The organism is Clostridioides sp. LIBA-6622 (assembly GCF_056716095.1).
This window is the reverse complement of record NZ_CP196998.1, coordinates 1,343,942-1,574,627: the sequence shown is the minus strand read 5'-3', so window position 1 is coordinate 1,574,627 and position 230,686 is coordinate 1,343,942. Positions and strand designations below refer to the sequence as shown.

The window sequence follows — 230,686 nt, the reverse complement described above, 5'->3', positions numbered from 1 at the left end:
AATAAAATAAAAGGATTCTGAAATGAATAAATAATTTTTTCTAAAAACATAAGTATCTTGTGAATATTCTTAGTTGCAAAGTTAACTATATAAACTATCATCAGTATAGGTAATCCTATCAATATAGCAGCACTGCTGGCTTTTCTAACTCTATATGTAAAAGCACCTAATAATGCACCTATAAAACCTATACATATTTCATTTATACATATCTGTACAAAATAATTTAAATAAGTTAGTGGTATACTCGATGTTCTTGGCTCTATTAATGCAGATATAGATGTCCAAATCATATCTTTCCTTAGTATAACTGATAGGTCTACACTATAACCTGTTATAATCTCTATAAATAATTTTGATAAAAAAATCAAAACTATACCTACAACAGAAATTATAAAGCTTAAAATAATTACATTCATCACAATAGCTTTTATACAACTTTTTCTATTTGCCCTTATACTTAAAGCTCCAGAAAAATCTTTATTTACCATATTTACGCTATACACAAATATTAGTATAGTTAGATATGTTGAAATAGGATTCACAGTTGTATATAGATTATCTTTAGATACTTCACCAAAAACCTTGAGAGCAGCTACTGGCAAAATACTCATAATAATTCCCATAATTACAAATGTAATTATATATATCTTAGTATTTTTATTAAAAAATTTTATATATGGTTTTAATTCATTCACTTATAATCCCTCCTTTTTAGTCATGTTAACAAACATGTCTTGTAATCCTATGTATCCTACATCAATATTTGAATTTCTAATCACCTTTTCATCATTTTCATTAAAATCACCATAGTAAAAATAAGCAACTTTATTCCCAAATATCTTTTTAGGTTTTATATTTCTTATAGATTCTAATTTTTCTAACTCCTCTTTATCGCCAGTAATATAGTGAGCTTTTTGTTTTATAACATCAAGCTCTTCATCTACAATAATCTTTCCCTCATTTAATATTATTACATGTTCCAATAAGTTATCTATTTCATCAATCAAATGAGTTGATATTATTATAGTTCTTGGATTTTTTATATAATTATCCAAAATTATGTTATAAAATTCTTGTCTGTTTACTGCATCTAGACCTATAGTTGGCTCGTCAAATATAGTTATAGGTGAGTTAGAGCAAACACCTATTATATTTGAAAGTATAGTTTTCATTCCTCGTGACAATTGTTTATACTTTTTTTTAGTATTTAAATCAAAATATTTACATAATTCTTCTTCTAATCCTTTGTCATAATTTTTATAGAAACTAGAAGAATACTCAAAGATCTGACTCACTTTAAAATCTGGACTATAAAATTCTTTTTCTCTCACAATACAAACTTCTTCCAATACTTTTACATCTTCTTTTAAGTTATTTCCTAATATCTCTATCTCGCCTTCATTTTGAATTAACTGATTTACTATTATGTTTAATAGTGTAGTTTTTCCAGCTCCATTTTTACCTAATAAACCATATATCTTATTTGCTTCAAAATTTAGAGACATATTACTAAAAATTTTTTGTTTCTTAAAACTATGAGATAAATTTTTTATATTAATAGAACTACTCATATCTTATATCCTCCTTAAAATTGATTATAATATCAACTAATTCTTCTCTATTTATTTCTAATTTGTTGGCTTCTTGAAGTAGATTTTTTATGAAATTATGTTTGAAATTTTCTTTTCTAGCTTCTTTTATAATAGTTTTTGCCCCCTCTGATACAAACATCCCTATACCTCTCTTTTTATATAAAATATTCTTATCAACCAGTATATTTATTCCTTTTAGTACTGTGGCTGGATTAATTTTATAAAGCTTTGAAAGCTCTGTTGTTGATGGAACCTGTTCTTCTTCTTTTATTCCATTTGATAATATCTCATCTTCAATTGCTTGTGCTATCTGAATAAATATAGGTTCTTCATTGTTTAATACTAATTTCATAGGTTCCTCCTTCCTTTATTAGTTAGTTACTCAAGTAATTAACTATATAACTTATAATATCTTGAAAAAGATTACCTGTCAATACCAAATAAAAAACAGAGGAAAAATTTCCTCTGTTTTTTATTCTATAAATTCATAATTAAATTTTAATAATTATTGGTTATCAATAAATTCAAAACTTTAATAGTCTGTCGTATTCTCATTCTTTAATATCTTACATATCGAGCTAGTTCCTAATCTTTCAGCTCCTGCTTCTATAAATTTTTCTGCATCAGAAATTGATTTAACCCCTCCAGCAGCTTTTATCTTTACATTTTTTCCAACATGTTCTTTCATAAGTTTTATATCTTCTAAAGTAGCTCCACCTGTTCCCATTCCAGTAGATGTTTTTATGAAATCTGCACCTGATATTGTCACTATCTCGCACATCTTTATCTTTTCATCTTCATCTAAATAACATGTCTCTATAATAACTTTTAATATTTTTTCTCCAATAGCTTTTTTTATTTCTTTTATCTCATTTTCTATATTGTCATAATCTTTATTTTTTATATCTGAAATATTTATAACCATATCAACTTCATCTGCTCCATTTTCAACAGCATCTTTTGCTTCAAATACTTTTGTAGCAGTAGTTTGATATCCTAAAGGAAATCCTATTACTGTACATACTTTTATTTTCCCATTTAGATATTCTGTTGCCCTTTTTACATATGAAGGTGGTATGCAAACTGATGCTACATTCATATTTATAGCTTCATCACATAAAAGTTTAATATCTTCCCATGTAGTGGTAGCTTTTAAAATAGTATGGTCTACTGTTTTTAATATATGTTTCATAAAATCCTCCTAAATGTGTGATTAATATAATTAAACTACCTTTTTAAATGCAGTTTTCTTTTTGCGATATTTAGTATCATGTCAACTTCTTCAACTTTAAAAATAGTCATTAATAATGTGTAAATTCCACCTCCAACTATAACTGAAATAGTTAATGATATAAATTCATTAAATGTACCTAATCCCAAAATTCCAAATACAAATTTATAAGTAAAGTATGATAAAATAGCCATAATAAAAGATGCAACTAAAGATTTCAAAGTTGCTTTTATTATTTTATCTTGACCAAAATATCCAACTTTTCTTTTTAAATTCCAAAAAAGTAATAGTATACATGCAATCGATGACGAACTAGTTGCAAGTGCAAGACCACCATGAGCCATTGGTTTTATTAAAATCAAATCTAACACTATATTTACACATACAGATATAATCCCATTTACCATAGGTGTTTTTGTATCCTGTAATGAATAAAAAACTTTTCCTAAAATATCTCTTAAACCAAACGCAGTCATACCAACTGCATAAAAAATTAAAGCAGTGGCTGTCATTTGAGTTGCTCTAGCATCAAAAGCTCCTCTTTCAAAAATGATTCTAACAACAGGAGTCGCAAAAAAAATGGATGCAACTGAAATAGGAATCATCGAGATTATTATCATATTTATACTAGATTTAACTGAGCTTGTAAATTTCTTTTGATTATTTTCTGCACTTAACTTTGATAGCATTGGATACATAACAGATACTATTGAAGCTGTAAATGTCCCTGTAACAAAACCATTTAATCTATCTGCATAAGTAAGTGCAGGAATGCTACCTTTAACTAGTGTAGAGGCTAAAGTTGTATCTACCAATGAATTTACTTGATTAACAGCAACACCTATAAATACTGGTGAGAGTAATGTCAGTAATTTAATAAGGCTATCATCTTTAAAATTTAGGTAGTATAAGTATTTATAGTTCGTTTTTTTAACAAAAAACATGTAAAAAAGTAGCTGAACTACCATAGCAATCACGGCACCAATCGGAAGTATGTATGGTCCAAGTACTGTACTTAGCATTATTGAAACAATTATTACTATATTATAAGGTATACTCCCAAATCCAACTACAATAAAGTTCTCTTTAATTTGCAAAAATGCTGACATAACACTAGTAATACCTATAAATATTATTCCTGTTATCAATATTTTAGTAAATTTTACAGTAAGTAAAAATCTTTCGCCCTCAAATCCTATTGCAAATATGCTTACAAGTTGCTTTGAAAAAATAATACCTAATATAGCAACAATTATGCATATACCAACTATTATATTTAAAACATTATTTAAAAACTTTAATGCTTGTTTTTCACCTTGTTTACTACTTATGTCTTGATACATTGGAATAAAAGTAGTAACTATAGCAGTCCCAATTGCTGCAAATATAATATTTGGTATATTCATAGCTGTTAAATAACTTTCTGTGTATAAGCCTGTACCATAAATTGATGATAGCACTAATTCTCTACCCATTCCAAGAATCTTAGAGATTATAGTAACTATCATCAAATAAAAAGTTGCTTTAGCCACCTTGCTCATTTTATCACTCCACTTCTAACCCACTTCTTTTAATTCATTAAAAGCTAGCTTATTACATATGATTTAATCTATTATTCCCATATTTTACAAAGATAATAGCAGTATTTATTTTTTAACATATCATAAATAACACTGTCTTTATGTTTTTATTTCTACAATATTTTCCATAGTTGCAATTTAAGGATAGTAGTATAAATTTAATTGAATCCACAGAAATGGAGTTATCATTTTCTAATCTTGGTAAAACAAAAAAAACATCTATGTTGGTTATATCTCTAAATTTCATCTTATTAATTTCTTATAACTTAATAATCTCCACATAATGAAAAGATATAATCATTTTTATCATCTTTTTTAAGTTATATTTTAACATATTTTATCTATTTTGAAAAACTTTAATCACTTTCACTAAATAACTATTCATTTATGGAAAATTTAAAAGGTATTCTCCTCAATGAAGAATACCTAATAAAACTATATAAATACATTTTTAATAAAATTATATATTTTTATACCACGATTTACTTTATATACTTTTTCTGATTTCTTTTTGCTTAAGGTGTATTCTTATTCTTTACTTAAACTATTTGTAGCTACTATCTTCTATAGAAAAAATAAAAGTAGGAGAGCCTTTCCCCTACTTTCTTTTATATTATATTTAAAAATATTAATAAAAATGCTTTAATTGTTTTAACTTACTTGGATGTCTTAACTTTCTTATTGCTTTAGCCTCTATTTGTCTTATTCGTTCTCTAGTAACTCCAAATACCTTGCCAATCTGTTCTAATGTCTTAGGGTCATCATCATCAATCCCAAATCTCATTCTTAAAACTTGCTGTTCTTGTTCTCCAAGACCTGTAAGTAATTCTTCTATTTTTTCTTTTAAATTATGTTGTTCAACTTCTCGTATTACAACATCCTTAAAATCAGCATCTGATGGTATAAATTCAACTAAACTACTATCTTCATCCTCTTTTAATGGAGTATCTAAAGATACAACATTTTTATCTCTTCTTAATAATTCCAATACTTTATCAACTTCAAGACCACACGCATCTGCAATCTCTTCTACAGTTGGTTCTCTTAATAATACATTTAAAAGTTCTTGTTTCTTTTTCTTTACAAAATTTATTCTTTGATGAAGATGTATAGGTATCCTAATAGTATTTTCGCAATCGTCAATATATCTTGTTATACTTTGTTTTATCCACCAAGTTGCATAAGTGCTAAATTTATATCCTTTTTTATAATCGTACTTCTCTACTGCTTTTATAAGTCCTATATTTCCTGCTTGAATTAAGTCTAACATATCAATACTGTCTCTTTTATATCTTTTTGCTATACTCACTACCAACCTATAATTTGAATTTATAAACTTTTCCTTTGCTACTGAAGATGAGTTGATTATTTCTTTAGCCAGCTCTACCTCTTCTCCCGCTGACAACATTTTGTATTCCTCAATTTCCTTTAAATACATTTTCATCGCATTTGATACATTTGATGAACCCACACAAATATAATTTTCATAATTATTTTCTTTTTTAGTATCCATAATCAAACCCCTTCTATTCATAGAATTTGCTAAAACAAAAATAAATAATTTAAATCTACATAATCTACAATTACATAATATCCCCTTCCTCAATCAAGTTGTTTTGTATATTATGTATACAAAGTTATAAAAACTATACCTATTATACTATTCTACTTTTAACACCAATATCCTCCCTATATATATAATTTATTTTGTTATATCCTTAGTCTTTAGAATGATATATGTCTAAAAAAAAGACTGCTTAATAAACAGTCTTTTTTAATATATATGTTTGATATTTAATTTTCATGATGATTGCATCCACATCCACAATTTTCATCATGATGGTGATGTTCTTCTAAATCTTTTACCTGTTGTTCCATTTCATTAAACTCTTTTACCATTATGTCATAAGTTGGAAGAGCTGCCTCAGTATTGTATTCTTCGCCTCTCCAATCAGCATACATCATAGCATCTCCATTAGTTAAAACCAATCTACCTGACATGGTTATATTATCCACTTCTTCTAAAAATTCTATTTGTTTTTGTAAAACTTCACCTTCTAGTTCTATATCTTCATCCAAACATTGTACTATCATTACAGGTGCATAATAGTCTTCTTCATCTTTAACATTTACAATAATATCTAAAACTCCTTCTGCACCTTCTTCAAACTCCGCTAATTCAACATTTGTATCAATCATATCCTGAGGTACTAATAAGTCTTCTATTAAATATTTTATTACTCTATCTTTTACTAATTCTTTTGACATTTATTTTTCTCCTTCCGATTCTGTAACCTTATCATAATCATTTCTATATTATAGTATACTACATTAATTGTTTTTTCAATCTCTTACAAAAATTATTTTTTTATTATATTCCTTATATTCCCTTTTTTATTACAATCTTGTAATCGCATTGATTTAAAAAATAGTTTATATTTAGTATAATAGAAATGTAGCACATATTTTCATTCAATATATTAATAAAAAATATATTTGAAAATGTAATGTATGTTAAATCTAGGAGGAATATTATGAAGTTTAAAAAACAAATTAGCTCTATTATTATATCTACGATGCTTGTACTTGGAAGTATGAACCTTTCTTATGCAGATGGCACAAATGTAGTTACACTTGGAGCTAACTTATCAGAATCTCAAAAGCAACAAATGCTTAATTACTTTGGAGTGAAAAAAGACCAAGTCTTAGTTTTAGATGTAACAAACGCAGAAGAAAGACAATATTTACAAGGTGTTGCAACAGAAGGTCAACTTGGAAAAGTTACTATATCTTGTTCATATGTTGAACCTAGTAAAAAGGGAAATGGAATTAATGTTAAAACAGCAAATTTAACTTGGGTAACTAGTTCAATGATTGCTTCAACACTTACAACAGCAGGTCTTGAAGATGCAAATGTTATCGCCGCTGCTCCATATCCTGTAAGTGGTACTGGTGCATTAACAGGAATAATGAAAGCATTTGAAGATGCTTCAGGCAAAAAACTTGATGAAACAAAGAAAGAGATTGCTTCTGAAGAATTGGTAGTTACAGGTGATTTGGGAGATGATATAGGTCAGGAAAAAGCAACTGGTGTAATGAATGATATAAAAACAGAAATTGTAAAAAATGGAACAAAAGATACTAATCAAATAGCAAATACAATAAACAATGTTGTAAATAATTACAATATTACTATTACACCAGAACAAAAAGAACAAATTAAAGGTGTAATGAAAAAAATAGCTGACCAAGATTATGATTACAATAACATGAAAAATACATTAGATAATGTATCAGATAATGTAAATGATCAATTAAAAAAATTAGGTGAAAGTGTTAAAGGTTCTGGTATATTAGATACTATTGGTGGATGGTTTAGTGGAATAGGAGACTGGTTCTCTGGTTTATTCTCAGGTGGAGATAAAAAAGATTTAGGAATCTTAAATAACACTAATGATGACTCTCTTGGTTCTAATGCTGTAATAAACTCTACAGAAGGTGTTCAAATAAAACCACAAGATAATACTGATTCTAATAATGATAGTAATTCTAATAATTCAGATAATAATAATACAACTAATAACGAAAATAAAGATAACTCTCAAGCAAATAATGAGGACGCAAATAATTCAGAAAATCAATCAAATAACAATGATTCAGTTGGTTTCTTTGAAAAAATAAAAAATTGGCTTTCAGGCTTATTTTAAAAATTAAATAAATAAAAAAAGAATTGCCTAAAATAGAAATTTTCTATGAAAGGCAATTCTTTTTCTTTGCAATAAATTCTTATTACTCACTCATCTTTTTAGATTTATCTATACATGCACATATAGCTTTTATGACAGATGCTCTAAAACCTTCTTCTTCAAGTACCTTGACTGCCTCTATAGTAGTCCCACCAGGTGAACATACCATATCTTTTAACTCACCAGGATGTTTTCCTGTTTCAAGTACCATTTTTGCAGAACCCATAACTGCCTGTGATGCAAATTTATATGCTTGTTGTCTTGGCATACCTGCAATTACTGCTGCGTCTGCCATAGCCTCTATAAATAAAAATACATATGCTGGTGCCGAACCACTCGCTCCAATTACAGCTTCTATAAGATATTCTGGTACTACTTCAGTATTTCCAAAAGAATTAAATACTTCTGTAACTGATTCTAGGTCTTCATCGTTTATATTTTTATTTATAGAAAGAGAAGACATAGCTTCATTTACAAGAGCTGGAGTATTTGGCATAGTTCTAACTATTTTTTTATCTTCTCCTATGATTGACTCTATATCTTTTATAGATTTTCCTGCTGCTATTGTAACTACAATTTTACTGTCATCTATAAAATCTTTTATCTCCTCTAGAATATCATCATATATGTCTGGTTTAACAGCCACAATCACTATATCAGAGTTTCTAGTTACTTCCTTTGAGTCTTTTGTAGTCTCTATTCCAAAACTTTTATATATTCTATCAAGAGTTCCTTGACTATATGCTGATGCTATAACCATATCAGGTTCAACTAATTTTGAATTTACTATACCCCCTATCATAGCACTTGCCATGTTTCCTGCACCTATGAATCCAATTTTTTTCACTATAGTACCTCCTTGCTAGCTAATATCAATAATTAAAATTTAAGCTTCTTTAACTGTATCAGATTTCTCAAATGGATTTGGGACACTTACCACCAAAATTTTTACTAATTTATTAGTGTAATTAACCCAATTATGATTGTTTTTTTCACTATTATAGTGTATTGTGTCTCCTGGATACATTTCTATTTGCTCATCACCCAAAAACACTGTAAGAGTACCCTCTAGCACATACACAAACTCCTCACCTTTATGTACGTAACAACAAATGTCTTCACTACTCTTACTCGGAAGAATTTCAATTAGTCTTGGCAACATTGTTTTTTCCTTTAAGTTAGATGATAAATGATAGTGTATAAATGTTGAATTTTCTACATCAAACACTTCTTGCTCGTAACTTCTCAATACAGCTCTTTTATGCTCTTTTGGCTTCATAAAAAAGTATGTTAATTCCACATCTAATACACTTGCTATTTTTCCTAAGGAATCTGTTGCTACGCTTGTCAATCCTCTTTCAAGCTGTGACAAAAAACCAATTGATAAGTTTGTTTTTTCACTCATATCTTTCAGTGTCATTTGTTTTTGAGTTCTAAGTTGTTTTATTTTTGCTCCTATGTCCTTATTCAAAACCATCACCCCTAAATAATTTTAATTTTTTCATAATATAAATACAAAAATATAAATATAGGCTATTAAACCTATTTTATTTCATTTTTTAAAATTTTTATTAGTATTACTATAATTTATTAATCTTGTTTTGTCTATATCTTTAAGACTTATTTTTCACATATTTTTATCTAACTTTGCTAACTAAATCTCTACTTTTTACAAGTATTTATTTTTTGTATATTTGTATAATAAAACTTAAGTTATTCATATGATTCAATATATTATCAAAATAATTCATAATAATATATTAAAACTATTAATATATTTTATTTAATCAATATATCTAAATTATATTTTATATGTTGCATGTCTTATTTAAATTTAATTATTAAAAATTCAAATTATTCTATTATTATTTCTACACATTCTTACATCCTTTTTTATAATTATAACATAATATTACAATTTAATGACATCTATTCAATGTCTTTTTTTACTATGCAATATCTTCTATTTTACAATTTAATATTATACATATTTTTTAGATACAAGCTTGTCAATTTTTAGATTGTCAAGTGTTATTGAAGTGTTTTATGTCCTTTTAAAGTATATCCTCTAGCTTTTTATTTAATAAGAATTGCTTAATATAAGAAAGATAATATAGTCTCTATAAGATTCTTTTAAATATATCTCTATTCTAAATAGAATTTCTTTTTTTGTCAAAATTTCTTCATTCTTTAATAATTAATTAATTACTTATAAAATATGTTAATTACCTATACAAATTTTATCATTTTTAATAAAATACAAAAAAAAAATTAATTTTTATAGCTAATTTCGCCAAAATATATCTTTATTTATATTAGTAAAATAATTATAAATTTATTAAAATATGTTTGTAACTTATAAATTTATTTTTATTAAATTAAAAATTCTGTAAAAAAATGAGATATATATCTATAGAAAAATTTTCCTATAAATATATATCTCACTTACATCAAAACTTATTCTATATAAAAACGCCATAAAAAATCTTTTGCCTCTTCTGCATAATCTATATTTATACGTTTACTAGCCTTTATATCCATCTCGTCCTTACTAAATACCTTTATACCTTCATCATCATAATAAAAATCACTTATATATAATTCTTCACCCATTATACTCTTACTATTTAGACTCCTGTCTATTTTTAAAGCCTTACAAAGTTTTCCTGGCCCATTAGTAATGTTTTTTATTTGATATTTACTCAAATCATTGTAAGATTTATTATATCTATTTATAGATATCTCATCTAAAGAAGTTATAGGTTCTACTCCTCTTATTAATACACACTCTGGTATATTTTCTACATTTGCTGATAAATTTAAACAGTTATACATACCATAGATTAAATAAACATATATGTGTCCTCCATCTAAATATAATGGCTTTGTTCTGTCAGTTTTTTTATCACCATATACATGTGCTCCTTTGTCATTTATACCCATATAAGCTTCTGTCTCTATGATTTTAGTAACAATTGTTTTATCTTCATACTTTCTTATAAGATATTTACCTAGTACTGATTTGGCTAAATCAATTCCATTTTTTCTAAAAAAATCCTTTTCCAAAACTTCACCTCATAAAATTTATTTGCAATAAATTAAGTCCAGCTAAAAACATAAATAAAATCAACTTATTTTATGATTGTATACATTTCATAATTGTATACAAATAATAGATTGATGTATTTATTATTTATATATATCAAAAAATTCTATTTCAAATTTTTCAATATTGTCATTATAATTTGACTTATCATAGACTTCTTCAACCACTTCTTTAATTGGGAATATAATTTTCACTTCAGTCCCTTCTCCTACTTTACTGTCTATGTAAATTTCTCCATTTTGAATTTCAATCAATGATTTTGTAAGACACAATCCTATTCCACTTCCAAACTCATTTGATATCCCACTATTTTCAATTTGTTTAAAGCGATTAAATATATCAATCAATTTATCTTTTTCTATACCTATTCCAGTATCTTTTATAAGTATCTCTACTGTTTCTCCTTTTTTATATATACCTACAAGAATTTCTCCACCTTCTAAAGTAAACTTTATAGAATTTGATAATATATTCAGTATTATTCTTTCTATAGATTCTGGGTCAAGCCCTACTCTCATAGTTTCCTCATTTGTATCAAAAACTAAGTCTATTCCCTTAGACCTAGCATAACTGCTAATGGATGTAACTATTCTTTCTGTTATATCAATAATATCAAAATTAACTGCTTTAATCTTATATATATCTGACTTAACTTGAGAAATATTTATTATATTATCTATTAGTCTCAATAATCTAAACATATTTTGTTTAGTTATTTGTATATGTTCTTTTAGTATATCCTGAAAATCTATTATTTTTCCTTTTTTATAAAGATTTTCGACAAGTTGAACTGAACTATATATATTATTTAAAGGAGTCTTAAGTTCATGGGATATATTAGCATAAAACTCCATCTTCATTTGGTCATACTGTCTTTGTTTTATTAATGCTTTCTTAAGTCTTTCGGACTCTCTTTGCACACTCAAATCTTTAATAATTCTCACTCTACTTCTCTTTTGACCAAAATACAGTGTTCTTGATATCATTTTTACTTCTCTAATATGATTATTTTCATTTACTATGTGAATACTCTTTTCTCTCTCTCCTATATTTAAATTATTTATGTATTTTTTTACTAATATATTTCTATATTTTTGTGTTGTAGCTCCTAATACATCACTAGAAATTCCAAATAATTCTCTAAAAGCTCTATTTGTATACAAAACTCTTGATGTACTTAAATCTTCGAGAAAAATAGCCTCTGGTATAGCATCTAGTAATTTTTCGTATATTATTTTTTGTTCATTTACTATTCTAAGTATATTTATCTCTTTAGTTATATCTCTAAATGTAAGCAATTTAAATAGTTTATTATCTGACCAATAGTCTCCAACTCTAACTTCTTCAACACGGTCTTCTCCATCTATGTCAGACATTACAAAATTAACTATGCAGTTTGCCGTATCATTGTAGCTTACTATTTCAGCTTTCTTTTCTTGTGTAAGATTTAATCTTTTAAATGCTCTATTATCAAAGAAATCTATATTGAAAGTTTCAAAATATTGTTCCAATGTCATGCCAACTAAATCACTTGAATTACATTTAAAACTCTTTTCATATTTCTTATTTATACTTATTATCTTATTCTTCTTTATACCACCTTCAGCACTTCTTACAAGTATAGGAGATGGAATATTTAATATAATATTTTCGTAATCTTTATTTATATGTCTTATTTCTTCATCCATTTTGATTTCATTTGTAATATCATTTAAGCTTATTAAATAATTGCTTTCATCTTTATTATTACTTAAACTCAACAGATATATTTTATCATTTAATTTGACTGGTTTGTCGATTATACTTATATCATTGTCAAACTTCTTTAATTTTTCAGCTACATTTTTATCTTCTTTAACAAATGTTAATATTTTATAAAAGTTACTCATATCTTTTGAAAACTCATTTTTAAATTTATTATTTGTATAGCTTATATTAAAGTCATAATCTGTTACTATCCATACATTTGGTATTGTATCAAGAGCTTGTCTCAATAACTCTTTTCTTTGGTCTATATAATTTTTCAATGTTCTTTGTATAGTCATGTCTTTTTCTATAGCTAAATTTATCTTACTTAATTGCTCTGACTTTCTACTTAATTTTTTATTTATATAATCAAGCTCGTAATATGGATATACTATTCTGTTATTGAGACTGTATACATATACATAATAAGTGTGGTTACATAATAATAAATATACTACTCCTATAAATCTATCTGTATCTACTATACTAAAGCAAATTGCTATAAATCCTATAATAGTTGTAAAAAAAGCAAAATATGATAAATCTTTTATTAATTTATAGTGTTCAACTGTACTATCAAGTTTATTCAACAAATATATCAAATTAAACAACGACACGACAATATTAACTAATATAATAATCATATTCCAGTTAAAATCACTAAAAATATTTCTTATAAAGTAGTCTACTATGACAAAAGTGCTATAAAAAATTAATACAGGACTTATTCTCAAATTTTTCACTTTAGAAATGGTTAAATATATAAAAGTAGACATATTAATTATACTTAAATTTAGTAATACAATTTGGAATTTTTGAAGTTTTAAATCTGCTACTCCTAAAATACTTACAAAAACTAATACGAGACACCCTGCCTTTAATATATTTATAAATTCGTCTTTTTTAAAACTAGTTATATAAACTATAGAATATCCAAATATCCAGAGTAAAATTATCCTATACATATTTATAGAAACTGTATACAAATTTATATTTAAAAGTGCAATAATCAAAAATACCCCATTAGCTAGTATATAGACCTTATTCTTGCTTAAAGTTCCCTTAGATTCCATATTCCCCACCACTTCTTCATTTTTATATAGTTTTACCTATAAATATGTTACCACAATTCTTCCAAAAAATTTGTCACTTTCTAGTTATAAAAAAAAATGAGTAAATATTTTTAATTTTACTCATTTTATAGATTTTGTATATTCAATTTAAAAAGCTGGAACTATACTTCCTTTATATTCGTCTTGTATAAATTTTTTAACTTCTTTACTGTTCATAGCTTCTGATAAAGCTTTCATCTTATCACTGTCTTTATTATCTTCTCTACAAGCTATTATATTCACATATGGAGAATCATTTGACTCTATTACTATAGCATCCTTAGTAGGATTTAAGTTAGCTGTTAAAGCGTAATTGGAATTTATAACTGCTCCATCAACATCTTTTAATACTGTTGGTAATTGCTCTGCATTCATTTCTTTTATTTGTATATTTTTAGGATTTTTAGTTATATCTTTTTTAGTTATAAGTTCTCCATCTTTTACTTCGATTAATTTATGTTTTGCTAATAATTTAAGTGCTCTAGCTCCATTAGTTGCATCATTTGGTACTGCTATAACTGCTCCATCTTTTATTTCATCTAATGACTTAACTTTTTCTGAATAGAATCCCATTGGCTCTATATGGACTTTAGATGTATACGTAAGTTTATATCCTTTCTCTTTCACAGTTTCCTCTAAAAACGGAATATGTTGAAAGAAGTTAGCATCCAAAGAACCTTCATCTAAAGCTGTGTTTGGAAGTACATAGTCATCAAATATTTTTACTTCTAAATCATATCCTTTTTCTTTTAATAAAGGTTTTGCTACTTCCAATATCTTTGCATGTGGATTTGATGAAGCCCCTACTAGTATTTTCTTATCCTCTTTGTTTGAACAACCAACTGCTGATATTGCTATTGCTGACACCAATGCTACTGATAATAATTTTTTTAATTTCATTTTTTGCTCCCCCTCTTTAAAATATTTATGATTAAATTATTTTAGTTTCTTGTAAGCTAGATTTCCTATACCTTGTATTATCTGAACTAATATTACAAGTGCTATTACTGTATACACCATTACTGCTGTATCGAATCTTTGATATCCATAGATAAGCGCTACATTACCTAATCCTCCAGCTCCGACTGCACCTGCCATAGCTGTATAACCAAGTATAGATATTATTGATAATGTAATCCCAGATACTATTGAAGGCATAGCTTCCTTTATCATAACTTTAAATACTATTTGTCTCTTTGTAGCCCCAAAAGACCTTGCAGCTTCTATCAATCCCTTGTCAACTTCATTTAGTGAACTTTCTATGATTCTAGCGATAAATGGCGCTGCACCAATAGTTATTGGTACTATTGCAGCAGTTTCCCCTATACTTGTTCCAACTATTAATCTAGTTATTGGAATCATTGCAACTATAAGTATCATAAATGGGAAACTTCTAAATATATTTACTATAAACCCTAAAACACTATTTATTGTGCTATTTGGTTTTAATCCATCTGGTTTTGTGACTACTAATATGATTGCTAATATAAATCCTAATATTGTTGCTACTATAGTTGGTACTATAACCATATACAAAGTTTGTAACAATGCACTTGGAAATAGTGTTGTTAAAAAGTCGATTAAACTATTCATTTATCATTTCCTCCCATCTTATGCCTTTACTAGTTAGATATTGTTTTACTTGTTCTCCACTTTTATCTGAAACATTTATGATAAGTGAACCTAAAATATCTTCTTTAAATTGTTCTAATTTACCAAATATTATAGATACATCTATATTCAGTTCTCTTGCCATAGTCGTTATAATAGCGTCATTAGAAATATCTTTAGGGAATAGTATCTTTATATTTGTTCCTTTTGGTAAAATTATACTTTCTTCACCTATTAATTTTCTAAGTCCCTTAGTATTTCTTAAGAAAATCTCTTCTGTATCTCCTACCTCTAGTACTTCTCCATTTTCCATTATTGCTACTCTTCCACAAATCTGTTTTATAACTTCCATTTGATGAGTTACAACAATTATTGTTATTCCTAATTTTTTATTTATATCTTCAAGTAATGAAAGAATTGATTTTGTAGTATTTGGGTCTAATGCTGAAGTTGCCTCATCACAAAGAAGTACTTGTGGATTTAGTGCTAAGGCTCTGGCAATTGCAACTCTTTGTTTTTGGCCACCACTTAAATTTCTAGGTTTATCATTTTTCTTCTCAGATATTCCAACCACTTCTAATAACTCTAAAACTCTTTTCTTTATCTCTGATTTTGTATATCCAAAACATTCCAATGGTAATGCTACATTATCAAATACAGTTCTTCTCTCAAGTAATGAAAAGTGTTGAAAAATCATACCTAACTCTTTTCTTAAATCTCTCATTTGCTTTTCATTTAATGACTTTACTTCTTTATCAGAAACAAGTACATTACCTTCTTGATATTCTTCTAAGCCATTTATACATCTAAGTAGTGTTGATTTTCCTGCACCACTATGACCTATTATTCCAAAAATTTCTCCAGATTCTATCTCAATACTTACATCTTTAAGCACTTGAATCTTTCCATAATACTTATTAACATTTTTTATGCTAATCATAAAATTTCCTCCCTATATTATGCTCAGTTTTTATGTTTATCCTCGCTTATGTATTTTATATATAACTAAATAAAAGCCTGAGTATAAACTCAGGCTTAGAAAGCTATTTATACTCATCTATCAACTATATTAGTTGCAGGATTTAGCACCAATGTATATAAAATATACTGGTTGCCGGGTTTCAAAGGGCCAGTCCCTCCACCACTCTTGATAAGACGTTATTTAATTTAAAATTTAATTTGATTATCATTTGTTGCTATGTTATATATGATATATTCATTAATAATATTTGTCAATAAATTTATTTAAATTTCTTATTTTTTATTAGTTTTAGCAAAAATAAATAATTATTTTTTATTGATTTTATATCATCTAAACCTTTGTATTTTTAATGGTTGTATAATATTATATAACCATTAAATTATCATTAATATAAAAAATATATTACATGATAGTAAACTATCCATATCTCCTATAAATAAAGTAAAAACATAAAAAACTAACCACTAAATAAATTATAATCTTAATTTCTTTAATTTTTTAGAGTTGACAATTCAAATAGAAGAAGCTATTATTTTTATAAATGAACAATTCATTCATAAGGAGGTGAAACACTTGGACCAACGTATTAAAGACATATCTGATGCTGCCACAACTTTATTCATTAAGCAAGGGTATACAAAAACTCAGATTAACCACATAGCAAAAGCAGTAGGCGTTTCTGTAGGTACAATTTATCTTAACTTTGCAGGTAAAAAGGAAATTATGCACTTTATCCTTAAATGTACAATAGAACCTGATTTCATTAATAATAGTTTTTCAAAACCAATTACAAATGATTTGTTTATTGGATTAGAAAATCAGATTATTGATATTTTTAAAAAATCTGGAGACACTTTTGCTTCACATCTTAAGAATAATCTTATAGGTTATAGCTTTGAAGAATTTATATCTGATTCATTTGATATTCTTTCTCAATATGCTGTTGGGTGTTTGTTTATAGAAAAAAATCAATTTGATTTTAAAAGACTATCAGAGTATTATATAACCTATCGCAAACAGTTTCTTGATACTATGACACATTATATGACTGAGTTTATTACAAGAGGAATTGTTCGTCAGTTAGAACATATTGAACTATCTACTACACTTATAATCGAAATTTTATCTTGGTGGGCTATGGACATTCACTATACTTCTTTTCAAACACAAGATATTTCATCGGATTTGGCAAAACAGATTTGTATGGATAACATTATAACTGCATACAAAAAATAAAATTGGTAGGTCTCTATGACCTCTAATTTTTACATTTATTATGAATGAACTATTCATTTACTACAAAGGAGATGTAAAATAATATGAAACTTAAAAAACAAATTACGATTTGTATTGCTATGGCAACATGTATGTTAACTTTTACTGGATGCTCTCATTCACAAACTTCTTCACTGGCAAACGAACTTCATTTTTCTTTGGATGATATATTAAACTTGACCATTTCATATGATGAAGAAAAAATAGCATTTTTTGAAAGTGAAAGTGATGAACTAATTATCAAGGAGTATATGACAACCAATAAAAATAGTTACCATGCAAAAATAAATCAAGACAGTAACAGCATCAAAATCAGTGAGGGGGGTAAGCCTCTTTTCAAAGGTAGTTTTTCACGTTATATTGAAGTTTACTTGCCTACATCTTACCATGAAAATTTAACTGTCACGACAACTGATGGAAATATTGATTTTTCAAATATTGATATTCTCTTATCATCACTGCATTCTGACAGTACAACTGGAACTATTCATTTTAATGTAGCAAAAGCCAAAGATATCTATCTATCTTCTACAAGTGGCACATTAAAGCTAGGAGATTTAAAAGCAAATCAAATTAAAATAGAAACAACCAGTGGTAATGTAACTTGTGACAAAATAGATGGAAATGTTACATATACTTCCACTAGTGGAAATGCTAATATAAAATCTGCTGTTGGTTCAGGAAATTATAGAACCAATAATTCTGGAAATCTAAATATCAAATATGCTAAAGTGACTGATAATCTTTCATTCTTTAATAAAAATGATGACATTAATATTATACTTCCTAAAGATTTAGAGTTTGAGTTTATAGCAACAACAAAAAATGGCTTGATTTCAACTAATTTTAAAAAATATATTACACTTGAGAAAAGAATAGCAAAAGGTATAATTGGTAGTCATCCTGATATAACAATCAATGTCGAAACTAATAATGGAAATATTAATGTGACAAGATAATAATATTTATATCTTTTTTATGAAAAACACCATACTTCTTATTAGGTATAATATTAATCTATTACTATTATTTAAAAATTTGAATATTCAACTTAATTATTAAAGCATGATTAATATGAAAAAATATGAAGCCCAATAAAGATAATCTCTTTAGGGCTTCTATATATTTTAAAACTTTTTTATTTTCTAACTAGGTATTTACTCTATTATTTTTTATTATTTCCTGTTATTCCCAGTCTATCATTCATATCTTTTATCATTTTTCTAAAACCACTACCTATATCATTTCCAACATCTTCTGTTCCATGAACTAACTTCATAAAGTCATTTTGACCTTTTTTCATATCTTCATCAGATACATTATCTAATTTTTTTATTCTCTCATCTATATCTTTTATTAATCTTTCACCTTCAGTTATTAGTTCATCATTCATTTTCTTTAACTCTGTATCTTCTGTTTTACCATCTTTTTTAAGAGATGTTACAAATGATTGTATTTTATCTCTACTATCTTTATATGCAGCTTTTACATCACTCAAGTATTTTTCATTTCCTGGATATTCTTTATCCTTAAACTGGTTATTTATACTTTCTGGTGTATCATAAATAGAATATCTATTTAAACCTGCTATATAATCGTTATAACTTGTTGAATAATAATTCATATAACCTTCATTATTATTTACTGATTCATTGGGATTTTTTCCTGCATTTTCACTTGGCTCTTCTGTTTTTTTAGTACATGCAGTCATTCCTATAGCTAATACTAACGCTAGTCCTACAAATAAAGTTCTTTTTAATTTCATTTTTATTATCCTCCTAGATGTTTTGTATTACAAAAAATTTTAATATATTTCTTTCTTAATTTAGTATTTCTATATTTTTATTTTTTATTTACTAAAATTAAACAAGATATAATTTATTTTTTGGGAAATTATAATAAATAAGTAACTAAATAAAAAAAATATAAATTTATTATTGATATTGATTATCATTCATAGTATAATCTAATTAATTGATATTAGTTTTCATTTGAAGGAGGTTATCTTTTATGTCTTGTTGTAATTCACAATTTTGTTGTAAAAATAAAATTGACTCATCATATATAAAATGGCTTTTAGAGGTTTTAGGTCCGGTTTTTTTAGGCTCTAAGCCTGCTGAAATAATAAATATTTCATTTACTGATGTAAATAGAGAGGAAAAAATCAGTAATATTTATAAATATCTATATAAATGTAAAAAAATAGATTTTATAGTTATTGATAAAAAGAAAAAAGGATTAAAAATCTTATTTGTAAACAAAAAGGCATTATCAGAAAGATTAAAATGTAAAAAAACAATAAATTTTTTAAAATTTCTAGGATATAAACAAAATACAAATGTCAATGCTTATTTAGAACATTTAGTAGATAAACTTAAGGGTGATACTTTCCCTGATGAAATAGGAATTTTTTTAGGATATCCTCTTAAAGATGTAATTGGATTTATGGGATATAGTAATTATGAAGTTTCTATGATTAAATATTGGAAGGTTTATGGAGATACAAAACAATCAGAAGACACATATTCTAAGTTTTTACTTCATCGTAAGAAAATGAGAAAATTACTAGACTACATAAGTGTAGATAAAATAGTAAGCTGTTTTTAATTGTATTTTATATAATAATAAATACACCCTTTTACTATACTGTTTCCATAATAAAAAGGGTGTATTTCCTAATTTAATATTCTAGTTTTGATTGTACAACATATCTTTAATATCTATTTTCTTCTCTTGCATTCCATTAGACATTAAGAATTCTTGTGTGTCTTCTAGCTCTTTTATATCTTTATCTGTTATTTTAGAACTAAAATCATACCAAGAATACATTTCTTTAGTTTCATCTAAAGATAAACCAACTTCTTTAGATACAACATCCATTACTTTATCCTTATTTTCATCCATATATTTTAAAGTTTCTTCATGAACTTTCATAAATCTTTTTACTAACTCAGGATATTTTTCAGCAAAATCATCACTTACTGCAGTAACTATTATTCCACTAACTAAGCCTTCTCCATTTACAATCATCTTAGCACCTGAGTTTATTGTTTTTAATGCTGTTGGACCTGCAAGCATTGCTACATCAGCACTTTTACTTTCTAATGCAGAAGCAGCACTAGGAATATCCATATTTACATATTCAACATCATCTATAGTATAGCCTTCCTTAGCAAGTGCAGCAATTAACAATTGATGAAGTATAGTCCCTTTTGGTCCTACTATTTTTTTACCTTTTAAATCCTTTATAGATTTAATATTTTCATTATTAGTTATAAGCATATATCCTTTTGGTGATCTACTATAAATATTTGTGACTTTAAGACCAACACCATTTGAAGCAGCTATTATTGCAGATGTACCTCCTAATGCATGTAAAAAATCTATCTCTCCTGCAGCTAGTGCTTGAGTTTGTTCTGGCCCTGTTGTCAATTCATGAAAATTAACTTTTATATTGTCTTTTCCAAATTCCTTTCCAAATAAATCATCCTTTTTTTCCAGTATACTAGGAACATTAAGTGGTGATTTCACATAAGTTAGATTTATTTCCTTAGGTAAACTAGCCTCTTTTTTCGCAGGTGCATCTTTCTCATCATTTTTTGTTGAGCAACCTACAGTACCAACTAACACCATTACTAAAGATGTCATCACTGCTAAAATCTTTTTGTTTCTCTTAATCAATTAAAACTCCCCCAATTCCCTTAATATTTCTTTTTTTAAGCTTATATAATAGCTTTTAGTTAAATCTCTATTGTATTCATCTTCGACACTAAACTGTTTAATCCCTTTATTTTTACTAAAAACAATTATTTTCTTTGCTATTTCCATAGCTTCTTCTATATTATGAGTTACAAATACTACACCTTTTTTAGTATTTTTATGAATACTTACAACTTCTCTTTGCATTTTTCTTCTTGTAAAGTAATCTAGTGCCGCAAATGGCTCGTCCATCAGTAAAATATCTGGATTGAATGAAAGTGCTCTTGCTATACTTACTCTGTGAGCCATCCCCCCTGATAATTCATTTGGATATGAGTTTTTAAACTTTTCAAGCTTCATCATTTTTAAATACTTATCTAAATCAACTTTATTTCTATTCTTTTTTTCAGTATGTAAAAGTATATTTTCACTCACATTCAACCATGGCATGAGTCTGCTTTCTTGAAATACTACTCCTACTTTTGGAATACATTCTTTATTATCATTATAAAAATATACCTTCCCACTAGTAGCGTTTTCAAGACCTGCTAAAATTCTAAGTAAAGTAGTCTTCCCACATCCACTTTCACCTAATATAACAGTGATTTCTTCGCTAGATATATTTAGAGATACATCATCAAGAACCAAGTGTTCTTTATTATCAACTAAATATTTTTTATGTATATTCTCTAATAAAAATCCATTTCTAACCATTTAAATCAACCTGCTTCCCTTTACTAAACTTTGTTATTGCCTTTGAAAATAGATAGTCTGAAAGTATACCTAAAAAACCAATAACAAAAATCCCTACCAATACAACATCAGTCCTTGACATATCTTTTCCATCAGAAATCAAATATCCTAGACCTGAAGAAGCTGCAATAAGTTCTGCTCCAATTATAGCTCTAAAACTATATCCTAGACCTAAACTAAGTCCAACAACAATATCTAACATAGAATTAGGAATTATTATTTTATAAAAAATTCTCTTTTTAGATAAATTAAAAGATTTACCTACTTCTATTAATTTATTATCGCAATTCTTTATGCCTTTTAATGTGTTTAAAAATATTGGAAAAAAGGATGCTAAAATGATAATTATAATTTTGGATTCTTCACCTATGCCAAACCATAAAATCAGCATTGGAATCAAAGCTAGTGGAGGTGTACTTCGCATAAACTCAAATACTGGTTTGAAATATTCATACATTTTTTTATTTACTCCAAATACAACTCCAAGTGGTATCGCTATCAGTGAACTTATTAAAAAACCTATCAATATTCTTTTTATACTTGCATACGCATTTAAGAAAATAGAACCATCATATATCATCTTTATGAAAGTATCTAAAACTCTTTCAGGAGGAGGCAAGATATAACTACTCCATACTCCCAGTACACATACAATCTTCCATAAAATTAAAATTATTAAAAAAATATAATATCCTTTGAACTTTTTATGAATTTTCTCAATCATATAAAACTCCTTTTAATATATCTATCCCTGATACCCTTTTTATTTTTTAAAATCCTAAATAATGATTAAACCAAACTATAAAATTTAATCTATACCAATCCTTAACCCACCTGAATTCATTCTATCAGAAGGCGTAGAATCTGTTTTTAAGCCAGACAATCTTTCAGATGGTTGTATAATAACTATTTGTCCAGGTTCAACAAATTCCATATGATAAGATTCCCCTGAAGTCTGACCAATAAAAGTCTTCCATGATAATTTTGCTACTTTTGGATATGGTTCTCTTCCTGTCCAAGCTACTAAAGCATCTGGGTCCACACAACAAGGCCCTTCAAGTATTAGAGGATTTCCATCTGTTATTATAGCAACATCTTGATTTTGGCCTGTTTTGTTTACTAAATGTGTAGTGAAAAGACCTTTTTGAGATAGTACTCCTGAACCAATTAATTTTACACTATAATGTAATTGTTCAGAAAATGCCAATAAATTTTCACTCTCAACATAAATTGAATCACCTGGGTCAATCGATATTACATCTACATGATAAGCATTTTGAGCCAAGTAAATTTCACCTTCACCTTCAACAACCATTATTGGCATTTGTTCTCCTGTTAATGACCTTTGAACATGACCTAACAGTGCTCTTCCTAAACCACCACCATTATTGGGACCCAATAATAATTTTTCAAAATTAAAATTTCCTTTAAAGGCTACCATAGCACCTTTTTTTGCGAAAAATTTGCCACTTCCCCTTGCTATACACATAAGTTCATTCGTTACATCAAATTTAAACATAAGATACATTTATATTGCTTTGTTTAGCAATAATCCCTCCTAATCATATATTTGTCTATAATTATACATTAAAATTACAGCATAGTCTAACCTACTTCAAACGTGAAATTTATTATTTATATAAAAAATAAGAACCTGATAATAAAGTAATTTCACTTTTTATCAGGTTCTCATTTTATCTATCTTTTAGTGCTATTACAGCTCTTACTACTTGAGCATCCAGAACAACCACATCCGCAACTGCTACCATTCTTTTTTGAATTTTTGACCATATGCATTACAGCTAACGCCATTAATACTACTACAATAGCTGCTATGATAAATGTAGCCATATTTATCACTCCTTATTTATATGAATTAATTTTTCATATAACTTAATTTACCGATTTTTTCTTTTTTCATATTCCTATTTGAATAAGTTAAAACTATCAACACTACTGCTACTGCTATAACTATAGATATTATTGCCCCAGCAATACTTCCTCCAGTTCCTAAAACTAAACTTCCAACTTGATTGATAAGAAGAGCAACTATATATGCTGTTAAAGTCTGGAATCCTAATGTAATCCATGTCCATTTCCATGAACCCATTTCTCTTTTTATAGCTCCGATAGCTGCAAAACAAGGCGCACAAAGCATATTAAATGCCATAAATGCAAACGCACTAGCTACTGTAAACATACTTGCAACTGAACCAAGAAGTGCTGGGTCTTGCTCTGTTGCATCTGATATACCAAATAAAACTCCAAATGTTCCAACTACATTTTCTTTAGCTACTAGACCTGTAACTGTTGCTACTGATGATTGCCAGTTTCCAAATCCAAGAGGTGCAAATATTGGTGCAACTATATTTCCTAAACTAGCTAATATACTGTCTCCAGCATCTACCATCTGTAATGACCAGTTAAATGATTGTAAGAACCAAATTACTCCACAAGCTACAAATATAATTGTACCTGCTTTGATTATAAAGGCTTTTCCTCTATCCCACATGTGTATTAAAACACCTTTTGCACTTGGAACATGATATTGAGGTAATTCCATAACAAATGGAGATGGCTCTCCTGCAAATAAACTAGTTCTCTTTAATATAATTCCACAGATGATTATCATTACAATACCTAAGAAATACATTGATGGTGCTACCCATGAAGCACCTCCAAATAATGCTCCTGCAAATAATGCTATTATTGGAATCTTAGCTCCACATGGAATGAATGTAGTTAACATAATAGTCATTTTTCTGTCTCTATCATTCTCTATAGTACGAGTTGACATAACTCCTGGAACTCCACAACCAGAACTTATAAGCATTGGTATAAATGATTTTCCTGAAAGACCAAACTTACGGAAAATTCTATCCATTATAAAAGCTACACGTGACATATATCCACAATCTTCTAGTATTGATAGTAGTAAGAATAGAAGCATGATTTGTGGAACAAATCCTAATACAGCTCCTACTCCACCAATTAGACCATCAACTACAAGTCCTTGTAGCCAATCAGCTACATTTAAAGAAGCTAGAAAATTACTTACATTTCCTTGAATAATTTCTCCAAACAGTACATCATTAGTCCAATCAGTTGCTACAGCACCCAATGAACTTACTGCTATATAATAAACTCCCCACATTATAAGTGCAAAAATAGGTAATGCTAGTATTCTATTTGTTACAATTTTATCTATTTTATCTGATACAGTTTCCTTACCTTTTCTATTCTTCTTTATTATACTTGAAATTATTGAACTAATAAATTCATAACGATTTGCTGTTACTATACTTTCACTGTCATCATCTAATTCATCTTCACAATTTCCAGTTATTTCTTCTATGTTATTCAATATTGTTTTAGGAATATCAAGTTTTTGTATAACATTTTCATCTCTTTCAAATAACTTTATAGCTAACCAGCGTGTTTCCATATCTATGTATGGAGTTTTTTCTTCTATTATCTTTTCAATTTTTTCTATTGCTACCTTACTTTCATCAACAAAAGGTAATTTAAAATTTAATTTATTATTGCTACTTGCAAGTTCAATTGCCTTTTCAGCAGCTTCCATGATTCCTTGACCTTTAACTGCTGTCACTTCTACAACTGGGCAACCTATAACCTCAGATAACTTTTTAATATTTATCTTATCACCATTCTTATTAACAATATCCATCATGTTAAGAGCTATAACAGTAGGTATACCTAATTCTAAAACTTGAGTTGTAAGATATAAATTTCTCTCTATATTTGATGCATCTACTATATTTATTACTGCATCTGGTTTATCATCTAGCATAAAATTACGTGTAACCACTTCTTCTAATGTATATGGTGATAAAGAATAAATACCTGGTAAATCTACTATCTCCACATCTTTATTTCCTTTTAACTTTCCACCTTTTTTTTCAACTGTTACTCCTGGCCAGTTCCCAACATATTGCGATGAACCTGTAAGCCCATTGAACATTGTTGTCTTACCACAGTTAGGATTTCCTATGAGACCTATTTTTATTGACATTTCCATTCCCTCCATTATTATTTAAGTACATAACTATTCATGATACAGAAAATCATTCTCATTATATAATTGCACTAAACCTATTCTAATTAATTTTATTATTCCACAATAATTTTTTCTGCATCTGACTTACGAATTGATAGTTCATAATCTCTGACTGTTATTTCAATTGGGTCTCCAAGAGGAGCTACTTTTCTTACAAATACATCAACACCTCTCGTAATTCCCATATCCATTATACGTCTTCGTGTGGCTCCTTCCCCTTCTAATTTCTTGACTTTTACAGTCTCCCCACACTTAATATCCTTTAGTCTGTTCATATCATTACCTCCCTATATTATTATTCTGCTTGCCATCTTTTTGTCTAATGCAACTCTAGTATCTTTTACATCTATTATTAAATTACCATCTATCTTAGAAATTATTTTAACATTTGTACCTACTACAAAACCTATACTATTTAAAAAAGTTCTTGTCTTGTCACTTCCTGAAATCTTCTTTATAACTACTTCTTCTCCTGTATTTGATAGTATCAATGGCATCATACAATATTCCTCCCCTTAAACTAATTTAAATTTATAAGCAATCGTTATCTCATATATAAATTACAATATTTTATCTTAAATTTTAAGCAGTTAAAATAATCACCTATTTTTTTCCTTCTTTTTACAATTCCTAATTTTGATTTAAGTCTATCACAATAGTATAAACTTTGCAAGTGATTATTGTATTCTTTTGATTTTTTTTCTCATTTGATTCAACCTATTAATAAATTCCATAAAATTTCATACAAAAATAAAGATGCTCTAATACAGTATATTTAACTATATTAAAGCATCTTCATTGTGTAAATGTTTTCACATTACTTATACATTCTTTTCTTCTTTTTTAAAAACTATTTTCTCAAATTCTTTTACTGGCATTGGTTTAGAAAATAAGTATCCCTGTACCATATCACATCCAATTTGCTTTAAAAAATCTAATTGCGAAATGGTTTCTACTCCTTCTGAGATTACTTTCATTTTTAACTCTTTTGCCATTCTAATGACATTAGATATAACAATTTTTTCATTATTACTCTCATCTTTTTCTGTAAAAAATGCTCTATCTAATTTTAATATGTCAACAGGCAATTCCTTTAGAAGATTAAGTGAAGAATATCCTGTTCCAAAATCATCCATAGAGATTACAAACCCATTTTCTTTTAGATGATTCATTGTATCAACTAAACCGTTTATATTATCTAATACTGCTGTTTCTGTTAGCTCTAATTCTATAAAATTTGTTGGTATTCTGTATTTATCTACTATTAGTCTAAATTTCTCAACAAAATTGCTATTTACAAAATGCATTCGAGATAAGTTAACAGATATAGGTACCACTTTCTGACCTTCATCTATCCATTCTCTAATCTTTTTACATACTTCCTCAAATACATAAAAATCAATATTTACAATAAAACCATTTCTCTCAAATACAGGGATAAATTCTATTGGTGGTATTAAACCTTTCTTTGGATTGTCCCAACGAACAAGTGCTTCAGCTCCTATGATTTGGTAATCTGAAAGACTGTATTTAGGCTGAAGATACACAATAAATTCTCCATTGTTAAGAGCATCTACCATTGTATTTTCAATTTCTTTTTCTTTTAGTATTTTCTTATGCATTTCATCATTATAAAAAGCAAATGAATTTTTATGACCACCTTTTATGGTCTTTCTTGCAGTATTTGCTCTGTCCATAATAGTGTTTATATCCCTATCATCTTTATTTATTTTGTATATACCACAATCTAAAATCAACTTATAGTAATGTATCTTCGGATTACTAAATATCTGAACTTTGTTATAAATACTATTCAGCCTTGTTTTGATATTTTCATCTGTCTTATATCTAATAAGAAGAACAAAGTGGTCAGCAGAAACTCTTGCAAAAATTTCATCCTCATGTAATTCACCTGTAACAGTATTTGATATATGTATTAAAGTACTATTACCCACATCATATCCAAACATATCATTTATATACTTGAATTTATCAACATCCATATAAAATAACACATATGATTCTGGACTATTTTTAGCAAATAGTTTCTCTGCATTTATTTTAAACTTTTCTATACTATCTGCTCCTGTTAATGTATCTGTATATGCAATTTTCTTTAGAGAATCCTCTTTCTTTTTCTTATTATAAATTATGTATTTGATGGCAATTAAAAATATAATACAAATACACATAACAATTTGTACTGAGTACTCTTTAAAAATGATACCAAATGGTACCTTATAAGGCTTATTAATAGTATTAGAATATATACTATCATTTAACTGTTCATCCGTAATTTTACCCATTGATTTATTTAAAATTGATATCAATATTGGATTAATTTTATTTGATACTCCTATACACATTCTATAATTAGTATCTAAAACAGATATAATAGATAAATTATTGCATTTTCCTTCCTTTAAAAGTTCATCAAACTGATAAGAACTAAGTACCATTAGACTTGCTTTTCCTTCATCTATAGCATCTAAACTATCTTCTATAGATTTATAAGAAGTTGTTTTTGCATTTTCAAAGCTTTTTTCTATATAAGAGTCAATAGACTTATAGCTATTTGTTAAAGCAATATTTAAATCACTATTGAGATTGGTTCCTAGCTTTCCAACCATAACTATTGGGATATTTATGTATGGATTTGTCAGTTTCATATTAAATCGTTTTTCTTTATCATCTTCATTAATTGAGCCACAAACCATATCTGCCTTTCCATTTTTGATGTAATTAAGACTCTCATTATAATTTTTAGTTTTAATATATTCAAATTCTATACCACATTTTTTTGATATAATTGACATTAAGTCAGAACTTATACCTTTAAATGAATTACTTTCTATATCATAATATTCAACAGGAGACCACTCAGAATCATATACCATAGTAAGCTTTGGATTGGTTTTAATAAAATTAATTTCTTGACGAGTAAATGCTATAGAATTAGTAACATCTCTTTTAAAATACTTTTTATATAATTCCATATCATAGTACATATCATTCATTTTTAATTCTTTTAAAGCATATTCTAATTCTTTTACTAAATCAGTTTTCTCTTTTGTAGTAGCTAAATAAAAAGGCTCCATTGAAAACTTACTAACTATTTTCATTCCTTTTGCATTTACAATACTTCCACAAACAAAAGCATCTGCTTTATTTTTATTAACAGACTCAATTAACTCATCGATAGAATTACAATATATATATTTCACTGAAAATTTATTTTCTTTTCTATACTTCTCAAATTCAACATTATGAAAACTTCCTTTTAGCACAGCTACCCTCATGCCATTAAAAGAATTTATATCTTCATAAAACATATTGTAGTTATTATCATTTGTATATAATGCACTATATTCATAACCTGAACTTATTTTAGGAAAATTAAATATTTTATTTCTTTCATCATTACTCTGCAAAGGTCCAAGTATATCTATCTCACCTTTTTTTAATCTATCTAAACATTCTTCCCAGGACCCTTTTACAAATTCATACTTCCATCCTGTATATTTTGAAATTTCTTTTAAATAATCATAACCATATCCTGTATAAGAATGTTCTTTGGATGAAGATATAATTCCATAATTATCACAATATCCAACTCGTATTTTTTTTGAATTTTCAGACTCATCAGCAAAGCATTGAACATTATTACACGATACAATAAGTAAAAATATCAAAGAAAGTACTAAGAAGTTCTTTTTAAATGCTTTCATATTTAAAAACCTCCAATTTGCCAACTTACTTTACCTTATTTAGTGTTTCAGTTGTAACTACTTTTATTGTAATGGTAAATATATCAAATTGCAATATTCTCATATAATATTCTTATTTAACCATAATAATTTTTTATTGTCTGTTTGAATATACCATCTTATAATAACACCTTAAAAATCATAAAAATATAATTAATACCATAATTATTATATCTCAAAAACTTAATAGTACTAAAATATAATAGCACTACTAATATTTTTAAATATCAATAGTGCCATAAGAAACTTTTCAAATTAATTAAATTTTTATATATTTTATAATAAGCTATATTATCATAAATATTTAGCTAGAAAACTTTTTTCTTTAAAGCTAAACACTTGTGTCTGAATATCAGAATAATTTTTTGAATATGTATCAATAAAACCATGATTTGCATCTAAAATCTCGATTTGAATATTTTGTTTTTTAGAAAGTTGACAATAAACAGAATCAACATCAAACGAGTCATGTTTTGCAAATACTAACAATATAGGGCATTTAGGAATTATATCCATATAATCTCTAATTCGAGAACCATAACAGCAAATTATACCATCACAAAGAGAATTTTCACTACATCTCCAGGCAATAGTTGCACCCACACTATATCCTACAACAAGTACATATTTGTATTCTGACTTTAAATCATTTATAAGCCCCTCTACCTTTTTATAAACATCAAATCCAATATTATCTATGAAAAAATCATATGCGTTAGAGGCTTCGGAATATGAAAATACTCTTTTTTTACCCAAAAGTTCGGGGCAAAATACATCAAAGCCATATTGATAATACTTTTGACAAATATCTTCTATAAATTTATTAGCTCCATAGATTTCATGTAACACAATAATAGCTACTTCACTTTTATGTATACGCTTTATCAGATTACCCACCTCCTATATAAAATAGTCAATATTTTTATACTTAGTTTAATGTAATCTTATTAGTATGTCAATTTACTCTTTATAAGTCTAACTTTCAACTTAAACTAATTTCTTATTTTATAAACTTAATTACTACTACGCTTAAAATTCTGCTCAATTTTTAAAATATACTAACTATAAACAACAAGTAAAGTAAAAAGAAAAAAAGTATCTCACTCATAATTTTTTAAAATTATAAATGAAATACTTTTAAATTCTATTTTATATTAAATTTATTTTCCAAAATATCTATTTAATAATCCTAAGAATGCTTTACCATGTCTAGCTTCATCTTTACACATTTCATGTACTGTATCATGTATAGCATCTAATCCTAATTCTTTAGCTTTTTTAGCTAATTTTAATTTCCCATCAGTTGCACCATACTCAGCATCAACTCTAACTCTTAAGTTCTCTTTTGTATCTGCAACTACAACTTCTCCAAGAAGTTCTGCAAATTTAGCAGCATGCTCAGCTTCTTCAAAAGCTATTCTCTTGTAAGCTTCTCCTACTTCTGGATAACCTTCTCTGTCAGCTTGTCTACTCATTGCTAAATACATTCCTACTTCTGTACATTCACCAACAAAGTTAGCTCTTAATCCTTCAATTACTTCTTCGTCTACACCTTGAGCTACACCTATTCTATGCTCATCAGCCCAATTTTTTTCGCCTTTCATTTCTTCAAATTTATCAGCTCCAACTTTACATACTGGACATTGTGCTGGTGCAGCATCCCCTTCATGTATATATCCACATACTGTACAAACAAATTTTTTCATAATTACTTTCCTCCTAATTTTATATATCAAATTAAATTTTTTATTTATCAAGTTAATTTATATATACCCGAGGCATATTCCTTTAAACAATTTTTTTAAAAGTTTTTTCTAAATACCTACTTTCCTTGTGTTAACAGTATGTTTCTATAATAACGACCTTTTAATTCTATTAATTCTTTATGATTTCCAGATTCTATAATTCTACCATTTTCTAAAACTATTATATTATCACAATTTGATATAGTGCTTAATCTATGAGCTATAATTATACTTGTCTTTCCAAAAGTCAAATTATTTATTGCATCTTGAATCTTAGCCTCTGTTGCTATATCTATATTGCTTGTAGCTTCATCTAAAATAAGTATAGGTGCATTTTTTAATATTGCTCTAGCAATACTTATTAATTGTTTTTGACCTTCACTTAAATCCTCACCCCTATCAGATAATACAGTATTATATCCTTCATACATTTTCGTTATAAATTTATGTGAATTTGCTATTTTACTAGCATATATGACCTCTTCATCAGTAGCCATTAAATTTCCATACCTTATATTTTCCATAACTGTATCATTAAATATATAACTTTCTTGTGGGACTACTCCAAAACAAGTTCTTAAATAATTTCTGTCAATAGAATATATATCTTCACTATCTAAAAATATACTTCCTTTATCTACTTGATAAAAATTTGTAATTAAATTTATAATTGTTGTTTTCCCACTACCAGTTTCCCCTATAATAGCATTTGATGTACCTGCCTTTATTCTTAAATTTATATTATCTAGAATTTTCTTTTTTGAATCATAGGAAAAACTTACATCCTTAAATTCCATTTCTCCGTTTACAAAAGAAGCATTTAAATTATCATTCTTATTATCATTAAACTTACTTTTAAATACACCATTTACTTCTTGTTCCTCTTTTTCATCTATAATTTCAAAAACTCTTTCACATCCTGCTATTGCTGAAAGTAATGTATTAAATAAGTTTGCCAATTCATTTAAGGGTCTTGTAAATTGTCTTACATAACTTAAAAAACTTGCTATAACTCCTATAGTTATAATATCCTTAGATGCCAAAACTCCACCTATAATACATATAGTCGCAAACCCTATGTTACTAATTACGTTCATAATAGGCATTAAAAGAGATGTATATATTTGCGATTTGAGTGAAATATTCAGTAGTCTATCATTAATTTCTCTAAAATCATTTACAGACTTTCTCTCATAATTAAAAGATTTTACTACATTTATATTGGATACCATTTCTTCAATATGAGAATTTAACTTCCCTAACTCAACTTGTTGTTGTTTAAAAAGGACTCTAGTCCTCTTTGCTATAAAATTACTTAGAAACATTACTATTGGTATTAATATAATACTACAAAATGTTAAAACTGGACTTAATATAAACATCATAATGAAAGTCATCAATATATTTAAAATTCCTGTAATTAATTGCACTAATGAATTTGAGATTCCTGTACTAATATTATCAACATCATTTGTTACCCTGCTCATAATATCTCCAGTAGAACTTTTATCAAAGAAGGTTATTGGCAGATTTTTAAATTTTAAAAACAAATTACTTCTCATCTCTTTAACTATACTTTGAGATAATCTAGCTGTACATATCCCCTTAGATAGTTTAACTGAGAATTCAATTATGTAAAATGATAATAATATAATTATACCTTTGAATAAAATGGAATTTGAATAAGTATCAATATTTATTATGTCAACTACTTTTCCAAGAGTATATGGTATTATAGTTGATATAACTGAGTCGATTATTACCAACAAAAAAATAAATCTAGTAATATTTTTGTCTTTTTTAAAGTACATAAAAACTCTTTTAAATGTTTTTTTAAAATCTTTAGGCTTCTCTTTTTTCTTTAATCTACTGACCTTTTGATTTTCAGTACCTAAATTCAATATACTTCCTCCTTAATTTACATCTTCATTTATTAAGTTCTGCAACTCAAAAATTTTTTTATAAATTGGAGAACTAACCAGTAAATCTTCATGTGTAGCAAATCCAACCACCTCTCCCTCATCTAAGACTAAAATTTTATCACAGTCAATTATAGAGCTAATCTTTTGTGAAATAGTTATAATGGTACATTTTTTATTTTCTTTGTTTCTTAAATTATTTATATAATCTTTTATATTCTTTCTTATAGTTGTCTCTGTATTAATATCCATTGCACTAAAACAATCATCAAGAATTAATATTTGTGGTTTTTTTGCTATAGCTCTAGCTATTGTAATTCTTTGTCTTTGTCCTCCTGATAAGTTTTTACCCCTTTGAAATAAAACTTCATCATAAGAATTTTCAAGTTTTGTTATAAATTGATTTGCATTTGCTAACTCACACGAATTTATAACATCTTTTTTACTTATATCCTCATTTCCCATAGTTATATTTTCTAGTATACTTTTACCAAACACACTACTATTTTGAAATACTACACCTATTTTTTCCCTTAAACTTTCTTCAGAAATACTGTATATACTATTTCCTCCAATCTTAATATCTCCTCTATCAACTATATATAATTTTTGAATTAAATTTATCAAAGAAGTCTTTCCTGAACCAGTTTGACCAATTACACCAATGTTTTGACCTTCTTCTATTTTAAAAGATATGTTTTTTAATATTTTCTCATCTGTATTTTTATTATATGAAAAATAAACATTTTCAAAAACCATATCCCCACTTGTAAATTTAATTTTCTTTTCTTCAATATTTAAGTTAACATTTTTCTCAATTATTTCTTCATTATCATCAAGTAAAACTTCACTTACTCTTTCATATGAAGCTTTTGCTCTAACAAAAACATTAAAAACATGAGAAATCATTATAAGTGATGTTAATATCCTAGTCATATAATTTACATAAGCAACTATAATTCCAATTTTAATTTCTCCTGAATAAACTAAATGTCTTCCAATTAATAATATTATTATTATGGAAACATTAATAATTATTGTAATTGTAGGTCTAAAAAATGACATCATTGTCGTAGCTTTTCTACTATTTTTGAAAAGCTCCTCGTTTAGCTTTTCAAAACTTTCACTTTCATAATCGTATCTGCAAAATAATTTAACTACTTTTATACCACCTAGAAACTGTCTTAATTTTGAATTTATTTTATCTGTGCTTTCTTGTACATTCTTAAACAGTCTATATCCAATCTTCATATTTAGTAATATTATAATAAATATAATTAAAACTGCAACTAAGATAATTATTGACATCTTCAAGTTTAGTTTTATGGCTATAATTAAACTTCCTATACACATAATTGGTGATTTTATAAAAACTCTCATCATTCCATGGACGAATTGTTGTATTTGATTAATATCATTAGTGATTCTTGTTATTAATGAAGCTCTACCAAATTTATCTATTTGTTTTAATGAATATGTATTTATCTTTTCAAACACATCCTGTCTCAAATCGTAAGAAAAACATTGAGAAACTCTTGCTGAGACTATACTTCTTATTATTGAAAATATTGCACCTAAAAAGGTTATACCTATCATTAAAGCCCCTGTTGATAATATGTAATCTAAATTCTTATTTGAAACTCCTATATCGATTATTTTTGCCATTATGGTTGGTTGAGCTAAATCACAAAAAGCTTCCAGTGTCAAAAAAAATACTGCTGTCAGAAATAATGCTATATATTTTTTTATGTATTTTTTAAAATACCTCATTTAATCATCCCTTCATAGAATTTTCTCATTATAAAAAGTATATCATAATGACTAATTTAATTGATTATATCAATTATAAATATTTGTTTTATTATTAATTTTTATACTATAATATTTTATAAATTATTTGTTTTTATTTCCTATATTTATATATATTTATAGCATACTATTATATATAATATATATGTATTAAAATTAAGACAAAACTTTAACTTTACTATTTGTGTAAAAAGTAATATAATTTAAAATTGATTATAAATCTAACTTTTTCTCTATCAAAATATTTTAGGAGGTGAGACATTTGAAAAAAACTAATAGTTTAAAAGAAATTTTAAACTGGAATAATATCAAGAATTTAAAACCTTCAAATGGTTTAAAAAATATATTAGAAATTTTTAAAAATGACCTAAAAGATATACGTGGAAATTATGCAGTGCTTGTAATAGTTGTAGGACTTGCTTTTTTACCTTCTTTGTACGCTTGGTTCAACATAAAGGCATCTTGGGACCCTTATGGCAGTACTGCTAATATGCTTGTAGCAGTAACAAACGAAGATAAAGGAAATGAAATCGCAGGTCAGAAGATTAATGTAGGAGACCAATTAATCGAACAACTTAAGGATAATAAAAGTTTAGGTTGGCAGTTTGTAGATGAAAAAACCGCTCTTGAAGGTGTTAAAAAAGGTACTTATTATGCATCACTTAAAATTCCAAAGAATTTTACAAAAGATTTAACATCACTAATTACAGATGATGTCAAAAAAGGTGAAATTATTTATACAGTAAATGAAAAAATAAATGCAGTTGCACCAAAGATTACTGACAAAGGTGCTTCTACAATACAGTTGCAAGTTAATCAAACAATCATAAAAACAGTAAGTGAAATTGTTCTTGGTATATCAAATGGGGTTGGTGCAGGAATTGAGCATAGTCTTCCAAAATTAACGAAGGTTGAAAGTTCTCTTATCGATCTTCAAAATAGGTTTGACCATATAAATAAGACTGTTGATTTAGCCTCTGATGCTACTTCAAAGTTGTCTGATACAGTTAAAGATATTAAATCGGATTTACCTACTATTAAAAAGACTTTAAATGATACAAAATTATTATCAAATGATTTAAAGAAATTCTTAGAGGATACAAATAACAATTTAGATGAACTTTCTCCTCTTATAAAATCTGATTTAAATTTAATGGTTGACCTTTCATCTTCTGCTTCTTCTCTTACATTAAATTTAATTGATGCAGTAAATAGTGGAAGTGAAGATGTACCTAAGCTGATAGATAATTTATCAGAAAAGCTTTCTAATTTACAATCTTTAAATGATACATTAGAAGACTTTTTAACTAAATTAAATCAGCTTACATCAAATCATAGATTGGATGATGTAATAGATAACCTAGAAGACTCTAACAATAAAATAGATTCTTCTATATCAACATTGAATGATATTAAAAACAAGGTTATATCTGGGCAACAACCATCTATAAGTGCATTAAATAATGTTTTAAGTTTATCAAATGGTATTGGAAGAATTAATTTAAATATTTTAAATAATTTTGATTCAAAAATATCAAAACCTATAAATAGCGTATTTTCAAACAGTATAAAAGTAGCAAATGATATAATCACTGTTTTAGACAAGGCAGAAGCAAAACTTCCAAAAGTTGAAGAAATACTGACTACTTCTCTAAGTCTTTCAGGAAATGCACAGGAAAGTATATCATTAATAAGAGAAAAACTGCCTCTAGCAAAAGGAATGTTAGATGACTTGATTGATACTTTAAGTAAGATTAGTAATGGCGAAGATATGAAAAAATTAGTTAGCTTACTTGAAAGTGATATATTGACGAAATCTAATTTCTTAAAGGAACCTGTTGAAGTGAAAACAGAAAAATTATATCCAATTGAAAATTATGGTTCTGCAATGACACCATTTTATAGTGTTCTTTCTACATGGGTAGGCATATTACTTCTTTCAGCATTATTATCTACATCTGTACATGGAAACTATAAGCCATATGAAATTTATTTTGGAAGAGGTCTTACTTTTTTAAGTATCGCTCTCATTCAAGGCTTCATAATTGGAACTGGAGATATATTATTATTAGGAGTAACAGCAAAACATCCAATTTTATTGATACTTCTGCTTATGTTTACTAGCATGGTATTTAACTTTATTGTTTATTCTTTAGTTTCTGTATTTGGAAATGTAGGAAAAGCAATTGCAATAGTACTATTAGTAGTTCAGATTGGTTCTTCTGGTGGTACATTCCCTATACAGGTTACACCTACATTTTTCCAAAGAATAAACCCTATAATGCCATTTACCTATGCAATAGGTGCTACAAGGGAAGCAGTAGGTGGTATATATGCTCCAAACTTAACTAAAGATATATTAGTTCTATTGCTATTTATGATTCTGTCTATTTGTTTAAATGTACTTCTAAAAGGACCTATAAACAGAATTATAAAACCATTCAATGATAAATTTGGTGATAGTAATTTAACTGGTCATTAAAAAATCAATTCTGTATTTAAATATATTTTTTAAAATAGTACTTAATATTTACATTAAAAGGTAGTAACTCCTCAGTTACTACCTTTTTAACTTCAAAACTAAAATTTATTACATAATATAAATGACTGATATTCATTCATTGACTTTCAAAATTCCTTATGTTATTATGTACTTGAAATTATAAGGAGGATACTATATGGCACGTATTACTAAAGAACCAAGTGAACGTAAACAAGAAATTTTAGATACTGCAATAAAATTATTTTATGAAAATGGATATGAGAAAACTTCTATAACTGATATTGCAAAACATATGAATGTTGCACAAGGGTTATGTTATCGTTACTTTACATCAAAAGAATGCCTATTTGATAGTGCTATAGACTACTATGCACAGACTCTAGTAGACAAAATGTCTACTATTATAGGCAATACAGATAAAACATTAAAACAAATTATTGAAGAAGTACCTACGTTTATTGATATTGAAACTGATGATAACCTTTACTATAAAGTATGCCATGGAGAAAAGAGCAAAAAAATTCATGACCAATTATCTTTAAAAATTTGTGAAAAACTTGTTCCTATTGTAAAAAAACAACTTCAACTAGCTAACATACGAGGAGAAATTAATGTTCCTGATACTGACACAGCAGCTTACTTTTGTGTATACGGTCAACAAGGCATATTACTACGTAAAGATATTTCCAATAATGAAAAGACGGAAAAAATTCGTTCTTTTCTAAATTATATTATGAACATATAGGTATATCCCTGCTTAATAAACAGGGATATACTCAGTATTCAATGTAACTTACATGATTTAATTAAGATAATCAATTATTCCTGAGCTTAAATTATACAGATGCTCAAAACCTTCCTCAGCCAATAAATTGCATGCAGTAAGACTTCTATGACCACTTCTGCAATAAACCACTACTTTTTTACCTTTATATTCATAAATTTCATCTATATTATTAATTAACTCTTGTAAAGATATATTTATAGCATTTTCTATTTTACATTCTCTAAATTCATCTTTAGTTCTTACATCTAATAATAAAATATCTTTTTCATCTTTCATCATTTCTTTAAGTTGTTTCTTATTTATATTCTTGTACATATGTCTGAGATTCCTCCATTTTATTTTTATATGTTACTTATACCCTTTATTCTTAATACAGCAACAAATATTCTTTTTTATTTTTGTCAGCTATGCAAAAAGGTATACTTATTAAAAACTTTTTTATTAATAATAATCTGTTGATTAAAATAATTAAGAATGTTATGCTAATTATAAATTATTAAAAGGGAAAAGAGGTAGTTTAATATGTTTAAGCAAAGGCTCTCTAAATTATTATCTAGTACATTAGTATTGAGTATGTTATTTACTGCTGCTCCAAATATTACTTTTGCTGATAGTAATGTAAAAGATAACTCGGAGAAATATCAAAGTTCTGACATAAAGCTAAATGATTATAGCAAAAACTCAGAATCTTATCCAAAAACTAAAGCTCTTGCTAAAGAGAAAATTAAAACTTTATTATCTAAGTATGGAATTGAAAATGCTCAATATGCTTTGATTGATAATGGTAAAATTGAGATTTCTGGTAATGGTGGAGTCTACAGTAGACAAGATAATAAAAATTTAACTAAGGATAATATGTATAATATTGCATCTATCAGTAAAATATTTACTACTACTGCTGTTATGAAGTTGGTAGAAGAGGGAAAAGTAAAATTAGATACTCCTGTTGTAAATTATATACCTGAGTTTAAAATGGCTGATGAGAGATACAAGGAAATCACTCCAAGAATGTTATTAAACCACTCATCAGGATTAATGGGAAGTTCTTTAAAAAATGCTCTTTTATTGGGAGACAATGATTCTTATGGTCACGATAGTTTCCTAGAAGAATTAAAGAAACAAAGATTAAAAGCTAAACCAGGAGCTTTTTCTGTCTATTGTAATGATGGATTTACTTTAGCTGAAATTTTAGTGGAAAAAGTATCTGGTATGCCATTTACTAATTTTATCGATAAGTACATAAGCAGTCCACTTAATTTACAAAATACAAAAACTCCAGAAGATAGTTTTGATAGCTCAAGACTTGCAAAAGCCTATGTACCTTATTTTGAAGATGCTGTACCACAAGATAATTTTAATACTATAGGTGCTGGTGGTTTATATTCAAGTGCAGAAAATCTATGTACATTTGCACAAACATTTATGAAAAACTCAAATGGTATTCTTTCACCTTCTTCAGTAAAAGCTATGGAAAACAAAGAATATCTAAATGGTCTATGGCCTGAGGGAGAAGATTCTATACTTGGATATGGCTTAGGATGGGATTGTGTCAATACTTATCCATTTAATCAATATAACTTAAAGGCTCTTACAAAAGGTGGAGACTCTTTACTATTCCACAGTAATCTTACAGTGCTTCCAGATGAAAATATGGCAGTTGCAGTTGTTTCTTCTGGCGGAAGTAGTCAACTTAATGAAATAATTGGGCAAGAACTTTTACTATCTGCTCTAAAAGAAAAAGGTAAAATTAAAGAAATAAAACCTGATAAAACATTCAGTAAACCACAACAAGTTAAAATGCCAAGTTATTTAAAAGAAAACAGTGGTCTTTACGCTTCTTCAAATATGATAAAAATTGATGTTAATGATAATGGTACTTTAACAGTGTCTTCTCCTTATCTAGAAAATGGACCTGAAGATAAGTATGTATACATAGGTCAAGATAGATTTGTATCTGAAAAAGGTAATAGCTGCTTAAAATTTGTAAAAGAAAAAAATAACATTACATATTTAAATATGAGCTCTTACGATGATGTTCCTGGATTGGGTCAAACAGCAAGTTTGTATTATGTAGCTCAAAAAGTAGATAATAATGATATATCAGATAGTGTCAAAGAAGCATGGAAAAAAAGAAATGATAAAGGTTACTATATAGTAGATGAAAAATATACTTCTCAACACTATATGTTTGGTTCTGTAAAGGCAGTTCTTGGCCTTTCTGATGGAACTCCTGGTTATATAGCTAATACTAAAATAGCAGATGAAAATAACTCAAATGCTTTTATAGAAATACCTGGTGTGATGGGACGTGACTTAGCTGATATTAAACTTCATAAAGAAAATGGCACAGAGTATTTAACTTTTGCCACACAGACATATGTTAGTGAAGATTCTATAACTAATTTACCATCAGAAAAATCTTTTACATGTGAGTTAGCATCTAATGGCTATGCAAAATGGTATAAAATTGGTGACGATATAGCAAACAAAAAAATAGAAGTTAATCTTCCTCAAAATTCATCTTTTGCTGTTTATGATGCTAAAGGAGTTCCTGTAAACTATTCTTTAATTACAAAGAATAATAGAGTTAGATTGCCAAAAGGTGGCGTAATTGTTTTCTCAGGAAGTCCAAATGCTAAATTTGAAGTTGCGTATCAAGATGAAGTAAATGCAAGTGCACTTACAGGAACTGATAGATATGAAACTTCTATTAAAATAAGTCAAGCAGGTTGGGAAGATGCTGAAAATGCAGTTTTAATAAATGACTCAGCAATTGCAGATGCTTTAGCTGCAACACCATTTGCATATAAGAAAAATGCTCCTATATTATTAACTGGAAGCTCTCAAATAAATGAAAAAACTTTAGCTGAATTGAAGAGATTAAAAGTTAAAAATGTATATGTAGTTGGTGGAGAAGCTTCTGTAAATGAAAAGTCCCTAGATACTATAAAATCAAATAATATTTCTGTATCTAGAATTTCAGGAAATGATAGATATCAAACTTCTATGAACATTGCTAAGGAATTAAATAATATTAGCAACATATCAAAGATTTCAGTAGTTAATGGTGAAAAAGGATTAGCTGATGCAGTAAGCATTGGAGCCGTATCAGCTCAAAATGATATGCCTATAATACTTACTAATGAAAATAGTAATATAGATGAAATAAACAATTTATTTAAAAACAAAAAAATTGATAAGTCTTATGTAATTGGTGGAGAATACACAGTTTCTAAAAATATAGAAAATAAACTTCAAAATCCACAAAGAATATCTGGTAGCACTAGAAATGAAACTAATGCAAAAGTAATAAAAGAATTTTATAAAGATACTAAGATAGACAACTTATACGTTGCTAAAAACGGAATCAATAAACAAGATGATTTAATAGATGGATTATCTGTTGGAGTTTTAGCTGGAAAAACTAAGTCTCCTGTAATATTAGTAGGAAATTTATTAGATTATAATCAAAAAGAACTATTTAAAACTATGAGATTTAAATCTGTAACACAAATTGGTGGAAATGGAAATGAGAATTCATTTAAACAAATAAAAGAAATAGCTTAACATATTAAAATGGGATATATTTAAGTAATATTACTTAAATATATCCCTATTTTATCTATTTGTCATTCATACTTAATAATTTATCTAAATACACTGACTTTAATTGCTTACTAGCCAAAACTTTTTTAGCTGGCTCAAGTTTTAATATAGCTGATAGTATAGCTCCCATCGCTCTATGACTTGCTAGGGCATTATTATCAAAAATTAGATTTTGTAACTGTCCTTTTTCAATTGCCATTAGAACTGCTCTATGTACTGAGTTTGCTGGAGTTATTATCTTTTCATCTCTCTTTAATAACATAATACTATTTTTATGACAATTTCTAACACAAACTCCACAACCTAGGCATCTATCCTCATCAATTTTTATATATTCTTTGTCATTTTCCTTGACCTTGCTTATTGCATCTATAGGACATGAAGTTATGCACTTTCCACATTTTACACAACTTTCATGGTTTATATTGGGTATAAAACTAGTTGTCTGTACTGGATGAAGATTTCCAAACCTCTTAGCTGCTACTAATGCCTCACAACAACAGCCACAGCAATTGCATATAAATGTAACTCCTTTTCTAACATTTTCTCCACATTGAACTAAGTTATGCTCATATGCTTGATGAAGTAATTCTTTACACTCTATCTTATCTACTCGTCTTGCAAACTTATTATTTATTAAAGAATTTGCTACATTATCAAATGTCATACATATATCCATAGGAGCATCACAAGCTTTGCCAACATGCTGCATTCTATGTCTACAGTAACACATACTTACACCTATATGAGTCGATTCATCGATTATATGAGTAGCTCTTTCGTAATCTAAAATACTAACTTCATTATCATTAGTCAAAACTTCCTCTTGAACATACACTCTTCCAAGCTTTGTTTCTGTTGAATAAAATAAATCTTTAATAAAATCTTCCTCTACATTCATATATTGATAGTAAAGTTCTGCTAAAAGTTTTTGGTCTATATCATGTCTTGTTCTCATCATAGCAAACTCAAAAAAGCCAGCCATTGGAGGAGGCATTATATATTTTTTCCCTTTATTATCTTCTATATCTAGTATCAGAGCCTTACTTGCAAGTTTGTCTAATACTCTATATGCTTCACTTTCACTTATACTCCATATTTTAGCTGCTGTTTTTACTCTAAAAGGCTTTATTGGAAGCTGAGCTACTAATTTAGCTTCTTGTTCTGTATATAATACATTTAGTATTTTGTATAATGTATCTGATGGCGGAGCACCTTGTGGAAACTTGTTTATTCTTTCCTCTAAATTTTTATACATATTCTTCGCAGTTATATGAGAAATAGTAATCACCTTCTTTTTCTTTTGTTTTCCAATAAAATCAAATATTTATACTTATTTATAAATACTTTATCTAAATCCTTACTTTATATAATACCAATTCTTTCTAAATAATTAAATACCTCTAGTAATTTATTTATTAGATTTCTTATATAAATAAAAATCGTTTAATTAGTATAATAATATTTTATACCAATTAAACGATTTTAATAATATTTTATATATTTAAAGATTACTTTTACATTTAGATACTTTCTCTTCTTATATTATCTATTATATTTTCTTTGTTCAATTTACTCATTGGTATATAAGCTGCTATAAAGGTTATTATAAAAACACTTACTATACATATAGCTATTGCTACCCATGGTATGATAGGAGAAAACTCAATTACACCTGAAATAAGTTTATTCATAACTAGAGTCATTCCAACACCAATTGGTATCCCAAACATTAAGGACAATATACCATAAATAAAACTTTCTAAATATATCATTTTTCTAAATCCATTAGGAGTAACTCCTATAGATTGTATTATAGCAAGTTCTCTTTTTCTTAGGTTTATACTTGTACTTACTGTATTTAGTATATTTGTAACACTTACTAAAGATATCACTACTATAAAACCATATACAAATATTTTTACAACTTTTAAATTTTGTTTTTCTTCTTCACCTCCTGCACTTTCATCGTAGAAGTTAAAATTATTTTTATCAGCTAAAGATTCTACTTTCTTCTTAGTCTTAACATCTCCTCCTGAATCAATAAATATAAGGCTTCTATTTAATTTTAAACCTAAATTTTTAGCAACTTCATCATAAGTTATAAATTGCAATCCCATATTTTGATAACCCATTCCTAGACGTTCTTCATCAGTTAGTGCAAGAATTTTAATCTTCATTTTTTTACTTGAACCATTATCATCAAGATATTCACAATTTACTGTATCCCCAACTTTGTAATTAGTTAACTCTACTATACCTTTCTTACCACTGGATTCAAAGTAACTTTTTCTAACTAATATCACACCATTTTCTTTAATTGCTTTTTCCTTATCAAAAGAACCTTTTATTAAATTATTTGTTTTATTTTTTATTGCAAACTCTCCTGGAAATCTTAATTCATTATTGATAAATTCGTATTCATAACTATCTCCACTCTTATGCTGTTCACAATACTCCTTAATTAAATTTTCATTAGACTTATTTATTTTATTTTCACTTACTCTTATAGACATATACTGACCTGTTGCTAATTCAAAGTTTTTTATTTCATGAATATCCTGTAGTTTACTTATAACCTCATCAATAGGTTTAGCTGTACCCTTTGCAGTTAAATGTAAATCATAGTTTTTTTGAGAATTTCTAATTTCTTCACTTTTTAGTAAAAGTAACGTAAATCCACTAAAAGATACAAATATTATTATGCTTATCATTAAAGAAAAAAGAGTCACTATGAATTTTTTTCTATTTCTTCTCATATTTTTATATGCCAGTACTCCTTCTGTCTTAAAAATCATTTTAATAAGCTTTGAGTCTTTAATTTTTCTCACCTTATATTCTCCACTGTTTTTAATTATATCAAGTGGAGAAACGTTGGATGCTGCTATTGCAGGTAATAGAATTGATATAAATATTGTAAATAAAACTATTATTATACTAGCAATAATTATTATTGGATTATACACTATTTGTAAACTCATCTGTGTAACAATCGATTCTGTAAAATACTTATTTATAGTTTTAAATAATAAGTCTATAGCTATTGTTCCAGATATTAGTCCTATTGGTATTCCAATCAAACTAATTATAATGCCTTCTATAAAAACTAACTTTTTAATTTGACTAGATGTAGCACCTATAGAATTTAATATTCCAAACTGTTTTTTTCGCTCAGTTATAGAAATACTAAAAGAATTATATACTGTAGCAATCGTACATATAATTACTAAGATAGTTACTAGTGCAATTATAGATTTTACAGAACTATTTATATTTTCATACTTGCTGGCACCTTGTAATCTTAATAAATGTTCATTGTATTTTACCATATCAGAAATTGATTCTTCATCTTTATTTGGATATATGGTTTTGCTTATTTTTTTACTTATTTTATACACATCTTTAGGATTTTTTACTGTCACTGAGATATTCATTGTTTCATTGTAATCAACTATAGGATTAAAGTAAGTTATAGCAGTTGTAATTTCATCATAAATCTCAAAAGGCTTTTTAATTATACCAACCAGTTTGAAAGTTCTATCCTTTTCATTTGCTATATAATCACCCTCATGAAATACCAAGTTATCAATCTTTTTATTATTTGAGTCAAACATATCTCCTACTTTTAAGGTTATTTTGTCTCCTATTTTTAATTTATCATCCATAAGATTAATAACATTCTCACTTAGAACAATTTCTCCAACCTTAGATGGCAATCTACCTTCTTTTATAGAAATTTGATACCCCTCCATGGCATTTTTATCATACTGTTTTATACTTAATATACCCTTCTCACTATTTTCCAATTTAGAATATCCAATTTGCTTAGTAAATGCATGTTTTTCTATTTCAGCTGATTTTGTCACATATTCCATATTCTTTTTGTTTACATCACGGAATGTAATATGAAAACTTCCATCAGTCTTTATAGTTTCTCTTACTTGATAATCCATAAAACTTTCAAATATATTTCCTATACCACAGATTAAAGCTGTTGAAAGTATTATCCCAATTATAGTTACAATAGTTCTTCTTTTATTTTGTTTTAAATATCTAATAGTTAGCGATGTATATAAATTCATCTACATCACCTCATCACTTTTTATAATTCCATCTTCTATACCTATAATTCTGTCGGCCTGAAGTGCTATATCTTTGTCATGAGTTATCATTATTAGAGTCTGATTGTATTTCTTTACTGATAGTTTTAATAATTCTAGTATTTCTTTTGAATTTTTACTATCTAAATTACCTGTTGGTTCATCTGCTAATACTATAGAAGGTCTATTAATCAAAGCACGTCCTATAGAAGTTCTTTGTTGCTGACCCCCTGATAACTGGTTTGGAAGATGATTTTCTCTATCATTTAGACCTAATGTTTTCATCAAATCATTTAAATATTCTTTGTCAATATCTCTATTATCAAGTTCTGCTGGAAGCAATATGTTTTCCTTTACTGTTAAGACTGGAATTAAGTTATAAAATTGATATATAAGACCTATATTTCTTCTTCTAAATATTGCTAAATCCTTGATTTTTAAATTATATATATCCACATCATTTATATAAACTTTACCACTAGTAGGTCTATCAACACCTCCTAGCAAATGTAATAATGTACTTTTACCACTTCCACTTGGACCTGTTATTGCTATAAACTCACCTTTTTCAATTGATAAGTTTACATTTTTTATAGCATCAACTTTTGTTTCATTTTTACCATAACTTTTAGTTAGATTTTCCACTCTTAAAATTTCCATGGCTACCTCCAATATTTATATTCTATACTTCATATATTAGACTTTAGCTATTACTATAAAGTGAATTAAATATTACAGATTAGTCACTATTATCATCATACATTTTATGAAATACTATATGAAATTCTGTCCCTTTGTCTTTTTCACTATTTACATAGATATCTCCATTTTGGCTTTCTATTATGGATTTTGACATTGCAAGACCTATACCTACACTATCCTCTTTTGAACTACTTCTTCCTCTATAAAATCGCTTAAATATATGTGGTATATCTTTTTTATCTATTCCCTCACCATCATCTTTTATTATTAGTTCAGAAAATAATGGATTTTCTTTATATGCCATAATTATATTTCCAAATTCAGGAGTATGTTCTATACAATTTTTAATTATATTCACTAATGCTTCCACAGACCAATCAATATCTCCAATATATGATACATTATCATTTCCTTCTATAGTTAATTTTTGATTTTTAATTTCCATAGGTATTTTCATTGGTTGCATTGCTCTATGTATAAGTTCACTAAATTTTATCTTATCTTTTCTAAACTTTATCACTTTCGCTTCTACTTTTGATAATTTAAGCATACTTTTAATCAGCCAATCCATCCTATTTAATTGATTCTTTATCTTATCCAAAAAATCAATTTTTACTTCATATGCTACATCATTATATAACAAGTCATTCAACATTATTAAAGAAGTCATAGGTGTTTTTAGTTGATGTGATATATCAGAAATTGTGTTATTTAAAAATATTTTTTCTGATTTCAAAAGTTCTACCTTTTCATTAAGAATTGTTGTCATCTTTAATAGTTCAGTTTTTAAAAGACCTACCTGACCCTCTTGATTTTTATTTTTCATATTAAATGATTTTCCTTCTGAACTATAGTAAACATACTTAGTCATATCTGATAAATCATTGTACATTACTTTAAAATAACTAACAATCAATATAAATATTAAAATAAATATTATACATACTAAAATTATATTTGTTTTTATAGTGTCTAAAACTAACTTAGAAATTATAGGCTCAGAGTTTATTTTAATAGATTTATCATAATTATACTTACTTAATATTTTTTCACCATAGTCTATATTTCTCATAGACTTTCCTTGAGTTATTATATCTACTATCTCTCTTTCTAAACTTGGATATTTGCTAGACAGTGTTCCTATTATGGCTTGATTATTTTTTACAATCATACCTTTAGTTATATTCATATTGATTATGCTAAATCCAATAGATATGATAATAGCAACAAACATCAAAACAATATACTTACTTAAAAACCTCTTCACTTCTGGATTATATAGAAACATTATTTTCACTTCCTATCCATTTATAACCAAGACCTCTTACAGTTTCTATATAAATTGGCTCACATAGGTCATCACCTATTTTTTCTCTAAGCCTTTTTATATAAACAGTCAGAGTATTATCATTTACAAAATCATAAGTTACATCCCAAAGTTTTTCCAATATTTGAGTTCTACTTAAAACGGTATTTTTGTTCTGTATAAGAATTAGAAGAAGCTTATATTCAGCTGATGTTAGAAATATTTCTTTTTCATTTTTATATACTCTAGCTTCTAATGTATATATATTTAAATCCCCAAATCTTAGTATTTTTTTAGCTTCTTCTAAAGTATTTCCTTTTCTTCTTAAAACAGCTTTTATTCTAGATATTAGTTCTCTAATTCTAAAAGGCTTTGTTATATAATCATCTCCACCCATATCAAGCCCCATTACAATGTTTACTTCTTCATCACAAGCAGTCAAGAATATTATAGGAATTTGAGAGAATTTTCTTGTATATTGACACAATTCATAACCAGTTCCATCTGGTAATGTTACATCCAAAAGTATCATTCCATATTCATTAGAAGAAATCATTTCTTTTCCGTTTAATAAATCCTTTGCTATATCTACACTAAATCCTTCTTGCTCTAAAGCATACTTTATTCCAAAAGATATAGTACTATCATCTTCAACTATTAACAACTTTAACATAACCATTTCCTTTCTTTCTATTTTGACTTTAAATTATTTACCTATACAGTTTTTATTATACACAAATACCTTATATACTGAAATATATCTAAAATTACAAAATAGTCACAAAGAATTATTAAAGTTTACAAAAACAAAAATGCAAGTTGTAACTTAACTATCAGAAAAATAATACTAATTTCTTCAAGTTAAGTTACAACTCACAATTTAGAAACTTTATGCTAAATAATCTAATATAACTATTTATTTAACTATTTAGAATGTAATCTATTCTTCATCATACTTTTTGTATTCTTCTTCTTTGTAAATATTGTCTTTTTTATCATCTTCGTGTACATCAATATCATTCTTTACATCTTTAACACTATTTACATATTGCATCATTTCTTCTTGAGAAACATGTGGACAATTTTCACAGTTTATTCTTCTTGAATTAAATTCTTTTACCTTTTTTTTTAATTCTTCATATTCATAATCCTGTTTTTTATCTCTACAGTCACAGTCATAATCAAATTCGTCATACATATAGTCATCATAGTTACTATTCCCATGATAATTTGCATCAATCATTCGAGAACTAGATTTACGATTTTTTACCATCTTATATACAGCATATGCACCCACACCTGTAAGAACTGCTCCTGTAAACATCATTGGTTTACTCATTCCATCATCTTTTTTATGCATTTGTCTTTTAATTAAATATGTTAACATATTTTTTCTCCTTTCTAATTTTTATTTCTATCTACAGATAGTATCTGTATTATTTTGATAAAAATTATGTTATTTTTAAATTACAATTTTTACAAAATATAAATTTATATTTTTTGTTTGATATTATTTTTTGTGTTATACTATATGTATAACAATCATTCTCATTTATAAAGCATAATGGAGGTTTTTTATGGTTCTAAATTTAGATTTTAATAGTGATAAATCTATTTATGTACAAATTAAAGAAGAAATAACTAAAGCTATAGCCTCAGGAGAATTGAAAATAAACGAATCACTTCCATCTGTGAGAAGTATGGCTGAAAACATTGGTGTAAATTTACATACAGTGAATAAATCTTATAATGAACTAAAAGAAGAGGGCTTCTTAAATATTGATAGAAGAAAAGGTGCTATTGTTGCTAAACTACCAATGAAAGTAGACAATTCAACTCTTCAAAAAAATAAGCTGGACTTAGAACTTCTAGTGGCAAAATCTTATTTATCAGGTATCAGCAAAGAAGAATTTTTATCACTAAGTTCAAATTTATTTGACAAATATGAGGTGAAATACTATGAGTAAGATTGAGTGTCTATTTACAATATTTCCAATTTTAATTTTGATGTATGCTACATTTTATTTTATGCCATATTTAATAGGCAAGAAACATATTTATGGAGTTTCTATAGACCAAGAACACAAAAATTATACTAACTTTATAATGCTGGATAAGAAGTTTAAAAAACTTTTATCTTTAGGTTTTATTATAGACTTTATATTAGTTTTTATCCTAGTTATTACATCTGACAAATTAGAACTTTCCTATTTTATTGGTGTAACTGGATTTTTATTATATGAAAGTCTATTGTATATTCATACTCATAAAAAAGCTAAAAAGTTTAAATCAGAAATTTATTCTACAGAAGGTCATATAGATATAGATTCAAAGTTACTAGTAGATATGGATTTCTTAAATAAAAAAAATAAAATAATAAAGAGGTTTAAAATATTATATTTAATACCAATACTACTTGCTTTTGGAATGAGTATTTTTATAGTATTTAATTATAATCAACTGCCAGACTTAATTGCTATCAATTGGACTTTAAATGGAACTCCTAATTCTTTTATGGAAAAATCATATTTTAATGTTTTTAAATTAATAGGTACTGCATTCTGTTTAATCATTTTATTATATATAACTTCCATTGGTTCTATAAAGTCAAGAATTAAAATAGATTCAAATAGAATTGAAGAAAGTAGAACTGAAAACATTAAATATCTAAACAAAATTGGTTATTTATTTTTGATATTGATGATTTTAATGACAATACAACTTTTCACTGCTTTTTTATCAATAAAAACAAATTTATCAACTGCTATGACTATAGCAACATTTTTAGTTATAATTTATTTAATAGTGACATATATTAAGTCTCCAAATTTAAAGTCTAACTCATCTTACTCTCCAGAAGATGACGAAAAACATTGGATGGCAGGCATTATATATAATAATCCAAACGACCCATCACTAATGGTTGATAAGAGATTTGGTATTGGGTATACTATAAATTTTGGAAATCCTATTGGAAAGATAATATATATTGCTATAGCTTTACTTTTAATTTTTTCATTGTTTAGCCTAATAAAATCTCTTTTACTTTAAATACCATAAAAGGTATCTTACTTGTATTATTGGGTATTATATTTTGTAGGATAAGAAATATTTCATATCATCATTGAAATATAGTATTTATATTTTACTAGAAATGGAGATTTGCACAATGTTGTCAAAAGCTGAAATCAAATACTTTAATGAATGTACTTCTGAAATACTTTCTTCAGAACAAGTACAACTTATGAGAACATTTCCTCATCATGGCAATGTTTCATGTCTTGAACATAGTTTATCAGTAGCATATTATAGTTATCTATTATGTAAAAAGTTGCATTTAAATGTTGATATTCAAAGTGTTATTAGAGGAGCTTTATTACACGACTTTTTCCTTTATGACTGGCATTACAAAGGGGATAGAAAGGGATTACATGGATTTACTCATCCTAAAGAAGCACTAAAAAATGCAAATTTATTTTTTCAAATAAATGAAATGGAAACAGACATCATTTTAAAACATATGTGGCCACTTACTATTAAGCCTCCTAGATACAAAGAAGCATTAATTGTATGTTTGTTGGATAAATTTTGCTGTTTGGTTGAGACTTTAAAGATACATTCTTTATTATCTCCTTACCATGTATAAAATAGTTCTTTAACATAGTTAGAATTTAACTTTAAAGAGGTATTAAGTATTATAACTTAATACCTCTTTACTATTTTATTCTTTAAAATATAATTTTTTTATAATATCATTGTAAATCATAATATTTAACCTTGATAACTTACCCTTCTTATAGACATGTTTACTACCTTAAATAATAGTAAACCAGCTATTAAATTTATTAGTATTGCTGGTACTACTGCAACCATAAACAATGCTATAAATGAACCTCCAGGAAGACCTACTATTACTTGAGCAAACAGTAAAAACGCAGTTCCACTCACAATAGTTCCTATTGGAAAGATTATTGTAGCTACTATTAAGTCTTGCTTTTTATTACTTAAGTTTTTCATAAATGGCAATTTATAAATTACATACATTATCATGAACATTATATTTATTGTAATAGTTTTATCAAGTATATTTGGAACTTGACCTCCTGGAAATTTAGTTGTTAATGCTGCAAATATTCCTGTCACAATTCCTGCAACTAGACAAACTTTATAATCTTCTTTATTCAATATCATTATTATAAACATCATTGCTAGAGATATATCTGGTTGCATTGGAAGTCCTATCGCAGGTGTAAGTTGATGTATTAATAATCCCATAGCTAAAAGTATAGCATTTAAAGTTAATTTTTTTGTATTCGATTTCATTGTAATAATTCCCCCTAATTTTATTAATATTTATTTTATTTTGTTGCCAATTTTCTAAATCATTATCTTTAGCTTTGAGAGTTCATAACATCTTTTTCACCACCTTTTATTTCAAATTTATATTTTTTTAAAAAAATTTTTTGCAAAATAAAAAACTCCGTCCTAAATCAATAGGACGGAGATTATCCGCGTTGCCACCTAAATTATATAAAAAATAAACATAAGTTTAATTTTTATACATCTCATTATCAGGTACTTACATACCTTATTCGCTATAACGTGCGACTGACGATAAAGTCTACTCTCATAATAATATGATTTCAATTCACTCCTCTAAGGTCCATTCATTATATTCCTTCTTGCTAAGATTCCACCATCCTCAGCTCTCTATCTTGAAGCTAGACATAATTACTCTTCCTTGTCATAGGATTTTTAATTTGCTATTGCTATTATAATATTCTAAATTTTTATAATTGTCAACTCTAATTTTTATTTTATTTTAAATTTGTAAAAAGCATAGCATAATCTTCATAAATGTTTTAAAATTTAATTTAATAATTAAAATTAGAAAGGATGATATTATGTTTAGAGAAATGAGATTAAAAAAGAGAGAAATGACAAAAGAAGATACTGTAGAAGTATTAAAAAATGGTGAATTTGGTACTTTTTCTACTATATCTGAAAATGGCTATCCTTATGGAGTTGCCGTAAACTATGTGTATCTTAATGATTCTATTTACTTCCATTGTGCAAGAAATGGTCATAAATTAGATAATATATCAAAAAACAACAAAGTTTCTTTTTTAGTAGTTGCTAATGAAAATGTTATTCCAGACAAATTTAGTACTACATATTCTAGTGCTGTAGTATTTGGAAAAGCTTTAACTGTAGAAGATGAAGAAAAGAAAAATGCTCTTGTAGAAATCATAAAAAAATATTCTAAAGGATTTTTTGAAGAGGGTATGAAGTACATAGAAAAAGATATAAATTTAACAACTGTAGTTAAAATAGAAATTGACCATATTTCTGGTAAAGCTTCACGCTTATAATCACATACTAAAGTACCTAAAAGTAGCTATATGCTACTTTTAGGTACTTTTATTTTACAGGTTTATATACTAAGTCTTTTTAGATAATCTCTTATACCCAGTTTAATATCATCACTTGGTTTTATATCAGAGTTATCCCCTGCTATATGTAGTATTCCATATGCTGGATGACCACCTCTTACTGTACATGGAACTGATAAAAGAGTCATTCCCATATGTTGGGCAAATATATTCATTGCTTGCAAAGATAACTCTCCTCCTCCATGTTGTGAACCTGCAGTAGCAAAACACCCAAATATTTTCCCACTTAAAGGAGCACCTACCCAAATATCAGAAAAACTATCCATAAACATCTTCATTGGTCCAGATACATTTCCATAATATGTTGGTGAACCCATAAATATAGCATCATAGTCTAGCAATTCTTTTCCAGATTTGATTATATTTATACTTTCAAACTCATCTTTATATTCTTTGGAATTTATTAAATAATACTGAATAAGTGTTTTTGAAACTTCGTCATTTACTTTAAACATATCTACTTCTATATTCATTTCTTCAAGAGCTTCTTTATATGTTCTTGCTAATAAATATGTACTCCCACAAACACTATGAAAAATTATTGCTGCTTTCATCTTTATCCCCCTAATTAAATTCAAATTTATTTTTATATAGTATTTTTTATAATAAAATACTACTAAATGATACTAAATGGATTCAAATATACATCACTTTTTATTACCTCAATTTCATTAAAACCATCTAGAAATCTATTCATAACATTTTTGAATATATCTTCTGTATCAAAATGTCCACAATCTACTATACACATTCCAATATCAAGTGCATCTTGTGCTTCATGATACTTTACATCTCCAGTTATTAATACTTCTGCTCCTTGTCTCTTAGCTTTTTTTACAAACTCCGAACCAGCTCCTGTTACGACTGCTACTTTCGTTATATTTGTATTAAGATTTCCAACCACTCTGATATGTTTCATATTTAATTTCTCTTTTATTTTATTTGAAAGTTTTTCTAATGTCATACTTTCATCAAGTCTACTTACTCTACCTAGACCAAATGTCTTACCTTTATTTTCTAACTTGTACAAATCATATGCAACTTCTTCATAAGGATGTGCCTCTAGCATAGAACTTATCACACCTCCTAAAAGCTTCTGTGGTACTACAGTTTCAATTTTAACCTCATTTACAGTTTCTATATCATTTATACTTCCAAGAAACGGATTAGAGCCTTCTAATGGCTTAAATTGACCTTCACCTTCTATTGAAAACGTACAATCACTATAACTTCCTATATGACCTGCTCCTGAATTACTTAAAACTCTTTTCATTTCATCAGAATAGTTACATGGTACATATACTGCAAGTTTATATAAAGACTCGCTTTCAGTCACATCTAAAACCTTTGAATTACCAAATTCCATAATCTCCATAAAATAATCATTTAAACCATCAAATGCTATGTCAAAGTTGGTATGCATAGAATAAAGTGCTATATCATTTTTAATAAGTTTTTGTATAAGCCTACCTTTTAAATCTGCACTATTAATCTTATTAATTTTTCCAAATATAAAAGGATGATGTGTCACAATTAAATCTATGTTTTTTGAGATAGCTTCATCAATAACATTTTCATTAGCTTCCAAAGACACTAATACTTTTTTTACATCCATATCAAAATCTCCAACTATAAGACCTACATTGTCCCAATCCTCAGCTAAGTTTAGAGGATACTTTTTTTCAATTTTTTTAGTTAGACTCTTTAATAACATATATGCCTCCAATTTATTTTATTAAATTTTCAAGTTTTTTTATTGCAGTCTTGCTCTTTTCTCTCTTCTTGTCTATTTCTTCCCCATTCTTTCCTTCTAGGTTATTAACTATAGCACGATATGTCTTTATCTTTTTTTCAATAAATTCATTGAAAAGAGAGTTCTTATTTTCTAAAAGTTTTATTCCAGTTTCAAAATATATCTCATCTTCTATTATAGTATTTTTACCTGTATATTTGGCAACTATTATTTCATATATCCTAAAATCTTCTCTCACCAAAACTTCTTCTAAAATTTCATAACCATTATTTAAAAGATAGCGTCTTAGTTCTTCCTGTGCTTGCATAGGCTGTAGTATCAATTTTTCTACATTATGTGCCACTTCTTTTTTAGCCTCAAGAAGTTCACTTATCAAAATTCCTCCCATACCAGCAATTATTACTTCTTCTATTTCCCCTACGTCAAGAACCTCTATACCAGAACCCAATCGTAAATCAACCTTATCTAAAAGATTGTTCTGTATGACTTCTTTACGTGCATTGTCAAGAGGTCCTTTATTAACATCTGCCAATACTGCAAATGGTATTCTTCCCTCTTTTAACAAATATACTGGTATATATCCGTGGTCAGTTCCTATGTCAGCTATTTTTTTACCATCTGACACCAATGATGCTATTTTTAATAATCTATCTGTTAATTTCAAATATATATCTCCTTTCAAATTCCTTCGTTTATAGGCTTTATATTAAGTTATAAATATTAAATTAAGGTTACTATAAAAAATAAAATTAAATCTTTACTACAAAATAGCCATGAGATATCACTTATCCCATGGCGTTTATAACAAAAACATTAATGATGTATCTTTTTAATCTAAATAATCTCTAAGTTTTTTTGATCTACTTGGATGTCTTAATTTTCTTAGTGCTTTTGCTTCTATTTGTCTTATTCTTTCTCTAGTTACATCAAACTCTTTTCCAACTTCTTCAAGAGTTCTAGCTCTACCATCTTCAAGCCCAAATCTAAGTTTTAATACTTTTTGCTCTCTATCATTTAATGAACCAAGTACATCTTCTATTTGTTCTTTTAGTAAAGAATATGCTGCTGCTTCTGCTGGGGCTGGAGCGTCATCATCTGGAATAAAGTCACCTAAATGGCTATCCTCTTCTTCTCCTATTGGCGTTTCTAAAGACACAGGGTCTTGAGCTATTTTCATTATTTCTCTTACTTTATCTTCTGTCATTTCCATTTCTTTTGCAATTTCTTCTGGTTTTGGGTCTCTTCCAAGTTCTTGAAGTAGTTGTCTTGATACTCTTATTAGTTTATTTATAGTCTCTACCATATGAACTGGTATTCTTATAGTTCTAGCTTGGTCTGCAATGGCACGTGTTATGGCTTGTCTTATCCACCATGTTGCATAAGTACTAAACTTATATCCTTTTGTATAGTCAAATTTTTCGACTGCTTTTATAAGACCTAAATTTCCCTCTTGTATTAAATCTAAGAAAAGCATACCTCTTCCTACATATCTTTTTGCTATACTTACAACTAATCTTAAGTTTGCCTCAACTAATCTTTGTTTTGCTATCTCGTCACCTTCGTGCATTCTCCTAGCAAATTCTACTTCTTCATGTGGTTTAAGTAGAGGAATTTTTCCTATTTCCTTTAAGTACATTCTAACAGGGTCATCTATACTTATTCCCTTTGGTAAAGATAAATCCACAGTTTCTATTTCTATTGCAGAAGAGTCTTCATGTGAAATCGCTTCTGTATCTTCATCCAGGTTGCTAATACTTAAATCATCATCAGTAGCCGAAAAATCTATATCAGCTTTATAATTTTTTGTTTCTGTTATTTCTATTCCCAGGTTGCCTAAAGTCTCATAAAGATTTTCTACTTGGTCTTTATCAAGTTCAGTTTCAGAAAAAGCTTCCATTATCTCTGCAAGTGTTAATGAACCTTGCTTTTTTCCTTTTTCTATTAATGTCTTAGCAGTAACTTTTTTTAACTCTTTTTTATTCGATTTATTTTCCACACTCAAACCTCCTTTCTCTACAAGCTCTTTAAAATTTTATTTATATCAACTATTTTTAAAGCAATTTCCATAACTCTACCATCTACCTCTTTCATATCATTATTATTTTCTAATTCTTGTTGCTCTCTCAACAAGCTGTTAATTTGTTCTTCTAATGAATTTTTTCTGATATTTGTTATTATTCCTTCTATTTCTTTTGTGTTCTCTAAGTTTATACTATTCAAAGAAATTGAATTTAATTCTTTTAAGTATTCTTCGGATATGTTTAAACTTTTCAATTTGTCAATAGTTATTTTGTCCAATTCTTGATTTTTAATCATGTAATTTAAAATTTCTTTACTTTCTTTCAATAAAAAATCACTTTCTTCTACTTTTAGTAATGCTATTTCTCTAATTTTTTTATCTTCTAACATTATTTTTATTAGAGTCTCTTCAACTAATTGTTTTCCATCTTGTCTGACTTCGACTTTTTCAATTACTTTTTCTTCTGTTTTCTTTTGATTTTTGTTGTTATATGGCTTATTATAATTTTTACCATATACTTCTCTCTTTATAGACTCGACATTAATATCTATTTGATTACTTAAATACTTTGTATAAAAATCAATTTCAACAGGACTTGTCAATTGTTTTATAATCTTAGAAGCTTCTTTTGCGAACTTCACTCGTTCTTCATCTTTTTGAATATTAAATTCTTTTTTAAGATGATCTATTTTATATTTTATGTAGTGAGTAGAAACATCCATAGCTTTTTTATAATCATTAAGTCCATATTTTCTTACAAATTCATCTGGGTCTTTAGCATCTTTTAAATCCAATACTTTTACATTAATACCTAATTTAGTAAGTATATCCATAGCTCTTAAAGTTGCTTTTATTCCTGGTTCATCAGAATCATAAGATATAATAGCAGTGTCCACATATCTTTTTATTAAAATACCTTGTTGTTCAGTCAAGGCTGTTCCAAGGGTTGCTACTACATTTCTTATACCATACTGATAAAGCGAAATTAAATCCATATATCCTTCAACTAAAACTATAGTTTTACTCTCTAAATTTTTTCTAGCAAAATTTAATCCATATAAGTTCTGTTTTTTATTAAAAATTATTGTATCTGGAGAATTTAAGTATTTTGGCAAAGAATCATCTAATACTCTTCCCCCAAACCCTATTATATTTCCTCTATAGTCAAATATAGGAAACATAACTCTATTTCTAAATTTATCATAGCAATTAGTTCCATCTCTATTTTTTGCAATTAGACCGCACTCTAATAAATCTTGCTTTTTATATCCTTTACTAATTAGAGTATTCATAAGTGAATTCCATGAATCCAAAGAAAATCCTAAACCAAATTTCTTAATAATTTTATCATCTAGTCCTCTTATTCTTAAATATTCATACCCAAGATTTTTACTTCCCAATAAATTTGAAAGATAAAATCTAGCTGCCTCTGTGTGAATATCTTGAAATTTTTTGGATTTTTCTATTTTAATCCTAGTCTCTTCATTCATGTTAGTGTTAATTTCTATACCGCATTTATTTGCTAAAATTTTTACAGCATCCATAAAATCTAAATTTTCCATTTTCATGACGAAATTTATTACATCTCCACCTTCTCCACATCCAAAACATTTATAAATTTGCTTTGATGTGTTTATATAAAAAGATGGTGTCTTTTCACCATGAAATGGACATAATCCTTTATAATTGGCTCCAGATTGTTTTATATTCATATATTCAGATATTATACTTGCTATATCGCATCTAGCCTTTATTTCTTCAATAATGTCTTTTATATCATTCATATTATCACCTTCTGGTGTAATTTTTGTGTTAACATTTCTATTCTACACTATATTCTAAATTTGTCAATCACTCAATATACAGAATTCGACTTTTTTTATTGATATCCTTCTTATTAATCAAAAAATTTTTATTTTTTATATTAATTATATCAATATTAAGTCTTTATTTACATCAAATAGTCTAACTATTAAATTATATATAACCTATAAATCCATATCAATAACCATTACGAATAAAAAAGAGGCTTTTGCCTCTTTTTAATAATTCTTAATTGATTCCATTAAATCTTCAAACTCATTAAAGCAAAGAGATTGAGCACCATCTGATAGAGCATTTTCTGGGTTAGGGTGCACTTCTACCATTATTCCATCAGCTCCACATGCAAGTGATGCCATTGACATAGGTTTTATCAAGTATCTAATTCCAGTAGCATGACTTGGGTCTACAACAACAGGAAGACCTGTCTCTTTTTGAATAATCGGTACAGCAGCTAAATCTAATGTATTTCTAGTATAATCATTATATGTTCTTATACCTCTCTCACACATTATAATATTACTATTTCCTTCTATTGCTATATATTCCGCAGCACCTATCCATTCAGTAATTGTCGATGCTATTCCTCTTTTTAACATAACAGGTTTGCTTTGTTTTCCTACTTCACTTAAAAGTGTGAAGTTTTGCATATTTCTTGAGCCAATTTGAATTATATCACTTATACTATATAGTTCATCTATGTCTCTTACATCCATAAGCTCTGTAATAACAGCTATACCAACCTCTTCTTTAACTGCTTTCAATATCTCAAGACCTTCTTTTTTTAATCCTTGAAATGAGTTTGGTGATGTTCTTGGCTTATATGCTCCACCCCTTAAAATATTCGCACCATGACTTTTTACAAATTTAGCAGTCATTAAAAGTTGTTCATAACTCTCTATTGCACATGGTCCAGCTATTATAAGTTTGTCTTTTTTTACAACTATATCTCTATTATTTGTATTTATCTTTATCTTTGAATTACCATTAAATAGGTTTTCTTTCATAACCTACAAGCTCCTTTACTTCTTCTCTTTCTTCAGCAGATAGGAGGTTTAAATGTTCCTTTATTGATTTTTCATTTATTAGAAGTTCTTCATTTAAATCCATAAGTGGTATCAAAACGAAAGCTCTGTCTTGAATCCTTGGATGAGGTATTAGTAGTTTTTCATCTGTAGAAACTACATCATTAAAAAATAGTATATCTACATCTATAGTTCTTGGTCCCCAATGTACTATTCTCTCTCTGTGTAGTTCTTTCTCTATCTTTTGACAATATTCTAACAACTCATATGGTTCAAACTCTGTTTCTATTTCTACACACATATTTAGAAAATCTGCTTGTTTTGTATATCCCCATGGTTTTGTTTCATACAAGCTTGATTCTTTTACACTATATATAAAATCACTATTTCTTAAAAGCTCACAAGCCTCTGATAAATTATTAAATCTATCACCCACATTAGTACCTATTCCCAAATAAGCCTTATTCATCTCTTGTTCTCCTTATCTCAACACCAAAATAGTCATAAATACCATTCACAGGAGCTTCAGGTTTTCTAACCCTAACCATAACTCCACTTACAAGCATAAATTTATTTAATACCTCTTCAGCAATATTTTCTGCTAAAGCTTCCAAAAGATTAAATTGTTTATTTTCAGTGATATCCTTAACAACGCTATAAACTTCAGCATAGTTTACAGACTTATTTATATCATCACTAAGTCCAGCCTCTCTTGAATCAACATAAAGTTCCATGTCGACAAAAAATTTCTGACCTAGAAAATTTTCTTCTTTAAGCACACCATGATATCCATAGAATCCCAGATTACTAAGTAATATTTTATCCATTATATTATACCTACTTTCTATATATTGCATCAGTCATTCTAGCTGCCATTAAGTTTTCATAAACATCATGTACTCTAACTATATCTACACCATCTCTTATGCCAAGTACAGTAGTAGCTATTGTACCTTCTAATCTTTTTTTTGGTTCAACTGGAAGTACTTTTCCTATTACCGATTTTCTAGATGTACCAAGTAAAATAGGATATCTTAAGTCTTTTAATTCACCTAATCTTCTTAATACTTCAATATTCTGCTCAAAATCCTTACCAAATCCTATTCCTGGGTCAAGTACTATTTTTTCTTTTTTTACTCCGCAACTAATTGCCATCTCTATACTTTCTTCAAAAAAATCTTTTATTGACTCCATTATATCTTTATCATAGTTTGTCCCATCTTGATTGTGCATTATACATACTTCTGCATCATATTTACCTATTACAGAAGCCATATTTTTATCTTTCCTAAGACCCCAAACATCATTTACCATAGTAACACCTAATTTTAGTGCTTCTTCTGCAACATCTGCCTTATAAGTATCTATTGATATTGGTATGTCTAATTCTTGTTTAAGTTTTTTTATTACAGGGATTACTCTTCTTAGTTCTTCATCTGAGTCTACATAACTATGACCTGGACGTGTAGATTCTCCTCCTAAGTCTATTATATCAGCACCTTGGTCAACCATATCTTTTGCGTGTTTTATTGCTATATCTAAGTTATTAAAATCTCCTCCATCCGAGAAACTATCTGGAGTTACATTTAATATTCCCATTATATAAGTTCTTTTACCATAATCAAACACAATTACTGACACTCCCTTAAATTAAATTTTATATCTCGATAAATGATTATCTCTACAGTAATTACTACTTCATAGTAATCAGACTCATAGCCTCAGCTCTAGATGCAATGTCCTTTTCAAATATACCTCTTACTGCTGATGTAACAGTTTTTGAACCTGGCTTTTTCACACCTCTCATTGTCATACACATATGCTCTGCTTCCACTACAACTAAAACACCATAAGGTTGTAACTCTTCCATTATTATATCTGCAGCATTTTTAGTAATTCTTTCTTGTAATTGTGGTCTTTTTGCTAATGTATCTATTACTCTAGCAAGTTTAGAAAGACCTGTAAGTCTTCCTCCTTTTGGTAAATAAGCAATATGAGCTTTTCCAAAAAAAGGAACTAAGTGATGTTCACAACAAGAATAAAATGGAATATCTTTTACCAATACTAATTCTTCATGTTTCTCATCTGCAAAAAGAACTTTTAAATGGTCTCTTGGTTCTTCAGTAAGACCAGAAAATATCTCTTCATACATTCTAGCAACTCTATTTGGAGTCTCGATTAGCCCTTCTCTATCTGGGTCTTCCCCAATTGCCTCTAATATTTCTCTTACTGCATGTTGTATCTTTTCTTTATCAACTTTATTCATTTAAACTCCCCCCATTGATTTGTGACTAGAAGATTAGTTTTATAATCTCTTTTGTCTCAATTTCTTTAAAAATATAATTATAAACATCTAAAAGTTTTTGATAATCATAATTTTCACTTACCTTTGATACTAGTTCAAAAAGCTCATTATTTTCTTTTTCCAAAACTTTTAGCAATTTTTTATCTTTTGGCACCCAATTATCATTTATATTAAAGTACCCAATTATTATATCTTTTAAATATAAATTCGTCAAAAAATGATATTCAAAAACATCAAATTTTTCTTTACTTTTTAAATTTGATATTTTTCCTCCAATATCTTGTTTTAAAAAAGACTTTTCTTCCAGCGACATTTTATTAGGCCCTTTTAGGTAAATATCTCTACTTATATCTTTTATACTCTTTGATGTATGCTCCTTATCAAATAGCACTTTAGCATCCTTCATCTCTTTAATAAAGAAATACTCTCTATCTAATAATAATTTTTTTACACCCTCTCTTGAAAAGTAGTTTATGTCAAATTCTATTCCCTGTTTTTCAAACAGCACTCGCTCTTGCTTTTCCCCTTTTTTTACAAAAACGAATATATCAATATCATTTATTTCTACATTATGAAGAGTAAAATCTAAATCTTTAGTAGAACCAACCAAAAATACTGCTAAAGTATTTGGATTTTCTATTATCTTTGTTATCTCTTCACTATATACCTTATAAACACAACTTATCATTTCTTATCTCCAACAAATTGTTAATATTTTAATTTATTTTAAAAATCCTACTATTTTATCAAAAATACTATTTTCTTCATCAAATTTTATTTTGTCAATTTCTGTAACTTTCATAGCTCCCATAAGACTATTTGTGACAAAAACAAAATCAAAACTACTAATTTCTGATGTATTAATTTCATTTTCTACCAACTCTATATGTAATTCGTCACAAATATTTATAATCCTCTTTTTTATTATTCCATTTAATATTGGTAATTTACCACTAGGAGTGTATACTCTTTCTCCTTTTATAAAAAATATATTACTCATAGAACATTCTAAGATTACACCAGCTGAATTTACAAATATACCATCATTATAACCATCCTTATTTGCACAATTTTTGGTATATATATTTTCAAAATAATTTGTGGTTTTATGTCTATGAATAAAACTATCACCTCTAACTATTGGTGAGATAGTCAATCTAAAGCCCTTTTCATATGTATCTTGATTATATGGAATATCTCTAATAGATATATTATAACCTTCATCAAAAACAGTAATTCTAAGTGCTTTATCAACAATAGTTTCTTTTTTTATATATGTATTAATTTGATTTATCAAGAAGTCTTTTTCATAGTTTATATCTAATTCCAAACATCTTATCGAATTAAGCATTCTTTCTATATGAATATTTAAATCTATTGCTACGCCATTCTCAACTTTAATAGTTTCAAATAATCCAATTCCGAACTTACTTAAACTACTATCAAAACCTATATTATTCTTCATAATATCCCCTCAAAGCCTTCATTATAGATTTTGCTTTATCCATTGTTTCTTGATACTCTTCATCTGGATTAGAATCCCAAGTCATTCCTCCTCCAACTTGGAAATAAACTTTTTTATCATCTTTGATTATTGTTCTAATTGCTATGTTAAAATCCATATCACCATTAAAACCTATATAACCTATTGAACCAGTATATACACTTCTTTGTGTTGGCTCCAATTCATCTATAATTTCCATTGCTCTAATCTTAGGTGCTCCTGTTATAGAACCACCTGGAAAAGTAGCTTTTATTATATCAGTAGCATCCTTATTGTCTTTTAACTCACCTACAACTGTTGAAACTAAGTGATTCACATTTGCATATGGTTCAATTACAAATAGTTCTGGAACCTTTACACTTCCAGTCTTAGATATTCTACCAATATCATTTCTTTCTAAGTCCACTATCATAAGTAACTCGGCTCTATCTTTTTCACTATTTTTAAGCTCTTGTTGAAGCTTTAAATCTTCTTCCTCATCTTTGCCTCTTGGACGAGTACCTTTTATTGGTCTAGTTTCTATTTTTTTATCAATACATCTTATAAATCTTTCTGGAGAGTTTGATAATATATGTACATCTTCAAAGTTTAAAAATGCTCCAAATGGTGCTGGGCTAAATCTTCTTAAATCCCTATATAGTTCAAAGCTTGTAAGTTCTGTTTCTCCACTAAATCTTTGTGTTAAATTCGCTTGGTATATATCTCCTTGCCTTATGTACTCTCTAACATTTTGAACTGCATTTTTAAATTCTTCCTTTGTAAAATTAGATTTAAGCCTTATAGATTTTACTTCTTTTTCTTGATAGCATATATTATCTATGCCTTTTTCTTCTTCTTTTAATATTTTTTGTTCTATGTCATCAATTATATTTTCTTCTAACTTCATATCTATATTTGGAGTAGCTATGTAAGTTTTTTCCATAAGATGGTCTACAACTATTACATGATTATAAAAGCCAAAATACATATCAGGCATCCCAATATCATCTATAGCACTTCTAGGCAATTCTTCCATATAATTACCTAAGTCATAAGACAAATATCCTACTGCTCCTCCTATAAATGGAAGGTCAGTATCATTTACAACTCTATATCTATTTAGTTCTTCTTTTAAAAATTCTAATGGATTTTCATCAGTATCTTTATACTTTAATATCTTAAATGGCTGGCTACTTATAAAAGAATATCTTCCCAATTTTTTTTTATCCATAGCACTATCCAATATAAAACTGTTATGTTCATTTCTAAAAATAGTAAATATCTCAAAAGAATTAAGTTTAGTGTTTATTTCTCTTATCATATTACATATGTATCCTTTCTCTAGCTTCTGTTATAAAGTTTTTCAGCATCTCATGACCATACTCTGATAAAATAGCTTCTGGATGAAATTGCACTCCTTCTATTAGGTATTTCTTATGTCTAATTCCCATTATTTCCCCTTTATCAGTTGTTGCTGTAACCTCTAGTTCTTCAGGAACTTTATTAGAATCAATTATTAGTGAATGATATCTAGTTACATTTAAAGGATTCTTAAGTCCACTAAAAACCCCTTTATTAATATGGTTTATACTATGCACCTTTCCATGAACAGGTTGTTGTGCCTTTATAATATCTCCTCCAAAAACATGGCCAATAGTTTGGTGCCCCAAACAAATTCCTAGTATAGGCTTTTTCCCTTTAAAATAGTCAACAATATCTATGCAAACACCAGCTTCTTTTGGAGAACATGGCCCTGGAGATAACACAATTACCTCTGGATTAAGTTCTTCAATATCACTTATTTTAATTTCATTATTTCTCTTTACTACGACTATTTCCCCTAATTCTTCTATGTACTGCACTAGGTTATACACAAAAGAATCATAATTGTCTATCATTAAAATCATACTATAAATCTCCCCCCTAAAAATTATTTTATTAATTCAGAAACTGTTACGAATTTAAAACCTTTTTCCATCATTTTGGGGATAAACATATCTAAAGCTTCAACTGTATCATTAGTTGCATAATCATGTAAAAGTATTATATCTCCATTTTGTACTTTATTAATTATTTTATCTGCAATACTATTAGCTCCAGGATTTTTCCAGTCCTTCACATCTACACCTGTCCATAGAACAACTTTATAATCATGCTTTTTTGCAATTTCTAGTAAGTCTTTTTCTCTATAACTTCCAAATGGTGGTCTAAATAGTGTAGGTTTCTTTCCAGTCACTTCCTTTAAAATATCTTCACACTTAACAATCTCCTCTTCTATCTGATTAGAACTTAAATTACTTATATCCGGATGATTAAAAGTGTGATTTCCTATTTCATGACCTTCCTTACTTGCTCTCACCAATGGTTCTTTATACCATTGTGCATGCTTCCCAGCTATAAAAAAAGTAGCTTTTACATTGTATTTCTTTAATACATCTAAAACTTGGCTAGTTTCTTTTGGATGTGGTCCATCATCAAATGTAATTGCTATTAACTTTTTTTCCCTTGAACCATGCTTAATTAAAACATTTCCACTAGTATCTGTCATCAAAGCAGAAACTTTACTAAAATTAGATATTAGTATTATTCCGCAAAACAAGACTATTACTACTAAACACTTATATACTGTCCTTTTTCTCCATGGTGTCATCTCTAAACTTCCTTTCAAATATTTTAGTTATTTATAAAAATTTTGAGTGTAATATGTTTTATAGCTTCCTCCAAATATTACTCCAACTCCAATATTATTATAATTCCCCAAAATATTTTTTCTATGACCTTCAGAATTCATCCAAGCTTCATGTGCATATATTGCATTAATTTGTCCTGCTGCTATGTTTTCCCCAGCCGAAGTATATACTATTCCTTCTCTTTTCATTCTATCAAATGGAGTTTCATTATTCTTATTTATATGGTCAAAAAAATTATTAGCTCTCATATCTTCACTATGCTTTCTTGAGCTCAAAGTAGCTTGTTCGCTGTACATTAATGAATTTAAACTTCTTTGATTTCTAACACTATTTACAAGGTCTATAACTTCAAGTTCAAAACATTTTTTGAGCGATTCTCTATCATCTGGATATAATTCTTTAAACTCATCTTCAGTACTTCTATCAATTATTAAATATGAACAAACTCTATTTTTTTCATGAATATCGTAGAAAATTGTAATATACTTGCCTTCTTTACTTATTATATCATATTGATTTTCTGAGTTTATTATATATCTAGTATTTCCTTTTCTCTTATATTTTAATGGTGTAATCTTAGTTCTTACTGTTTGCCTATCTTGATTTATTTTTATATCTTGGTTTTCACATGAATTCATAGAATTACTATAAAGTGCTACTACTTCGTTATTTTCAACACCAACCATTGCAAATTCTTTTCCATATTGATTATATACATACCAATCAAAGCCATATTCACTAGTATCAATTCTACCAGGTTTACCAATACTTGATAAAACTTGATTTAAATTGTCTCCTAAACTTATTTTTTCAAATTTTTTTATATCTGATTCTCCTAAATTTTCATTTTCAGTATTATTGGATTGTAAATTTTGATTTTTTTCTTTTTTATCTTTCTTGAAATCTCCACTTACATTTATCTTGTCTAAAAATTCATTCCATATTTCACTTTGAGAAATTTTTTCTCTTAAGTCATATACTTCCTCTAATAATTCAGGACTATAAAATAAAACAATAAGTATTACTAACACTAAAGCAATTAATTTTTTCAATATATCCCTCCTTCATAAAATCGAATTAAAATTTTTTAAGGTTATGTTTATTTCATTAATATTGATGATATATACTAATCAATAGTATTCATGCATATTCAAATTTAGTAAGTATTATAAAAAAGCTTTACCTACTAATAGATAAAGCTACAGTCTTAAAGAAAATATTTCATCTAATGTTCTATCAAAAATGGATGGTTTATCAAATTTCCAAGTACCTTCATAAACCAATTCATTGTTTAGATAAAAAGTACCTTGCCCATGTTTTTTTCCATGCATAAATTCACCTACATATTTCTTACCTTTTTCCCATATATAAGTCCCTTTACCATGAATCAAATTGTTCTTCCATTCTCCTTCATAGAGTATTTCACCTTTACTATCATAACAAATACCATACCCTTCCATCTTTCCACCTATAAATTCACCTGCATATATACATCCATCATTCCACTTGTAAATACCTTTTCCATCCTTCTTACCATTTTTCCAAGTTCCAATATACTCATCTTTACTATTATAGAGCATATTTCCAATACCATTCATTGTATCTTCTTCAAAATTACCTATATATTCATTTCCATTTGAAAATATAAAGCTTCCTTTTCCATTTTTTTTATCTTGTTTGAACTCTCCTATGTACTCCATTTCAGTTCCTTCATCTACAAAAAAAGTATAGGAGCCTTGACCTTCCATCTTTCCTTCCAGAAATTTACCCACATATATATCTCCATTTGAGAACTTATATATTTTATTTTTTGGTTTTTTTGTATCTACTTCATCTATATCACGAATTGTTTTTCCTTCTAATTCCAATACTTCATCTTCTGGCGCAAAATCCCCCTTTTTTAAAACACGTTTCTTCATGTTCTTTATACTTTTAATCTCTTTATTTACTTCATTTATATATTTCAAATAATTATCATACAAATTAACATATTCTTTAGATAAATTCATAATGCCATTCCTCCAACGTTATTACTAGATATTTTACTAAATCCATTAAATTTATTATATCCTAATAGTGGTCATGTTTTCTACATATTAAGTAATTTTTTCAATTTTAATTTTAAAATAGCATCTTTTAAAGTGATACACAAATCATTAATAAAACCTTTATCTTCCACCTATTAAATTTAAATAGGCTCAGAGCTATAATATATAAATTCATATTATAAACTCTCAGCCTATAAAATTTCCTATAAATCTTTTGCTTTAAATCCTCTTCCTTTTACTTCTGTAACATCATTTACAGATATAAAAGCTTTTTTATCATATTTCAAAGCTATATCTTTTATCTTTGGTATCTCATTTGATGAAACTATTGTATATATAATTTTCTTTTTTTGATGAGTATATGCACCTTCTGCATCTAAAAAAGTTACACCTCTAACTAAACTCTTCATTATGTCTTCTGCTATTAAATCGACTTCATTTGACATTACCATAACAGATTTTTGATAATTCATTGCATCTTTAATGAAGCTCATTGAATACGCATTTAGAAATAACCCTATAAGAGTATATAATGCTAAATCTAATCCAAATAAAAAACTTCCTGTAAGTACTATTAAGCCATTTATCGCTAAAGCAGTATCTTTCATTTCTATATTCTTCTTAATTTTTAGTATTGCAGCTATTATGTCTGTACCACCTTGGGAAGACCTAGTTCTAAATACAACCCCAACACCTAAACCAGATAGTATCCCACCATATACACTTTGAAGTAATATATCATGTATAGGTATAATCTGGCTTATTTCCTGAGTTGCTCCTAATAATAATGAAAATACAATCATATTTACTAAACTTGAAATACAAAACTCTTTTTCAAGGTATATGAACCCTAAAATAAATATTGGAACATTGATTAAAAATGTTAATAGACCCACATTTATATTTGTCAAATAGTTTATAGATGTTGCTATACCTGTAGCACCTCCACTAAGCAGATGTGCTGGTCTTAAGAACCCATTTATACCTATAGATGTCATCAACATCCCAAATAACATTGTTAAATATCTTAAAGCTGGATGTTTTTGTAGGGTATTCTTAACTTCACTCATTTCTTTCTCCCTTCAATCTTTCTAAATCTTTAGAATTTTAAAAACTTATTTTTACATATATTATATTATTCCTGATGTAATAGATAATATTTCAAATAAATTTTTATATAATTTCTTGAACTGTCATCTATTACATCATCTATTATAGTATCTTTTTCATATATGTCTAGTGCAATTTTTTATATTTCAGTCTTTAAAAACGTTCAAACCATCTCATTTATGCTTTAAATGAAAATTCTTCTAGCACAATATGATACTATTTATTATTTAACTTGCAATATAGTAAATTTATAGTATTTTTTTCTAAATATCTATTTTTACAGTAATTTATCTTGTCTTAGCAAATTCAAATTTAATAATTAACTGTTCATAATTAATTGCTAAATGAAATTTTTGTTTTTACAGTTTCAGTATATGATTTTTTTATTTCATTATTTGCATTTTTTTCATTCACTTTTTATTTTAAAATTTTTTTATTTTATTTTGTTTTAAGTATCCAAAATACCAATTTTAATTTTATTCTTATATAAAATTCATTATAATTGGAATTAATATTACTGTAATTGTACCAGATACCCCAATAGAAACACCACTCATAGCTCCTTCCACTTCTCCAAGTTCAAAAGCTTTTGTAGTTCCTAGAGCATGTGCAGACGTTCCAAGTGCAATTCCTTTAGCAACTGGATGATTTATATTTCCAAGTTTAAATACTGTAGAAGCAACCATTCCACCAAAGATACCTGTAAAAATTATAGCCACAACTGTTATTGATTCTATACCATTTAAAGAATTTGCTAAAGATATTCCCATTGGTGTTGTTATAGATTTTGGAATTAAAGAGTTTATAATACTTACATCTGAATTAGCTATCTTACCAATTATCAATACAGATACAAAAGAAATTACTATCCCACACCCTATACCTACAATAATTTCAACCATATGCTTTTTAAATAATTCAAATTGCTTATAAAGTGGAACTGCAAGTACTACTGTAACAGGACCTAGAAAGAAATTTATACTATCTGCTCCTATCTTGTAGTTCTCATAAGGAATTTTAGTTATGCTTAAAAACACTATTATTCCTACGATTGCAATTAACATGGGATTACATATAGGATTGCTTGTTTTTCGTTGGATATATCTCCCTAAATTAAAAAATACTATTGTTACTATTATACCAAATACTGGCGTTTGTAATACATTATACATCTTTTTGTCCTTCTTCCTTCTTTTTTATCATTTTTTCCACTATAACTCCAGTAACATACATTACTATTAGTGTGCTTAAACATATAACTAACAAAAGCACTAATACATTTTCCTTTATCAGGTCTAATGATTTTATAAGTGACACCCCTGCTGGGATAAAGAATACAGCCATATTGTCAAGGAAAAACCCACTTATATTTTCTATACTACTCAAATCTAATACTTTAAATTGTAGTAGCAAGAATAATAATAGCATCCCAACTATACTCCCAGGAATAAGTATAATTCCTTGTATAAAGGAACTTATATACTCTCCTATGACCCATATACATAAAATTATTACCAACTGATTGAAAACTTTCATTTTCCACCTCCAAAAACTAAAGAGATTGCTTCAAATCATATTTGTAGTTTTTTCAACAAGCAAATATCTTTCTTCAAATAGAAAGTTATAATTTGATACAATCTCTTTTAAATTTATTTTTATTTTAATTTAATAAAATACATACTTGGTTGTTTCAAAAAACTTAACTATATAAGCCTATTTTTCACTTAAAATCTCTTTTATTTTTGAATTGTTATACATACTGTCTGGAACTTCACTTCTTAAACTATAAAAAGTTTGTTGTGCATTTTTTAAATCACCATTGTCATAATAAAGCATACCTAACTCATAATATGAATCATCATAATACTGGTCATGTTTAGTATAAGTATTTATATATTTTTTATAATATTTTATAGCTTCATCTTTATTTCCTAATAGTTTATTTGTTATTGCTAATTGATATATTGATTCAGAAATATATTTTTTAGTTTTCCCAGAAGAAACTACACTTTTAAAATTATCTATAGCTTTTTCATAGTCCTTATTTTTCTTTAACTCTAGAGCTTGATAGTATAAATCTTCCTCATCAGCTACAGTTATATCTCTTTCTGGTTCTTTATTTTTAGCTTCACTTAATTCTTTATTTGTTTTTTCTAATTTTTCACTTGTTTCTCCTAGCTTTTTATCAGTTTCATTTAGCTTTTCATCTTTACTACTTATTTGATTATTTAAGTTTTCTATTCTCTTTTTGCTTTGAATTAAATATACACCCATACCTATTAAAACACAAACAACTATAATATATGGTAAAATATTTTTCTTCTTTTTAACTTTTTTTACTTCTTCCTTTTTATTAGTATCTTCTTTTTCTTCCTTATCTTTTTCAAATACTGGATTATCTTTATCTAACTCTTTAAGTTTATCTAAATATCCTTCTCTCTTCTTTACATTGCCTAGTTTATCATACAATAAAGATAAAATTACATATGGTTCTATCAGTTCAGACTCTTCCTCAATTATATTCTCCAAAATATGTATTGACTCATAATTTAATTCTTCATTTATAAATCTTATAGAATGATTGTATCTTCCTAAAAATGTTTTAAAATCTTCAGATGAAATTAGATTTACATATTTTCTCGATATATGATTATTTTCATAACATAAAGCAGTATAAAAGCTCTCAAATGACTTAGCAAAGTCACATTTTAACAACTTTAAAAGCCCTCTAAGATTTAGTATATCAATATCTTTAGGATTTATTTCTAAAGCTTTATTCACCATATTAATAGCACTAGTTATATAGTTCTTATATGCCAAATCTAGTGCATTATTATACCTTTTGTATGATTCTAATTTTAATTCCTTTGATGTTGTGTCTGACTTTGAATTTAAAGCTCCTTGTAAGTTCAATAGTGTCTCTTCTTTATAATTTGTAGTCACATAACTTTGTTTTAATGCTTTTAGTGTCTCATCACCATCTTCTTCTTCTATGTTAAAAAAAGTCAAATCACTTTTATTATCTTCTATCAAAGATATATCTAAAATTTTTCTAGGCATGTTTTCTATGTCCTGTTTTATATCTTTAACTAAAATAATACTCACCTCCACTCTAAAATATATATTTAAGATAACATATTTAATATGTCAAGTCAAAACTATACATATTTTGCCATTATCCTCATAATAAAAAAGGTAATCCTCTTCTTCTTGTGAAAAGGTTACCTTTTTTCCAATATTGCTAACTTTTAATGTTAAATTTTTTTACTTTTCTATACAGTGTAGCTATACCTATATTTAAAGCTTCAGCTACCTTTTTCATACCTTCTGTGTTACTTCCATATTTTTTTATAGCCTTTTCTATAGCTTCCCTCTCAAGGTCATCCATGGTCTTAACCTCTTGTTTATATAATTCATCTAATTTAAAAGATATTAAGTCAGACATACTTCTTATAAAAGCAGTTAGCTCCTTGTCTTTTGAAAGTATTTTCTCCTTTTGCTCTTCATTAAATGCAGCTATACCCAAAATTCCAAGTATATGTTCTCCCATTTTAACAGGAGTACATATATCGGCTAACTCTTTACAATTTTCTCTATTTGCACATTTATTACAGTTCTCTTCTATTTCCTTATTTATAACATAGGATTTTCCATCTTTTAAAACAAGAGAGTATACTGATTTCTCTGAGATTGTCTCTCCTATTTTACCTCTGAATATTCCTGTACCTGCTATCCTAGTTAAATCTTTTGTAACTAAAGTAACATCTACATCCAACACATTAGAAATATTCTCGCAAATACTTTGAACGTAATTCGTTATATTATTTAAATTCAAAGTAATCCCTCCTATTTAGATTTATATTTTTTAATACTCTACATAAATCCTATTCTTGAGAACTTTAAGCTTGCGGTTGTGGTTGTGTCTCATTAGGCTTATTATCAGTTGGTGGTGTTTCTGGTTTTTGTTGATTATTTTGATTATTTGAGTTTTGATTATTTTTATTTTCATCTGTCTTCGGCTTTTCTTCTGGTTTTGGTTCCATAGTTCCAACTAATATAATACCTTCCTTCTTAGGATAATATGAATTAGCTATTTTTTCAGTTTTAATTTTCTTACCATTAGCATCATTAAATGTTCTATATGTTGATACAGAGTATGAATTTCTTCCACTCTTTTCCACTTTTTCTTTGCCTTTAGGCATTGTAGAGTCATTAACTCTTTTCATTGTAGTTTGTGAAACGCCATCTAATTTTGTTGATATTGTTATATTTTGTTTGTCTTCTGCACTTCCATATATATTGCAAACAATTTGATTCCCTGAAACGTAATTTTTTATGTAAACTGGATGCTTTAGATTATTTTTAAATAAGAAATCTATTCCACTATCTGCAACAGTTGCATCTCTTCCTTTTGGAACATAACTTGATGGTATTGTGTGATTTTTTACATTAACAATTTCTAATCCTGCATATAACACAGAATTATATAATGTTGACGAAACTTGACAAACTCCTCCACCATAGTCTTCTTCCATCTCACCTTCCATTATTACAGGTGCACTCTTATATCCATTTTCTTTACTTCTCTTACCTGTATGTTTGTTAAATGAAAAAGTTTCTCCTGGCATAAGTAATACATTACTTATGTTATCTGTTGCTAATTTTATGTTTATACTTCTATTTACTTGAGAAGTCTTAAATGTCGTTGAATACTTGCCTAAATTTGTGTCTATATTAGCAAGTTGCTCTTTTTTTATCTTTGCTGGAGTAGCTTTTACTACTAACTTATTCTTATAATTGCCTTTTTTAGTTTGATTATCAAAGCTCTCCATACTCTTAGAAATATCCATTTTAAGTCCATCAGAGTCTGGTACAACTTTTACTTTTTCACCGCTTATATCTAGTGTCGCATCTTTTACTGCTACATCTATTTCTTTAGCTATCTTTTCCATTTCCGATTTTAGCTTATTTTTATCATAATTTGTCACTACTACTAAGTCGTTTTTCTTCCCAAAATTTGCTGAAATAGTTTTTGATAGATTCCCAAAGAAACCATTCTTTCTATTTAAATTATATGCATTTTCTACTGTTTTATCCAAATCTGCAGATAAATTTAAATCTTTGCTTTTAACTTTCCAATTTTTATCATTGTAGATAAACTCAACATTTTCTAATTTGTATTTTTTACTTAACTCCTGTTTTGCTTGTGCTTTAGTCAATTTGCCAATGTTTACTCCATTAACATATGTGTTTTTTGCTATTTTCTCCCCGTTAAATTGCATACACATTACGCCTATAAAAATTATGACTACTAATGCTACAGCTCCAATGGCTATAACTAGCTTTTTGTTCACATTACTCATCCCATACTTCTCCTTACAATAAAATTATTTATATACACCTACTATTATATTACTACATAATCTGCCTTAAAAACCTAAAAACTTTTTAATTATATAATAATTTAACATTATCAATATAATTAATTAATATTCATTTAGTCCCTTTTCTAATATGGCATATATTTTTTCATTGTAAATATTAATAGCATAAACCTCTTTACCTTTAAATAATCCTTTGTTTACTACGGCATAATAATAAATATTTTTATACTTCCCGAATAATTCTTCTAATGTTTTTTTACTCTTTACATATCTGTCAGCTTTCTCTATATCTAATATTTCAGCTTTTTTATATTTATTTTCTTTTTCATCAAGAGTATTAGTTAACACAAATTTAGCTTTATCTTTAGTAATACCAAATTGATAGCTTCCATCCTCTAATATCCTAAAATATCCATCTCCATATTCTACTTTGTAATCTTTTTTACCATCTTTATATGAATATAAATCTTTAGTTTTTGCATTTACCAAAACCTCATTTATTAATTTGTCATACTCGTATACTTCAGCATAATAATATTTATTATTTTTTATCATTTGTGGAAGTGAATTTATAGATAGATTTGATTTATCCTTGCCACTTTTTTTAGCTATTACATTTATGATGTCATCAGATGTTAAAGTATACAATGATAAATTCTTTTTATATTCTTTTTCTAAACTTTGCACTTTTTCATCATCTGAATAGTCTTCTTTTAAATACTCTATATACTGTAATGCTCTTTCATAATCTCCAGAAGTATTTGCCTCTTCAGCTCTACTTATATAATAATCATACATTTCCTCAACACATTGTTTTTTAGCATTTTGAGCCATATTATAATACTTATCATCTTCTTTTAATACTTTATTATACTTTTCAATAGCTTCATAATATTTATATACTTTTTGGTCTTTAACTGCTGAATCATAAACATCCCTAGATTCCTTAATTGTTTCTATATTCTGTTTGTATACATCTAAATTACTACCCACTCCATTTAATATTGAAACAGTATTTATGTAGTTAATGGCAACATCATAAGTAGTATTCTCTTCCTTATACATTTCCTTAACTCTATCTGCCTGAGTTAACAAATCATCCACATCTATATTTATTTTATTTAGCTCTTTTACTGTATTTATTAATCCAATAAAACTTTCTTGACTTATATCTCCATCTAAATATTTATCACCACTATTTAATAACAATTTATTTATTTTTTTAGAAACAGACTTATTGAATCTTTCCATCTTTGAATCAGAAAACTTTTTTTCTATACTCGCATAGTAATCAACAGCTATAGAATATTGTCTTTTATCTATAATTTTCAACAACTCATTAGCTTCATTTCCTACACTAAATTCATTACTACTTAAGAAAAATACTATCATTAAAACAATTACGCCTAATGCTGATAATGAAACTGCAACTATAGACTTTCTTTTTTCATCAATAAAATCTACAGTTTTCTCAAATAAATCTCTAAAATTCATTATGGTTCCCTCTCCATTTAGCAATATTTATATTCTATGGTAAACTAAATTTCTTATTGGTTATTATATCATAATTCCTGAAAAAAAATAAAAACACAAGTTAAATCGTGTTTTTATTTTACCTATCAATCATTATTTTATACATAAATATTTCCTTTACATAAATTAAGATATCTTTCTCTTTATATCCCTAGAATGACTTTTTTGTTTTTTATTAGCGCTGACATTTTTCATTCTTGTTTTATGTACAGTTTTATCATCAAATATTTTTCTAGCATTGCATAAAACAATTCCAGTTGTTAAACAAACTGTAACTATACTACCCATCAAAAAGTAATAATCCAATCCTATATGTACTCCCATAACTGAATTTATTAATACTAATGCAAAAGTCATTGCAAAACATATCATCATGGAGATAACTAAAATTCTCAGAATTTTTTTCAATCCAATCACCTCATATAATCACTAATATTGACACTACCCCTTATCCATTACTATACCAAATTAGTAAAAAAATAGCAATTACTATTGCCATTTATATTAGGAAAATATTAAATATTTTTAATAAATATCTTTTTTTGACATTAGGATTCGTTAATTTTTAATAAAGTAGTAACACTAATCTGTATTAATTAATAGAATAAAATAAATGATAATTTATTGAGGGGTGATTTACATGCCAAATTTGCCAAGTTTAGGATCAAAGGCTCCTGATTTTAAGGCCAATACAACAAACGGCCCTATTAGACTTTCTAATTATAAAGGTAATTGGATTGTTTTATTTTCACATCCTGGTGATTTTACACCAGTTTGTACTACAGAATTTTTGTGCTTTGCTAAATATTATGACGAGTTCAAAAAGAGAAATACAGAATTAATTGGTCTAAGCGTTGATAGTAACAGTTCTCATCTAGCGTGGATGTATAATATCTCTTTACTTACAGGTGTAGAAATTCCATTTCCTATTATAGAAGATAGAGATATGAGAATTGCAAAATTATATGGTATGATATCAAAACCAATGAGTGATACATCAACTGTTCGTTCTGTATTTATTATAGATAATAATCAAATTTTAAGAACGATTCTTTATTATCCACTTACTACAGGAAGAAATATTCCAGAAATACTTAGAATAGTAGATGCTCTTCAAACTAGTGATAGAGACAACATAGTTACACCTGCAAACTGGTTCCCTGGTATGCCAGTGATTTTGCCATATCCTAAAAACTATAAAGAATTAAAAAACAGGGTTAATAGCTGTAATAAGAAATATTCCTGCATGGACTGGTACTTATGTTTTGTACCAGATAATTATAATGATGAAGACTTAAACAAGAAAATTGATAATACTTGTAGCTGGAATACAGAACATACTAAAAACATTGAAAACAAAGGTGATTGTGAACACAAAAATACTGACTATATGAACAAAACCCATGACTGTAAAGAAGAACACAGTAATGATATTAAAGAAGATTGTAACTGTGAACAAAAGCACACTAAAAATACTAATAAAACTTGTAACTCTAAGCAAAATAAACTTAAAGATAAATCTTGTGATGCAACGAATTATAACTATGATAAGGAAGATAGTAGTTATGAAGATTTCTATAAACAAAATTATAAAAACTATGATTATACTAGTGAAAAAAATACTAAAAAAATAGCTATGAAGACTTTGAAGGATTCAAAAAAATTAGTTAGACCACAAATAACAGACCCATATAATCCAATAGTTGAAAATGCAAATTGTCCAGATATAAATCCAATTGTGGCAGAATATGTCCTTGGTAACCCAACTAATGTAGATGCGCAACTATTAGATGCAGTTATCTTTGCTTTTGCAGAAATAGACCAATCTGGTAATTTATTTATTCCTTATCCTAGATTTTTAAATCAATTACTTGCACTTAAAGCTGAAAAACCTAGCTTAAAAGTAATTGTGGCTATAGGAGGTTGGGGAGCTGAAGGATTCTCTGATGCGGCATTAACTCCTACATCCAGATATAATTTTGCAAGACAGGTTAATCAAATGATAAATGAATATGCTTTAGACGGAGTTGATATAGATTGGGAATATCCTGGAAGTAGTGCATCTGGAATAGTATCAAGACCTGAGGATAGAGAAAACTTTACTCTTTTATTAACAGCCATAAGAGATGTTATAGGAGATGAAAAATGGCTTAGTGTCGCCGGAACAGGAGATAGAGGGTATATAAATTCAAGTGCTGAAATAGATAAAATAGCTCCAATAATAGATTATTTTAATCTTATGAGTTATGATTTTACAGCAGGTGAAACAGGTCCAAATGGTAGAAAACATCAAGCAAATCTTTTTGATTCTGATTTATCTTTACCAGGGTATAGTGTTGATGCAATGGTAAGAAATCTTGAAAATGCTGGAATGCCTTCTGAAAAAATACTTCTTGGCATACCATTTTACGGAAGATTAGGTGCTACTATAACAAGAACTTATGATGAACTTAGAAGAGATTATATAAATAAAAATGGGTATGAATACAGATTTGATAATGTTGCTCAAGTTCCATATTTAGTTAAGGATGGAGAGTTCGCAATGTCTTATGATGATTCTTTATCTATATTCTTAAAAACTCAATATGTCCTTAGAAATTGTCTAGGTGGTGTATTTTCATGGACATCAACTTATGACCAAGCAAATATATTGGCTAGAACTATGTCCATTGGTATAAACGACCCTGAGGTGTTAAAAGATGAACTCGAAGGTATTTATGGTCAATTCTAATATAATGTAAGAAAATTTTATAGTTTTGTTATATGAAAAAGCAGATTGTATTATATTAAATAAATTTTATCTAATTAATAATACTAATTAGTTCTTTATAAATTAGGTACTTATTTTCTAATAATACAATCCTGCTTTTTTAATTGTAAGTTAAGTGTTTAAATATAACTCTTATAACATCTTACTATATATCAATAATCTTTTATTATATACCAATAGCCTTTTTAGCCAATTTATCAGCTTCCTCATTATATTGGTTTCCAGAATGTGCTTTGACTTTTATAAATTTTACATTAAGTTTAGTTTTAACACTATCATAGAAATTTTTATATGCTATAGTTCCTTCTTTATTTGTTTTCCAAACTCCAGTACACCACTTTTCAATACCTTCATAATCAAAATATAAAATCAAATTTTGAATATTATTCTCAATACAGTATTGCATTGCAATTTTAGAAGCTTCTATTTCTCCAGCTACATTTCTCATTCCTACAAGAGTTTCCTCTTTTCCTTCTTCACTATATGTTTTTATAACTTCATTATTTTTTAAAATTACAACACCTGAACCATACATTTTTATTGAATGTTCATAGCTTCCATCTACATATGCTTCTATAAATTCTTCATTTTCTTTAAAGCTTGATTTTTCTGAACCATAAATATATTCTTTTGCTTCTTGTAAAGTAGGAAAACTCTTATACTCAGCTCCTGAAAATCCATTTACCTGTTTTTTGCATTCATCCCATGTATTATATACACCTATATTTTTACCTTTTTTTACAGCATAAAACTTTTGTTTTGCCAAATATATCACTCCCACCCTTAGTTTTTATGTTCTTCTCTCATAAATATATCTAAATTTATCAGATAGTTCCTATCAAAATACTTTACTTTCATATCTTTATTTATAATATCTATATAATACACTTCCCCTTTTACAGCTCTTTGTCTTATATTTTCATTTATATCATTTCTTATGATATCTTTGTCAGCATCATTCTTATCTATTCTAGCATCAACATTTAACGCTTTTACAGTATCAAATATAACAGATTTTAGGATTAAACTTCTAGATTTATTTAAATGGTGCTTTATATAGGTATAAAATTCATTACTGTTCATCTTAGAAATTTTACAACCATGCAAATCTTTTTCTAACCTCTTTAGCACACTTATATTGGTTCCTGCATCAAAAATAGCAAAACATCCATAATCATATTTGCTTCTTAGAATTCTCCCCATAGCTTGCTTTACCTTGATTGTCATTTGTGGATAATTTATAGTGTAATAGTCTATATTATACTTCTTCATTATAGTAAAATACAATGGGTCTTTTGGATTTAGATTGGGAAGTTTGTCTAAAGTTACACAAACCAGACCATCTCCTGGAATATCTACCCCTTCAAAACATCCTTTTGAACCAAGTACAACACACTTTCGATTCAAATCATTAAGATACCTAATCCCTTTTTTATCAGCATAAATTTCTAAATTAAAACCATGTAAATAACTTTTCAATATTTCATAAGTTTTTTCTTGTCTATCTTTACTATTAAAAAGAGCCAATGTATGACCTTCTGTAATTTGTGATATATTAGATATAATCTTACTCATTTCATTTGGGAATTCAGTATTTCTGTACTCACATATATCAGAAAATGTAACTACAGACACCATATTTTTATAATCAAAAATTGGTTCTATAATTTTTTCTACATTCTTAACTCTATCTATTCCTAATGTATTTTTAAAATAAGACATATTTTCAGATAAGCTCAAGGTTGCAGATAAAAATATACCTTTTTCTAATTGAGATAAGATATTTTCTTCAAATAAATCTGCTATTTTTAATGGAACTACTCTAAATTCAAAATCATTATAATTCTTATCAATTTCAACTATCCTTGCATAATCATCCTTTTCATCATATTCTAAAAATATTTCAAATATAATCTTTATATCCTCTAAGTCCCTCGCTTTTGCTTTTCCAAATTTATATATATCAGTTTCTTTATCTATACTATCATCATCAATATTCCTATAAATTGTTATTATTATTGCAACTAAATTTTTTATTATTTTTTCACAACTTGATTTTATCTTTTCACTATACAATCTATAACTTATTTCATTATCTATACCGTCTTTTTTTAGTTTTCCCACAATTTCATCTATTTGCAGATTTAATTCCCATCTTAAATTATAATTACTTACACTATTATATTCACTGCAATTACCAAAGTTCAATATTGAATCTATCTCGTCAAGAATAAGATTTATACTCCTAGCAATTTTTTGTTTATCTTTTCTTTCAATTTTTAATACATGATAAAACTTATCAAAAGCCTTTATTTTTCTCATATTTTTACTATATTTTTTATATATGAAGCTACTATTTTGAATAAATTCATATGGATAGATTTCTTGCAATAAATATCTAAAAGACTTTGAATTTATAATACTTGAAAAGAAATCATACCCTTTTTCAGTCAAATTATGTGCTTCATCTACTATTATATTTTCTAGAGGTTTTTCATCTTTATATGGCCATTTAGCTAATAAAGAATGGTTTACTACTGTTATATGTTCTTCTTTCAATTCTTCTGTTCTATTCTTGTATAGGCAATCCTTTTTACACTTTTTGGGTCTACACATATTTGGGTCACAACTTATATTCCTTAAGTGAACATTTATTTCCTTGAAATTATCCAACACCCAATAATTTATTTCTTCTATATCTCCATGTTTACCACCTTCAACTAATCTCTCTAAAAATATCAAAGATAATATTTCTTCCTTAGTAGGTTCTTGAGAATCATAATCTGCTATATATGCTTCCAGTCTATCTATACAAATATAGTTATTTTTCCCTTTTATATACCCATAACTTACTTTTCCATTTAGCCCTAAAGAGTCTAACACATTTGGAATGTCTTTATTTATTAATTGTATCTGTAATTCCTTTGTATCAGTAGAAATTAACAATCTTTTCTTATTAATTTTAGCTTCTAATATCGCAGGCAATAAATATCCTACACTTTTACCTATACCAGTTGGGGCTTCTATACATGCAATTTTTTCTTCATATTCATTATTTCTAAACAACTCTCTTATCGTTTTAGTAAGCTCATGCTGACCTGGTCTATACTCATATGTAAATCCTTCTTTATTCTCCCATATAGTTTTGTATTTTAATAATTCTTCATAATTATTCGTCTCTTCGTTTAAAATCTTTAAGGTTTCCTTTTCTTTTTTCTTCTCTTCTTTTGAGTTAAATTTCTTATATTCTTTTTTAATCTTTATATTGTTTGATAAATCATAGTTTGCCTCTTCTAAAAATTCACTCCATTCCCATGTTGAAAGATTAAACTTCTTAAGATAAGAATTTATTTTAAAGCTCAATGGTTCTAGAGTAATTTTTTCATAATCATTAAACCTTACTAGAAGACAATTTAAAATGTTTATAATATCAATTGCATCTGATAAAGCTCTATTTTTTACTTTAGAGTCACAAGCAGTCAAATTATTTTTTAAATACTCCAAACTATACTCTTTATGATATGGTTCTAAAATAACTGCTAGTTCAATTAAATCAATAAATTTATTTTTTAACTTTGGCATATGATGTTCAAAAAACTTTCTTTTCAAACTTAAATCATGACATATAATCAAACTATCTTCTACAAAATTTATAAGTTTATCTTCTACTTTTTCTATATCACAAGCTATTTCTAAATCACTTTTATTTAAATTACTGCATAGTGAAAATACTTCTATAGGTATATCATAATTATTTTTTATTAATGATTGATATGTATCTATCTTCCAATCTTTAACCTTAACAACTCCAACTTCTAAAATTTCCGAATTTAAATAATCTAATCCACTAATTTCTATATCTAAAAAAACAACATTATTCAACATACTTATTATATTATCCATTTTTATATCCCTTCAAGTTAAACATGTATAACTTATCTACAATAATTGCTCTTTATATTTTATCATTTATATGTACTTTATTTAATATAATTAATATTAATTTTATATATCTTACAACAAATTTCTTTAATTTATTATCTGTATATATGAATATTTTTATCTATAAATATTCAAACTATATTGTAAGAAATACACTTGAAATTTTAAATAAGAGGTGAAATTGTGAAAAAAGATAGCCTAAAAAAATACATTATGATAGGAACATTTGCTCTAATACTTTTGGGAATAGCTAGTATAAACTTTAAATCATTAGATAAGACAAAAACTCAAATTTCTAGTCCAACACTTGATACACATGAATATGATTGGTATTTTAATCCTAGAGAAGATGGTAAACAGCCATCTCCTATAAAAGAAGCAGATTTTTTTAAAAAATATGATTCTTACTATGTAGGAAATCCTAATGAAAAAGTTATATATCTATCATTTGATGCTGGATATGAAAGTGGTAATACTCCAAAGCTATTAGATACACTAAAAAAACACAACGCTAAAGCACAGTTTTTCGTAGTTGAAAGTTATATAAAAAGCAATCCAGATTTAATAAAACGTATGGAAAAAGAAGGTCATTTAGTTTGTAATCATTCAAAAAGTCATCCATCAATGGCAGGTATTACAGACTTTGAAAATTTCAAAGAAGAAATTACAAGTGTAGAAAAAGCATACAAGGATGTTACTGGGAAAGAAATGCCTAAATACTTTAGACCACCAATGGGTAAATTTAGTGAACAGTCTTTAAAATACACAAAAGATTTAGGATATAAATCTATATTTTGGAGTTTTGCTTATGTAGATTGGTATGAAAAGAAACAGCCTACTCATGAGTTTGCTAAAAATAAAATTTATTCAAGAACACATCCTGGTGCAATAGTTCTATTACATCCAAATTCTTCAACAAATACTGAAATATTGGATGAAGTACTAACACATTGGGAAAAAGAAGGTTATAAACTTAAAACACTTGATTATTTAAGTAATAAAAAATAATGTTTTAATTTAAACAAAACTCCACCATGAATTAGAGTAAAATAAAACTGTTTATAAATACTTTAATCCTTGATGGAGTTTTTTATTTTTTTATATTTATTTAAAAAGAATTGTCCATTCATTTATCTCTTTATATCCTATATTTTGATATATTTTACCTGCTATATCATTATTATAAAAAAGGCATGGGACTTTTCCTTCTAACAATAATTCTTTACTTAAGTTATAAACTATATAACTTGCAAATCCCTTTCCTCTATATGCTTTATCTGTACCAACAGATACTACCATTGCCAAAAAACTAGTTTCCATTCCAGTAGATGCAGTACTAATCATAGTATCATCATTTTTAATAAAATATGCTCTTACATTTCCTTCTTTTAGATGTTCTTTTCTTTCTTCTATGTAATTTTTACTTACTTTATAATCTGAGTTGTTTAAAAGTTTCCCTATATCATCAATATCTTTTTCCTGAGCCTTTTCTATTTTATGCTCCTTCATGCTAGGGAAATCAATTTCTTTTATTTCCTTTAATATACAAAATTTATTATCTAGTTTTTTATAAAAATCTTTATATTCACTTATTAGTCTATCTATTACACACTTTTTTCCACTTATACTTTCTACATCCAAATCTTTTATATGATGCTTCATCTCTTCTATCTCAAAATCATTTTTTAGACTATAAATTATAAGTGTTGACTTATTCTTTAATATTATAGAAGTTATATTTCCTCCTTTCATTTGAGACCATATATCTTGAGAGTAGGAGTTAAATCCATAGTTTTCAACATATCCAATTATGAATAAGTTTAAACTTTCTTCATGTGATACATATTGCCAAAATTCTTTTTCTAAAGTATTATCTATTTTTACAATCAAGTATATATCCTCCTTTTGCATTAATAATGATATACCTTATAATTTATAGTATCATTTAAATTCATTATATTCCACCAAATATTCTTAATTTTTCAAAAATAATTTAGAATTGTAAGCCAATTAATTTCTTGTAAAAATATACAATTAAAATATTCTATGTCATTTTATATTTTAATTGAGCTACATTTTTTCAATGCCTATGCAATGTGTTCATATTTATTTTTATATTCTGTTATCGCTTCATTCCAGGCTTCTTCCACTGATATTCCTTTCTTAGTTGCAATTCTTTGTGCCAATTCTATTATTTTCATAGCTTTTCTTGATATATTCATATATTTTCCTCCTCTAAATTATCATAAATTATTTTAAGGTTAAATTTCTATAGCCATTTTATATGTTTATTTACTTATATCTTACTAATTATTTGTGTATTAAATGTGAACTACACTAGAAGAATTTTAGAACTTAATAAACCATAAACTTTACATACAATTCATATATATTTGTCATATCATAGGACAAGTGATATAATTTATTATCATTTTATGGGGGTGATATATTATGAAAATAAGGGATGAATACACATGTCCTCTTGAAATTGTACATGACATAATCAAAGGAAAATGGAAAACTATCCTTGTATTTGAATTGAGACAATCTAATAAGACATTTTCTGAATTAGAACATAGTATTTATGGAATAAATCAAAAAATGTTAATTCAACAATTAAAAGAACTGCATGAATTTGGTATTATTGATAAAATAAGTTCATCTGGTTATCCACTACATGTTGAATATTTTCTTACTGACCGTGGTAAAAAAATGTTAAAAGCGGTGGAAATAATGCAAGAAATAGGTATAGAGTATATGCTTGAGAATGGTCAACAAGAGATTCTAGATAGTAAAGGAATTTGTTATAATAAATAGTTTTGTACATACCAAAAAGTAAGTAATTTACATTTTTTATATGAATATTATAATAGGAATATATAGGGGGTATTGACATGTCTATCGCTTTAATACTAATTGATATTCAGAATGATTATTTTAAAAATGGAAAATGTGAATTATTTGAATCAAAAAAAGCTGCTGAAAATGCAAAGAAAATACTGTCGTTCTTTAGAAAAAATAACTTACCAGTTATTCATGTACAGCATATAGCAACAGATAAAACAGCTTCTTTCTTTCTGCCTCACACTTATGGTTCAAAAATAAATGAAACTGTTTTTCCACTGGACAATGAAGAAATTATAATTAAACATTCACCAGACAGTTTTTTTCAGACCAATCTACAAGCTGTACTTGAGAAAAAAAATATAACTAAGTTGGTGATTTGTGGTATGATGAGTCATATGTGCATTGATACAAGTATAAGAACAGCAAAGAAACTTGGGTACAACATAACCCTTATAGGTGATGCTTGTACAACAAAAAATTTATTTTGGGGCGATGTAGAAATTCATGCAAACACTGTCCATCAGGTATTCATGGCATCATTACAGAAGAGTTTTGCAGACATAAAAAATACAGATACTTTTTTATCTAATTGTTATAAATAAAAATATTCACAATATTAAAAAGAGCAAACTTAACTTATTTAAGTATGCTCTTTAATCATTTAAAATTAGATACTTTCTACCATTTTTATATATATAAGATACTCTTATCTATTTTATATTCATATATAACTATTATATAAATTTTAAACTTTACTATATCCACATAAAAAATGTAGTATTATAGTATATATAATATTATATAGAAAGGGGTGCTAGACAAATGAATAATCATATACTAATTCAATTTGAGTATATAGCAAGAATCATTATTGCTGGTTTCTGTGGAGCTTTAATTGGATATGAAAGGAAAAATAGACTAAAAGAAGCTGGAATACGAACTCATTTTATAGTGGCATTAGGTTCAGCACTTATAATCATTGTTTCTAAGTATGGGTTTAATGATATAGTAGGTACTCCAGGTATTGGTCTAGACCCAGCCCGTGTTGCGGCACAAGTTGTTAGTGGAATAGGTTTCTTAGGAGCTGGACTAATATTTATTAGAAATCAATCAGTAAGTGGACTTACTACTGCTGCTGGTATATGGGCAACAGCAGGTACAGGGCTTGCTATTGGCTCTGGACTATATTTATTAGGTATTGTTTCAAGTATTATAATTGTTATTGTACAGATATTACTTCATAGAGATAGGAAATGGATGAAACTCCCTACTGCAGAACAAGTTTCTCTCAAAATTTCTAATAGCACTGATTCAATACAATACATTGAGGAGAAATTTAAGAAATCTAATATTGAAATTTTAAACATGAACATTAAACGTCTTGATGGAGATTGGTTAGAAGTAATTATATATACTAAGTTACCTAAAGGATACAAAAAAACAAATTTATTAAAATTATTTAGTGATAATCCTCTTATAGAAACTTTAGAAATATAAAAAACAAATATAATGATACAATTTGCCACCGAATTGAAAACGTGGTGGCAAATGGGTGGCAAAAATTGCCACTCCATTTTTCTTTGTTAAACAATATTATATGTCTTTTATTAATCATTTTCTTCTAAACTCTTAAAATTTTTTTACTCATTTAATTTCCTTTTTATTTATAAAAGACCTTTTTTCATAAATACTCTGTCAATATTAATTCATATCACAATTTATTATTCTCTATTTTTAACTATATCTATAGGCTGTTGTTGAGTCACACAATGAATCATTCCACCGTCTTTATACAACTCTCTTATATCTATCCCTATTACTTCTCTATCAGGATATAAATCTTGTATAATCTTATTTGCAACTTTATCATTTTGGTCATTGTAATTTGGAACTAATACAACTTTATTACCTATATAAAAATTCATATATGAACCTTGATATGTTAAGTTTTTCCCATTTTTTAATCTAACATTATTTTGTGTAAGTGGTAGATATACATAATTATACTTTTCTCCATTTGAATTTGTTGAGTTTAATAATATATTAATATCTTTTTGCCTTAATCCCCAATCTATCAATTCTTTTTCATTTAGTGTAATTATTGTTGATTTATCATAAAATTTTGCAAATCCATCAATATGAAAATCTGTTATATCTATTCCAGCCACACCATCTAACCATATAAATTTTTCTGCTCCATAATATTTTCTTATATATTTCTCTATATCACCTTGACTTAAATTTTTATTTCTATTTTTATTTATTATAGAACTTTTAGTTGCTAAAAATGTTCCATTACCATCAAGTTCTATTGCTCCACCTTCTAAAACTACTTCATTTAAATTTATATTTTCAATTGCGAAGTCTTCACTTATATTTTTAGGTATTTGATTTGATTTACTATATGGCTCTTTTCTTCCCCAACCATTAAATCCCCAATCTAATATTACAAGTTTATTGCTTTCATCATATACAAATATAGGACCATTATCTCTTATCCAAACATCATCAGTTTTATAAATATAAAAATCTATGTAACCCATATCAATATTTTCTTTTTTCAATAAATTTTCTATTCTATCTTTTTCATTATCATTATAAGCTACTATATGAACATTTTCACCATTCACTAAAGACTTTGTCATCTTTAACCATACATCTTCTATTCCATTTTGGTATTCTTTGCCATAAGTATAACTATGAGGCCATTGTAACCAAGTCCCTTCATGTTCTTCATCTTCTAGTGGCATATAATACTTTTGCTGATTATTTTGATTTATATTTTCGCTTTCATACCCTTTTGTAAATCCTCTAATTATCAATAATAATGGTAATGATAATCCCAACATTAAAATTCTTTTATTCATAATAACCTCCTCTATTTTTATATTTCAAGTATAAAGGTTATCATAATGTCAAGGTCAACTAATCTTTTGAAACTTTTATAGATACTTCTGTTATAAATTCATAGCTAAATGGAGTTAATAATGAATCTACAAAGTATCTTTCAATAAAATTTCCTTTAACTTTAAAATTATTGTTTTTAACCCACTTATACAAAGTATTATAAGCATCAATTAAATTTTCATAATCTCCATAACATATTGTACTTACATATGTTCCACTTTCAATGACCTTATTGTTGAATCCATTTATCTTTTTATTATCTACAATAGGTTGATAATATTCTATTTCGTATGTATTTTCATCTAAATTTTCATTATTGTAGAACATTACATAATAATATCCAACTTTATTAGATTTACTTTTTGAAATCGTATTATAACAAGATTCTATAAATTCTCCTATTTCTTCATAATTAATAATGGCTTTTTTGCACAAGGTACTAACTGATTGTCTTTCACAAATATTAATATCATAATTATTTATGATTGTATCCTTAAATTTTACCTTTTCTTCTATTTCTGAAATTAAATATCCATATTTATTTACCTTTTTTGTTAATTCTTCAATTTTATTGATATATATCTCTATATTTTCATATTTATTATTATCTAATATATCTTTTATTTCTTCATAAGTAAATTCATATCTTCTTAAGTTTTTTATTTTTGATATTACATTAAGGTCTCCTTCTGTATAGTACCTATATCCATTGTTTTCTATGTGACTAGGTTTCAATATATTTTCTTTATCATAATATCTAAGCATTCTAGATGATATTTTAGTTATTTTTGAAGCTTCACCTATTTTATACATATAAACACCTTCTTTATTTTATTGATTGTGAAGTTTATTACTTTACTATTATATATATACTGTAGATGAAACTTAAACAATTTAAATTAATATTAGTAGCTTCTGATTCTAATTCATACAGGTAATTTTTTACCATATATTTTATATATTTATTTTGTTTTTTTAAAGTGAAATAAATTTCATATTGTTAAGACATTGTTAAATTTCTCAATTTTCAAACAGGCATGTTGAATAATAACTTATTCTAATGTATTATTGTAGTTGTAGAATAAAACTAAATCGGCAAAACTAGAGAAATTTAGTGACGCAAAACTATAGGGACTAAGACTTATAAAATTCTTATAGGTTATGTCAGCCAGTTGCCAAAAAGATATTTTCTTTTTGTTTTTGTGAAAGTTTTTTAGGGGGATGTAAAATGTTTATGGAAAAAATGGATAGGTGTACACATATATTAACTGCTTATATTGGCAGTTCCTATGATTACTGTGATTTTATAGATACACAATTAGATGATTTTATACTAGAGTACGGAGAAAATGTGGTAGAATCTTGCCTTCATCAAGTTATGATATTGGTAAGTAAGTGTAATTAGATAGATATTGTTTTCTAGAGAACCCTTTTTAGTTTTTTCTACATTTAATAAACTACTAAGTAAAAATATATTTATTAAAAAGAGTAGTACATGATAAGCAACTGGAAATAACTCGAAGCTTTGGCTTAGATAATATTATTGATACTGCAACAGATATTTTGAAAGATAATAAGATTAATTTGATAATTATTGATGAGGTATACAAGTAATATGGAAGAGTTAGGTATGCCTTATAATAGTTCCTATACACTAATATCTACTGGAGGAGATATTTTATATGAGTGCTTTGTTGTATGTTAATGTATATATCTAATACAATCATAACTTGTCTTATGTTTTAGTAGGATAGCTTTCGTTCGTTTTATTGTTATAGCTGTTACTATAGTTTTATGCTATTTATTAATATTTGTAATTTTTTATACATTCTTTATGTTCATACTACTGATATATTTTGATTAAGTGATTGTTCAGTTTTAGAATTACTTTCTTATAATCTATAAATATTCTACTCAATCATATTTATTGCAAAAAACTACATAAACTATTAATTGTAAAAATAGACTAGATAATCACTAGTCTATCTATATATTATTTAATAACAAATTTTACAAGCCACATATCCTTTTGATTCTGCTTCTTCTCTACTCATTGGAATTGCTACTTCCATGTTATGTGCAGTAGGAGAATAATGATATTTGTTTGATTTAGATTTTCCTCCATTCGCATATACAGTTACAGATGTTGTATCATTGTTTGAAGGTTTATTTTTAGTCTTCTTATTTATCATCTAATTCGTTGAAATCTAGCGATTTAGTTACAAGTACTTGAATTTCAGTTACAAACTCATCTACAATTCCAGTCTCATGTATATCTATCTTGTATATTTCTATAGGCGCATCAATTACTTTATAATTATTTTCTTTTATAAATTTAAACACCTTTTCCATATACATTTTATTATTAGAATTACTTCCAGTGTAATTTAAAGTTACATAATATCCCTCATCAAAAACTATATTGTATATTTCCTCACTATTCTCTAAAAAACAAAATACAGATTTAAACTCATTGAATATACCTTTATGAATTGCCTCAGTAGAAAAAGCAGAACCAATATTATTATTTCCAAGTATATTAAACCTATCTTCATATTCTTTTTGTAGTTTTTGAATCAAAAAATCAAAATCCTCATCTCTTTTTATATCAGCATTTAATTCTAAAGCTTTTCTTTTTTCTATATATACAACCTCTATCTCATCTATTTTTGTATTTTGAATTACACTTTCAATTGAACCTAATCTTTTCATAATATTTTCCTTATGGCTTATAAGTTCAAATATTTTTTTATCAATTAACTCAAGTTCTTCATTTAAAATATTCTTTGTGGACTCTACACTTCTATCATCTAAATATTCTTTTATTTTTTTCATTGGAAAGTTCAAACTTCTAAACTCTTTTATTAAATTGAGTTTCCATATATCTGATATGTTATACATTCTGTATCCATTTACATCTCTAACTGGCTTTAGAATGCCTATTTCTTCATAATACATTAATGAATCTCTTCCTATTCCATATATTTTAGATATCTCTCCTATTTTATAGTAATCTTTCATTTATACAGTAAAATCCTCCATAATCCTATTTTTATTTTATAAGCAACATATTTCTATCTATAACTATAGTTTTAGAATATACTAAAACTATTTCTAAAACAAGGATACGAAAATAAGTCATCTACAATCAGCCATTAACATCTATTTATTTTCCTATTATAATATTTCTAAGTTTAACCTTTCTAAACAATATTTTTAGATTTGTCGTTTTTTATGTTTACATCTATTATGTCCTTTTTTTACAATTTTTTTGTGGTAAAATAAATTTCTATAAATTATCATTTGAGTAATTTAGTAAATTAATATTAATTATAATGTATGATGAAAACAGAAGAGTAAGCTTAATTCAAACTACTGAAATTATATATATGAAATTATTAATGTAATATGAAATTATATATAGGAATCTAATTATAAATAAATTAATTATTTATAAAATCATTAAAGTTGAACTTAACTATAATGATTTCTATGTTGCTAATTGCATGGCTTACAATCTATCCATTTATAAAAAAATATGATATAATTGCATTCAAAAAGGAAATATTTCTATACGCTAAAACTTAAGAATTGACTAATTTTATCTAAAATTATTATTAGACTAAAAATTTTTTTATTTTTAATATTATAACAAGTAAGTTGGTACATAGAAGCTTGAAATACTTATTTAAAATGGATTGTTCAAATTATTTATAAATTAACATTTAAATATTTTTAACATAAATACAATTATTATCAAAATTTCAAATATCTTATGGAGGAATACCATGCAAAATTATGATTATATAAAAATGTTAAATAAAAAGGTAGAACTATTAGCCAATGAACTAGACAATAGAAATTATAAATTTAAAGTCCCAAATGAAATAGATTTTTTTTCTAAAATACCAAATAGGGAGTTTGTATACCAATATATTGATGACTGTATTTTAAAAGATATACATATTGGCGTCATGTTATTAAATATCGATAACTTTAGATTGTTTAATGATATATATGGATATTTAGTTGGTGAAAATCTATTAATCAACTTAACTCAAAAACTGTTGCACTTTATTCCAGAATCTAATGGAATAGTTGCTCATCTAAAAGGAGAAGGATTTTTAATTGTAATTCCTAATGTATCAAATGAAGAGCTAGATAATATAGGAACAACTCTTATAAAAAATGCCAGAGAATTGAAAATACAACTTCCTAATGAAAAAGAAATTCATTCTAATGTTACTTTTAGTATTGGTAGTACTCTTTGGAATGGTGAGCCAAATATGACTACTTTGGTGATTTTCAATCAAGTATATAGTGCTTTAAAAAAGGCTAAAATAGAAGGTAAAAATAGATACATACCATTTGATTTTAAAGATAATAATTTTTATAATAAATTAGAAAATGATAAAGAATTTTTATACGAAATATCATATGCTTTACAAACTAAACAAATTGAAGCATTTTATCAACCACTCTATAATATAAAAAACAATACTATAGTTGGATGTGAGGCTCTTGCACGATGGAGACATCCTATTAAAGGGCTTCTTACTCCAGATAAGTTTATACCTTTATTTGAGCAATTTGGTTTAATAACAGAATTAGATTTATATTTATTTGAAGAAAACTGCAAAAATATAAGAAGATGGATTGATAACAATGATGTTTTTGTTCCAATTTGTTGTAACTTTTCTCGTCTTCATTTTTTTAATCCTAATTTTCCAAGTATGCTAAAAAACGTTACTGAAAAATATAGTGTTTCTACATCAAATTTCAGTATTGAAATCACAGAAAATGTATTACTAGAAAATACAAACACTATTATTCAACAGTTAAACGAGCTTCGTTCTTATGGTTTTTCTGTATCCATGGACGATTTTGGTTCTGGATACTCATCTTTTGGTATGTTGCAAAATCTACCTTTTGATATAATCAAAATTGATAGAATATTTTTAGCTCATAATTTAAAGGATTTTAAAAATGCAACAATTTTATACTCTATAATAAATATTGCAAGAGCTCTTGGAATGCTTACAGTATGTGAAGGTGTTGAAACAGAACAACATGTAGAATTTATCAAAAGTATAAATTGTGATATTGCTCAAGGTTATTATTATGCGAAACCTATGGAGTGTGCACAATTTGAAAAACTACTATCTAAAGAAAATAATTCAGAAGAAATGTTTATAAAATATTCTGATATAGGTAAATCCTTAGTAGAAAAAATATTTGATGAATTTTTTATTATGCAAGACATGAAAAAACTAAAATCAAATGTAACGGAAGACATTCAATGGTCTGACTTTTATAGCAAAACAAAAATTACATCTTTTTCTAAAATAATAGAACACTTTGAGAAACATATTAAAGGTAAAAAATTTTCTATTCTTTATAAAAGTATAACTCCACATGATATTGACTCAAATTTATTATTAATTAGTGGAGAAGCTGTTTTATCAGATGAATCTGCTGAATATCAAAAGTATAGTAATTTTTACTTTAGCGCAAATTGTATAATTTCAGAAAATAGATTACTTTTAAAAAAATTAAACCTGGATTTAATCAAGACTGCTGGCTATATAAATGAGTTTGAATCATATTCTATACCTAAAATGGCAAATACTCATCTTGATGAAAGTAAGATTTTATCACAATTTTATTCAATGTTACCTGTAGGTATAATTCGTTATGATTTGTTTGGCGATATGACTATCACTTATATGAATGAAGAAATGTTTGATATTATAGGTTATACAAAAGAACAATTTTTTGGTGAGATGGGTGGTAACTTAAGAGCAATTGTTCATCCTGATGATTTAGACTTTATTTATAAAAAGAGTTTGGAAATGATTGATACAAATAAAATTGAACCTTTTTTGTATAGATTTATAAAGCGTGATGGCCAAATTGTTACAGTTATGTACACACAATGTAATCTATCTGCAATTGATGGAAGAGCTATTGCACAAGGTATGTATATAGATATAAATAAAATAAAAAATCTAACAGGAATCTAGCACAAAGTACTTTATTTGGAAAAAATTAATATATTTAAATAAATTTAGATTAGTTTTCTTTTCCAAACTTACACTTTATATTATAAATATGTACTTATATAGTATGTTGGTATTAATCACTTAGGCAGACCTTGCTTCAGTGCTTTTTAACTAAAATTAACTTGCTTAATAAAAATATCACACTTCAACAACGTTTTTAATTTAAGTATATTAATGTATAATATACTTAAGATATATAATAAAAAAGAAAGGGGGAATATCATGAGTATACTCCTAAAAAAAGCTCCTAAATTTGCAAAACATATTATAACAAACTTTTATGTAAATCGAGATATTGATGAAATATTAAAACACCTTTCTAAAGATATCACATGGATTGGACCAGGAGAACAAGAATTTCTCACTTCTTTCAATGAAATAAAAAATTATTTTTATGCAGGTCAAAATGAAGTCCCTTCTTGTGATATAAGTAATGATACATTTGAAATTGTAAGTGAAGATAAAAATAGATGTATGGTATTAGGAAAATACACTGTTAGTACTAAAGAAAATGCACAAATGGTCTTAGAAGTAAATCAGCGTTGCACATTTGAGATAATTGAAGATAGAGAAAGATTGCTAGTAAAACACATGCATGTATCAAATCCTTATGGTGAAATGCAGATTGATGAATACTTCCCCACTAAAATTGGAACACAAAGTTATGATTATTTACAAAGATTATTAAAAGAAAAAACAGAAGTTATTGAAATGATTACAAATAATATCAATGGTGGGCTAAAAGGTAGCAATGACGATAATACATACTCCTTTTTCTATGTTAATGAAGGATTGCCTAAGATATTAGGATATACCTATGATGAGTTTATCAAAATGAGTGGTGGTTCAGCAGTAGGAGCTGTATATCCACCAGACTTACCTAAAGCACTAGAAGATTGCGAAAGATGTTTTGCAAATGGAATTACATATTCAACTGAATATAGAATACGCAAAAAAGATGGAACATTAATGTGGGTATTAGATTCTGGAATGAAATCATTAAATAGTGATGGAGTCGCAAAAATTAACAGTATTATTACTGACATCACTCAACTAAAAAATATAGAATCTGAACTAAAATTAGAAAGAGAGCGATATCGTATTGCTTTACAAAATATTACAGACATTATGTTTGAATATGACATTGAAAATGATAATTTTATAAAATATCAACGTGTAGAAATCGATAAAAAAATTGAATTAGAGAACTTTGAAACAAAAAATTATTCTAAATTGCTAGAATCTGGAGCAATTATTCATCTTGACGATATTGGTAAATTACTAGAGGTACTTCGTGGAAACCTTAGAGAAATAATTGAAATACGACAATTAGACTCATTAATTAGAGATGAATGGAGATGGATTCGAGTTCAATGTTCAGTTATCTATGATAGTGACCATAATCCTATCAAAACAATTGGTGTTTTAAAAGATATAACTGAAGATAAATCTAAACTAGAAATTTTAATTAATCAAGCTCAACGTGACCCACTAACACAGCTATACAATCAAAGGGTATCAGAAAACTTTATTCAAGAATACTTCTGTAATTTTGATACAAAAACTAGTGATGCTCTATTAGTTATTGATATTGATGATTTTAAAACTGTAAATGATACTTTTGGACATTTAGAGGGTAATGAAGTTTTAATTGCTGTATCAAAAATACTACTACAAAACACTTGTGATAAAGATATAGTAGCTCGAATTGGCGGAGATGAGTTTATGATATTTATAAAATCACTGACAAATGATTTAGTAATCAAAACTACTAATAATATTTTAAATGATACCAGTAACATAAAAGTAAAAGATAATCATAAAATAACATTAAGCATTGGTATTGCTTTTGTAAATGATTCAATTAAATCGTATAAAGATTTATTTTCTAAAGCTGATAAAGCTCTATATATATCAAAAGCAGATGGAAAAAATCGTTACAGTATATCTGAATAATAAAATCATGATATTATATTTTTACCTAAAAATAACTTATAACTTAGGTATTATTAATCATAAAGTATATTATTGAAAAACAATCATATACTTTATGATTATTTTATATAACTAAAATATCTAATAGTTTCTAATGCTATTATCTTAAAATTTTCATAATTTATTCTTAAATTTTTTAGTTGTTATAATTAAAATACTAATCAAACCTATATCACAAATATGTACCTCAAAATCTATAACAATTCTCTTTAAATTTTATATTTAAATACTTCTATTAATTCTATATAGATTTTTAAAATAATTTTACATAAAACATAAATCCAATTTATTTTAGATTTATTTTTTGTATAAACTAATCATTATTTTAAAATATATTTTTGACTTATCTTATTGCCTATGAATTATATCGATGATATACTGATACTATTTAAAACATCTTTCATCTACAGAAAGGATTACTATATGAGGAAAACAAGAAATTTAAAGAATATTCCGTTTTTACTGACAGTTTTTGTGGATATTTTAATGGCAATTGCAGTTTTCTATCTAATGAACTATGTACAATATTTACTACAATCAGATGTTAAAATTAATTTAACTGAAATTGTAACACAAAATAAAGATGTAATTACAAATAAATTAATGATGGAGGTTAATAATTTAGACCTTGTTTCCAACCAAGTGTCAGAAAGATTTTCACAATCGAAAGATAAAAGTCAGGATAGTTTAAAATCTATCGCTTTAAATTACTCAAAAGAAAAAAACGATGATAGACTTTTCTTTGCATCAGAAGATGGAAAGGCGACTTTTCCAAATGGCAGAGAACTTGATATCTCAGGAAGACACTATTTTAAGCTAGTTTCTGATGGGATTCAAAACATATCTGAGCGGATAGTTTCTAGATTAGATGGCGAAGATATTTTTGTTATAAGTGTGCCCATAAAATCTCATGGAGAAGTTATTGGCTCAATTCAAAAACAATACACATTAAAAGAAATGTATAATCTCTGTTCAGTTTCTCTGTTTTCTGAAAAAGGTCATATGTACATTATTAATAGTCAAGGATACATTCTTATAAGTTCTGAACAGGATATATACAATCGAGAATCTGACAACTATTATAGAATGATTTTTTTACAGAACCCAGAGGTTTCTAAGCGTCTAGAAAAAGATATAAAAAACAATCATTCAGGTATTATGGAAACAGAGCTAAATGGTGAAAAATATTTTTCTGCTTATACTCCTATAGATAAAGTCTACGATTGGTACTTAATCTCAAGTGTATCTACTAACGCAGTTTCAGCAAATACAAACATTGTTATTAAGCTATTCTATTTTATTTTATTAGCTGTTGTAATGTTTTTTGGTTTTAGCATGATATATTTTTTATATTTAAAAGACAAACAACAGACTAAGTTGAAAAAAATTGCATTTGTAGATACTATTACACAAGGCAATACATATACAAAATTTATGTTTGATTTACAAAATCTCCTACGCACAAATACAGACAAGCAATATTATATTTTTACTTTTGATATTGATAATTTTAAATACATAAATAACTTTTACGGATTTGATGTTGGAGATAAAATTTTAAGAAAAATTAGTGAGATTTATACTGAGAGACTTTCTATAAATGAACAAATTGCTAGAGTTTATAGTGACCATTTTGTTGTTCTTCTAGAAGATGCCTCTGAACAAAAACTTAATTCCCTATTTGATTCAGAATTAAAGATAGAAGGTGTTACAGTATACCTTTCTGCTGGTTTATATCCAATTACTAATTGCGATGAAAGCATCAACCTTATGGTTGATAAAGCAAACATGGCAGCCCAAAAAATTAAAGGTATGAGATATAAAAGAGTGGAAATTTATTCTGAGAAGTTTGATAAACAGATGATTCATAATGAACAAATAAAGAGAGCTATCGAAAAGGCACTTGATAATGATGAGATTATTCCTTTCTATCAACCTAAAGTCGATATTAATAGTCATAAGTTAGTTGGTGCTGAAGCATTAGCACGTTGGAAAACTAATGATGGGAAATTAAGACCTCCTGGTGAATTTATTTCAGTATGTGAGAAAACTGGATTAATTACAGCTGTTGACATGACTATCTTTGAAAAGACTTTAAAATTTATTAAGAGAAATTTAGAAAAAGGTGTAAATTGTGTCCCGATTTCTGTTAACTTTTCGCGCATGCACTTTCTTAATAATGATTTTTTAGATGTGCTTCTTCAAAAATTAGATGAGTATAAAGTGCCACCTCATCTAATCGAATTAGAACTTACTGAAACTATAATTTTTGATAATTATAAAATGATTGAAGAATTTATAAACAAAGTACATGATAATAAGCTTCAAGTTTCTATGGATGATTTTGGCTCTGGTTATTCTTCATTACATATGCTAAAAGATATGGATATAGATGTTTTGAAAATTGATAGAGGCTTCTTAAAAGATACTGTAAATAGTGATAGACAAAAAGCCATTTTTGCTGCAATTACTCATATGGCAAGAAGTTTAAATATCAAAGTGGTAGTAGAGGGAGTTGAAAATATAGAAAATGTAGAACTTATGCGAGAATTTGGATGTTCTATTGCACAAGGTTATTTCTATTCAAAACCTATAAGTGAACAAGATTTTGAGAGACTTTATCAGGAGGGAAAAATATAATGAAACGTCTTATATGTTTGATTTGTATAGCAGTTCTTTTTTTAGTTAGTTTATCTGGGTGTGAAAACGCAAAACAAAATGTAAAAATTGGTGTTTCTTTTGGTGTTGGAAGTGCCACACGTTGGCAACATGAAAAAGAATATATGGAGCAACAGGCTAAAAAACTTGGAGCTGATATAGAAGTACGTCTTAATCAAACTGACAAACCAAAAACACAAAAGCAAGATTGTTTTGAAATGATAGATAATGGAATTGATGTACTTATTCTTACTCCACGTGATGTAAATAAAGTTAAAGAAATACTAGATTATGCTAAGGAAAAAAATGTACCAGTTATAAATTATGCTCGTGTTGTTTTAGGTGAAAAGGTTGACCTTTTTGTAGGATATGATAGTAGTAGAATTGGACAGAGATTAGGTCAATATCTTTCAGAAATAGTTTATGATGGCGATTATATTATACTTCAAGGTGACTCTGGTGATAATAATGCTAAATTATTATACCAAGGAGCAATGAGATATATCTCTCCTATTAAAGATAACATCAATGTTCTTTTGGATGCTCCTGTAAAAAGTTGGTCTCCTGATGAAGCGAAAAAAATGGTCATTGAGGCAGTCCGTTCTAATAATAACAATATAGATGCTATTCTTGCTCCAAATGATAAAATAGCAGGAGCATGTGTTGATGCATTAAAAGAATTAGGAATTTCAAAACATGTAGTTATTACTGGTATGGATGCAGAAATAGATGCTGCTAAACGTATTGTTGAAGGTACACAAGATGTCACAATATATATGGATTTAAATCAGCTTGCTTGTACTGCTATAAATGAAGCAGTTCATATGGTAAGGAATGAAACTATAAATGTAAATTCAGAATTTGATAATCAAAGTGGTGGTACAATTAAAGCCAACCTTATAACTGGTCAATTGGTTACTAGAGAGAATTTAGATAAAATACTCATTAATAGTGGTTACTTTACTAAAGAACAAGTTTATGGAAAGAATTAAACTTCAAGTGTCTAAAAATATAAGATTATAAATATTTTATTACAAATACTTAATATCAATATAGTCTATCTTAAAATAATAATTTATTAGTATAAAAAAGCGAACTCTTAAAAGAGTTCACTTTTTTATTTTAAATACCAAAGTTTCTATAAGCACAAATTCTTTCTTATAAACTTTGATATTCATAATTTTTAAATATTAAGCTTAAGTTCATAGCTGTAGCACATATACTATACTTCATTTCTACTGGTATACAATCTACCCCCTTTATAAAATCTATTATGTATTTTTCCTCAACATTTGAAGCCTTAGCTATAAATTCAGTATTAAGATTGTACATATTAGTCAAAAGACTTAAAATACATCTCAGTCTAGAGTCTAAGTCAACATCCATGACATATTCAAGTTGTAGAACTACATTTATTTTTTTTGACCATACATCTAAATCTTCTGTAAATTCGCTTTCATATATCTTATACTCTCTTATTTTTTCTATGTCTACTCCAAATAAATTTGATAAGATATTTTCATCTATATGATATTCATCAATCAATTTATTAAGCAAATCCTCTATGTAATCACTATCTATTTTTTTTACTTCCATCCCAATTAATCCCCTCTAAACCTTAAATAAGATTTTTTATACTGTACACATTTATAACAAAGTACTTTATTTGTCCTTAAAATACATCTAATCCCTATTATTCTGCCATAGCTGGAAATTCATAGACTATCTTCAACAACATTTCAGTGAAAATTAATGTCTTCTTAGCATCTTCCTCACTTACAATACAAATTTCATGAGTAGCTTCATTTCCTATCTTTCTTATTTGGTTCACCCATTTTTTAGAATTAGGCAATATGTAATTCTTTTTATCAAGCCACTCAACATAAAATATGAATGTCTTGTTTTCTTCAGCACCTAAATGTACTGCTACATTCATTAGTAACTTTCTGCAACATAAAGCTACTGATGTAAATGCATTTACACTAAATGAATTTCGTGCTTCTTCATATAAATTTTCAACATCTTTATTATTAATATGTAGTACATCATTCCCAGCTTTGGACATTGGATACTGTCTATTGTCCTTGTCAAAATACGTTGGATTACCACAACTAGGACATAAATATATGCTTATTTCAACCTCTTTTTCTAGGCTAGTGCGACAAATACCTTCATAACCTTTTTCACTTCCTACATAACAACCACAATATCCACAAGTGTAGTTTTTACCTAACAATTCATTGTCTATGCCTTCCCAAAAGTTCACTATCTTCACCTCCAAATACTTAAATTTTTCTTATTTCAGTATCAGAATATAAATCATCTTTACTTCCTTTAATTTCTACTATTTTTAAGTTTACCAAATCCATTATTCTCCAAAGTATAAACCAATCTTTTACACGCATTTCATCTTCAAACATAGATTCTGCAACAGCTTCAATTAAAGGCTTCCATCTATCACTAATATTTTTTAGTATATATTTATCAAAATAAGTTTCTTCAACACTTTTAATTTCTTTTCCTATCAATGCTCTAAAAATAGTATTTTCTTTAACTAATACATTCCATTTATTTTTAATTTCTAGCTTTTCATTAAAGTTAACTTCTGATGCTTTGTTTAAAAAGAAAGTAGAATCTTTTGGAGACATTTCACTAGTAAACGAATATTTAATTATACCATCTTCTATCTTTTTTTCATCTATTAGTACAATTTTTATGTTTTTATCTTGAAACTTACTCACTATATAATATACCCCACATAAATCTCTTGAGTTATTTGCACACCATATTATTATATCTCTATGTTTTACCAAGCTTCTATCTTCTAATAAATTTGACTTGAATAATAGTTTAGGATTATTTTCAAAATCAGCTCTAATTTTAAAAATATTTTTTCTTAATTCATAATTATTTACATCTGAAATATCACCTATTGATAAATCATCTTCAAATACTACAATTTTATTATGTGGTATTAACTTTAGCTTCATTGCTTCTTTTAATATATAATAGCAAACTTCATCAAAACATATGTGTGCCATACAACTCACCTCCCTGTATAATTAATAATTTATTTTATTATAATATATAAACTGTACTTGTTAAACAATTCTAGATTATTTTTGAAAGATTAAGAGATACAGACATAAAAGTAACTGTGAATAGATATTCTCACTTATTAGATGAAATAGACAAAGAAGCATCTGAAAATATAAGCAAAATACTATTCAAATAATAGTCAGTTTTATGTCAGTAATATAGATAATAAAATCTACTTATAAAACACCTGAAATTACTATTATTTAATAAAATTTATAATTATTTACTATTTACTGTTGACATTAGTACTATACCATAGTTTATCATTTATACTAGAAATAAAATTATTAATAGTTTAATATTTTTATAATAGATTTACAAGGAGTGGTAATAAATGGATACGAAGATATCTATAAATGAAAACATGAGCCTAGGTAAGAGGTTTTTTAAATACCTAGCACCATCTGTAGTTGCAATGTGGGTTTTCTCATTATATACAATGGTTGATGGAATATTTGTAAGTAAAGGAGTTGGTGAATTAGCTTTAGCTGCTGTCAACATCTCAATGCCCTTTATTAATTTTATATTTGCAGTTTCTCTGTTATTTTCAACTGGTGCATCTACTATAATTGCAATTTATCTGGGCAAAAAAGATATTAAATCTGCAAATGAAGTATTTTCATTTAATTTAGTATCAATAGTTATATTGTCTATAATTATTTTAGCTATAACTTTTTTTAACTTGGATAGATTAGCATTATTTTTAGGAGCCACAGAATCTACAATTGGTATGGTTAAAGATTATCTAGGAATAATAATATTTTTTAACGGCTTCTTTATAGTATCTTACTCCCTAGAAGTTATAATAAAAACTGATGGATTCCCAATATTAGCTACTGCTGGTGTAATAATATCTGCTCTTACAAACATCGTACTTGATTACTTATTTGTAATTGAATTTGGATGGGGTGTAAAAGGTGCTGGTATTGCTACAGGTCTATCTCAAGTATTTTCTACTATTTTTTTCTTGATACATTTTTTAAGAAAAAACTCAACTTTGAATTTTTCAAAATTTAAGGTCGATTTCAAAACACTTAGAAAAATTATATTTATAGGTTTCCCTGATTCGACTACTGAACTAAGTTGTGGTATAGTTGTCTTACTTTTTAACTTGAGTCTTACTAAATATATTGGTGAAAGTGCTCTTATTTATTACAGTGTTATAAACTATATAAATACATTAGTACTTATGACTATGATGGGTATAACCCAGGGTATGCAACCACTTACTAGTTTTTATTATGGAGCAGGAAATATAGATAATGTAAAAAAATTATTAAAGATGGGAATAAAAGCTACCGTAATAGCATCAATTGCTGTATTTGCAATTTGTATGACTTTTGCAGAACCAATAGTTTCTTTATTCATACACCCAAATGAAACTATACTATTCAATGAAGGAATTCGTGTATTTAAAATATTCTCTATATCTTTCTTACTTGTAGGAATTAATGTAATAATTTCTGGATTCTTTGTATCAGTAGAAAAACCATCAATTTCTACTGTTATATCTCTTGGTAGAGGACTTGTAATAGTTGTTCTAAGTCTAATTTCAATGATACTAATATTTGGTGGTCAAGGAATATGGATGACTACTATTGTTTCAGAATTTATATGCCTTATTTTATCAATAATCTTCTTAAAAAAGAATTTTTCTACATTAGACTCGAATCTAAATAAGGTTGCTTAAAAAATATTATATAAAAATATATAAAATAAAAAATACCTATTATACAATCTTGCAAATATTAGACCTCTGCAAAAACTATGATTATATAATAGGTATTTTATTTATGTAATTATTTTATTTCTAAATATCCATAACCATCTTTTGTTGAAGTTCCTTTCACTTCATACTCTACAGGTTTTTTAAATATTGGACCATCCACTACAAATGTATGATATTCTCCATGTTCTCCACATGGGTCTGCACCTTCATCTTTTATCTTTTTCACAAGCTCTCTAGTCAATTTTTCTCCTAAGAATTCCTCTCCTAGATACTTTAAGTTTACTTTTGTTACAATACTACAAAATCCACTCTCAATAAATTCATACACTAGATTTTCTCTGCTCTCTTGCCACAATGGTAGACTTACCTTCATACCAACTGCATCACATCTATCAGAATCCCATTTTCTATGACTTTCTATGTCTATATCTCCATATGCACATATTGTTGCTCCCATATTTTTAGCTTTTATTAAAGCTCTCTCAAAACTCTCCTCATATCCTTCTACTCCACACTCAGCAACTAATAAAGGTAATCCTATATTGCTACTTACCTGTTTAAGCATATTATATTCTAAATTATGTGTCCATGATTTTCCATGTTCTTCACTTATAGTTGTCAAGAGTGCTACAGGCTTGTATCCTTTTTTCAACATTCGATTTAATGCTAATATACTATCTTTACCACCACTAAATGACATTACAAATTTTTCATCAGCCAATTCCAACACCTCTTTCATCTAACTTTGTTTTGTTACCATAATTATACCAAATATCTGAGTTATATAGCAAATTATATAGTACTTTAAATCGCTAATTTACTATAAAAAATGTTCCCAATATTAGAAGTATAACACCTATGTACTTGTATAAATGCATTGTTTCTTGTCCTAAAATCACACTATCAATAAAAAAACCAACTAGAACTTGAGATACAAGTGTTAATATGAGTGTATTTGATACTCCTAAATTTGGAATTGCTTTTACTGTAAAATATATTATTAGTCCACCAAATACTCCTCCTAGTAATAACTTATAGTTAAAACCATTTATAGATACCAAATACTTTAAATCACCTGTAACTATTATACTTACCAAAAAAAATATTGCCCCTACAGTTAAGCTTATAAATGTTGCAATTAACGCTGTTGTACTTTTTCCCAGTTCTCCATTTATAAAGGCTTCAAGAGCAGTAGAGCCACCTGCTAATAATGCAAATATTATTGCCCATAATTTTGTCATGGACAAACCTCCTCCTATATAATTCTATTAATAAAAGTTTATGATACAACCTATCAATTAATTACTAAGAACAGTTTAATTTTTATACTTAATGACTTTATTTGAATATAAATTTCTGTTATAATTGTTCTATTGATTTTGGAGGTGATTTTATGTACACAAATTTTAATATTGATTTTAATAACTTTAATAAAAAAGAAAATGCTACTAAATTTATGTTAATGGGAGTATTACTCATTGTGTTGGGAGTATTATGTCTTACATTTAAGACATTAGGGATAAAATTAATTTCTTGGACTTTTGGTATTGCTCTTTTATTCTTTGCATATTTAAATCTAAAAAATATAAATGAATTAAAAAGATATGCTACCAAAGAAGAAATTAAACCCTCTACTAATGTTCAATGGATTTTAGTAATTGCATGTATATTACTTTTTATATTTCCCCAAAAAATACAAAGTATATTTTCATTATTTTTAGGATTTTATTTAATATTTAATCAACTAGTAGCATTTGTAAGTAGCAAGAATAATCCATATTCTAAATTTACAACTTGGAATATAATTAAGGCTCTATTTGGTATATGCCTTATATTGTCTCCACTTTTTCTATCTAGATTTATAGTATCAATAATGTCCTTTTTTATAATATTATTTGGACTAGTTCTACTATTTTCTGGAAATAATGCAAGAAAATATTAATTATTTTCTTGCATTATTTTTATATTACTTAAAATAGAATTTGTTTAAGTTATATATTTATGGTAATATGTTTTTTGTACAAGTTCTGTGTACAATTTTATTAGAAATAGGTGATTACTTTGGATAAATTTAAATATGCTTTTGACAATAAAAGGTATCATACTTGGAATTATTATCTTAGAAAAACTTTTGGAGAAAAAGTTTTTAAGGTATCAATAAATGCAGGATTTACTTGCCCAAACATTGATGGAAGTATTGGCTATGGCGGATGTACCTATTGTAGCAAGGAAGGTTCAGGTGACTTTGCTGGTAACCCTAAAGATAATCTTATTAGTCAATTTTATAATATAAGAGAAATGATGTTAAAAAAATGGTCTCATGCGAAATACATTGGTTATTTTCAAGCATATACAAATACGTATGCTCCTCTTGAAACTTTAAAAGAAAAGTATGAAACTATATTAGAACTTGATGATGTCATAGGTCTTTCAATATCAACAAGACCTGACTGTTTACCAGATGATGTTGTAGAATACTTATCTGAACTAAATAAAAGAACTAATTTATGGGTTGAACTTGGTCTTCAAACAATTCATGATTCCACATCTAAAACTATAAATAGAGGGCATGATTATAAATCATTTATAGAAGGTGTTGAAAAACTTAAGGCTAAAAATATAAAGGTTGTTGTACACATTATAAATGGTCTTCCTGGTGAAGATTATAATATGATGATGGAAACTGCAAAGGCTGTGGGTAAAATGGGTGTAGATGGCATAAAAATTCATTTATTACATGTTATAAAAGACACTCCTATGGAAAAGATGCTACAAAATGGTATGCTAACTCTTATGGAACAAGATGAATATATAAATCTTGTATGTGACCAATTAGAAATACTTCCTGAAACTATGATAATTCATAGACTTACTGGTGATGGCAAAAGAGATGAACTGGTTGGTCCTTTATGGAGTCTAAAAAAATGGGAAATTTTAAATCAAATTGATGATACCTTGAAGGCTAGAAATTCTTATCAAGGTTGCAAGTTTGTTTAATTATATATACTTATTACACATAAAACAATCTCAAAATAATGATAACTATAGAAAGTGTTATGTAAATATAATGCTCTCTATAGTTATTTAGTATTTATAAAACAATATATTAATTTGTATATTTATATAGTCTATAATAAAAAATTTAATTTATATTTCTAAATTAACTACAATTGCCTATAAATTTATGTAATATTATTAATTTCAATGTTTTTTAAATCTCAATACTTTTTAAACCTCTAACTCTAAATACTTTCTGTTTTCTCAATCTGCTTTAACTTATTGGATTTATAAAACATTCTTATTCCATCATAAGAAATATTAAGTGCTACTACTGCTGATATTAACATTAACATCACCCCAAATAGCTTCCATAAAGAAAAACTTTCTCCTAATATAGTACAACCAATTATTACAGAACCAACTAACTCTACTGACGCCACAACACCTGCAACAGATAGCTCTACTCCCTTAGATATGCCTGCTGCATAAAAAATATATGCAAGTGCTGCTGGTACAATACCTAACATTAACATACAAGATAAAATATTTAAATCTTTAGCATAATATAATATCTCCCAAGGTCTAGCAGATGGAATCATAAAAATAGCTCCAAATAAGAAACTGTACACTAATATTGTTGAACTTGAAAACTCTTTCAAGGCATTTTTACTAATAGTTGGCATAAGTGCATATGCTACTGCTGATAATATACCAAGTAAAAGTCCAAAAGCACTTAAATTTTGAAAATCTAAACTTCCACCAGTCACTGCCATAACTGCACCCATAAAACAAAAAATAAGTGAAATTACTTTACTTCTAGTAATACTCTCTTTATAACAGATTTTTGAAAATACTGCTAAAAATAATGGTGAAGTGTATAACAAAACTGCTGCTACTGATACACCTACAGTTTCAATCGCTTTAAAATAACATAAGTTAAACATAGCTTGACATATAATACCTATTATTATTGAATATATGATTCCTTTTTTATTTATTTTTAAAATATGTGGTGTCCTTATAGAAGAATATGCTCCTAAAACTATAAATCCAAAAAACAATCTTGTAAATGCTACTTGTTCTGATGTCAACCCACTTCCCATCAAAAACTTTCCAAATAATCCAAGTGTAGCCCATAATATTCCTGCTGTTGCTATAAATACATACCCTTTACTTTTTTCTCCCATTTTAAATTCCCCTCTAATTTTATTTAAGTCAATGCACACCGTTTTTGTTAAGCAAAAATTATGCCACTTTAATCTAATATATATCGACACCAAAAGTCTAGTATTTTCAACAATACTAATAAAATTTTAAATTTTTCATATTCCCCTTATATCTACTTTAAGTTGCTTTGGACTTGTTTTAATTGTAAAATAAGTTATATATAACTTATTCAAAGTTAAAATAGACTGAAACTTATACATTATATAAATATTAAATTTTAATTATATTTAATAAATTAAACCTATTTTAATATATCATTAAAATTTTAGGAGGACAACGGAAAAATGAATTTTGAATTAGATTTGGAGTTTTACCAAAAGATATTAGAGGCTTCTCATGACGAAATATGTGCCTCTGATAATAAAGGCATAATAATATATTGTAATAAAGCATTTGAAGAAAATTATGGTCTAAAAAAAGAGGATATTTTAGGGAAAAACGTTTCTTTTTTAGAGGAATCTGGATATTCAACAAAAAGTCCCATACCAGTTGTACTAAAAACAAAATCTAAATTTTCACTAGAACAAGATACTCAAACAGGAAAAAAACTCATTATAACTGCCACCCCTGTATTTGATGAAAATGGAGACTTAGAATTTACTGTTGAGAATTGTAGAGATATAACTGAACTTAATAATATAAAGAATAAACTTGAAGATACAAAAAAACAAGTAAAAAAATATAAATCTGAAGTGGAAACATTATATAGAACTGCTCTTAGAATTGAAGATACTGTAATTATGGATGGCCTAGTTATGAGACCCATAATAAATACAGTAAATCATGTTTCTAAAACAGATGTAAGTGTTCTTCTTTTAGGAGAATCTGGAACAGGAAAAAGTTCACTTGCTAGATATATACATCACAACAGTAACAGAGCTAATGGACCATTTATAACCATAAATTGTGCAACTATATCTCCACAACTCCTTGAATCTGAACTTTTCGGATATACTTCAGGTGCTTTTACAGGTGCAAGTACCAAGGGTAAGGTTGGACTTGTGGAATTAGCTGATGGAGGTACTCTTTTCCTAGATGAAATAGGAGATATACCACAAAATTTACAAGCAAAATTTTTGCAATTAATACAAGATAAAACTTTTACCCCAGTTGGAAGTTTAAAAAATAAAAAAGTCGACATAAGGATTATATCTGCCACAAATGCTGATTTAATTTCAAAAGTAAAAGAAAAAAAATTTAGAGAAGATTTGTATTATAGATTAAATGTTATAGAAATAAAATTACCTCCTCTTAGAGAAAGAAAAGATAATCTAGTAGAGATTATAAAATATTATTTTAATAGGTATTCAAGTGACTTTAATCTAAATAAAACTATTTCTAAAGAGGCTATAGATATTATTGCAAATTATAGATTTCCAGGTAATATAAGGGAATTACAAAATATAATTCAAAAAATACTACTTACTTGCACAAATAATCATATAACAATAGATGATTTACCAAATATTCTTATAAAAAATGTAATAATTGACAGTAGTGAAAATAAAAGGAATATATCTCAAATTGATAGAGTTATAGTATCTGATTCAATATCCATTGATTATAAGAATAAAAATTTTGACACTTTAATTATGGAGTATGAAAAAAATATAATTTTGGATGCTTATGAAAAATTTGGTAGCTCTTATAAAGTAGCTAAACACCTTGAAATGTCACAATCTAAAGCTAGTAGGTTAATTAGAAAGTATACTAATACTTAATTTTAAATTTGATAAACAAAAACTTAACACTATTTACATATTGTAAATTTGGCTATTTACTGGTATTATGAATATGGTTGAAATTATTTAAATAAATATGATTGACTTAGTTTCATATATTTACCATTAAACTTTTATCATAAATATCATATCATAATAATATATTTAATAAGTCTAACAAACTATACGAGGTGTAAATATGTTAATGAATACTCATTTTATTATGGCAAAATCAATACTTGATAATATAGATGAAAATAAAACATTCTTTATAAGTGAAAAAAACTTTATCTATGGCAATATAAAACCAGATGCTTTTTCTAAATATAAATTAAAAAAACATTATTTAGACGAGTCATTTAATATGGTTGTTTCTAAAATAAACTATTTGTGTAGTCTTACTATAGATAGTCTTTCTAAATATTTTTCAGTAAGTAGACTTAGCCAAGAGCTAGGAGTTATATGTCACTTTCTATGCGATTTTTTCTGTGTAGCTCATAGTGAACGCTGGGAATTTAAGCATAGTTTAAATAAACATGTCACTTATGAAAGAGAACTTGGAGCATTTGCAAAAGATGTTGATTTGTCTAAAATTAAAGGTACTACTATAAATAACGGCTTTGAGAAATTTTTTACTAAACTTTATAATGAATATAAAAAGAAAACTGACTATATGAATGATTTAAAGTTTTCAGCTTATACTTGTAATAGTGTTATAAATTATATATTGGATGCTATTTTATCTAATACAATAAAATCATATCATATAGCAAATTGTGGTTAATTTAAGAACTTTTAAACTTATAGTTAAGATAATCAAAATGACTGCTCTATAGAATATAAAAAATAATTTTATAATTCTTTAGAACAGTCATTTTTTATATTAAATAAACAAACTCTCTAAAATTTATTACTTAATATATTTATAGGAAAATATAAACCATTAATTTTTTATTAACTCTATAAATCCTGTATTTAACTATTTATCTCCATTATAACATCAATGGCATTTTTTACACTATCCACTACATAGTTTGCACTTTGTTTTACTTCTTCCCTTCCTTTGGACATCGCAAAACTGTACTTAAATCCTTCCAACATGCAAATATCGTTTGGAGAATCTCCAATAGTAGCAACCTCATCTTTACTTACATTTAAAGTTTTTATTACATATTCTATACTTCCTCTTTTTGAGACACTTTTAGGAACTATATTTAAAGTATATGTCCCAGAAAAATATATTTCTAATACTTCACTGAACTCACTTTTTAGATACAATTCTACTCTAGATAACTCTTCTAAGTTTTCAGAACATACTCCTATGTTTCCTATAAGATTATCAAAGCTACCTCTTTTCTCAAAATCAGGGTCCACTATGAAGTCACTAGAATAGTGTCTAAAAGCAGTTGTATCACTACCTACAATTACATCACCCTTATATTTAAAGTACAATTGTGCATCACTTGACTCAAACCTATCAATAACTTTTTTCACTAAATTGTCGTCTATAGTTCTTTTAAAAATCACATTATAATCTTTATCATGTATAAATGAACCATTTTCACATATATAGTATCCATTCATATCTAAATTGTCTTTGATAATATTACGAGCTTGTTTAAATATTCTACCTGTAGCAACATTAAACTGCACTCCCTTTTTTTCCACTTCTTCAATTGCTGATATGTCTTCTTTGGTTATAGTTCCATTTTCATACAGAGTTCCATCTAAATCACAAAATATATGTTTTATCATAAATTAAAAGCCTCCAAAAATGATTTTATATTATACTAATACTTTAAATATATCCAATATCATAATAATTTAAAGCTTTTCTAATTGTATTCTCAATTCATTAAGTAAATCTCTAGTAGCTCTTAATCTTATCTTTCTTCTATCTCCATTAAATATATTTTTTTTCACTACTGTTTTACCATTTATATATATTGCAGTATAAACTAACCCCACAGGCTTTTCCTCAGTTCCTCCACCAGGTCCTGCTACTCCAGTTGTAGATATACCTATATTAGCTTCCAGCCCTTTAGCAACGCCCTCAGCCATTTCTATTGCTGTTTGCTCACTTACTGCTCCAAACTCTTCTAAAGTTTCTTTTTTTACACCTAATCTTTTCATTTTAGCCTCGTTCGAATATGTTACACAACCTTCAAGAAACACAGAAGATATTCCTGAATAGTTTATAAGAGATGAAGAAACTAAACCTCCAGTACAAGATTCTGCAACTGCTATTGTTAAGTTTTTTTCTACAAGAAGTTTAGCAACAGCATCTTCTAATGCAGTCTCTCCTTCAGATACTGAAATATCACCTTCAGTATATATATATTTACCAACTCTATTTTTTATTTTTTCTTCTACTGGCTTTATTAATTCAAAAGCATCTTTTTCATTTTTAGCCTTTGCAGTTATTCTTATTGTAACTTCTAACTCCTTTGCATACAAAGCAACTGTTGGATTGGTTTGTTCATCAATTATATCTAGAATTTCTAATTCTAGATTTGACTCCCCTATTCCATATAGTCTTAGAGTTTTAGATACTAACATTTCATTTGTAAATTGTTGTAAGTAAGGTTTAACACTCTCATTAAACATAGCTTTCATTTCTCTTGGTGGCCCAGGTAACACTATTATGCTTTTATCATTTTTCTTTAAAATTGCTCCTGGAGCTGTCCCATTATTATTTTTTAGCACTATAGCTTCTTTTGGAAAATATACTTGTTTCATATTGTTTTCAGCCATTTTTCTTCCTGTTTTAATGAAGAAAGATTCCAAAACTTCTAATGATGGTTTATGTAATTCTAGTTCCTGACCAAAATATTCTGCTGCAGTTTCTTTTGTCATATCATCACCAGTTGGTCCAAGACCACCAGTAGTAATTACTAAATCACTTCTCTTTAAACTTTCATCAAAACATTCTAAAAGTCTTTGCTTATTGTCTCCAACTGTACTCTGATGGTATACTTCTATACCCAATGATGCAAGTTCTTTAGCCAAAAACTGAGAATTTGTATTTACTATATCTCCTAATAATATTTCTGTTCCTACACTTATTATTTCAGCTTTCAAAATTTATCACTCCTTGATTTTATAGCCATTAAGACTAGTCTTAAGTTCATAACAATAATTTTAGCAAAAATAATAACATAAATAAAGTTAAAAAATAATTTAAAGATATATTTAAATTAGATTATTAATCCAGAACCACACATAATACAAACTTCATATATAGTGGTACTTTCATCATCAACTCTTAATTCATATAATTAAGTAAGTAAATAAAAAATTTAATTTAAAATAATAAAAATCAAAATAGGAGTGTATAATATGAAAATAGCAGTTATAATGGGTGGAATATCATCAGAGAGAGAAGTTTCTTTAAACTCAGGAAGAGAAATATATAATAATCTTGATAAAAATAAATATGATGTTATAAAAGTAATAATAGATGATAAACAAGATATATTTACAAAGATACCAAAAGACGTAGATTTTGCAATCCTTGCCCTACATGGTAAGTTTGGTGAAGATGGATGTATTCAATCAATACTTGAAACTATGGATATACCATATTCTGGATGTGGACCTCTTTGCAGTGGAATGTGTATGGATAAAAATATAACTAAAAAAATGCTTAGAGACTCAAATCTTCCTACTGCTCCATGGGCTTTAGTAAAATCAGTTGATGAAATAGACTATGATGAAATAGACACGATAGGTTATCCAGTATTTATAAAGCCAAATTCAGGAGGTTCAAGTGTAGCCACATTCTTTATTCATTCTAAAGATGAAGTTGAAGAAGCAGTTCGCAAAGGACTAGAAGTTGATGAATTTGTTATGATTGAAAAATATATACCAGGCGGAGAATATACTTCATTTATACTAAACGGAGAAGTATTCCCTACTATATCTATAAAATCTGATTCAGGATTCTTTGATTATGAAGCTAAATACTCAGTTGAAAAAGGAGCAAAAGAAGAAGTTATTTATTTGGAAGAGGAACTTCAAAAAAGAGTAAATGAAATTTCTGAGACTTGTTGGAAAATTTTTAATTGCAAAGCATATGTAAGAGTTGATATGATTATAAGTGAAGGTATTCCATATGTTCTTGAACTAAATACTCTTCCTGGAATGACTCAAACTAGTCTAATTCCTAGAAGTGCAGCTGCCAGAGGTATTAAGTACAGTGAACTATTAGATAAACTTATAGAATACTCTTTAAATTAGATAAAATAATTTGAGGTGGTAATTTGATATTTTCAAATCTAAAATTAAATGATAACGAACCAATTTATATACAAATTAAAAATTATATAAGTGATATGATATCAAAAGGATTAATTCCAGACAATAGTAAGCTCCCTTCTACAAGGGAGCTTAGTCAGCTTTTGCAAGTTAGTAGAAATTCTATAGTCTTAACATATGAAGAATTAAAATCAGAAGGACTAATCTACTCTATTTCAGGAAAAGGTACATTTGTTAAATCAAAAAATAAATCTTCAAATACTACCTGGTCTTTAAATTGGGACTGTTTAGAGAGTGCATACTCCCAAAAAGCTAATGAATTGGATATTATAAAAAGTGAGATTCCTTGGAGCTCTGACTTAATCTCATTTAAAAGTATCTCTCCAGATGGAGATTTATTCGACATGGAAGAATTCAAAAAATCTTTTCTAAATAGGATATCGTTAGAAGGTCATAAATTGCTCAATTATGGATATGCACAGGGTTACAAACCTCTTATTGATTATTTACTAAAATATATGACAAACAAGGGTGTTGATATTAACAATAAAGATATACTAATCACAAATGGATTTACAGAAGGATTTGATATTATTATGTCCTCTTTTACTCAAGAAAAAGATTACATAATATGTGAAAACCCTACCCATAATACTGCTATAAAAATTATGAAATCTCATAATCTCAACATTTTAGGTGTAGATATACATGAAGATGGCTTGGATTTTAATATGTTAGAAAATCGTCTAATTGAGTACAAAAATAAAATAAAGTTTGCATATATTACACCTTCGTATCACAATCCTACAGGAATTGTAATGACTCCTGAAAATAGATACAAATTCTATAATCTTATGAAAAAGCATAACATAGCAATTATAGAAGATGGTTTCAATGAAGAATTACTCTACAATAGCTCTCATATATTTCCTATCTGTTCTCTTGATAATATGAATAATGGTGTTGTATATATTGGTAGTTTTTCAAAAATTTTATTTCCTGGAATGAGAATTGGATGGATATTTGCAGATAAAAAAGTAATCGATAAATTAGAAAGTGTGAAAAGGTGTAGAAATATACATGCTTCCTTTTTGGACCAAGGGATTTTATTTGATTATTTGAGTAATGGTGGTTTTGAAAAATATGTTAAAAAAATACGTAAATTCTATGGAGATAAATTTAACTTTGCATATGAATGTATAAAAAAATATATATATACAGAATACATCTTAGGTGATGGTGGTTTGCATATATTTATAAAGCTAAAAAACATAGACACTAGAAAACTTTTAGAAAAATGTTATGAAAAAAAGGTTATATTTATGCCTGGAGATTTATTCTTTACAGACAATTCTGGTTCTGATACTTTAAGGCTTGGATTTTCTAGATTATCTTTTGAAGATATTGAAATTGGAATAAAAATAATTGGAGAAACTATAGATGAAATGTCCTAGGTTGACTAAATATTGTTAGCCTAGTTTATTTTTATGATGTATAATATATATAGTTTATATGAATCTAACACTGGGGGATAATATGAGTAAAAAGTCAAAACGAAAAAAGATTAATAAATTAAAATTAACAATTGTAATAACTGTATTATTTCTTGCCTTATTATCTATATATGAGATACTCTTCTCTAGTCCTAACAAAAAAGATAATCTAAATAGTCAAGAAACTATGCAAAATAAAAACAATACAACAACAGATGATTCTAAAAATAATCAAAACTCTAGTAAAAAGCAGGAAGATAACAGTATTAAACCCACTTTTTCATATTCTTCAATACCAGATAATATAAAAAATAAAATGATTGGTAAATCTATGCCTTCTAATGAACCTATAAGCTTTGATAGCCTTTCTTATTTAAAACTTACATACTATGGATTTGATGAGAAAACTCATCAAGGAGAAATGATAGTAAATAGTGAACTAGCTCCAGAAGTTGTGGATATTTTTAAGGAATTATATGAAAAAAAATATCCAATTGAAAAAATCAAGCTAATAGATGATTACGATGCTATAGATGAAAAATCTATGTCTGATAATAATACCTCATCATTTTGTTATAGAACTGTAGCTGGTACAAAGGTCGTCTCAAACCATGGTAAAGGGCGTGCTATAGACATAAATCCATTACAGAACCCTCAAGTTTCTGGTGATAATATTACTCCTAAAGTAAGCACAGTCTATGCTGATAGGTCTACTTCGAAATTTGGAATGATAAAAAAGGGTGATGATTGTTATAATGCTTTTGTAAGCAGAGGTTGGAGTTGGGGTGGATATTGGAAAAACCCAGACTATCAACATTTTGAAAAATAATAGATTAGAAATAAAGGTGAATTATATGAATTTAATGACATTGGAAAACATAAGTAAAAGTTATTCTGAAAAAAAATTACTTGAAAATATATCTCTTGGAATAAATGATGGTGAAAAAATAGGACTTATCGGTGTAAATGGAACTGGTAAATCTACTTTACTTAAGATTATTGCAGGAGTTGAAGAAAGTGAAACTGGTAATATAACAAAAACTAATGGTGTTAGAATAGAATATCTACCTCAAAACCCAACTTATAATGAAAATTCAACTGTACTTGAACAAGTATTTAATGGGACTTCTGAGGAATTAAAACTACTTGGTGAATATCAAGAAATTTTAGAAAGACTTAATTCAAACTTTACAGATGAATTAAATAAAAAATTATTATCAATACATGAAAAAATAGATGCTTTAAATCTTTGGGACTTAGAGAGTGAAGCTAAATCAGTACTTACAAAGCTTGGTATAAATGACTTTAATCAAAAAATAGCAGAACTTTCTGGAGGTCAAAGAAAGAGAGTTTCTTTAGCATCAGCCCTTATTACACCATGTGAGTTTTTGATACTAGATGAGCCTACTAACCATCTAGATAATGATACTATAGATTGGCTTGAAGAATATATTAATTCAAGAAAAGGTTCACTACTTATGATAACTCATGATAGATACTTTTTGGACCGTGTTACAAATAGAATAATTGAACTAGATAAGGGCAGATTATTTAGTTATGATGGTAATTATTCGATATTTCTAGAAAAGAAAATGGAAAGACTTGCACTAGAAGAAAGTATTGAAGATAAAAGACAAAATTTAATTAGAACAGAGCTTGCTTGGGTTAGACGAGGAGCTCAAGCTCGTAGTACCAAACAAAAAGCTCGTTTACAAAGATTTGATGAACTCACAAATAGAGAAGCTTTCAAATCTGATGAAAATCTTGATATATCAGTTGCATCAAGTAGACTTGGAAATAAAATAATAGAAATACACAATATATCCAAAGCTTTTGAAGGAAATACTGTTATAGACAACTTAGAATATACTTTAGCTCGTACTGATAGAATTGGTATAATAGGTAAAAATGGTATGGGTAAATCAACTCTTATAAACATACTTGATGGAGAAATAGAACCTGATAGTGGATATATTTCAATTGGAGAAACGGTTAAAATCGGTTGTTTTTCTCAAGATGACTCTCATATGAACATTGATATGAGAGCTATAGACTATGTAAAAGAAGCTAGCGATTATATAGAAACTTCAGATGGCACTAGAATTACAGCTTCTCAGATGTGTGAAAGATTCCTTTTTAATGGTACTATGCAGTATACCTTGATAGGTAAACTATCTGGTGGTGAAAGAAGAAGATTACACCTTCTTAGAATCCTTATGACAGCTCCTAATGTGCTTCTGTTAGATGAACCTACAAATGACTTAGATATCGAGACACTTAAAATTTTAGAAGAATATCTTGATGAATTTAAAGGTGTAGTAATTACAGTATCACATGATAGATATTTCTTAGATAGAATTTGTAATAAAATATTCGCATATGAAGGAAATGGAAAAATCCATGTATATACAGGTAATTATAGTGATTATCTTATTTATAGAGAAGTTCAAGGAATTGAGTTTGAAGAGTCTAAAAAAGAGTCAATAAAAAAAGAGGACTCTACTTCTTCAAAAAAGGAAAAACCTAAAAATGATAAAAAACTCAAATTCTCATATAATGAACAAAGAGAATTTGAAAATATTGAATCTGATATAGAAAAACTTGAATCTAAAATTGCAACACTTGATGAAAGTACTTCAAAATTTTCAACTGACTTTACTAAACTTCAAGAAATTTTAGATGAAAAATCGAGACTAGAAAAGGAACTTGAACATAAATATGAGAGATGGGAATATCTGAATAATCTAGCCGATGAAATAGCTAATAATAAATAATTATATGTTAATATTAAGTTTAATAATTTCTAATTTAAAATTATAGGTTTTAAATGTATTTTCATCATTTCAACAATGAAAAAGAGGCTTATCTCTATTTTGAGATAGCCTCTTTTATAATTATCTTCTAACTTTTACATCCCGATATATCCTATAATAATTTTCCTTATATTTATATATCCAGTCTTTCAACATAATGACAATTAACTTCAATATGATTTAAAAAAACTAACAACCTTTCATAAAGTGGATAAGATTCTTCTCCGTATTTAGCTTCTAAGTTCTCACCTATTGCTCTAACAGTTCTTTGACCATCAATTTGTAAAAATACGAAACTAGAATATTCATCCAGTTCTATTTTTTTATATCTAGGTATTCTAGCTTTTAACTTTCTAAAAAACCTTTGGATTTTATGGTCTTGTTTTTCAAGTATTGTTACAATACTATTTTCATCTACTTCATATTCAAGTCCACTAGTAATTTTAAATACAATATCTAAAACATCATTACTCTTGCTCATTATTTTTTACTTTAGATAAAATAATAGGTAATGCTGTAAGTACAACTAAAACTACCAATAAAGCAATTGCCATTGAATTTGTTGCAGCAAATCCACTTGGTACTTTTGGAGTTATAACTCCAGTTACTTGTAATATTATACCTATTAAACCAATGATAGAACCACCAGCAACAAGACCAGAAGATAAACTTATACCATTAGAAACTTTAACTTCTTTTTCTTTGTCAGTTTTAGAGACTAATTCAACAAATAAACGGATTAATGCTCCAACTAATATTATAGAAGTAGTTGCTATTGGTAAATAGAATCCTATAGCTATAGTCATTATTGGTAAGTTTAATGCATATAAAACAATTGCCATAAATACTCCAACAATAATCATAACCCAAGGTAAACTACCTGACATAATACCAGAAGTTAATGTTGACATTAAGTTAGCTTGTGGCAATGCAAATTGAACATTATCACCAGTTGCTTTAAGTTGGTCAGAAAGTAATAAAATTACTCCAACAACAACTATAACACCAACTATACTTGCAATTGTAAAGTAACGTTGCATTTCGTTTTTGCTACCACCAATAATATAAGTTACTTTTTGAGATTGAGTATAACCTCCAGCTATAGCAATAGCAACAACTATAAATGAACCAAATAAAAGTAATGATTTATTAGCTTCTAAATCAGTCCAGCCCATTATAACAAATACTAATGTTACAATAACTAGAGAAGCAATAGTCATACCAGAAACTGGAAGGTTTGATGTTCCTATTGTTCCTGTTAAACGTCCTGCTACTATGACAAATAATAAAGATAATAAAAGAGATATGATAGCTCCAATAATTGCCATAACAATATTACCAGAAATTAAGAACGCTGCTAGGAATCCAACAACTACTCCACCTAATAAAAGTATCATTTGTATAGATGAACCTTCTTCTCCTTCTCCAGTACTTGATTTAGCTTTAAGTGTTTCTTTTATAGAAGCGATTATAGTTGGTATAAGTTTTATTGCACCAATAATACCACCACAAAGCATCATACCAGCACCTATATATTTTACATAACTACTAGATATAGCTCCAACATCCATTTGGTTAAGAGGCATTGCAGGATTATTCCATACCATAGCTCCATCTTTAGCCATATCTGTAAAATATCCTATTAGAGGTGCGATACCAAAGTTTGATAATATACTTCCTGCAAACATTGTTAAAGAAACTTCAAGTCCTACTATAAATCCAATTCCTAAAAGTAGAGGATTTACTTCAATATCAAATTTCCATTTGTAGAACTTACTTCCTACAAGACTCATTACATTGTTTGCTACATTTAAGAATGAACCAGTTAATACAGTAATAAATCCACTTATTACAAATCCAATTCCCATGTACTTAATTGAATCTCCACCAGCTTCTGAAGCAACAAGTGTTTCAGATATAGCCATTGATTCTGGGTACATAAGTTTACCATGCTCTTCAACTATTAAATAGTTGTGAACTATAGCAGCAACTCCTATACCAAATAAAACTCCACCAACTCCAACAGCTAAGCCTTCTAAAAATGTAATTTGGCTTCCAATTAATATAACTGCTGGTAATACGAAAATGAATCCACTTGCAACAGATTCTCCACCACTTGACATACCTTGGATTAAGTTCTTACCAAGAATACCCTTTTGACGAGCAAATGCTCCAACAAAAGCAGAACCTATTATAGCTCCTGGAATACCTGCTGCAACAGTAAGACCAGCTTTCATTCCAGAATAAGTTGTAGATGCGGCAAAAATGGCAGCTAAAATAATACCGATAATCAGTACAGCTACATTTCCACCGGTTCTGGACTTATCTGTGATGTATGGAACGTAATCTTTTCCACTAACCTCACCATAAGCACCCTTAGGTAATTTTTTGTTCATAAAATTTTCACCCCTTTTCAGTTTGTATATATTATAACATATATACATATAAAACTTAACTTTTTATTATTTTACAAATAGCGAGTTAAAATTACTAAAATTTAATCCCATATTATTATTTTCTATTTTTAGATATTTTTATGCTAATATTCTTTTTATTTTTCAATTATACTAAAAAGTGTTAAGATAAAAAATAAAAAAATTTTTTAATATAAAATTAAATTTGTTAAAAAAACACTTTAAAACGCGTAAAAGTATAAAAAATACAATAATCACTCTTATAAACAAATTTTCATCACAGTAAAAATGTACAGAAAATTCTTTCTTTTATGTAAATTGATTTATACTAAAAAACAGGTGTCATAAAGAATTTTTTGAAATTACTTTACAACACCTGTCATAATAAAAAATCACTCTGGTAGTGCTTTTTTATTTACTTTTCCAATTGGTGTAACTGGTATTTTATCTATTCTCATTATTATTGTTGGAATCATATACGGAGGTAGATGCTCATTTAAATATTCTCTAACTGCTCTTTCATTTATCTTATCACTATCTTTATCATCAATCACATAATAAGCACATATATACATATCTCCATCATCATTTGTTCTCGATATACAAACAACACTTTTAATTTCTGCAATATTGTTTATTATATTTTCAATCTCATATAGCTCTATCCTGAACTCATCAATTTTTACTTGATTATCCATCCTTCCAATATAGTCTAAATTTCCATCATCTAACCATCTTACTAAATCACCAGTCCTATACATTAACTTATTATATTCACAAGTTTTATAAGGATTTTCTACAAATACTTGTTCTGTTAGCCCTTTTTTATTTAAATATCCTCTTGATATTTGAATTCCTGATAGACATAACTCTCCTGGAACTCCAATTGGACATAGTTTATTCTTTTTGTCCAATACATACGCATAAGTGTTAAATATAGGTTTCCCTATTGATATTTTCCCATATTCCTTATCCACACGAAAAGAAGTCGATACAACAGTAAATTCTGTTGGTCCATACTCATTATACAGTTCATAGTTACGTTTTCTATACCCTTTTAATCTTTCTCCTCCAGTCTGTACAACTCTAAGTGAACTATTGTTGCAGTTTTGTATAAACAATTTTGCAAAAGCCGTTGGTAATGCTAAAATAGTTATATCATTTTCCTCACAATATTCGTTTACTGTATATTCATCAAACTTAGCTTCTTCAGGCATAATATTTATTGATGCACCTATAAGTAAATATGGAAATAGCTGTTTCATCACAGCATCAAAGCTAAAGCTTAAGTATATACCACATATATCACCTTCTGTAGCATTTATTACTTTTACACTATAATAGCACATATTTACTAAACTTTTATGCTCTATTGCTATAGTCTTTGGTCTACCAGTTGAACCTGATGTAGATATTGTATACGCACAGTTTGATGGTGTTATTTCTTCAGTCAATTCATACCCTATTTTGAATATATCTTCATTATTTATATCAAGTACTATAGTGTTTTCATTTACAACTTTGCACCTAAGTTCATCTGTAGTTATTACTACTTTTGCATTACTATCTTCAAGAAGATAATTTAATCTTTCTTCTGGATTGCTTGTATCTATTGGGAAAAAAGCTCCTCCTGATTTCATAATACCTATTGCTGTAATAATTATATTAATGTCTCTTGGTAACATTACAGCTACTATATCTTCACTTTTTACTCCTATATGATTTAAATAACCCGCAAGTTTATCAGTTAATTTATCTAATTCTCTATATGTCAAATTTCTATTTTCATCTCTAGCCGCTACATTATCAGGTGTTATTTTAACTTGTTCTCTAAATAAATCAATATAACTTTTATCATATGGCACTTTATATTGATTATCATTAAAGTCCTCTAATAATACTTTTTCTTCTTTCTTACAGACAAATTCTAAATCTTCTATTAAAATATCGTTATCTTTTATTATTTGTTCTATTATATAGTCAAATTGATTTAGTATTCTTCTAATAGTTTCTCTTTTGTATATAGAAGGCTTATACTTTATTTTTATTTTAAGTGCTCTCTTTGTATATACTATTACAGATAAATCATATCCTTTTTTTTCTATGTCATAGTCATATGATAAGTCAAAACTTTTAGCTACAAATATAGTATTTATAAGTTTAGTATTTAGATGATTTTTATTCTCTATATCTGACAACAAATAATATCCATATTCTAAAGACCTACTCCATTGCCTTTTTAACTTTCTTACAACATCTATAAATTTCTCACTTTGTCTTACCTTGACTCTTATTGGAATTATATTTATTGTTTTTCCAAAAACTACATCATCTTCATATATATACTTCTGAAGTATAAGACCATATATAGTTTCTATGATAGAGCTTATGCTAATATTATTATTTTTAGAATACTGAATTAATCTTTCATGTTTCTCAATATTCATCTTAAAAACTTCATCTACTACTTCGTCAGAACAATCTTTATAAAAAAAATCATTTGGAATTTTTGCTATATTTGTATAATCATCTAACAAATCCATCCAATAATTCATAGCTCGTTCTAAATTAACTTCATACATATCAAAATTCCCCCTTACTACTAAATCTATAGAAAAAATTCTTTTGGAATTTTATTTTTGCAATATAGAAATATATTAATAATACATATGCAAGCTCTAAATACATGAGCTTGCATAAAATTATACTTATTATAACTACTAAATTCTCAATATTTACAATGTTTAAAATATATTATAACACATATATGATTTTATTTTTCTACATTTATATAATATATAAATTATAAATAGTTATTTAATTAATATATAACAATACCTTTTAGAATATGATATATTATATTAATTAAAATTTTATAAGATAAGTTATATTTATTGGAAGGAGATATATAAATGAATATTTACGCCCATAGAGGTTTTAGTGGAAAATATCCAGAAAATACTATTTTAGCTTTTAAAAAATGTTTAGATATGGATATATATGGAATAGAACTTGATGTTCATAAAACTAAAGATGGAAAGATTGTAGTTATCCATGATGAAAAGGTTGATAGAACTTTTAATGGACATGGATTTGTAAAAGACCTTACTTTAAAAAGGCTAAAGACTCTAAATTCATCTTTTGAAGGATACCAAAACAACAAAGAATGTAAAATTCCAACTTTAGAAGAAGTATTAATTTTAATTTCACCTACAAACCTTGTTTTAAATATAGAGCTAAAAACTGATAAAATAAACTATCCTAGTATAGAAAAAGATGTTTTAGAACTTATTTTAAAATATAACATGAAAACCCGAGTTCTTATATCTAGTTTTAATGGCAATAGCTTAAAAAACTTTCACAAATTAGACCCTAGTGTAAAAACGGCATTATTGTGTTATTTACCTATAAACAATGTAGTCAATTTTGCTAAATTTCTAGGTAATAGTTACCTTCATGCCCCTTTAATTTTAGTAAATGAATCTCTGGTTGAACTTTGCCACACAAACTTACTTGGTATTAATGTATATACTGTGAATGAAGAAGATGATATGCTACGTTGTCTAAAGCTCAATGTAGATGGTATTTTTACTAATTATCCAGATATAGCTTCAAATCTTTTTAATTCAAAACAACATAATTAACCATACAATGCTTGTACTCCTTGACTTTTGTATAATTAATATGTACAATTTTATTAAATTTATCTCGGAGGTGTAACTATGGATAACTTATTAAACGAACTTGAAGCTTTAAAAAGTAATTTAGATAATCTACCAATAGAAAAAATAGAAAATTATGATTTAAGTAAAACTGCTTTATTTATAATTGATGTCAATAATGGTTTTGCAAAACAAGGAGCCTTATACTCTCCTAGAGTAGAATCTTTAATAAAACCAATTGAAGCATTTTCAAAAAAAATAGCAAACAAATTAGATAGAATAATAGCATTTACTGACTCCCATACTTCTAATTCTATAGAGCTTTTGAGTTATCCTGTTCACTGTTTGGAAAATAATATAGAAAGTGAATTGGTTGATGAGCTTAAATCAATAGATAATCTACAAATTCTTCCTAAAAATTCTACTAATGGATTTTTTGCATTAGAAAATTTAGATTTTGAAGATATAGATAATATAATTATAGTTGGTGATTGTACAGATATATGTATATATCAATTTGCAATAACTCTAAAAGCCTATTTTAATCAGTATAATATTGAAAAAAATATAGTTGTACCTATGAATTTGGTAGATACTTATGATATCCCAAAGGTTCATCCTGCAGAACTTTTAAACTTAGTATTCTTTAATAGTATGATTCAAAATGGTGTCAAAGTGTTAAAGGAGCTACTTTAATAATACAATATTTCATACAACATATTATATAATTATTAAATAACTCATTTTGAATAAAAATTTTAATAGAACAATACAGTCTTAATAAAGATACATTTACTTATAACTATTATTTGTTACATCAAATCTCTACAATATAAAAAATCGCAATTTACATATTCCTTACATATTTTTGTAAGAAAAAATAAATTGCGATTTTTATTTTTAAGTTATATAACTAAGTAACATTGCTTCAATAGTTAAATTTACTTTTTAATAATCATACTTGTTTGTAGTCTCACACATAACCACTTTTATTTTTTTGTTGAACATATTTTTATATTCTAATAAAAACTCATTTAATTCTGAGTCCATAAGATTTATTTTTTTATCACTACAAAGCATTATTTTTTCTTGGTCTATTATTACATTAATATCATTCAAATCATTTTTTATGAATGTTGTTATACAACTTTTTGGCTGAATTTTTTCACCATATTTCTCATAAAATCCTGCACTTTTTTTAAATGATTCTAAATCTTCTGTAGATACTTTGCTGGAAGTATTATCACTCATAAAACCTGCTGTAGAAGGGTCGATTCCAAAGTTTCTAAGTTGTTTTTCTACTTCTTCAGTGTCCATACCATATCTCTCCATAAATTGCTTTTGTATTTTCATAAACTTTTCTTGAGATATGTTGTTATCTCTCATATAATCAAATATTTTTCTTGAAAATTCAGCCATAGACATCTTTCCATCCATAACAGAAAAATATAAGTTATATATATATTGCTCAAATTTATCTACATCAGAATCTTTAACTTTATTCTTTAGTTCGTTAAAGTCTATTATTCTATCATCAGACATTCTTCATCCTCCTAGCTAAATTTTTACTTGTATAAGATTATACCATATTTCCATTATATTTATATACACACTATTTTTTTAATTTAATCATTTTTTCTGTAGCATTTAATTCACACATTATACCTAAAGGAATAGTTACCATTGGGATGCAATGTCCAGACTGAAGATTATATATAGCTGGCTTATTTACTTTCCTTGCAAATTCTTCTAATAATTCTATCAACTCTTTTTCTTCAATACAATCTTTAAAATCTCCAAAAATTATACCATTACATTCCTCAAGTTTTCCTGAAGAATAAAGTTGGGTTAACATTCTATCTAATTTATATTGACATTCTCCAATTTCCTCAATAAATAAAATTTTATCCTTTGCATCTATTTCATACTTAGTTCCCATTGTAGCAATTATTAAGGATAAATTTCCTCCCATTATTATTCCCTCTGCTTTACCTTCACATACAGTGTAAATCTTTTCTTCTTTTGGATTTTCTAAATAGAGTTCATCTTTAAATTCTAAAGCATTTATTAGAGATTTATAGGTAAACTCATCCCATTTGGCTACATTTGCCGCCATTATCCCATGGTATGGTAAGAGACCACAATTTTTATAGAAAGCTAAGCTTAAACCTGTTATATCAGAAAAACCTATAAATGGTTTTGGATTTTGCTTTATTATATCATAATTTATTTTGTCTAATATCCTTGTTGTTCCATAACCTCCTCTTAAACACATAATCATATCTACATCTTTATCTAAAAACATGTCTTCTATATCTCTTGCTCTAATATCATCATTACCAGCTAAATAATTTTTATAATTTAAATTGCAACTTTCAGAAAATTTAACTTCATAACCATAACTCTCTAAATTAGACTTTATTTCCTCCAAACTTGTATTTCTTAATGGCCCAGATGGCGCAATTATTCCTAACATTTAAACACCTCTTATTCTAAAATGATATACTTCTATTCATGCTAAATCTCTCTATTATAATTATAAGATATTTTATTTGTACTTGATACAGAATAATGATTTATATTGAATAATATAATTAATGAAGAAAAATAAATTTTTAATACAGTTAGGATGTGTTTTATGATTAATATAAAAACTCTTTGCTATGAAATAAATGATTGGATTATAAATATAAGGAGAGATTTACACAAAACTCCTGAACTTGGATTAGAAGAATTTCAAACTAAGAAAAAAATCATTAAGTATTTAGATGAAATAGGTATAAGTTACATTGAATATAAAAATCATACAGGAATAACTGCATATATAAATGTAAATCCAAACTTTGAAACAATTGCAATAAGAGCTGATATAGATGCTTTACCTATAACAGAAGAGCTCAATTCTCCTTATAAATCCATTAATCTTGGTAAAATGCACGCATGTGGCCATGATGCACATACTGCTATTTTACTTGGCACTTGCAATATATTATTTAAATTAAAGGATTATCTAAATGTAAATGTAAAACTCTTTTTTCAACCTGCTGAAGAAACCATTGGTGGTGCTCAGCTTATGATAGAAGATGGTTGTTTGAAAAATCCAGATGTTAAATATATATTTGGCCTTCATGTCAATCCTAATATTGAGAAAAATCTAATTGAACTAAAATACAACACTTTAAATGCTTCCACTGATACACTTCGATTGACTGTACATGGCTCAAAGTGTCATGGAGCTTATCCACACCAAGGTATTGATGCTATAGTTATATCTGCTCATATCATAACAGCTCTACAAACAATAGTCAGTCGAAATACAAATCCTACCGATTCTGTAGTTATTTCTTTAGGAAAAATTGAAGGCGGAATTAAAGAAAATATAGTTTGTGATAAAGTTGTTATAAAAGGAACTTTGAGAACTTTAACTCAAGAAACTAGAAATTTTTCCAAAAAACGAATTAAAGAAATTTGTGATTTTACTTGTAAAACATTTGGTGGGAATGTTTCTGTTGAAATTGAAGAAGGTTATCCTGCTCTTATAAATTCAAATCATCTCGTAGATTATGTTAAACAAAATGCTATAGATTTATTTGGAAAAGAAAATATTGTCATTAAAGATGCTCCCACTCTTGGTGCTGAAGACTTTTCATATTTTTTGAGATACTGTGAAGGAGCCTTTTATCATCTTGGTTGTGCAAATAGCAAGAAAAATATCACTTCTCCTCTACATACATCTACTTTTGATATTGATGAAGATTGCCTTATTACTGGTGTTATACTTCATGTAAAAAATATATTATCCTTTTAGTTGTTAATATTTATATATAATAATTTTTATATTGACCCTCACATGGTGTTAGGTACTATTCTAAAATTACAAATGACAAAACCAAATAATTGGAGGTAATATTATGAAAGAAATATTAATAAATCCTATAGGAAAAATACGTGTTCAAGGTGAAGAAATCTTTATTGAATTGGATAAAAAATATATACCTGCACTAAAAGGACTTGATGGATTTGCTCACTTGAATGTACTTTGGTGGGCTGATGGGTTCGATAATATTGAATTAAGAAATATTTTAGAAACTCCAAAGCCATATAAAAATGCACCTGATATTATGGGAATATTTGCGACAAGGTCACCTATTAGACCTAATCCAATAGCATTAACTACTGTACAAATTATTAATATAGACTATGAAAATGGTATAATAAAAATCCCATATATTGATGCTAATGACAATAGCCCTATTATTGACTTAAAACCATATACTCCTAGTGTTGATAGAATCGAAAATCCATCAGTTCCTAAATGGTGCAATCATTGGCCTAAAAGTGTAGAAAATTCAGGAGAATTTGATTGGGAAAATGAATTTGAGTTTTAACATACGTTATTCCTTTGTATTTAAATTTTAAGATTATATAATTACTTTTATCTACTTTAATATTAGTAAATTATCTTGTATACTTAAATATAAATAAATATAAAGGAGAAAATACATGACAATATTTGGTCTACAAGCAGCAAATTTATTTGGATGGATAGCTATGGTTCTTGGTGTTATCATGTCAATTAATGATAGCAAAAAACAACTGCCAAAATTCAAAAACTTAAACTACTTTTTCTTTGCTTTCATAGGCTTATTTTACGCATTTACTTTATTTGCACTTGCTCAAAATTTTATACCACATATATTTAGAATATTAAATTGTATCATTTATATAATAATCCTAATAGCATGTAATAAAATTTCTACAAATAAAAACCTTAACAGTAGTTTTTGGACATTATTTGGATTTTCAATAAATCCTATTTTATCAATAATTATTGTTTTCTTTATTAAAAATAAAAAATACAGTTAAAATAATACATTTCTTTTTGAGAGTTATTTAATAGCTATAAAGTACACTTTTGTACATTAATTATCAGCTTATTTCTTATAACTCTCTATTTTTTTGCCTTTTATTTCTTATAACTTCCTACTATTTTCCTTCTCTGCTAATTAATTATAAATCCATATAATAGCTTCTATAAACAATTTAACTTAAAAATGATACTTAACTATGTTAAACTAGTAAATGTAACCACTTATATGTTACAATCTTATATAAATATTACATATAAAAAAATTATACAAATAGATGGTACTTAGTATTCTATTTTTAATACTAGCTCAGTAATTTTTCAGTTACAGATTTAATAATAATTAATAGTAAGACATAATATTTTTATGACCTTTATTGATTATATTTTTCTGTTATCTGTTATTATCATTAATAATAAATATAAGGGGGTCTATATTATGAAATTATATTTAAGTGCTGATATAGAAGGTACTTGTGGTATTGTAAATTGGGATGAGACAAAACTTGAATGCGAATTTTCATATCACTACAGAACTCAAATGAGCAAAGAAATAGCATCAGCATGTGATGGAGCTACTCAATCTGGCATGTATGAAATACTTGTCAAAGATGCACATGATAGTGGTAGAAATATTAATCCAGATATTTTACCTGAAAATGTCAAAATACTTAGAGGATGGACTAAAGACCCGCTAGTTATGATGGCTGGAATTGATGAAAGCTTTGATGCGTGTATATTTACTGGCTATCATTCTGGAGCTACTTGTAATGGTAATCCACTTTCTCATACCATGGATCTTGATTATGACTATTTTAAAATAAATGATGAAATAGCGTCTGAATTTACTATAAATGCTTATATTGCTGCGTATTATAATGTTCCTGTGGCCTTTTTAAGTGGAGATGAAATGCTTTGTGAAAGTGCAAAAAAACTAAACCCAAATATAATTACTGTACCTGTATCAAAAGGAATTGGAAACGGTTCAATTTCAATACATCCAAATCTCGCACTAAAAGAAATAGAAAAAGGTGTTAAAAAAGCTTTATCTGGAGATTTATCTAGGCACTTAATAAAATTACCTGATAAATTCAAAATAGAAATAAAGTTTAGAGAACATTACAAAGCTTTTAAAGCTTCTTTTTATCCAAATATGAAAAAAATAGATTCTCAAACAATATTATTTGAAACAGAAGACTATTATGAATTTTTAAGAATGTTATTATTTATATAAATTAAGGAGTTGATTAAGATAAGTAATAAAAGAAGAATTCCTTTAGGCGAATTTATTTCTGTATTTTTATTTTTTGCTGTTTTTTTTGGTATAACTTTTTGTATTTTCACGGTTATAGGAATTGGCTTCTTATCATTCTTAGGTTTTGAATATAAATCTCTTGGGTCTGTACTAATTTTCTTTTTAATATATTTTTGTATAACTACTCCAATTGATTTTTTATGCACTACTATTTTAGATATATTTAGATATGTAAACAAATTACCTTACTCATTATATAAACTTTGCGAATTTATAATTGATTTTATACTAACTTTTCTAGCTATGAACATAATTGATACATTTATGGATTCAATAACGATTCCTTTAAGTACAGAAATCTTATTCGCTTTACTCTCTTATCTTTTATCCGAATGTATGGATTTTTTTGATAGAGATAAGAAAAAGTCCTAATAAAAAAGATAGATTTTTTGATAGAACACATACATTAGTGTATCTATTATATAATCTATCTTTATTTTATTTAACAAGTTTTCTTAATTAAAATATAGTTTCTTCTATCTCTCTAGTCATTTGTTTCGCATTATCAAAGAAATCTTCTATATATACTACTTCATCACTCATTCTTGAATATTCAGCTGCAAATGCCATTACATGACTTTGTATAGCCTCTTTTGCTGCTACTCTACCCTTTTCTAGTTCTTTATTTGAAACTAATTCAATAAATTCAGCGATAAGGTTTCTATCATATTCCTCCACCATATTCTGTTTATTTGATGGCTTTATAACTATTTCTTCATTTTTTCCGAACTCTTTAATTCTTATCTCATTTTTATTTAAATCGCCACCAACTTCACCATGACTAAACATTAGCTTTATAGTTCTTCCGCTTTCTTTAGTAAATGCACATAAATTAAAAGTAGCTGTCACTCCATTTTCAAACTGCAATATATTTACCATATTATCTACAACATTGTTGTCACATCTATAAACACATCTTCCATATGGACTAGTCTCAAGTATTTTTAAAATATTTTCTTCTGTTGGATTTATATGAACAGCTCTGTTTATACTTCTATCTTTTTCTAGATAAATTCTCTTTGCTGAATATGGACATTTTTTTTCAACTAAGCATTGAAGACAGTTCTGTGCCATTTCTCCACTAGCATTTTGGTTATTAAGATGCTTCAAACTTCCAAATGCAGATATTTTTTTACATCTACTACCTACTAAATATAATAAAATATCCATATCGTGACAACTCTTAGCTAAAATTAAAGGACTTGTTTCATTACTATTTCTCCAATTTCCTCTAGTAAAACTATGTGCAAAATGCCAGTACCCTATATTTTCATTGTACTGTATACTAACCAGTTCTCCTAATTTTTTACTTTCTTCGATTTCTTTTAATTTATTATAAAATGGAGAATATCTAAGTACATGACAAATCATAAAAATCTTATCTTTATACTTATCACATAGGTCATCTATATGAACCAAACCATCTAGACTGTTAGACATTGGCTTTTCTAATAATATATGATAGCCTTTTTCAAGAGCTAATTTTGCTACATCATAATGTCTATCATCATTTGTAGCTATTATGACTGCGTCTGCCATTTTATCTTGTTCAAAAAAGTCTTCTAAAGTTTCAAATACATTTTTGCTATCTAAATTATATTTTTGTGTAAATAATTCTCTTCTTCCTTTTTTAGGTTCAGCTACAGCAACTATTTCACACACATCAGAATTTTCATAAATATATGGAGCATATGCATATGTTCCTCTATTACCTGCTCCAATTACAGCAATTTTCACTTTTTCCATACTTTAATTTATCCCCTTTATATTATTTATACTACTCTATTATAGTCTATTTTTATAGACATTTGGATATTTTTAATAAAAGAAACAGCAGTTATAATTTTTCAATTTTAACTGCTGTTTTATACTAATATATTAAATATTTTCAATCTATATATTATTTAGCTTTAATATAAAATCTTAAGTATTAAATATATACTCTAAACACAATTTTTATCTATCTTACTGCTTTATTACGTTCTATTTTCTTTGTCTAATTTATCTAACTTCTTATTATATAAAAACATATAAAAGGCTGCTGAAAATACTATTAAATATCCGACAACACTTAGCATATCTGGATAAACATTGAATAAGAATATACTTAAAATTGCTGAAAAAATTATATTACTATAATCAAATATAGAAATTTCTTTAGCAGGTGCATACTTATATGCTAAAGTTATTCCAAATTGACCTAAACTTGCAAATACGCCTCCTAGTAATAAATATATAAGTTGCATAGGAGTCATTGGTTCATATACTGCAAAAGCGATTGGTCCTACAGTAATCAATGAAAATACTGAAAAGAAAAATACAATTGTATAATAATCTTCTCTATCTCCAAGAACTCTCAAACATGTATATGCCATTGCCGCAAATATAGCTCCAGCAATTCCTCCTAAATATGGAATCACTTCTACACTAAATGTTGGTTTTATTATGAATAAAGCTCCTATAAACGCAATTATAATAGCTCCTATCTGTTTTACATTTATTTTCTCTTTTAGAGCAATTGCACAAAATATAACTACAAGGAAAGGACTCATTTTATTTAACATGTTAGCATCTGAAAGCATTAATTTGTCAATTGCATAGTAGTTAAATATAACTCCTAAAGTTCCAAATATTGACCTATATAAAAGTACTTTAAAATTTGCCTTTTTACCAGTTAGACTACCTCTATGTTTTATAATAAGCCAAAAGGCTATTATAGCTGATACCAAATTTCTAAAGAATACTTTTTGAAAACTTGGTAAATCTCCTGCTAGTTTTACAAATGCAGACATCATTGCAAAACCAAGAGCTGATAATATTATGAACATTATGCCCTTTATTCGATTTGATTTGATTGTACTACTCATACTTACCTCTTTTCTATATAAATATATAAAGTCATATTAATTAAAGACTTCTACTTATAGATTAAATAATAATTATCTAAATATTCCAATTTATACTATAATTAAAAGTATAAATTATGTCAAGTAACTAATAAATCTTTTCAATTAATAACAATAATAATTATAATTAAAAAGTTGTATGTTTTTATAGATTATTATTACAATATATAATATAATTTTATATAGTATAGACTTTTTTTAATTTATTATTTAGATTTTTAATAGATTTTTTAATTATGGAGGTATTTAAAACATGGAAATAAAAAGATATGAAGGAACTGGAAGAATGAGTAGAGCTGTAGTTCATAACAACACAGTTTACTTATGTGGACAAACTCATGCTGAGGGCGGAATAATTGAGCAGACTACTGAAGTTTTAGCTAAAATAGAAGATTTATTAAACAAATATGACTCAGATAAACAACATTTATTATCTGTTACTATTTATTTAAGAGATATGAAAGATTTTGAAGCTATGAACTCTGTTTGGGATGCTTGGGTTGAAAAAGGATTTGAACCTGCTAGAGCCTGTGTTGAAGCTAGACTTGCTAGAGAGCATTTATTAGTTGAAATGAGCGTTGTGGCAGCTACAAAATAATTAATTTAACTGACAAGGAGATATAATATTAATATTATATCTCCTTACTGTTTTATTTACATCAATTTACTTATTTTCTACAGGCAATATCAATTTGGATAGATATTTGCCTCCATGATAAATGATATTCTTTGCTTCTATATATTCAATACTATTATAACCTTCTATAGTATTGCTATTTTGGAAAATAAAGTTTTTAGCACTAGATGTTATATCTAGTCTAATTTTATGACCAACTTTAAATGTGTTTGATATTTTTGAAGTTATAATTGAAAACTTGTAAACCTCTCCTTCTTCCATAAACTCCGACTTATAAAAACCATTTCTAAATCTGGCACTAAGTATACCATCAGCTAATTTAATTGAATTTCCATCCAAATCTACATCCATAATTTTTATAACCCAATCAGTATCTTTAGCAGAACTTGATGCGAAGAACTCTAACTTTATATCACCTGTTATAGTAAATTCTTCACTAAAAGCATCTGATGTATAACACAACATGTCACTTCTTTTTTCTAAATCCTTATAATTATTTGGAACACCAACTTCATTTTCTGACATATCAATTAGTTGTATTGATGGGTCTTTAGGATTATATATATACTTATCACGCTTTTCTTCTAAAACACTATCAAATACTAATCTTCCATTTCCTAAAGATGTGTTAGCATTCCCATCACTTATTAGATATAAAGTCTTATCTATTTTGTTTCTTATTGGCCAATTTGTCTCTGTCTTCCACTTATTAGAACCTACAGAATAATACTCTACTGAAGCAGTCTTATCTACTTTGTTTTCTATCCCTTTTAAATATTTATCGAACCATAACAGATAATTATAATCTAAATCATATCTCAGTGAATTATTTCCTAAAGAGATACCATTTATATCTCTTAAAGTATTTGAGTTATGCATCCATGGACCTAAAATAGCCTTTCTTTTCCCTTTTTCATAACCTTTTATTACATCTAAAGCTTCTGTAGTTCCCATACCATTATCATCATACCATCCAGATACAACCAATGCAGGTACATTTATTTTATCTTTTTGTGAATGCCAATCCATCATATCCCAATACTCATCTTTTTCTACTCTCTTTAGCCATTCTTCCAAGAATTTTATTCTATATCCAAGTGCTTCAATAGGGATATTCTGTATAGGTCGTATGTTTAAAACATCATCCCAATCATCTCGTACCATTTTACTTCTATCAACTTTATTTCTCGATACCATAAATGCCCATGCAAGCATACCAGATACAAAGGCTCCCCCTTTTCTTGGTATATCAATAAAAGGACTTCCTGATGTTACTATACTAACTAAAGCTTTAAGATGTTTATTACCTGAAGATGCAGCTGCCCATTGAACATAACCAAGATAAGATGCCCCTAACATACCAACCATGCCATTTGACCATTTCTGTGATACTATCCAGTTTATAGTACTATCTCCATCTTCTCTTTCATGAATCATCGGCTCCCAATCACCTTCTGATTCATTTCTTCCTCTAACATCCTGTATGACAACGACATATCCTCTTTGTACATATTTATAATATATTTCTTTATCATTTTCTTTTCCATATGGAGTTCTCATAAGAATTGTTGGTGCTTTTTTAGTAGAATCTATAAGATTAGGAAGATACACATCTGTAGAAAGTTTTATTCCATCTTTTATATCAACCATATAATTTCCACCAAATCTTATAGAATATGTCTCTTCATTTTTATGAGTTTTATTCCATTCTTTTAATACAGTATAATCTTCATATCCATCCATAACTAATATAGTACAAGTTTCTCTAGATAAGCATATGAAACCAACTATTTTATTATCCACAATAATTACATCCAATGGAAATTTTTTATTTCTTTGAGCCCATATGTATTCATTAAGCCTAGAATATGTCTCTCCTAACTTATTTATAATGACGCTTTTATCTGTATTTACTAAACTACTAGTGTATATATCAAAGTTATCAAATAAAGAACTCAAATCTATTTTTGTAAGATTTAAATAATATGCATTTTCTTCTTTACTTATTGCTTTTAAACTTTCAATTTTATTTGTAAAAGGATTCAATTTTTCAATTAATAACTTATCATCAAAAACTACATTTCCACTATATAATCCAGATATATATAGTCTAAACTTTAGCAATTAAATCACCTCCTATAATCCCAAGGACATTTTTATAGCATATGCCACTGATATACCTGCATAGTTTCCTAATACTCCACCAATTACTCCCATTACCACTGCCACACTTACAAGTGAATTCCATTTTGCAGATGCAGCTACTAAAGCTGAAGTTGGTCCATCAGCAATTGCTCCTACTATAGAAAGTATTACATATTGATACTTTATTTTTAAAAGTCTAGTTATACATAGATGGAAAACAAATGAAGCAAAAATTATGCTAAAACAGTAAAGTGTTATGGTGAAGGTTGAACCTAAAAACTCTTTTATATCTACTGAAAAACCTATAGTACATAAAAAGAATAATGCAACAAATAATCCTAAATCTAAATTCCCTTTTAGTTTCTTTACTGGCTTTAACTGAGCAATTATAATTGAAATAGTTGTAACTAAAAGAATTCTTGCTGCACTACTAAAACTTGAATTGAAATATCCAGAAAGGATTGTTGCAACCTCTGTAACAACAAAACCTATAGCCAACATCCAGGCAATATCTTGAATACTCCATTCTTTTGACCCCATAAATTCTTCATTCTGCTCATCCTCTAATTCTGATTCTTCTACATGATATGGCCAAAGTTTTTTAAATTTCTTTGAACTCTTTAGTATAGCTGGTAGAGCAAACATAAATATTAATGTTGGTACTCCAATTACATAATCTGCTGCATTTGCCGCTGCAAGAGTTTGTCTACTTACATTAAGACCTGTACCAATGGCTGTAAGATTAGCACTTCCACCAGTATATGTACCTACAAACATTCCAGCAACTTTCCAACCTTCTGATATTTTTTCTGCAAATACAAGTCCAAATAAAAATGCCATTATACTTACAGTTAATACAGCTACAAAAATTGCAATCAAAGGCTCTCTTGATAACTTTGTCATTTCTTTTAAATCAACACTCATCAACATTATAGTCATAGAGACTGGAATGGCATATGTAGAAATAGTTCCATATAACTCAGTACTTACTGGAACCACTTTTAAGTTTGAAAGTATTATTCCCATTATGATTATTGTAAGTGCTGGTCCTAAACTCTTAATAGCTTTATATCTTTGTAAGTAAAAACCCAATGCAATCATTGATGTCATTACAGCAAGTATACTGCCTGGACTTGAAAAAAATGTATTCATATTTAACCTCCAATTTTATCATAAGTTTAATTCTATTCCTAAACCTGGTTTATTGACAAGATTCATAATATCTCCATCCATCACAAATCCTCCAGATATACCATTTAATTCTTCACAAAACATAAAACTATCAAGGTCAGCCTCTGTTATATTTTTTTTAGATGCAATTAAATTTGCTGCTGCTGTTATACCAATTCTCGTTTCAAGCATACAACCTAACATACAATTTACTCCACTTGACTCAGCTATATTATTAATTTTTATAGCAGGATATATTCCTCCTGATTTCATCAACTTAATATTAAATGTGTCAACTGCATCCTTTTTTATCGCTTTAATAGCATCTATTGGTGAATGCAATGACTCGTCTATCATAATTTTTATATTACTCTTATTTCTTATGTAAGCAGTTCCATCTAAATCCCAATGTGGAAGTGCTTGTTCAATTGCATCAACACCAAATTCTTCTAATCTTTTGATAGTATTTATGCTACTATTTATATTCCATCCTTGATTTGCATCAATTCTAATTCTTATGCCTTCTCCAACAACTTCTCTAATTAATCTTACAGCTTCAATATCATCTTCAGGATTTATCCCTGCTTTAAGCTTCAATATTCTAAATCCTTCTTTAGCTCTTTCTAAAGCTTCTTCTGCCATTTTTTCTGGTTTATCTATGCTTATAGTAATATCTGTTTGAACTTTATTGTCAAACCCTCCAAGAACTTTATGAAGAGGTGCATTCATAATTTTTCCTTTGATATCGTATAAAGCTATATCAATGGCTGCTTTTGCAGAAGTGTTACCTATTATAATTCCATCCATGATTGTATGTATCATTTCAATATCCAGTGGGTCTTTTCCTATCAGCTCTTTTTTAAACATCAGTAATATTGAAAGTACATTATCCAAAACTTCACCTGTGACTGCTGCAAGAGGAGCTGCTTCACCAAATCCATAATATCCTTCATCAGTTTCAATCTTTAAGATTACACTTTCTCCATATTCAATTACCCCAAATGAAACTACTACAGGTTTTTTTAATTTAATTCTCAGTTTTTCAAATTTTATATCTGTTATCTTCATATTACCCTTCTTTTTTGAAGTTATAATTTAATTTATTAAACTTTATACTTAAAATTATATTATTACTTCAATACATATGTCAAGATAATTTACTGAAAATTTACTATTTTCTAAAATATCCTTCAATAATCTTCTTTTAATTAATCCTTCTATGCTAAATTCATTCTTATTATATTTTTTATTATACTAATTCAACAATAATTGATTTTTTTAAACTTTTAGTTATATTTAATTGAATTTTAATTATCAAAACATTCTATTTATTCTTATTGCCACTAATTCTATGTTATGCTATAATTACTTTGTTTTTATCGAATATTTATATTAATTTTATTATTTGGAGGTTCTTATGCTAGGTGAAAAGATGAGAAATATAAGAAAAAGCAAGAAAAAAACATTAAGTGATGTTTCCAAATTGACAGATTTATCTATAAGTTATATCTCTCAGATAGAAAGAGATGCTATTGAACCATCCTTATCTTCATTGAGAAAAATTGCTGAAGTTTTAGATACTCCTTTATATATGTTTATGGATGATAATAATACTGATGATTTAGTCATTAGAAAAGAAGATAGAGTTATGATGAAATTTCCAAGAAGTGAAATGTTTTATGAGATAGTATCTCCAATGCCAACACCTGAATTTACTCCTTCAAGTTTACTTGTAGAGTTTGAACTTAAACCAGAAAGTGAGGATGCTAAGGATTGTATATATCATGCATCAGAGGAAATCATGGTAGTAACAAGTGGTATGATTGATATTTGTATAGGCGAAAAAGTAGTAAGATTAAATGCAGGTGATTCAACATTTATAAAGGCTAATATACCTCATAAAATCATCAACCCAAGTAAAGATACAATAGCTCGTGGATATGGCGTTATTTCTCCTCCAATTTGGCCCATAAAATCCAAATAAACACTATATAAAATACATACTTTTTATATAAACTTCAAAATAAAAATTAAAAATATTTAAATACTACTTTTATTTTCAAATTGAAGTATTTATTTAAATCTATAATCTTTGTCTAAACTAAAAAATAGCTATTTAACTAAACCATCTTAATTATGGTAAATAGTAAATAGCTATTTGTAAATTACGTTTTAAATTACAATAAGAATTATGTTTATTAAGATTAAATTAAACTGCTATATCATTTAATACTTTTGCTTTGACAACTCTTATATTTTTCATGCTCTTATAAATATCTTGAATCTTTTCTTCTTGTTCTCTTAGCAATTTATGTGCTTCATATATATCTACAAATTCAAACTTTACTATATCATTTGGCTTTGCTTGTGCCAACTTATACAAATCTACACTTATTACATTTCCTATTTTAGTATAACCACCACTAGTCTGTCTATCAGATAGCATTATAATAGGTTTTCCATGTCCAGGTACTTGTATAGCTCCATAAGAAATACCATCAGATATAATGTCTGCTCCATTAAGGTGCTTTATACTCTCTCCATCTAGTCTGCAACCCATTCTATCTATTTCATTTGTAACTTTATATTCATTCGACAAGAATTTTTCTACTTCACCTTTAGAAAAAGCATCAAACTGAGGTCCTTTTACAATTCTTAATACTATTTCTGAACTATAATTTGGAATGTATTTTGAATTTAATTTTTTATTTATAGTAAAATCTTTTTCCTGAATGAAAGTATTTATATAATCTCCTTTTTTAAGTGCTCTACCTTCAAAGCCACCAATTTTAGCTCTTGTATAAGTTGATTTACTACCCATTGCAAGTGGAACATCTATTCCGCCAGCTATTGATACATATGCTCTAGCTCCTGATTTTACACCTCTAAATGATAACACATCACCAGGGTTTATTTGATATGACCTCCAGTTTTGAATCTCTTTTCCATTTATTCTAGCGCCTAGATCTCCCCCAGTTACTGCTATTTGTGTATATTCATCAAATGTAATTGTAGGGCCCAACATTAGAACTTCTAAAGAAGCTTCATCTTCAGAATTTCCAACTAATATATTTCCTACTCTATGTGCATACTCATCCATTGCCCCACAACCAGATACACCATATTGTCCATATCCAACTCTACCTCTGTCTTGTATTAATGTTTGGAAACCTCCTAATTCAACTTTGAATCCCATATATACCACTCCCTGTACTATAACGATATTTAAATACTCAAATTATTTTTTTCAATTTCTATAAATTCATCTAATGTTATTGGAACAAATTTTATAAAATCTCCAGCTCTAAGTAAAATTTGTTCTTCTCTATTTTCATCATATAATTTTAAAGGTGTCCTACCAATTATTTGCCATCCTCCAGGACTGTCTATAGGATATACTCCTGTCTGAGAACCTGCTATACCAACGCTTCCGCCATAAATTTTAGTTCTTGGCACCTCTAGCCTAGGTGTAGCTATTCTTTCATCCATACCTCCTAGATATGGAAATCCAGGAGTAAATCCCAACATATATATCAAGTACTCTCTACCTGTGTGTATTTTTATAACCTCATCCACAGTAAGATTATTATGGCTTGCAACATTTTCAATATCTATGCCAAAAACCTTATCATAACATACTGGAATCTCATGTATTTTAGGTTTTGGTAATTCTATGCTTTCTAAATTATTTTCTATTTTTTTTAAGCTTTCAATTAAACTATCAAAGTCTATTTTTAAGGGATTATAACTTATCATAAGTGACCTATATGTTGGCACCATTTCTGTGACAATCCCTTTAAGATTTGATATTTCTATTGCCCTCATAAATGAAATTACTTTTTTATTTATATCTTCTGATATTTCATTTCCAAACTCAGCAACTACTGCTTTATCTCCTGATAGCAAGTATCTAGTTTTCATAAATGTCACCTCTTCTAAATTAAGCAAATAAAGTTCCTAGACTACTAAGAGAAGTTATTCCTGTATAGGCAGATATTAATACTACTATTACTCCGAATATTAAAAGCCATGTAGGATGTTTATAATCTCCAACAATATCTTTTCTTTTAGATGCTATAAGCATTATTCCTAATGTGATTGGAAGTATTAGTCCATTTAAAGAACCTGCTAAAATTAATAAAGTTGCTGGCTTTCCTATAAACGCCATTATAAGTGTTGATATTGCTATAAATGCTATTATGAAATACTTTTCATACTTATCTATAAAAGGGTTTAGTGTTTTTAAGAAAGAAACTGATGTATAAGCAGCTCCTATAACTGATGTAATTGCAGCAGACCATAATACAAGTCCAAAGAATTTATATCCTATTGCTCCTGCACTAAATTTAAAAGCTGAAGCAGCTGGATTTTCTGGGTCAAGTTGAAGACCTTTTGAAACCACTGCTAATATTGCTAAAAATAGAAGAACCCTCATCATTGTTGCAACTAATATTCCTAAAAGAGAAGATTTAGTTATTTCTTTTATATTTTCTTCTCCTGTTATCCCACCATCTATCAATCTATGTCCTCCAGCAAAAGTTATATAACCTCCAACACTTCCTCCAAGTAAAGTTATTATTGGGAATATAAGCCCTTTTGGATTCTCTGGTTTTACCATTTTTGCAACTGCCTCTCCAACAGGAGGATGATTTGATATTGCTACATATCCAACTATAATTATCATACCTAATGCTAAAAATTTAGTTATCTTATCTACTAAAGAATTTGAATTTTTTGACATAAATACAAATATTGCTATCAATCCACTTAATATAGTTCCAAGTGTCATATTCATATTAAACATTACATTCATACCAAGTGCAGCTCCACCAACATTTCCTATGTTAAAAGCTAATCCTCCAAGAGCTACTAAAAAAGCAACTAGATAACCTAATCCAGGCACTATTTTATTTGCTATATCTTGTCCTCTAAGCCCTGATACACCAATTACTCTCCATACATTTACTTGAGCCCCTATGAAAAGAATTGTTGTAATTAAGATTACAAATGAAAAACTCGGTCCAAAATCTTGAGTAAATTGTGCTGTCTGAGTTAAAAAACCAGGTCCAATTGCTGATGTTGCCATTATAAAAGCAGCTCCTATAAGTGCCCCAACATCTTTTTTATTTTTCGTTTTATCAGTAATATTTTTTGTACTCATATTTTATCTCCCCCTCATATTATCAGTCTTAAACCATGTTCTCTGATGAACAAGCTTCCATATCTTCTAATGGACAAACTTCTATATTTTCTAATTCAAAGCGTTTTCTTATCTCTTTAACAAACTCTATTGCCTTTGGATTATCCCCATGAACACATATAGAGTCGGCTTTGATATGTATAACGTCACCTGTTAAAGTTTCTACAGTTCCTTCTTTTACCATCTTAACAACTCTATCTATTGCACATTTTGTATCATGTATAACTGCTCCCTCTACACTTCTTGGAACTAAAAATCCATTATTATCATAAGCTCTATCTGCAAATACTTCATTTGCATACCTAAGCCCAATCTCTTTAGCAGAATTTATCATTTCACTATTGTATAATCCTAAAAGTATGATATCTTTATTTACTTCATATATAGCTTCACAAATACCCATAGCTAAATCTTTATCTTTAGCTGCCATATTGTATAATGCTCCATGTGGTTTTACATGTTGTATGTTACATCCATTTGAGCTTGCAAAAGCCATTAAAGCTCCTAATTGGTATTTTGTATAATCTTTAGCTTCTTGCTTAGTTATTTTCATCTCACGTCTTCCAAATCCTATTAAATCTAGAAAACCTGGGTGTGCTCCTATTTTCACTCCATTTTCTTTGGCTAGTTTTACTGTTTTATTCATATGATTAGGGTCCCCTGCATGAAACCCACAAGCTATATTAGCTGATGAAATATATTTTAAGACTTCTTCATCTAAACCAATGTTATATGCTCCAAAACTTTCTCCTAAATCACTATTTAAATCTACTTTATACAATTTATGACCCCCCTCAGTAACATTTTGATAGAATAAGTAGTTTTGATTTTTAAATTTTGTTTATTTTATATATTGCATGAAATATTTTATTCCTTTTATTCAATTTTATTTTTGCAACTATTTCATTGCATTTTATAATATAATTTTACCATTTGAGGAATATTTTTGCAATTATTTTAATTTCACATTCATTTGTATTTCTTTTTCAAAAAATGTTTTTGCCATTTTTTAGTTAATAATTAATCATTTTTGCCTAAAACAAGGACTTCAACTTTCATTTTTAAAGTATTTCTCAATTTTAACCACTTTATATGCAAGACAGAAGTATTTTTCTTCATTCATTTGTTTATTTCATCTATATAATTATCGTTTCTTGTAAATAAAATATCTTTATATTCTTACAAGTAAGTCTTTATATAGTTTTGAGTATAGTAAAATCATGTATACTAAATGCATGTTAAAATATTATTTTAAAAAACAGACAATATTTGTACATATTGTAGACATACAAACCTATAAATTATACAATAGTATTATTAAGATTATATATTTTTTAACATAAATTTTGTATTGGGGGAAAAACAATGGATAAAAATTATACGATGCCAATATACCAAAAAATAGCGTTGGATATTGCAAATAAAATATATACAGGTGAAATACAAGAGGATTCAGTATTATTTGGACGTTCTGTTTTGGCTGGTAAATACAATGTATCTCCAGAAACTATAAGAAGAGCTGTTAAAATTTTAGAGGACATTGGTGTTGTTAAAAGCATAAAGGGTAAGGGTGTTATTGTATTATCTCCAGACAAAGCTTCTTCTTTTATAAAAAAATATAGAGATATTACAAATATATCATCATACAAATCAACTCTTTATAATTTAATAGATACTAAATCTAATTTAGAAAATGAAATATTGGATACTATAAATAAAATTTTAGATTATTCTAACAGACTTGAAATAATAAATCCTTTAGTGCCCGTTCAGTTCACAATAAATTCTAAATGTAAATATGTTGGACAAACAGCAGCTCAAACTAAATTTTGGCAAAATACAGGTGCTACAATAGTTGCAATTAAAAGAGGTGAGGAACTTATAATATCTCCTGGCCCGTATATTGAGTTTTTAGATGGTGATATTCTCTTAGTTGTTGGAGACAAACATATTTATAACTCTATACCAATGTTCTTATATGAAAATGAAAAGTAAATTATATAATTTAGTATAATTGTATAAAAGTGTAAGTAAACAATAAAAAAGAGCTTCATATTTTACAGAAAGCTCTTTTTAAGTTCAAATAAATTTTGTTTTTGACTAATTTTTAAATATCTACTTCATCTTCTTTTTCCCAGCTTAAAGCTCTTGATACAGCTTTTTTCCAACCTTTATATAATTTATTCCTCTTATCTTCATTCATGTTTGGATTAAACTCTTTTTCCACTGACCATTTTGATGGGATTTCATTACTTCCAATATAGAAACCAACAGATAATCCTGCTAAATATGCTGCTCCTAAAGCTGTCGTTTCTACTATTTTGGGTCTATCTATATCTACATTTAATATATCTGACTGAAATTGCATTAAAAAATTATTATTACTTGCTCCACCATCAACTTTTAATGATTTTAATTTTAATTTTGAGTCATTTTGCATTGCTTCTAAGACATCTTTTGTTTGATATGCAATAGACTCCAATGTAGCTCTTATTATATGTTCTTTTTTTGCTCCTCTTGTAAGACCCAAAATTGACCCTCTAGCATACATATCCCAATATGGAGCTCCAAGACCTGTAAATGCTGGTACTACATATACACCATTAGTATCCTCTACTCTAGTTGCATACATTTCACTATCTTTCGCAGATTCAATTACCTTTAATTCATCTCTAAGCCATTGAATAGATGCTCCTCCAATAAATATACTTCCTTCTAATGCATATGTCACTTTTCCATCAACACCCCAAGCGATTGTTGTAAGTAATCCATGCTTGGATTTGACTATGTTACTACCTGTATTCATAAGTAGGAAGCAACCTGTTCCATAAGTATTTTTTGCAGTCCCTTCTTCAACACAGTTTTGACCAAATAATGCTGCCTGTTGGTCTCCTGCACATCCAGCAATAGGTATTTTAGCTCCTGATAACATACGTTCATCTGTATGGCCATAGACATAACTAGAAGGTTTTACTGATGGTAACATGCTTATTGGTATATCTAGCTCTCTTAGTATATCTTTATCCCATTCCAAACTATTTATATTATACATCATTGTTCTAGATGCATTTGAGTAATCTGTTACATGAACTTTCCCACGTGTCAAATTCCATATTAACCATGTGTCTACAGTTCCAAATAATAGTTCTCCTTGTTCTGCTTTTTCTCTAGCTCCTTCTACATTATCTAATATCCACTTCACTTTTGTTGCTGAAAAGTATGCATCTATTAAAAGACCTGTTTTTTCTTTTATTAGTTCTTCTAATCCCTTATGTTTAAGCTCATCACATATTTCTGATGTTCTCCTACACTGCCATACTATCGCATTATAAATCGGTTTCCCAGTATACCTACTCCAAACAATTGTAGTCTCTCTTTGATTAGTTATTCCTATTGAAGCAATTTCTTCTGGTCTTATTCCTGCGGTTTCTATAACCTCTCTCATTACTCCACTTTGTGAACCCCATATTTCCATAGGGTCATGCTCTACCCACCCAGCTTTTGGATAAATTTGTTTGAATTCTTTTTGTGCGATTTTTACTATTTCACCCTTTTTATTAAATAGTATAGCTCTTGAACTAGTTGTTCCTTGGTCTAATGCCATTACATACTTCTTTTCCATCACAGTATTCTCCTTATCATATAATAATATTTAATTTATTAAAAAGAAAAATCTAATATTACATATTTAAGTAAATAATCATACTTAAGTACAAATTTAATAGATTAGATACTTCTAATAAGACACTTATTTTATACCATATCTATATAATAATATTATACATTATAGCTTACATATTGATTAATAAATTTTAAAGGTTTATAATAAACAGTGTTCATAATAATTTTAATAAAAGAGGTGGTAATATGCCAAAGATTTTAGAAAATGTAAAAGAAGATATACTAAAGGTAGCTCGAGACATGATTTTAGAGGAAGACTACTCTAATATTAGCATAAGGAAAATCGCTCAAAGATGTGGTATAAGTGCAGGTACAGTATATAATTATTTTGATTCAAAACAAGAAATAATAGAATATATCACAAAATCGGAATGGGATTTATTGATAAGGCGAATTGAATACTCTAACAAAAATACTGAAGATTACATAAAAAAATTAGATATTATTTTTACAGAAATAAGAAATTTTATAAACAAGGTTCATAATATTCAATACAATGATTTTTTAAACACTTTTGAGGCTAAGAGATTTTTTGAAATGAAAAAGCATAAAGATGATTTTCACGAGCAACTTTCAAATAAAGTATATGAAGCTTTAGAAAAAGAAACATTTTTTAATAATGATAAATTAGTATGCAACATAATTATTAAAATGTTTTTTTCATACTCAACATATACTCATATAGAGTTTAAAAATTTAAAACCCTATATTGAAAAATTAATACATTAAGGTGGTGTTTGCCTTGAATTCTAATACTCGTATTCAGAACAAGGATAGTAATCCAAAAATATTTTTAGTACTTACACTTTATCTTTTAGGTATCTTTATGGGAGCTATTGATACAGGAATAGTGTCACCTGCAAGAACGATTATACAAAATAGTCTTGGAGTAAATGAAAAAACAGGAATTTGGATGATTACCATATATACATTAACATATGCATCTGTAATCCCTATTTCTGGAAAATTAGCAGATAAAATAGGAAGAAAATATGTATATCTAGTTAGCATATTTCTATTTGGTAGTGGTTCATTAATATGTGGATTATCATCACTATTTTCCAATTTCAATATTTTACTAATTGGCCGTGTTATTCAGGCAATTGGTGGTGGTGGAATTATGCCTATTGCTACAGCAGAGTTTGGAACTACCTTTCCAGAGAATAAAAGAGGTATGGCTTTAGGTTTAGTTGGAGCAACATATGGTATTGCCAATATTTTAGGTTCAAGTATTGGTAGCACAATTCTAAGTATATTTGGAACTCAAAATTGGAAGTGGCTATTTTTTGTAAATCTTCCAATTTGCTTAATCATACTTATTGGTGGAATTGTTTGTATTAAAAATAATAAATCTGCATCTACCGAAAAAATAGATAAACTTGGTACATTAATGCTAATATGTATAATCGTATCATTATTGTATGGTCTTATGAATATAGACTTTTTTAACTTTACAAACTCTATGCAAGATATATCAGTTTATCCTTACTTATTGACGTTTATTATACTTATACCTATTTTTATATTTGTTGAAAAGAAAGCTAAAGACCCTATCTTAAACTTTGAATACTTTTTAAACCCAAGAATACTAATAGTTCTCATATTATCTTTAATTGTTGGTATTGGAATGATGGGTATGGTATTTGTTCCACAATATGCTGAAAATGCATTAAAGATAAATGCCGGTTCTGGTGGATATTTTGTGGCAATATTGGGATTATTTGCAGGTGTTGCTGCTCCTTTAAGTGGTAGACTTATTGATAAGTTTGGTGCAAAGAAAATACTATTATTAGGATTTTCTGTATCCATGATAGGGTCTCTTTATCTGGTATTAATTGCACTAAAAACAAATACAGTATTTAATGTATGTATAAGCCTAATGTTTATGGGCTTAGGTATGGGATTTACTATGGGTACTCCTCTAAACTATATGATGTTATCAAATACAAGAGTCGAAGAATCTAATTCAGCGCTTGCGACATTATCTTTGATACGCTCAATTGGAACTTCAATTTCTCCAGCTATAATGATTGGATTTATAGCACATGCGGGGTTATCTGTACAAGATAATATTATGGACTTAGTTGGAAAACCATCAACACCTAAAATAGTTCAACTTGAAGAACTTGAAAATATGATAGATGATTTAAAGTCAGACCCTGAAATGGAAAAGAATTTAAAAAATGTTTCTATACCAAATATGGATGATACATCAAATATCAACATGGATATGACAGGTGGTAAACTACCAAAATACTTGTTGGATAAGGTTCAGTCAGCAGATACAACCAATATTACCAATATTACAAAGGAAATATCAACAACGATGTTTGATGAAAAAGTGCCATCTGTAATTACTAAAATACAGACAAATGTTCAAAAAGGAATAGATGGAACACAAAATGGAATAAATGGTATTGAAGAAGGTGAAAATAAGCTAAATAATGGTGTTAAAGGTATTCAAACGGGTATTGACAATATGATAAAAGCTAGAGCTGGTATTAATCAAGGAATAGATGGTATAAAAAAAGGTGTTGATGGCGTTAATAAAGGTATTAAAGGTATGGAGCAAGGTCTTGTAAAGCAAGATAAAGCCATAAATGAATTGACAATTGCTTACAATAAAATACCTACTATACCACAAGTAAACGCTCCTACTAATAGTGAAAATAACTCAAATGACCAAGAACAAAATAATTCTAGTAATTCTAATCCTGATAATAATAAAAATAATTCTACAGAAAATAAAGATAATAATTCAAATGAGAATAAACCAGATTTAAACGAAAAAAAGGAAAGTTTAAACACTCAGATACAACAATTAAAAAAAGCAAGAACTGAATTAAATACAAAGCTACAGAAAAGTAAAACTCAAAAGAAACAATTGAATAAAAAACTCAAAACAATGGAAAGTCAAAAAAAGGAACTTCAAAGTAAGTTAAATGATTCTATAAATAAAAAGAACGACATGGAAAAAGGCCTTGAAACTATGGAACAACAAAAAAAATCACTTCAATCAGTTTTAGCAAAAACACAAGAGGTAAAAACTGAAATACCAAAGGCTTTTGATAAATCAAAATTAGATTATATAAATTCTATAGAAAATAATAGAACTAAAATAGAAAACACACTACAATCTACTTTAAACTCAGGATTTAAACAGATGTATATAACAGTATTCTGTATAAATTTACTTGCATTCATAATATTGTTATTCTATAAAGAAAATAAAACTAGATAAAAGAGTGTTATAGTATTATATTGTAAATTTATCTTATATCTTAAATAAGTTATCTTAAATGTTAAATTCATAAATTTTTTTATTATTAATTAATATAAACTACAATATAATACTATTTCTATTTTCCTATTTTTCATTTTTATAATCAGTTAAAAAACAACCTTAGTTTATCAAAATATATTATAAATTAATTTATAAACTCTATTCATAGCTCTTTCATCTTTCATACTTAATTACACCTATCGAAATATATACAAATCAAAATAAACCATATCTTTTCAACTATAATATGTTAAAATCATAGTATGAGCACATTAATTTAAGTAAAATGTCAATTAGACTTTATTTTGTTAATTTTTCATATATAAATTTTGATATCTTTATTTTAGATGTCATTTTGACTTCAATTATAAGAAGGAAGGAGTGTATTTTGTGGATACTTTGGGAAAAAGAATTGCTTATTTGAGAAATTCCAAAAAACTTACTCAGCGTAAACTTATGAATATTTTAGAGTTTGAAAATTTAGGTAAGTATGAAACTGGAGATAGAAAACCTAATTGTGATATACTAATGTCAATAGCTGATTATTTTGATGTTACGACTGATTGGCTTCTATATGGCAAAGAAAAAGTAAACTCCAACAATAGTGTAAAAGAAAATAAGGAAGATTACCTACATGTTACTGATGATGAGATGAAGATATTAAATCTATACAGACAACTAAATGAGCGTGATAAAATAAAAATAGAAGGAATACTTGAGCTTAAGATATCTGAATATAAAGACTTAAAAAAGCATTCCTCTAATACTAAAGACGATAAAATGGTTTAAACATACATAATTTGATACGATTTTACATCATCTATTAACTTTCTTTTTTTGTAGCAGACTACTAAAATATGGATATTAAGTTATTTGAAAATAAGCATACTCTAATTTCAATAACATTTATAATATTTAGATTATCCATATTTTAGTTTATGTATTTTTAACAGTACTGTACATTCCTATGTATTATTTATGTCTCCAAGAAATGTATTATTCATGTTTTCAATTCTTCCAACATTTTTTTATATACAATTGTACATCCTTTGTAATTACCCTCTTTAAGAAGGCTTGAGCATGTACTAGAGTATATAGTTAATATATCTAATCTTTCCATATTTAAACTTGTTATACCATTGAGAGCAGTAATAAAATCGTCAATTGCTCTACAGCACTCCACCACTCCATCCAAATCTGATTTACACATAAGAATACTCACCTACTTCATATACTATTTACTGATCCTCTTCTGAATATTCTATATTAAGCACTTGATAAATTGATGATTTATACTTTTTACCTGTCCTTCTGCCATTTAGAATGGCTGACAAATAGTTTTCATTAACACCTATTTTCTTTGCTAATTCTCTTTGAGTCATATTTAATTCAATCAGTCTTTGTTTAACTTGTACGCCTAAAAAAGGTATCCATTTTTTTCGAGCATCCATTTATCAGCTTTCCTTTCTAAGTGATTTATACTTCCTTTTATTTTTAGTTTACACACCTCCCTCTGTTTAGTATATTTTTTTGAGATATACAAATATTAAGTACATAAATTTATTTGATACTAAATAAGATTTTTTGATTACTTTATGCTAAAATTAGGATGTAATTTCGTATCATTAAATTAATTATAAAGTCATTTTGACCTTAAGTCAATGTTTTTCATGTCATTTTGACCTTTATTTTGCAACTATTTACATTTTAGAAAGTCTTTTTGACATTAATTGAATGGAGAGTGTTTATGAATACTTTAGGAGAAAGAATTGTTTATTTAAGAAAAACAAAAAACCTTAAACAATATGAATTAGAAGAAATGTTAAACTGTGATAACTTGAGTAAATTTGAGAGAAATATTAGAAAACCAAATTATGAAATATTAAAATCTATAGCTGAAATATTTAATGTTTCAGTTGACTGGCTATTAAATGGAGATACTCCTTCACAAGAGTCAGATTTAATTTGTGATTTATCCTCAAATTATCCACTTAATAGTATAAATTCTAATGAAATAAATCTTTTAAATAAATTTAGAAAGTTAAATGATTATGATAAAGCTAAAATAGAAGGTATGATTGAATTAAAACTTTATGAATATGAAAAAGAAAAAGATTTGAGAGAAACTGAATATAATAAAAATAAGGATGAGAAAATAGATAAATAATTTTTATGTTGCTTTTGATACGATTTTACATCATTTCTTAGTTCTAATATTTTTATTTCATTTATTTTCTTTTTTATAGTTTTATGATAAAATAATTAGTATATTTTGCTTTACTTGAATGTAATTATTTATACAAAAGTCAAACATAATATAAATGTGGTAAATCTTTAGTTTCAAGTAATATCTCGTTATTATAACTAAATATTTATTAAAATTAGGAGGATAAAATGGGCTTAAGAGACAAATTCGCGCAATCATTTGCTAGATCAAAAACTATGAGTGGCCCTGAGAAAAAGGCTAATGAAATAATGGGTAAATTGCTTCTTAAGAAAGCTATATTACCTATCGTTTTAATGTTCGTGATAATAATCGCTGGAGCTATGCTTAAAATTAATTCTTGGGTTACACTTGGCATAAATTTAGTTATTGCTGTTGGTGCTTTCTTCTACATAAGAAATTCTAGTAAAAAGTATCAGAACTTCAAACCTTATGTTGGCAATTTGATTAGTTTAGAGAAAAAGGGTAAAAAAGAGTATGTTGCTATTATAAAACAAGGTAAGTTACCAGTTAAGTTACAAATAGTTTATGGTGGTGAAGACCTTGAACATGTTAAGAAAAATCAAATGGTTCAAATAAGTTATAATCCAGATGCTAAAATAGCCATTTTGGTTAATAGACAATAATTTAATAAAAAAAGAGGTAGCATTATGCTACCTCTTTATATTTTGTTTATTTTTTATTTGTTTTAAATATATCTTTCTAAATATCTTAGTACAAGTTTAAAAGTCTCTTTTCTGTCTTTTCCAATAAATTCAATATACTTATTAGCATCTTTATTTATTGTTTTAGAAGCTTTTCCTCCTATGGAAAATATGTTAGTTGCTACTTCATTTTTATAGTCTTTTACATCAATTAATGTACTATTATTTATATAAAACGACATTATGGTTGCAATTGCTTTATCCACTTCTCCAGAATATAATATTATATTTTCAAATTTATCTTGTGATATACCTTCTTTTATATTTTTGTTTAAAATTCCTTCTGCTATTAATTTTGCAACTGTATGTTTACTTCTAATATAATAATCTGTATCTTCTTTACTATCTACAAAGCAAGTTTCAATTAGTATTGCTGGTGCTTTTGTATGATTAAGCCAGTATAAACCTCTTGTATCTTTTTTTGACCCTCGATTTTTAAATACAGTTGAAAGCTTTGAGTTTACTTTTTCTGCATATATTTTTCCATTATCTGTCTTATATATTGTTTCTGTTCCCATAGGATTTAGAGTTGTTTTATTTGCATTAAAATGGATTTGTACTGCTAGGTCTATATCTTGTTTGTTGGCTATTTGACATTGTTCTGACAGGTAATTATCTGATTTATCAATTTTTCCAGTATAGGTTGTCGCTCCTCCTAATTTTAGCCATTTTATTATTAAGTCTGTTAGGATTCTATTTTCCTTACCTTCATCTATATATCCTACTGCTCCAGTTCCTTTTCCTGACAATGTATGTCCTGGTACTACTGCTACTTTCATGTTATACACCTTCTTTTTGTAACATCCCCTTTATATCAGTTACATTTTCTTTAATTTCCTCTACATCTGTTTTCATTGTTCCCATTTGAACAAGTACATTCTTATTTATTTCTTGCTGTTGTGTAGACAATTCTATAAAATTTTCTACAGTTTTTTTATACATGTCTCTATCTTCTTTTTTCTCCTGCATAGTATTTTTAAATAATAGAGCACATAGTATACCTATTGCCCCTAGGCTACTCAATTCTGTTATTAATTTCTCCATTATATCCTCCTGCTGTCTAATTTTTTACACTTATAACTTTAATTTTTGTTATATTTTCATGTCATACAATGTTATATTTTAAGTATTATTATTTTAATTTTTAGTATTTTAAATTGTAGATATATTTTGTAGATTGATTAGATATGCCTACAATTTACTAATATAACAAAAAATAAGTACAAGGCTCACTTATTGAAGTTAAGACCTTGTACTTTATATAAAAAAAAATAACTAGTATATAGTTATTCTGAATTAATTATTCAACTGGTATTTCTAATTCTTTACATCTAATTCTAACTTGTTCTCTAATTACTGCTGGTACTTCTTCTATTGTTTTCTTTCCTCTTAGAATTAGTGCTACATATACTTCTACCATTCCACTCTCACCTCCAGATTTTGCTACACTAAAAGCACTTATATTATTTAGTTCATCAACAGGATTTTGATTTAACAACATCTCATATATTTCTGCATTTGCTATAAAGTTACTTGTTATATCATCATCTTGCTTTATTTGACTTAGACTTATCTCAGAGATATCTTTATGTTGTACTTCTACTTTTCTACCTTGTTTGATTTGCTCTATTTTATTTTTATCAAATTTAAACAATTTTTACACCTCCATTTTAAGCTTGTGGCTCGTTGTTTTCAGCATCATATCTAAAAATCATAGATGGACGTTTTATAGCTGTCCATTTATCTCCTTTTTCTACTATGATTTTAGGTTGAGCACTTTTTATATTGGCTTCTTCTAATTCATATATTTCTTGATAACTTGAGTCTGATTTTTTAATTTCAACTAGTTTCATATCCTTAAATAAGTCTGATTTATTTATTTTTACTTGAACCTTAGTTTTATTTATCAATTGATATATAGGGTCTCCAAGATTTAAATCTTCTTCAAGTCCTCTATCTAGTGTAATCGTAATATCTTGTTCATTAGATGTTGTATTGACTACCTTATACATTCGATTACCTATCATAACATAAGAGTCTTTAATTATAGAATTACCAGTACTCTCTTTAAAAATAAATAAAGATGCATATAAATCATCACCTTTACAATAAGCTCTAAATAATATTTTATTTTCTCCTATTTTAATTTTATCTGTTGGTATCTCAAATGATATCTTCTCAGTAGTTAAATCACTTACAGATTTTATACTTTCTCCATTTATAAGCATCTCTATTCTGCTTATATCTTTATTTGGGTCTTGTATTTTTATCTTAATTGATGAAATTGACCTTTCAGTAATTTCTATAGCAGCATTTGTTGTTCCTACTTCTGATATAATATATAATGTATTGTCTGTTACAAGTACATCCTTCACTGTATTTACATCTTCAGAAATAGGTACTATAGTAAATTCTTTTAAAAACTCTACTGGTTGTTCAATCTTATAAACATCCCTATTTTTTCCAGTGACCCACACTGAATTATCATTTTTAAGTACTAATATATGGTCACTTCCATATGACTTTATTTCCCTTATATCTGTTAGTGCTTTTGTAAAGAACTTGATTATCGTATTTTCACTATCACTTCCCAATCCCAAGGCACCCTTGTCATTATACCCTTGTACAAATAATTCATTACCTGTAGTTACTACTAAGGTATAGTTCTTACCACAATGTACCTCTTTACAGCTAGATACAGTTGTAATTCTTTGTAATTCACTAACTGGATTATTATGACCTATACCTAACTGATATTCAGAGTTTTTACCAATTGACCAAAGGCTATCATCAGATTTTATAAAATAAGTAAAGTTATCTCCACATGAAACATGTTTTACATCTGATACATTAATCTGTACAAATTCATCTACTTGATTTATAGATAAATCCTGTAATAGCTCTCCATGATAGTTTGTACCACATCCATACATTGTTCCATCATTAAATAATATAATAATATGAGTTTTAGAAATAGACACCTCTTTTATATTTTCATATGGAAGTTCAGTATAAAGGTCTCCTTTATATAAATTACCTAACACAAGACCATAGTCAATATCTTTTGTAGTTGGTATAATTATCTTATTATTTAGAAGTATGAAGTTATGTCTATTTTTAATAGATGTTATATCGCCCATTACAAAGTTCATGTGTTTATAGTTAAAGATTCGATTATCATTATTTCTACTATCGTACCTATTTCCAACACCCAGTTGTCCAGAATTATTTAAGCCACAAATATATATATCATTAGTATCTTTTATTGCTATATTGGCATATTCTAAAGGAAGAATTTTCTTTACTCTTGTGTTGGTCTTTATAAATGTATCTCTTTTAGTTACATCACCAACACCTAATTGCCCATAATCATTTGAACCTGTTCCATATAAATCACCATTATCACTTACATAATATCCACATCTATAACTCATACTTATGTCTTTTGCTTTTGATGCTATTTTTTTAATCTTTTCTGGTGTTTCACTTCCTGTACCTGAACCATTACTACATTTACCTGCAGTATATACATCACCTTCGCTTGTAAGTAAAAGTACTGCATTATTTCTATTTGGAACTACTTTTACTACATTTGAAATTGGAATTTCAGAAAATGCACTTTGGTTGCTATTACTATTTAGTCCTAGGCAATAGTCAGTATTTAGCCCTGTACTATATGCAGTATTATAGATTGTTATTATATAAGTATTTATTTCATTTGGTATGACTTCTTTTACATTTTCCATACATTTTATAAAACTATATTGGTCAGTAGTATTTCCCATACCTAATTGTGAATTATTATTGTATCCACAACAATATGCAATATTTGTATCTTTTACAATGAATGTTGTTGTATCTGAGCAGTATACATCTCTTACATTTGTTATGTTATTTACAGTAAATGTTAGTACATCTGGATGATTGCTTTCACTTCCTAGACCTAGTTGCCCATGAGTATTTTCTCCACATGAATATAGTGTGTTATCATCTTTAATTACATGTGAGTGAGTAGTGCCTAAGACTACATCTCTTACATTTTGTATGTTTACTTTGGTAAATGTATTTCTATTTACTATATCACCCAACCCCAACTGCCCTTTGGTATTTAATCCTGTAGAGTATAGTGTGCCATCATTTTTTATTGCAAATGTTGTGTTTCCATCTATACTTGTTGATATTTTCTTTATGTTATCAAGATTTATTTGAGTAAACTTATTTCTATTTATTGTATCTCCTAGACCTAATTGTCCAGAACTATTGTTTCCTGTGGCATAGGCTGTTCCATCGTTTTTGACTATAAACATTGTATTTCTTGATGTTGTGATTTCTTTTATGTCATCCATAAATATAAATGAATTTGATTGTTCAGTTATATTTGTGAATTTTTTTACTGGTTCATTGTTATATTCTCCTATACCTAGTTTGTTATTTTGATTCATTCCTGTTACATATATATTGTTATTTTTATCTACTACTACTACAGTGTTATTTTTTACAATTATATCTTTTATGTCTTTTAATCCTGTATCATAATTACTTACTCCATCTAAATTTATTATATTCCCAAATTCTCCATTATTGGCAATTCCATCTCCAAATAATTTAGAACTAGACGATTTAATTATAAAATTATTGCCTAAATTTGAGTTTTCACATCCTAAACTTGAATATCCTCTGTATCCTGTAAAATTTGAACCAAATGTTTTTGGATAACCAGTGATATATGTAATTCCTTTTTTTATATATATTATATTATTAGGATTACCAACTACCTTTTCTATATCAGAAAAATCTGGAACTAGAACAAAACTATAGTTATAATTATCATTTGTTCTATCAACATATTTTCCATATCTAGAGTAATTATTTATAGTAACACTACTAGATTGTGTAGATACGTAATTATGTAAGCCTGTTAGATAAATCTTTCCACTTAAATCAACAATTGCACAGCCATAATCAAAAGGAAATACATTAATTAACTTTGGTAAATCAACCAACTCTTGATAAGTACTTGATTGTGAATATGGTCTATACTGTTTTACTAATGAAGTTCCATAATAACTACCATATGCATTAACACCAAGTTGAGCATAATTATTTAATCCTCTAACATATAATTTTCCTTCATGGTTTATCATATAAATAGAATAATTATATGAAGCTATTTTTTCTATATTAGCAACATTTTGCTTATATGGATAATTTGATTTTAAATCTATATTTGTATATACACTATTACCCCATCCATATACTTCTTTTGAATGATTTAAAGCTATAACATAGTCACTTTCTACACAAAAATCCTTTACATTCTCTATTTCTATTTTTGTAAATATATTTCTATTAACTTCATCTTTTAAACCCAATTGTCCAGAATTATTTAAACCACAAGAATATAAAGTTCCATTATTCTTAAGAACAAAAGTAGAGTTTCCACTTCCCTTTACATCTAAAACATTATCTATATCTACCTTAGTCATAACTGACCTATTAATAGTATCTCCCAATCCTAACTGTCCATAATTATTTAACCCACAAGCATACAAAGCTCCATCATTCATAACAATAAACATATTGTTATTAGTCAACTCTATCTTCTTATAATCCTGAAAATTATCACTTAACTTTACATTTAAAAATTCACTATTATCCTTTGTAACATATAAATAATCATCATTAACCAATAATCCTGAATAATTATCTAAATTTGAAGATTGTACCTTTAAAAACTCATACAGAAAAGTTGTATGAAAAAATGAACCAAGTTGACCTGATAAATTACATCCACATACAAATATCTCTTTTAAACCATTTATTAAAAAATTAAACTGAGAACCACACTTAATATCTTTTATATTTTCTATATTAACCTTAGCGAAAGTATTTCTTGATGCTACATCTTTATTAGCATTAGCTAGTTGACCATAGTTGTTTTGTCCTGTACTAAATAAAGTATTATCATATTTTAATATCATAGTGTGAGCATTTCCACAAGAAGCATACTTAACATTATTTATACTAGAAAGAGTAAATACAATTGAATTATTATTATTTCCTGTACCAAGCTGGCCAAGAGCATTATATCCTGTAGTATACATAGTTCCATCATTTTTAATAAGTATTGTATGACTACCACCACATGCTATCTGCTTTACATTATCCATACCTTCTATTTTATTAAAGACACTTTTATTCAAAGTACTATTAATTCCCAACTGTCCATTTGAATTTGACCCACATGCATGTGCTGTTCCATCCATTTTTATAATGAATACAGATTGATTATAAGTTACTACATCCTTTACACTATCTATATTTACTTTAGTAAAAGTAGCTCTATTGTTAGTATCACCTAATCCAAGTTGACCACTTGAATTTAACCCTGCTGAATATAGAGTTCCATCATTTTTAAGTACAAAAGTAAAGTCATAACCACATGCAACAGATTTTACATCATCTATTGGTAATTTAGTAAATTCATAATACACTGTAGACTCAATTACTCCTAATTGACCTACATTACTTGTTCCTGCTCCATATGCAAATCCATCTTTAGTCACTGCTACACTATGCTTTGAGCCACAAGATACATATTTTACATTGTCAATTTTTACTTTGCTAAACATCCTTCTTTCTGATGAATCTTTTCCCACACCTAATTGAAATCCTGTGTTGTCTCCACAAGCATATAAGTTACCATCTGACTTCAATCCAAAGGTACTATTACTTATACCAGCAAAAAATTCTACGAAATCATAATCGTTATATCTTTTATCAAAATCATCAACCAATATGTTCTTATCGTTAAAATAAGCACCACGTTGTAAAAGTTTATTTTGCTTCATTATCAAAACTACCCCCTTTATTTATCTTATTTCATATGAATACTTATTTAGAGTTATATCTTTTTGTTCTTTTAAATAAGTATTACTAGATTTTGTCTCAACAAAATTATTGTCCATATCATGTATATATCTAACTCTATTTGCACTAAATGGTAATACCACATCTCTAAAAACCACATTACCAACTTCGCCTGTTATACACTTTCTATTTAAATCTAATTTTAGACCTTCTATAGCTACTATGTTGTTTCCATTTGCCAATGTATCATACCAGTAACCAGCTTCATCTACAGTTACTTCTGACTCTAATTCTAAGTATATTAATATATCTAATACTTTTTCAGATAATTTGTTATAGCTATTTTTTAGAACTGATATATCAGTTTGTATCTGACCACTTATAACATCGTCAAAAGATATATTTTCTATTTTTTTAACTACTTCATTTATAGCCCCTGATAAATTTTTAGAGTCTGTAGTTAATATATTTACATCACCAATATTCACTTTTATTTCTTTTATATTATTATCAAACTTATCATCCAAATCTTGAATATCCTTTTGAGTCACAAAAACCAGCGTTGGGTCTACTTCTAATGTCACATTTGAAGTATTAGACAATTGTAAAATCATCTTTACAACTAAGTCTTTAATACTGCCATCTTCAGCACGTGGCTTATACGTCTCTGGATATTTACCTATAGCTATTATATTGTTCTCATTATCCAAAACAGCAGCTTCTCTTATCATAAATCCGCCAACTGTTCCTGGTAAAATAGTCTCTATAACTATCCAATTAGGATTTTTCTCATCAATTCTTAAAGAATTTATATTTCCTTCCCAAACTACATTCTTTAAAGCAATTTGTTCTTCTGTTGGCTCATAATATTCTCCATTACTATCTCCAACTTGAAACTTTGTCAACCCTACAAGTTCCCCTAGTGCAGTTGCATTTGCTATTTTTTCTCTACCAATTTTGGTTAATATTATATAAAATTTTTCTTCCAACTATACCACCTCCTGTTTAGGATAAACTACTACATTTTCAACTCCTGTATCATTTGCAATAGCTATATTAATCTTACAATTACTTTCAATATATTTAATACTTAAAGGATAAACCTTTACTTCTTCTCTACTTAGCATTCCAGCCCCACAATTTATAACAGCACTGCATTTTATAATTGGTTCAAAATATGGATGAACTTTTACTTCCTCACTACAAACCATACCTCCTCCACAATAGACCATGCTTTTATCTAGTATTATGGGCTCTAAATAGTGCAATAAGTGAGCAGGTTTTACTTTTTCAATCATATCGCTACAATCTAAAAGAGTTTTATAGTCACAGTTATTTGCTATAAAACTCAATACGAATGTAAATTCATCACTATAAACTTTTACATCTGCTTCTGATTTTGTATATGCCTCACATATATTTTTTATAACTTCAATAGTACTAGTACCTCTGCTCCTCATTTTGGCTTTTATATTGTTACGTCTTGCTTCAAAATCAAGCTCTTTCTTTTCAATGCAGAGTATATCTTCCCACATATCTAATCCCCATGTTGCAGTGTCAACAAATAATTGCTCAAAAGTATCATCAATATCTTCTTTAAGAATATTTAACTCTATATCATATGCACCTTGTATCTCTTCTACAATGTGATTTCTATCAAATGATGGTAGTTTATCAATTAGTTTCATTGATTTTCCACCTCACTAAAATCAACAGATGTTACACTTGGTATTTTATCTTCATTAATAGTTATATTATCTGTGCTTCCATTTATAAGTAAGTTACTTAAATCATGCACACCTGAAGTATTTATAAGTATTCCCATGACTTTTGTATAAATTATTTCTCCTCTAATCTCTCTAAAATATGAATTTATACTTTCTAAGAAAGATTCTTTGACATTATCTAATGTATATCCATCTTCTAGTTTCATTATTGCACTTATATTTATTTCTATTGGTAATGGTGTTGTAACTGTTACAGTTGGTCCAATAGGTTTTTCTTCATCTATATGTTGCTGACATCTTTCAATTGTTTTTGTATCAACAGCTTGATTGTTTTTACCAAATATCAAAACTTTAATAGTTCCTGGACCATCCCATCTTGGATAAACCTTCACATTATAGACTCCATCTACCTCTAAAGCCCATTCTTCATAGTGAGCTTTATTTCCACTTGTAGCTTGATTTTTCTGTATTTTATAAAATCTTTCCTTTAATTCTTCATCTGTCTCTATATCTGTACCACCTTCAAAACTTTTAGTGTTAATAATCTTAATTACTCCAGATATATTATCAGTTAATTTAAATTCACAATTTGTAGGTAAATTATATCTCTTACCAACTTCTAGAGCTTGAACTGGGCTATTATCACCTTCTTCACTACCAATAGTTACATCTTTTATTACTACAAATAGTAAATCTCTGTATGATATTACTGTGCCATTAGTTATTACAGTTCCTTTCTCTCCAATAAATTCAACTTCTCCATTTGACTCGGTTCCCAACTTTCTATATACACCAAATTCATTAACTCTTTTATCAAGAAGTTGGTTATATGTATCTTGTATAAAAGCCATTTTATGTATTTTAGAAAGTTCTATATACATTTTTGCAAGTTCTAGATTATTTCCAGATACCATGTTGTTTATAAAGGAACCCTCACCTTTATAAATATCAAGCTTGATATTTTCAAGAGTTCTATTTTTTATTACTTCATATGTCTGGTCACTATACATTTAATTCCACCTCCCCATAGATAGTGGATACTTTTACATTTGCACTTAATATGTCTCTGTTAAAGTTAGCACTTTTTACATTTACTTCTAATATATATGGATTTATTAAAAGAGCTTCTTTTATAAATCTGCTAGCTTCACTTTCTGTAAGACCTTTTGTATACTTCTGTCCTATAAGTTCTGAAAGTTCTGTGCCATACTCTAAAGAGTATATCTCATGTTCATACCTATTTGTTTTTATGCACTTGTATATTCAAACTTTTAAAGCTTCTTTTTTCTCAACTATTTTAAAATCACTTTTTTCTAAAATAGGTTCATCTTTTTCAAAATCCCATGCTACTTCACGAAATATTGGCAACTCTTCTGCTTTAGGTAAGATATAATCTTCTGGTACACCTATAAAAGGGAATATTGTACTCATTATAAGCTCACCAACTTACTTACAATAGCAAATTTCTCGCCTATTCTAAACATTATTACTGTGTCTCCAGACTCAAAAGTATCTATAAAGGGATTTTTTATTTCATGTTTATGTTCTTGACTTGTTTCTGTATCAAATAATTCTATCTGTCTATCAAGCATCCAACTATCTATTAAGATATCTTCTTTTTCTAATATAATGTTATTCGTTTCTATTTTTAAATCTGGTAATTTACTTTTAACTTTTCCAATAAAAAAAGAAGGTTGATTATGGTACTTTCCTTCTTCTCTCATTATTCCTATAAATTCATTAATCGGATTTGCCATTATATCACCACCCTCTAAAAAACCCTTCTAGCTATGTTAAAGTCTTTTCTACTATTAAAATTACTTACTCTAATTTTTTTACCTTTGCCAGGTGCTTCTATAAATTCTCCATTTCCTATATATAATCCAACATGACTTACAGGATTATGGAAAAATACTAAATCTCCTGCTTGTAAATTTTTTCGCTCTATTTTATTTCCTACTGTGGCCTGCTGACTTGAAGTTCTTGGCAAATTAATACCAACTTTCTTAAAGCAATATAACATTAATCCAGAACAATCAAAACTACTTGGTCCATTACCACCCCATTTATAAGGCTTGCCTAAATGTTTTTTTGCTTCTGATATTACTGTTTTAGCTTTATTAGATATATTATCAGCATAACCACCAATAATAATTTTTCCTTTTCTCTTTCCAAATCTTTTCATTTCTTCTGCATTTTTTACTAAAACATCGATATGATAAGTTCCATCCTTTTCTATAATTATAGCAGAACCATTATCATTGACTGTATAAACTCCATCACGTCCAGAATCTCCTGTTACAAGTCTTACCTCATCTCCATATTTAAATAATGGATGTTTTGATAAGAACTCTTTTGTGTAGTAAGGTTTGTTATAAGCTCCAATCATAGGTGCAGCACATGTCTTTTTGGAAGGATTGAGTTTTTTCTCTCTACAGTCTGTATCTCCTCCTTCTATACCAGGACCAGGATAATATGCTGTAAATATAGTAGAAAATTCTGTTCCTCCTGTATAATCATCTCCTCCTAAATTACTTTCTTCCTTAGGTTCATCCTGTCCTGCTGACTTTTCATCCATAAGATTTTGAAAGTTAAGTTCAAGTTCAATTTGGTACTCTCCATTTTGCCATGTATGTTTATCTGTATCTATATAAAACAATCCTACAAGCTTCGTATAAGAGTCTTTAACTTTTACACCTCTTCCAGTTATACAACTTACATCTCCATAACCTCTAAGAGAACAGCTTTTTTCTATCCCTTTAAATTCACTATCCACATCTACATCTTGACTTTCCTGTTGCTGAATTACTTTTTGCATTATTACGTTTACTTCTTTAAAAACTTCATTATCTATTTTTTCACTAATTTTACTTCCATATTGGTCTACTACTATCACCTTATTTTTTACATTTTCCATACTTTCTGAAAAAGTAGTATTTATAATATTAAATCCCTCTTCAAACATAACACTTAAAGTTATAGTCCCTTTTTCAATAACATTAAACTTGTCTAAATTAGCTTCTATCATGTATTTTTTCTTAGTCTTCTTACTTGCTTCTGTATATGCACTCATTATGGTATCATAACCAGTCACACCTATAAACATCTTTGTGTACTTGACATTGGTCTTTGCTATTGTTCCAACTGTAAGTCTATTTTCAGAAAATACTTGCTTTGCTATATCTTCAACCAACTTGTCTTTAAAATTACATGATACTTCACTTTGTGTAAGTAAAAATCCCATATCTTTAGATACAAAACTAATTTCATTACTACTTGAATCTTTAGCCCTATTAATTATCATTCCTCTAAAGAGTTCTTTCTCATCTACATAGAAACAAACCGTACTAGCTATTGGTATATCTATCTGTTGAAAATTCACATCAAAGGAGGATTGGATTATTGAAAATTCTAATGTCCTTGATGGAGATTTATAGTCGCCTGACCAAGAGACTTTATTTACTATATCAGTGATATCATAGATACTTCCATTTTTTATGTGTACCCAAATTTTAATAATAAAAATCACCTGCCTTTTCATTTAAGTCTATAAGCAGTTATTTATAACTTATTATCCATAATAATTATTGTTTTGGAGTTACTTTTGGTATTTTTATTCTTTTATACTCCTTTAAATCTAATGTAAAATATACATCTCTAGTTCCATCTTTTTCTTCATAGCTAAAACCCTCAATTATGACTTCCATATTTATATTGGTTTCTGTAATTGTAAATCTTAATATAAAGCCTTCCTTCATCCATTTTTCAATCTTATTTACACAGTCATATGGTGATGGAAAACCTGTGTAATCACAAAAAGTATAGTCTTTATTTGGGAAAAAACTTGATATTGAAATACTTTTAAGAGCTACACCTCCAAAAGTTGCTATTTCACCTATTTTGAGTATGCTAGAGGAGTTTACAGCAGCTTTTCCATTAATGCTAAAGGATGATGGAAATACTGGAAATCTAAATCTATCTTCTGCTTGTCTAAGCCAAATTTCCATTATAATACCCCTCCTAATTGTGCTATTTTTATACTTGAAACTAATTTTGATGTAACTTTTTCTATATCAGCTTCTTCTCTAATTACTATTGTGTCAGCTAATTTTGCTATACTTATGTTTCCACCACTTTTTCCACTTCTATATTGATTTGCTTCTTGTTTAGTTAAAACCATCTCTCCCTCATGAAGTCTTGTTGAATAATCATTATAGGGTACATAGTTTAATCCAAATGCATTGCTTCCAGATTTACTTGTCCCCGAGTTCCAATCATCAATTATAGATCTAACTGTATCAATAATTGGATTTTTATTAATTTTTTCAACTAAGTTTTGCCACCATTTACAAACATCTTTTATAATATTACAAATATCATTAAATAGATTAAAAAGACCTCCTAAAACTGGTTCTACAATAATCCAGGCATCCTCTAAAATTGGTCCTATTGTTGCCCAAACTGTCTCCCAAATAACACCCAGTGTTTCTATAAAATTATTTATTTGAGGAGCATATTCACCTAAAAAAGAAAAAATTCTCGTAATAATAGGGCTAACAGCCTCAACTACAGGTCCAATTAATTGAAATGCTGTAGTTACTATTGTCCCAAATATACTTATTAAGCCTTGTGCAATTGGTGATTTATTGTTTATGTTGTCTAATAAATTGTTTACTAAATTTACTACTGGAAATAATGAATCTATTAATGCAGTAAAGTCAATATTTTGCATTAACATACTTCCTGTATTAACAATTGCTTTTGGTGCATTTCCTATCATTGTCGCTGCATGATTCTCAAAATTTTCTTGTTTATTTTCAGACATCATTTTTCGCTTTTCAACTATATTAGAGATTCGATATTGACTAGAATCAGAAAAATCTTTACCATTTTTCATGCTTCTAAACTGCATTTGGTCATATTTATTACCAATAATTATCTCACCATTCATTACATTACCTATCTTACCAGCCATTTTTTCAGATAATCCAGCTAAATCTCCTAACCCACTCTCTATAAAACTGCTTATTTTATCTATTCCTTGCCCTAGGATATCATCAAAAGGTTTAACAAGATTCTTCAAACCATTATTGATAATTGTTTGAGCACTTGCTATTATACCTGGTATTGTTCCACTCATTTCCTTAGCCAATCCCATTTGCTTTACACTTATACCCTCTAATGCTTCATCAAAAGTTTTATAATTTTCTCCTACCAAAGTATTCAGAGATTCCATATTTCCTTTTGCTGCACTTAAGAAAACTGCTGATACATCTTGCTCACTACTTGTATTCATATTTAAAGCTCTAACATCTACCATAGCCTGAGTTATATCTTTTTCTTTTTTCCCACCAGTAATATTACTAATCATTTTAGCTTTAGTTCCCATTGAAACAACATCTTCGGGATCAAAAGGTGTATCATTTGCTATCTTTAATAAATCATCATAATAAGTATCAACATCTTTTTTTCTAACATTTCCAGTATTTCTTTTCATTACACTTTCTAGGACAACTTTCTGATTTTGCTCTTGACCAAGTAAGTCAACACCCTTTTTAACAGCAACACCTATAGTAGCTCCATTCGTCAAATCAGATATCTTCCCCTTTATTGAACCAAGTATACTACTAGCCATATCTTTTACAGCTATTGCACCTGTCCACACCTTACCTGCAAACAATCTCAATTTAGGAAATACTTTACTTATAATACCACTTGCCATATCCTTTGCAGCTATTACACCTCTCCAAAGAGAATTTTTAAATAACATTAATTTAGGTAAAATTACACCTATAACACTGCTTACCTTATCTTTTGCCCCTATTATAATATTCCATATTTTACCGCCTTTAAGCTGTTTCAAGTATCCAATGACTTTATTTATGCCTTTCTTTACACCAGAATTTTCTATCCTTAACCTTATGTTAGAAGCATTTCTCTTTAAGAAACTTATTTTTGAATTAGTTTGTTCTATTTCATTATTTTTAACTTTAAATATTAATATAATTATAGGATTTGAATTAAATTCATTTTTCTTTTGAATCAACTTACTAAAATAATTAATAATCATAGCTATAGTTACTGCTAATCTCATAATACTGCCATTTAAACTCCCAATAGCTCCTGAAACAGCATTAATACTAGAACTTAATTTTGTCATAGTAGAACTTACACTACTAGCAGTAACCTGAACTTTTCTTAAAGAAGAATTTAAACTGTTTACTCTACTACTTGCACTTCCAACAGAATTATTTATACTATTAACCATTACATTAGTTGAAAGCGAAACAGCTACAGTTGCTCTCCTAAAATTATCAGTTACTGATATAATTTGATTCATTTTTGGTGTGTAATTGTCTGTAAGATACATATTTATACCTTCTTCTTTTACATTCCCCACTATATATCACCTCCTGTCAAAGGACAAACTCCATATCCATGTTTCATTTTTTCAACTTCTTCCTCAATTTCCAAGGCGAAAAAAGCTTCAATAAGCTTTAATTCGCCTTTATCCATTGCATAAAAAAGGGACGGTCTAATACCTTTTTTCTTCCAATAATAATACATTATTGTAGTCTTAGTATCCGTCCCTATTAGTTTTTTACCTCTTCTATTACTGCATTTTTACCATAACCCATAATATCTTGAAGTATTCTGTATAAGTTAGTAATTTCACCTGGCAGTAATAATTTTCTTGCCAATTCTTTTGGAGTTGGAGCTTTAAATTTCTCCATTAACTCCTTATTTTTAAATAGAAGCTTTCCATCCAAATCACAAATACCTTCTATCACTGTAAGCATCTGCATCTCTGGTAAATCTATATCTGTTTTCATATTTTCGTCAATTTTGAGACAAGTATTTTGTATTTCCTCATCCTTACTTATTGTTAAAGCCCTACACATTATCTTAAACTCTTGACCAAATATATTAGATAATCTCTTAAGTTCAACTATCGTACTTGGTCTTTCTAAATTTTCTGTATCTGTATTTAAAAGTAAGTCTACTATATTTACATTCTTTGGTAATCCATTTTCACTCATTATTATTTACTCCTTTATCAATTAATTTCTATTAAATAACCACATGTACTCATTAACTAAACATATTTAATAACTGTCTATATTTAACAATTATCCAAGTAAAACTAAATTATATCAAGGAAGTCATATTCAGTAAATGTGAATGGAGCTTCTATCTCTCCTTTTACTCCAACTTCCCAATCAGCTAAAGTTAAATCATCAAATGCTATATTCTTTACTGCTATTCTTTCTGCCCCATAAGAATCTGGGTCATTCAATTTTGATATAGCAACAAATCTAGGTTCAGAACCTCTCTTTATCTTTTCTCCAATTAATTTGTGCATTCTTGAGCTGACATGATATAAAGTTATTGAACCTTTTCCTTTGTATCCCATATACTTTGTATCAGTACCCATTTGACCTGCTATTATAATGTCTTCCTTTGTAAATTCCATCTTTGCTTGAAACTTCTTTACTTCTGCTACTTTATTTCCATCAAGCCAAAGCTCTCCCCAAGTACCACTCATTACATTTCTAGCTTCCATATTTGCCATATTAATTAATCCTCCTATATCTCTATTGATAAATCTATATCTTCCATAGCATCAAGTGCCTTTATTTTCGCTTTTAAAAATACTTTAGAACCTGTATTAGCTTCTTTTATTTCCTGTAAAGTCATATAAGATAAATCTACTCCCTTTGATTTCAAGTACGATTTTTGTGCTTCAAAATCTATTTCAACTGTAGAATTTGATTCTATAAGTGTAGATTTTTCTAGTTCTTCTAAATAACTCTTTATAGCCACTATCAACAAGCATTTGTTGTCATAACTGTTAGTAATCTTTCCTATATAGTCATCTATTATAACCTTTCTTATATCACTTTGTATAATATCTAAAGTATCAACTATTTTTATCTTTTGGAACATTTCTCCTTTTTCTTCTGTTAACTCAGTTAAAGAATTTACTCCTCTAGCAATTCTTATAGCCCCTGCTTCCTTAATAAGTATAAGCTCTCCTTTATTAACTTTTGATTCTGCATCAACTTTAGTCATCTTAGGTATATCAACTACATCACTAAGCTTAGTATAAGTTACTGATTGACTTAAAGGTGTCCCTGCTATAAGACCTACCACTCTACTTGTAAACTCATCAACACTATATTTCTTTTCCCCAACTAGTACATCTTCTGTAGTAAAGTTAATTATACCTTCATGATTTCCTACAACTTTTCCTAATATAGCCTTAACTTTAACCTTATCTATATCTCTAAGTTTAATTATCCAATTTTTTATAGCAGTCTTATCAGCTTCTACTGCTTTAGGCATACATAGATAATTAAATTCCTTAGTCTCTAAAAAGTCTAATGCAGTTTGAATATCTACCTCTCCCTCTATTACATAAGCTAATAACTTATTTGGAGTATTAACATTTCCCATCAAAGCCAAATTTATATATTCTTTATTTTCAGCAGATAAATCAGCTGGTATATCCTCTTTTTCATGTATCTCATTAAGACCTAATGCTTTAGTATCTTTAAGCACCATTGCAATTATTCCTCTAGCTGAACGTTCTTTAACAGTTGTAGCTAACTCCTTAAATGATATATTGATACTTGGTAATCCTATAGCCATACTATCACTCTCCTAAATTCAAATTAATTTCTTCCATATTTTCATATACTACTTCTTCTTCATATATACTATCAAGATAGTTCAATGTAATTGAAAAGTTCAATGTATATATTGACTCCTCTTTTTTGATACTTTGTTCTAGTTTTGTTATATTTAATTTTCTGTCTGTTACCTTTATATTTCTGTTGAATAGCTTATTTAATTCGTCCGAGACTTCATACATTCTAATACTGTTTGATTGTGGCTTTGGTAAGTATTTTATAGAGATAACAATATCTTTGTTATTTGTATTTAACATTATAGGTGTACAAATAACTGACAATATACTTACAAAAAAACAAGACCCTTCTGAGCCTTGCACACTTTCATCATCAATAAAAACACTTTCAGTAAAGTTTTTTTTGAGAGTCTCAATAATTGTTTCTATTATTTCTTTGTATTTAAGCAAACAATCACCACTCTATCACTAAATATTTTTGCTTAATCTGATAATCTTACTATAAATGATATAAGTCATTTTTAAATACACATCTCATTTATTCTTGTCAAGTATCTTCTATGTTTTTAGGTAATAGAATTCTTTTCAACTCATCACCTCCTTCAATATGGATTTCTTTCACAATAACATTATCTCACATATTTTATAGTCTATTGTTGTAATGGTGTGTATAAAGTGTTGAAGATTTGTCCTATTTTTTTATAATATCTCATTCAATTTAAATATCATCTTTTTCTTTAAGTTATAGCAAGAGGTTCTATCTAAATGTAATTTCATAGAAATATATGTCATATTATTTTTTGTCTTACTATTGTAAAAAAGATTAAAAAATTCAGTTTCCATATCATTTAGGCATGTTAGAGCATTTTCTATCTTTTCTTTTTCTATTTCTATATCTTCTTTTTCCATCTTTAACTTTCTTAATCTCTCTTCTTTTTTTACAACTTCATTTTCAACAGAAGAACTTATATTATATGTAGCACTAGTCTTTTCTTTATACACCATTGCTCCACATCCAGAGTATTCATTTTCACATCTTTTTATATCCAAATTAATGTTCTTTATCTTTATATCCAAATATTTATAATTATGTAATCTTTCATCTGTTTCTTTAAATAATATCTCTTTTTTGTTTTCCATAGTATCTCTCCTTTTTATATGCTTATTATTAACTTCTAATTTACAATAATCTCTTTATTGTACAGCTTTTTTACTAATCCTATAACATTCAAGAACATTTTGTTCTATAACTATATAAAAAAAACTTCATCTATATTTTGTTCTAAAATATTAGAAATTTTCTTAGCCATAAGAAGTCCAGGATTTTTTATACCTCTTTCTATTTGAGATACATAGTCATTTGTAATTCCTGCCTTTTTAGCAAGTTGAATTTGTGTCATACCTTTACATTTTCTATAATATTTCAAATTGTTTTTAAACATAATCTTCATACCTCCACCAATATTAAGAATATTTTGTTCTTCTATATTCACATTATATAGAATTATTTGTTCTTTATCAATAAATTTTAGAAAAAAACATTCTTTTTATGCTTTCATAGTTTTATTTTTTAGAACAATTTGTTATAATCTATACATAAGGTGGTGTTATAATGTTTGCCAAAAGATTACGAGAACTTAGAAAGGAATTTGGATTGACTCAAAGAGAACTTGGAGAAAAAGTAGGAGTTTCTCAGAGAGTCTTAGGGTACTATGAAACAGAAAACAGATTTCCTGATGAACATATTTTAAATAAATTAGCTGATGTATTTAATGTGTCAGTTGATTACCTTCTTGGAAGAACCTTAGTTAAAGAAAATATTGATACAGTAGCTGCGCATAGAAAAAATCCACATGAGGAATTACCTGAAGAAGCACAAGAACAACTTAATGAGTATATAGAATTTTTACTAAATAAATATAAAAAAAAATAAACCACATGATGAGCAGGCATATTTTTCTGCTCTTTTAATATAATTTTAAAGCAAACATACATTCTATTTTAGGGGGATTTTTATGAATAATTTGGATAAGCTCTTTGAATTAGCATCTCAAGAAGAGATAATAGTTCATTATACCACTTATATTGCAGGTGATTTAGAAGGGCTCTATATAAATAAACATGGTATGAAAATCATATCATTACTCAGTCATTTAAAACAAAACACAAAAAAACTTACATATATCTTAGCTGAGGAGCTTGGGCATCATTTCACTAGCCTTGGATACTATGTATCTTCTTATAACGATTATTATACAAAAATCATTATAGATAAGTGCGAAAATAAGGCGTTGAAATGGGCTTGTGAATTCTTAATTACTGAAGAAGATATAATAAACATAATTAATTCTGGCATCACTTGCGTTTATGAAATGGCAGATACACTTAATGTAGATATTAATTTTTTTCAAAAAAGATTGGAATTCTTATCATTAAAAAAACAGTCTTTACCACTTGGAAGTAATAAATATCTAATATTGACTAACTTGCCATACTTCTACATATTTGATCCAATTTCATAATAAAAATGATAGCAATTTCAATTGACTTAACAGTAAAATCTATATATTTATTTTAACAAATTTTGGTTTCTATAAATTCAATATTAATATATAATAATGATATTACATTATTTAAAATTCTAAAAATAAATATATGCTTTTGTTAAGAAAGGTTGTTTGATGAATGTATAAAGAAAAGTTGTTTGATAATTATTTTAAGTTCTTAGCATTATTTTTTTGGCCAATTATGTGGTATAAGTGGATAGTAATTTCAAATGGAACTATTGAAAATATATTATTTACTGTATACGCAATTGTCGCAATTGGTTTCATCATTTTATATTCAGTGTTTATGATAAAATATAAGGACATTACACAAATAGATTTTTTTTACAGAATAAGTACTCTACTTGCTTTTATATTTACTCTTTTCAGCTTTTTAATATATCCAAAGAGTTTATCTTTCCTATATCTAAAGATAATTTTTACTGGTATATATTTTTATTATTCAATGATAAAAACACTTAAGTTCAAACATGAAGAGGGTGTAGTAGGTATTATGAGCTCACTTTTATTAATTGTAATAACTTTGTTCTACTAAATTTAATTCTATTTGACTTAATATGCCTTTAAATGTTAGACATCTACATTGTTTTCTGATATTATTTAAGATGGTAGTTTTTATATTAATAATGAAATACACTATAAAGGAGTTAACTATTATGGAAAAAAAAGTTTTAGCAACAGTTGGAGAAAAAGAGATAACTAATATTGATATTGAAAATGCATTAAAATCATTAGACCCTTATCAAGCTATGCAATTTAAAACTGAAGAAGGTAAAAAACATTTATTAAATGATTTAGTAAACCAAGAATTATTCTTATTAGATGCTAAAGAAGAAAAATTAAATGAAGAAGAAATATTCAAGTTAGAAATGAAAAAGATAGAAGAAAATGTATTAAAACAATTTGCTATAAATAAAATTTTATCTAGTGTTAATGTGACAGAAGATGAAAAAGTAGAATTTTTCGAAGCTAACAAGAGTTCTTTCTCTAAACCAGAAAGTGCAACTGCTAAACATATATTAGTAGACAGTGACGAAAAAGCTAAAGAAATACTTGCTCAAATAAAATCAGAAGAAATATCTTTTGAAGATGCAGCTGTTAAACATTCTTCTTGCCCATCAAAAGACATGGGTGGTGATTTAGGAACATTCGGTAGAGGACAAATGGTTCCTGAATTTGAAGAAGCTGTATTCTCTATGTCTAAAGGTGAAGTAAGTGAGCCAGTTAAGACTCAATTTGGATATCACATAATAAAATTAGAAGACCTTCAAGAAAGCACAGAATCTTCATTTGATGAAGCTAAGGCTGAAGTTGAAAAAAGTTTATTATACCAAAAGCAAAATGAGGTTTATGGAAATAAAATAAATGCTCTTAATGCTAAATATGGAAACCTTGTAAAATACAACGATTAATCATAAAATGATGTATAAAAAAAGCTGTCTTTTCACAATTTTTATTGTAAAAGACAGCTTCTTATATTAAAGTTTAAATTTTTAATTTCAGATTTTTATTCTTTTATTATAAAGAACACAGCTTAAAAAGTTTTAATACGATTTTTAATTATCATTAGCTAGATTTTTGTATCCTCGTATTATCTCATAACAATAACCTATAACATCTCTTCTTTTTATTATCCCAATAAATGTATCTTGGTCATCTATAACAGGAATAAAATTTTGATTTAAAGATTTTATAACTAAATCTTCTATATCTGCATTGATGGAAACAGGAGAATTATCCATTTTTCTATTAATATCTGTTACAGGAACATCTTCCAATCCTTTTAAGTCCAGATTTAAGTCGTTTTTTAATGTCCATAAAAAATCACCTTCTGTTATAGTTCCAATATATTTACCATCCTTACTTATTATTGGAATTGCAGAGTATTTGTGATATTCCATTTTTTCTAGGGCTTGCCTTATAGTGTAGTCTTCATATATATATGCCACTTCACTTTTTGGTGTTAGAAAGAATAATATGTTCATTACACTACCCACCGTTACCGAAAACTTATAAATATTATTAAATATTTATAATGTTACTTTTTTGCAGTAACTTTCTCCTTTCTTATTTTCTAAGTATTCTTGAATACTATACGCTGTAACAAGCGTTTTTCCTTTGGTCATTTTAATCTTGTTTATGCTTTATTAATATTTTTATATGGTCTATCAGTATCACTTATTCTCTTTTTAGCAAAATTAACTAAAAATTAATTGACTTAAACTTAGCCATAATAAATTTACTCTACAATATCAATTTTAACATATTTATCTTATTATTAATGCTTTTATTTTAATAAATTTAATTTATTTTGCAATTTATTTTATTTACAAAAACTGAAAAAACCGCTAAATGATTAGCGGCTTATCTCTCATATTACTAGAACACTAATATATATGAATTTTTAATTATAATCTAACTACGTTAGCAGCTTGAGGACCTTTAGCTCCATCTACTACTTCGAATTCAACACTTTGTCCTTCTTCTAATGTTTTGTATCCGTCTCCAGTTATAGCTGAGAAATGTACGAAAACATCTCCTTCACCTTCTACAGATATAAATCCAAATCCTTTTTCATTGTTAAACCATTTAACTACACCAGTTTTCATTAATAAATCCTCCTAAAAAAACACAATTATTTAGCTACTCTTTTCTGTAACCTTAGTACTACTCTATCATATATAGCTATGTTTGTCAATTATTATTATTTTTATACATTAATAATCATTTTTTTTACTTTATAATATTAAGCCATTATTCTCTTTTATACTTTATTTTTCTTTATAGATTTTTAATAATTTATTTTTATTATATGGAATCTTATGGATTTATCACTCCAACCTAAATCCCATGGAACGAGCATTCTATCAGTATTATGACAGGTTACCAAAGGATATCCTCTTGAATCTAATCCTGTTACTGTTGAAACATGTGTTATTCTGCCTTTTTTCTCATATCCGACAAAATCCCCTGGACGTAGATTATAAGCTTGTTTATAAACTTCTTCATATGAGCCTTTCGCTATTAATGAACCTCTTCCACTATACAGTGAATAATTTTTAAAGGCTTGTGCATTTACCCATGCTTTTGTTCCTGCTCTTTCACTATAATTCCAAATTGAGTTCTTCTTAAATCTTCCACTTTCAAACATTATTTGTGATGCAAAATTTGCACAATCTCCACCTTCTGGATTATAATCTCTATAATTTGGATTAAATTTCATACCATGTTCTTCGTCAGCTGCTGCTCCACAGTATTTATGTGCATAATCTATAGCCTTCTTTTGCTCATCTGTAAGTTGTAACTCTACACCATTTTGTTGACCAATATAGTTTCTTATATCATCAGATTTTATGTTTTCTAAATTTAAAGAATCTGCAAAAGGGTCTGTATACCACTCTTTAGTTATGACATATTGATTATCCATAATTTTTACATTTAGATAATGATATGTACCTATTCTAAAGACATTTTCTTTGTCCTTTTGATTTTCATATGAATATTTGTACTCAGTCGATACAGAGCAGATTATACCATATAGGTCTTTTTCTTTTTCTTTTATCTTTTTAATCTTAACCCTTGTTTTTATGTCCTTAAATTTTACGCCTTGCTTACTAGACCAATTTTCTAAATACTTCATCTTTTTTACTTCATTTTCGTAAGCCCAAAGACCGAACTTTTTATCTGTCTCATAAAGACCTTTTAAAATATTTTCATTTTTCTCTAATATTGCCTTATTCCTGTAGTCAAATAAGTTTTCAAGCAATAGCTTATATTGGTCTTTTACATCATCACCTTCAACATTTGCAGATTCTATGACCTTTTCTTCCATATTTTTAATACTTAAATCATTGATTAAAAATAAACCTGCTGTAGTAGCTAAAGATAAAAATACAAATGCCATTATACCTTTGATGTACTTATTCTTATTTTTCAGCATTTTCAAAGCTACACCTCCCAAATAGTACACCTTACAAATGAAATTACAAAGAATATTCTGTCACATATAATAATTTTCATATTTAATAATTCTCTATTTTATTATGTCCAATATTAAAAATTAATTGTATTGATACACTGTTTTTTTTACAATTTTTTATTTTATAATCTACTTTTTTCTTTTTTTTATAGTAATATATATGTATATAAATATTTTGGCATCATTATAATTAATACATACTAATGGAGGGTTTTTTATGCAAAAAAAAGTCGCAGCAATTAATGACTTATCTGGAATAGGAAAATGTTCATTATCAGTTGCTATACCTATACTTTCAGCATTAAAGGTTCAATGTTGTCCATTTCCAACAGCTATACTTTCAAGTCAAACTGGTTATCCTGAATTTACTTTTTTAGATTGTACTGATGAAATGGTAAGATATTCAAATGTTTGGAAAAATTTAAAAGTCAACTTTGATAGTATATATAGTGGTTTTTTAGGTTCAAAACACCAAATCGAAATAGTGGCTAATTTTATAAATGATTATCCCAATGCTTTTATTGTAGTTGACCCTGTTATGGGTGATAATGGAGTAATGTATCCAATCTTTACAGAAGAAATGAGACAAGAAATCAAAGAATTAGTTAAACATTCAGATTTAACTACACCTAATTTAACAGAAGCTTGTTTTTTAACTGGAAATGACTATACAAAAAGTGACTATAATAGAGAAGAACTTATGCATATTGCAAAAGCTGTATCTGATTTAGGACCTAGCAAGGTTGTTATTACTGGTATATTAGAAGATGATAATATATTAAATTTAGCCTATGATAGAGATAATGACCATGTATTTTTTACATCAGTTAAATACAATAACTGCTCTTATAGTGGAACAGGAGACATATTCACATCTATTCTTTGTGGTATGTTAGTAAATAAACATGATTTAGGAGTAGCAGTTAATACAGCAACAAATTTTATATATAAAACTATAAATTACACATCTCAATTTGACACTGATAGAAATGATGGAGTTATGTTTGAAAACTTTTTATCAGACTTAACTAGTATATAAACTTCAAAAAAATTATCCATTTTATAAATACCTATAAACTACAAAATTTAGGTATTTACAAAATGGATATTATTTATTAAATCATTGGTATTTCAATTGTTACCATAGCACCACCAGTTTTTATAGAGTTTTCAATATTTAAAATCCCATTATGTTTTTGTACAATATTATTTACAATATAAAGACCCATGCCATAATGAGATTTAGAGTTTCTACTTAAATCTCCTGTATAAAATTGTTCTGTAGCTTTTGACAAATCTGCTTTAGAAAAACCACTTCCACAATCTGTAATCACAAATTTTAAGTACTTATTATTTACTGATACACTTATGTATAGTTTGCTCTGGCTTGGCGAATAATCTATAGCATTTGAAATTATATTCATAATGGCTCTAAATAACAATTCTTTATCTATATTTATACTTTTGGGCAAATTATCTTGTTTAAAAAACTCAACATTTAAGTTTTGTGTACTAGCTAATGCTTCTATTTGAATCAAGACATCTTCTATAAATTCACTTATATTAATTACTTCTTTATTTAATACATAACCAGCCTCTGTTTTTGATATGTCTATTAGTGTATTAATATATTTTTCTATTTGGGTAACACCTTTTACTATGTATTCCATGTACTCTGATAACTCTGGATTTTCATTTATTTCAATTAATAAATCAGTATTTCCATGTATAATAGTCAACGGCGTTTTTATATCATGTGCTAATGCAGATATCTGTTCCTTACGATTCTCTTCTAACATCCACTGTTTTTCTAAAGAATATTTTAAAGCTGACTTCATTTTATCCATAGAAAAAAGAACATTATTGATTTCACAAATTTTACTAGATTCTACAACAAAATCTAAATCCTGCTGTTCTATTTTTTCTGTAGTATTTTTTAAAAGTTCCATTTCAGCATTTAATTTCTTGCCAAATAATTTTGATAGTATAATAATTTCAACAAGAAATATTATACTAAAAATAATCATTCCTAATAGTTCTGGCTTTGGTAAATATGTCCTTAAAGTTGGAGAAACAAATTCTGTTACTAATTTGTATTTTATTATAAAAACTTCATCTTTTTTAAAAAACTTTATATAAGTTTCAGAATATTCATTCTTTCTTTCAATATCTCTCATTAAATTCCATATTTTTTTTGATTCTTTTTTATTAAAGGTGCCTGAAATCAAATTCCCATCTAAAGTATAAACCCCATACTCATATAAATTTGGAATTATATCTTCAGTTACTTTTTCACTTGAGATAATCTTTTCTTTATATTTATTAAATTGTTTTTCTGCATAATTAGCTGGTAATATTATACCTGATGATAATAATACAGAAAACGATAACATTAAAAGAAGTGCCAATGAAATTGTCATAACAAAGAATAAAGATAGATATTTTATAAAAATAGTTCTTAACTTTTCAATTTTTTTGTTGTTAGATTTTTTACCTCCAAGCATTTATACCCTGTCCTCCAAATAGTTTAATTAATTCATAATTAATACCTAACCAGTTTTTTATTTGATTATTTTATATCTTTTTATTGCTAAGTTATATTTTAACATAATAATATAAATATAATGTAAATAAACAGTCAATTTTTATTCTATTCTTCTGACTTTTTACCTTCCCATTTAGAAAACCAAATACATAAAATTACAAATGCTAAAATTGTTACAAAGCCACACATTAAACCTGTTGATTGATATACTTTAATTGATTCAACTTTTATATATTCAACCGTTTTAGAACTTGAAAAAGATGACCAAATAGTTATAAATCTAACACCCCACGCACAAGGAAAATACTGCCAAATGCCAGAACCAAGTCCAGTTAATAATAATGCTGAAAGTAACATTTCAGCTATACCCACTCCAATTGATGCTCCTTTTCCGAACCTTAAACTTAAGAATAAATGTAATATATATTCGAATAAATTACACCCAATTAAAATTAGGATTGAAATCATATAAAAGCTTGATGCAAAGTAATTCTCAGATATACCAAATTTAAAACCTAATACAGACACTAATGTTGCTACAAAACCAAGACATACTAAGATTATATATTTACTTAGAAGTGCAAGATATTTTGGATTAGATGATGTTAACATATGTTTATAATTTCCTGCATAATATTCTTGTTCAACGAACATTGAACACACAACACCTGATAATAAAGGAAAAGCTATTGCTATAACTTGTAAATATGCTACTATCTTTAGTATATTATCAGCTCCTGAAACCTTATAATACCATAAAAATAATCCCATTCCTATTAAAGCAATGCAAATATGCATTAGTATTATAAAATTTCGCTTTAATTTTATTAAATCAGAACAAAATATTCTTATTAGTTGTCTCATATTACTTCACCTCTCTATTATTAAACCAAGCCCTTGTAACTAAAGCAAATAATGCAAATAAAATAACAGATATTAATACTCCTGGTAAAATAACAGCATTATTTAAAAGTTCACTTCCCTCTGGTGCAGGAAGTCCATTTGGTAGAATATGCAATACAACAGCCATTAATCTTGAAGGAATCGAATGTGGAAATAAATACCATATTCCTGTAGTTGAAAAAACAGAAACTCCAACAATAGTAAAAAACATATTTATTAAAACTGTAACAAAAATCCCAAATTTTGAAGCTAAAAACATACAAAGAGGAATCTGCCATATAAATAGTAAAACAATTAACATAGTTGCAATAATATTTTGACCTATTGAAATAGTTTCTTTATAGATTATCCCAATAAAAACTACACCTATTGCAGAAATAATTGATGCTATAAAACAACAAATAATACAATAAATCATTTTTCCAGTCCAAATATTTTTCATTTCAATTGGTAATGATAAAATACCACGGTATTTATTTTTTTCATCTTTTAATACTATTAATGAACATATTAAGGTTAATAATCCTGGAAGAAATGTCATATACCACCAGTTGAAAGCAGCATTTTGCCCTCCACCTAGTCCACAAAAAAGTATACCGAATACTGGAACTATCCATATCAACTTCATTCCAAAAGTTCCTTTCATCTTTTGAAATTCCACTCTAATAAATTTTTCCATACTAATTTCCTCTCTTTCTATTTTCAGCTACTACTTTCATAAAAAGCTCTTCTAAGTTTTCTTCTTTTGATATCTTTCCTTGATAACCTATTACTCCATTAGAAATTATTCCTATTTCATCTACAACCTGTTCAACCTCAGATAAAATATGGCTTGATAAAATAACTGTAATCCCTTCCTTTGGAAAAGAACGAATCAATTCTCTAAGCTCTTCAATACCAATAGGGTCAAGACCATTTGTAGGCTCATCTAAGATTAAAAGTTTTGGGTGATTTAATAATGCAATCGCAATGCCAAGACGTTGCTTCATCCCTAGAGAAAACTGACCTGAACGCTTTTTAAAAGTATCTCTTAAATCAACAATTTGTAAGACTTCTTCAATACGAGAATCTGGTAGACCTAATAAAGTAGTATGAATTTTTAAATTTTCTCTTGCTGTTAAATTTTCATATATAGCAGGAGACTCAATAAGAGAACCAATATATGCTAGGTCTTTTCTAGTCCATTTATGTCCCTCAAACATTATTTTTCCTGAAGTTGCATTTAAAATCCCAGTTATCATTTTTAACAAAGTAGACTTTCCAGCTCCATTTGGTCCTAATAATCCATAAATAGAATTAGGTCTAATTTTTATTGAAATATTATCAACTGCAACCTCATTCTTAAACTTTTTAGTAACTCCCCTTAATTCTAAAATATAATTACTCATAATTTTCATCCTTTCTTTTATTGAACTTGTTTACAAGAATCATTCTAAATCATAAATATAAGGATTTTATAAGGATTAAAAATTAATAAAAAAAAATGATGTGTTTTTAAACACATCATTTTTTATATTAACTCTATTAATTTTCCGTTATAGTATATTTCTACTTCTTCAATCCATATACTATCATCTTCCTCTTGGATGACATTTTTAATAATATTATTTATAGTATATTTTATATTTTGTTCATTTAAATAATCATCTTTCCAAGAAACCCTACCTTTTTTATCTGGTTCTATTAAACTTATTCTAACGAGCTTGTCTTTTTCCTTGACTTCTACTTCCATATCTAACCCATTAAAATACTCATTTGATAATGTATCTAAGATTAATTGTAGCTTATCTTTAAGTGTACTTTCTCCATCAATTTGTAAGTATTTTACTATTTTCTCATCTTTTGAAATTATTTCTATAGGTATTTTAGTAGTAGTCTTAGGGTTAATTATTTTACTAGTTGCTTCTTCTTTGATACTCTCATCCTTCTTTACAACCGCTGACTCCTTAGAATCAACCAATTCAACCGTACTGATGTTATAATCCATACATGCTGTACTCGATAAAGTAGTAGCAATTATTAAAAAACTTACTGCTATTTTATTCATAAGTATCCCTCTCCTAATTCTCTTTCGATACTTATTATACCATAGTATAGATTATATTTTTATACTTTTAAATCAATTTATCAATTATTGTAGTAAATTATTTACAGTTCTAATCGATTTGAATTTATTTTTATAGTATATTCTTGTTCTAAATTCGACATATTTTTATTCAAAAGCCCTTTTATTTCTCTAATGTTTTTATACTTGTTACTATGTCCTTCATTATGTTCATAATCAGATGAATCATTATTGTATTCTTCATCACTACTATACTCTCCATCATTATTGTATTCTTCAATTTCTTCTTTTGACTTTATATCACAATTAAATTTATACTTATCTATTGGTAAATTAAGACTTACCTTAGAATTTGGAACTTCTATATTTAAATGCTTAGCAATTGGCAAGTTAGAATATAAATTAAATTCATTATCATAATGTGAATTTCTACTTATTTTTTCATTTACATTTACATTTTCAGGTATATAATCTTCTACATTGTTGATAAATACATCTTCATAGTCTGAAGATATATCTAATGATTCTGATTCTATATTTACATTTTTAACACCTAAAATTGACTTCGTTGATAGGTCAATATTACTATTAGATATTAAATTCAAAGTTTCCAGTTTATTTACATTATTTTCTGTTATAACTCTTCCAAAGCTTCCATAAGAAGTCTTATATGTTATATTACTTGAAGCTACATTATCATATACCAATAAATATGAGCTTACACTTGATACATTTACATCTACATTATTTGGTACATATATTACAAGTTCCCTATAATCATGTGAAAACATACTATCTATAGATTTATTTAGTAATTGGTCGAAATTTTTAATCCTTTTAATCTGATTATCATATTTTCTCTCACCTTTTACCACTAAAGTTTTATCTTTTAATGTAACATTATACTTGTAAAGCTCATTACTTCCTTTTGTTGTCACACGCACGTCTTCACTTGCATGTTTCTTTATCGTAACATTTATATTATCAACAGATACATCTAACTTGTCAATATTTACTTTTTCTTGATAAAGTTTATTTTCTTTTTTAAATTCAGCTTCCTTTTCTAACCCAAAGTTTATTAAGCTTGGCATAACTAAAATTCCTGACCATGTTGTTCCAATTATGCCTATTACCAATAATACTGCAGCAAATATGGTAAGTTTCTTATTCATGTTTATCTTCTCCTTTCTTATCGTCTAAATCTTCAAAGTCCTTATACATCGCCTCAAAGTTTATACTATCATCATCATCTTTTTTAATACTTTCATCTTTTATATCATAATACCCTTTACTATATAAATCTTCATTAATGTCTTTATTTAAGTCTTCATCTCTTAAAATATCTTTATTTCTTTTTTCCATCTTTTCATTTGCATTTATATAAATATTTTTTCTCTTTATCCAATTTATATAACTACCTAACAATTGCTTACCTAATCTTATAACAAACAGTAAAATTTGCCATGCAAGTATTTCAAGTCCTACAAATGCTATAGTAGCAAATATACAAAACATCGTAACATCTGGAACCATTGTTATAAACTTAATCACAAATGGGATTGATATAACAAAAGCAATCAATGTACATATTAATCCAATAGCAACAGATATAATAGCACATACAAATGCAAATGCTGGAATAATCAAGAATAAAGATAGCATTACTAATAATACCTTTATAACTTGTCTAGATAAACCTCCAACACCTTCTTCTATGCTTGGTGTAAGCTTATCATTTATATTTTCCTTTGATTTATTGTACTTTTCTTTAGCTTCATCTTTTAATATAGAATAACCCTTTTTCATATCTGATTTAAGTTTGCTAAATTTATCGTTTAAAACATCTGTATTTATTATTTTTTCTTCTTCAGTATCTTTTTCTTTAGTCTGTAAGATAAGTTCTCTTGCTATAGATTTTGGTGAACCAAGTGATGCTATTATCTCCATATCACTCTTTCCCTCTATAAGACCATCTACAAAATACTCTTCATAATCTCTCAATATATCATTAACTTCGCTCTCAGAAAAATCTTTTTTTAGATAATCCTTTAAAATTTCAAGAAACTCAGTTTTATTCAAGTTCATTACCTCCCTCATCTTCACTTATTAAAATCTCAACAGCCTTTACAAATTCTCTCCACTCTTCCATTAGATTGGATAGATTCTCTTTTCCTAGTGAAGTTATTCTATAGTATTTTCTAGCAGGACCCTCATTAGATTCTAGTATATATGTTTCGAAATACAAATCTTTTGTAAGTCTTCTTAGAATAGGATATATTGTTCCTTCATTTACATCTATTACTTTAGAGATATTATGTACTATTTCATATCCATACATATCTTTTTTAGATATTAGTGCCAGTACACAAATTTCTAAAACACCCTTTCTAAATTGTGTGTTCATATACTCCATCCTTTCTTTAAATACACAGTATTGTGTTTTACAAGGTACTATGTTAAAACTTCTTATATTTTCATAATAACACAGTACTATGTTTTACACAATAGTTATTTTTAAATATTATTGTTGATTAAATGCTTCTATAAATGTATAATACTCTAATCAGATATATTTTATGAAAGTGGTGATAAATTGGCTAAAACAAAAGAAGATAAAACAATATTAATCTTAACTGCTCAATTTGGTGCTGGCCATATAAGTGCTGCAAAAGCAGTCAAAGAATGTATTATTGAAAAATATAGTAACTACAATGTTGTTGTACAAAATTTTATAAATGCAAGTATCCCTATGATGAATAAGCCTATGGTAAAACTTTATGAGAACAATACAAAATATACTCCAGGATTATATAATTACTATTATTATTTTAAAAAATCGTTTGATTCAAGACATGATTTCTCTCATAAATTATATACACCTAAACTTTCTGAGTATATTTCTGATATAAATCCAGATTTAATTATCTCTACATTTCCACTGGCTGCTGCTTGTGTAAATAATTTTAAGATAAAAAATCCTGATATAAATATACCAACTCTTACGGTTATAACAGATGTTGTAGATAGTATGGAATGGGTTTTTGAACATACAGATTTATATTTTGTTCCATCTCCTGAAATAAAAAATAGATTTTTTCAAAAAGGAATAAATCCAGACTCAATAAAGGTTACTGGTGTCCCTGTAGATAAGAGATTCCAAATTGAAAGTAAAGAACTCTGTCATGATAAGTATAGATTACTACTTCTTGGTGGAGGACGAGGTTTGTTCGATATAGATGAGGATTTTATGCATTGGATAGATGAATTTATCGAAGAGCATATTGATTCTATAGAAATTACAATAGTTACAGGTAAAAACAAAAAATTATATGACACATTAACTTATAAGAAACCTTTAAAAAATATAAAAGTACTTGGATTTGTAAATGATATGTATAATCTAATAAGAGAATGTGACCTAATGTTAACTAAACCTGGAGGAGCAACTATATTTGAAGCTATCCAGTCACAAACTCCAGTACTTGTAAAAATGCCAAAGGTTGGACAAGAAATTGAAAACGCTAAGTTTATAATAGACAAAGGACTTGGGATGATTTATAGTGATGACTTAGACCTTAAGAATATATTTTATAAATTAGTATCAAATGAATTTGATGCTATAATAAACTTTATGAAGAAAAATTTAGAAGAGTTTAAAACAGTCATTCATCCAGATGAAATTGCTGATTATATCTCAGAATTAATAGATACTCATTACAATTAGTATGTTATTACAAAACTTAAAATAATAAAACCAAAGGCAATCAAGTATGCTTTCACATTTGAGATTTTACTCAAAATAACCTAATCATACTTGATTGCCTTTATAATATTAAAATTCAATTACTAATCTATCTTAGTATATATTTTTCTTGTATTGCATATATAGTTGTTGTATTTCTTCCATACTTCTTTTTAATTCTATTTGTAAATCTGAAGCAGTCTGATAATCTTTATTTTCTACAGCTTCTCTTACTCTAGTAAATAGAGATTCTCTAGTTAAAGTGTCCTTCATAATGTTGAACTTCAAATCTGATATTGAATTCCAAACCACTTCATCAAGTGCATCCATATTTTCTTTTGTGTGTATTTTGACAATGCTTCTTATCTTTTGAATTCCAGCTTCTATTATTCTAGTTTTTAATTTTTTTTGCCACTTATCTATTGCTCCAACCTTAAATGATTCTATTATACTATCAGTAAATACATCACCTTGCTTTAAAGATTTCAATTTAGAAGCATATATTTCTAAGTTTTTCATATTTTCATAAACTGTAGCTGGTGGAATTCCAAATCTTGCATTTCTTTCCTCTAAGCTATAATGTTCAAATACATCATTTTCGTCTCTATACGCTCTATCTTTTTCTAAATAGAAGCCTTCTTCACCTACACTTTTAGACAATTCTTTTTCTAGTTCTTTTGTGCTAAGACCACTCTTAGCTGCTGCTTTTATACCATCTAACATTGTCTGATAACATCCTGCTATTACTAAGTATGTGTTAGATAAAGGACTTGGTGATCTTAATTCAAACCTTACAGTCTTTGGATTTTTCATATCTCTTATTAATCCAACAAGTACTGATCTATTTCTTGATGGAATTTCATAGCTATGCCCTAAAGATGTAACTATACATACAGGTGCCTCAAATCCAGGAACTAATCTATTAAATCCATCATTAGAAGCTGTTACAATTGGGTTTAATACTTCATAATTGTAAAGAAGTCCCATAAGAGCACCATATCCTAATTCACTTAGATAATCTTCTTTTAAATCCTTTGGAGCAAATAGGTTTTTGATACTTCCATCTTTTAGTCTTGCACTTACTCCTACATGTGTATGCCCACCACTTCCTGCAACTCCATGAATTGGCTTTGCTTTAAATGTAACTTCTAGCCCATGTGATGTGAATACATCTTCTATAACATCTCTTACCAATAATTCATTATCTGCTGCTTGTAATGGTGTAGAAAACTTCCAAGAAACCTCTAGTTGCTCCATAGCATGGTTTGTTCTTCCATCTATACTAATAGAACTTTGTATCCCTCCAACTTCTTTATGAGCCATTTCTGGGCTTACACCTAGTTTTTGAAGTATTATCAAGCTTTGCTCTAAACAAGTTCTTATAATACCATGAGTCCTTTTCCAATATTGCTCTTTTAAGCTTTGTGATACATATAATTTCTCTAGGTCAGCTTTATCATCAGGAGTATTAACCCAAAACTCAAGTTCTGTAGCTGCTGTCAACATTATTTCTTCTATATCATCTATTGAATCTATTCCTATGTTATTTATCACATGTGGGTATTCTTTGAATATCTCAAACATAGATTTTTTAAAATACTTGTCTGCTTTTTGAAGTACTCCTCTTGAGCATACTTTTTTGTTATCATGTATTAAAAATGCAGGTATCTTTAATGTCCCAACAGGTAAACCTACTTCTTCGTCTATATATTCCATATTGTAATCTACATACCAATGACAACTTTTATCTGGCATTAAATCAACTTTTGCATTATTTAATGTTGCTATATTATAAAGTTCAACACTCGAACCATCAGTCTGTATAGCTGATTCTAAAAATTTATCTATATCTTCTAAAAATATTTCTACAGGAATCTTTTCATCTGTTGCATTTCCTCCTAAGTCAACACCCATTAAGGAAACAAATCTTATATTTTTATTGTTTTTTAGGATTTCTCTTATTTCTTCATTAGTATGTTTATCTTTCTCTATTACATATAATAGACTATCCATTTTTTCACTCTCCCATAATTTTTATGTAAATTTTATTTTGTTAAATACAAGATAAAATTCATTTTTGCTTACATTTATGAATTTTTCTTGCAAAATATTCGTATTTTATTCGTGTTTTTATTTATATTATTATATATCAAGTACAAAAAGTTCGCAATATTTTTTATTGGAAAAAATATTCTACATACAATAGTTTAACATTTTTATAAATATAGGGTATACTAAAATAAAAGTATTTTTGTTTAAAAATTTAATTTAACTTATAATATAATCTATAAGGAGCAATAATAAAAAAATTTAGGAGATAAACTTTATGGAATACATAATTTTCGATTTGGAATTTAATCAAGGATTTGATAAAAAGCTTAACAAAACTATATCCAATGAAAAATGTCCTTTTGAAATCATACAAATAGGAGCAATTAAGTTGGATTCTAAATTCAATATAATAGATACATTTAATAGCTATGTGAAACCTACAATATATAGAGATATACACCCTTTTATTAGTCGTATGACCAATATTAAAAATTCTGATTTTAACAGTTCCCCTACTTTTCCTGAAGTTTACAACAATTTCATAGAATTTATATCATCACAAGACCCTATATTATGTGTGTGGGGAGCTGGAGATTTAAAGGAATTGTACAGGAACATTAATTACCATAAGCTAGCATCAAATACCTTACCTAAGTCTTATATTAATATTCAACAACATGCATCTAAATATTTCAATAATCCAGCAGGAAAAAGTATCGGATTACAAAATGCTATTTCCTTATTGCAACTCGATGAAAAAATGTCTTATCACAATGCTTTAAATGATGCATATTATACTGCTAAGGTCTTTATTAATATATACAATCCAAGTATAGTGCCAGACATATATGTGTATACAAGCATTAGACCTAAAACTATAAAATATTCTAATAAAAAGAAAGTTGATTACGATAAGTTATTTGATGAATTTAAGAAGATTTTAAATCGCGAATTGAGTAAAGACGAGAAAAAAATTATTAACTTAGCTTATAACATGGGAAAAACAAATCAATTTGCATTAGAAAACGCTATTCAAAGAAAAAACAAATAAGGTTTACTTAGGTTAAAAATAGGCATGTAGATTAAAACATATTCATCTTTAAATGTATATCTACAGCCCAATTTTTATCCTGACTAATCTTTATTTCATCTCTAATTCAACTGGACAATGGTCTGAGCCCAATACTTCAGTGTGAATATTTACACCTAGCAATCTATCTTCTAATTTCTTAGATGCACAAAAATAATCTATTCTCCATCCTGCATTATTTTTTCTTGCATTAAATCTATATGACCACCAACTATAGACACCTTCTTTATCAGGATTAAAGTATCTATATGTATCTATAAATCCACTATCTAATAGTTTAGAGAATTTTTCTCTTTCTTCTTTAGTAAAACCTGCATTTTTCATATTATTTTTAGGATTTTTTAAATCCATCTCTGTATGAGCAACATTCATATCCCCACATACAATTACAGGTTTCTGATTATTTAATTTAACTAAATAGTCTATAAAATCATCTTCCCATCTAGTTCTATATTCTAATCTTTTCAACTCAGATTGAGAATTTGGTGTATACACAGTAATAAAATAAAAATCTTCAAATTCTAGAGTTATAACTCTACCTTCCTTATCATGTTCTTCTATATTTATTCCATACATTACTTTTAAAGGCTCTTTTTTTGTAAATATAGCAGTACCTGAATAACCTTTTCTCTCAGCATAATTCCAGTATTGAAAATATCCTGGCAAATCTAACTCTATTTGTCCCTCTTGTAATTTAGTTTCTTGTAAGCAAAATATATCTGCATCAACTTCTTTGAAAAAGTCTAAAAATCCTTTCCCAACACAAGCTCTTATTCCATTGACATTCCACGATATAAATTTCATATTAATACTCCTCATCTAAACAGTAAATTTCTTTTGATTTTTCATTTGTTTTTATTTTAACAACACGTCATTATAATTTTATCTAAAATTTAATATTTACTTAATACCTTAAAAATATATACTTTAATCAATTTTTAATTTTTTTGTTAACTCTTCAGGGATTATTGAAGAAACATACATATTTGTTCCAAGCTCAAATCCTCCAAAATTATATTTTCTTGGGATTATATGCATATGAACATTAAAATATGATTTTGTTTCAATATTTGTTGGATGAGTGTGAATACACAAGTTAAATGGCATATATCCGTTGATATTATACAGATTCTTAAATAACTTCTCAAATATCATAGAAAGTTCTTTTACATTATTATCACTCAACTCATCAAATTTTATTTTATCTTTAAATATTATTCTTACTTCTCCACTATATTTAGTTGCATATGGAATAAGCGCTATGAAGGCATCTCCATTATAAACAACTCTTGTATTTAAATTTATTTCATTTTCTATTAAATCATCATACAAAGAGCTATTATTACTGTCATAATACTCTTTTGAAACTAGTAATTCATTGGTAATTTCAGGAGGAATAAAAGACATAGATAATATCTGAGCATGTGGATGCATTAAAGACGCCCCAGCTTTTCTTAAGAAATTTTTAAATATACTGACGTACTCTACTTTGTCATTTTTCGACATTTCTCTAAATCTATCTCTATACATAAAAAAAACATCTTCAAATTCTTTTTGACTCATGTTATAAAAATTACTATTATGTTTATCACTCTCTATCATTACTTCATGAATACCATATACATCTCTTGCCATATCATCAATTATAGGAAATTTATTATAAATAGACTTCACAAGCCATCCTTCTTCACCCTTTATTTCAAATAGTGTATCAGTTGCACAAGCCTCATTTCCCTTACAAAATGGGCATCCTTCTTCATATTCCTTACTATCTTCTTTTTCATTTGGTATATCTGCTGTATCCAAAGGTCTTTTTAATCTATCAGTAGCAAATATAACAACATCATTAGTAATTGGATCTATTCTTAATTCTTTCATAATTAACACCTCTTAGTTAATAGCCTTTAATATAATTATATGATATTTATCGTATCTGTTAAATAAATTTATAATATTTTTTATAAATTTGCATATTTATCACTATATATTTTTATCTATAGCTAAAAGATTATAACAAAAATATTACTGCCAATATATTAAAACATTATCTTACAATAAATCAATTTACTAATATATAATTTATTGGCATGGACATAGGTATTTCACTGTAATTTGTTAAAAGTTTATTTTAGAGCTATATTAATTTTTTTTGATGATTTTTACCTATAAGTATGTTATTATTATCTTGTAAAGATGTCTTGTATTCAAACATACAATTTACATAATACAATATACGTATTCAAATTAAATAGGGGGTATTAAAATGAATTATTCAAACAGAGTTAGTGCAATGCAGGCCTCTCCAATCAGAAAACTTGTTCCATTTGCACAAGCAGCAAAAGATAGAGGAATCAAAGTATATCACTTAAACATAGGACAACCGGATATAAAAACTCCTAAAGGGTTTTTTGATGCTGTTAAAAACTTTGATAGTGAAGTCTTAGAATATGCTACATCAGAAGGTATTCCAGAATTATTAGAAGCACTTCAAAATTATTATAAAACTTATGATATGCATTTTGAAAAAGATGAATTACTAGTAACTAATGGTGGTAGTGAAGCTTTACTTTTCACTATGATGGCAGTTTGTGACCCAGGGGATAATCTATTAGTTCCAGAACCATTCTATACTAACTACAATGGATTTGGTCAATGTGTAAACGTAGAAGTTAATGCTGTTACAACAAAAGCAGAAAACGGTTTCCACCTTCCATCTAAAGAAGAAATAATGTCTAAGGTAGATGATAAAACTAAAGCTATAATTCTTTCTAATCCAGGAAATCCAACTGGCGCAATCTATACAAAAGAAGAACTTAATATCCTAGCTGAAATAGCTAAAGAAAAAGATTTATGGATAATAGCAGATGAAGTTTATAGAGAATTTGTTTATGATGGACTTGAGTACACAAGCTGTGGTAACTTAGAAGGTGTACAAGATAGAGTTATAATAATAGACAGTGTTTCTAAAAGATACAGCGCTTGTGGTGCTAGAATTGGTTCTATCGCTTGTAAAAATAAAGGTCTTATTGCTCAAATACTTAAATTATGTCAAGGAAGACTTTGTGTTCCTACATTAGAGCAAATAGGAGCTGTTGAATTATACAAAACTCCAGTTTCTTATTTCAAAGAAGTTAATGAAGAATACAAAAAAAGAAGAGATGTATTATACAATGAATTAATGAAAGTTGATGGCGTTATATGTAAAAAACCAACTGGTGCTTTCTATATAGTTGCTAAATTACCAGTTGAAAATGCAGAAGATTTCACAATATGGATGTTAAAAGAATTCAACAAAAACAATGAAACAGTTATGGTTTGCCCTGCTGAAGGATTCTATGCTACTCCAGGTTTAGGACGTGACGAAATAAGATTAGCTTACATCCTAAATGAAACTGACCTTCATAGAGCTGCTACATTATTAAAAGAAGGTTTAGAGCAATATGTAGCTTTACACAAATAAATTCTTGAAATATTAATTTATATAAATTTAATGATATAAAAATATCCCCTTTTCAGATATTATTTGAATAGGGGATATTTTTTCTATTTAAATTCTTCTTTATTTAATATATATTGAAGAGTATTTATTGCCTCTAAATACTTTCTTCTATCTTCTTCAGTCAATTTAGAAAGCTTTTCTCCTAGACCATCACTTAACTTATCCATAAAGTCAGAAGCTATCTTACCCCCTTCTTCAGTAATGTCAATTAGATATTTTCTTCTATCAACTAAATCTCTTTCTCTTGTTACATATTTCTTGTCAGTTAAATCATCAACCATACTAGTTAAACTGCCTTTTTCTATATTTAACTTAGAGCATAAATCAGTCATACTTATTACTCCATAATTTTTTATAAATACTAATGCTCTTAATTGTGTTTTATTTACATTATAGTCTGGTGCAAATTTTTTTAGGTCTTCTAAGTATAGGCTAGAATAAATCTTAGGAAATGTTTTTACTAGAAAACTTATGGTATCTTTTACTACATAGTTCATACAATCACCTCGGTTGTTTTAAAATTTATTAAATTATCTAAATAACTTTATTTCAGTTTACATTAAAAATATTGCAAGTACAATAGTTTTTACTGAATGTTTAAATTTAATTAGTAATCTTATCATTTTATTTAATTTTATTTATATTATTCTTATTAAACACTATTTATATAGCTATTTTTTTGAATTCATGGTATAGTAAATAAGGAAGAACTCTTCATAGCGATGAAGAGCAGACGCTAGCCCATTAAAATGGCTATCTTATTTATAAATAAGATAGCCATTTTTGATTATATTTTATCTGTATACTTCTATACTCTTAAATCCACATCTACTTTTCCTAAGTCTTCTTTATAATCTTTTATAGCTGGTTCTACAACTTCATTTGCGAACTCTACAACTTGTTCTGGCGCTCTACCTATAAAGTTTTTTGGATCCATTATAGATAATATTTCTTCTTTACTCATTTTAAATGAATCATCATTCATTATAAGCTCAATTAGATTATTATCCTTACCTTCATGTTTAACTCTATATGCAGCTTTCATAGAATATTCTCTTATTATCTCATGTAATTCCTGTCTATCTCCACCTCTTTTTACAGCTTCCATAAGTATTGTTTCAGTAGCCATAAAAGGAAGTTCCTCATTTACATGTTTACTTATCATGTTCTCATATACTACTAAACCATCAGTTACATTTATACCTATTTCAAGGATTGCATCTGCTGCCATAAAAGCTTGAGGTATAGCCAATCTCTTATTAGCTGAATCATCTAATGTTCTCTCTAGCCATTGAGTAGCTTGTACCATTGCAGGGCTTAAAGACTCAGAGATTATATACTTAGATAAAGATGCTATTCTCTCACTTCTCATTGGGTTTCTCTTATAAGCCATTGCTGATGAACCTATTTGATTCTTTTCAAATGGCTCTTCTAATTCTTTTAAGCTTTGTAAAAGTCTTATATCATTAGTCATTTTATGCATACTTTGAGCTATTCCTGATAGTATACTTATCACTTGATAATCTAATTTTCTAGTATATGTTTGTCCACTTACTGCATAAGAAGAATTATATCCCATCTTTTTACAGATTTTCTTATCTAATTCTTTTACTTTTTCATGGTCTCCTTCAAATAAGCTTAAAAAACTTGCTTGAGTACCAGTAGTTCCTTTAACGCCTCTTAATTTCATATTATCTATTCTATAGTTTAAATCTTCCAAATCAAGTATTAGGTCTTGAGCCCATAAACAAGCTCTTTTACCTACTGTTGTAAGTTGTGCTGCTTGAAAGTGTGTAAACCCAAGAGCTGGCATATCCTTATACTTAAGTGCAAATTCTTTTAAATTATTTATTAAGTTTACAAGTTTTACTCTTAGAAGTTTTAAAGCTTCATTCATTTGTATAACATCAGTATTGTCTCCAACATATGCAGATGTTGCTCCTAAATGTATTATTCCTTTGGCTTTTTCACATTGTAAACCATAGGCTTTTACATGAGACATCACATCATGTCTTACTTCTTTTTCTATTTTTCTAGCTTCATCAAAATTTATATTATCTATATTAGCTCTTAACTCATCTAATTGTTCTTCAGTTATATTTATGCCTAACTCATGTTCACCTTCTGCAAGAGCAACCCATAGTCTTCTCCATGTAGAAAATTTAAATTGTGGAGAAAATATATAGCTCATATCTTTGCTACAGTATCTATCTGTAAGTGGATTTGAGTACGTAGTATATTTATTATCTATCATTATATTAGCACCTTCCTTAAATCTTTTGTCATGTGATTATTGTGTACAAATTAGTACATAAATAATTATATATAATTTTACGAACTATAACAAGACTTTTTTATTTTTTGTTCATATTTATATATAGTATTTTTTATTTATTACTATTTTTTATTTATGTCCAAATTATCTTTTTCAATAAGATAATCCACTATTTCGCTATCGACAAAATTTAATACATATTTATATCTAATTGCATAGTATTTGTCACTCCAACCAAGTTGATTTTTTACATCACTTTCATCTGCTCCAAGTCTCAAACTTATTGCTGCAAATGAATGTCTAAAGTCTCTTGCTGAATATTGAGAAAGTCCTGCTAAATCTAACGCTTTTTTGACTATAAGTCTGACATTTCTATCTGTTATAGAATTACTTTTTTGAGTAGTAAAAATAAAGTCATCATTAGGTATTATTACCTCAGGAAGCCCAGAATAATTCCTATAATCTTCTAAAAGTTTAAAGAAGTATGGATGTAACTTAACTACTCTCTCTTTTCTTCCTTTTCCCAGTCTCACGTACGAGTTATCGTTTTCATCTACCATAAGGTCTTTCCACTTCAAGCTAACCAATTCATTTAATAAACACCCAGTAGTAACTAGACAGACTATTATTACTCTATCTCTTATATTTAATTTTGGTAAAATACCTATAAGCTTATTTATTTCTTGTATACTCAGGACATCATCTTTTGTTTTTATTCTTGTTACTGTTGGTTTCTCTACATACCTAAATGGATTTATATCTATGTATCCTTCTTTCTTTAAGAAGTTATAAAAACTATGTAAATAACTATATATCTTTTCACAAGTTGATTTTGCATATTTGGTCTGTATATAGTCTACAAAATTTTTACAATCTTCTTTTGTCGCATAAATCAATTCTTTCCCTTTTAAGAACTCTTTAAACAGTATAACCTTTGATAAATAATCGTGTTTTGTATTTGGGTTTAATTTTGTAGAAAAAATATTAAAGGTTTCGTACTCATAATCATCTAGTATTTTTGTACTATACATAATAACTCCTTTCTTTCTCATAAAATAAAATAGTTATACTTTTACTATACCATATATTTCCCCTTCAAATATACCCCTTATTCAATAGATGAGCTTTAACTTTACTTTGTTAAATTATGAAGGTTTTATGAAAATATCAATCTTTCATTGTGCACTACACAGTACTATGGTATTATAAGTTAGTAAAAGGTGGCATTTTTTTATTAATATATGCTACTATAAATTTGTATTGGAGGTATTTTGGTTTGGAAACATTTAGTTTACTTGAAGTTTTTAAGGCAGTCATTTTAGGAATAGTTCAAGGAATCACAGAATGGCTACCAGTAAGTAGTACAGGACATATGATATTAGTTGATGAGTTTATAAAATTGAATTTTTCAAATACATTTATAAGTACATTTTTGGTTGTGATTCAATTTGGTTCAATATTGGCAGTACTTGTTATATTTTTTAAAAAGCTAAACCCTTTTGATAGCTCAAAGAATATTAAACAGAAAAAAGAAATAGTTCGCTTATGGCTTAAGGTTATAATTGCAGTTATACCATCTGGAGTTATTGGAATACTTTTTGAAGATGATATAGATAGATTATTCTTCAATTCAACAGTAGTTGCTATTGCTCTTATTGTATATGGTATAATAATGATAGGACTTGAAAAGAGAAATAAAAAACCCAAGTATAAGGATTTTTCTCAAGTTACATATAAATTAGCTCTTTGTATAGGATTGTTTCAATGTTTAGCTCTTATACCAGGGACATCTAGATCTGGTTCAACTATAATAGGTGCAGTATTACTTGGTGCTTCTAGATATGTAGCTGCAGAATTTTCATTCTTCTTAGCTATCCCTACAATGCTTGGAGCTAGTGCTTTAAAGCTTCTAAAAGCTGGATTTGGATTTAGTGGATTTGAATGGCTTATTTTAGGTGTTGGTTCTATAGTAGCATTTATTGTTTCAATTGTAGTTATTAAATTCTTTATGGACTATATCAAAAAACATGACTTCAAAGTCTTTGGTTATTACAGAATAGTCTTGGGTATAATTGTTCTTGCTTATTTCTTTCTATTCTAATGTATTCTAATTTAATAACAAATGATAAGGAGAAAAATTATGAGTGTTAAAAAAGAAATATTTGATTGGGCTAAGTCAATAGCTATGGCTATTGTACTTGCATTTGTAATCCTACAATTTATAAGACCTTCTATTGTAAGTGGAGAATCAATGTATCCTACTTTAGACGATAAAGACTATCTAATTTTAAATAGAATATCATACAAGGTTGGTAAACCTGAGAAAGGCGATATTGTTGTTTTTAAAACCAATTTAGTTGATGGTGATACAGGAAAGAAAAAAGACTTAATAAAAAGAGTTATAGCTACTGAAGGTGACAGTATAAAAATATCAAATTCCAAAGTATATGTAAATGGAAAGTTATTAAGTGAACCATATATTCACAATAATTATACTTCTGGAGATATAAATACAGTTGTTCCAAAAGGTAAACTATTTGCAATGGGAGATAATAGAGAAAATAGTAATGATAGTAGATTTCCTGATGTAGGTATGGTTGATGAGGATGAAATCCTTGGTAAGGTCATGGTAAGACTATTACCTCTTGATAATATTGGAAAAGTAGATTAGAAAAATAAGAGACTGAATTGGTAAAATTTATTTTACACATCTCAGTCTCTTTTAATTTACTTATATAAAAACATATTTTTTTACTAACTCTCTTTTGATTCTGTGATAATTCTTATTATATCGCTTGCATCTTCATTAAAAGTCGTTACTATACTTAAATAATCAGTTGCTCTACTCATAGCTAAATAAACCTTATTTAAATCTCCTATAAAGTCATTTACTTGGTAATCTTGCTCTGTATCATTTATAGTTTGATTATATAACATTTCTAACTCACATATTATCACTGCTTTGTATTCTAAATTTTTTATAGAATATATATTTGCAATTGTAGTTCCTACCTTCTTACTTATATTTGTTAGATTGTCTTCCGCACATATATAAGGAATTTTTGCTTCTTCTAATGCTTTTTTTAGCATGTATTGGAAATAAATAGTCTTTCCACTTTTTAATTTTTTCTTATTGTAAGGATATACAATAGCAACTTCAGAATAATCAAGACCCTTTTTACTTATTAGGTACTCAATTTCCCATATTACAGAACTTATTTGGTCATCAAGGTCACTTACCTTTATTATATCAACAGACTTGTTACCACTTCTAAGTGCTTCAGTATTAAAAAAAGTATTAAACTTTGTATTTGGTCTTAATTCGTTAATATATGAGTTAGAATTATTTGAAAATTTATTTGAAAAATCTACAATCTCTTTTGCTTGTCTATAGTTTTTGCTTAAAATAATTTTATCATCAAACTCTATATTATTATATAATGTTTTAAATATATTCAATCTATTAGAGATATTCAAAGAATTACAAGAACACACATTAAATATAAATTTTGTTTTATATAAAAACTCTCTTATAAACTCTATCTCATAATCTAAAAAGCTTTCTGCTTCATCAATAAAAATAGCTTTGAACATATTTTTATTTTTTATAATGTTCTGTGCTTGTTTTACTAGATTATTAAAAGTTTTTTCATAATCATTTTTTAACATATTATAGTCTACAATTAAGTTGTATTTTTTAGCGAGTTTAAATATAAAAGAACTAAATGTATGGACTTCTAAATTATTATTATCTTTATACAATAGCTCTATCCTCTCTCGAAGCTCATTGCATAATTGCTTTGTATGTGTAAATATGATTAATTTATGATGTGGATATACTTTTGCTAGTTTTATAGCTCTTGAAAGCATAATTGATGTCTTTCCTATACCAGAACCACCTTCAATAAGTGTATTTCCATATTTAATAGAAATAGCATCTTTAATTTGAATTTCTTCCATCATAGTTGCTGTATACTTATAGTCATCATTATAAAAAGAAATCTTTTTAAATTTTTCATTTAGATGAAGTTTATCATTTATTATATAGTATTCTGAACATACATCTAATAAAAATAAATTTAAATTTATTTCATCATTTTTTTCACTAAGATATTCGTCTAGTGAACTTTTATTCATTATATCTTGAAGCTTATTCTTATCTATTATATTATTATTAACAAATTCTCCAAACTCATATGCTTCTTCTACTTCAACATATGGCATAATGTAAACGTAATTATAGCTTATATTTCTATTCTTTTGTCCCATTTTTAGTTTCAAAAGCTCATATTCCTCATTCATAACTTCAAGTAACTCTTCTTCCAAAATAAAAAATATATCTTCTGTTGTATCCATAAATTTTATAAATAAAATTTTTCCATCTTTAACATACAACAAATCAGTATTTATTCCTTTAAAAGGAGTAACTTTTGGCACTACTTTAACGTCCTCATTGATATCTTCGTAAAACAATTTCTCGAATTCCTTCAATTTTAGGGCGTCTAACTGAGAGTTTATATTTATGTATTGGCTCACTTACATTACCTCCTTCTGTTATACTTAATTATACCATTTTGAACTATATTTTTATATATACTTTTTATAGGCAAATTTAGTAAATAAATTCAAAATAAATACAAATAAATACAAAACTTTTAAAGAAACTTTGCAATAAATATAGATATTTATTCTTATAAAATGTTTTATGTAAATAATAAATTTCATAATTAATCTTCAAAAAGATAAGTAAAATGTTTGAAACGGTAAATTTTGTCATCTAAGACACAAAAATTTAGTATTAAAAAGTTAAAAACCTGCTAAAAAATTATGTCTTTTCTTAGCAGGTTTTATTTATAATCTTTGCATATAGCTACTATTATATTAAATTCTTTATTCTACCATACTATTTAGTTTTTGTTTTCTGCTATAAGACTCAGACTTGATATGTCTGTGTAAATTGCATAAAAAACAGGATAACGATTTTGATATAACTCATTTACAAACTTTCCTTGCATTCTTACAGGGAAAACATGACCATCTGTATGGCGAAAACGGAAAACTACTTCAAAAGTTTCTCTTTTAGAAATTGCTTCTTTCAATGTATCAGTTATTATTTGCAAATCATCTTGTAATACTGGTGAAAGAACATCAAAGTCTTCAGACGAAACAACTTGTGCAGAATATCCAGTAAATTCAAGCATCTTTTGATTAAAATAAAGTAATTTCAAATTTTCCATGCAAGCAAATTTGACAACACCATCAGTAGCCATTTCTAATAATACCTTTATATCTCTAGGGTCTATGTGAAATGACATACTATCAATAGAGTCATCCGAAAATACATGATAAGAATTTTTTCCATGGCTTTTTGCATAATAAAGTGCTTGGTCTGCTTTTTCATATAACTCAGAATATACATACCCATGCTCAGGATACATTGCTACACCAATACTACATGTAATAGAAAACTCCATGTGTCCAGCAAATCTTTTTTGATTAATTTTAGAACAAAAACGCTCCAATTTATCCACAAGTATATAGTTATTGGTACTAAAGTTTTTTATCAATACTACAAACTCATCTCCACCAATACGCCCTACAATATCATCCTCACGAAATTGGGATTTCAACTCCAATCCAAACTCACTTATAATAAAATCTCCAAATGCATGACCATATTTATCATTTACATTTTTAAAATCATCAATATCAAATATTAGAAAGACATGTTCAGAATCTTGATTATTCTTATTTTCTAAAAATAAACTAATAAATTCTTCTGTTACACCCTTATTATAAAGACCAGTAAGAGAATCACGTTGTGAACGTTCAAGGAGTAACAATTCTCTATTTTTCTCTTCATCTATATTTTTACGATAAGATATCATACGAACGGATTCATCTGATGTCCAAAAGAAAATTCTAGCATTAATTCTAATCCAATGATAACTTTCATCATATGTCTTAATCAAAAAATCGTAGCTAATATTATTAATTCCACTATTATAACACTTAAGAACATTTTCTGGTAAGAATGTATCTAAATACCCCTGTGCATACTCTTCTTTTATTTGTTCTTTAGCAATTGTATGTAGTGCTTCATCATATGGTGTATTAAGACCTAACCCAAAATCATGAAAATATCTATTTGAATATTCACAGCCAGCTCTATTATTAGTGACATCAATTTCGAAAATATTTTCATAAAGTTCTTCAGTGGATTGACTCAATAGCTTCTGATATTCTAATTTCTGAGAAACACTAAGCTTCATTATTTGGCTTTTATACTTCTTAAGTACACGTGTAATTGTAAAAAGTACAAATATTATAATTAAAATTATAACAGCAATTCCCTTTAGAAATTGTGTTTGAAGTTGCCTACTCATTATAGTCAAATCATTTTCTAAAACAAGATGCCATTTTAAACTAGGTATATATTGATATACAACATAACTTTTTGATTTTTCAGATGAATGCCAAAAACTCTTTTGTTCTTTTTTACTGTTTAATATTAACTCTTTTGAATCAGATAAATCACTACTAGAATTTTCAAAGAAATTTATGTGCTCATAACCAGTTTTATCTGATGATAATTGTACAAATCCTTTATCATCAATTAAACGTGCTGTAACATCAAATTTATCATCGTATTCTTCAAGCAATTTTTGTAGTGAATTAACCTTTAGTCCAACACCTATAATTCCCATAGTTGAACCATCATTATCTTTTATCTTACAGTTTACAAATACTGTAATACTATTATTGCTTGCCTCATCATTATCAACATTTAGTGAATATTCATCATTATTCTTTAAGAAATTATAATACCATTGATTCTCTGAATTATTAGCACTAAGATTTCTATCAAGACCATTAAAATGATAATAATTATTCGTTTTACTTGATACTAGAAAAACAGAATCATATGAGTATTTATTCCTATATGCATTCAAGTAATCTTGTAATTTATAAATAAACTCTTCATCATTTATATGCTCTTTCTCTCCATCTAAAAAATTTTTTAATAAACTATCATTTGCCATGGTAAGAGACACATTTATAGGCTCTGAAAGGATTTTATCTATCTGATAATAAATACCTTCAGCCGCTAATGTAGATACATGCTCAATATCATTTTTAAAAATATTAGTATTAGATTGATATCCAATTACAGAAGTAGCTACAAAACCAAGAGTAATAATAATACAAACAATAACATTTGTATGTAAAAGTGTATTTTTTTTCATAATCTGTCCCCTCTTTAACCCTCACTTTGGCTTCATTGTATTTTCACCTTCTTTAAATATAATTATTTCAAATAGTAAACTCTTTAAAACTTTAAATTTTTTATATTAATATATTACTTTTTATAAAACAACAGAAATATACAAATATATCATATAAAATTATTTGTTAAAATACTCAAATCATTCTACTAATATAAACGAATTATATGAGTTTTATTATTAATATATATTAATATAATGGATAAAGCACATCTAAAGCACATCATCAAAATTAAAAGTCTAAAAAAATTTATATTTTTTTCAAATATATTATTTATCTTTCACAATAACATTGATTAAACGTTTTTTGATATAACATTCCTGTAGTCAATTCTGCCCAACTATAATTTGTCATATATTCTCCAGAATATGTATTTACTGCCATCATATCCCATGTAAGCATATTATAATAATCACAATCAAATTTTGTAATATCTACTGCAATACTATTCCATTTTTTTATTATTATATGTTCAATATTTGCATCTTTCATGGTTTTCATCATATTAGATATTACTGTTTGTGTCTGATTTTGTAAAGAACGAGTATATTCCTTATCTTCCCAAAGTATTGCTGCTATTTCAGCGATAGTTACACTTGTTCCTTTTCTATCAACTAAATAAGCAAGTAATTCTTTTGATTTTGCTCTAGTAAAGATTAATGGTTTTTTATCTACAAATACCTCAAAATTACCAAATGTATGAATAAAGACACTATTTTTTGGTTTCAAAATAATAGGTGAACGTAAATTTTCGATTTCTTTCTTTATTCTTTCTACTGTTACAGGCTTGAGAAGATAGCCACTAACATGCATTGAAAAGGCATCTACTGCATACTCTGAGTAACCAGTTACAAAAATGATATTTATATTAGGTAAAATATCTTTTGCTAAGAGTGCAAACTCTAATCCGTTCATATCATACATCTCAATGTCAAGAAATGCAATATCTACATTATGTCCTTTTAAATAATCTAATGCAGACTGAGGTTCATCAAAAAGAGTAATTTCTTCAATCTCAGAAATATATGCTAATTTCTCATTCATATTTTTAAGAGCAATTGGCTCATCATCTACAACAATTATATTCATAATTTGACTCCTTTCCAATAGGGATGACTATTGTTACTATTGTTCCTTTTCCCATGCAACTTTCTATAGCTAAACTTCCATTACACTGTGTTTTTAATCGCCTTTTTACATTTTTAATACCAACATGATTTTTTCCATCATTTATTTTTTCAAGTACTTTAAATCCTACACCATCATCTTTTATGACAATATAAACATTTTCTTTATCTTTTGAAGTTGATATTATGATTGTGCCTCCTTCTTTCTTTTTTGTAATTCCATGCCGTATTGCATTTTCAACAATTGGTTGTATGGTAAGAACAGGAATATAAAAATCTGTATTCAGGAGTTCATACTTAACTTTTACACGCTCTCCAAAACGCAATAATTCTATACATAGATAATTTTCTAAATGAGATAATTCTTTATCAAAAGAAATTAATTTTTTTTGTGTAAGAGAATCCATATTTCCACGAAGATAAGAAGAAAATTTTTCTACTGCTTTATATGCCATATTAGAATCATGTTTACATAAATATTGAATAGTATTAAGTGCATTATACAAAAAATGGGGTTGTATTTGGCTAAGCATTATAGAAATTCGGTTTTCCATCAATTCATTCTCTAATTTATTTTGAAGTTTCTCTTTTCTTTTTATGGATAGCATAATATGTCCGATTTGAAATACAATAGTAGTTAGAAAACCTACACAAAAAAAGGGTAACTCTTGAATATATACAGTATAATAATTTGCTATTTCCATAATACCACCAATTACTACTGGTAAGTATGTAAACAGTGCTATTTTAGCATCAATACCTCTATATAATATAATTTCTGCAACTAGACATCCCATACCAAGTAGTACAATTAAAATACAAAGAATATTTTGCACTATAAGGAATTCATGTAAATCATGTATTCGTAGTAGTTGAAAAACAATACAAAGTAATATACTAGTCATCATCCCATATACACCTATATTTATAGTTTTCAACCTCCATCCAGTTAAGTAAGTAGCTAGATAGAGTGTACAAAAAATAGGAAGAAAAAATTGTGTCAGCAACTCTAAAATGCCAACTAATGTTGGAGATTGAATGATAAAAGTAAGTACATTAAAGTCTGCTAGACACCAAATTCCTCCAGCTATAGCAAACCATGACAATAAAAAAATCTGACGTGTTAACTCACTTTTTAAACAAAACAAAATAATACTTGCAATTAAACCAAGTAGTCCAAAAGATATTGTTATCATGGTAAACATAAGACCAATCTTATTTTCATGAAGCACACTAACAATTAAATCTCCTTTGGAACCAATCTGCATTTCATCAAAAAAACATACTAATTGTAATGCTCTACCACTAGAATACACTCGTTGTATGGTTATTTCTACTAAGTCGTTAGTTGTTATGCCATTTGATTTAAATCCTGTCCACATATGACCTGTGGACTTAGTAAGTGTATTGCTTGCATTTATATTACTAGTAGAAAACACTTCCTTATTAGATATACGAATATTCGCCTTCAAATGACTTATATGTAGTAAAAGAGTTTGTCCCATTGGAATATCTCTATTAAAATGACCTCTTAAATAAATAGACTCTTTTCTTATATTCTCAAGTGAATCAACATCAATAAAAGGTTCAAATTTTCCAGACTTAGGTTCTTGATATTCTCCAATAAACGAAACAGGAGTAAGATTATTTTTAAAATTTGGGTGATTATCCGCTTTTGAAGCACAAATAAGTAGCAACATTACTGATAAAGTTAATATTATTGGTAAATAAAATGCATTCCACCTAGATGTTTTCTTTTCCACAATAGTTCCCTCCATAAAATATATAATTTTCTTATAGACTAAAATATATAAGAAAATTATATATTTTAAAAACATTTATTTAATCATAATATATTATTTTATCATTTTATTATATCAAACAAATTTAAATAATTATATAAACAATACATATATAGATATTTATTTTATCAATGCTTTATAATTAATATATTTATCCATTACATTAATTCCATATACTGGTAAATAATATTTTTAAAATTAAAAAGCCACAAGATATATTATTATATCTTGTGGCAAATCTAAATTTCTAAAAATATTTTTTATTATTATTTAGATATTATTTCTTTTATTTTGCATACTCTATAGCTCTTGTTTCTCTTATTATACTTACTTTTATTTGTCCAGGATACTCAAGTTCATCCTCTATTTTCTTAGTCATATCTCTAGCTAATAAGTGTATCTCTTCATCATTTATAGCTTCTGGTTTTACCATTATTCTGATTTCTCTACCAGCTTGTATAGCAAATGATTTTTCTACACCTTCATATGAATTAGCTATTTCTTCTAGCTTTTCAAGTCTCTTGATATAAGCTTCTAAAGTTTCTCTTCTAGCACCAGGTCTAGCAGCTGATATTGCATCTGCTGCCGTAACTAATACAGCTTCTACAGTTTGAGGTTCGTAATCTCCATGATGAGTACTCATTGCATGTATAACTTCTTTAGATTCCTTATAGCGTCTAAGTAAATCCATACCTATTTCAACATGTGTACCTTCCATTTCATGGTCTACAGCCTTACCTATATCGTGTAATAAACCAGCTCTTTTTGCTAATCTAATATCTGCTCCTATTTCAGCAGCCATTATCCCAGCTATATGAGCAACTTCTATAGAGTGTTTAAGAACATTTTGTCCATAACTAGTTCTATAGTTAAGTCTACCTAATAATCTTATTAGTTCTGGATGAATTCCATGTACACTAGTTTCAAATGCAGCTTGTTCACCATATTCTTTTATAATATTGTCAACTTCTTTTCTTGCTTTTTCTACCATTTCTTCAATTCTAGCTGGATGTATTCTTCCATCTGCTATTAGTTTTTCTAGAGCAATTCTTGCAATTTCTCTTCTTATTGGATCAAATCCTGATAAAATTACAGCTTCTGGAGTGTCATCTATTATAAGGTCTATACCTGTTAAGGTTTCTAAAGTCCTTATATTTCTACCTTCTCTACCGATTATTCTACCTTTCATTTCATCATTAGGTAAGTTTACTACTGTTACAGTAGTTTCTGCTACGTGATCTGCTGCACATTTTTGAATTGCATATCCTATAATTTCTCTTGATTTCTTATCAGCTTCTTCTTTAGCTTGACTTTCTATCTCTTTTATCATTATAGACATTTCACGTCTTACATCTCTCTCTGCATTTGTTAAAATTATTTCTTTAGCCTTATCAGAAGTAATTCCTGATATATTTTCTAATTTTTCCAATTGCTGAGATTTGATTACTTCAACTTCTTCTTCTTTCTTTTCAACTACCTTTAACTTTTCACTTAGGTTCACTTCTTTAGATTCTAAATTTTGTAATTTTCTATCTAAGACTTCTTCTTTCTGTACTACTCTTTTTTCATACTTTTGTACTTCTGTTCTTCTTTCTCTGTTTTCTCTTTCAGCTTCTGTTCTCCACTTATGGATCTCTTCTTTAGCTTCTAATAATTTTTCTTTTTGTACTGTTTCTGAGTCATGGTGTGCTTTATCTATTATTTCTTTAGCCAAGTTTTCAGCTTGTCCAAGTTTTGCTTCAGATATATTTTTTCTAACAAAATATCCAGCTATAATACCAACAGCTGCACCTATTACAATAATTACTACACTGTCTATGACATCCACCTCCTTCGTTAATAATCCCAAAATGTCATCACTATGATTAAAAAATATTCCTAATAATTAAAATTAAATTTAGATATTTTATCCTCACTTAATTTTATAATTTTTTCAACATTGTGTCAAGCTAATAGGGAGCGTGGCATGTCTTTAATTACTAGTTATTTTTTTGTATTTTTACCGATTCTTCTACAATTTCTTTTGATACTGAATTACTTGATTCTTCACTATCTTCAGTTAGGTTGTAAAATGCTCTAACTTTCTCGTCTATTTCATTAGTTAAATCTAAATTATCTTCCAAGAATTTTTTAACATTTTCTCTTCCTTGTCCAAGTTTAGTATCATTGTAACTATACCATGAGCCTGATTTTTTAACTATATCTACATCAGCAGCTATATCTAGAAGGTCTCCAATTTTTGAAATACCCTCTCCGTACATTATATCGAACTCAGCTTGTTTAAATGGTGGTGCTACTTTATTCTTAACAACCTTAACTCTTGTTCTACTTCCTATGACTTTATCACCTTGTTTTATTGTATCTATTTTTCTGACATCCAGTCTAACTGATGAATAAAACTTTAGTGCACGTCCTCCAGTAGTAGTTTCTGGATTTCCAAACATTATTCCTACTTTCTCTCTTAACTGGTTTATAAATATAGCAACACAATTTGATTTTTTAATTGAACCAGTTAATTTTCTAAGTGCTTGAGACATAAGTCTAGCTTGTAAACCTACATGAGAATCACCCATATCTCCATCTATTTCAGCTTTTGGAACTAATGCCGCTACTGAGTCTATTACTATTATATCTATCGCTCCACTTCTTATTAATGCCTCTGCTATTTCTAAAGCTTGTTCACCTGTATCTGGTTGAGATATTATTAGGTTATCAACATCCACACCCAATGCTTTTGCATATACTGGGTCAAGTGCATGTTCTGCATCTATAAATGCAGCTATTCCGCCCTCTTTTTGAGCTGATGCTACACAGCTAAGTGCAACAGTAGTTTTACCAGAAGATTCTGGTCCATATACTTCAACTATTCTCCCTCTAGGTAGACCTCCTATACCAATAGCTATATCTAAACCAATTGCTCCTGTTGATATAACATCTATAGACATAGACGTTGCTTCTCCCAATTTCATTACTGAACCTTTACCAAAATCTTTTTCAATTTTACCTAAAGCTTCATTCAACGCTTTTAATTTTTCTTGATCTACACTCATCTCTATACCATCCCTTCATTTATCTACAAACATTTGTTCTCTTGTTATATATTAATTATATAACATAAATCAAACCTAGTCAATTTAAAAACGCTACTAATGATTATATTTTTATTCATTACATTTTATTTATAAACCATTATTAATAATTATATACACAAAAGAAAATATTCTTAAAATGAAAAGAGGTATACTATAATAGTATACCCTTTTTTACATTTTTAAAATTTTAAGTTGTTATTTTTTATTAATTAATAAATTAATTTTTCTTTATAAATTATATTTTACTTAGAAGACATAAAAAGCTCTTTATTTTTATATAGGTATTCCCATCCTGAATATAAAGTAAGTAATGTTGCTATAAGTATAAGAATTCCACCTACATTTAATATTAATCCACTCTCAAACTGAGCTCCTATCAATAAAAATACTACTGATACCATCTGAGTTATAGTTTTAAGTTTTCCACTGTTACCAGCTGCTATTACTTTTCCATCTGCAGCTGCTATAGCTCTTAATATGCTCACTGTAAGCTCTCTAGCTACTATTATAATTACCATCCAACTACTTACAAGATGGTCTTCTATCATACATGTAAGTGCAGAAATGACTAATAGCTTATCTGCTAATGGGTCCATAAACTTTCCAAAGTCAGTAACCAAGTTGTATTTTCTAGCTATTTTTCCATCTAATGCATCAGTAATTGAAGCTACTATAAAAATAATACAAGCTATTAAAAACTTATTTGGTACATCGAGTAACATAATTAAAACAAATACTGGTATTAAAAATATTCTAAACAAAGTTAATTTGTTAGGCAAGTTCATATAAAACATCTCCCATTAAATCGTATTCCATTGCATCATTTATTTGAACACTTACGAATTCTCCTACTTCGAGATTGTCTACACTTTTTACATATACTATACTGTCAATTTCTTCCGCATCACCTTGTGTTCTTCCTGTATATACATTATCTTCTATCTGCTCTTCTATCAACACATCGTATTTCTTTCCTATTTTTTTGTCATTAAGTTCTTCAGATATTTTTTGTTGAATCATCATTAAAGTATCTCTTCTTTGTATCTTTACTTCTTCATCTATATGATTAGGTAATCTATCTGCTGGTGTATCCTCTTCTCTTGAATATGCAAATGCACCAAGTCTGTCAAACTTAACTTCTTTTACAAAATCCACAAGTTGTTTAAAATCATCTTCTGTTTCACCAGGGAATCCTACTATTATTGTGGTTCTAAGTATTGCATCTGGTATATTGCTTCTTATAAGATTTATTTTATTTAATATATCTTCTTTACTAGTTTTTCTATTCATTAATTTTAAAATATTGTTACTTGCATGTTGAATTGGCATATCAAAGTAACTACATATATTATCGTGTCTTTTTATAACTTGTACCAATTCTTCTGTTATAGATTCTGGATATGAATACATAACTCTTATCCACTTAAATCCATCTATCTTTGCAAGTGCTTCTAAAAGTTCTGGCAATTTTTCTTTTCCATATAAATCAAAACCATACTTTGTTGTATCCTGTGCTATAACTACAAGTTCTTTTACTCCAGATTCAGCTAATTTATTAGCTTCTTTAATTATATCTTCAAATTTTCTACTTCTATATTTACCTCTTAATTTTGGTATTATACAATAAGTACAATTATTAGAACATCCTTCTCCAATTTTTAAATATGCCATATAACTAGGTGTAGATAGATATCTTGGTAAATCTTCATTAAACACAAATTCTATATCATCAAGACTTACAATTTGGTGTTTTTCACTTAATTCTTTAAGTATCTCATCTATGTTCTGATAACTACCTGTGCCTACTATAGCATCTATTTCTGGAATCTCAGCTTTTAATTCTTCAGAATATCTTTGTGCCAAACATCCTGTTACTATCAACAACTTTAAGTTACCAGTTTGTTTTAATTCTGCAAATTCTATTATTGTATCTATTGATTCTTGTTTAGCTGATTCTATAAATCCACATGTGTTTACTATAATTACATCAGCTTCTTCAAAATCTCCAATTAATTTATAGCCTTTTTTATTCAAAATTCCCATCATTATTTCTGCATCCACTAAATTTTTTGAGCATCCTAATGACTCCAATGCTATTTTTAACATTCTTTATCTCCTTCCAATATGCTCTTATATAGGTCCATGACATCTTCTAAAGCTTTTTGTGTATCATTAAAGTTTATAACTTTATTGTACTTATATTTCTCTACTGAATGCATGTAAAGTGGGTCATAATATTCTAAAAGATATCTTTTTACAAGCTCTTTATATTTACCTGACTCTAATAATTCAATATAATCATCGACTACTTTATTACCCAATCTTTTTCTAAATTTATTTATACATTCTTTTAAAATCACGACATTATCTTTATCATAAATATAGTCTCTACAAAGTCTGTTAACTCTATTTTCAATGTTACATTCCAATAGTATATGATATCCTTCTCGCGTCATTGCATCAAAAATCTCATTTGGAACTGTAACACTTCCTACTCGTTTACTTTCACTTTCAACAAATATATAATTCTCCTTTGAGAAAAATATACTTTCAAATAACTTAGTTTCAAAATTCTTTTGAGATGGTGGCTTCTTATCAAATGTTATAAAACCAAAAGTAGACCCACTATTTTTAGCTATACCTTCCAAGTCTAATACATCTATAGCTTTTTCTTCTAATAAATGTAATAAATCAGTCTTTCCTACTCCAGTCAAGCCATGAACAGATACAAAGTTTTTTGTATCCATTGCATTTCTTAAATACTCTAAAACAAAATTTCTATAGGCCTTATATCCGCCTTCAAGTTGATACACATTTACACCTAATGATGACAATACATTTACTATACTTCCACTTCTCATCCCACCTCTTGCACAATATATAACAATATTATTATAATTTGTTGCAAGATTTGCTGCTTGTAAATACATATCTTTTAACTTATACGAGACATAGTCAAAACCCTTTTGTATCGCTTCATGTTTTCCTTGCATTTTATAGATTGTTCCAACTTCATTATGCTCATTATTTTTAAAGATAGGCATATTAACCGCATTTAATATATGGTCTTCTTCATACTCACCTTCTGTTCTTACATCTACAAATATTACTTTCTCTAGCTTAAATGCTTCTTCTATTTTTATAACTGACAATTCTATTCACCTTCTAAATTCTGCAAATCTTGTTTGCTTATTAATACCTTTCTTGGTTTACTTCCCTCACTAGCTCCAATTATTCCTCTTTCCTCCATAGAATCTATAAGTCTAGCTGCTCTATTAAATCCTATTTTAAATCTTCTTTGTAACATAGAAGCAGATGCTTGACCACTCTCCACTACAAATTCTATTGCCTCACTCAAGAATTCATCTTCATCACTACTCTTTGAAGTATTAACCTTAGATATAGTTTCAATTATATCTTCTTCATATTTTATTCCATCTTTAACCTGGCTTTTTACGAAATCAATTACTTTTTCTGACTCGCTTTCTGATATGAATGCACCTTGAAGCCTAACTGGCTTTGCTGCACCAAGTGGGTAAAATAACATATCTCCTTTACCTAGAAGTTTTTCTGCACCACCCATATCAAGTATTGTTCTTGAATCAGTTTGAGATGATACCGCAAATGCTATCCTAGATGGTATATTAGCTTTTATAACCCCTGTTATAACGTCAACAGAAGGTCTTTGAGTTGCTACAATCAAATGCATTCCTGCAGCTCTTGCCATTTGGGCTAGTCTACAAATATAGTCTTCTACATCATTTGCACTTGCCATCATTAAGTCTGCCAACTCGTCTATTATTATTACTATTTTAGGTAATTTTTCTTCAGATTTCTCATTATAACTTGTTACATCTTTTACTTGAGCATCTGCAAATAGTTTATATCGTCTATTCATCTCAGTAACTGCCCAATTCAAAGCATTAGCAGCTTTTTTAGGGTCAGTAACTACTGGTATTAATAGATGTGGTATCCCATTGTAATTTGCAAGTTCAACTACTTTTGGGTCTATCAATAGTAACTTTACTTCGTCAGGATTTGCCTTATATAATATACTACTTATTAATGTGTTTACACATACACTCTTTCCTGAACCTGTAGAACCAGCTATTAATAAGTGTGGCATCTTACCTATATCTCCAATTATAATTTTACCTGCTACATCTTTTCCAAGCCCCATTGCAAGAGGAGAATTAAAATTATTGAATTCTTCACTTTCCAAAACTTCTCTTACTCCAACCATTTGAGCTTCTTCATTTGGAACTTCTATTCCAATTGCACTTTTTCCAGGAATTGGTGCTTCAATTCTTATGCTTTTAGCTGCTAAACTTAGAGCTATATCATCAGTTAAATTTACAATTTTGCTTACTTTGACTCCTGGACTTGGCTGTATCTCATATCTAGTTATAGTAGGCCCAACTGTAACTTGATTAATTTTCGCCTCTACTCCAAAATCGGATAATGTCTTTTCTAAAAGAGAAGCATTTTTTAACACTTTCTTTTTGCCATTTTCATCAGATTTCTTATTTACTTTATTTAAGAGTTCAATACTAGGTTTCTTATAATTCGAATAATCTTCATTAACTGGCTCTGCTATGATACTCATAGGTTGAGTTTTTTCTATATTTAAGTTAGGTTTTTTTATATCAACTTTTTTTTCTGGTTTAGTATCTACAACTGAGCTTTCATTTGTAGCTTTTTGTAATTCCTTTAAAACATCTAACTCTGGCATACTTTGAGTTCCTTCTAATATTTCTAAATACTCATCTTCTGCTTTATTAAATCCAACTATTTTAATAGTCTTATCATCTACACCATCAGTATTTTCTTCTTCAAAATATTCCTCTTCTTCATCCTCATCGTTACGACCTTTTGACATTAATCCTTTAAAGAAACCTGGTTTCTTGTTTATAGTAGTGTCATCTACTTCGTCAGTCATCATATCTATTGCGGATTTCTTCATATTTGCAATCTTATCTTTAAATGTTAAATTACTGTCTTTTGATGCTTTAGATTTTGATTTTGCATTTGATACCAAATCTTTTATAGAAATATTAAATATAAACATGATAGAAAGTATAAGGGCAAATATACTTATCAACCATCCACCTGCTAGACCAAATACTTTACTCATATAATATGCAATAGTAGTTGCTATCAAACCACTACCTTGTCCACTTACACCCATTTTCATGACATCATCAAACATGTTACCTTTTAGTGGGCTATCTACAGGAAGAGTTCCTGCATTTAATAATCCGTAAAATACAAAGATAAATAAAATAATTATGTAGTATAATTTAGTCTTTCTTAGTCTATATATATATTCATTCCCATCAAAAAATCCTAAAAGTCCTGTTATAATTACTATAAATGGTATTGCTATGGAAAGCCCTCCAAATAGTCCTTTAAAAAGATTCTGCATTAACACAGGTACCCATCCCATAGAGTTAGAATTTAAACTATATAATAAAAATACACCTATAAATATCGTTATCAAATTATGATATTCTGCGTTAAAACTTAAGGTATTTACCTTCTTTTTTTTCTTCTTTTTCGTGGCCATTAATATCACTCCTTATTTTTAGCAAGTTTTACCCCTTCACAGCAAAAAGTGCTAATGCCTTAACACTAACACTCCTACTTTATTACATCATTATATCATAAATTTTATTATTTAAACAAACTTTAATCATTATTTTTTTCTTCATCAGATTCTTTTATAAGCTCTTTTAATTTTTTAAGAGCTTCCTTTAGTCCTCCAACTTCATCTATAAGCCCATAATCTACGGCTTCTTTTCCTATCAATACACTACCAACATCACTTACAAGCTCATCTTTTTCATGCATAAGTTTCTCAAGTACATCTTTTTTGATATTTGAGGTTCTTATTATAAACTGAATTATTCTATCTTGCATCTTTTTAAAATACTCAAAAGTTTCATTTATACCAATCACAAGACCAGTAGTCCTCACAGGATGTATAATCATGGTTGCTGTTGGTGCTATAAATGAGTAATCCCCTGCTGTAGCAAGAGGAACACCTATACTATGGCTACCTCCTAAAACAAGAGTAACCACTTTCTTAGATGTACTGTTTAAAAGTTCTGCAATAGCTAGACCAGCCTCAATATCTCCTCCAACAGTGTTTAAAACAACTAGCACTCCTTTAACCTCATTACTTTCCTCAATTGAATATAACATTGGAATTATATGTTCATATTTTGTGGCTTTTTTTTGAGGATTTCCTATAAAATGACCTTCAATTTCTCCAATTATAGTTAAACACTGAGTATCTTTAGGAGGTTGAGGTGGCATTTCATTAGTACCAAATTGCTTTATACATTCTCTTTCTTCACAACTAGATTCTCTTCTACAACTATCTTTATCAAATGATTCATTATCTTCTCTACAATCTTTCATAAAAAAACTCCTATCAAAATTATATTTAACTTAGTTTTACCAAATAAATCAAATATATTAAGATATACATAAAATTATTAATATTTGAATAAAAATAATTGTATTATAGTGTTTATTTTACATAAAATTGTTGGTGTATTGCATGTACTGCTGTGTGCATATCTTCTTCGCTAACTAAACAAGATATAGTCATATTTGAGTCTGATGTTTGTAAAAGAGATACTCCTGCCTTTGATAAGCCTCTAACTACCTTTGACATGATACCAGACATTTCATCTGCAATTCTTGAACATATCAATGTGACTTTGGCACAATCTCTATTTACTTCATAATCCAATTCAAATTTATCTAGTATTTCCTTTAATGCTTTTATATCAGCATCTTCAATAACAAACGCTTTTTCTGATATAAAGAAGTTTATCATATCTATAGTTATAAGTTTATCTTCTATCTCATTTAATACTTCTGTAAACACTTCTTCTGCTGATTTAATCTTAACTTGTGCTACACTATCTTTATTTGCAACAGCAACATTAAAGTCTTTTTCTTGTTCATATTCTATATTTTCTTCTAAGTGTCTACATAAAGAACCTATTTTTGTACCTTCAAAAGTTGGGTTCATTGTATTTTTTATAGCTAAAGTTATATTGCCACTTTTAGCTAATTGTACTGCTCTTGGGTGTATTACCTTTGCTCCTTTATCAGCCATTTGGAACACTTCTTCATAATTTATAAAACTCAATACTTTAGCATTTGGTTCTACTCTAGGGTCTGCTGTCATTATACCATCCACATCAGTGTAAATTTCAACTGTTTCACATTCTAAAGCTTTACCAATAGCAACTGCTGATGTATCACTTCCTCCTCTTCCAAGGGTAGTTATTTCTCCATCATCTGTTACACCTTGGAATCCAGCGATAACTACAACTTTGCCACTATCTAAAGCTCTTTTTACCTTCTTAGGATTTATATATTTTATTTTTGCATTAGAATATTCATCACTTGTAATTATACCTGCTTGTTGACCAGTAAAGAAAACAGATTCTATCCCTTGTGCATTCAATAAATTAGCAAGAATTGTTCCTGATATTATTTCACCACAAGACATGATTAAATCAAGCTCCCTCTTCTTTGGTTCCTCATTCACTGCACTACACAAATTTATAAGTGTATCTGTTGCATATGGAGCTCCTTTTCTACCCATTGCTGAAACTACTAATACTAATTGTAATTCTTCATCATTCTCTTTGTATGCTTTTACTATCTTACATACTTCATTCATTTTTTCATATGATTCTACTGATGTCCCACCAAACTTTTGCACTAAAATACTCATTTTTTCCTCCTAAATATATCCCTCATATTCTATAATTATCATGTCATTACCTATTTTTTTCACATTTCTCCATGGTACTTCTAAAAATGACTTATCCTTTCTTCTGGCAAAAAAACCTTTTTCTTTTGGAATTAAAAGCGCTAATATACCGCCTGTAGTTTCATCTAGTATAAGGTCACATTCTCCAATGACCCCCAATCTTTCTCCTGTGACCAAGTTAACTATTTCCTTACCTGCTATTTCAGATAAATTCATATTTTTATACCTCCAGAGATTTACTTTTTAAGATATCAATCCAGATGCAGAATCTTTTCTACATCTCTTCCAACTATACATGTACCAATATTTTTGATATTGAATACCTTATCAACAACTTTTTTTACTGAATTAATATCAACATTATTTATACATTCAAGTATTTCATCTGTAGTTTTTACTTTTTTGCTAAGTAACATAGATTTACCAGTAGACATCATTCTACTGCTAGTACTTTCTAAATCCAATATATAATTGCCTTTTAATTGTTCCTTACTTTCAGATATTTCTTTTTCTGTAAGATAATTTTTTCTTATATTTTCAATTTCTTTCTTTATTAAATTATAAACATCTTGCAAATTTTCTGTACTCATACTTGCAAATATACCTAATTCACCACATTTTCTGTACAATGTCTGTGATGAGTATATGGAATATACTAAACCTTTTTCCTCCCTTATTTTCTGAAAAAGTCTTGAGCTTATACTTCCACCAAAAATATTATTCACTACTGCCATTGAATATACTTCATCATCATTTTCAGATGGAATACCTTTTAGGCACATAGCTAAGTTTACCTGTTCAGTATCTTTATTTTTTGATATAAAGCAGGGATTAAACTCAGCCTCACTTATTTCTATATTCAACTTTTTATTTTCCCAGTGTCCAAATTTCGATTTGATTTTATCTACCATATCATCAAAATTAAAGTTTCCAGCTATAGAAATAACAGCATTATTTGGAATATAATACTTATTTAAGTATTCTAACATAGATTCCCTAGTTATATTATATAGAGAATCTTTTGTACCAATTATATTCATTCCTAAACCATCATTAGCATATATATTTTCTACCAATAAATCATAAGATAAGTCATCTGGTGAATCTTCATACATCTTAAGTTCTTCCAATATTATAAGTCTTTCCTTATCTATATCATTTTTATCAAATCTAGAATTTAGTATCATATCACTTAATACATCAATTCCTGTATCTATATGCTCATCTATTAATTTTACATAATAACATGTACATTCTTTACTTGTAAATGCATTTATTTGCCCACCTAAATTGTCTATTGAGCTAGCAATCTCCTTTGATGTTCTGTTTTTGGTTCCTTTAAACATCATATGCTCTATAAAATGAGAAGTTCCACTCACCTGTGCTTCTTCTATTCTAGAGCCTGCATTTATCCAAATACCTAATGTTATTGACTTTAGATATGGTATTTCTTCACCAATTATTGTAAGTCCATTTTCCAGTGTTTTTGTCTTATACATTACATTCTCCTAAAAATTTATTCTTTGTTTTATATTGGATTATTGAAAACACTATGTTTTAATTATATTTATTTTTATATGTATTACATTATAAGTCAGTCTTTTAATTAATTCAACTACAACTTATACAATCTTAATCAAATATTTATACTTTGTCTACTTAAACACATCACTTAGTTTACCTGGTTTTAGTCCTTTTTCCCTTACAATTGCTATAATATCATCTATACATTTTGTGGTTGCATCTGTTGGGTGCATTAAGATTATACTATTATCTTTAATATCTTTTTTCTTCATTCTATCAATTATTACTTCTGGTTGGTCTTTATATTTCCAGTCTATAGTGTCAGCATCCCATTTTATTGATGTATATCCCAATGCTTTGGCAGCTTTTACTGTTTCTGGACCGAAGGAACCTGCTGGTGCTTGAAAAAATTTAGTTTTTTCATTTATGATTTCTTCAATTATTTTTTTAGATGTTTCTATTTGTTCGTAATTATCCTCATATGATAGTGTCGAATAATCTAAATGTTTGTATCCATGATTCCCTATTTCATGTCCCTGTTTTTTTATCTTCAATAATTCATCCTTATTCTTTTCTGCCCACTTACCTGTCACATTAAAAGTAATTTTTACATTTTCCTTTTTAAGTGTTTCTAAAATGGATTCTACATACTCTGTTTCCCATCCAAGGTCTATATTACAAGTTAATGCAACATATCCACTTTTATCTTTTGTTCCTCTTTCATATGGTAAGTCTACCCCATTAAAAAAGTTGAATACTGGTTTATTATTGAACATTTTTAATACCATTACTCCTCCTGATAGCCCTAATAATAAAACTAAAATCAGTATTATTATTTTCTTGAGTTTACTCTTGTTAAGTACCATCATTATCATTAAAACTCCCCCTAATTATGTACAAATTGTTTCTTATTTAATACTATTAAAAGAAAGCTTTATTTATGCACTAAATATGATGCAAATACTTTTCTATATATCAACATTATTTATATTGGTAATATGTTTTGATATTACTTTTAATATGTGAAAAAGCTCTGTTATTTTGCCAACAGAGCTTTCAAGTTCTACTCAAAAATATTTTTTAGCTATTAAAGTATTTCTACCTAATCATAAATTTTAACTTATTGAATTCTGTGAATTTTTTCTTTCTATAAAGAAGAAAGCTATTAAAAACTGAACTACTGCAACAATTGAAATACAAATAAATGCTACATCTATTCCAAATACATTTGCTGTAGTATTAGTCATACCTCGTGATGTTACTGTAGCAGTTGTCATTACTGCAACAAAAACTGCTGAACCAATAGAACCTGCTATTGTACGTAATGAAGTAAGTAGTGCTGTTCCATGCGCAATATTTTTTTCTCCAAGTACACTCATTCCCCAAGTAACAATAGGCATCATAATCAATCCAATAGCTATAAGACGCACAATATAAAAAATTGATATGTATATTACTGATGTATTTTTTCCTACAAAAGATACTCCTAAACAGCTTATTGCTAAAAATAAACTACCATACACAATCAATTTTCTTATTCCAAACTTATCATAAAATCTTCCAGCAAAAGGGCTTATAAGTGCCATTATGAGAGAACCTGGCATCATAATGAGACCTGATTTAGTTGCTGAAAAGCCTCTTACTGTTTGAATATATATTGGAATCAAAGTAGAACCTGCCATCATCACAGCATACAAAAACATACTTATAATTACTGCCAGTCTATAGTTTTTGTTTTTAAGAATACTAAGTTCTAAAAATGGCTCTTCTGAATGAATCTGACGTAAAGAAAATACTATAATTGATATAATACCCACAAATATTGGCAATGCGATGCTTACACTAAAAAAACTAGTTGTTCCAAGATTTCCAAGTCCAAGTAAAAGTCCACTAAATCCTATTGCACACAATAACATAGAAAACATATCAAATGATTGTTTTTTTGTTTCTATCACATTTTGTAACACTTTAGATGCTATAATGATATCTATAATACTTATAACAAAAGAAAACCAAAATATGGCTTGCCAATTAAAGATATCAATAACAATTCCTGCTAAAGTCGGTGCAAATATTGGTGCAGCACCAGCAGCCAATCCATAAATCCCCATTATTGACCCCATTTGTTCAGCTGGGTAAATTGTTAGAATTATCACTTGTGTCATAGATAACAACACTCCATTACCCATTGCTTGTAATATACGGCCAAACAAAAGAGGAGGAAATGAAGATGCAGTAGCAGAAAATAACAATCCTACAGAAAAAAGACACATAGCACTTATAAAAAGTGGCTTAGTTGGAAATCGTCTAATTAGAAATGCAGTAGCAGGAACCATAATTCCCATTGCAAGTGTATATGCACTAGTAAGCCATTGAGCTGTTGTTGCTGATATGTTTAAGTCTCCCATCATGACTGGTAGTGCAGTAGTAAGTGATGTTTGAAGTAGCGAACCTACTATAGAGCCAATTAACAATACGGCAAAAATCATATTTCTAGATTGCTTATTTAAATTCATATATTTACCTTCTTTCTATTTTTATTAGCAATTTTTAAGAAATATCATTATTTTTTATCTGTAAAAAAACTTATAATCTTTTTTTGAATACGCACATATGCAACTGCATCTTCAGAACCTAATGCTTCTAAAAATTTAACAGTGTATTCCAAAAATTCTTTTTCATTCATTTTTTGTTGTTCTACTCCTTTTGGTCGTAACTCAACTAGTGTCTGTCTACCATTTTTAGGGTCGACATAACGCTCAATCATTTCCTTTGACTCTAGCTGGTTAAGTATAGCAGACATTCTAGCAGTACTGACATTCATAGCAGTGCTGATTTCTTTTGGATTTACTTTTTTATTATTTTTATATAGGTAACCCAATACAAACTTTTCACCACTTTGCATATCTGAAATTTTATCTTTATGTGGTATTCTTACCATCAAAGTCTTTACTTCTCCAAGTTCAAGAGCTAATTGTATATAATCCATAATATCACCTCCTTTTATTGCTAACACTATTAGTAATTTACCATATACTGTAAATAAAATCAATATTAACAGTATATCTAACAAAACTATCTTATTATCAATAAAATATTATATCCTTACAATAAAAAAAGCAAAATCATAAGATTTTGCTTTTAATTATTTATTATATTATTTATTTTTATGTTCTGGTTTTGGTAAAAGAACTTTTCTTGATAAATTAACTCTTCCTTTTTCATCTATTTCTGTAACTTTAACTTCAACTTCATCTCCTATATTTAATACATCTTCAACTTTAGCAACTCTTTCATGAGCTATATGAGATATATGAAGTAATCCTTCTTTTCCTGGAAGTATTTCAATAAATGCTCCAAAATTCATTATTCTACTTACTTTACCTTTATAAGTCTTTCCTACTTCTGGCTCGATTACTATATTATTTATAAGTTCTTGAGCTTTCTTAATCATGTCAATCTCAATACCTGATATAAATACTTCTCCAGTTTGTTCGATATCTATCTTAACTCCAGTTTCGTCTATTATCTTAGTTATTATCTTTCCACCAGGTCCTATTACATCCTTTATTTTATCAGGGTTTATTTGCATCTTAACAATCTTAGGTGCATATGGTGAAAGTTCTGGTTTTGGTTGAGATATAGTTTTTCTCATTTCTCCTAGTATATGAATTCTACCTTCTTTAGCTTGTTTTAAAGCTCTTTGTAGAATTTCCTTATCTATACCATCTATTTTTATGTCCATTTGTATTGCTGTTATACCATATTCTGTACCAGCTACTTTAAAGTCCATATCTCCTAAATGGTCTTCCATACCTTGTATATCTGAAAGTACTGCAACCTTACCATCATGTTTTATAAGTCCCATAGCTATACCTGCAACCATATCTTTTATAGGTACACCTGCATCAAGTAAAGATAATGTTGAACCACATACACTTGCTTGAGATGTAGAGCCATTTGAACTTAATACTTCAGAAACCAATCTTATAGCATAAGGGAAGTCTTCTTGAGATGGTATCACTGGTAATAAAGCTCTTTCTGCTAAAGCACCATGTCCTATTTCTCTTCTTCCTGGTCCTCTTGATGGTCTAGCTTCTCCAACACTGTATGCAGGGAAATTATAATGATGCATATATCTCTTATTTTCTTCTTCATCTAATCCATCTAGCTTTTGAACATCTCCTAAGGCACCTAAAGTAGCCACATTAAGTACTTGAGTTTGCCCTCTAGTAAATATAGCTGAACCATGAGCTCTAGGTATCATTCCAGTTTCACACCATATAGGTCTTATTTCCTCTAGTTTTCTATTATCTGGTCTTACATTTTCATGTACTATAAGTTTTCTTACTTCTTCTTTTATTATATCTTGTAATACTTCTTCTATATCTCCAATATAATCTTCAAAGTCTTCAAGAGTTTCTTCAAAATGAGCTAAAGTTTCTTCTTTAACTCTATCCATATTTTCCATTCTCTCTAATTTTTCAAAAGTTTGAACTGCTTCTTTCATCTTATCAGTTGCAAATTCACGAACCAATTGAGTTATCTCTTCTCCTGCATGGTACAATTCTACTTCCAATTTTTCTTTTCCAACTTCTGCAACTATACCATCTATAAACTCAACTACTTTTTTTATTTCTTGATGAGCAAATAAAATAGCCTCTAACATCACATCATCAGGAACTTCATCTGCTCCTGCTTCAACCATCATTATTGCTTCTTTTGTACCTGAAACAACTAAGTGCATTGAACTTTTTTCTCTTTGTTCTGCATTTGGATTTACAACAAATGCACCATCTACAAGACCAACGCATACTGAACCAGTTGGTCCATTAAATGGTATGTCTGATATAGAAAGAGCTATAGAAGAACCTATCATTGCTACTATATCTGGTGTACAATCTTGGTCTACTGATAAAACAGTTGCAACTACTTGAACATCATTTCTAAATCCTTTTGGAAATAATGGTCTTATTGGTCTATCTATCAATCTTGATGTAAGTATTGCTTTTTCTGAAGGCTTACCTTCTCTTTTTAAAAAGCCTCCTGGTATCTTCCCTACAGAGTATAATTTTTCTTCATAATCTACACTTAAAGGAAAAAAGTCTATTCCGTCTCTAGGTTTAGCCGATTTAGTTGTATTTACCATTACCATACTATCACTGTATCTAACTATGCAACTACCACTAGTCATTTCACAAATTTTGCCTATTTCTACAGAAAGCTCTCTTCCTGCAAAATCCATTTTAAATATTTTATGTTCAAACATTAATGCTTGTCCTCCTCTTATTAAAAACACGTATATCACTCTATTTACTATATTATCAAAAATACTATAAATTAACAATATAAAATTATCTTTACACATATATGCAAAAAGCTTATATTACTGCTAATTAGAACAACTTATAGCTAATATATCTGGTCCTGTATGAGAGCAAATAGAAACTCCTCCTCGAGTAAATAATACTCTTCTTGCTTTTATTCTTTTGTTTACTTCTTCTTTTAATATTTCATAATCATGTAGATTATCTCCACAACCTATTGTAATAATTTTTCCTTCTAAAGAACCTTCATTCATTTCTAAAATTATATCAACTAGTTTACTTGCTATATTCTTTACTCCTCTAACCTTATTTACCAACTTAGCTTCCCCATTATCAAAGAAAAATATAGGCTTTATATTCAACATATTTCCTATCAAAGCAGTTGCTACTGGGACTCTTCCACTCTGTTTTAAAAAATCAAGTGTATATGGTGCAAAAAGTAATCTCACACTGCTACGAGTATTTTCTAATTCGTCTATAATTTCTTCAAATGACAATCCTTCTTCAAGAAGTTCACATGCTTTTATAACGTATTGTCCACTGCCAAGAGATAAGTTTCTAGTATCAAATATATGTATTTTTTCATTTCCATCTACATCATTTTTAGCTATCATAGCACTTTGAAAAGTTCCTGATGCGTTTGATGCCCCTGTCATACAGATTATCTGATAACCTTCTTCTATAAATTTATCAAACACTTCTTTAAACTCCATATATGTAGCTTGTGATGTTTTAGGTATTTGTTTGATTTCTTTTACTTTTTTATAAAACTCTTCTTTATTTATATCTACTCCTTCTATATATTCTCTATCATTAAAAATAACTGTAAGTGGAACTATTTCTATATAATCTTTTGCTGATATTTCATCTGGAATATCACATAAACTATCACATACTAACTTTATTTTCAAAATAATATCCTCCTTATTCCAACTAATTATACTGTTATAAAATTTCTATATTTATCTTGTCTTTCCTCTTAAATTGATTATGTATTTATATACTTCTTTAATATTCTTACCCAATATTATTCATTTTATAATTTTTTATAACATATGAACTACTTTTATTATTAACTATTTTACTTTATAATGAATTAACTATAAAAAAGCAGGTATACACTATACCTGCTTTTTTATAAAGAATGAAATTACTTTCTTAATCCTAACTTAGCTATTAATGCTCTATATCCTTCAAGATCTTTTTCTTTTAAGTAAGCTAATAAGTTTCTTCTTCTACCAACCATTTTTAATAGTCCTCTTCTTGAATGGTGGTCTTTCTTATGAGTTTTTAAATGTCCATTTAACTCGTTTATTCTAGCTGTTAATAAAGCTATTTGTACTTCTGGAGAACCAGTATCTCCTTCAACTCTTCCAAATTCTTTGATTATTTCTGATTTGTTTATCATTTAGATTACCTCCGTATTTTTTTAGAAACGCCTATTACTAAGCATAGATTGGAGTATTCAAATGCCGAGTAATGGTTATTTTCCTTAATCATTTTATCATACATTACTTGTTTTTGCAAACATAGTTTTCATATACATAATTTGTATCATTAAACAATTGATTTTTTAAATCATCTATTGAATTAAACTTTCTTTCATCCCTTATTCTCTCCAAAAATTCAACAATTATATTTTCACCATAAATATCTCTGTCAAACTCTAAAATATTAGTTTCAATAGATAAAGACTTTCCATTGACTGTTGGATTATAACCTACGTTTGTAGCACCAAAATAAGCCTCATCTCCAATATGTACAATAGAAGCATAAATACCTCTTTTGGGAACGAGCATGTTATTCTTAAGGTCAATATTTGCTGTTGGGAATCCCATAGTTCTTCCAAGGTGTTTAGAATGTATAACACAACCTTCTAACTCGTAATTACGACCTAAATACTCTTTGACATTAGTCATATCACCTTGGGATACTAAACTTCTAATATAAGTACTACTCACTCTTACATCATTTATTTTGATTGGCTTTATTACTTCCACTTCAAAACCATATTCATTTTCTAAGCTTTTTAATAGATTCACATTACCTTCTTTTGCTCTTGCAAATGTAAAGTCATGTCCAATTACTATTTTTTTAGCTTTTAATTTTTTTACTAGTATCTCTTCTACGAAATCCTTTGCAGGTATTTTAGTCATATACTCATCAAATGGTATGATTACAACTATATCTATTCCCAAGTCTTCTAATAATTTTATCTTATCGTTGTTACTTATGATATTTTTTGTTGAGTTTGGTCTAAAGTAATTTACAGGATGATTTGCAAATGTAAATACAATACTCTGTATATCTTCTTTTTTTGCATATTCAACTGTTTTTTTTATAAGAACTTGATGTCCTTTGTGTACACCATCAAAGTTTCCTATGGTAATGACACTTTCTTTTATGTTTGCTATTTCTGCTATAGATTTTATAATCACCATAATAAATGTTCCCCGCTAAAATTATAATTTACTCTTAACTTATTCACAAACTATTATAGCATAAGTAAAAGAGATAGACTATAGAAGTTATTATAGTACTATCTCTTTTGACATTCTTTTAAATGAATTAATTATATGAACATCTTATCACTTTTAACACTTATTGTGTTATTATGTTTTGATAATTTTCCTAATCCTAAGAAGTTATCTGTACTATATACTCTTACAAATTCATCATTTTTATTGAGATTATTTTTCAAAAACCTTTTATCATCTATTGAACCACCATTACTATAATATTTTATAGCATTAGGATTTAATACAATATAATTAAATGAATCAAGCACATAGTCTATATCATATAAGTATTTATCTAAAGTTTTATTTTCATAAAATAATTCTAATTCTTCTAGTGTTATCGAATTATCTAAATCAAATTTACCAGAAGACGTTCTATTCAAAAATGACATATGCGCTCCACAACCTAGATATTCTCCTATATCATGGCAAATACTTCTTACATAAGTCCCTTTAGAACATTCAACATAAAACATTACTTTGCTTCCTTTTATACTCAGTATTCTTATGTCTTTTATATTCACTCTTCTAGTTTTCAAAGTAATTTCAGATTGTCTACCACTTCTTACTAAATCACACATTCTCTTTCCATTTACTTTCAAAGCTGAATAGATTGGAGGAAGTTGACTTATTTCTCCTCTTTGTGTATCAAAAGCTTTTTCTATATCTTTATCACTCAATTTAAAATCATCAACTTTTTTTAAAATTTCACCTGATGCATCATAAGTATCTGTACTTATACCTAAAGTAAGCTCACATATATATGATTTATCCTTGTTTAAAATAACTTCACATACTTTTGTAGCTTTTCCTATACAGATTGGTAAAACACCTGAAGCATCTGGGTCAAGAGTGCCTGTATGACCTACTTTTTTTATATTTAAAATTTTTCTCACTCTACTTACAACATCATGAGATGTCATGCCTGTAGGTTTCAATATACTTATAATCTTATTCATTTTTCTGTCACCTTAAATTGATTTTAACACTGCCTCTAATACCATTTTTTTTGCATTATCAATACTATCTTTAATAGTACATCCAGCAGCTCTTACATGACCACCACCACCAAATAACTTGGCTATTTCACTTACATCAACATAATTTTTTGACCTAAAACTTACTTTAATTTCATTTTGTTTTTTCTCTTTAAATAAAATTCCAACCTCAACATCTTTTATGTCTCTTGTATATGTTGTTATTCCATCAACATCGTTGAAACTTGTATTATTTCTATTCATCATATCCTGAGTCAAAACTATACTAGATACTTTTGATTCAAATATTTCCAAAGATTTCAAGGCTTCTCCTAATAATTTATAATAATCAGAAGAATTACTTTGATATATATTTTGTATTATAGTATTTTTTTGTGCACCTAAAACAAGTAAATTCTTTGCCATTTCAAAGCTACTTGCATGCACATTTGAATATGAGAAGTTTCCAGTATCAGTTACAAGACCTGTATATAAATAAGTTGCTATATCTTTATTTATAATCTTAATATCTTTTATTTGCTGGAATCTAATCAATAAATTATAAACTAGTTCACATGTAGAAGATGCATCCATATCTACATAATTTAAATCTCCATATGAATCATTACTAGCATGATGGTCAATACAGATTAATTTTGATGCATTATTTTTGATTTCATCACTTACACATATTCTCGCTTTATCTCCACAATCAAGTGCTATTAGAGAATACTGATTTATATCAATTTCATTAGACTTATAAATTTTTACGTCTTCAACTAAAAACTTTAAATTTAATGGTGCTTCATCATCAAGTACATAGTATACTTTTTTTCCTAAGTTTTTTAATGCATAATACATCGAAAGTGTAGAACCAATATTATCTCCATCTGGGCTAATATGAGAGGTAACTATAAAATAGTCACCCTCATAAATATAGTTTATAATACTATCAATATTATTCATCATAATTTTCATCCTCATTTTTTTGAGTATTTTTTTCATTAACTCTTTTTATAAGGCTATCCATATACATTCCTTTTTCTATTGAATCATCAATTTTAAACATTATTTCAGGAATATATCTAAGTTTTATATTTTTTCCTACTTCTCTTCTTATATACCCTCCAGCACTTTTAAGTCCTGCTAGTGTAGATTCTTCATCTCCACCTAAAATACTTACATATACATAAGCATATCTTAGGTCATTTGTAACTTCTACATCAGTTACACTAACCATAGATGTTATTCTAGGGTCTTTTACTCCATTTATAAGCATAGTACTTACTACTTTCCTTATTTCTTCTGCTATTCTTCTTGTTCTATTATATGATGCCATACCATCGACCTTCTTTACTAACTGATTTTCTTTGATACGAATTTATAATTTTCTTTCTACTTCTTTAGTTATATAAGCTTCTACTACATCGCCTTCTTTTATATCGTTGTAATTTACAAAGCTCATACCACATTCGTATCCAGAATTAACTTCTTTTACATCATCTTTAAATCTCTTAAGTGCTGCAAGCTCACCTTCATGTATTATTATACTATCTCTAACTAATCTTATTTTACAATTTCTAAATATCTTACCATTAGTTACATAACATCCAGCTACTGTTCCAACACCAGATATTTTATATATTTCTCTTATTTCAGCTTTTCCTGTTTCTTCATCAACATATTCAGGGTCTAACATACCAGTCATAGCAGCTTGTATATCTTCTATGGCCTTGTATATTATAGTATATGTTCTTATATCAACATTTTCTTTTTCTCCTAGAGATTCTGCTCCTGGAACTGGTCTTACATTGAATCCTATTATTATTGCGTTAGAAGCTGCTGCAAGTAATATATCTGATTCTGTTACAGCTCCAACACCTCCATGTATTACTTTAACTTGAACTTCTTCATTTGATAACTTTTCTAAAGATTGTTTAACTGCCTGTACTGAACCTTGTACGTCTGCTTTTATAACTATATTAAGGTCTTTTATAGAACCTTCACTCATTTGACTAAATAAAACATCTAGTGATAATCTTTGAGTTGATTTTAACATTTCATCTCTAACTATTTGCTGTCTTCTTGCTGCTACACTTCTAGCAATCTTGTCAGTTGGAACCTCAACAAATTGGTCTCCACCTTGTGGAACTTCTGATAAACCTAATATCTCAACTGCTGTAGATGGTCCTGCTGTTTTTACTCTTTTACCTTTTGCATTTATCATTGCTCTAACTTTACCACATGCAGCACCTGCAACGATTGGGTCACCTACTGTTAAAGTACCACCTTGAACAAGTACTGTTGCAACTGGACCTCTTCCTTTGTCAAGCTCAGCTTCTATAACAGTTCCTACTGCTCTTTTATTTGGATTTGCTCTTAATTCTTCCATTTCAGCAACCAATAATACCATTTCTAAAAGTGTATCTATTCCTTCTTTTTTCTTAGCTGATACTGGAACTGCTATTACTTCTCCTCCCCAGTCTTCAACTAATAGACCTTGGTCTGCTAATTCTTGTTTTACTTTATCTGGATTTGCACCTGGTTTATCTATTTTATTTATAGCAACTATTAAAGGTACTTCTGCTGCTTTAGCATGGTTTATAGCTTCTACTGTTTGAGGCATTATACCATCATCTGCTGCAACTACTAATATTGCTATATCTGTAACTTGTGCTCCTCTTGCTCTCATTGATGTGAAAGCCTCATGTCCTGGAGTATCTAAAAATACTATTTTGTGTCCATTAATTTTAACTTCTGAAGCACCTATATGTTGAGTTATTCCTCCTGCTTCACCTGAAATTACATCAGTTTTTCTTATTGCATCTAGTAGAGATGTTTTACCATGGTCAACATGTCCCATAACTGTAACAACTGGTGGTCTAGGTTCTAAATCTTCTTCTTTATCTTCTTCAATTTCCATCAAAGCTTCTATTTCTAAAGCTTCTGTATCATCACCTTCAGCTACTGTTAGTTCAAATCCATAGTCTTTTGCAGCTAAAGCAGCAATTTCAAAACTTATCTCTTGATTTATTGTTGCCATAGTTCCCATTTTCATAAGCTTCATGATTACTTCTGACGGAGATTTATCTAACTCTGTTGCTAATGCTTGCACTGTAATCTTTCCATCTATCTCTATCACATTTTCATTTTCTTTA

General features: G+C 27.6%; 207 protein-coding genes, 1 pseudogene, 2 riboswitches and 1 other annotated feature (2 of these 211 cut by a window edge). Of the genes and pseudogenes, 54 read left to right on the top strand and 154 right to left on the bottom strand.

Annotation, left to right across the window (positions count from 1 at the left end; genetic code table 11):
* The 7 genes from ACTG47_RS07520 to ACTG47_RS07490 all read right to left on the bottom strand — a co-directional run.
* Window positions 1-698, bottom strand: the 5' portion of a protein-coding gene (locus ACTG47_RS07520; RefSeq protein WP_479926671.1) for an ABC transporter permease. 97 nt of this gene lie to the left of the window's left edge; the window shows 698 of its 795 coding nt (coding positions 1-698); it begins with the start codon at window positions 696-698; its stop codon lies off the left edge, out of view.
* Entirely contained in the window at window positions 699-1,574 is an 876-nt protein-coding gene (locus tag ACTG47_RS07515; RefSeq protein ID WP_479926670.1) for an ABC transporter ATP-binding protein, read from the bottom strand.
* Window positions 1,567-1,947, bottom strand: a complete 381-nt coding sequence (locus tag ACTG47_RS07510) for a GntR family transcriptional regulator (RefSeq protein WP_169470278.1) — start codon at window positions 1,945-1,947, stop codon at window positions 1,567-1,569. The genes ACTG47_RS07515 and ACTG47_RS07510 overlap by 8 nt, the downstream gene beginning before the upstream one ends.
* A 180-nt stretch (window positions 1,948-2,127) precedes the next feature.
* Entirely contained in the window at window positions 2,128-2,787 is a 660-nt protein-coding gene (deoC, locus tag ACTG47_RS07505; protein WP_169470279.1) for a deoxyribose-phosphate aldolase, read from the bottom strand.
* 35 nt (window positions 2,788-2,822) lie between these two features.
* On the bottom strand, window positions 2,823-4,367 hold the full coding sequence (gene murJ / locus ACTG47_RS07500; RefSeq protein WP_479926669.1) for a murein biosynthesis integral membrane protein MurJ: 1,545 nt from the start codon (window positions 4,365-4,367) through the stop codon (window positions 2,823-2,825).
* Window positions 4,368-5,034: 667 nt separating this feature from the next.
* Complete coding sequence (locus ACTG47_RS07495; RefSeq protein ID WP_021384276.1) at window positions 5,035-5,919, bottom strand: sigma-70 family RNA polymerase sigma factor; 885 nt, start codon at window positions 5,917-5,919, stop codon at window positions 5,035-5,037.
* Between the two features lie 281 nt (window positions 5,920-6,200).
* Window positions 6,201-6,674, bottom strand: coding sequence for a type I restriction enzyme HsdR N-terminal domain-containing protein (locus ACTG47_RS07490; RefSeq protein WP_479926668.1), 474 nt, complete (start codon window positions 6,672-6,674; stop codon window positions 6,201-6,203).
* Between the two features lie 266 nt (window positions 6,675-6,940).
* Here ACTG47_RS07490 and ACTG47_RS07485 point away from each other — a divergent pair, with 266 nt between their 5' ends.
* A complete protein-coding gene (locus ACTG47_RS07485) occupies window positions 6,941-8,113 on the top strand; it encodes a DUF1002 domain-containing protein (protein ID WP_479926667.1) in 1,173 nt (390 codons plus the stop codon).
* A gap of 82 nt (window positions 8,114-8,195) precedes the next feature.
* Here ACTG47_RS07485 and proC read toward each other — a convergent pair whose 3' ends face one another.
* The 7 genes from proC to ACTG47_RS07450 form a co-directional block, all read right to left on the bottom strand.
* The gene (proC, locus tag ACTG47_RS07480; RefSeq protein ID WP_479926666.1) at window positions 8,196-8,999 is read right to left on the bottom strand and encodes a pyrroline-5-carboxylate reductase; all 804 of its coding nucleotides are present in this window, start codon (window positions 8,997-8,999) and stop codon (window positions 8,196-8,198) included.
* A gap of 39 nt (window positions 9,000-9,038) precedes the next feature.
* On the bottom strand, window positions 9,039-9,629 hold the full coding sequence (locus tag ACTG47_RS07475) for a helix-turn-helix domain-containing protein (RefSeq protein WP_479926665.1): 591 nt from the start codon (window positions 9,627-9,629) through the stop codon (window positions 9,039-9,041).
* Window positions 9,630-10,609: 980 nt separating this feature from the next.
* Window positions 10,610-11,218, bottom strand: a complete 609-nt coding sequence (locus ACTG47_RS07470; RefSeq protein ID WP_479926664.1) for a DNA-3-methyladenine glycosylase — start codon at window positions 11,216-11,218, stop codon at window positions 10,610-10,612.
* Between the two features lie 123 nt (window positions 11,219-11,341).
* Complete coding sequence (locus tag ACTG47_RS07465; RefSeq protein WP_479926663.1) at window positions 11,342-14,077, bottom strand: sensor histidine kinase; 2,736 nt, start codon at window positions 14,075-14,077, stop codon at window positions 11,342-11,344.
* Window positions 14,078-14,224: 147 nt separating this feature from the next.
* Window positions 14,225-15,016 (bottom strand): MetQ/NlpA family ABC transporter substrate-binding protein, encoded by a 792-nt coding sequence (locus tag ACTG47_RS07460; RefSeq protein ID WP_479926662.1) that lies wholly within the window; start codon window positions 15,014-15,016, stop codon window positions 14,225-14,227.
* Window positions 15,017-15,052: 36 nt separating this feature from the next.
* Entirely contained in the window at window positions 15,053-15,709 is a 657-nt protein-coding gene (locus ACTG47_RS07455) for a methionine ABC transporter permease (protein ID WP_479926661.1), read from the bottom strand.
* Window positions 15,702-16,667, bottom strand: coding sequence for a methionine ABC transporter ATP-binding protein (locus ACTG47_RS07450; protein ID WP_169470405.1), 966 nt, complete (start codon window positions 16,665-16,667; stop codon window positions 15,702-15,704). The genes ACTG47_RS07455 and ACTG47_RS07450 overlap by 8 nt, the downstream gene beginning before the upstream one ends.
* 110 nt (window positions 16,668-16,777) lie before the next feature.
* Window positions 16,778-16,884: riboswitch (SAM riboswitch) on the bottom strand.
* 398 nt (window positions 16,885-17,282) lie between these two features.
* On the opposite strand from ACTG47_RS07450, the gene ACTG47_RS07445 reads away from it, so the two are divergent.
* Entirely contained in the window at window positions 17,283-17,945 is a 663-nt protein-coding gene (locus tag ACTG47_RS07445; protein ID WP_479926660.1) for a TetR/AcrR family transcriptional regulator, read from the top strand.
* An 83-nt stretch (window positions 17,946-18,028) separates the two neighbouring features.
* Window positions 18,029-18,943: a DUF4097 family beta strand repeat-containing protein gene (locus tag ACTG47_RS07440; RefSeq protein WP_479926659.1), complete on the top strand. Its 915-nt coding sequence runs from the start codon at window positions 18,029-18,031 to the stop codon at window positions 18,941-18,943.
* 206 nt (window positions 18,944-19,149) lie between these two features.
* On the opposite strand, the gene ACTG47_RS07435 is transcribed toward ACTG47_RS07440, so the two are convergent.
* Window positions 19,150-19,749, bottom strand: coding sequence for a hypothetical protein (locus ACTG47_RS07435; protein WP_169470407.1), 600 nt, complete (start codon window positions 19,747-19,749; stop codon window positions 19,150-19,152).
* A 245-nt stretch (window positions 19,750-19,994) separates the two neighbouring features.
* On the opposite strand from ACTG47_RS07435, the gene ACTG47_RS07430 reads away from it, so the two are divergent.
* The gene (locus ACTG47_RS07430; protein ID WP_479926658.1) at window positions 19,995-20,591 is read left to right on the top strand and encodes a DUF3793 family protein; all 597 of its coding nucleotides are present in this window, start codon (window positions 19,995-19,997) and stop codon (window positions 20,589-20,591) included.
* Window positions 20,592-20,672: 81 nt separating this feature from the next.
* Here ACTG47_RS07430 and ACTG47_RS07425 read toward each other — a convergent pair whose 3' ends face one another.
* From ACTG47_RS07425 to ACTG47_RS07365, 13 genes are all read right to left on the bottom strand, one after another.
* Window positions 20,673-21,665 (bottom strand): NrtA/SsuA/CpmA family ABC transporter substrate-binding protein, encoded by a 993-nt coding sequence (locus ACTG47_RS07425; protein WP_074178985.1) that lies wholly within the window; start codon window positions 21,663-21,665, stop codon window positions 20,673-20,675.
* Complete coding sequence (locus ACTG47_RS07420; RefSeq protein WP_479926657.1) at window positions 21,666-22,397, bottom strand: ABC transporter ATP-binding protein; 732 nt, start codon at window positions 22,395-22,397, stop codon at window positions 21,666-21,668.
* Window positions 22,390-23,160, bottom strand: coding sequence for an ABC transporter permease (locus tag ACTG47_RS07415; protein WP_169470410.1), 771 nt, complete (start codon window positions 23,158-23,160; stop codon window positions 22,390-22,392). The genes ACTG47_RS07420 and ACTG47_RS07415 overlap by 8 nt, the downstream gene beginning before the upstream one ends.
* An 84-nt stretch (window positions 23,161-23,244) precedes the next feature.
* On the bottom strand, window positions 23,245-23,955 hold the full coding sequence (locus ACTG47_RS07410) for an AIM24 family protein (protein ID WP_054276440.1): 711 nt from the start codon (window positions 23,953-23,955) through the stop codon (window positions 23,245-23,247).
* 179 nt (window positions 23,956-24,134) lie between these two features.
* Window positions 24,135-24,287 carry a FeoB-associated Cys-rich membrane protein gene (locus ACTG47_RS07405; RefSeq protein WP_021384256.1) on the bottom strand — a complete coding sequence of 51 codons (153 nt, stop codon included), beginning with the start codon at window positions 24,285-24,287 and terminating at the stop codon, window positions 24,135-24,137.
* 25 nt (window positions 24,288-24,312) lie between these two features.
* The gene (feoB, locus tag ACTG47_RS07400; protein WP_479926656.1) at window positions 24,313-26,469 is read right to left on the bottom strand and encodes a ferrous iron transport protein B; all 2,157 of its coding nucleotides are present in this window, start codon (window positions 26,467-26,469) and stop codon (window positions 24,313-24,315) included.
* 98 nt (window positions 26,470-26,567) lie between these two features.
* Window positions 26,568-26,789 carry a FeoA family protein gene (locus ACTG47_RS07395; protein WP_021384243.1) on the bottom strand — a complete coding sequence of 74 codons (222 nt, stop codon included), beginning with the start codon at window positions 26,787-26,789 and terminating at the stop codon, window positions 26,568-26,570.
* A 12-nt stretch (window positions 26,790-26,801) separates the two neighbouring features.
* On the bottom strand, window positions 26,802-27,014 hold the full coding sequence (locus ACTG47_RS07390; RefSeq protein ID WP_021384253.1) for a FeoA family protein: 213 nt from the start codon (window positions 27,012-27,014) through the stop codon (window positions 26,802-26,804).
* Between the two features lie 321 nt (window positions 27,015-27,335).
* Window positions 27,336-30,242 carry an EAL domain-containing protein gene (locus ACTG47_RS07385; RefSeq protein WP_479926655.1) on the bottom strand — a complete coding sequence of 969 codons (2,907 nt, stop codon included), beginning with the start codon at window positions 30,240-30,242 and terminating at the stop codon, window positions 27,336-27,338.
* Window positions 30,243-30,575: 333 nt separating this feature from the next.
* Window positions 30,576-31,178 (bottom strand): dienelactone hydrolase family protein, encoded by a 603-nt coding sequence (locus tag ACTG47_RS07380; RefSeq protein ID WP_479926654.1) that lies wholly within the window; start codon window positions 31,176-31,178, stop codon window positions 30,576-30,578.
* Between the two features lie 263 nt (window positions 31,179-31,441).
* Window positions 31,442-31,987: an NADH peroxidase gene (locus ACTG47_RS07375; RefSeq protein WP_107594844.1), complete on the bottom strand. Its 546-nt coding sequence runs from the start codon at window positions 31,985-31,987 to the stop codon at window positions 31,442-31,444.
* Window positions 31,988-32,103: 116 nt separating this feature from the next.
* Window positions 32,104-33,927: an ABC transporter ATP-binding protein gene (locus tag ACTG47_RS07370; protein WP_479926653.1), complete on the bottom strand. Its 1,824-nt coding sequence runs from the start codon at window positions 33,925-33,927 to the stop codon at window positions 32,104-32,106.
* A gap of 12 nt (window positions 33,928-33,939) precedes the next feature.
* A complete protein-coding gene (locus ACTG47_RS07365; RefSeq protein ID WP_479926652.1) occupies window positions 33,940-35,715 on the bottom strand; it encodes an ABC transporter ATP-binding protein in 1,776 nt (591 codons plus the stop codon).
* A gap of 292 nt (window positions 35,716-36,007) precedes the next feature.
* Here ACTG47_RS07365 and ACTG47_RS07360 point away from each other — a divergent pair, with 292 nt between their 5' ends.
* Window positions 36,008-38,236, top strand: a complete 2,229-nt coding sequence (locus ACTG47_RS07360) for a YhgE/Pip domain-containing protein (protein ID WP_169470418.1) — start codon at window positions 36,008-36,010, stop codon at window positions 38,234-38,236.
* 196 nt (window positions 38,237-38,432) lie between these two features.
* Window positions 38,433-39,002 carry a TetR/AcrR family transcriptional regulator gene (locus tag ACTG47_RS07355; RefSeq protein WP_169470419.1) on the top strand — a complete coding sequence of 190 codons (570 nt, stop codon included), beginning with the start codon at window positions 38,433-38,435 and terminating at the stop codon, window positions 39,000-39,002.
* 57 nt (window positions 39,003-39,059) lie between these two features.
* On the opposite strand, the gene ACTG47_RS07350 is transcribed toward ACTG47_RS07355, so the two are convergent.
* Window positions 39,060-39,359 carry a rhodanese-like domain-containing protein gene (locus ACTG47_RS07350; protein WP_479926651.1) on the bottom strand — a complete coding sequence of 100 codons (300 nt, stop codon included), beginning with the start codon at window positions 39,357-39,359 and terminating at the stop codon, window positions 39,060-39,062.
* A 207-nt stretch (window positions 39,360-39,566) separates the two neighbouring features.
* On the opposite strand from ACTG47_RS07350, the gene ACTG47_RS07345 reads away from it, so the two are divergent.
* On the top strand, window positions 39,567-42,611 hold the full coding sequence (locus ACTG47_RS07345; RefSeq protein WP_479926650.1) for a serine hydrolase: 3,045 nt from the start codon (window positions 39,567-39,569) through the stop codon (window positions 42,609-42,611).
* 55 nt (window positions 42,612-42,666) lie between these two features.
* Here ACTG47_RS07345 and ACTG47_RS07340 read toward each other — a convergent pair whose 3' ends face one another.
* The 6 genes from ACTG47_RS07340 to ACTG47_RS07315 form a co-directional block, all read right to left on the bottom strand.
* Window positions 42,667-43,941, bottom strand: a complete 1,275-nt coding sequence (locus tag ACTG47_RS07340; RefSeq protein ID WP_479926649.1) for a 4Fe-4S dicluster domain-containing protein — start codon at window positions 43,939-43,941, stop codon at window positions 42,667-42,669.
* Between the two features lie 232 nt (window positions 43,942-44,173).
* Entirely contained in the window at window positions 44,174-46,732 is a 2,559-nt protein-coding gene (locus ACTG47_RS07335) for an ABC transporter permease (protein ID WP_479926648.1), read from the bottom strand.
* Complete coding sequence (locus ACTG47_RS07330; RefSeq protein ID WP_169470424.1) at window positions 46,733-47,410, bottom strand: ABC transporter ATP-binding protein; 678 nt, start codon at window positions 47,408-47,410, stop codon at window positions 46,733-46,735.
* Window positions 47,411-47,489: 79 nt separating this feature from the next.
* A complete protein-coding gene (locus ACTG47_RS07325) occupies window positions 47,490-48,740 on the bottom strand; it encodes a sensor histidine kinase (RefSeq protein ID WP_479926647.1) in 1,251 nt (416 codons plus the stop codon).
* Complete coding sequence (locus ACTG47_RS07320; RefSeq protein WP_479926646.1) at window positions 48,727-49,431, bottom strand: response regulator transcription factor; 705 nt, start codon at window positions 49,429-49,431, stop codon at window positions 48,727-48,729. The genes ACTG47_RS07325 and ACTG47_RS07320 overlap by 14 nt, the downstream gene beginning before the upstream one ends.
* A 267-nt stretch (window positions 49,432-49,698) precedes the next feature.
* Window positions 49,699-50,145 carry a hypothetical protein gene (locus ACTG47_RS07315; RefSeq protein ID WP_479926645.1) on the bottom strand — a complete coding sequence of 149 codons (447 nt, stop codon included), beginning with the start codon at window positions 50,143-50,145 and terminating at the stop codon, window positions 49,699-49,701.
* 190 nt (window positions 50,146-50,335) lie between these two features.
* On the opposite strand from ACTG47_RS07315, the gene ACTG47_RS07310 reads away from it, so the two are divergent.
* The 3 genes from ACTG47_RS07310 to ACTG47_RS07300 all read left to right on the top strand — a co-directional run bounded on the left by ACTG47_RS07310 (window position 50,336) and on the right by ACTG47_RS07300 (window position 52,404).
* A complete protein-coding gene (locus tag ACTG47_RS07310) occupies window positions 50,336-50,725 on the top strand; it encodes a GntR family transcriptional regulator (RefSeq protein ID WP_479926644.1) in 390 nt (129 codons plus the stop codon).
* Complete coding sequence (locus ACTG47_RS07305) at window positions 50,718-51,809, top strand: DUF5808 domain-containing protein (RefSeq protein ID WP_479926643.1); 1,092 nt, start codon at window positions 50,718-50,720, stop codon at window positions 51,807-51,809. The genes ACTG47_RS07310 and ACTG47_RS07305 overlap by 8 nt, the downstream gene beginning before the upstream one ends.
* Window positions 51,810-51,927: 118 nt before the next feature.
* Window positions 51,928-52,404, top strand: coding sequence for an HD domain-containing protein (locus ACTG47_RS07300; protein ID WP_169470430.1), 477 nt, complete (start codon window positions 51,928-51,930; stop codon window positions 52,402-52,404).
* Between the two features lie 125 nt (window positions 52,405-52,529).
* Here the strand turns inward: ACTG47_RS07300 and ACTG47_RS07295 are convergent, their stop codons facing one another.
* Complete coding sequence (locus ACTG47_RS07295) at window positions 52,530-53,081, bottom strand: tryptophan transporter (RefSeq protein WP_479926642.1); 552 nt, start codon at window positions 53,079-53,081, stop codon at window positions 52,530-52,532.
* A gap of 168 nt (window positions 53,082-53,249) precedes the next feature.
* Window positions 53,250-53,515 (bottom strand) — a binding site (T-box leader).
* Window positions 53,516-53,662: 147 nt separating this feature from the next.
* Between ACTG47_RS07295 and ACTG47_RS07290 the strand changes: the two genes are divergently transcribed.
* Window positions 53,663-54,130 (top strand): pyridoxamine 5'-phosphate oxidase family protein, encoded by a 468-nt coding sequence (locus ACTG47_RS07290; RefSeq protein ID WP_169465369.1) that lies wholly within the window; start codon window positions 53,663-53,665, stop codon window positions 54,128-54,130.
* Window positions 54,131-54,192: 62 nt separating this feature from the next.
* Here ACTG47_RS07290 and ACTG47_RS07285 read toward each other — a convergent pair whose 3' ends face one another.
* The 25 genes from ACTG47_RS07285 to ACTG47_RS07165 all read right to left on the bottom strand — a co-directional run bounded on the left by ACTG47_RS07285 (window position 54,193) and on the right by ACTG47_RS07165 (window position 77,758).
* Entirely contained in the window at window positions 54,193-54,765 is a 573-nt protein-coding gene (locus ACTG47_RS07285; RefSeq protein WP_479926641.1) for a flavodoxin family protein, read from the bottom strand.
* Window positions 54,766-54,827: 62 nt separating this feature from the next.
* Window positions 54,828-55,925, bottom strand: a complete 1,098-nt coding sequence (locus ACTG47_RS07280; RefSeq protein WP_479926640.1) for a Nif3-like dinuclear metal center hexameric protein — start codon at window positions 55,923-55,925, stop codon at window positions 54,828-54,830.
* 13 nt (window positions 55,926-55,938) lie between these two features.
* On the bottom strand, window positions 55,939-56,628 hold the full coding sequence (locus ACTG47_RS07275) for a tRNA (adenine(22)-N(1))-methyltransferase (RefSeq protein ID WP_479926639.1): 690 nt from the start codon (window positions 56,626-56,628) through the stop codon (window positions 55,939-55,941).
* A gap of 165 nt (window positions 56,629-56,793) precedes the next feature.
* Window positions 56,794-57,960, bottom strand: coding sequence for an RNA polymerase sigma factor RpoD (gene rpoD / locus ACTG47_RS07270; protein ID WP_021384218.1), 1,167 nt, complete (start codon window positions 57,958-57,960; stop codon window positions 56,794-56,796).
* Window positions 57,961-57,977: 17 nt separating this feature from the next.
* Window positions 57,978-59,768 (bottom strand): DNA primase, encoded by a 1,791-nt coding sequence (gene dnaG / locus ACTG47_RS07265; protein ID WP_479926638.1) that lies wholly within the window; start codon window positions 59,766-59,768, stop codon window positions 57,978-57,980.
* Window positions 59,769-60,026: 258 nt separating this feature from the next.
* Window positions 60,027-60,812 (bottom strand): 3-deoxy-7-phosphoheptulonate synthase, encoded by a 786-nt coding sequence (aroF, locus tag ACTG47_RS07260; RefSeq protein ID WP_169465378.1) that lies wholly within the window; start codon window positions 60,810-60,812, stop codon window positions 60,027-60,029.
* Window positions 60,793-61,299 (bottom strand): 2-amino-4-hydroxy-6-hydroxymethyldihydropteridine diphosphokinase, encoded by a 507-nt coding sequence (folK, locus tag ACTG47_RS07255; protein WP_479926637.1) that lies wholly within the window; start codon window positions 61,297-61,299, stop codon window positions 60,793-60,795. Before folK ends, aroF begins: the two co-directional genes overlap by 20 nt.
* Window positions 61,292-61,657 (bottom strand): dihydroneopterin aldolase, encoded by a 366-nt coding sequence (gene folB / locus ACTG47_RS07250; RefSeq protein ID WP_479927072.1) that lies wholly within the window; start codon window positions 61,655-61,657, stop codon window positions 61,292-61,294. Before folB ends, folK begins: the two co-directional genes overlap by 8 nt.
* 10 nt (window positions 61,658-61,667) lie before the next feature.
* The gene (gene folP / locus ACTG47_RS07245) at window positions 61,668-62,459 is read right to left on the bottom strand and encodes a dihydropteroate synthase (protein WP_169465382.1); all 792 of its coding nucleotides are present in this window, start codon (window positions 62,457-62,459) and stop codon (window positions 61,668-61,670) included.
* 64 nt (window positions 62,460-62,523) lie between these two features.
* A complete protein-coding gene (folE, locus tag ACTG47_RS07240; RefSeq protein WP_054269932.1) occupies window positions 62,524-63,096 on the bottom strand; it encodes a GTP cyclohydrolase I FolE in 573 nt (190 codons plus the stop codon).
* Window positions 63,097-63,121: 25 nt separating this feature from the next.
* Window positions 63,122-63,823 carry a hypothetical protein gene (locus ACTG47_RS07235; RefSeq protein WP_479926636.1) on the bottom strand — a complete coding sequence of 234 codons (702 nt, stop codon included), beginning with the start codon at window positions 63,821-63,823 and terminating at the stop codon, window positions 63,122-63,124.
* A 33-nt stretch (window positions 63,824-63,856) separates the two neighbouring features.
* Window positions 63,857-64,600 (bottom strand): aminotransferase class IV, encoded by a 744-nt coding sequence (locus tag ACTG47_RS07230; protein ID WP_479926635.1) that lies wholly within the window; start codon window positions 64,598-64,600, stop codon window positions 63,857-63,859.
* On the bottom strand, window positions 64,590-65,939 hold the full coding sequence (gene pabB, locus ACTG47_RS07225; RefSeq protein ID WP_479926634.1) for an aminodeoxychorismate synthase component I: 1,350 nt from the start codon (window positions 65,937-65,939) through the stop codon (window positions 64,590-64,592). Before pabB ends, ACTG47_RS07230 begins: the two co-directional genes overlap by 11 nt.
* Before the next feature lies 1 nt (window position 65,940).
* On the bottom strand, window positions 65,941-66,525 hold the full coding sequence (locus tag ACTG47_RS07220; protein ID WP_054276407.1) for an anthranilate synthase component II: 585 nt from the start codon (window positions 66,523-66,525) through the stop codon (window positions 65,941-65,943).
* Between the two features lie 23 nt (window positions 66,526-66,548).
* Complete coding sequence (locus ACTG47_RS07215) at window positions 66,549-67,268, bottom strand: polysaccharide deacetylase family protein (protein ID WP_479926633.1); 720 nt, start codon at window positions 67,266-67,268, stop codon at window positions 66,549-66,551.
* Window positions 67,269-67,295: 27 nt separating this feature from the next.
* Entirely contained in the window at window positions 67,296-68,360 is a 1,065-nt protein-coding gene (locus ACTG47_RS07210) for a CAP domain-containing protein (protein ID WP_479926632.1), read from the bottom strand.
* Between the two features lie 147 nt (window positions 68,361-68,507).
* Entirely contained in the window at window positions 68,508-69,317 is an 810-nt protein-coding gene (locus tag ACTG47_RS07205; protein ID WP_479926631.1) for an MORN repeat-containing protein, read from the bottom strand.
* Window positions 69,318-69,559: 242 nt separating this feature from the next.
* A complete protein-coding gene (locus ACTG47_RS07200) occupies window positions 69,560-70,426 on the bottom strand; it encodes a YitT family protein (RefSeq protein WP_169465396.1) in 867 nt (288 codons plus the stop codon).
* Between the two features lie 522 nt (window positions 70,427-70,948).
* Window positions 70,949-71,638: an LrgB family protein gene (locus ACTG47_RS07195; RefSeq protein WP_169465398.1), complete on the bottom strand. Its 690-nt coding sequence runs from the start codon at window positions 71,636-71,638 to the stop codon at window positions 70,949-70,951.
* Window positions 71,631-72,002, bottom strand: a complete 372-nt coding sequence (locus ACTG47_RS07190) for a CidA/LrgA family protein (protein WP_479926630.1) — start codon at window positions 72,000-72,002, stop codon at window positions 71,631-71,633. Before ACTG47_RS07190 ends, ACTG47_RS07195 begins: the two co-directional genes overlap by 8 nt.
* Before the next feature lie 177 nt (window positions 72,003-72,179).
* Window positions 72,180-73,577 carry a tetratricopeptide repeat protein gene (locus tag ACTG47_RS07185; RefSeq protein ID WP_479926629.1) on the bottom strand — a complete coding sequence of 466 codons (1,398 nt, stop codon included), beginning with the start codon at window positions 73,575-73,577 and terminating at the stop codon, window positions 72,180-72,182.
* Window positions 73,578-73,707: 130 nt separating this feature from the next.
* A complete protein-coding gene (locus ACTG47_RS07180) occupies window positions 73,708-74,301 on the bottom strand; it encodes a helix-turn-helix domain-containing protein (RefSeq protein WP_021384219.1) in 594 nt (197 codons plus the stop codon).
* 64 nt (window positions 74,302-74,365) lie between these two features.
* The gene (locus tag ACTG47_RS07175) at window positions 74,366-75,829 is read right to left on the bottom strand and encodes a VanW family protein (protein ID WP_479926628.1); all 1,464 of its coding nucleotides are present in this window, start codon (window positions 75,827-75,829) and stop codon (window positions 74,366-74,368) included.
* A 123-nt stretch (window positions 75,830-75,952) separates the two neighbouring features.
* A complete protein-coding gene (locus ACTG47_RS07170) occupies window positions 75,953-77,344 on the bottom strand; it encodes a UbiD family decarboxylase (RefSeq protein ID WP_479926627.1) in 1,392 nt (463 codons plus the stop codon).
* A 165-nt stretch (window positions 77,345-77,509) separates the two neighbouring features.
* The gene (locus tag ACTG47_RS07165) at window positions 77,510-77,758 is read right to left on the bottom strand and encodes a hypothetical protein (protein ID WP_479927071.1); all 249 of its coding nucleotides are present in this window, start codon (window positions 77,756-77,758) and stop codon (window positions 77,510-77,512) included.
* A gap of 265 nt (window positions 77,759-78,023) precedes the next feature.
* Here ACTG47_RS07165 and ACTG47_RS07160 point away from each other — a divergent pair, with 265 nt between their 5' ends.
* Window positions 78,024-80,114: a peroxiredoxin gene (locus tag ACTG47_RS07160; protein ID WP_479926626.1), complete on the top strand. Its 2,091-nt coding sequence runs from the start codon at window positions 78,024-78,026 to the stop codon at window positions 80,112-80,114.
* 205 nt (window positions 80,115-80,319) lie between these two features.
* Here the strand turns inward: ACTG47_RS07160 and ACTG47_RS07155 are convergent, their stop codons facing one another.
* Both ACTG47_RS07155 and ACTG47_RS07150 read right to left on the bottom strand, forming a co-directional pair.
* Window positions 80,320-80,919, bottom strand: coding sequence for a ribonuclease H1 domain-containing protein (locus tag ACTG47_RS07155; protein WP_479926625.1), 600 nt, complete (start codon window positions 80,917-80,919; stop codon window positions 80,320-80,322).
* A gap of 17 nt (window positions 80,920-80,936) precedes the next feature.
* A complete protein-coding gene (locus ACTG47_RS07150) occupies window positions 80,937-84,056 on the bottom strand; it encodes a helicase C-terminal domain-containing protein (RefSeq protein ID WP_479926624.1) in 3,120 nt (1,039 codons plus the stop codon).
* Window positions 84,057-84,278: 222 nt separating this feature from the next.
* Between ACTG47_RS07150 and pdaA the strand changes: the two genes are divergently transcribed.
* Window positions 84,279-85,103, top strand: coding sequence for a delta-lactam-biosynthetic de-N-acetylase (gene pdaA / locus ACTG47_RS07145; RefSeq protein ID WP_169465413.1), 825 nt, complete (start codon window positions 84,279-84,281; stop codon window positions 85,101-85,103).
* Window positions 85,104-85,199: 96 nt separating this feature from the next.
* Here pdaA and ACTG47_RS07140 read toward each other — a convergent pair whose 3' ends face one another.
* Both ACTG47_RS07140 and ACTG47_RS07135 read right to left on the bottom strand, forming a co-directional pair.
* Complete coding sequence (locus tag ACTG47_RS07140) at window positions 85,200-85,985, bottom strand: GNAT family N-acetyltransferase (RefSeq protein WP_479926623.1); 786 nt, start codon at window positions 85,983-85,985, stop codon at window positions 85,200-85,202.
* 197 nt (window positions 85,986-86,182) lie between these two features.
* Window positions 86,183-86,317 carry a hypothetical protein gene (locus ACTG47_RS07135; RefSeq protein WP_285891496.1) on the bottom strand — a complete coding sequence of 45 codons (135 nt, stop codon included), beginning with the start codon at window positions 86,315-86,317 and terminating at the stop codon, window positions 86,183-86,185.
* Window positions 86,318-86,546: 229 nt separating this feature from the next.
* Here ACTG47_RS07135 and ACTG47_RS07130 point away from each other — a divergent pair, with 229 nt between their 5' ends.
* The 3 genes from ACTG47_RS07130 to ACTG47_RS07120 all read left to right on the top strand — a co-directional run bounded on the left by ACTG47_RS07130 (window position 86,547) and on the right by ACTG47_RS07120 (window position 88,439).
* Window positions 86,547-86,912 (top strand): winged helix-turn-helix transcriptional regulator, encoded by a 366-nt coding sequence (locus tag ACTG47_RS07130; RefSeq protein WP_479926622.1) that lies wholly within the window; start codon window positions 86,547-86,549, stop codon window positions 86,910-86,912.
* Between the two features lie 77 nt (window positions 86,913-86,989).
* Window positions 86,990-87,544 carry a cysteine hydrolase family protein gene (locus ACTG47_RS07125; RefSeq protein WP_479926621.1) on the top strand — a complete coding sequence of 185 codons (555 nt, stop codon included), beginning with the start codon at window positions 86,990-86,992 and terminating at the stop codon, window positions 87,542-87,544.
* Window positions 87,545-87,764: 220 nt separating this feature from the next.
* Complete coding sequence (locus tag ACTG47_RS07120) at window positions 87,765-88,439, top strand: MgtC/SapB family protein (protein ID WP_169465421.1); 675 nt, start codon at window positions 87,765-87,767, stop codon at window positions 88,437-88,439.
* A 224-nt stretch (window positions 88,440-88,663) separates the two neighbouring features.
* Here ACTG47_RS07120 and ACTG47_RS07115 read toward each other — a convergent pair whose 3' ends face one another.
* Window positions 88,664-89,809: an agmatine deiminase family protein gene (locus ACTG47_RS07115; protein ID WP_479926620.1), complete on the bottom strand. Its 1,146-nt coding sequence runs from the start codon at window positions 89,807-89,809 to the stop codon at window positions 88,664-88,666.
* A gap of 58 nt (window positions 89,810-89,867) precedes the next feature.
* Complete coding sequence (locus ACTG47_RS07110; protein ID WP_479926619.1) at window positions 89,868-90,662, bottom strand: MerR family transcriptional regulator; 795 nt, start codon at window positions 90,660-90,662, stop codon at window positions 89,868-89,870.
* 271 nt (window positions 90,663-90,933) lie between these two features.
* A riboswitch (cyclic di-GMP riboswitch) is annotated at window positions 90,934-91,029 on the top strand.
* A gap of 48 nt (window positions 91,030-91,077) precedes the next feature.
* On the opposite strand from ACTG47_RS07110, the gene ACTG47_RS07105 reads away from it, so the two are divergent.
* Window positions 91,078-91,254, top strand: coding sequence for a hypothetical protein (locus ACTG47_RS07105; RefSeq protein WP_479926618.1), 177 nt, complete (start codon window positions 91,078-91,080; stop codon window positions 91,252-91,254).
* Window positions 91,255-91,846: 592 nt separating this feature from the next.
* Here ACTG47_RS07105 and ACTG47_RS07100 read toward each other — a convergent pair.
* Window positions 91,847-92,041 (bottom strand): hypothetical protein, encoded by a 195-nt coding sequence (locus tag ACTG47_RS07100; protein WP_479926617.1) that lies wholly within the window; start codon window positions 92,039-92,041, stop codon window positions 91,847-91,849.
* Window positions 92,031-92,870 (bottom strand): MerR family transcriptional regulator, encoded by an 840-nt coding sequence (locus ACTG47_RS07095; protein WP_479926616.1) that lies wholly within the window; start codon window positions 92,868-92,870, stop codon window positions 92,031-92,033. The genes ACTG47_RS07100 and ACTG47_RS07095 overlap by 11 nt, the downstream gene beginning before the upstream one ends.
* Before the next feature lie 767 nt (window positions 92,871-93,637).
* Between ACTG47_RS07095 and ACTG47_RS07090 the strand changes: the two genes are divergently transcribed.
* The 4 genes from ACTG47_RS07090 (at window position 93,638) to ACTG47_RS07075 (ending at window position 101,556) form a co-directional block, all read left to right on the top strand.
* Window positions 93,638-95,872: an EAL domain-containing protein gene (locus tag ACTG47_RS07090; protein WP_479926615.1), complete on the top strand. Its 2,235-nt coding sequence runs from the start codon at window positions 93,638-93,640 to the stop codon at window positions 95,870-95,872.
* Between the two features lie 261 nt (window positions 95,873-96,133).
* Window positions 96,134-97,867 (top strand): sensor domain-containing diguanylate cyclase, encoded by a 1,734-nt coding sequence (locus ACTG47_RS07085; RefSeq protein WP_479926614.1) that lies wholly within the window; start codon window positions 96,134-96,136, stop codon window positions 97,865-97,867.
* Window positions 97,868-98,329: 462 nt separating this feature from the next.
* On the top strand, window positions 98,330-100,546 hold the full coding sequence (locus tag ACTG47_RS07080) for a bifunctional diguanylate cyclase/phosphodiesterase (protein WP_479926613.1): 2,217 nt from the start codon (window positions 98,330-98,332) through the stop codon (window positions 100,544-100,546).
* Window positions 100,546-101,556: a sugar ABC transporter substrate-binding protein gene (locus ACTG47_RS07075; RefSeq protein ID WP_479926612.1), complete on the top strand. Its 1,011-nt coding sequence runs from the start codon at window positions 100,546-100,548 to the stop codon at window positions 101,554-101,556. The genes ACTG47_RS07080 and ACTG47_RS07075 overlap by 1 nt, the downstream gene beginning before the upstream one ends.
* Window positions 101,557-101,722: 166 nt before the next feature.
* Here the strand turns inward: ACTG47_RS07075 and ACTG47_RS07070 are convergent, their stop codons facing one another.
* The 3 genes from ACTG47_RS07070 to ACTG47_RS07060 form a co-directional block, all read right to left on the bottom strand.
* Entirely contained in the window at window positions 101,723-102,160 is a 438-nt protein-coding gene (locus ACTG47_RS07070) for an HTH domain-containing protein (protein ID WP_479926611.1), read from the bottom strand.
* Between the two features lie 97 nt (window positions 102,161-102,257).
* Window positions 102,258-102,830, bottom strand: a complete 573-nt coding sequence (locus tag ACTG47_RS07065) for a DUF4145 domain-containing protein (RefSeq protein ID WP_479926610.1) — start codon at window positions 102,828-102,830, stop codon at window positions 102,258-102,260.
* A gap of 19 nt (window positions 102,831-102,849) precedes the next feature.
* The gene (locus ACTG47_RS07060; RefSeq protein WP_479926609.1) at window positions 102,850-103,605 is read right to left on the bottom strand and encodes a DUF1835 domain-containing protein; all 756 of its coding nucleotides are present in this window, start codon (window positions 103,603-103,605) and stop codon (window positions 102,850-102,852) included.
* Between the two features lie 392 nt (window positions 103,606-103,997).
* Between ACTG47_RS07060 and ACTG47_RS07055 the strand changes: the two genes are divergently transcribed.
* On the top strand, window positions 103,998-105,353 hold the full coding sequence (locus ACTG47_RS07055) for an MATE family efflux transporter (RefSeq protein WP_479926608.1): 1,356 nt from the start codon (window positions 103,998-104,000) through the stop codon (window positions 105,351-105,353).
* 109 nt (window positions 105,354-105,462) lie between these two features.
* Here the strand turns inward: ACTG47_RS07055 and ACTG47_RS07050 are convergent, their stop codons facing one another.
* Both ACTG47_RS07050 and ACTG47_RS07045 read right to left on the bottom strand, forming a co-directional pair.
* On the bottom strand, window positions 105,463-106,131 hold the full coding sequence (locus ACTG47_RS07050) for a Dph6-related ATP pyrophosphatase (protein WP_479926607.1): 669 nt from the start codon (window positions 106,129-106,131) through the stop codon (window positions 105,463-105,465).
* A 73-nt stretch (window positions 106,132-106,204) separates the two neighbouring features.
* Complete coding sequence (locus ACTG47_RS07045; protein WP_479926606.1) at window positions 106,205-106,633, bottom strand: DMT family transporter; 429 nt, start codon at window positions 106,631-106,633, stop codon at window positions 106,205-106,207.
* A gap of 152 nt (window positions 106,634-106,785) precedes the next feature.
* Between ACTG47_RS07045 and ACTG47_RS07040 the strand changes: the two genes are divergently transcribed.
* Both ACTG47_RS07040 and mnmL read left to right on the top strand, forming a co-directional pair.
* Complete coding sequence (locus tag ACTG47_RS07040) at window positions 106,786-107,334, top strand: DUF308 domain-containing protein (protein ID WP_479926605.1); 549 nt, start codon at window positions 106,786-106,788, stop codon at window positions 107,332-107,334.
* A 119-nt stretch (window positions 107,335-107,453) separates the two neighbouring features.
* Complete coding sequence (gene mnmL, locus ACTG47_RS07035) at window positions 107,454-108,389, top strand: tRNA modification radical SAM protein MnmL/YtqA (protein WP_479926604.1); 936 nt, start codon at window positions 107,454-107,456, stop codon at window positions 108,387-108,389.
* Between the two features lie 245 nt (window positions 108,390-108,634).
* Here mnmL and ACTG47_RS07030 read toward each other — a convergent pair whose 3' ends face one another.
* Window positions 108,635-109,579: a DMT family transporter gene (locus ACTG47_RS07030; RefSeq protein ID WP_479926603.1), complete on the bottom strand. Its 945-nt coding sequence runs from the start codon at window positions 109,577-109,579 to the stop codon at window positions 108,635-108,637.
* 324 nt (window positions 109,580-109,903) lie between these two features.
* On the opposite strand from ACTG47_RS07030, the gene ACTG47_RS07025 reads away from it, so the two are divergent.
* On the top strand, window positions 109,904-111,340 hold the full coding sequence (locus ACTG47_RS07025; protein WP_479926602.1) for a sigma-54 interaction domain-containing protein: 1,437 nt from the start codon (window positions 109,904-109,906) through the stop codon (window positions 111,338-111,340).
* Window positions 111,341-111,539: 199 nt separating this feature from the next.
* Entirely contained in the window at window positions 111,540-112,124 is a 585-nt protein-coding gene (locus ACTG47_RS07020) for a zinc dependent phospholipase C family protein (RefSeq protein WP_169465455.1), read from the top strand.
* 191 nt (window positions 112,125-112,315) lie between these two features.
* On the opposite strand, the gene ACTG47_RS07015 is transcribed toward ACTG47_RS07020, so the two are convergent.
* Together ACTG47_RS07015 and ACTG47_RS07010 are read right to left on the bottom strand one after the other, a co-directional pair.
* Window positions 112,316-113,095 (bottom strand): HAD family hydrolase, encoded by a 780-nt coding sequence (locus ACTG47_RS07015; protein WP_479926601.1) that lies wholly within the window; start codon window positions 113,093-113,095, stop codon window positions 112,316-112,318.
* Window positions 113,096-113,164: 69 nt separating this feature from the next.
* A complete protein-coding gene (locus ACTG47_RS07010; RefSeq protein ID WP_479926600.1) occupies window positions 113,165-114,421 on the bottom strand; it encodes a competence/damage-inducible protein A in 1,257 nt (418 codons plus the stop codon).
* A 258-nt stretch (window positions 114,422-114,679) separates the two neighbouring features.
* Here ACTG47_RS07010 and ACTG47_RS07005 point away from each other — a divergent pair, with 258 nt between their 5' ends.
* The 4 genes from ACTG47_RS07005 to ACTG47_RS06990 all read left to right on the top strand — a co-directional run bounded on the left by ACTG47_RS07005 (window position 114,680) and on the right by ACTG47_RS06990 (window position 119,864).
* A complete protein-coding gene (locus tag ACTG47_RS07005; protein WP_169465460.1) occupies window positions 114,680-115,579 on the top strand; it encodes a D-alanine--D-alanine ligase in 900 nt (299 codons plus the stop codon).
* A gap of 23 nt (window positions 115,580-115,602) precedes the next feature.
* A complete protein-coding gene (ddlR, locus tag ACTG47_RS07000) occupies window positions 115,603-117,051 on the top strand; it encodes a MocR-like transcriptional regulator DdlR (RefSeq protein WP_479926599.1) in 1,449 nt (482 codons plus the stop codon).
* 82 nt (window positions 117,052-117,133) lie between these two features.
* Window positions 117,134-117,919: a M15 family metallopeptidase gene (locus ACTG47_RS06995; protein ID WP_479926598.1), complete on the top strand. Its 786-nt coding sequence runs from the start codon at window positions 117,134-117,136 to the stop codon at window positions 117,917-117,919.
* The gene (locus ACTG47_RS06990) at window positions 117,909-119,864 is read left to right on the top strand and encodes an ABC transporter ATP-binding protein (protein WP_479926597.1); all 1,956 of its coding nucleotides are present in this window, start codon (window positions 117,909-117,911) and stop codon (window positions 119,862-119,864) included. Before ACTG47_RS06995 ends, ACTG47_RS06990 begins: the two co-directional genes overlap by 11 nt.
* Window positions 119,865-120,036: 172 nt before the next feature.
* On the opposite strand, the gene ACTG47_RS06985 is transcribed toward ACTG47_RS06990, so the two are convergent.
* From ACTG47_RS06985 to ACTG47_RS06975, 3 genes are all read right to left on the bottom strand, one after another.
* A complete protein-coding gene (locus tag ACTG47_RS06985) occupies window positions 120,037-120,384 on the bottom strand; it encodes a PqqD family protein (RefSeq protein ID WP_169465466.1) in 348 nt (115 codons plus the stop codon).
* Entirely contained in the window at window positions 120,371-122,299 is a 1,929-nt protein-coding gene (locus ACTG47_RS06980; protein ID WP_479926596.1) for an OPT family oligopeptide transporter, read from the bottom strand. The genes ACTG47_RS06985 and ACTG47_RS06980 overlap by 14 nt, the downstream gene beginning before the upstream one ends.
* Window positions 122,300-122,709: 410 nt before the next feature.
* Window positions 122,710-124,899 carry an amino acid adenylation domain-containing protein gene (locus tag ACTG47_RS06975; RefSeq protein WP_479926595.1) on the bottom strand — a complete coding sequence of 730 codons (2,190 nt, stop codon included), beginning with the start codon at window positions 124,897-124,899 and terminating at the stop codon, window positions 122,710-122,712.
* 330 nt (window positions 124,900-125,229) lie between these two features.
* On the opposite strand from ACTG47_RS06975, the gene ACTG47_RS06970 reads away from it, so the two are divergent.
* Complete coding sequence (locus ACTG47_RS06970; RefSeq protein ID WP_479926594.1) at window positions 125,230-125,961, top strand: glycerophosphodiester phosphodiesterase; 732 nt, start codon at window positions 125,230-125,232, stop codon at window positions 125,959-125,961.
* A gap of 78 nt (window positions 125,962-126,039) precedes the next feature.
* A complete protein-coding gene (locus ACTG47_RS06965; RefSeq protein WP_479926593.1) occupies window positions 126,040-126,675 on the top strand; it encodes a cysteine hydrolase family protein in 636 nt (211 codons plus the stop codon).
* A gap of 252 nt (window positions 126,676-126,927) precedes the next feature.
* Here the strand turns inward: ACTG47_RS06965 and ACTG47_RS06960 are convergent, their stop codons facing one another.
* Together ACTG47_RS06960 and ACTG47_RS06955 are read right to left on the bottom strand one after the other, a co-directional pair.
* The gene (locus ACTG47_RS06960) at window positions 126,928-127,521 is read right to left on the bottom strand and encodes a DUF3867 domain-containing protein (protein ID WP_054269881.1); all 594 of its coding nucleotides are present in this window, start codon (window positions 127,519-127,521) and stop codon (window positions 126,928-126,930) included.
* A gap of 70 nt (window positions 127,522-127,591) precedes the next feature.
* Complete coding sequence (locus ACTG47_RS06955) at window positions 127,592-128,455, bottom strand: S66 peptidase family protein (protein WP_479926592.1); 864 nt, start codon at window positions 128,453-128,455, stop codon at window positions 127,592-127,594.
* A 162-nt stretch (window positions 128,456-128,617) separates the two neighbouring features.
* On the opposite strand from ACTG47_RS06955, the gene ACTG47_RS06950 reads away from it, so the two are divergent.
* The 5 genes from ACTG47_RS06950 (at window position 128,618) to ACTG47_RS06930 (ending at window position 132,533) form a co-directional block, all read left to right on the top strand.
* Window positions 128,618-129,787: a M20 metallopeptidase family protein gene (locus tag ACTG47_RS06950; protein ID WP_479926591.1), complete on the top strand. Its 1,170-nt coding sequence runs from the start codon at window positions 128,618-128,620 to the stop codon at window positions 129,785-129,787.
* A 103-nt stretch (window positions 129,788-129,890) separates the two neighbouring features.
* Window positions 129,891-130,367 (top strand): SAM-dependent methyltransferase, encoded by a 477-nt coding sequence (locus tag ACTG47_RS06945; protein ID WP_169465478.1) that lies wholly within the window; start codon window positions 129,891-129,893, stop codon window positions 130,365-130,367.
* A 115-nt stretch (window positions 130,368-130,482) separates the two neighbouring features.
* Window positions 130,483-130,845 (top strand): hypothetical protein, encoded by a 363-nt coding sequence (locus tag ACTG47_RS06940; protein WP_479926590.1) that lies wholly within the window; start codon window positions 130,483-130,485, stop codon window positions 130,843-130,845.
* A gap of 440 nt (window positions 130,846-131,285) precedes the next feature.
* Complete coding sequence (locus ACTG47_RS06935) at window positions 131,286-132,080, top strand: M55 family metallopeptidase (protein ID WP_479926589.1); 795 nt, start codon at window positions 131,286-131,288, stop codon at window positions 132,078-132,080.
* 9 nt (window positions 132,081-132,089) lie between these two features.
* Complete coding sequence (locus ACTG47_RS06930; RefSeq protein WP_479926588.1) at window positions 132,090-132,533, top strand: regulatory YrvL family protein; 444 nt, start codon at window positions 132,090-132,092, stop codon at window positions 132,531-132,533.
* Window positions 132,534-132,620: 87 nt separating this feature from the next.
* Here ACTG47_RS06930 and ACTG47_RS06925 read toward each other — a convergent pair whose 3' ends face one another.
* Together ACTG47_RS06925 and ACTG47_RS06920 are read right to left on the bottom strand one after the other, a co-directional pair.
* Window positions 132,621-133,907 (bottom strand): Gfo/Idh/MocA family protein, encoded by a 1,287-nt coding sequence (locus ACTG47_RS06925; RefSeq protein WP_479926587.1) that lies wholly within the window; start codon window positions 133,905-133,907, stop codon window positions 132,621-132,623.
* A 230-nt stretch (window positions 133,908-134,137) separates the two neighbouring features.
* Complete coding sequence (locus ACTG47_RS06920; protein ID WP_479926586.1) at window positions 134,138-135,028, bottom strand: DMT family transporter; 891 nt, start codon at window positions 135,026-135,028, stop codon at window positions 134,138-134,140.
* A gap of 292 nt (window positions 135,029-135,320) precedes the next feature.
* Between ACTG47_RS06920 and ACTG47_RS06915 the strand changes: the two genes are divergently transcribed.
* Complete coding sequence (locus tag ACTG47_RS06915; RefSeq protein ID WP_021384144.1) at window positions 135,321-135,665, top strand: RidA family protein; 345 nt, start codon at window positions 135,321-135,323, stop codon at window positions 135,663-135,665.
* A 66-nt stretch (window positions 135,666-135,731) separates the two neighbouring features.
* On the opposite strand, the gene ACTG47_RS06910 is transcribed toward ACTG47_RS06915, so the two are convergent.
* The 3 genes from ACTG47_RS06910 to ACTG47_RS06900 are packed head-to-tail and all read right to left on the bottom strand — an operon-like array spanning window position 135,732 to window position 140,087.
* The gene (locus tag ACTG47_RS06910; RefSeq protein WP_479926585.1) at window positions 135,732-137,828 is read right to left on the bottom strand and encodes a CocE/NonD family hydrolase; all 2,097 of its coding nucleotides are present in this window, start codon (window positions 137,826-137,828) and stop codon (window positions 135,732-135,734) included.
* Window positions 137,829-137,840: 12 nt separating this feature from the next.
* A complete protein-coding gene (locus tag ACTG47_RS06905) occupies window positions 137,841-139,001 on the bottom strand; it encodes a DUF819 family protein (RefSeq protein ID WP_479926584.1) in 1,161 nt (386 codons plus the stop codon).
* An 18-nt stretch (window positions 139,002-139,019) separates the two neighbouring features.
* Entirely contained in the window at window positions 139,020-140,087 is a 1,068-nt protein-coding gene (locus ACTG47_RS06900; RefSeq protein ID WP_479926583.1) for a mandelate racemase/muconate lactonizing enzyme family protein, read from the bottom strand.
* A gap of 349 nt (window positions 140,088-140,436) precedes the next feature.
* On the opposite strand from ACTG47_RS06900, the gene ACTG47_RS06895 reads away from it, so the two are divergent.
* On the top strand, window positions 140,437-141,003 hold the full coding sequence (locus ACTG47_RS06895) for a helix-turn-helix domain-containing protein (protein ID WP_479926582.1): 567 nt from the start codon (window positions 140,437-140,439) through the stop codon (window positions 141,001-141,003).
* A 225-nt stretch (window positions 141,004-141,228) separates the two neighbouring features.
* Here the strand turns inward: ACTG47_RS06895 and ACTG47_RS06890 are convergent, their stop codons facing one another.
* Genes ACTG47_RS06890 through ACTG47_RS06875 form a run of 4 tightly spaced genes read right to left on the bottom strand, consistent with a single transcriptional unit; the run spans window position 141,229 to window position 145,000 of the window.
* On the bottom strand, window positions 141,229-142,215 hold the full coding sequence (locus tag ACTG47_RS06890) for a 5-oxoprolinase subunit C family protein (protein ID WP_169465497.1): 987 nt from the start codon (window positions 142,213-142,215) through the stop codon (window positions 141,229-141,231).
* A gap of 29 nt (window positions 142,216-142,244) precedes the next feature.
* Window positions 142,245-142,940 (bottom strand): 5-oxoprolinase subunit PxpB, encoded by a 696-nt coding sequence (pxpB, locus tag ACTG47_RS06885; protein WP_479926581.1) that lies wholly within the window; start codon window positions 142,938-142,940, stop codon window positions 142,245-142,247.
* A 19-nt stretch (window positions 142,941-142,959) separates the two neighbouring features.
* The gene (locus ACTG47_RS06880) at window positions 142,960-144,180 is read right to left on the bottom strand and encodes an NRAMP family divalent metal transporter (protein WP_479926580.1); all 1,221 of its coding nucleotides are present in this window, start codon (window positions 144,178-144,180) and stop codon (window positions 142,960-142,962) included.
* Between the two features lie 28 nt (window positions 144,181-144,208).
* The gene (locus ACTG47_RS06875) at window positions 144,209-145,000 is read right to left on the bottom strand and encodes a 5-oxoprolinase subunit PxpA (RefSeq protein WP_169465503.1); all 792 of its coding nucleotides are present in this window, start codon (window positions 144,998-145,000) and stop codon (window positions 144,209-144,211) included.
* A 584-nt stretch (window positions 145,001-145,584) separates the two neighbouring features.
* Between ACTG47_RS06875 and ACTG47_RS06870 the strand changes: the two genes are divergently transcribed.
* Entirely contained in the window at window positions 145,585-146,214 is a 630-nt protein-coding gene (locus ACTG47_RS06870; protein WP_169465505.1) for a TrkA C-terminal domain-containing protein, read from the top strand.
* A gap of 112 nt (window positions 146,215-146,326) precedes the next feature.
* Here the strand turns inward: ACTG47_RS06870 and glpK are convergent, their stop codons facing one another.
* Complete coding sequence (gene glpK / locus ACTG47_RS06865) at window positions 146,327-147,841, bottom strand: glycerol kinase GlpK (RefSeq protein WP_479926579.1); 1,515 nt, start codon at window positions 147,839-147,841, stop codon at window positions 146,327-146,329.
* A gap of 245 nt (window positions 147,842-148,086) precedes the next feature.
* Between glpK and ACTG47_RS06860 the strand changes: the two genes are divergently transcribed.
* From ACTG47_RS06860 to ACTG47_RS06850, 3 genes are all read left to right on the top strand, one after another.
* Window positions 148,087-148,629, top strand: a complete 543-nt coding sequence (locus tag ACTG47_RS06860) for a TetR/AcrR family transcriptional regulator (RefSeq protein ID WP_479926578.1) — start codon at window positions 148,087-148,089, stop codon at window positions 148,627-148,629.
* Between the two features lie 4 nt (window positions 148,630-148,633).
* Window positions 148,634-151,141, top strand: a complete 2,508-nt coding sequence (locus ACTG47_RS06855) for an MFS transporter (protein ID WP_479926577.1) — start codon at window positions 148,634-148,636, stop codon at window positions 151,139-151,141.
* Between the two features lie 432 nt (window positions 151,142-151,573).
* A complete protein-coding gene (locus tag ACTG47_RS06850) occupies window positions 151,574-151,972 on the top strand; it encodes a helix-turn-helix domain-containing protein (protein ID WP_169465513.1) in 399 nt (132 codons plus the stop codon).
* Window positions 151,973-152,183: 211 nt separating this feature from the next.
* Here ACTG47_RS06850 and ACTG47_RS06845 read toward each other — a convergent pair whose 3' ends face one another.
* Window positions 152,184-152,393, bottom strand: a complete 210-nt coding sequence (locus ACTG47_RS06845; RefSeq protein WP_169465515.1) for a hypothetical protein — start codon at window positions 152,391-152,393, stop codon at window positions 152,184-152,186.
* 28 nt (window positions 152,394-152,421) lie between these two features.
* Entirely contained in the window at window positions 152,422-152,634 is a 213-nt protein-coding gene (locus tag ACTG47_RS06840) for a helix-turn-helix transcriptional regulator (protein ID WP_479926576.1), read from the bottom strand.
* 296 nt (window positions 152,635-152,930) lie between these two features.
* On the opposite strand from ACTG47_RS06840, the gene ACTG47_RS06835 reads away from it, so the two are divergent.
* Entirely contained in the window at window positions 152,931-153,350 is a 420-nt protein-coding gene (locus ACTG47_RS06835; RefSeq protein ID WP_479926575.1) for a helix-turn-helix domain-containing protein, read from the top strand.
* 227 nt (window positions 153,351-153,577) lie between these two features.
* Window positions 153,578-154,033, top strand: a complete 456-nt coding sequence (locus tag ACTG47_RS06830; RefSeq protein ID WP_169465521.1) for a hypothetical protein — start codon at window positions 153,578-153,580, stop codon at window positions 154,031-154,033.
* A 62-nt stretch (window positions 154,034-154,095) separates the two neighbouring features.
* Here the strand turns inward: ACTG47_RS06830 and ACTG47_RS06825 are convergent, their stop codons facing one another.
* The 18 genes and pseudogenes from ACTG47_RS06825 to ACTG47_RS06740 form a co-directional block, all read right to left on the bottom strand.
* Entirely contained in the window at window positions 154,096-154,890 is a 795-nt protein-coding gene (locus ACTG47_RS06825; RefSeq protein WP_479926574.1) for an N-acetylmuramoyl-L-alanine amidase, read from the bottom strand.
* A gap of 1 nt (window position 154,891) precedes the next feature.
* Complete coding sequence (locus ACTG47_RS06820; RefSeq protein ID WP_054269857.1) at window positions 154,892-155,155, bottom strand: hypothetical protein; 264 nt, start codon at window positions 155,153-155,155, stop codon at window positions 154,892-154,894.
* A 256-nt stretch (window positions 155,156-155,411) separates the two neighbouring features.
* A complete protein-coding gene (locus tag ACTG47_RS06815; protein WP_479926573.1) occupies window positions 155,412-155,765 on the bottom strand; it encodes a CD1375 family protein in 354 nt (117 codons plus the stop codon).
* 16 nt (window positions 155,766-155,781) lie between these two features.
* Complete coding sequence (locus ACTG47_RS06810) at window positions 155,782-160,962, bottom strand: RCC1 domain-containing protein (protein ID WP_479926572.1); 5,181 nt, start codon at window positions 160,960-160,962, stop codon at window positions 155,782-155,784.
* Window positions 160,963-160,983: 21 nt separating this feature from the next.
* A complete protein-coding gene (locus ACTG47_RS06805; protein ID WP_479926571.1) occupies window positions 160,984-161,970 on the bottom strand; it encodes a phage tail protein in 987 nt (328 codons plus the stop codon).
* Window positions 161,971-162,669 (bottom strand): putative phage tail protein, encoded by a 699-nt coding sequence (locus tag ACTG47_RS06800; RefSeq protein ID WP_479926570.1) that lies wholly within the window; start codon window positions 162,667-162,669, stop codon window positions 161,971-161,973.
* On the bottom strand, window positions 162,666-163,718 hold the full coding sequence (locus ACTG47_RS06795) for a baseplate J/gp47 family protein (protein WP_479926569.1): 1,053 nt from the start codon (window positions 163,716-163,718) through the stop codon (window positions 162,666-162,668). Before ACTG47_RS06795 ends, ACTG47_RS06800 begins: the two co-directional genes overlap by 4 nt.
* Window positions 163,711-164,139 (bottom strand): annotated as a pseudogene (locus ACTG47_RS06790) (DUF2634 domain-containing protein). The gene ACTG47_RS06795 and the pseudogene ACTG47_RS06790 overlap by 8 nt, the downstream one beginning before the upstream one ends.
* A complete protein-coding gene (locus tag ACTG47_RS06785) occupies window positions 164,139-164,465 on the bottom strand; it encodes a DUF2577 domain-containing protein (RefSeq protein WP_054269850.1) in 327 nt (108 codons plus the stop codon). The pseudogene ACTG47_RS06790 and the gene ACTG47_RS06785 overlap by 1 nt, the downstream one beginning before the upstream one ends.
* A gap of 14 nt (window positions 164,466-164,479) precedes the next feature.
* Window positions 164,480-166,249, bottom strand: coding sequence for an XkdQ/YqbQ family protein (locus tag ACTG47_RS06780; protein ID WP_479926568.1), 1,770 nt, complete (start codon window positions 166,247-166,249; stop codon window positions 164,480-164,482).
* A gap of 43 nt (window positions 166,250-166,292) precedes the next feature.
* Window positions 166,293-166,715 carry a hypothetical protein gene (locus ACTG47_RS06775; protein WP_479926567.1) on the bottom strand — a complete coding sequence of 141 codons (423 nt, stop codon included), beginning with the start codon at window positions 166,713-166,715 and terminating at the stop codon, window positions 166,293-166,295.
* Window positions 166,715-169,108 carry a hypothetical protein gene (locus ACTG47_RS06770; RefSeq protein ID WP_479926566.1) on the bottom strand — a complete coding sequence of 798 codons (2,394 nt, stop codon included), beginning with the start codon at window positions 169,106-169,108 and terminating at the stop codon, window positions 166,715-166,717. Before ACTG47_RS06770 ends, ACTG47_RS06775 begins: the two co-directional genes overlap by 1 nt.
* 193 nt (window positions 169,109-169,301) lie before the next feature.
* Entirely contained in the window at window positions 169,302-169,748 is a 447-nt protein-coding gene (locus ACTG47_RS06765; RefSeq protein WP_479926565.1) for a phage tail assembly chaperone, read from the bottom strand.
* A 104-nt stretch (window positions 169,749-169,852) separates the two neighbouring features.
* Window positions 169,853-170,281, bottom strand: a complete 429-nt coding sequence (locus ACTG47_RS06760) for a phage tail tube protein (RefSeq protein WP_003419646.1) — start codon at window positions 170,279-170,281, stop codon at window positions 169,853-169,855.
* A gap of 14 nt (window positions 170,282-170,295) precedes the next feature.
* The gene (locus ACTG47_RS06755; protein WP_479926564.1) at window positions 170,296-171,360 is read right to left on the bottom strand and encodes a phage tail sheath subtilisin-like domain-containing protein; all 1,065 of its coding nucleotides are present in this window, start codon (window positions 171,358-171,360) and stop codon (window positions 170,296-170,298) included.
* A gap of 4 nt (window positions 171,361-171,364) precedes the next feature.
* Entirely contained in the window at window positions 171,365-171,808 is a 444-nt protein-coding gene (locus ACTG47_RS06750) for a phage tail terminator family protein (RefSeq protein ID WP_479926563.1), read from the bottom strand.
* A 249-nt stretch (window positions 171,809-172,057) separates the two neighbouring features.
* Window positions 172,058-172,498, bottom strand: a complete 441-nt coding sequence (locus ACTG47_RS06745) for a hypothetical protein (protein WP_054276336.1) — start codon at window positions 172,496-172,498, stop codon at window positions 172,058-172,060.
* 110 nt (window positions 172,499-172,608) lie between these two features.
* Entirely contained in the window at window positions 172,609-172,851 is a 243-nt protein-coding gene (locus tag ACTG47_RS06740; RefSeq protein WP_479926562.1) for a helix-turn-helix transcriptional regulator, read from the bottom strand.
* A 119-nt stretch (window positions 172,852-172,970) separates the two neighbouring features.
* Between ACTG47_RS06740 and ACTG47_RS06735 the strand changes: the two genes are divergently transcribed.
* The 3 genes from ACTG47_RS06735 (at window position 172,971) to ACTG47_RS06725 (ending at window position 175,337) form a co-directional block, all read left to right on the top strand.
* Window positions 172,971-173,291: an XRE family transcriptional regulator gene (locus ACTG47_RS06735; RefSeq protein ID WP_054269840.1), complete on the top strand. Its 321-nt coding sequence runs from the start codon at window positions 172,971-172,973 to the stop codon at window positions 173,289-173,291.
* 82 nt (window positions 173,292-173,373) lie between these two features.
* Window positions 173,374-173,880, top strand: coding sequence for an ImmA/IrrE family metallo-endopeptidase (locus ACTG47_RS06730; RefSeq protein ID WP_479926561.1), 507 nt, complete (start codon window positions 173,374-173,376; stop codon window positions 173,878-173,880).
* A gap of 701 nt (window positions 173,881-174,581) precedes the next feature.
* Complete coding sequence (locus ACTG47_RS06725; RefSeq protein ID WP_479926560.1) at window positions 174,582-175,337, top strand: peptidylprolyl isomerase; 756 nt, start codon at window positions 174,582-174,584, stop codon at window positions 175,335-175,337.
* A gap of 144 nt (window positions 175,338-175,481) precedes the next feature.
* Here ACTG47_RS06725 and ACTG47_RS06720 read toward each other — a convergent pair whose 3' ends face one another.
* The 3 genes from ACTG47_RS06720 to ACTG47_RS06710 all read right to left on the bottom strand — a co-directional run bounded on the left by ACTG47_RS06720 (window position 175,482) and on the right by ACTG47_RS06710 (window position 177,865).
* Complete coding sequence (locus ACTG47_RS06720) at window positions 175,482-175,910, bottom strand: CBS domain-containing protein (RefSeq protein WP_021384091.1); 429 nt, start codon at window positions 175,908-175,910, stop codon at window positions 175,482-175,484.
* A 423-nt stretch (window positions 175,911-176,333) separates the two neighbouring features.
* Window positions 176,334-176,534, bottom strand: a complete 201-nt coding sequence (locus tag ACTG47_RS06715) for a cold-shock protein (protein ID WP_003419624.1) — start codon at window positions 176,532-176,534, stop codon at window positions 176,334-176,336.
* Window positions 176,535-176,716: 182 nt separating this feature from the next.
* A complete protein-coding gene (locus ACTG47_RS06710) occupies window positions 176,717-177,865 on the bottom strand; it encodes an amidase domain-containing protein (protein WP_169465748.1) in 1,149 nt (382 codons plus the stop codon).
* 256 nt (window positions 177,866-178,121) lie between these two features.
* Here ACTG47_RS06710 and ACTG47_RS06705 point away from each other — a divergent pair, with 256 nt between their 5' ends.
* A complete protein-coding gene (locus tag ACTG47_RS06705; RefSeq protein ID WP_479926559.1) occupies window positions 178,122-178,943 on the top strand; it encodes a pyridoxamine kinase in 822 nt (273 codons plus the stop codon).
* A gap of 76 nt (window positions 178,944-179,019) precedes the next feature.
* Here ACTG47_RS06705 and ACTG47_RS06700 read toward each other — a convergent pair whose 3' ends face one another.
* The 8 genes from ACTG47_RS06700 to ACTG47_RS06665 form a co-directional block, all read right to left on the bottom strand.
* Window positions 179,020-180,408, bottom strand: a complete 1,389-nt coding sequence (locus tag ACTG47_RS06700) for a sensor histidine kinase (RefSeq protein ID WP_479926558.1) — start codon at window positions 180,406-180,408, stop codon at window positions 179,020-179,022.
* A 146-nt stretch (window positions 180,409-180,554) separates the two neighbouring features.
* A complete protein-coding gene (locus ACTG47_RS06695) occupies window positions 180,555-181,313 on the bottom strand; it encodes a lantibiotic immunity ABC transporter MutG family permease subunit (protein ID WP_479926557.1) in 759 nt (252 codons plus the stop codon).
* 1 nt (window position 181,314) lies between these two features.
* Complete coding sequence (locus tag ACTG47_RS06690; protein ID WP_169465564.1) at window positions 181,315-182,031, bottom strand: lantibiotic immunity ABC transporter MutE/EpiE family permease subunit; 717 nt, start codon at window positions 182,029-182,031, stop codon at window positions 181,315-181,317.
* A gap of 1 nt (window position 182,032) precedes the next feature.
* Window positions 182,033-182,740, bottom strand: coding sequence for a lantibiotic protection ABC transporter ATP-binding protein (locus ACTG47_RS06685; RefSeq protein WP_169465566.1), 708 nt, complete (start codon window positions 182,738-182,740; stop codon window positions 182,033-182,035).
* A 122-nt stretch (window positions 182,741-182,862) separates the two neighbouring features.
* A complete protein-coding gene (locus ACTG47_RS06680; RefSeq protein WP_169465568.1) occupies window positions 182,863-183,399 on the bottom strand; it encodes a hypothetical protein in 537 nt (178 codons plus the stop codon).
* Between the two features lie 101 nt (window positions 183,400-183,500).
* On the bottom strand, window positions 183,501-184,589 hold the full coding sequence (locus ACTG47_RS06675; RefSeq protein WP_479926556.1) for a DUF4097 family beta strand repeat-containing protein: 1,089 nt from the start codon (window positions 184,587-184,589) through the stop codon (window positions 183,501-183,503).
* Entirely contained in the window at window positions 184,582-185,502 is a 921-nt protein-coding gene (locus tag ACTG47_RS06670) for a DUF1700 domain-containing protein (protein WP_479926555.1), read from the bottom strand. The genes ACTG47_RS06675 and ACTG47_RS06670 overlap by 8 nt, the downstream gene beginning before the upstream one ends.
* Complete coding sequence (locus tag ACTG47_RS06665) at window positions 185,489-185,821, bottom strand: PadR family transcriptional regulator (protein ID WP_009889116.1); 333 nt, start codon at window positions 185,819-185,821, stop codon at window positions 185,489-185,491. Before ACTG47_RS06665 ends, ACTG47_RS06670 begins: the two co-directional genes overlap by 14 nt.
* Before the next feature lie 189 nt (window positions 185,822-186,010).
* On the opposite strand from ACTG47_RS06665, the gene ACTG47_RS06660 reads away from it, so the two are divergent.
* On the top strand, window positions 186,011-187,141 hold the full coding sequence (locus tag ACTG47_RS06660; RefSeq protein WP_479926554.1) for an MGDG synthase family glycosyltransferase: 1,131 nt from the start codon (window positions 186,011-186,013) through the stop codon (window positions 187,139-187,141).
* 132 nt (window positions 187,142-187,273) lie between these two features.
* On the opposite strand, the gene ACTG47_RS06655 is transcribed toward ACTG47_RS06660, so the two are convergent.
* Entirely contained in the window at window positions 187,274-189,172 is a 1,899-nt protein-coding gene (locus ACTG47_RS06655) for a type I glutamate--ammonia ligase (RefSeq protein ID WP_479926553.1), read from the bottom strand.
* A gap of 313 nt (window positions 189,173-189,485) precedes the next feature.
* On the opposite strand from ACTG47_RS06655, the gene ACTG47_RS06650 reads away from it, so the two are divergent.
* Window positions 189,486-190,262: a 3'-5' exonuclease gene (locus tag ACTG47_RS06650; protein ID WP_479926552.1), complete on the top strand. Its 777-nt coding sequence runs from the start codon at window positions 189,486-189,488 to the stop codon at window positions 190,260-190,262.
* A gap of 90 nt (window positions 190,263-190,352) precedes the next feature.
* Here the strand turns inward: ACTG47_RS06650 and ACTG47_RS06645 are convergent, their stop codons facing one another.
* Window positions 190,353-191,105 (bottom strand): exodeoxyribonuclease III, encoded by a 753-nt coding sequence (locus ACTG47_RS06645; RefSeq protein WP_479926551.1) that lies wholly within the window; start codon window positions 191,103-191,105, stop codon window positions 190,353-190,355.
* 123 nt (window positions 191,106-191,228) lie between these two features.
* A complete protein-coding gene (galT, locus tag ACTG47_RS06640) occupies window positions 191,229-192,179 on the bottom strand; it encodes a galactose-1-phosphate uridylyltransferase (RefSeq protein ID WP_169465581.1) in 951 nt (316 codons plus the stop codon).
* A gap of 385 nt (window positions 192,180-192,564) precedes the next feature.
* On the opposite strand from galT, the gene ACTG47_RS06635 reads away from it, so the two are divergent.
* Window positions 192,565-193,761, top strand: a complete 1,197-nt coding sequence (locus ACTG47_RS06635; protein WP_054269822.1) for a pyridoxal phosphate-dependent aminotransferase — start codon at window positions 192,565-192,567, stop codon at window positions 193,759-193,761.
* Window positions 193,762-193,844: 83 nt separating this feature from the next.
* On the opposite strand, the gene ACTG47_RS06630 is transcribed toward ACTG47_RS06635, so the two are convergent.
* The 3 genes from ACTG47_RS06630 to ACTG47_RS06620 all read right to left on the bottom strand — a co-directional run bounded on the left by ACTG47_RS06630 (window position 193,845) and on the right by ACTG47_RS06620 (window position 197,106).
* A complete protein-coding gene (locus ACTG47_RS06630) occupies window positions 193,845-194,297 on the bottom strand; it encodes a MarR family transcriptional regulator (RefSeq protein WP_169465582.1) in 453 nt (150 codons plus the stop codon).
* A 311-nt stretch (window positions 194,298-194,608) separates the two neighbouring features.
* Window positions 194,609-196,054, bottom strand: a complete 1,446-nt coding sequence (gene purB / locus ACTG47_RS06625; protein WP_479926550.1) for an adenylosuccinate lyase — start codon at window positions 196,052-196,054, stop codon at window positions 194,609-194,611.
* Window positions 196,055-196,197: 143 nt separating this feature from the next.
* Window positions 196,198-197,106 (bottom strand): tyrosine-type recombinase/integrase, encoded by a 909-nt coding sequence (locus ACTG47_RS06620; protein ID WP_479927070.1) that lies wholly within the window; start codon window positions 197,104-197,106, stop codon window positions 196,198-196,200.
* A gap of 245 nt (window positions 197,107-197,351) precedes the next feature.
* Between ACTG47_RS06620 and ACTG47_RS06615 the strand changes: the two genes are divergently transcribed.
* Together ACTG47_RS06615 and lepB are read left to right on the top strand one after the other, a co-directional pair.
* Window positions 197,352-198,176 carry an undecaprenyl-diphosphate phosphatase gene (locus ACTG47_RS06615; RefSeq protein ID WP_479926549.1) on the top strand — a complete coding sequence of 275 codons (825 nt, stop codon included), beginning with the start codon at window positions 197,352-197,354 and terminating at the stop codon, window positions 198,174-198,176.
* A gap of 39 nt (window positions 198,177-198,215) precedes the next feature.
* Window positions 198,216-198,746, top strand: coding sequence for a signal peptidase I (gene lepB / locus ACTG47_RS06610; RefSeq protein WP_169465588.1), 531 nt, complete (start codon window positions 198,216-198,218; stop codon window positions 198,744-198,746).
* A gap of 83 nt (window positions 198,747-198,829) precedes the next feature.
* Here the strand turns inward: lepB and ACTG47_RS06605 are convergent, their stop codons facing one another.
* The 25 genes from ACTG47_RS06605 to infB all read right to left on the bottom strand — a co-directional run.
* Window positions 198,830-200,611, bottom strand: coding sequence for a UvrD-helicase domain-containing protein (locus ACTG47_RS06605; protein ID WP_479926548.1), 1,782 nt, complete (start codon window positions 200,609-200,611; stop codon window positions 198,830-198,832).
* 371 nt (window positions 200,612-200,982) lie between these two features.
* Window positions 200,983-203,322: a sensor domain-containing diguanylate cyclase gene (locus ACTG47_RS06600; RefSeq protein WP_479926547.1), complete on the bottom strand. Its 2,340-nt coding sequence runs from the start codon at window positions 203,320-203,322 to the stop codon at window positions 200,983-200,985.
* Window positions 203,323-203,635: 313 nt separating this feature from the next.
* Window positions 203,636-204,451 (bottom strand): LytR/AlgR family response regulator transcription factor, encoded by an 816-nt coding sequence (locus ACTG47_RS06595; protein WP_479926546.1) that lies wholly within the window; start codon window positions 204,449-204,451, stop codon window positions 203,636-203,638.
* A complete protein-coding gene (locus ACTG47_RS06590) occupies window positions 204,429-206,252 on the bottom strand; it encodes a sensor histidine kinase (RefSeq protein ID WP_479926545.1) in 1,824 nt (607 codons plus the stop codon). Before ACTG47_RS06590 ends, ACTG47_RS06595 begins: the two co-directional genes overlap by 23 nt.
* 325 nt (window positions 206,253-206,577) lie before the next feature.
* On the bottom strand, window positions 206,578-208,119 hold the full coding sequence (gene rny, locus ACTG47_RS06585) for a ribonuclease Y (protein ID WP_169465753.1): 1,542 nt from the start codon (window positions 208,117-208,119) through the stop codon (window positions 206,578-206,580).
* 151 nt (window positions 208,120-208,270) lie between these two features.
* Window positions 208,271-209,341, bottom strand: a complete 1,071-nt coding sequence (gene recA, locus ACTG47_RS06580) for a recombinase RecA (RefSeq protein ID WP_479926544.1) — start codon at window positions 209,339-209,341, stop codon at window positions 208,271-208,273.
* 284 nt (window positions 209,342-209,625) lie between these two features.
* Window positions 209,626-210,168 carry a CDP-diacylglycerol--glycerol-3-phosphate 3-phosphatidyltransferase gene (pgsA, locus tag ACTG47_RS06575; protein ID WP_479926543.1) on the bottom strand — a complete coding sequence of 181 codons (543 nt, stop codon included), beginning with the start codon at window positions 210,166-210,168 and terminating at the stop codon, window positions 209,626-209,628.
* Entirely contained in the window at window positions 210,155-211,489 is a 1,335-nt protein-coding gene (gene rimO / locus ACTG47_RS06570; protein WP_479926542.1) for a 30S ribosomal protein S12 methylthiotransferase RimO, read from the bottom strand. The genes pgsA and rimO overlap by 14 nt, the downstream gene beginning before the upstream one ends.
* The gene (gene mnmH / locus ACTG47_RS06565; RefSeq protein ID WP_479926541.1) at window positions 211,483-212,535 is read right to left on the bottom strand and encodes a tRNA 2-selenouridine(34) synthase MnmH; all 1,053 of its coding nucleotides are present in this window, start codon (window positions 212,533-212,535) and stop codon (window positions 211,483-211,485) included. Before mnmH ends, rimO begins: the two co-directional genes overlap by 7 nt.
* A gap of 2 nt (window positions 212,536-212,537) precedes the next feature.
* The gene (locus tag ACTG47_RS06560) at window positions 212,538-214,949 is read right to left on the bottom strand and encodes an FtsK/SpoIIIE family DNA translocase (RefSeq protein WP_169465605.1); all 2,412 of its coding nucleotides are present in this window, start codon (window positions 214,947-214,949) and stop codon (window positions 212,538-212,540) included.
* A gap of 122 nt (window positions 214,950-215,071) precedes the next feature.
* Window positions 215,072-215,806: an ATP-dependent Clp protease proteolytic subunit gene (locus ACTG47_RS06555; protein WP_169465607.1), complete on the bottom strand. Its 735-nt coding sequence runs from the start codon at window positions 215,804-215,806 to the stop codon at window positions 215,072-215,074.
* 112 nt (window positions 215,807-215,918) lie between these two features.
* Window positions 215,919-217,142 (bottom strand): aspartate kinase, encoded by a 1,224-nt coding sequence (gene dapG, locus ACTG47_RS06550; protein ID WP_479926540.1) that lies wholly within the window; start codon window positions 217,140-217,142, stop codon window positions 215,919-215,921.
* A gap of 9 nt (window positions 217,143-217,151) precedes the next feature.
* The gene (locus tag ACTG47_RS06545; protein ID WP_003419503.1) at window positions 217,152-217,397 is read right to left on the bottom strand and encodes a YlmC/YmxH family sporulation protein; all 246 of its coding nucleotides are present in this window, start codon (window positions 217,395-217,397) and stop codon (window positions 217,152-217,154) included.
* 35 nt (window positions 217,398-217,432) lie between these two features.
* Window positions 217,433-218,680, bottom strand: a complete 1,248-nt coding sequence (locus ACTG47_RS06540; protein ID WP_479926539.1) for a M16 family metallopeptidase — start codon at window positions 218,678-218,680, stop codon at window positions 217,433-217,435.
* Window positions 218,681-218,836: 156 nt separating this feature from the next.
* A complete protein-coding gene (locus ACTG47_RS06535) occupies window positions 218,837-219,580 on the bottom strand; it encodes a polysaccharide deacetylase family protein (RefSeq protein WP_054269804.1) in 744 nt (247 codons plus the stop codon).
* A 240-nt stretch (window positions 219,581-219,820) separates the two neighbouring features.
* The gene (locus ACTG47_RS06530; RefSeq protein ID WP_479926538.1) at window positions 219,821-221,221 is read right to left on the bottom strand and encodes an MDR family MFS transporter; all 1,401 of its coding nucleotides are present in this window, start codon (window positions 221,219-221,221) and stop codon (window positions 219,821-219,823) included.
* 47 nt (window positions 221,222-221,268) lie between these two features.
* On the bottom strand, window positions 221,269-221,694 hold the full coding sequence (locus ACTG47_RS06525; protein ID WP_479926537.1) for a MarR family winged helix-turn-helix transcriptional regulator: 426 nt from the start codon (window positions 221,692-221,694) through the stop codon (window positions 221,269-221,271).
* Window positions 221,695-221,862: 168 nt separating this feature from the next.
* The gene (gene pnp, locus ACTG47_RS06520; RefSeq protein WP_169465617.1) at window positions 221,863-223,974 is read right to left on the bottom strand and encodes a polyribonucleotide nucleotidyltransferase; all 2,112 of its coding nucleotides are present in this window, start codon (window positions 223,972-223,974) and stop codon (window positions 221,863-221,865) included.
* 123 nt (window positions 223,975-224,097) lie between these two features.
* Window positions 224,098-224,943 (bottom strand): DegV family protein, encoded by an 846-nt coding sequence (locus ACTG47_RS06515; protein ID WP_479926536.1) that lies wholly within the window; start codon window positions 224,941-224,943, stop codon window positions 224,098-224,100.
* A gap of 239 nt (window positions 224,944-225,182) precedes the next feature.
* A complete protein-coding gene (rpsO, locus tag ACTG47_RS06510) occupies window positions 225,183-225,440 on the bottom strand; it encodes a 30S ribosomal protein S15 (RefSeq protein WP_021384061.1) in 258 nt (85 codons plus the stop codon).
* A gap of 103 nt (window positions 225,441-225,543) precedes the next feature.
* Window positions 225,544-226,473, bottom strand: a complete 930-nt coding sequence (locus ACTG47_RS06505; protein ID WP_479926535.1) for a bifunctional riboflavin kinase/FAD synthetase — start codon at window positions 226,471-226,473, stop codon at window positions 225,544-225,546.
* A 131-nt stretch (window positions 226,474-226,604) separates the two neighbouring features.
* Window positions 226,605-227,510, bottom strand: coding sequence for a tRNA pseudouridine(55) synthase TruB (gene truB / locus ACTG47_RS06500; RefSeq protein ID WP_479926534.1), 906 nt, complete (start codon window positions 227,508-227,510; stop codon window positions 226,605-226,607).
* A gap of 12 nt (window positions 227,511-227,522) precedes the next feature.
* Complete coding sequence (locus tag ACTG47_RS06495; protein ID WP_479926533.1) at window positions 227,523-228,506, bottom strand: DHH family phosphoesterase; 984 nt, start codon at window positions 228,504-228,506, stop codon at window positions 227,523-227,525.
* Window positions 228,487-228,867 carry a 30S ribosome-binding factor RbfA gene (gene rbfA, locus ACTG47_RS06490; RefSeq protein ID WP_479926532.1) on the bottom strand — a complete coding sequence of 127 codons (381 nt, stop codon included), beginning with the start codon at window positions 228,865-228,867 and terminating at the stop codon, window positions 228,487-228,489. Before rbfA ends, ACTG47_RS06495 begins: the two co-directional genes overlap by 20 nt.
* 42 nt (window positions 228,868-228,909) lie before the next feature.
* Window positions 228,910-230,686, bottom strand: partial view of a translation initiation factor IF-2 gene (gene infB, locus ACTG47_RS06485; protein WP_479926531.1) — the 3' portion only. The gene runs 164 nt beyond the window's last position; 1,777 of the gene's 1,941 nt are visible here — the last part of the coding sequence; its start codon lies off the right edge, out of view — the gene reads right to left on this strand; the stop codon is at window positions 228,910-228,912.

Coding starts and splice junctions, on each gene's coding strand:
- dnaG (WP_479926638.1), bottom strand. CDS start 59,768: ATGAATGATATAAAAGACATTATTGAAGAAATAAAGGCTAGATGCGAT.
- ACTG47_RS07130 (WP_479926622.1), top strand. CDS start 86,547: ATGAAAATAAGGGATGAATACACATGTCCTCTTGAAATTGTACATGAC.
- ACTG47_RS07350 (WP_479926651.1), bottom strand. CDS start 39,359: ATGTACAAGAATATAAATAAGAAACAACTTAAAGAAATGATGAAAGAT.
- ACTG47_RS07430 (WP_479926658.1), top strand. CDS start 19,995: ATGTCTTGTTGTAATTCACAATTTTGTTGTAAAAATAAAATTGACTCA.
- ACTG47_RS06820 (WP_054269857.1), bottom strand. CDS start 155,155: ATGGAGAAATTAATAACAGAATTGAGTAGCCTAGGGGCAATAGGTATA.
- ACTG47_RS06825 (WP_479926574.1), bottom strand. CDS start 154,890: ATGAAAGTAGCAGTAGTACCAGGACATACATTGTCAGGAAAAGGAACT.
- ACTG47_RS06830 (WP_169465521.1), top strand. CDS start 153,578: ATGGGCTTAAGAGACAAATTCGCGCAATCATTTGCTAGATCAAAAACT.
- ACTG47_RS06635 (WP_054269822.1), top strand. CDS start 192,565: ATGAATTATTCAAACAGAGTTAGTGCAATGCAGGCCTCTCCAATCAGA.
- ACTG47_RS07045 (WP_479926606.1), bottom strand. CDS start 106,633: ATGACAAAATTATGGGCAATAATATTTGCATTATTAGCAGGTGGCTCT.
- ACTG47_RS07235 (WP_479926636.1), bottom strand. CDS start 63,823: ATGATAAGTTGTGTTTATAAGGTATATAGTGAAGAGATAACAAAGATA.
- ACTG47_RS06735 (WP_054269840.1), top strand. CDS start 172,971: ATGTTTGCCAAAAGATTACGAGAACTTAGAAAGGAATTTGGATTGACT.
- ACTG47_RS07405 (WP_021384256.1), bottom strand. CDS start 24,287: ATGGCTACATTTATCATAGCAGCTATTGTAGTAGTATTAATGGCGTTA.
- ACTG47_RS07415 (WP_169470410.1), bottom strand. CDS start 23,160: ATGATTGAGAAAATTCATAAAAAGTTCAAAGGATATTATATTTTTTTA.
- ACTG47_RS06965 (WP_479926593.1), top strand. CDS start 126,040: ATGGATAACTTATTAAACGAACTTGAAGCTTTAAAAAGTAATTTAGAT.
- ACTG47_RS06950 (WP_479926591.1), top strand. CDS start 128,618: ATGATTAATATAAAAACTCTTTGCTATGAAATAAATGATTGGATTATA.
- ACTG47_RS07475 (WP_479926665.1), bottom strand. CDS start 9,629: ATGGTTTTGAATAAGGACATAGGAGCAAAAATAAAACAACTTAGAACT.
- ACTG47_RS07175 (WP_479926628.1), bottom strand. CDS start 75,829: ATGAGTAATGTGAACAAAAAGCTAGTTATAGCCATTGGAGCTGTAGCA.
- ACTG47_RS07365 (WP_479926652.1), bottom strand. CDS start 35,715: ATGAGGTATTTTAAAAAATACATAAAAAAATATATAGCATTATTTCTG.
- ACTG47_RS06755 (WP_479926564.1), bottom strand. CDS start 171,360: ATGGCTATAGGATTACCAAGTATCAATATATCATTTAAGGAGTTAGCT.
- ACTG47_RS07330 (WP_169470424.1), bottom strand. CDS start 47,410: ATGGAAATTTTAAGAGTGGAAAATCTAACTAAAAGTTATGGTAAAAAT.
- ACTG47_RS06715 (WP_003419624.1), bottom strand. CDS start 176,534: ATGAAAACTGGTGTAGTTAAATGGTTTAACAATGAAAAAGGATTTGGA.
- ACTG47_RS06810 (WP_479926572.1), bottom strand. CDS start 160,962: ATGAAGCAAAATAAACTTTTACAACGTGGTGCTTATTTTAACGATAAG.
- ACTG47_RS07005 (WP_169465460.1), top strand. CDS start 114,680: ATGAAAATAGCAGTTATAATGGGTGGAATATCATCAGAGAGAGAAGTT.
- ACTG47_RS06835 (WP_479926575.1), top strand. CDS start 152,931: ATGAATACTTTAGGAGAAAGAATTGTTTATTTAAGAAAAACAAAAAAC.
- rbfA (WP_479926532.1), bottom strand. CDS start 228,867: ATGGCATCATATAATAGAACAAGAAGAATAGCAGAAGAAATAAGGAAA.
- ACTG47_RS07485 (WP_479926667.1), top strand. CDS start 6,941: ATGAAGTTTAAAAAACAAATTAGCTCTATTATTATATCTACGATGCTT.
- truB (WP_479926534.1), bottom strand. CDS start 227,510: ATGAATAAGATTATAAGTATATTGAAACCTACAGGCATGACATCTCAT.
- ACTG47_RS07125 (WP_479926621.1), top strand. CDS start 86,990: ATGTCTATCGCTTTAATACTAATTGATATTCAGAATGATTATTTTAAA.
- folK (WP_479926637.1), bottom strand. CDS start 61,299: ATGAATAAGGCTTATTTGGGAATAGGTACTAATGTGGGTGATAGATTT.
- ACTG47_RS07060 (WP_479926609.1), bottom strand. CDS start 103,605: ATGGCACACATATGTTTTGATGAAGTTTGCTATTATATATTAAAAGAA.
- ACTG47_RS06555 (WP_169465607.1), bottom strand. CDS start 215,806: ATGAAAGATTGTAGAGAAGATAATGAATCATTTGATAAAGATAGTTGT.
- ACTG47_RS07410 (WP_054276440.1), bottom strand. CDS start 23,955: ATGTTTAAATTTGATGTAACGAATGAACTTATGTGTATAGCAAGGGGA.
- deoC (WP_169470279.1), bottom strand. CDS start 2,787: ATGAAACATATATTAAAAACAGTAGACCATACTATTTTAAAAGCTACC.
- lepB (WP_169465588.1), top strand. CDS start 198,216: ATGAGTGTTAAAAAAGAAATATTTGATTGGGCTAAGTCAATAGCTATG.
- ACTG47_RS07510 (WP_169470278.1), bottom strand. CDS start 1,947: ATGAAATTAGTATTAAACAATGAAGAACCTATATTTATTCAGATAGCA.
- ACTG47_RS06655 (WP_479926553.1), bottom strand. CDS start 189,172: ATGGATAGTCTATTATATGTAATAGAGAAAGATAAACATACTAATGAA.
- ACTG47_RS07015 (WP_479926601.1), bottom strand. CDS start 113,095: ATGATAAAACATATATTTTGTGATTTAGATGGAACTCTGTATGAAAAT.
- ACTG47_RS06495 (WP_479926533.1), bottom strand. CDS start 228,506: ATGAAAATTATGATGAATAATATTGATAGTATTATAAACTATATTTAT.
- ACTG47_RS07075 (WP_479926612.1), top strand. CDS start 100,546: ATGAAACGTCTTATATGTTTGATTTGTATAGCAGTTCTTTTTTTAGTT.
- ACTG47_RS06630 (WP_169465582.1), bottom strand. CDS start 194,297: ATGAACTATGTAGTAAAAGATACCATAAGTTTTCTAGTAAAAACATTT.
- ACTG47_RS07080 (WP_479926613.1), top strand. CDS start 98,330: ATGAGGAAAACAAGAAATTTAAAGAATATTCCGTTTTTACTGACAGTT.
- ACTG47_RS06680 (WP_169465568.1), bottom strand. CDS start 183,399: ATGAATAAAATAGCAGTAAGTTTTTTAATAATTGCTACTACTTTATCG.
- ACTG47_RS06685 (WP_169465566.1), bottom strand. CDS start 182,740: ATGAGTAATTATATTTTAGAATTAAGGGGAGTTACTAAAAAGTTTAAG.
- ACTG47_RS07375 (WP_107594844.1), bottom strand. CDS start 31,987: ATGAAAAAATTTGTTTGTACAGTATGTGGATATATACATGAAGGGGAT.
- ACTG47_RS07100 (WP_479926617.1), bottom strand. CDS start 92,041: ATGATAAATAAGAAGACTAAAAATAAACCTTCAAACAATGATACAACA.
- ACTG47_RS06980 (WP_479926596.1), bottom strand. CDS start 122,299: ATGAACAAAAAATTACCTAAGGGTGCTTATGGTGAGGTTAGTGGAAAA.
- ACTG47_RS07110 (WP_479926619.1), bottom strand. CDS start 90,662: ATGTATAAAATAGGTGAAGCTTCAAAAATAACTAAAATATCATCTAGA.
- ACTG47_RS06560 (WP_169465605.1), bottom strand. CDS start 214,949: ATGGCCACGAAAAAGAAGAAAAAAAAGAAGGTAAATACCTTAAGTTTT.
- ACTG47_RS06650 (WP_479926552.1), top strand. CDS start 189,486: ATGGAATACATAATTTTCGATTTGGAATTTAATCAAGGATTTGATAAA.
- ACTG47_RS06960 (WP_054269881.1), bottom strand. CDS start 127,521: ATGTCTGATGATAGAATAATAGACTTTAACGAACTAAAGAATAAAGTT.
- ACTG47_RS06940 (WP_479926590.1), top strand. CDS start 130,483: ATGACAATATTTGGTCTACAAGCAGCAAATTTATTTGGATGGATAGCT.
- ACTG47_RS06970 (WP_479926594.1), top strand. CDS start 125,230: ATGAATATTTACGCCCATAGAGGTTTTAGTGGAAAATATCCAGAAAAT.
- ACTG47_RS06765 (WP_479926565.1), bottom strand. CDS start 169,748: ATGAGTGAAAATGGATTACCAAAGAATGTAAATATAGTAGACTTACTT.
- ACTG47_RS07460 (WP_479926662.1), bottom strand. CDS start 15,016: ATGAAATTAAAAAAATTATTATCAGTAGCATTGGTGTCAGCAATAGCA.
- ACTG47_RS07215 (WP_479926633.1), bottom strand. CDS start 67,268: ATGACACCATGGAGAAAAAGGACAGTATATAAGTGTTTAGTAGTAATA.
- ACTG47_RS07440 (WP_479926659.1), top strand. CDS start 18,029: ATGAAACTTAAAAAACAAATTACGATTTGTATTGCTATGGCAACATGT.
- ACTG47_RS06695 (WP_479926557.1), bottom strand. CDS start 181,313: ATGAGACAACTAATAAGAATATTTTGTTCTGATTTAATAAAATTAAAG.
- dapG (WP_479926540.1), bottom strand. CDS start 217,142: ATGAGTATTTTAGTGCAAAAGTTTGGTGGGACATCAGTAGAATCATAT.
- ACTG47_RS06535 (WP_054269804.1), bottom strand. CDS start 219,580: ATGATAATGATGGTACTTAACAAGAGTAAACTCAAGAAAATAATAATA.
- ACTG47_RS07395 (WP_021384243.1), bottom strand. CDS start 26,789: ATGAACAGACTAAAGGATATTAAGTGTGGGGAGACTGTAAAAGTCAAG.
- ACTG47_RS07490 (WP_479926668.1), bottom strand. CDS start 6,674: ATGTCAAAAGAATTAGTAAAAGATAGAGTAATAAAATATTTAATAGAA.
- ACTG47_RS06925 (WP_479926587.1), bottom strand. CDS start 133,907: ATGGAAAAAGTGAAAATTGCTGTAATTGGAGCAGGTAATAGAGGAACA.
- ACTG47_RS06760 (WP_003419646.1), bottom strand. CDS start 170,281: ATGGCAAATATGGAAGCTAGAAATGTAATGAGTGGTACTTGGGGAGAG.
- ACTG47_RS06975 (WP_479926595.1), bottom strand. CDS start 124,899: ATGTATGAAGTTAATTTAGAACGAGCTATGAATTATTGGATGGATTTG.
- ACTG47_RS06945 (WP_169465478.1), top strand. CDS start 129,891: ATGAAAGAAATATTAATAAATCCTATAGGAAAAATACGTGTTCAAGGT.
- recA (WP_479926544.1), bottom strand. CDS start 209,341: ATGAGTGTAGATCAAGAAAAATTAAAAGCGTTGAATGAAGCTTTAGGT.
- ACTG47_RS07335 (WP_479926648.1), bottom strand. CDS start 46,732: ATGAATTTATATACATCGCTAACTATTAGATATTTAAAACAAAATAAA.
- ACTG47_RS06935 (WP_479926589.1), top strand. CDS start 131,286: ATGAAATTATATTTAAGTGCTGATATAGAAGGTACTTGTGGTATTGTA.
- ACTG47_RS07020 (WP_169465455.1), top strand. CDS start 111,540: ATGTTAATGAATACTCATTTTATTATGGCAAAATCAATACTTGATAAT.
- ACTG47_RS07095 (WP_479926616.1), bottom strand. CDS start 92,870: ATGAAAGATTACTATAAAATAGGAGAGATATCTAAAATATATGGAATA.
- ACTG47_RS06795 (WP_479926569.1), bottom strand. CDS start 163,718: ATGTATAGTGACCAGACATATGAAGTAATAAAAAATAGAACTCTTGAA.
- ACTG47_RS07325 (WP_479926647.1), bottom strand. CDS start 48,740: ATGTTTCTATATAATCCAGAAGTGAAGAGGTTTTTAAGTAAGTATATT.
- ACTG47_RS07070 (WP_479926611.1), bottom strand. CDS start 102,160: ATGGAAGTAAAAAAAATAGATAGTGATTACATAGAGGATTTGCTTAAT.
- ACTG47_RS06670 (WP_479926555.1), bottom strand. CDS start 185,502: ATGAACTTGAATAAAACTGAGTTTCTTGAAATTTTAAAGGATTATCTA.
- ACTG47_RS07090 (WP_479926615.1), top strand. CDS start 93,638: ATGCAAAATTATGATTATATAAAAATGTTAAATAAAAAGGTAGAACTA.
- ACTG47_RS06725 (WP_479926560.1), top strand. CDS start 174,582: ATGGAAAAAAAAGTTTTAGCAACAGTTGGAGAAAAAGAGATAACTAAT.
- ACTG47_RS07295 (WP_479926642.1), bottom strand. CDS start 53,081: ATGAAATCGAATACAAAAAAATTAACTTTAAATGCTATACTTTTAGCT.
- ACTG47_RS07120 (WP_169465421.1), top strand. CDS start 87,765: ATGAATAATCATATACTAATTCAATTTGAGTATATAGCAAGAATCATT.
- ACTG47_RS06900 (WP_479926583.1), bottom strand. CDS start 140,087: ATGAAGATAACAGATATAAAATTTGAAAAACTGAGAATTAAATTAAAA.
- ACTG47_RS06720 (WP_021384091.1), bottom strand. CDS start 175,910: ATGAACATATTATTCTTTCTAACACCAAAAAGTGAAGTGGCATATATA.
- ACTG47_RS07055 (WP_479926608.1), top strand. CDS start 103,998: ATGGATACGAAGATATCTATAAATGAAAACATGAGCCTAGGTAAGAGG.
- ACTG47_RS07030 (WP_479926603.1), bottom strand. CDS start 109,579: ATGGGAGAAAAAAGTAAAGGGTATGTATTTATAGCAACAGCAGGAATA.
- rimO (WP_479926542.1), bottom strand. CDS start 211,489: ATGTTAAAAATAGCATTGGAGTCATTAGGATGCTCAAAAAATTTAGTG.
- ACTG47_RS06870 (WP_169465505.1), top strand. CDS start 145,585: ATGGATAAAAATTATACGATGCCAATATACCAAAAAATAGCGTTGGAT.
- ACTG47_RS07040 (WP_479926605.1), top strand. CDS start 106,786: ATGTACACAAATTTTAATATTGATTTTAATAACTTTAATAAAAAAGAA.
- ACTG47_RS07435 (WP_169470407.1), bottom strand. CDS start 19,749: ATGAAATTAAAAAGAACTTTATTTGTAGGACTAGCGTTAGTATTAGCT.
- ACTG47_RS06705 (WP_479926559.1), top strand. CDS start 178,122: ATGCAAAAAAAAGTCGCAGCAATTAATGACTTATCTGGAATAGGAAAA.
- ACTG47_RS07310 (WP_479926644.1), top strand. CDS start 50,336: ATGGTTCTAAATTTAGATTTTAATAGTGATAAATCTATTTATGTACAA.
- ACTG47_RS07285 (WP_479926641.1), bottom strand. CDS start 54,765: ATGAAAGCAGCAATAATTTTTCATAGTGTTTGTGGGAGTACATATTTA.
- ACTG47_RS06840 (WP_479926576.1), bottom strand. CDS start 152,634: ATGGATGCTCGAAAAAAATGGATACCTTTTTTAGGCGTACAAGTTAAA.
- ACTG47_RS06895 (WP_479926582.1), top strand. CDS start 140,437: ATGCTAGGTGAAAAGATGAGAAATATAAGAAAAAGCAAGAAAAAAACA.
- ACTG47_RS07200 (WP_169465396.1), bottom strand. CDS start 70,426: ATGAGTGAAGTTAAGAATACCCTACAAAAACATCCAGCTTTAAGATAT.
- ACTG47_RS07495 (WP_021384276.1), bottom strand. CDS start 5,919: ATGGATACTAAAAAAGAAAATAATTATGAAAATTATATTTGTGTGGGT.
- ACTG47_RS07025 (WP_479926602.1), top strand. CDS start 109,904: ATGAATTTTGAATTAGATTTGGAGTTTTACCAAAAGATATTAGAGGCT.
- folE (WP_054269932.1), bottom strand. CDS start 63,096: ATGAATAAAGTTGATAAAGAAAAGATACAACATGCAGTAAGAGAAATA.
- ACTG47_RS06545 (WP_003419503.1), bottom strand. CDS start 217,397: ATGAATTTATCTGAAATAGCAGGTAAGGAAATAGTTAACTTGGTCACA.
- rpsO (WP_021384061.1), bottom strand. CDS start 225,440: ATGATAAACAAATCAGAAATAATCAAAGAATTTGGAAGAGTTGAAGGA.
- ACTG47_RS06915 (WP_021384144.1), top strand. CDS start 135,321: ATGGAAATAAAAAGATATGAAGGAACTGGAAGAATGAGTAGAGCTGTA.
- ACTG47_RS06690 (WP_169465564.1), bottom strand. CDS start 182,031: ATGGAAAAATTTATTAGAGTGGAATTTCAAAAGATGAAAGGAACTTTT.
- ACTG47_RS07190 (WP_479926630.1), bottom strand. CDS start 72,002: ATGAAAGTTTTCAATCAGTTGGTAATAATTTTATGTATATGGGTCATA.
- ACTG47_RS06530 (WP_479926538.1), bottom strand. CDS start 221,221: ATGAATTTAAATAAGCAATCTAGAAATATGATTTTTGCCGTATTGTTA.
- pnp (WP_169465617.1), bottom strand. CDS start 223,974: ATGTTTGAACATAAAATATTTAAAATGGATTTTGCAGGAAGAGAGCTT.
- ACTG47_RS06780 (WP_479926568.1), bottom strand. CDS start 166,249: ATGAAAAGGCAGGTGATTTTTATTATTAAAATTTGGGTACACATAAAA.
- ACTG47_RS07205 (WP_479926631.1), bottom strand. CDS start 69,317: ATGAATTTATCTAAAGAATATGTTAATTTGTATGATAATTATTTGAAA.
- ACTG47_RS07300 (WP_169470430.1), top strand. CDS start 51,928: ATGTTGTCAAAAGCTGAAATCAAATACTTTAATGAATGTACTTCTGAA.
- ACTG47_RS07390 (WP_021384253.1), bottom strand. CDS start 27,014: ATGATGCCATTGATACTATCAAATACAGGAGAAGAAGTAGTTATAAAG.
- ACTG47_RS07515 (WP_479926670.1), bottom strand. CDS start 1,574: ATGAGTAGTTCTATTAATATAAAAAATTTATCTCATAGTTTTAAGAAA.
- ACTG47_RS07165 (WP_479927071.1), bottom strand. CDS start 77,758: ATGATGATATGTTTTGCAATGACTTTTGCATTAGTATTAATAAATTCA.
- ACTG47_RS07290 (WP_169465369.1), top strand. CDS start 53,663: ATGTTTAGAGAAATGAGATTAAAAAAGAGAGAAATGACAAAAGAAGAT.
- ACTG47_RS07135 (WP_285891496.1), bottom strand. CDS start 86,317: ATGAATATATCAAGAAAAGCTATGAAAATAATAGAATTGGCACAAAGA.
- ACTG47_RS07450 (WP_169470405.1), bottom strand. CDS start 16,667: ATGATTAGCATAAAAAATGTTAATAAGTATTATGGAAAGATTCAAGTG.
- ACTG47_RS06955 (WP_479926592.1), bottom strand. CDS start 128,455: ATGTTAGGAATAATTGCGCCATCTGGGCCATTAAGAAATACAAGTTTG.
- ACTG47_RS06775 (WP_479926567.1), bottom strand. CDS start 166,715: ATGGAAATTTGGCTTAGACAAGCAGAAGATAGATTTAGATTTCCAGTA.
- ACTG47_RS07195 (WP_169465398.1), bottom strand. CDS start 71,638: ATGTATAATGTATTACAAACGCCAGTATTTGGTATAATAGTAACAATA.
- purB (WP_479926550.1), bottom strand. CDS start 196,054: ATGATAGATAATAAATATACTACGTACTCAAATCCACTTACAGATAGA.
- ACTG47_RS06525 (WP_479926537.1), bottom strand. CDS start 221,694: ATGGATTATATACAATTAGCTCTTGAACTTGGAGAAGTAAAGACTTTG.
- ACTG47_RS06860 (WP_479926578.1), top strand. CDS start 148,087: ATGCCAAAGATTTTAGAAAATGTAAAAGAAGATATACTAAAGGTAGCT.
- ACTG47_RS07115 (WP_479926620.1), bottom strand. CDS start 89,809: ATGAATAAAAGAATTTTAATGTTGGGATTATCATTACCATTATTATTG.
- ACTG47_RS06745 (WP_054276336.1), bottom strand. CDS start 172,498: ATGGAAAACAAAAAAGAGATATTATTTAAAGAAACAGATGAAAGATTA.
- ACTG47_RS07305 (WP_479926643.1), top strand. CDS start 50,718: ATGAGTAAGATTGAGTGTCTATTTACAATATTTCCAATTTTAATTTTG.
- ACTG47_RS06675 (WP_479926556.1), bottom strand. CDS start 184,589: ATGAATAAGAAACTTACCATATTTGCTGCAGTATTATTGGTAATAGGC.
- ACTG47_RS07385 (WP_479926655.1), bottom strand. CDS start 30,242: ATGAAAGCATTTAAAAAGAACTTCTTAGTACTTTCTTTGATATTTTTA.
- ACTG47_RS07160 (WP_479926626.1), top strand. CDS start 78,024: ATGCCAAATTTGCCAAGTTTAGGATCAAAGGCTCCTGATTTTAAGGCC.
- aroF (WP_169465378.1), bottom strand. CDS start 60,812: ATGAAAGAAAACCTATTTAATGGTAATTCAAAGATAAAGATAAATACA.
- ACTG47_RS07105 (WP_479926618.1), top strand. CDS start 91,078: ATGTTTATGGAAAAAATGGATAGGTGTACACATATATTAACTGCTTAT.
- ACTG47_RS06920 (WP_479926586.1), bottom strand. CDS start 135,028: ATGAGTAGTACAATCAAATCAAATCGAATAAAGGGCATAATGTTCATA.
- ACTG47_RS07085 (WP_479926614.1), top strand. CDS start 96,134: ATGAGTATACTCCTAAAAAAAGCTCCTAAATTTGCAAAACATATTATA.
- ACTG47_RS07320 (WP_479926646.1), bottom strand. CDS start 49,431: ATGTTAAAGTTGTTAATAGTTGAAGATGATAGTACTATATCTTTTGGA.
- ACTG47_RS07465 (WP_479926663.1), bottom strand. CDS start 14,077: ATGGAATCTAAGGGAACTTTAAGCAAGAATAAGGTCTATATACTAGCT.
- ACTG47_RS06700 (WP_479926558.1), bottom strand. CDS start 180,408: ATGCTTGGAGGTAAAAAATCTAACAACAAAAAAATTGAAAAGTTAAGA.
- ACTG47_RS06540 (WP_479926539.1), bottom strand. CDS start 218,680: ATGTATAAGACAAAAACACTGGAAAATGGACTTACAATAATTGGTGAA.
- ACTG47_RS06730 (WP_479926561.1), top strand. CDS start 173,374: ATGAATAATTTGGATAAGCTCTTTGAATTAGCATCTCAAGAAGAGATA.
- ACTG47_RS07455 (WP_479926661.1), bottom strand. CDS start 15,709: ATGAATAGTTTAATCGACTTTTTAACAACACTATTTCCAAGTGCATTG.
- murJ (WP_479926669.1), bottom strand. CDS start 4,367: ATGAGCAAGGTGGCTAAAGCAACTTTTTATTTGATGATAGTTACTATA.
- ACTG47_RS07315 (WP_479926645.1), bottom strand. CDS start 50,145: ATGTTAACATATTTAATTAAAAGACAAATGCATAAAAAAGATGATGGA.
- ACTG47_RS07150 (WP_479926624.1), bottom strand. CDS start 84,056: ATGGATAATATAATAAGTATGTTGAATAATGTTGTTTTTTTAGATATA.
- galT (WP_169465581.1), bottom strand. CDS start 192,179: ATGAAAGAATTAAGAATAGATCCAATTACTAATGATGTTGTTATATTT.
- ACTG47_RS07230 (WP_479926635.1), bottom strand. CDS start 64,600: ATGAAGAATAATATAGGTTTTGATAGTAGTTTAAGTAAGTTCGGAATT.
- ACTG47_RS07050 (WP_479926607.1), bottom strand. CDS start 106,131: ATGAAAGAGGTGTTGGAATTGGCTGATGAAAAATTTGTAATGTCATTT.
- ACTG47_RS06505 (WP_479926535.1), bottom strand. CDS start 226,473: ATGGTGATTATAAAATCTATAGCAGAAATAGCAAACATAAAAGAAAGT.
- ACTG47_RS07170 (WP_479926627.1), bottom strand. CDS start 77,344: ATGAATTTTAGAGATTTATTTGAGAAAACTGTAGATTTTATTGATGAA.
- ACTG47_RS06995 (WP_479926598.1), top strand. CDS start 117,134: ATGAGTAAAAAGTCAAAACGAAAAAAGATTAATAAATTAAAATTAACA.
- pxpB (WP_479926581.1), bottom strand. CDS start 142,940: ATGAAAACTAGATACTTGCTATCAGGAGATAAAGCAGTAGTTGCTGAG.
- glpK (WP_479926579.1), bottom strand. CDS start 147,841: ATGGAAAAGAAGTATGTAATGGCATTAGACCAAGGAACAACTAGTTCA.
- ACTG47_RS06880 (WP_479926580.1), bottom strand. CDS start 144,180: ATGAGTACAAAAAATATTACTGATAAAACGAAAAATAAAAAAGATGTT.
- ACTG47_RS06785 (WP_054269850.1), bottom strand. CDS start 164,465: ATGGCAAATCCGATTAATGAATTTATAGGAATAATGAGAGAAGAAGGA.
- feoB (WP_479926656.1), bottom strand. CDS start 26,469: ATGTCAATAAAAATAGGTCTCATAGGAAATCCTAACTGTGGTAAGACA.
- ACTG47_RS07220 (WP_054276407.1), bottom strand. CDS start 66,525: ATGATTTTAATGATAGACAATTATGATTCTTTTGTGTATAACCTAGTG.
- ACTG47_RS06710 (WP_169465748.1), bottom strand. CDS start 177,865: ATGCTGAAAAATAAGAATAAGTACATCAAAGGTATAATGGCATTTGTA.
- ACTG47_RS06845 (WP_169465515.1), bottom strand. CDS start 152,393: ATGTGTAAATCAGATTTGGATGGAGTGGTGGAGTGCTGTAGAGCAATT.
- pabB (WP_479926634.1), bottom strand. CDS start 65,939: ATGATAAGAGAAATAAACACTAAACTTAATTCTTTTGAGATATTTACT.
- ACTG47_RS06665 (WP_009889116.1), bottom strand. CDS start 185,821: ATGAACACACAATTTAGAAAGGGTGTTTTAGAAATTTGTGTACTGGCA.
- ACTG47_RS06595 (WP_479926546.1), bottom strand. CDS start 204,451: ATGAATATAATTGTTGTAGATGATGAGCCAATTGCTCTTAAAAATATG.
- folB (WP_479927072.1), bottom strand. CDS start 61,657: ATGGATAAAATATTACTTAGTAATCTGGGATTCTATGGATATCATGGT.
- ACTG47_RS07355 (WP_169470419.1), top strand. CDS start 38,433: ATGGCACGTATTACTAAAGAACCAAGTGAACGTAAACAAGAAATTTTA.
- pgsA (WP_479926543.1), bottom strand. CDS start 210,168: ATGAACTTGCCTAACAAATTAACTTTGTTTAGAATATTTTTAATACCA.
- ACTG47_RS07280 (WP_479926640.1), bottom strand. CDS start 55,925: ATGTTATTAAAGAGTCTAACTAAAAAAATTGAAAAAAAGTATCCTCTA.
- ACTG47_RS06905 (WP_479926584.1), bottom strand. CDS start 139,001: ATGAATACATTTTTTTCAAGTCCAGGCAGTATACTTGCTGTAATGACA.
- ACTG47_RS06645 (WP_479926551.1), bottom strand. CDS start 191,105: ATGAAATTTATATCGTGGAATGTCAATGGAATAAGAGCTTGTGTTGGG.
- ACTG47_RS06890 (WP_169465497.1), bottom strand. CDS start 142,215: ATGGGATTCAAAGTTGAATTAGGAGGTTTCCAAACATTAATACAAGAC.
- ACTG47_RS07345 (WP_479926650.1), top strand. CDS start 39,567: ATGTTTAAGCAAAGGCTCTCTAAATTATTATCTAGTACATTAGTATTG.
- ACTG47_RS06600 (WP_479926547.1), bottom strand. CDS start 203,322: ATGAAAAAAAATACACTTTTACATACAAATGTTATTGTTTGTATTATT.
- ACTG47_RS06800 (WP_479926570.1), bottom strand. CDS start 162,669: ATGAAACTAATTGATAAACTACCATCATTTGATAGAAATCACATTGTA.
- ACTG47_RS06985 (WP_169465466.1), bottom strand. CDS start 120,384: ATGAGCAAGAGTAATGATGTTTTAGATATTGTATTTAAAATTACTAGT.
- ACTG47_RS06620 (WP_479927070.1), bottom strand. CDS start 197,106: ATGTATAGTACAAAAATACTAGATGATTATGAGTACGAAACCTTTAAT.
- ACTG47_RS07420 (WP_479926657.1), bottom strand. CDS start 22,397: ATGGTTAGAAATGGATTTTTATTAGAGAATATACATAAAAAATATTTA.